Genomic DNA, 198,161 nt, shown 5'->3' with positions numbered 1-198,161 from the left:
TGCGAAGCGCGGGCTGGCGTCGCTGTGCATCGGCGGCGGGATGGGCGTCGCGCTCGCGGTCGAGCGCGGTTGAACACGGTCTGACGATAGTGCACGCGTGCGGCGCCGGCCAGCGCCGCACACAGATGCAGCAAACTTCGCGCGCAACAAGCTGCCAATAACAAGCGTGATGTTCCGGTGCGCGCCACGTCCGCCCTGCGGGCGCCAGCGCATCGCAGCGGCGGGGCGGCAGCATGTGCCATGCCGTCGCCCCGCACCTTTGACTACTTTTCTTGTCGGTAACTCATAGGATGACTAAGCGAATTGCAGTTGTGACGGGTGGGATGGGCGGTCTCGGCGAAGCGATCAGCATCCGGTTGAACGATGCGGGCTACCAGGTCGTCGTCACGTATTCGCCGAACAACACCGGCGCCGATCGCTGGCTGACCGAGATGCACGCGGCCGGTCGCGAATTCCACGCGTATCCGGTGGACGTGGCCGATTACGATTCGTGCCAGCAATGCGTCGAGAAAATTGTCCGGGACGTCGGCCCGGTCGACATCCTGGTGAACAACGCGGGCATCACGCGTGACATGACGCTGCGCAAGCTCGACAAGGTCAACTGGGATGCGGTGATCCGCACCAACCTCGATTCCGTGTTCAACATGACGAAGCCGGTCTGCGACGGCATGGTCGAGCGCGGCTGGGGACGCATCGTCAACATCGCGTCGGTCAACGGCTCGAAGGGCTCGGTCGGCCAGACCAACTACGCGGCCGCGAAGGCCGGCATGCACGGCTTCACGAAATCGCTCGCGCTCGAGACCGCGCGCAAGGGCGTGACGGTGAACACGGTGTCGCCGGGCTACCTCGCGACGAAGATGGTGACGGCGATCCCGCAGGACATCCTCGATACCAAGATCCTTCCGCAGATTCCGGCGGGACGGCTCGGGAAACCCGAGGAAGTCGCGGCGCTGGTCGCCTATCTGTGCTCGGAAGAGGCCGGTTTCGTGACGGGCTCCAACATCGCGATCAACGGCGGCCAGCACATGCATTGACGCGCGGCGGCCCGGGCGGCGTTCGCGCGCGCGTCCGGGCCGTGCTCCCGCTGTATCCAGCGCCGGGGCGGCGCGCACGCGCGCGGTGACGGAACACGGACGCAGGTTCGCCGCGCATGCGGCGGGCCGGGTGCGCCCGCGCGCCGGCTACCGCGTCACGGCACGCACGCCGCACCGGCCTCGCATTCCGGAGGAGGCATGGGTGACACCTGGATGGGACTCGCGATCGGCGGCTCGGCACTGGCCGTCGCGCTGACGATGGCGATCGCGCTTCACTGGCTCGAGCGGCGCCGCGCGCGGCTGCTGCGCAACTTCGATCATCGCGATTGCTGGCTGGTCGCGTACGGCAAGTGCTTCGCGCGCGGGCCGGCGCGTCGCACGCGCGGCGGCGCGCGCTGACGGCGGCGGTGCGGCACCGCCGCGTTCACGCGTCGTGCCGCGTCCCGCGCATCCGTCTGCGGTGCGCGGGACGTTCGCGCTCAATCGCTGTTTCGCGCGCCTTCGCCTGAATCGTTCTTGTGGAAGATCCGCTTCGTCGTGCGCTTGGTGGCATCCCAGCCTTCGCGCGACGCGTGCGCGATGCCGTGGCCGACCGTCTTCGCGGCGCTCGCGGTCGCGTGGCCGAAACTGCGCGCGGCCTCGCCGGTCTTGTGCGCGGCTTCCTTCGAATCGCGCTTGATGTCCTGCTTCACTTCCGACATGTCCGCGTGCGCGATCGGGCTGATCAGCGCGAGAACGAACGCGGTGCAAATGAACTGACGTGCTTTCACGGCCTGGTTTCCTTGGGGCTGGTTCATCTAGGGTCCGCGCGGCCCGCGGGCGGCGCAACACGTATGCCGGCTGCCGATGCATCGAGCATCACCGCGGCGCGGCCGCCGAGCAACACGCGCTCCCCGCAGCGCAGCGTGAAGCCGTACAGCACGGAGCGGTCGTCGCCGCCGATGCGTTCGGCATCGACGATCAGCGGCAGGTCGAACGTGTCGAGCCGGTCGACGAACGCGTCGACGTTGCGCACGCTCGCGAGATAGCCGGCGCGCGGCCGCGCGGGTTCCGCCTGCGCCTGCTGCGCACCGAGCAGCGCGCCGTGCACGGCCATCGCCTGTGCCGCATATTCGATCCCGCAGACCGACGCGAGCCGGCCGCGCGAGCGCAGCGGGTTGTGCGGGTCGCGGTGGCTCGTCGCGCTGCAGCGGATGCGCGCGGCGTCCCACGCTTCGACCCGATCGAGCAAGCACATCGCGCCGTCGTGCGGAATGTGCGCGGCGATCCATGCGCGATCGAGCGTGGCCGGCGCCGGCGCAGGCATCGGCGTCGAAACGGGCGTCGTCATCGCGCGTGCCTCGCCGCGGCATTCGGCAGTGCGATATCGACCTGCACGCGCGTATCTTCCAGATAGTCGAGCACGACGCTCGCCGCGCGCCGCGCCGCGAGCGCGTCGAGCAGCGGCAGCGCGCGCGCGGCCGGATTGCCGGTGCGCAGCGCGTCGAGTTCGGGGTTCGCGAGCGTCGTCGCCGGCGCGTCGGTGAGCCGCACGTCGATGCGCGCGAGCGTGCGTTCGCTCGCGTCGGGCGCGAGCACGAGCGCGACGCCGAATGCGTCGACGATCGGCCGCACCGCGTGCAGCGGCTCCGGATAGTCGGTGTCGTAGGCGATCAGCAGGCTCGGCACGCGATCGACCATGACCTGGCACACGCTCTCGAGCAGGCCCGCGGCGAAGCTGCCGTCGTGTGCGCACAGCACGTTCGACGTCGCCATCGCGCGGGTCGCGATGCTCCAGTAGCCGGCCGGCGCGTTGTGCACCGAGTTGTGAAAGCGCGTGGGCGACAGGTGGCGATCGTCGCCGGCGAGGGTCTCGCAGATCGCGTGGCAGTTCTGGCCGTCGCCGCCGGACGCGCTGAACACGGTCGCGAGCGTGGCCGCATCGCGCCCGCTCGCGGCTGCCGCTTCGAGGCCGACCGCGAGCGCGACGCGCACGACGGGGCCGGTGCGGCGGCGTTCCGCCGGCGGCAGGCTGGCAGGCGGCGGCAGCACGGTGCGCGCGCTCGCATAGGCCGCGCGGCCCGCGAGCACGTCGGCCGCGTGCGGCCAGTCGTTCAGTCCCGGCCCGACGAGGCCGACACTTTCGATGAAGGCGGTGACGGTCATGTCGGCTCCCGGCGGCTCGCATGCCCGGCGCGGCCGAGGATCAGGCTGCAGTTCGTGCCGCCGAAGCCGAACGAATTCGACAGGACCGCACGCACGCGCGCATCGCGGCTCGCGAGCACGTAGTCGGCGGCCAGCGCCGGGTCGGGTTGCGTCGTGTTGACGCCGGCCGGCACGAACTGTTCGCGCAGCGCCAGCGCGGCGACGACCGCTTCGAGGGCGCCGGCCGCCCCGAGCGTGTGACCGGTCGCGCCCTTCGTCGAGCTGCACGGCGTGCGCGCGAGCAGCGTGCCCACCGCGCGGCTTTCGGCGGCATCGTTGCTGGGCGTCGCGGTGCCGTGCAGGTTCACGTAGTCGATGTCGGTTGCAGCGAGGCCGGCCGACGCGAGCGCCTGTTCGATCGCGATGCGCGCGCCGAGCCCCTCCGGATGCGGCGACGACATGTGATGCGCATCGCTCGATTCGCCGATGCCGAGCAGCAGGATCGCGTCGCCGTCGAGCGTGGCGGGCGCATCGGGCACGCGTTCGAGCAGCGCGAACGCCGCCGCTTCGCCGATCGAGATGCCGTCGCGGGCGACGTCGAACGGCCGGCACGGCCGGCGCGACAGCAGTTCGAGCGAATTGAAGCCGTACAGCGTCGTCAGGCACAGCGAATCGACGCCGCCGACGACGGCCGCATCGATCAGCCCCGCTTCGATCATCCGGCGCGCGGAGCCGAACACCTTCGCGCCGGACGAGCACGCCGACGAGATCGCCATCGCCGGCCCGCGCAGCGCGAAATACGCGCGCACGAACGCAGCCGGCGAATACGGGTTGTGCGTGTGCGCGTAGCGGAATCGGGCGGGCAGTGCGCCGCTGGCTGGATCGCGCTGCTCGTACGCGCGCTCGGTCTCGAGGATGCCGGACGTGCTCGTGCCGACGAACACGCCGACGCGCGCGGCGCCGTGGCGCGACACGGCCGCCGCGACGCGCGCGTCGAAGCCGTCCTGGACGAGGCCGAGTTGCGCGAGGCGGTTGTTGCGGCAGTCGAAGTCGGCGAGATCCGCGCGCACGGGCTGCGCATCGACGCCGTCCACGGCGCCGATCCAGGTGTCGAGATCGGCGCGTTCGAAGTCGCACGGCGTGAGCCCGCCGCGCGCGTGGCGCAGCGCGTCGACGGTCGCGTCGAGGCCGCGGCCGATGCAGCTGGTGGCGGTGAAGTGCGAGAGCAGGAGAGGTTTCACGAGGGTCGTATCCGGTGGCCGGAACGGGCGCCGCAGCGGGGCTGGCGGGCGCGCCGGGCGTGGTCAGATTTTATCAAACGCGGAGGCCGGCATGCCCGGCCCGGCGGGCGGATCGGACGGTTCGGGGGCGAGCGCGGCGCGCAGCGTGGTCCAGTGCAACTGCGCATCGGCGGCCGCGTGCAGCAGCGCGGGCAGCACGTCGAGCACGACCGGTTCGCCACGCGCGTCGCGCGCCGCGTGACCGTCGTGCACGAGCAGGATGTCGCGCGCAGCCAGGCCGTTCAGCAGGCGGTGCGTGACGGTATCCGCATCGCGCGCGCGCGTGTCGAAGCCACGGCGCGTCCAGCTGGCGAGCTGCAGGCCGAACTCGCACAGCACCGGCTCGAGAAACGGATTGCGCAGGCCGGCCGGCGCGCGGAAGAAGCGCGGGCGCGTGCCGGCGATCTCGGTCAGCGTCTGCTGCGCGGCCGCGATTTCACGGCGCAGCGCGGCGGGCCCCGACAGCGAGAACGTATGCCGGTGCCGCTGGCTGTGGTTCTCGACCGCGTGGCCGCGCGCGACGATCGCTTCGATCCACTGCGGATGGCGGCGCGCGAGATCGCCGATGCAGAAGAACGTCGCGCGCGCGTCGTGGCGATCGAGCAGGTCCAGCACGCGCGGCGTGACGTCGGGGTCCGGGCCGTCGTCGATCGTCAGCGCGATCCGGCGGCCGGCGCCGGCCGGCAGGCGCGTCCAGTTCGGCCCGAGCAGCGCGCTGCGCGGCCACAGGCCGGCGGCGGTCAGCGCGAGATGCGACGCGACCACGCCACCGGCGGCCCACGGCCATGCGGCCGGTTGTGCGACGACGGCCGCGAGCGCGCCCGCGTGCAGCGCGGCCGTGCCCGCGATCAGCGGCGTCGGTTTCCAGCGGCGCGCATCGCCGGGCTGGCGAGGCGGAACGGACGACGGCGCGTTCATGCGTGACCTCCTGTCGGCTCACGATCAGGGCTGCCCGCGGCCACCGCCGCCATGCGCGGCGCGAGAATCGCGGCGAACGCGAGCGCGAGCATCGCGCCAGGGCCGACGGTCAACCCGAAGGTTTCTAGCAGCGGCACCCGCGACAGCGCGAGCAGGCCGAAGCCGGCGACCGTCGCGAGGTTCGCGATCAGCAGCGACACGAGCGTGCGAGGTGTGACCGGTTGCGCGTCGTCGCGCTTGCAGAAGAACAGCGCATAGTTCGAGCCGACCGCGACGATCAGCAGCATCCCGACGAGGTGCAGGATCGTCAGCGGCACGCCGGCGAGCGCGAAGCCGGCCGTCACCACCAGCACGGCCGCGACCAGTGGCGCGAGCGCGCGTACGACGCGGCGCGGCGAGCGCAGCGCGATCAGCAGCAGCACGGCGATCGCCGCGAAACCCGCGAGCGACAGCCGGATGTCCTCGTGCACGTAGTTCACGTACAGGCGGTCGGCCTCGGCCTTCATGTCGACGAACAGCGCGTCGGGCACGCCGGCGCGCGCGACGGCCGCGCGAATCGGCGCGGCATCGAGCGCCGGAGCCGCCGGACCGGTGCGTGCGACGTCCGGCGCGCGCAGCGGCAGCATCGCGCGCCAGCGGCCCGCGCGCTCGGTCAGCAGCGCGTCGACGGCGAGCGCCATCGACGTGCCGCGCAGGTCCGCGCGCGTGAGCAGTGGCGCGTGGCGTGCGGCCTCGACATCGGCGATGAACGGGGCGAACAGCTCGGGCCTGACCGGGATCGGCTGGTTCGCGACGGCCGCGCGCATGCGTGCGGCAAGCGTGTCGGCGTCCGGCAGGCTCGCCTGGCGCGCGCGCTGCGCGGCGTCGCTCGGCAGGTAGCGCGCGGGACTTTCGAAGCCCGCGAGCGCGCCGCGCTCGACGAGCGGCTGCAATTGCGCGGCGACCCGTTCCGCGCGTTCGAGCGCGGCCTGTTCGGTCGGCGCGGAAATCACGACGAGATAGCGCACGTCCGGCGCGCCGAGATCGGCGCGCAGGCGTGCGTCGAGTGCCTGCGCGCGAGCGGGCACGGGGCTCAGTGCCGCAAGCTCGCGGCTCCACAGGCCGTCGCGATGCAGCATGAGCGTCGCGCACGCGGCGAGCACGAGCGCGGCGAGCGGCCAGCGCAGCCGCGGCGCGGCAGCGGCCGCCCGCGCGAGCACCGCGCCGACGCGCGACACGTCGCGAATCGCGACGTGCTCGCCGCGCAGGTGCGGCAGCACGAAGCGCGTGACGAGCGCGGCGGCCGTCAGCCCGGCGATCGAGTAGAGCCCGAGCTGCACGAGGCCCGGAAAACCGGAGAACAGCATCGACGCGAAGCCGCACACGGACGTCAGCACGCCGAGCCGGATCGTCGGCCAATAAGCGGCGATCCATGCCCGCGTCGCGTCGGCGGGCCGCGTGGTGCCGCGCGCGCCGGCCTGCGCCGATTGCACGAACAGGTAGATCGAATAGTCGACGGCTTCGCCGATCAGCGTCGTGCCGAAGCCGAGCGTCAGCCCGTGGACCGTGCCGAACGCGATGCTGACCGCCGCGATGCCGGCGGCGATGCCCGTCAGCACCGGCAGCAGCCCTAGCGCGAGCGTGCGCGGCGAGCGGTACAGCGTCAGCAGCAGCGCGACGATCAGCACGACGCTCGCCGTCGACAGCCGCTCGACGTCGTGCCGGATCGTGTCGCGCGTGTCGACCGAGAACACGCCTGGGCCGGTCATCGCGAGCGTGTACGCGGCCGGGTTCGGCAGCGCCTGCGTCGCGGCGGAGAACGCGCGGCGCACCGCGTCGATCGCGCGTGCCTGCGCATCGGTGTCGGAGCCGGGCGCGGCCGTCTGCACGACGAGCACCGCGCGCGTGCCGTCGCGCGACGCCCATACGCCGTCGCGGCTGGCGGGCTGCGCGCCGCTGTCGAGCTGGTCGACGAGCGCCGTCACTTCGCCGGTCGGGTCGCGCGGCAGCAGCGCCTTCGCGACGAGCCCCGCCGACGAACTCAACAGGTCGAGGCTGTCGCCGAGCGCCTGGTGCAGGCCGTCCGCGCTGAAGCGCCGCGGCGCGACGGCCGGGCTCAGCAGGTAGCGATGGTCGAACACGAACTGCCGGTCGCGTGTGTCGTCGACGGCTTCGCCGTTGTTGATCGAGGAGAATTGCCGGTCGGCGCGCAGCGTGCCGGCGACGCGCCGCGACAGCGCGGCACGCGTGGCCGCATCGCCGCCGTCGATCGCGACGAGGATCAGCCGCGACACGATGCCGTCGCGCAGTTGATCGACGAGCACGCGCTGCCCCGCGCTCGGTGCGCGCGGCAGGAACGCGGACAGGTCGGCCGTGAAGTTCGCGCGGGCGATCGCGATTCCGCATGCGACGAGCGCGAGCAGCCACACGAGCACCGCGCGTTGCCGCCAGGCGGGCAGGCGGTGCGTGACGGGCGCGGGCGGCCGGGTGCGATCGTCCATCAGTTCGCCGGGACGGGTTGCAGGCGCATCGTCGAACGGTCGCCGTCGGCCTGCCGGATCGCGACGCTGCGCAACACGTCGCGCGAGCCTTCGAGCGTGATCGTGCTGACGACCTTCAGCATCCGCGAGTCGAGCGGCGTGAGCGTCAGCGTCCAGTCGTCGCCGCGACCGGCGAGCGCGACCTTGTAGACCTGCTCGAGCGCATAGCGGTTGCCGGCGAGCGTCGCGCGGATGCTGTCGATGAACGCGCCGAGCTCCGGATAGCGCGCGAGCGCGAGCGTGTACTTGCGGCTGTTGCGCTCGACGGTGAGCATGTCGCCGTCGACCACGAGATGTTCGGGCTTCGGGTTCAGCGTGTGCTTCTCGAGATGGTCGGGTGCGACGAACACGAGCTCGCCCGACGATTCGAGCGGCTGCGTGGTGATCGACAGCGTCTTCGTCTCGGTGAACGTCGCGCGCCCCGACTTGTGCTGCGCGAGCGTCGACATCAGCCGGTCGAGGGTCCATGCCGAACCGGTGTCGGCCGCGTGCGCGGGCAGGGCGAGCGCGACGGCGGCCGTGACGGCGAACGTGCGTGCTGCTCGGCGCAGCGCGCGCGGGTGCGGCAGCGGGAACATCGGCGGAAAGCGGCGAACGGCGGTCATGCGTCGGAATCCCTCGTGGCGGACAGGCCGGCGCACGCGTGCGCCGCGTCGCGGCGCGCGGCGGCCGTGCCGGTCTGCCAGAAATCGAAATAGTTGAACCAGTTGTACGGCGCCGCGCGACAGTACTGGTCGAGCAGCGCGACGTAGCGCGCGAGCGCCGCGTCGACGGCCGCCGCGCGCGTGTCGCGGCGCACGTCGGAAAAATCGGCGAGCGTCTCGAAGTGCACATCGTAGCGGTTGCCGTCGCGATAGAGGCCCGTCATGAACAGCACCGGACGCCGCAGCATCGCGGCCATGTACAGCGGCCCGAGCGGGAATGCCGCCGGCGCGCCGAGCAGCGGCAGCCACCGCAGCGACGCGGTCGCGTCGTCGAGCAGCGTGCGGTCGGCGAGCATCCCGACCATGCAGTTCGCGTCGAGGCGTTCGCGCACCTTCAGCATCGAGTCGACCTGCCCGAGCGGAATCACTTCCGGCTTCGCGGCCGGGTTGACGGCGGCGAGCGTCGCGTTGATCTTGCGCGCGTTCTCTTCGAACATCGTGACGACGACGCGCAGGTCCGGGCGCGTGCGGCCGATCGCGCGCACGACTTCGAAGCTGCCGAGATGCGCGCCCATCAGGAATGCGCCGCGCCCGCCGGCGAGCGCGGCGTCGACCCGCGTCTCGCCGTGCAGCCGGATGTCGAACAGGTCGAAGCGGCCGTTCATCAGGTAGATGCGGTCGTGGATCGTCGCCGCGAACGTGAACACGTGCCGGTACACGTCGCGCCAGCGCGCGGGACGGCCGAGCACGCGGCGCAGGTAGTCGCGCGACGCGGCGCACGCGACCGGCGAGAACAGCACGAAATAAGCCGCGACGGCATGCAGCACGATGCGCGACGGCCGCCGGCCGAAACGCAGCGAGATCCAGGTCATCACGCGCAGCAACCCGGCGTTGCTGCGTTCCTGGCGCTCGGCCCATGCGGTGCGCTTCATGGCTGCGCGCCGTCCTGCGCGGCCGGCGGCGCGGACAGCACGCCGGTCGCGACGTCGCGCGCACCCGCGCGCAGCGTGAAGCGGATCGCACCGCCGGCCGCAGCATCGAACGCGAGATCGAGCGCCTCGCCCGGCGCGACCGGGCTCAGGAATTTCGCGGAAGCCAGCCGCCACGTATCGAGCGGGCGATTCAGCGATGCGCCGAGTGCGGCGATCGCGTGATCGAGCAGCACGACGCCCGGCACGATCGGACGACCGGGGAAATGGCCGGGCAGCGCCGGATGATCGGCGGGAATCGTGAACGCGAGCGGCGCGTCGGGCGCGTCCGTCGCGGCGCGCTCGCGCACGTCGGCCCCGGCGGCGCGCGTGTGCCGTGCGACGAGCGCCGCGAGCACGTCGCGCGGCAGCTTGCCCGTTTCGTTGCGCGGCAATGCGTCGACGAACACGAGCGGGCGCGGCATGAACGCCGGATCGATCCGTTCGCGCAGCGCGCGCTGCACGTCGGCAGCGGCGAGCGTCGGCGCGACCACGAGCGCGACGAGGCGCGTGACCGGTTCGCGGGTCGCATCGGCGTCGGCCGGCGCGATGTCGTCCGGCATGAAGAACACGCCGTCGACGACGTCGGCAATCGCGTTCAGCTGATGGTTCAGGTAGGCGAGCGACGTGCGCTTGCCGGCGATGTTGACGAGGTCGGCCTTGCGGCCGTGCAGCAGGAACCGGCCGTCGTCGAGTAGCTCGAGCGCGTCGCCCATCGGCACCGGGGTTTCGACGTGTCCGCCCGACACCCACACGGTCGGGCCGCTGTCGTCGCCGGCGGCATCGTGGTCCGACGCGTCGTGCGCCGCGCGCGCGTCGAGCCGGATGTCCGGGAACGGTTGCCACGCGGCGCCCTGCGACGTGCGGCGCGTCGCGATCTGGCCGGTTTCGGTGCTGCCGTAGATTTCGACGAGCGGCGCCTCGAGCGCGGCCTCGGCTTCGCACGCGAGTTTTTCCGACAGCGGCGCGGTGGCCGACAGCACGAGCGCGGCCGGGGGCAGCGCATCGCCGGCCGACAGCAGCGCGCGCAGGTGGATCGGCGACGTGACGAGCACGCGCGGCTGCGGGATCGCGGCGAGTTCGTCGCGAATGTCGACCGGGTAGAACGGCTGGCGGTTGCTGAACGCGAGGCCGCCGATCAGCGCGAGCAGCACCGTCGATTCGAAGCCGTACATGTGCTGCGCGGGCACGGTACCGATCAGCGTGGCCGCGCGGCCGTCGAGCAGGCCGAGGCGCTCGGCCGCCGCGCGCACGCAGCCGACCAGGAAGCCCCAGGTCTTGCGGTGCGGCACCGGCGCGCCGGTCGAGCCGGACGTGAACACGTACGCCATGATCCGCGACGCGTCGATCTGCGGCACCACGCACGGTGCGTCGTCGGGGAGTTCGCCGGGTGCGGCGTCCGGATACGCGAAGCGCGGCAGGTCGATCGTGCAGTCCGGCGCGTCGTGCAGGCAGAACGCGTCCGGTGCGAACGACGCGAGCTGGCGCACCATCTCCGGCGTGTGCGTCGACGGCAGCAGGCTGATCCTGCCGGTGACGAGCGCCGCGCACAGGCTGACCGCGAAGCGGTAGCGGTCGCGGCACACGTTGAACACGTGGCGGCCGGCGGGCAGTGCGGCGGCCACGCGCGCGACGTCGGCGACGAACGTGCGGACGGTGACGGGCGTGCCGTCGCGCCAGGCGATCGTCTGGTCCGGCGAGGAATGGAATACCAGCGGGTGAGTCGGCATAAATCGGTCAAAGCGGAAGGCAGTCACCGGCGCGGCCGCGATGCGGCGCCGCGCCGGCCATGAATTCATCGTGACGGCTGCGTCGACGCGCGGTACGCGCGCACCGCGTCGACCATCCGCGGCCGCGCGTCGTGCGGCAGCGCGAAGCGCCGGCACGCATGCTCGGCGCCGAACATCACGGCGACGAGCGGCAGCGACAGGTAGTTCGCGAATGTGGACCACGCGACGATCGGCGCGGTCGCGAACAGCAGCGTCGACACGGCGGCGATCGCGACGAAGAACAGCGTCCATGCGAGCGTGATGTGCCGCGTGTAGCGCGCGACGGCCGGCGTGATCGAGCCGTGGATCAGCGTCGCGAAGCGCGTGCAGAGCGGCACCTGGCCGGCCGCGAGGGTGCGGCCGAACAGCAGCGCCATCGCGAGGTTGAAGCTCGCGTGCTCCAGATACAGGCCCCATTCGAAATGGCGCGCGAGCGGGATGCGCATGGCCCACAGCGCGACGGCGGCCAGCAGCCATGCCGGCACGAGCCAGGCGCGCTGCGGCGAGCGCAGTGCCGCGCCGAGCGCGAGCAGCAGTGGCGGCGCGAGCGCCATCGCGAGGCCGAAGCCGTGCGCGCCGGGCGTCGCGGCCGCGTAGTGCGCGCCGATCTGGTACGCCGCCACTGCGGCGACCGCGCCGGCGCCGCGTACGATGCCGAGCGGCGTGCTCATCGCGGCGCTCCGGGCGCGCGGCGCGGGTGCGCGTTGCCGCCGGCTGCCGCGGCACGGCGGCAAACGGACGGGCAAACTAGCGGACAAACCGGAGCGAGGGGAGCGGACGGGCGCGGCATGGTTGCTGGAAACATCGGGCGGATCGGGGCCGGACGCGTGCGTCGGGCCGTCAAACATCATATGAATGGCGGCCGGGACGCTAGTCCGGGCCGGCTGTCGTGCACGCACATTTTAGGGCCCCGGCGCGGCGGTCCGAGGCAGATGCAGCCGGGTTTTGTAACCGAATGTATGGCAGCGCACTGAAGCTTTTGCGGCGACGATCCATTTCCATCCGAAGCGGCTCAAGCGTCTGCTGCGATCGGGTCCCGAAACCGGCCGCGGCGGGGGCCCTTCAGTCTGTAACCATTCCCCGTATACGTGCCGATACCCATCGTCTAGAATCCGCGTAACTTTTACAAACGATCCCCAATAACGCAGGCGGGGAAGCCGGCAGACGCCGGAGGGACGGAGATTCGCGCGCCTCGCACCGCGCCGGGCGTGCACGACGGTTGCCGTTTTCCGGGCGCCTCCCGCTGCCATGGGCCGCCTGCCCGCAAGCATGATGAACGCACTGGAACAAGAGCTCGCCACGCTGATCATCGGCGAACTGAATCTCGAAGACGTCCCGCTCGAAACGGTGACGGCCGGGACCCCGCTGTACGGCGAGGGCTTCGGGCTCGACTCCATCGACATCCTGGAAATCGCGCTGCTGATCTCGAAGAAGTACGGCTTCGAGCTGCGCTCGGACAATCCGGACAACCAGAAGATCTTCGCGACGCTCGGCGCGCTTGCCGCGTATGTCGCCGCGCATCGCACGAAGTGACGGCGGCGCGCGCGGGCGCGACGCGGCACGCAGAGGATGACGGCACGCGGCGGCGGTGGCTGGATGCACCGCCGCCGCGTCGATCGAGGAGGAACGCGATGAACGGAGCAATTCGATGCGGGCGCTCGTAACGGGCGGCAGCGGCGCACTCGGGCAGGCGATCTGCACGACGCTCGCGCAGGCCGGCCACGAAGTCTGGGTACACGCGAACCGGAATCTCGCGCAGGCGCAAGCCGTCGCGCAGCAGATCGTCGCGGCCGGCGGCATCGCGCATGCGATCGCATTCGACGTGACCGACGCGGATGCGACGCTCGCCGCGCTCGCACCGTTCGTCGACGACGCGCCGGTGCAGATCCTCGTCAACAGCGCGGGCATTCACGACGACGCGCCGATGGCCGGCATGTCGCGCCGGCAATGGCACAGCGTGATCGACGTGACGCTCAACGGTTTTTTCAACGTGACGCAACCGCTCCTGCTGCCGATGATCCGCACGCGGCGCGGCCGGATCGTCAACATCGCGTCGGTCGCCGGCGTGACCGGCAACCGCGGACAGGTCAACTACGCGGCCGCGAAGGCGGGGCTGATCGGCGCGACGAAGTCGCTGTCGCTGGAACTCGCGTCGCGCGGCATTACCGTGAACGCGGTCGCGCCCGGCATCATCGAGTCGCCGATGGCGGAACATGCGTTTCCCGCCGAACGGATCAAGCAGCTCGTGCCCGCGCAGCGCGCCGGCCGGCCCGACGAAGTCGCGGCGATGGTCGCGTATCTGGTATCCGATGCGGCCGCCTATGTGACGGGGCAAGTGCTGTCCGTCAACGGCGGCCTCGCATGACGACGCGCGCGGCGTCGGCTTGACGCGAAGCAACGGCGCGCAACGCGGCGCGTGGCCACGATGCCGCGAGCCCGCGCCGCATAGTGAGGAAATCGAAGTGTCAGTGCATCCAGTCGACGCCGAACGGCGAGCGTGTTCCCCGTCGTCCGCCACGCGCGCGGTCGCACACGGACCCGTGGCGGCCACGTCCACCGCGAACGGCGGCACTCGTGCGTTGCGGCTCGTCCAGATCGATCAGGCACGGCTGGCTGCGCTGCTGCACGATGCGCAGCAGCGGGGCGACGCATTCGACTGCGTGTTTCCCGGTGCGCTGGGCGCGGTCTGCATCGGTGCGGCCGGGTCGCCGGCCGATGCGATGGCCCGCATGCTCGCCGCTGCTGCGCCCGACCTGCCGCTCGCACCGGTGCAGATGGCGCTGCTCGATGCCGGCAGCCATGCACGCGCCGATGCGGTCTGCGAAATCTGGCAGTGCGACGCGCGCGACCTGCGCAGCGAGCGACGCGGCGCGCTGCAGTACCGCTACAGCGCAACGGCGGGGCTCGTGTTCGGCAGCATCGTCGTGCAGGAAGCGCAGCCAGCGCATGAAGCGCGGGAATCGGCCGATGCGGATCGCGACGGCGGCACGCCGCTCGAGCGCGCGACCTACGACGCATACCGCGCGCTGTTCGACGTGCTCGATACGCTCGGCATCCCGCATCCGCTGCGGATCTGGAACACCGTGCCGGCGATCAACGCGCAGCAGTTCGGGATCGAACGCTATCGTCAGTTCAATATCGGCAGGCAGCGCGCGTTCGACGCGTGCCGCCGCGCGCTGACGGACGGTGTGCCGGCCGCCTGCGCGCTCGGTTCGGTCGTGCCGGTCGCGGGCGACACGCCGCCGGCCGCGCCGCTCGCGATCCATTTCATCGCGAGCCGTGCGCCGGCCGATCCGGTCGAGAACCCGCGCCAGGTCAGCGCGTATCACTACCCGGCCGAGTACGGCCCGCGTGCGCCGACGTTCGCGCGCGCGGCCGCATGGCCGGGCGACGCTGCCGCGCCGCTGCTGTTCGTGTCGGGCACCGCCAGCATCGTCGGGCATCGCACCGTGCATCACGGCGACGTCGTCGCGCAAACGCGCGAGACGATCGCGAACCTGGCCGCCGTGCTCGAGCAGGCCGCGCGGCAGGGGCACGGCCCGTTCACGCTCGCCGACCTGAGCTACCGCGTCTACGTGCGCGACGCCGGCGATCCCGCGGCGCTCGCCGCGATCGAACGCGCGTTGCGCGATGCGGCCGGCCCCGGCGTGCGGCCGCTGTTCGTCCATGCGGACGTGTGCCGCGACGATCTGCTGGTCGAGATCGAGGCGAGCGCCGGCCATCCGCTGGAGCACCTGTCGTGAAGCGCGCGGGCCTGTCGCTGCGCGAACCGTCGCCGCACGCGGGCGGCGTCGACGAAGCCTGTCGGCCGTCGCCTGCAGGTCATAAACTTTTGTCAGGATCCTCGTCTTCGCAATCGGCCGTTCCCATGTCCACGCTGCAGGCCTCGTCCACCCATCTCGTACTGATTCCGAGCTACAACCCGGGCGTCAAGGTCGACACGACCGTGCGCAACGCCCGCGCGCAGTGGAATCCGGTGTGGGTCGTCGTCGACGGCAGCACCGACGGCAGCGCCGAGCGCCTGCAGGCGATGGCCGAGCGCGACCCCGGGCTGCGCGTGATCGTGCTGCCGGCGAACCGCGGCAAGGGCGCCGCGGTGCTGGCCGGGCTCGACGCGGCGGCCGCGAGCGGCTTCACGCACGTGCTGACGATGGATTCCGACGGCCAGCATCCGGCCGACCTGATTCCCGAATTCATGGCCGCGTCGCAGGCGGCGCCGGATGCGATGGTGCTGGGCCTGCCGAAGTTCGACGCGAGCGCGCCGCAGCTGCGCGTGCAGGGACGGCGGCTGTCGAACGGATGGGCCGACCTCGAGACGCTGTGGGCCGGGATCGGCGATTCGCTGTACGGCTTTCGCGTGTACCCGGTCGCGCCGCTCGCCGCGATCATGCATCGCCAGCCGTGGATGCGCGGCTTCGACTTCGATCCGGAAGCCGCCGTGCGGCTGTGCTGGGCCGGGGTGCGGCCGATCCGCATCGAAGCGCCGGTGCGCTACTTCGGCGCGCACGAGGGCGGCGTGTCGCATTTCCACTACGGCCGCGACAACGCGCTGCTCGCGTGGATGCACCTGCGGCTGTTCGCCGGTTTCGTGGTGCGGCTGCCGATGCTGGTCGCGCGGCGGCTGACGCGCCGGTCGCGTTCCGCGTTCGGCCGGTCGTCCGGCCGTGGCGATTGACGGCCCGATTGTCATCAATCGGCTGAGCAATCGCGCCGTCCATTCCGTATTTGTCAGTAATCAAGCTGTCATTCGATGTAAACATCTGGTAATTTTCTGCCGGATTATGCAAAATCGCCGCTCCCAAATACAACTACCGAGGGATCCGGGATGCATATCAAGAAAGCGGCGGCCGCGTGCGGCATGGTTTTCCTGTTGAGCGCATGCGGTGGCGTGCAGAGTCTCGACGCGAACAGCCTGACGTCGGCGGGGACCAGCCTGGTCAAGGCGGCGACGCTGTCGGACAGCGACATCGCGGCACTGTCGAACGACTCGTGCAAGGCGAGCGACGCCGAATCGAAGATCGCCGCGCCGAACAGCGCGTACGCGAAGCGCCTGACGAAGGTGATGAAGGGCTTCGGCGACATGACGCTGAACGGCCAGAAGATCAACTACAAGGTCTACATGACCAAGGACGTCAACGCGTGGGCGATGGGCAACGGCTGCGTGCGCGTGTACAGCGGCCTGATGGACATGATGAACGACGACGAGCTGCGCGGCGTGATCGGCCATGAAATGGGCCACGTCGCGCTGGGTCACTCGAAGAAGGCGATGCAGACTGCCTACGCGGTCAGCGCGGCACGCACGGCGGCCGGCGCGGCATCGCCGGGCGTCGCGGCCCTGACGAGCTCGCAGCTCGGCGACATCACCGAGAAGTTCATCAACGCGCAGTTTTCGCAGACGCAGGAAAGCGCGGCCGACGACTACTCGTTCGACCTGATGAAGCAGAAGAACATGAACCAGAAGGGCCTCGTCACCGCGTTCCAGAAGCTCGCGCAGCTCGATGGCGGCAAGAGCTCGATGATGAGCTCGCACCCGTCGTCGACGAGTCGTGCGCAGCACATCCAGGATCGCATCGCGAAGGGCAGCTGAGCGCCGCCTGATGGCGCCGGCCTCGTCCGGCGCCCGGGATGAACGAAACCCCACGCTCTTGCGGGCGTGGGGTTTTTGTTTTTTCGGGGAAACGGAAAACGGCCGGAAAGCGGCCGGAAAACCGCCGGAAAGCGGCCGCGCCGCGTGCTTACGGCACCATCCCCGGCAGCACGTACGCCTGCACGAGCGTGATCAGGCCGACGATCACCGCGAACAGCAGGCTGTGGCGCACCGTGAAGCGGAACAGCTCCGATTCCTTGCCGACCAGCCCCGTTGCCGCGCATGCCACCGCGATCGACTGCGGCGAGATCATCTTCGCGGTCACGCCGCCCGTCGTGTTCGCGGCGACCGCGAGCGTCTCGGGCACGCCGAGCTGGTGCGCGGTCGCTTGCTGCAGCGAGCAGAACAGCGCGTTCGACGACGTGTCCGAGCCGGTCAGGAACACGCCGAGCCAGCCGAGGAACGGCGAGAAGAACGGAAACGCGGCGCCGGTCGCGGCGAGCATCAGCGCGAGCGTCGACGACATCCCCGAGTAGTTCGCGACGAACGCGAACGCGAGCACGAGGCCGATCGACAGGATCGGGCGCGTGAGCTCCTTCAGCGTTTCGCCGAACGTGACGAGCGCGTCGCGCGGTTTCATCCGCAGCAGCGCCATCGAGATCAGCGCGGTCACGAGGATCGCGCTGCCCACCGCCGACACGAGATCGAGCTTCAGCACCGCGTCGAGCGCTTTCGGCGTCGCGGCGATCGGCGCGGTCTTCACGACGAGCTGGTCGAGCCCGGCTACGTGGAACTTGAGGACGGTCGACGCGAGCGCGCCGTGCGCGGCGAACAGCGCCTTGAACGGCGCGATGCTCCACACGGTGACGACGGCCGTCAGGATCAGGAACGGCGACCACGCGCGCACGGTCTGCGCGAGCGAGTACGGCGACGCCTGGCGGCTCGCGCCCGCACCGTTGCCGCCCGCACCGAACCCCGCGAGCGCCGCGCCGCCGCCGGACGCGACGAGGCCGCCGGCCGTCTGCTTCGCGCTGCCCGGTTGCCAGACCTTCAGGAACGCTGCGAGCGACACGAGGCTGACGAGCGACGACGTGATGTCCGGCAGCTCGGGCCCGATATGGTTCGACGTGAAGTACTGCGTGATCGCGAAGCTGCCGCCGGCGACGAGCGCGGCCGGCCAGGTCTGCCGTACGCCGCGCAGCCCGTCCATCATGAACACGAGCCAGAACGGCACCGCGAGCGACAGCAGCGGCAGCTGGCGGCCGGCCATCGCGCCGATGTGGAACGCGTCGATGCCGGTCACCTGTCCGGCGACGATGATCGGGATGCCCATCGCGCCGAACGCGACCGGCGCGGTGTTTGCAATCAGACACAATCCTGCCGCGTGCAGCGGCTTGAAGCCGAGGCCGACGAGCAGCGCGGCCGTGATCGCGACGGGCGCGCCGAAGCCGGCGGCGCCTTCGAGGAACGCGCCGAACGAGAAGCCGATCAGCAGCATCTGCAGCCGCTGGTCGTCGGTGATCGACAGCACCGACGCGCGGATGATCTCGAACTGGCCGGTCTTCACGACGATCTTGTACAGGAACACCGCCGCGACGATGATCCACGCGATCGGCCACAGGCCGTACGCGAAGCCGAAGCCGGCTGCGGCGAGCGCCTGCGGCACGGGCATGCCGTACGCGAGGATCGCGACGCCGAGCGCCAGCAGGAGCGTGATCGCGGCGGCGACGTGCCCCTTCATCCGCAGTGCGGCGAGCGCGACGAAAAAGAAGATGATCGGGATCGCGGCGACGAACGCCGACAGCCCGAGGCTGCCGAGCGGGGTGTAGATCTGATGCCAAACCTGCATGGTTGTCTCCTCCATGGATTTCTATCGGTACGGGTTTGAAAGCGGGGTGGTCTATTCGGGCTGGCCGCGTGCGCGCAGCAGGTCGGACAGGCTGCGCGGCGCCGGCTCGAGCGGCGTGCGATGCTGGGTCCAGCCCATCTGCTTCGCGGGCGTCAGTGCGCGCAGCCGCGTCGCGCTCCAGCGGAACGCGCGATACGCGCGCGGATGCGCGAACGCGCCGGACCAGAAGCGCCACACGAGGTCTTCCGCGCGGTTGTAGTTCGCGCCCTGGCCGCGCAGCGGATGCGCGACGGGTTCGTCGGGCTTGCGGTTCGCCTCGGTGCGCAGCCGCACCAGCAATTGCGGGATCGGAATCCGGACCGGGCACACCTCGCCGCACGCGCCGCACAGCGTCGATGCGGTCGGCAGGTCGGCCGTCGCGTCGAGGCCGAGCAGGTGCGGCGAGATGATCTTGCCGATCGGGCCCGGGTAGGTCGTCCCGTATGCGTGGCCGCCGATCCGCGTATAGACGGGGCAGTGGTTCATGCACGCGCCGCAGCGGATGCATTGCAGCGTCGCGCGCAGCTGCTCGTCGGCGTAGGCCTGCGTGCGGCCGTTGTCGAGCAGCACGAGATGCAGCTCGCGCGGGCCGTCGCGTTCGCCGTCGCGGCGCGGGCCCGAGATCAGGTTGAAGTAGGTCGTGATCGCCTGGCCGGTGGCCGAGCGCGTGAGCAGGCTCGACAGCGGCACGATGTGCTCGAGTTTCTCGACGACCTTCTCGATCCCCATGATCGCGACGTGCGTGTCGGGCACGGTGGTCGACAGCCGGCCGTTGCCCTCGTTCTCGACGAGCCACAGCGTGCCCGTGTCGGCCGCCGCGAAGTTCACGCCGGACAGGCCGATGTCGGCTTCCGCGAACGCGCGGCGCAGCGCGCGCCGGCCGGTCTGGATCAGCTCGTCGACGTCCTCCGTGTAACGCGTGCCCGGGATGTGTTCCTTGAACAGCTCGGCGATGTCGCCGCGCGTCTTGTGGATCGCCGGCATCACGATGTGCGACGGCTTTTCGCCCGCGAGCTGCACGATGAACTCGCCCATGTCGGACTCGATGCAGTCGACGCCGTGATCCGCGAGGTAATGGTTCAGCTCGATTTCCTCGCTCGCCATCGACTTGCCCTTGATCACGCGGCGCGCCTTCTTCGCCTGCGCGATGCCGAGCACGATCGCGTTCGCGTCGGCGGCCGTCTCGGCCCAGTGCACGTGCACGCCGGCCGCGGTGAGCTTCGCCTCCAGCCGCTCGAGCAGCGCGGGCAGTTGCGCGAGCGCGTGCTGGCGCACCGCTTCGCCGAGATCGCGCAGCTGCTGCAGCTCGGTGTCGTCGGGGAACTGGGTCGCGCGCTTGCCCTGCAGGAAATCCATCGCGCCGCGAAAGCTGCGGCGCAGCGCGGGATCGCCGAGCGCGGCGCGCGCGCGGGCCTTGAAGTCGCCGGGGGCGACGAATTGCAGCGGTTGGTCGCTCATCGCGGCAGGTCCTGGCAGGCGGTTGCGGTCGGTTCGGTGACGATCACGACCCAGAGGTTGCGCGGGCCGTGTGCGCCATACGCGAGGGTCTGCTGGATGTCGGAGGTCTTCGACGGGCCCGACACCAGCACGACGTTGGTCGGCATGCCGGCGTGCCAGCGCTCCGCGTGCGCGGCCGCGTGAAGGTCCGCGTGCAGCGTGTTCGCATGCACGAGCGCGACGTGCAGCGGCGGCACCAGCGACACCGTGCGCGGCGTGCCGGCATCGGGCGCGAGCACGACGGTGCCGGTCGCCGCGATGCCCGAGCGCGCGACCGTGAAGCCCGCGTCGATCGTGTCGAACAGCTCGGCTTTCCATGCGTCGATCGGCCGGTCGAACGGCACCGGCGCGACCGCGTCGGGCAATGCCTGCGCGAGGGCCGCCGATTCGGCGCGGGCCGGGTCGAGCAGCAGGCGGCGCACGCCGGCCTCGGCCAGGCGCGCGGCCAGCTGCGCGGGCCATGCGTCGGCGGTGGCGCACCAGACTTCGGCGTGCGACGCGGCGAGCGCGGCCTGCATCGTCTGCGCGAGCGCGCGAGAATCGGGCGCGACTGCCGCGCGCCGCGCCGCGTAATGCATGTCGATGCGCGCATCGAGCGCGGGTGCGGCGTTCACGGCGACGCCGGGGGCGGCGGCGCGCAGGCGCGCGAGGATGGCGTCGCGCGCGCTCATTGCGTGTCTCCGCGCAGCGAGCCGGCACCGGCCGTGCGGCGCCACAGGAAGCTCGCGAGATGCTCGACGGGCAGCGCGGCGCCGGCCTTGGCCGCAGCGTGGCCGATGTTCAGCAGGCAGCCGCAGTCCGCCGACACGAGCCGGTCGCAGCCCGTCGCGCAGGCCGATGCGACCTTGTCGCGCACCATCGCGCCGGAGATGTCGGGATGCTTCAGCGAGAACGTGCCGCCGAAGCCGCAGCATTCCGATTCGCGTTCATGTTCGATGCGGGTGACGCCCGGCAGCGCATCGACGAGCGCGACGCCATGCACGCGCGTACCCATCTCGCGGCGGGCCGCGCACGACGTGTGCAGCACGACGCGCTCGTCCGGGCCGGCGTTGGCGGTGACGGCGTCGAGCCGCACGTCGAGCACATGGACGAGGAATTCGGCGAGTTCGTAGGTGCGCTCCGCGATTGCGCGAGCCTTCGGGCCGTGCACGGGATCGTCGGCGAACAGGGCGGGCCAATGGTGCCGGATCATGCCCGCGCACGAGCCGGACGGCACGATCACGGGCCACGGCTCGGCGAATAGGTCGAGCTGCGCGGCCGCGACGCGGCGCGCTTCGTCGGGATTGCCGCTGCTGTAGGCCGGCTGCCCGCAGCAGCTCTGGCCGCGCGGATAGTGGACGGTCAGGCCTTCGCGTTCCAGCAGGCGGACCGCGTCGAGCCCGGCTTCGGGGACGAACAGGTCGACCAGGCAGGTCGCGAACAGATAGACGTGCGCGGGGGCGGCGGCGGGGTAGTGCCTTTCGTTCATGTCTCGCTCCAGGGGGGCCGGCCCGGCATGCGAATGCGGGACGACGATTTCGCTGCATAATTCCCGCGACGGCGCCGCAGCTCAAATTGGTTGGGCCAATCGGCGTGACGGGTATTCCGGATGGGGAGACGGCGATGGCGGCGATGACGGCACGGGGCCGGACCGAAGTGGTGATGCGCAAGATCGAGACGGCGCTGCTCGACGGCACGTGGCCGGCCGGCGCGCGGCTGCCGGCGGAGCGCGTGCTCGCGCAGCAGTACGGCGTCGCGCGCAATACGGTGCGCGAGGCGACCCAGCGGCTCGTCGCGCGCGGGCTGCTGCAGAGCCGGCGCGGCGCGGGCGTCTACGTGACGGACCAGTTGCGCGCGGGCATCGCGTCGCCGTGGGGCCAACTGGTTGCCGACCATCCGGCGCTGCGCGACGACATACTCGAGTTTCGCCGCGTGCTCGAAGGCGCGACCGCGTATTTCGCCGCGCTGCGCGCCGACGCGCACGACCGGCGCCGGATCCGCGCGCTGCTGCGCGAGCTCGAGACCGCGCACGCGAACGACGACGCGGCCCTCGAGGCGTCGGCCGACGCGAAGCTGCACGAGGCGATCGCGCTCGCGTCGCACAACACGATGTTCCTGCACCTGCACACGAGCGTGCTCGGGATGCTGCGCGAGCACATCTCGATCAACGTCGCGGGGATGACCACGCACGACGAGCAGGCATCGGAGTTGCTGCTGCAGCAGCACCGGGTGGTCTGCGACGCGATCTGCGCGCACCGGCCCGAGGAGGCGCGCACGGCGATGCAGACCCATATCGACTACGTGCGCAGCCACTTCGAGCGAAACGACGACGCGCCGTGAGATTGGTTGGACCATGGGCGCGGCGGGTCCGCCTGGCGGTCGAATCCGAGGACGCCCGCCGGCCGCGGTCCCGGGCCGCGCAGGGCCGCGGCCGCGCGCGGCGTGCGTGGCGGCTCGGCGCCGCATGCGCCGGGCGCGCGATTGACCGGTTCATCGGGCGCCCCCTAGAATCGACTGAACCCGCCCGTCAGCCGCGCGCCGCGGCGATTGCGGACCCGTTGATCCGCCTGTCGAGGGAGTTTCCGTGCTCACGTCCTTGATCCGGTGCGCGCCGGCCGCGCTGTCGTGGCGCGCCGTCGGCCGCCCGGCCTGCGCGCTCGCCGTGTGCGCGCTGCTGTCGCTGGCCACCGCCTGCGCGACGCACCCGCCCGCCACCACGCTCGATCGCCCCGTCTCGCACGCGTTGCCGACCGATACCGCGACGCCGCTGCGCGCCGCGCTGGCCGCGCCGGAAGCCGCGCATCCGGGGCAGTCGGGCTTCCGGCTGCTGCCCGACGGCGCGACCGCGCTGCAGATGCGCATCGCGCTCGCGCGCGCGGCGACGAAGACGCTCGACATGCAGTACTACATCGCGACCGAGGACACGACTGGCAAGCTGCTGCTGGGCGCGGCGCTGTATGCGGCCGATCGCGGCGTGCGCGTGCGGATGCTGGTCGACGACCTGAACTTCCGCGACATCGATCGCGTCATGGCCGCGCTGAACACGCACACGAACATCGAGATTCGCGTGTTCAACCCGTTCGGCGCGTCGCAATACGGGATGGTCGAGCGCACGGCCAACTACTTCACGCGGATCGACAGCTTCACGCGGCGGATGCACAACAAGGCGATGATCGCGGACAACCAGCTCGCGATCGTCGGCGGCCGCAATCTCGGCGACGAATACTTCAGTGCGAGCCCGACGTTGCAGTTTCGCGATCTCGACGTGCTCGCCGCGGGCCCCGTGACGAACGATGTCTCGAAGAGCTTCGACGGCTACTGGGCGAGCGCGAGCAGCTATCCGTTGCGCGTGCTGAATCATCAGACGTTCGCTCCGAAGGATCTCGACGCGATGCGCGACGAGCTGCGCGACCACTGGCGCAAGAATGCCGACCCGTACAACGCGAAGCCGCTGAACGCGACACCGCTCGCGCAGCAGATCGCGCGCGACGAGCTCGCGCTCGTGTGGGCGCCGGCCGAATTCAAGGTCGATGCGCCGACCAAGGTCGCGCAGCCGACCGACGCATACGTGAGCCCGCCGATGCAGCGCCTCGTCGAACTGATGCGCGGCGCGCAGAAGGAATTCCTCGCGTTTTCGCCGTACTTCGTGCCGCACGATGCCGGCGTGAAGATCCTCGGCGACACGGTCGGGCGCGGCGTGCGCGTCGCGATCGTGACGAATTCGCTCGCGGCGACCGATGCGGTCGCGGTGCAGGCCGGCTACGCGCCGTACCGCGTGCCGTTGCTCGAGCGCGGCGTCGAGCTGTACGAGTTCAAGGCACAGCCGGGCCAGCAGCCCACGCGCCTGTTCGGCTCGCGCTCGCGTGCGAGCCTGCATGCGAAGGCGTACGTGATCGACCGGCACATCCTGGTGATCGGCTCGCTGAATCTCGACCCGCGCTCGGCGCACCTGAACACCGAGCTCGCGCTCGTGATCCACAGCCCGGTGCTCGCGCAGCAGGCCGCGGAGATCTTCGCACGGGTGACGCAGCCCGACGAAAGCTATCGCGTTACGCTCGTGAAGCAAATGGACGGCGGGCCGCCGGCACTCGAATGGACGGGCGTCGACGGCGGCCAGTCGACCCTCTATCACGTCGATCCGCATGCCGGGCTGCTGCGCAACGTGATGACCGGCCTTTTCATGCTGCTGCCGGTCGACGACCAGTTGTAAGGGCCGGAACGGCTCGGGCCAAACCCGCGATACCGGTGCGCGGGGAAAGGTGATATGGTTGTGCGCACAACGATATGCGTATCGTGAAGGGTGCCGCCGGACGGCTCGCGCAATGCGGGCGGAAGCGGTGCCGAACGACGCGCCGCACGCGCCATGTGCACCAAGCACGCCGCGTGTGCCGCCAGGAGACGAAGGACGATACGCGCGCCGCCCGCGCGGCCGCGCAAGCCCGCAACCGGAGTGCCCCATGCAACGTGTACCCAACCAGCCGTTCACGCGTCCCGCCCGTTTTTCCGAAGCCGAATGGCAGGCGCGCGTGCAGCTCGCGGCCGCCTACCGGATCTTCGACCATCTCGGCTGGACCGAGCTGATCTACAACCATATCTCGCTGCGCGTGCCGGGCGAGGACGGTCATTTCCTGATCAATCCGTTCGGGCTCCATTACCGCGAGGTGTGCGCGTCGAACCTCGTGAAGATCGACCTCGACGGCAACGTGATCGGCCATTCCGACTGGCCGATCAATCCGGCCGGCTTCACCTTCCACAGCGCGATCCATGCGGCGCTGCCCGACGCGCACTGCGTGATGCACGTGCATACGACGCCCACGATGGCCGTGTGCTGCTCGCGCGACGGGCTGTCGTTCTCGAACTTCTATTCGGCGCAGCTGTACGGGAAGATCGCGTATCACGATTTCGAGGGCATCACCGTGCATCTCGAGGAAGGGCGGCGCATCGTCGAGAGCGCCGGCGGTCGGCCCGTGCTGCTGCTGCGCAACCACGGGCCCGTGACGATCGGCGCGACGCTTGCACAGACCTTCTCGTTGATGTGGCTGCTCAATCGCGCGTGCGAGGTGCAGGTCGCGACCCATGCGATCGGCGACGCACTGCCGATCGCGCCGCCGGTGCTCGAGGGCTGCGTGCGCGATTCGCTGAATTTCGATCCGAGGCACGGCGCGGGGCAGGACGCGTTCGACGCGTTGCAGCGCATCGTCGATCGCATCGATCCCGGCTATCGCGCGTGAGGCGCGGTGCCGGCGCGGTGCCGGCGCGGTGCCGGCGCGATGCCGGGCTCGACCGCCGCGGCGAAATCGATTCGCGACGCTTGATGGTGAGCGCAGCGGAATGTGCCGGACGATGCCCGTATGCCGTGCGGCACGCGCAAAAAAAACGCGGCCGGATGGCCGCGTGAATACTCGCAGACTCCTTCGGACGAAGGAAACAAGCAACTGTGAGACGAAGTGTAGCGAAAGGCCGCGCGCAGATTCAGGGCGCGTGCTGCAAAGGTCTCTTCCAGGTTCCGTCAGGCTGGCGCGCGACGCGCGGGCTGCCGGATCGGCGGCGATCGACTACCATCATGGAGCGTCCCCCGGCCGGGTGGCGTACCACGTCGTACAAGGAGAATTCATGCCGAAGCTGCGTTTGCTCCAGGTGGCGTTGCTCGCGGGCGTGCTGGCCGCCGGTAGCGCCGCTGCCGAAACGGTGCGCCTGTCCGCCAACCTGCAGCCGTCGAGCGAAGTGCCGCCCACCGCGACCAAGGGCGCCGGCGCCGTCGATGCGACCTACGACACGGCCAGCCACCTGCTGCAGTGGACGGTGACTTACGAACACCTCACGGGGCCGGCGACCGCCGCGCACTTCCACGGGCCCGCGCCGGTCGGCCAGAACGCCGGCGTGCAGGTGCCGATCCCGAAGGACGAGCTCGCGAGCCCGATCAAGGGATCGAAGGCGCTCACCGACGCGCAGGTGACCGACCTGATGAGCGGCAAGTGGTACTTCAACGTGCACACGAAGGAGCATCCGGCCGGCGAGATCCGCGGCCAGGTGATGCCGGCGAACTGAGGCAGGCGAACCTAGGCCGGCAAACCGAGGCTGGCGTTTGATGTAGAGGCTCCCGTCGAGCGGCGCGGCAACGATCGCACGTACCATCGTGACACTGCGATGACGGAGTAGGTTCGATGAGTTGGCAAAGCAAGTTCGCGTGCTGGCTGCTGCGCCGGCAGTTTCGTCCCGAGACCACGCGCCCGGTGCTCGATCCCGCCCGCGCGCGGCGCTTCACCGACCTGAGAATGGTCGTGCCGCGTCGCGCGCCGTCGGGCTACCGGCTGCGCGAATGCTACCGTCCCGGCGACGCGCCGCTGCGCGGCGAATGGCTCGAACGCACCGATGCGCTCGGCGCGCGCGGGCCCGGCCGCACGCTCCTGTACTTCCACGGCGGCGGCTACTACTTCTGTTCGACGAAAACCCATCGGCCGCTCGTGTTCGGCCTCACCAAGCGCGCGGGCGTGCGCTCGTTCTCGCTCGATTACCGGCTCGCACCCGAGAACCGCTTCCCGGCCGCGCTCGACGACGCGCTGGCCGCGTACCGGCAATTGCTCGCGCTCGGCACGCCGCCCGAGTCGGTCGTGTTCGGCGGCGATTCCGCGGGCGGCGGCCTCGCGCTCGCGACGCTCGTCGCGCTGCGCGATCGCGGCGAACCGTTGCCGGCCGGCGCGATCCTGTTCTCGCCCTGGACCGACCTGGCCGGCACCGGCGCGACGATGCGCAGCAACGACGGTCTCGACCCGATGTTCGCGGCCGCGGCGCTGCCGAAGGCGGCGCAGCTGTATCTGGGCGACGCATCGGCGACGCATCCGTACGCGTCGCCGCTCTATGCGGACTTCACCGGGCTGCCGCCGCTCTTCATCCAGGCCGGCAGCACCGAGGTGCTGCTCGACGACGCGCGCCGCGTCGCCGACAGCGCGAAAGCGGCCGGCGTGCCGGTGGAGATCGAGGTGTGGCCCGACATGCCGCACGTGTGGCAGCTGTACACGCCGATGGTGCCGGAGTCGCGCGCCGCGCTTGACCGGGCGGCCGCGTTCCTGCGCCGCGTCGCGGTCGAGCGGGCGGTTCAGCGCGCGGGCGAGCCGTCGATCGCCTGATACGCGGCCTGCACGGCCACCGAGCCGTACTTGCGCTCGAGCCGGCGCACGGTGAAATGGCCGTGCGCCATCTGCTGGAAGTGGTCGATGAACAGCGTGTTGACGGTCGCGCCGAGCACCGCGCCGATCGCCGGGATCGACTTCGCGGCCATCTGCTCGGTGACCTGCACCGAGAAGCGTGATGCCACCGTCTGCACGAGCTTGAACACCGCCGCCGAGCTGTGCGCGGCGATCCCTTTCGTCGTGATGTCCGACGACGCCTTCGAAATCGCCTGCGCGAGCGCGCCGCGCAGCACGAAATAGCCGAGATCGGCGTCTTCTTCCCGCTTGTCCGGGTTGCCGCCCATGCCGAGCACGGCCAGGCACTGCAGCTGCGTGTCCACCGAGCCCAGGTCCTCGCCCTCGCTGCGCGCGATGTCGCATACCGAGCGGAAGATCAGCGTGGTCGTGACCGGCAGCTCGACCGGCAGCGCGAGGAAGCCGAACGCGCCGCCCGCCGCGCCGGTCGTCGCGACCGCGAGCTTGTGCAGCAGGTTGCTCGGCTTGTCCGGCTCGGCATCGGGCGTCTGCGGCTTGCCGAGCGTGCGCAGCGCGATGTTCAGGCACTTGCGCAGCGCAAGCTGCGTCGCGTCGTTGATCTTGCCGGTCGCGAAGTCCGGCAGCCGCGCGATCATCTTCTCGACTGGCGCGCCCAGCACGCCCGTCAGCTTCATCGTCAACGACGGGCTTTCCAGCACCTGTTTCGCGCGTCGCAACGCGTCCTGGTCTTCCGGCGACAGCGTCGCGGCAGGCGTGATTGAAATCGGTTCCATCTTTCTCCTTGATGGTGGGGAACGGGCCCCGCACCTTCGCCGGCCTAGATTACTCCGCCGTGCTAGAATTTTGAGATTATTTGACTCGTCAAAAGTTGCATCAACAAAAAATGGCCGTCCATACTGCCGCCCACCATTCGAGCGGGCAAGTCCTGCCGTTCCGCGAATCGCTGCTGGCGATGATCGGGATCTCGTTCGTCACCATGCTCGTCGCGCTCGACCAGACGGTCGTCGGCACCGCGTTGCCGACCATCGTCGCCGAGTTGAGGGGCTTCGACCTGTACGCGTGGGTCGCGACCTCGTACCTGCTCAGTTCCGTGATCACCGTGCCGATCTTCGGCCGCCTTGGCGACTACTACGGCCGCAAGCCGTTCGTGATCGCGTCGATCGTCGTGTTCACCGGCGCGTCGGTGCTGTGCGGGATGGCCAACGACATGCTGTTCCTGGTGCTCGCGCGCGGCCTGCAGGGGATCGGCGGCGGGATGCTGGTCGGTACCGCGTTCGCGTGCATTCCCGATTTGTTCCCCGATTCCGTCGTGCGGTTGCGCTGGCAGGTGCTGATGAGCTCCGCATTCGGCATCGCGAACGCGGTCGGGCCGTCGCTCGGCGGGATCCTGACCCAGTCGTTCGGCTGGCGCTCGGTGTTCTACGTCAACCTGCCGGTCGGCCTGCTGTCGCTGTTCTTCGTGTGGCGCTACCTGCCGCACCTGCGGCACGTCGAGCACGACCGCAAGATGCGGCTCGACTGGCCCGGCGCGCTCCTGATCGCGCTGTCGCTCGGCGCGCTGCAGCTGTTCGTCGAATGGCTGCCGAAGTACGGCGTGATGAGTTGGGCGTCGCTGCTGCTGGTCGTCGCGGTCGGCGCCGGCATCGGCTTGTGGCATTGGGAAAAGCGCTGCGCGCAGCCGATTCTGCCGTTCGACATGTTCGGCAACCGCGCGCTGTCGGCGCTGTTCGTGCTCGCGATCCTGGCCGGCTTCTCGATGTTCTCGCTGCTGTTCTACGCACCGCTGCTGTTCCAGGGCGGCTTCGGGATGTCGCCGAAGGCGGCGGGGCTCGTGATTACGCCGCTCGTCGTGTTCATCACGATCGGCAGCATCATGAACGGACGCGTGGTCACGCGCATCCGCAATCCGAACGCGATGCTGCATGTCGGTTTCGTGCTGTTCGCGATCGCATGCGCGGGCATCGTCGTGTCGACCCACACGACGCCGACCTGGATGCTGATGGCGCTGATGGTCGCGGGCGGCATCGGCCTCGGCTTCGTGCTGCCGAACCTCACCGTGTTCGCGCAGCAGACGGCCGGCCGCGAGCACCTCGGCATCGCGACCGCGCTGTTGCAGTCGCTGCGGATGGTCGGCGGGATGATCGGCACCGCGCTCACGGGCACGCTGGTCAACCAGATGTATTCGAGCGGCGTGCGCGACGCGCTGTCGGGCGAGCACGCGCTGCAGTGGCACGCGCAGCTCGCCGATCCGCAGATCCTGATCGACCGCGCCGCGCAAGGCGGTCTGGTCGCGGAGCTGACCCGCGCCGGGCATAATGGCGCGCTGCTGCTGGAAACGGCCCGCGAATCGCTGGTCGGCGCGATTCACCTGGGTGTCGCGATGGCGGCCGTCGTCGCCGTGGTGTCGGTGTGGCAGTCCCGCCGCGTGCCGCCGATCGCGCTGCGGCACAAGATCGAGCCGCATGTCGCGGCCGATTGAACGATTCACCGATTGAACGAGTAGGCATCAGCGCATGGAAGAACAGGACCGCGTCGCGATCTTGCAGCAATTCGGACGCACGTATCGCGCGTTCATGACCGCGTTCGAAACGCACGTCGGGCAGCCGATGCCGCGCTGGCGCATCATGGTCGCGCTGCACACGATGGACGGGCATTCGTCGCAGAAGAAGCTCGTCGAGGTGCTGCGCATCGATCCGGGCGCGCTCACGCGCCAGTTGAAGTCGCTCGAAGCGCTCGGCTGGATCGAGCGCGCGTCCGATGCGCGCGACAACCGCGTGACCAACGTCACGCTGACCGCCGAGGGCCGCGCCGCGTTCGACGCGTGCCTGCCGCGCCGCAAGGCGTTCCTCGACCAGACGATGGCGCAACTGCCGGACGACGTGCTGACCGCCTTGTCGGGCGCGCTGGCGATGCTGGAGTCGCGGATTGCGGATGTCGGCTCGACGCCGGCATCGCGCTGAAGGGCGGGGCGGAAGCGGCGCGACGGGATGCGCCCCGTCGGCCGGTCTTGATCAGCACGGCATGCGGGCTGCGCGAACCCGCCGCCGGCCGGCGTTTCACTTCAATTCATTCCACTTCGTTCACAGCTCGATGCGCGTGCCGAGCAGCGCGAGGAACTGCGCGAGCCAGGCCGGATGCGCGGGCCACGCAGGCGCGGTGACGAACGGCGCGTCGGTCACGGCCGCGTCGACCGGGATGTCCGCATACTCGCCGCCCGCGAGCTTCACTTCGGGCGCGCAGGCCGGGTAGGCCGAGATGCGCTTGCCGCGGATCACGTCGGCGGCCGCAAGCAGCTGCGCCGCATGGCAGATCGCGGCGATCGGCTTGCCGGCTTCGGCGAACGCGCGCACCAGCGCGATCACCTTCGCGTCGAGACGCAGGTATTCCGGCGCGCGGCCGCCCGCGATCGCGAGCGCGTCGTAGCCCGCCGCATCGACGTCGTCGAACGTCGCGTTCAGCGTGAAGTTGTGGCCGGGCTTCTCGGTGTAGGTCTGGTCGCCCTCGAAATCGTGGATCGCGGTCTTGACCTTGTCGCCCGCGCGCTTGCCCGGGCAGACTGCATCGACGTGATGGCCGACGGCCTGCAGCGCCTGGAACGGCACCATCGTTTCGTAGTCTTCGGCGAAATCACCGGTCAGGAACAGGATCTTCTTCGCGGCCATGGCTTTCTCCATTGAACAGCGTTGAGGGGCCGTTCGCGCCGGGCGCGGCAGGCATGCGCTGCGGCGCCGAAGCAGCCCCGAGGACGAAAGCGCAGTGTACTCCGGCAGATTGAAGCGCGCGTGACGGCCGCCCCGCGCTGCGGTGGGGCGGCGAGGCGGCGCGATGGCGCGCCAGGCGTCAGAAGAAGGTTTCGACGACTTCCGTCACGCGGAACTGCGGATCGAGCACGAGCAGCTGGCGCCACTTGTCGAACGTCAGGCACGGATGCGAGATATCGAACGCGACCATGTCGCCGACCTTCACGTCCGCGCCCGGCGGGATCTGCAGGTACGCGTGCTGGTCCATCATCCCGGTGACGGCCCAGCCTTCGCTCGCGGCGACATCGCGCGGCGCGCTGTCGCGGCCCGGGCGGAAATGGCGCGCCGGCTCGGGCAGGCCCGCGTCGAACGCCGCGTCGCGCTTGCCGAGCGCGATGATCGCGCGGTCGGCTTCCGGCACCGACTGCACGTACGCCCACAGCTGCAGCGCCGGCAGCAGCCCTTCGCCCATCCTGCGGGCGATCGGGTTGCGCGCGAACACGTCGGTCTGCGCCTTCTTGTAGATGCCGACGTCGTGCGTCAGGTAGCAGCCCGGACGCAGCACGACTTCCGCGAAACCGTCATCGGACGCCTTCGCGAATTCCTCCGCGACCACGTCGTACCACGCCGAGCCGGCACCCGACAGGATCGCCGGCGTGCGCGCGAAGCGGCCGGCTTCGGCCAGCTCGCGCGTGAACGCGACCGCGTCCTGCAGGAACGCGCGGATCTCGCCTTCCTCCTTCAGCACGCCTTCGTAGAGTTCGATGCCGGCCAGCTTCAGCGTGTCCGGATAGCGCGCGATCGCGTCGAGCACGGCGGTGCGCTGCGCGGCGTCGCGCACGCCCGCGCGGCCGCCCGGCACGCCGAGCTCGATCAGCACGTTCAGCGTTTTCTTCGCTTCGCCGAAGAAGCGGCCGAGCTGGTCGACGCTGTCGGCCGAATCGACGAGGCAGAAGAATTCGAAGTCGGGATCGGACAGCAGCCCCGCGATGATCGTCATGTTCTGGCGGCCGACCAGCTGGTTCGCGAGCAGCACGCGGCGCACGCCGCCGTGGTACGCGGCCTGCGTCTGGTGCGCGGTCGCGAGCGTGATGCCCCACGCGCCGGCGGCGAGCTGGCGGCGGAACAGTTGCGGCGCCATCGTCGTCTTGCCGTGCGGCGCGAACTGCGCGCCGTACTGCTGGACGAACGCCTGCATCCAGTTCAGATTGTGTTCGATGCGATCCTCGTACAGCACCGCTGCCGGCAGGCTGACGTCTTCCGCGAGCAGGTTCCACTCGAGGCGGCCTGCGTCGTCGAGCGGCACGCTCGCGCTCGGCAGGTTGCCGAGGCCCTTGCCCAACGGATTGATTGTCGGTTCCTGATAGTTTGTAACTTTCATGTCATCCCGCTCCATCATCACTATGCATTGCACTGAAGTTGACATGCAGATGGTACAGAAAGTAGCATCGGCGCGGTGATGTTATTTAGTAACATAAAGCGCCACACCCTTTTCAGCAGATGAATTCGTCCGCCACTCCGTCCGTTCCGTTCACCGGCGAGCAACCGGTTGCCCAGCCGGTCCTCGACATCGTCGCGCGGATCGCCGAATGCGCGCCCGAGCTGCGCGAGGCCGAACGCAAGGTCGCGGCCTTCATCCTCGCCGATCTCGCGCGCGCCGCGCACGCGAGCATCGGCGCGCTCGCGCGCGACGCGGAGGTCAGCGTCGCGACGGTCACGCGGTTTGCGAAGGCCGTCGGCTGCCGCGACGTGCGCGAACTGAAAGTGCTCGTCGCGCAGGCGGCGGCGGTCGGGCAGCGCTTTCTCGTGCCGTCCGGCGAGCCTGCGGAAGTGGACGCGAGCCCGGCATCGGTCGTCTACGACGAGATCCGCGTGGCGCTCGCGCACAACCACCAGTTGCTGCGCAACACGTCGTTCGACGCCGCGGCCGATCTTCTCGCCGGCGCGAAGATGGTCTACGTGTACGGGCAGGGCGGCGGCTCGACCGCGCTCGCCGACGAACTGCGCTTCCGGCTCGTGCGCTTCGGGCGGCCGGTCGCGAGCTACCAGGACAGCCTGCTGCAGCGGATGGTGTCGGCGACGCTGTCGCGCGACACCGTGGTCGTCGCGCTGTCGGTGAGCGGGCGCGTGCCCGAGCTGCTCGAGAGCTGCCGCCTCGCGAAGCGCTACGGCGCGAAGCTGATCGCGATCACCGCGCCGGCTTCGCCGCTCGCGAAGCTCGCCGACCACCTGATCCCGGTCGTCGCGTTCGAAACCGATTTCATCTACAAGCCTTCGACATCGCGCTACGCGATGATGATGGCGATCGACGTGCTCGTCACCGGAGTCGCACTGCGGCTCGGCGATGCGGGCCGAGAATCGCTGCGCCGCATCAAGCATGCGCTCGATGCGCACCGCGGCGGCGGAGACCGTCAACCGGTAGGAGACTGACCATGCATTCGCATCCCGAAGCCGCCGATACGCTGATCGTCGGCGCGCAGCTGTACGACGGCACGGGCGCACCGCCCGTCACGCGCGACGTCGCGATCCGCAACGGCGTGATCGCGGCGATCGGCAACCTGTCGAACTGGCTCGCCGAGACCGTCGTCGATGCGAACGGCCGCGCGCTCGCGCCGGGCTTCGTCGACGTCCACACGCACGACGACACGCACGTGATCCGCGCGCCGCAGATGCTGCCGAAGATCTCGCAGGGCGTGACGACCGTGATCGTCGGCAACTGCGGGATCAGCGCGTCGCCCGTGACGCTCGCGGGCGATCCGCCCGACCCGATGAACCTGCTCGGCGATCGCGACGCGTTCCGCTATCCGACCTTCGCTGCCTACGTCGCGGCGGTGAACGACGCGCGTCCGGCCGTGAACGTCGCGGCGCTCGTCGGGCACACCGCGCTGCGCAACAACCAGATGGACCGCCTCGACCGCGCGGCGACCGACGGCGAAATCGCCGGGATGCGCACGCAACTCGAGGAAGCGCTCGCGAACGGCGCGCTCGGTCTGTCGTCGGGCCTTGCGTACGGCTCCGCGTTCGCGGCGCCGGCCGAGGAAGTGATGGCGCTCGCCGAGCCGCTCGCGAACGCGGGCGCGCTCTACACGACGCACATGCGCACCGAATTCGACGCGATCCTCGACGCGATGGACGAGGCGTACCGCGTCGGCCGCCACGCGCAGGTGCCGGTCGTGATCTCGCACCTGAAGTGCGCGGGCCCGTCGAACTGGGGGCGCAGCACCGAGGTGCTCGCGTCGCTCGAAGGCGCGCGCCGCTACCAGCCGGTCGGCTGCGACTGCTATCCGTACAGCCGCAGCTCGTCGACGCTCGACCTGAAGCAGGTGACGGGCGACATCGACATCACGATCACGTGGTCGGAACCGCATCCGGAAGTCGCCGCCAAGCTGCTGAAGGCGATCGCGGCCGACTGGGGCGTGACCGAGCAGGAAGCCGCGCAGCGGATCCGTCCGGCCGGCGCCGTGTACCACAACATGTCCGAGGACGACGTGCGCCGCATCCTGTCGCATCCGGCGACGATGGTCGGCTCGGACGGCCTGCCGAACGATCCGCTGCCGCATCCGCGGCTGTGGGGCGCGTTCCCGCGCGTGCTCGGCCATTACGTGCGCGACACGAACCTGCTGCCGCTCGAGGAGGCGATCCGCAAGATGACGTCGCTGTCCGCGCGCCGCTACGGGATCGCGCGGCGCGGCGAAGTGCACGTCGGCTACCACGCGGATCTCGTGCTGTTCGATCCCGCGCGCGTGATCGACGCCGCGACGTTCGAGAAGCCGCAGCAGCCCGCGCACGGGATCGACGCGGTGTGGGTGAACGGCGTGCTGACCTATGAGAACGGCCAGCCGACCGGCGAGCGCGCCGGCGGTTTCGTCGCGCGCGGCCAGCGCGTGCCGGCGAGTGCCGACGCCGCGTTCTGAACGCGGTCCTGATCCGATTTGCCGCGTGCGCCATGCCGGCGCGCGCATCCGCAACCGTGCGTTGCATGGGACCGGCGCCGGCGCGTGCGCGCCGAGGCCGGTCGACCAACCAGGAGTGAAACGATGAAGCGATATGGCGTAGGCGAAGCGAAGGGTACCGGCGGGCAGGTGATGCCGTTTGCACGCGCGGTCGAGGCCGACGGCTGGCTGTACGTGTCGGGCCAGACGCCGATGGTGAACGGCGAGGTCGTCGAAGGCGGGATCGTCACGCAGTCGAAGCAGACGATCGAGAACGTGATCGCGATCCTGAAGGAAGCCGGCTACGGCCTGGAACACGTCGTGCGTTGCGGCGTGTGGCTCGACGACGCACGCGATTTCGCGTCGTTCAACAAGGTGTTCGTGTCGTACTTCGGCGAGCATCCGCCGGCACGCGCGTGCGTGCAGTCGAGCATGGTCATCGATTGCAAGGTCGAGGTCGATTGCATCGCTTACAAGCCGCCGGTGAAGTAACGCGGGCGGGCATCCCCTGCGCACAGTGAAACAGCCCCGTCGGCGCGAGCCGGCGGGGCTGTTTCGTGACAGGCGGGCCGCTATTACTGCCGCGCAGTCCGCGCGTTGTCCGGCATCGGCTGGTTGTAATTCGTGCGGAACGGATTGATGTCGAGCCCGCCGCGCCGCGTGTAGCGCGCATACACCGCGAGCTTCACCGGTTTGCACGCATGCAGGATGTCGAGGAAGATCCGCTCGACGCACTGCTCGTGAAAGCCCGTGTGATTGCGGAACGAGATGATGTAGCGCAGCAGTCCTGCGTGATCGATCTGCGGCCCGACGTAGTGAATCTGCACGCTGCCCCAGTCGGGCTGGCCGGTGACCGGGCAGTTCGAGCGCAGCAGGTCGGACACGAGCGTTTCCTCGACCGGCGCTTCGTCCTCGGCGTCGGCGGCCGACAGCAGCGACGGATCGGGTTCGTACACGTCGGTGTCGAGGTCGAGCCGGTCGAGCGACAGTCCGTCGAGCTCCTCCATCTCGAGCTTGCCGAAATCGTGCGGCGACACCAGCTGCACCGACACGCTCGCGCCGCACGCGGCCGACACGTCGCGCTTCAGCACGTCGCGCACCGCGTCGAGCGAGTCGAACTTCGATTGCGCGAACGAGCCGAGATACAGCTTGAACGACTTCGATTCGACGATGTTCGGCGATTCGGCCGGCACGTAGAACGTCGCGACCGCGAGCTGCGGCTTGCCGCGTGCGTTGAGCCACGACAGTTCGTACGCGTTCCAGATATCGGTGCCGAAGAACGGCAGCGCCGACGTGATGCCGAGCTGCTCGCGCGCCCCGGCGCGCGGGATCGGGAACAGCAGCGACGCGTCGTACTGCGCTGCGTAGACGGTCGCCTTGCCGAGCGGGGAATGTTCGGGATTCATTGCACGAAGCCTTTACGACAGGAAGAGGCGGTACGCCGGATTGGCGCTCTCCTCGACATACGGATAGCCGAGCGCCGCGAGGAAGCGTTCGAACTCGGCGCGATCGGCCTGCGGCACCTGCAGCCCGACGAGGATCGAGCTGTAGTCCGCGCCCTGGTTGCGGTAGTGGAACAGGCTGATGTTCCAGTCCGGCGCCATCGACGACAGGAACTTCATCAGCGCGCCCGGCCGTTCCGGGAATTCGAAGCGGAACAGGCGCTCTTCAAGCGCGAGCGGCGAGCGGCCGCCCACCATGTAGCGGATATGTTCCTTCGACAGCTCGTCGTGCGTGAGGTCGACGGTCTTGAAGCCGTGCGACTCGAAGTTCGCGGCGATCTCCTCCGACTCGCCGCGCCGCTTGATCTGCACGCCGACGAAGATGTGCGCGGACTGCGCATCGGCGATCCGGTAGTTGAACTCGGTCACGTTGCGATCGCCGACGAGCGAGCAGAAGCGCTTGAAGCTGCCGCGCTCCTCGGGGATCGTGACGGCGAACACGGCTTCGCGCGCCTCGCCCACTTCCGCGCGTTCGGCGACGAAGCGCATCCGGTCGAAGTTCATGTTCGCGCCGGACGTGACCGCGACGAGCGTCTGGTTCTCGATGCCTTCGCGCTCCGCATACTGTTTCGCGCCCGCGACCGCGAGCGCGCCGGACGGCTCGAGCACGCTGCGCGTATCCTGGAATACGTCCTTGATCGCCGCGCACAGCGCGTCGGTGTCGACCGTCAGCACGCCGTCGAGGAATTCGCGGCACAGCCGGAAGGTTTCCTCGCCGACGAGCTTTACCGCCGTGCCGTCCGCGAACAGGCCGACCTCGCTCAGTTCGACGCGCTCGCCCTTCTGCAGCGACTGCGCCATCGCGCACGAATCCTCGGCCTGCACGCCGAACACCTTGATCTCCGGCCGCACCGCCTTGACGTAGGCCGCCACGCCGGACGCGAGCCCGCCGCCGCCGATCGGCACGAAGATCGCGTGAATCGGCCCCTGGTGCTGACGCAGGATTTCCATCGCGATCGTGCCCTGGCCGGCGATCACGTACGGATCGTCGAACGGGTGGACGAACGTGAGGTCGCGCTCCGCCTGCACCTTGACCGCGTGCGCGTATGCATCGCTGTACGACTCGCCCGCCTGGATCACCTCGACGCTCGGGCCGCCATGCGCGCGTACCGCATCGACTTTCACCTGCGGCGTCGTGACCGGCACGACGATCACGGCCTTCACGCCCATCCGGGCCGCCGAGAACGCGACGCCCTGCGCATGATTGCCGGCCGATGCCGTGATCACGCCGCGCGCGAGCGCGTCGGCCGGGATGTGCGCCATCTTGTTGTACGCGCCGCGCAGCTTGAACGAGAACACCGGCTGGTTGTCCTCGCGCTTCAGGTAAACGGGGTTGTGCAGCCGGGCCGACAGGTTGCGGGCAGGTTCGAGTTCCGTCTCGAGCGCGACGTCGTAGACGCGCGCGGTGAGGATTTTCTTCAGGTAATCGTGGGATGCCATGGGCGCTCGCGTGCAGTGCGGAAGCAGACGGTAAAGGATCAATGATAGCGCCAAGGGTCGGTCCGCACGCAAGCGGCATGCCGGGCGCACGGTCGCGGAACCGCGCCGGCGGGCGTGTTGGCCGCATGAGGCGTCCCTTTTTACCGGTTTAACCGCATGGTTACCGACCGGACGGACGGCGAATTCCGGCGCGAAAACGTGCCGAGCCAAGCCCGGCGCGGCTTGCGGCGATAGCCCCACGACCTGTCCGGCGTGTCACGCGTGGCCCGATCATGGGTTAGAATTCCGTTTTGAATCAAGGATCGGAAGATGCAGAGGCACCCTCGGATCGCCCCGTTGAAGCCGACGCCGCGCGCAGCCAGCCCCGCGGCGGAGCGGCATGCGCGCCGCGCGCGATCGTGCTGATGGCTCCGAGTGCCGCCAGGCCCCACCCGTCGGGAACGGTGAGTTCAGTCCCGTTCCGGCCCCATGCGAGTTAGTCGCACGCCTGGCAACAGAACAGATTTCCCCAAGATTGCGCCCACGCGCTTGCCGACGCCCCTGCACGGTGTATCGGCCCTCCGAGTCGTCCGAACATGAACGCACCACAAGTTTTCGATCCGCATGGCGCGGCCGCCGCCGTCGCCGCCGACCCCGCGCCCCGTCTGCGCGAGATTCCCTACAACTACACGTCCTTCTCCGACCGCGAGATCGTGATCCGCCTGCTCGGCGCGGAGGCGTGGTCGGTGCTCGACGAACTGCGCGCCGAACGCCGCACGGGCCGCTCGGCACGGATGCTGTATGAGGTGCTCGGCGATATCTGGGTCGTGCGCCGCAACCCGTACCTGCAGGACGACCTGCTCGACAACCCGAAGCGCCGCGCGCTGCTGATCGAGGCGCTGAACCACCGCCTGACCGAGATCGGCAAGCGCCGCCGCGCCGACCTGACCGCGCACCACGACGACGCGGGCCGCGAACGCGCCGAGCGCGTCGAGATGCTCGAGGCGGCCGCGCAGCGCGCGGTCGACGAGTTCGCCGACGAATTCGACAAGATGGCCGACCTGCGCCGCCGCGCGACCAAGGCGCTCGGCCGCTGCACGCAGAAGGACAACATCCGTTTCGACGGGCTGTCGCGCGTGTCGCACGTGACCGACGCGACCGACTGGCGCGTCGAATACCCGTTCGTCGTGCTGACCCCCGATACCGAAGCCGAGATCGCGGGCCTGATCAAGGCCTGCTTCGAGCTTGGCCTGACTGTGATCCCGCGTGGCGGCGGCACCGGCTACACGGGCGGCGCGGTGCCGCTCACGCCGTTCTCCGCGGTGATCAACACCGAGAAGCTCGAACAGCTCGGCGCGGTCGAGCTGACCGAACTGCCGGGCGTCGCGCACAAGGTGCCGACGATCTTCTCCGGCGCGGGCGTCGTCACGCGCCGCGTGACGGAAGCGGCAGAGGCGGCCGGCTACGTGTTCGCGGTCGACCCGACCTCGCTCGACGCATCGTGCATCGGCGGCAACGTCGCGATGAACGCCGGCGGCAAGAAGGCCGTGCTGTGGGGCACCGCGCTCGACAACCTGGCCTGGTGGCGGATGGTCGACCCGGACGGCAACTGGCTCGAAGTCACGCGCCACGAGCACAACCAGGGCAAGATCCACGACATCGCGGTCGCGCGGTTCGAGCTGAAGTGGTTCGACGGCGCGTACGCGCCGGGCGAGAAGCTGCTGAAGACCGAGATGCTCGAGATCGAAGGCCGCCGGTTCCGCAAGGAAGGCCTCGGCAAGGACGTGACCGACAAGTTCCTCGCCGGCCTGCCGGGCGTGCAGAAGGAAGGCTGCGACGGGCTGATCACGTCCGCGCGCTGGGTGCTGCACAAGATGCCCGCGCACACGCGCACCGTCTGTCTCGAATTCTTCGGCCAGGCGCGCGAGGCGATCCCGAGCATCGTCGAGATCAAGGACTACCTGTTCGAAACGTCGAAGCAGGGCGGCGCGATTCTCGCGGGCCTCGAGCACCTCGACGAGCGCTACCTGCGTGCGGTCGGCTACGCGACCAAGAGCAAGCGCAACGCATTCCCCAAGATGGTGCTGATCGGCGACATCGTCGGCGACGACGCCGACGCGGTCGCGCACGCGACGTCCGAAGTGATCCGGATGGCGAACGGCAAGAGCGGCGAAGGCTTCGTCGCGATCAGCGCGGAGGCGCGCAAGCGCTTCTGGCTCGACCGCAGCCGCACGGCCGCGATCGCGAAGCACACCAACGCGTTCAAGATCAACGAAGACGTCGTGATCCCGCTGAACCGGATGGGCGAGTACACCGACGGCATCGAGCGGATCAACATCGAGCTGTCGCTGAAGAACAAGCTGCAGCTGGTCGACGCGCTCGAAGCGTTCTTCCGCGCCGGCAACCTGCCGCTCGGCAAGACCGACGACGCAAACGAGATCCCGAGCGCCGAACTGCTCGAGGATCGCGTGCAGCAGGCGCTGGAGCTGCTCAAGCGCGTGCGCGCACGCTGGGAATTCGTGCGCGACCGGCTCGACCAGCCGCTGCGCGAGGCGCAGCACTACCTCGTGCAGCTCGGCTACGAGGCGCTCGCCGAGAAGTTCGCCGATCGCGCGGACGAGCAGCCGGGCGCGACCGTGTTCCACGTCACGCAGGACCGCACGGTCCGCATCTCGTGGAAGCAGGAGATTCGCGCGGAGCTGCGCGCGATCTTCAACGGCGGCGCGTTCAAGCAGATCCTCGACGAAGCGCAGGCGATCCACAAGCAGGTGCTGCGCGGTCGCGTGTTCGTCGCGCTGCACATGCACGCGGGCGACGGCAACGTCCACACCAACATCCCGGTCAACTCCGACAACTACGAGATGCTGCAGGACGCGCACGCGGCGGTCGCGCGCATCATGACGCTTGCGCGTTCGCTCGACGGCGTGATCTCCGGCGAACACGGGATCGGCATCACGAAGCTCGAGTTCCTGACCGACGACGAGATCGCCGAATTCCGCGCGTACAAGCAGCGCGTCGACCCGAACGGCCGCTTCAACAAGGGCAAGCTGCTCGACGGCGCCGACCTGCGCAACGCGTACACGCCGAGCTTCGGGCTGATGGGCTACGAGTCGCTGATCATGCAGCAGTCCGACATCGGCGCGATCGCCGATTCGGTGAAGGACTGCCTGCGCTGCGGCAAGTGCAAGCCGGTGTGCGCGACCCACGTGCCGCGCGCGAACCTGCTGTACAGCCCGCGCAACAAGATCCTCGCGACCTCGCTGCTGGTCGAGGCGTTCCTGTACGAGGAGCAGACGCGCCGCGGCGTGTCGATCAAGCACTGGGACGAGTTCAACGACGTGGCCGACCACTGCACGGTGTGCCACAAGTGCGCGACGCCGTGCCCGGTGAAGATCGACTTCGGCGACGTCACGATGAACATGCGCAACCTGTTGCGCAAGATGGGCAAGAAGAAGTTCAACGCCGGCAATGCGGCGGGCATGTTCTTCCTGAACGCGACCAATCCGCAGACGATCAACGCCGCGCGCGGCGTGATGATGGGCGTCGGCTACAAGGTGCAGCGCTTCGCGAACGACATGCTGAAGAAGGTCGTGACGAAGCAGACGCAGCACCCGCCGGCGACGGTCGGCAAGCCGCCCGTGGTCGAGCAGGTGATCCACTTCGTCAACAAGAAGATGCCGGGCAACCTGCCGAAGAAGACGGCGCGCGCGCTGCTCGACATCGAGGACAACAAGATCGTGCCGATCATCCGCAACCCGAAGTCGACGACCGTCGATTCGGAAGCGGTGTTCTACTTCCCCGGCTGCGGCTCCGAGCGCCTGTTCTCGCAGGTCGGCCTCGCGACGCAGGCGATGCTGTGGGAAGCGGGCGTGCAGACCGTGCTGCCGCCGGGCTACCTGTGCTGCGGCTATCCGCAGCGCGGCTCGGGCCAGTACGACAAGGCCGAGAAGATCGTCACCGACAACCGCGTGCTGTTCCACCGGGTCGCGAACACGCTGAACTACCTCGACATCAAGACGGTGGTCGTGTCGTGCGGCACCTGCTACGACCAGCTCGCGGGCTACGAATTCGACAAGATCTTCCCGGGCTGCCGGATCATCGACATCCACGAGTTCCTGCTCGAGAAGGGGATGAAGCTCGACGGCGTGACGGGCACGCGCTACATGTATCACGACCCGTGCCACACGCCGATCAAGACGATGGACCCGGTGAAGCTCGTCAACGAGCTGATGGGCGCGGAGAAGGACGGCTACAAGATCGAGAAGAACGAGCGCTGCTGCGGTGAGTCGGGCACGCTGGCGGTCACGCGTCCGGACATCTCCACGCAGGTCCGCTTCCGCAAGGAAGAGGAAATCCGCAAGGGCGCCGCGAAGCTGCGCAGCATCCCGGTCGTGGCCGGCAACGCGCCGGCGCCGGCCGCCGCGAGCGCGAACGGCCCGGACGTGAAGATCCTGACGAGCTGCCCGTCGTGCCTGCAGGGCCTGTCGCGCTACAACGAGGATGCGAACCTCGAGGCCGACTACATCGTGGTCGAGATCGCGCGCCAGGTGCTCGGCGAGAACTGGATGGCCGACTATGTCGCACACGCGAACAATGGCGGGATCGAGCGCGTGCTGGTCTAATGCGGGCATGACGACCGCCCGATCGGGCCAGGAATGAGCGGGCGCCGGCGCAGATGCGCCGGCGCCCGTCCACATGGGAGCGACGATGGAATGCGTGTTTTGCCGTGAAGACGGCGGCGAGGTGCTCTGGCAGGACGATGCGCTGCGCGTCGTGCTCGCGACGGGCGAACACGATTACCCTGGCTTCTGCCGGGTGATCTGGGGCACGCACGTGGCCGAGTTTTCCGATCTCGGCGAGCCCGAGCGGGCACATCTGATGCGCGTGGTGTACGCGGTGGAGCGCGCCGTGCGCCGTGTGATGCAGCCGAACAAGGTGAATCTCGCGAGCCTCGGCAACATGGTGCCGCACGTGCACTGGCACGTGATCCCGCGCTTCTCCAACGACGCCCATTTTCCGCAGCCCGTCTGGGCGCCGCGCCAGCGCAGCGTGTCCGAGGCGCTGCTGCGCACGCGCGCGGCGCAGGCCTCGCTGCTGCACAATGCGGTGCGCGAGGAAATTCAACGCATGACCGATTCGAGGCAGCCATGAGCGGTTTGACTTCCACGACGCCGATTCCGTCCGGCGTCGTCGTGCACGCGGTGTCGCGCGTGCTCGAATTGCAGTACCCGAACGGCGAAAATTACCGGATTCCGTTCGAGCTGATGCGCGTCTATTCGCCGTCGGCCGAGGTGCGCGGCCACGGGCCGGGTCAGGAGACGCTGCAGACCGGCAAGCGCGAGGTGACGATCACCGCGCTCGAGGGCGTGGGCAACTACGCGCTGCAGCCGACGTTCTCGGACGGTCATTCGACCGGCATCTACTCGTGGGATCTGCTGTACGAACTGGCGACGCAGCAGGACGCGCTGTGGCGCGACTATTTCGACAAACTGCAGGCGGCGGGCGTCGAGCGCGACGCGCCGATGCCGGCGGCCCCCGCGCCGCACGGCCACTGCCACTGAAATCGACGGCGCCCGCTCGGCGCCGTCTTGCCATTTACTGAGGATCAACGCGATGAGCAAAACCCACTTCGGCTTCGAGAGCGTCGAGGAAACCGAAAAAGCGAAGAAAGTGGCGGGCGTGTTCCATTCGGTCGCGAGCAACTACGATCTGATGAACGACCTGATGTCGGCCGGCATGCACCGCGCGTGGAAGGCGTTCACGATCGCGCAGGCGAACGTGCGCCCCGGCTTCAAGGTGCTCGACATCGCGGCCGGCACCGGCGACCTGACCAAGGCGTTCGCGAAGGCGGCCGGGCCGACCGGCGAAGTCTGGCACACCGACATCAACGAATCGATGCTGCGCGTGGGCCGCGACCGGCTGCTCGACAAGGGCATCGTGACGCCGTCGCTGCTGTGCGACGCCGAGAAAATCCCCTTTCCGGACAACTACTTCGATGTGGTCACGGTCGCTTTCGGGCTGCGCAACATGACGCACAAGGATGCGGCGCTCGCCGAGATGCGCCGCGTCGCGAAGCCCGGCGGCCGCGTGATGGTGCTGGAATTCTCGAAAGTCTGGGATCCGCTGAAAAAAGCGTACGATCTGTATTCTTTCAAAGTATTACCGTGGCTTGGCGACAAGTTCGCGAAAGATGCTGAAAGTTATCGGTATCTTGCTGAATCTATCCGGATGCACCCCGATCAGGACACGCTGAAGACGATGATGGAACAAGCGGGCCTCGACGCCGTCAAATATTACAATTTGTCAGGTGGCGTGGTAGCTTTACACCTAGGAACCAAGTACTAAGGGGTTCTTCCCATACATTCGCCTTACATCTGGAGAAGCTGATGTCCGAATCGCGTTCGTTGTTCAACCGTAGCAAGCCGTCGAAGCCGTGGGCTCGACGGGTCGGCACGCTGCTGATGGTCGGCCTGCTCACGGCCGGCACGTTCGCATCGCTCGACGCCGAAGCCAGGCGTATGGGCGGCGGGCGCAGCATCGGCCGCCAGAGTTCCACCGTCACGCAGCGCCAGGCCACGCCGCCCGCGCAGCAGCCGATGCAGCAGGCCGCGCCGGCGCAGGCGCAGCGCGCGAACCCGGCCGCACCGGCACCGGCCGCGCAGCCGAACCGCTCGCGCTGGCTCGGGCCGATCGCCGGCCTCGCGGCCGGCCTCGGCATCGCGGCGCTGCTGTCGCACTTCGGCCTCGGCGGCGCGTTCGCGAGCATGATGGCGAACGTCATCGTGATCGCGCTGCTGGCGATGGTCGGCATCTGGCTGATCCGCAAGTTCATGAACCGTCGCCGTCCGCAGGAACCGGCGTACTCGGTGGGCGGCTCGGCCTCGTCGTCGGGCGGCTACTCGCAGAGCCCGTCGTTCCCGCAGGGCGGCACCGGCAGCAACTATGCCGGCAGCGGCAGCAGCTACGCGAACGAAGCGCAGGGCGTGTTCGGCGGCGGCGCAGCGGCCGCGGGCGCGGCGGGCGCGATGGCGGCCGCACCGCTGCAGGTGCCGGCCGGCTTCGACACCGAAGCGTTCCTGCGCAGCGCGAAGGTCTACTTCGTGCGCCTGCAGGCCGCGTGGGACCAGGGCAACCTGGCCGACATCCGCGAGTTCACGACGCCGGAAATGTTCGCCGAGATCAAGATCGACCTCGATTCGCGCGGCAACGAGGCGAACCAGACCGATGTCGTGCAGCTCGACGCGGAACTGGTCGCGATCGAGGATCGCGGCATCGAGCAGTCGGCGAGCGTGCGCTTCCACGGGCTGATCCGCGAATCGGCGAATGCGTCGGCGGCGCCATTCGACGAGGTGTGGAACCTGTCGAAGTCGGGCGGCCAGGGCTGGCTGCTCGCGGGTATCCAGCAGATCAACACGCACTGAGCGTGACCGGCGGCCGGCTTGCCGGCTGCCCGGGCGACGGCCGCCGCGCTGCGACCGCTTGCCGCCCGGGTGTGCGGTTGGCCGCGGGCTGCCGACGATCCGACGTTACAATAGAAACCCGCGTGGGCGCCCGGCCTGCGCGGGTTTTTTCTTTCCCAGCCCGATGACCTTTGCCGCCAAGCCTTTTGCTGCTGCTGTCAATCACCTGCTCGCGCGCGAATCGTGGGCGCGCGATCGCCTGATCCCTTACGCGGGCAAGACTGCCCGGCTCGACGTGCCGCCCGTCACGCTCACGCTGCTCGTGCAGCCCGACGGCTACCTGTCCGCGGTGGAAGCGCACGATGCGCAACACGTCGACGTGTCGATCGCGCTCGCGGGCGACACGGTCGCCGCATTCCTGCAGGGCGGCCAGGCGGCCGTGATGAAGCACGTGAAGATCGAGGGCGACGCCGAGTTCGCGACCCAGATCGCGAAGCTGGCCGAGCACCTGCGCTGGGAACCTGAGGAAGATCTCGCGAAGCTGGTCGGCGACGCGGCGGCGTACCGGATCGCGACGGTCGTGCGCGACGCCGGCGCGCGCGCGCGCCGCACCGGCCGCAACGTGCTCGATTCCGTCGCCGAGTACTTGCTCGACGAGAACCCGCAAGTCGTCCGACGCACGGTGCTCGGCGGCTTCGACGCCGAACTGGCGCGGGCGCGCGATGCGCTCGCGCGGGTCGAAAAGCGGGTCGAGCGACTCGAACAAAAAATCGGCGCGCGCACGGGCTCCGGCCCGCGCGGCGCGCACTGAGGGCCGCAGGGCATGCGCATTTTCCGTTTCATCAAGATTGTCTACACCGTCATCCGCTTTGGCCTCGACGAAGTGATGCTGTCCCGGATCGACGACCGGCGCGTGAAGCTGCTGCTGCGGATCACGACGATCGGCCGCCGCTTTTCCGATCCGCCCGCCGTGCGGCTGCGTCACGCGCTCGAAAGCCTCGGCCCGATCTTCGTGAAGTTCGGCCAGGTGCTGTCGACGCGCCGCGACCTGCTGTCGGTCGATTTCGCGAACGAACTCGCGAAGCTGCAGGACCAGGTGCCGCCGTTCGATTCCGCGGTGGCGATCGCGATCATCGAGAAGTCGCTCGGCGCGCCGGTCGACGAGCTGTTCGACGAATTCGAGCGCGAGCCGGTCGCGAGCGCGTCGATCGCGCAGGTGCATTTCGCGAAGCTGAAGCAGGGCGTGCACGCGGGCAAGGCCGTCGCGGTCAAGGTGCTGCGCCCGAACATGCTGCCGGTGATCGATTCCGACCTCGCGCTGATGCGCGACATCGCGACGTGGACGGAGCGCATGTGGGCCGACGGCCGGCGCCTGAAGCCGCGCGAAGTCGTCGCCGAATTCGACAAGTACCTGCACGACGAGCTCGACCTGATGCGCGAGGCCGCGAACGGCAGCCAGCTGCGCCGCAACTTCGCGGGCCTCGACCTGCTGCTCGTGCCCGAGATGTTCTGGGATTTCTCGACGTCGCAGGTGCTCGTGATGGAGCGCATGACCGGCGTGCCGATCAGCCAGGTCGAGACGCTGCGCGCGGCCGGCGTCGACATCAAGAAGCTCGCGCGCGAAGGCGTCGAGATCTTCTTCACGCAGGTGTTTCGCGACGGTTTCTTTCACGCGGACATGCACCCGGGCAACATCCAGGTGAGCCTCGATCCGAACACGTTCGGCCGCTATATCGCGCTCGATTTCGGGATCGTCGGCGCGTTGTCCGATTTCGACAAGAACTACCTCGCGCAGAACTTCCTCGCGTTCTTCAAGCGCGATTACCACCGCGTCGCGACGCTGCACCTCGAATCGGGCTGGGTGCCGCCGGAGACGCGCGTCGAGGAGCTCGAAAGCGCGATCCGCGCGGTGTGCGAGCCGTATTTCGACCGCGCGCTGAAGGACATCTCGCTCGGCCAGGTGCTGATGCGCCTGTTCTCGACGTCGCGCCGCTTCAACGTCGAGATCCAGCCGCAGCTCGTGCTGCTGCAGAAGACGATGCTGAATGTCGAGGGGCTCGGCCGTTCGCTCGATCCCGAACTCGACCTGTGGAAGACCGCGAAGCCGTATCTCGAGCGCTGGATGACCGAGCAGATCGGCCTGCGCGGCTGGTACGAGCGCTTCAAGGTCGAGGCGCCGCAGTGGAGCAAGACGCTGCCGCAACTGCCGCGGCTGATCCACCACGCGATGGCGGCGCGCCACGATGCGCCGCGCGCGGCGAGCGAGGACCTGATGCGCCAGATCCTCATCGAGCAGAAACGGACCAACCGGCTGATGCAGGCCTTGCTGATCTTCGGTCTTGCCGTCGGCGTCGGGGCGCTCGTCGCGCGCGTGCTGCTTGCGCTCGCGTACGGCGCGTGACCGAAGGGGCCGGAGCGATGTCCGAACCGAAACAACCGTCCGCGCCGCGCGCCGCCGATTTCGCGACGCGCGACCCCGGCAATGCCGCGTTCTGGGACGAGCGTTTCGCACGCGGCGTGACGCCGTGGGAATTCGGCGGCGTGCCGGACGGGTTTCGCGCGTTTGCGCAGCGGCACGAGCCGTGCGCGGTGCTGATCCCCGGCTGCGGCAGTGCGCAGGAAGCCGGCTGGCTCGCGCAGGCCGGCTGGCCCGTGCGCGCGATCGATTTCGCCGCGCAGGCGGTGGCGGCTGCGAAGGCGCAGCTCGGCGCGCACGCGGACGTCGTCGAGCAGGCCGATTTCTTCACGTACCGGCCGCCGTTCGACGTGCAGTGGGTGTACGAGCGCGCGTTCCTGTGCGCGCTGCCGCCGAGCCTGCGCGCCCGTTACGCGACGCGGATGGCCGAACTGCTGCCCGCCGGTGCGCTGCTGGCCGGGTATTTCTTCGTGACGAAGAAACCGAAGGGGCCGCCGTTCGGCATCGAGCGGGCCGAACTGGATGCGCTGCTCGCGCCGCACTTCGAGCTGATCGATGATCTGCCGGTGACCGATTCGCTGGCCGTGTTCGACGGAAACGAGCGCTGGCTCACATGGCGCCGTCGCTGAAGCCCGCGCGTCGCGGCCGTTGCCGGAGTGCGCCGGGGTTTCGGATATAATTCAAGGTTTTGCAAGCCGTTTCCAGTTTCTGCGGGAAAAATATCATGCCGATCTACGCCTATCGATGCGAAGCGTGCGGTTTCGCGAAGGACGTGCTCCAGAAGATGAGCGACGCGCCGCTGTCGCAGTGCCCCGAATGCGGGAAGGATGCTTTTCGCAAGCAGGTTACCGCCGCCGGCTTCCAGCTGAAGGGCTCCGGCTGGTATGTCACCGATTTCCGCGGTGGCTCGGGCGGCACCAGCGCGCCGGCGACGGCGTCAGGCGACACGGGCACGGCAGCACCGGCCGCCGCGGCGCCGGCGGCAGCCGCGCCCGCTGCGTCGGGTTCCGAAAGTACGACGACGAGCGCCGCGCCGGCCCCGGCCGCAGCGCCCGCCGCCGGCAGTTGACCGTCGCGGCCCGGCCGGGTCGCGACCAACCCGCGCTTCCGGCGCGGTTCATTGACGGCAGATGATGAAAAAGACGACCCTGAAAACGGTGTTTCTGACCGGCCTGCTGGTTCTCGTCCCGCTCGCGATCACGCTGTGGGTGCTCGGCCTCATCATCGGTACGATGGATCAGACGCTGCTGCTCCTGCCCGAATCGTGGCAGCCGGAGCGGATGCTCGGCTTCCATCTGCCGGGGATCGGCGCGGTGCTGACGCTCGCGTTCATCTTCGTCGTCGGGCTGGCCACGCAGAACTTCATCGGCCAGAAGCTCGTCACGTGGTGGAACGCGGTCGTGCGTCACATCCCGGTCGTCGGGCCGATCTACACGAGCGTCAAGCAGGTGTCGGACACGCTGCTGTCGAGCAGCGGCAATGCGTTCCGCAAGGCGCTCCTGATCGAATACCCGCGCCGCGGCTCGTATACGATCGCGTTTCTGACCGGCGCGCCCGGCGGCGACGTGGTCAACCATCTGACGGAAGAGTACGTGAGCGTGTACGTGCCCACGACGCCGAACCCGACGTCGGGCTTCTTCCTGATGCTGCCGAAGAGCGAAGTCATCGAACTCGACATGTCGGTCGATGCCGCGCTCAAGTACATCGTCTCGATGGGCGTCGTGGCGCCTTCGGCGCCGGCTCCGGCGCCCGCCCGCCGTCCCGTCGAGCCGCCGCTGTAAGTAAAGAATCATCGCCCGGGCCGCGCGTTGCGGCGCCCGTTGATCAAACCGAACGAAAGCAAACATCATGTCGATGCGTACTGAATACTGCGGTCTCGTGACCGAACACCTGCTGGGCCAAACCGTGTCGCTGTGCGGCTGGGTGCAGCGCCGCCGCGATCACGGCGGTGTGATCTTCATCGACCTGCGCGATCGTGAAGGCCTCGTGCAGGTGGTGTGCGACCCCGATCGCGCGGAAATGTTCGCGACCGCCGAAGGCGTGCGCAACGAGTTCTGCGTGCAGATCAAGGGTCTCGTGCGCAACCGTCCGGAAGGCACGGTCAACGCCGGCCTGAAGAGCGGCAAGATCGAAGTGCTGTGTCATGAGCTGATCGTGCTGAACGCGTCGGTCACGCCGCCGTTCCAGCTCGACGACGACAACCTGTCGGAAACGACGCGCCTCACGCACCGCGTGCTCGACCTGCGCCGTCCGCAGATGCAGCACAACCTGCGCCTGCGCTACCGTGTCGCGATCGAAGCGCGCAAGTACCTCGACGAGCAGGGCTTCATCGACATCGAAACGCCGATGCTGACGAAGAGCACGCCGGAAGGCGCGCGCGACTACCTCGTGCCGTCGCGCGTGAACGCGGGCCAGTTCTTCGCGCTGCCGCAGTCGCCGCAGCTGTTCAAGCAGCTGCTGATGGTCGCGAACTTCGACCGTTACTACCAGATCACCAAGTGCTTCCGCGACGAGGACCTCCGCGCCGATCGTCAGCCGGAATTCACGCAGATCGACTGCGAGACGTCGTTCCTCGGCGAGCAGGAAATTCGCGACCTGTTCGAAGACATGATCCGTCACATCTTCAAGACGACGATCGACGTCGAACTCGACGCGAAATTCCCGGTGATGCCGTACTCGGAAGCGATGGCGCGTTTCGGCTCGGACAAGCCGGACCTGCGCGTGCAGCTCGAATTCACCGAGCTGACCGACGCGATGAAGGACGTCGACTTCAAGGTGTTCAGCACGCCGGCCAACGCGAAGGACGGCCGTGTTGCGGCGCTGCGCGTGCCGAAGGGCGGCGAGCTGTCGCGCGGCGACATCGACGGCTACACGGAATTCGTGCGCATCTACGGCGCGAAGGGCCTCGCGTGGATCAAGGTCAACGAAAAGGCGAAGGGCCGCGACGGCCTGCAAAGCCCGATCGTCAAGAACCTGCACGACGCCTCGATCGCGGCGATCCTCGAGCGCACCGGCGCTGAAGACGGCGACATCATCTTCTTCGCGGCCGACCGCGCGAAGGTCGTCAACGACAGCCTCGGCGCGCTGCGCCTGAAGATCGGCCATTCGGAATTCGGCAAGGCGAACGGTCTCGTCCAGGCCGGCTGGAAGCCGCTGTGGGTCGTCGACTTCCCGATGTTCGAATACGACGACGAAGATGCGCGCTACGTCGCGGCACACCACCCGTTCACCAGCCCGAAGGACGAACACCTCGAGTACCTCGAGACCGACCCGGGCCGTTGCCTCGCGAAGGCCTACGACATGGTGCTGAACGGCTGGGAAATCGGCGGCGGCTCGGTGCGTATCCACCGCGAGGAAGTGCAGAGCAAGGTATTCCGCGCGCTGAAGATCGGCGCGGAAGAAGCGCAACTGAAGTTCGGCTTCCTGCTCGACGCGCTGCAGTACGGCGCGCCGCCGCACGGCGGTATCGCGTTCGGTCTCGACCGCATCGTCACGATGATGGCCGGTGCCGACTCGATCCGCGACGTGATCGCGTTCCCGAAGACGCAGCGTGCGCAGGATCTGCTCACGCAGGCGCCGAGCCCGGTCGACGAGCGTCAGCTGCGCGAACTGCACATCCGTCTGCGTCAGCCGGAACAGCCGAAGGCGTAACGCTTGTCAACGATCGTGTGCGCGGCGACGCGCGCACGACGCCCAACGAAGAAGGCGCCTGGTGCGCCTTTTTCGTTTTTTGCGGTACAGTCGCAGCACTTGCCGCACGTTCGGGCACAGGCCCGACGCACGGCCCTGTGCCGCATGAAACCAAGATGACGAAGCCGCCGAAAATCCCCGAATCCGTTCTCGTCGTGATCTACACGCCCGAACTCGACGTGCTGGTGATCAAGCGTGCCGACCAGCCCGATTTCTGGCAATCGGTGACCGGCTCGAAGGACGCGCCCGACGAGCCGCTCGCGCTCACGGCCGCACGCGAGGTCGCCGAGGAAACCGGCATCGCGGTCGGGTCGCACGACGTGCCGGCCACCGCGCTGGTCGACTGGCACCACCGGATCGAATACGCGATCTATCCGCAATACCTGCATCGCTATGCGCCGGGCGTCACGCGCAACGTCGAGCACTGGTTCGGCCTGTGCGTGCCGCATCGCGTCGACGTGACGCTGTCGCCGCGCGAGCACGTCGACTACGCGTGGCTGCCGTTCCGCGAAGCGGCCGCGCGCTGCTTCTCGCCGTCGAATGCCGAGGCGATCCTGCAATTGCCCGTGCGCGTGTCGCTCGCGCGGGCACCGCACGGCTCGTCCGCATGAATGCGGAAACCCGCAAGCGCTTCGCGCAATTGCGGCAGATGTTCCTGCAGGAGCGCGGCTCCGCGTCGCGGCTCGCGTTCACGGCCGGCAACACGGTACGGCTCTGCGAGACCGGCAACGAATTCTTCCTCGCGCTGATCGAACGGATCGATGCGGCGCGCGAGCAGGTAATGCTCGAAACCTACATCTTCTGCGACGATGCGGCCGGCCGGCCGGTGTCGGATGCGCTGATCCGCGCGGCGCAGCGCGGCGTGCGCGTGCGCGTGATCACCGACGGCATCGGCACCGCGCGCCTGCCGCTGTTCGACACGTGGGCCGAGGCCGGCGTCGAGCATTGCATCTACAACCGCTACCTGTTCGGCCGCTTCGGCTTCTCGCGCACGCACCGCAAGCTCGCGGTGATCGATCATGCGGTCGCGTTCTGCGGCGGCATCAACATCGTCGACGACTTCACGCAGGGCAGCGCAACGCTGCCGTTTCCGCGCTGGGATTTCGCGGTCGAGATGGCGGGGCCGGCGGTGTCGGACGTGCGCGCCGCGTTCGAGCTGCAGTGGCACCGGATCCAGTTCGGCCACAAGCCGTACGCGCAGTACGCGGCGGGGCTGCACGGCGGCGAGGCGTTTCCAGACATGTTCCGGCGCTGGATGCGCAGCCACCGCTGGATCAAGGCCGGTGCGCTGCGGGTCGTGACCGAGCCGAGCGTCGCGTTCGTCGCGCGCGACAACGTCGTGAACCGCCGCGCGATCGAGAAGGCGTATCTCGCCGCGATTGGCCAGGCGCGCCAGCGGATCCTGCTCGCGAATCCGTACTTCATGCCGGGCCGCAAGCTGCGCCGCGCGCTGACCGGCGCGGCACGTCGCGGCGTCGACGTGCGGATCCTGATCGGCCGCAAGGAATTCGCGGCGCTCGATACGGCCGTGCCGTTCCTGTATCACGCGCTGCTGCGCGCGGGCGTGCGCGTGGCGGAATACGACAAGACGATGCTGCACGGCAAGGTGGCCGTGATCGACGACAACTGGGCGACCGTCGGCTCGTCGAACCTGGACGCGCTGAGCCTGATGCTGAACAATGAGGCGAACGTCGTGCTGGTGCGCTACGATGCGGTCACGAACCAGCTGCGCGACGCGATCGCGGCCGCCTTCTCCGAAGGCCGCGAAATCGATGCCGCCCGGTACGCCGCACGGCCGCGCATCGAGCGTATGCTGAACTGGCTCGCATACAACACGTACCGCCTCGTGATGAAGGCGCTGACGGTCGGCGGTTACGACTGACACGGATTCAGCATCCGCTTCATCAATCTGTCCGCACGTTCGTGCGGAAAAGCCGCTCCGGTCCTCCGGAATCGCGCAAAATAGCGGCTCGGTTAGACACCGGTTTCTAATAATTTCCTTGTTTTCGCGAGCGGCCGCACTCAATAATAGTACGGCCGTTCGATTTTATTCGAACCCCCGAACGGTTACAGAAATAGCTATGCGAAAAGGCGAACAGACGCGTGCCGCGATACTCGAAGCTGCTTTGGACCTCGCCAGCCGTGACGGGCTGGAGGGGCTGACGATCGGCCTGCTGGCCGAGCGCATGCAGATGAGCAAGAGCGGTGTGTTCGCGCACTTCGGATCGCGCGAGGACCTGCAGGTCGAGGTCGTCCGCGAGTATCACCATCGTTTCGAGAACGAGGTGTTCTTTCCGAGCCTGCGCGAGCCGCGAGGCTTGCCGCGCCTTCGGGCGATGCTGGCCCGCTGGACGGAGAAGCGCATCCAGGAGGTGACGACCGGATGCATCTACATCAGCGGTGCGGTCGAGTACGACGACCGGCCTGACAGCCCGGTGCGCGAGCAGTTGATCGCGAGCGTGACGGCCTGGCGTGCCGCGATGCTGCGTGCCATTTCGCAGGCGAAGGAAGAAGGCCATCTGCGTGCGGATACCGATCCGGACCTGATGCTCTTCGAGCTGTACAGCTTCACGCTCGGCCTGCATCACGACGCACGATTCCTGCATTCGCCGGATGCCGTGCGCCTCACGTGGGCCGCGCTGGAAAAGACGATCGTTTCGTATCAGAGCGAGAGCCGTTAGCGGCGCGTGATCCGCCCGCCAGGAGCTCGAGCCGTTTGCCCACCTTTGGAGAGAGTCATGGGACAGTACGCCGCGCCGCTGCGCGACATGCAATTCGTGTTGCACGAGCTTCTGAATGTCGAGGCCGAGGTCAAGCAAATGCCGCGGCATGCGGACCTCGACGCCGACACGATCAACCAGGTCCTCGAGGAGGCGGGCAAGTTCTGCTCCGAGGTACTGTTCCCGCTGAACCAGGTCGGCGACCGCGAAGGCTGCACGTATGAAGGCGACGGCGTCGTGAAGACCCCGACCGGCTTCAAGGAAGCGTATCGGCAGTACGTCGAGGCCGGCTGGCCGGCGCTCGGCTGCGATCCGGACTACGGCGGCCAGGGCCTGCCCGCGTTCGTGAACAACGCGCTCTACGAAATGCTGAACTCGGCGAACCAGGCATGGACGATGTATCCGGGCCTGTCGCACGGCGCGTACGAATGCCTGCACGCGCACGGCGCGCCGGAGCTCCAGAAACAGTATCTGCCGAAGCTCGTGTCGGGCGAATGGACGGGCACGATGTGCCTGACCGAGCCGCACTGCGGCACCGACCTCGGCATCCTGCGCACCAAGGCCGAACCGAACGGCGACGGCTCGTACTCGATCAGCGGCACGAAGATCTTCATCTCGAGCGGCGAGCACGACATGTCGAAGAACATCGTCCATCTCGTGCTCGCGCGCCTGCCGGACGCGCCGCAAGGCACGAAGGGGATCTCGCTGTTCATCGTGCCGAAGTTCATTCCGGACGCCGCGGGCGAGCCGGGCGAGCGCAACGGCATCAAGTGCGGCTCGATCGAACACAAGATGGGCATCCACGGCAACTCGACGTGCGTGATGAACCTCGACAACGCGAAGGGCTGGATGGTCGGCGAGCCGAACAAGGGCTTGAACGCGATGTTCGTGATGATGAACGCCGCGCGCCTTGGCGTCGGCATGCAGGGCCTCGGCCTCACGGAAGTTGCGTACCAGAACTCGCTGACGTACGCGAAGGAACGCCTGCAGATGCGCTCGCTGACGGGCCCGAAGGCACCGGACAAGCCGGCCGATCCGATCATCGTGCACCCGGACGTGCGCCGCATGCTGCTCACGCAGAAGGCCTACGCGGAAGGCGCGCGCGCGTTCACGTACTGGTCCGCGCTGCAGATCGACAAGGAGCTGTCGCACGGTGACGAAGCGGTGCGCAAGGAAGCGGCCGACCTCGTCGCGCTGCTCACGCCGATCATCAAGGCGTTCCTGACCGACAACGCGTTCGAGTCGACCAACCACGCGATGCAGATCTACGGCGGCCACGGCTTCATCTCCGAGTGGGGCATGGAGCAGTACGTGCGCGACGCGCGGATCAACATGATCTACGAAGGCACGAACTCGATCCAGTCGCTCGACCTGCTGGGCCGCAAGGTGCTCGGCGACATGGGCGCGAAGCTGAAGAAGTTCGGCAAGCTCGTCACCGAATTCGCGGAAGCCGAAGGCGTGAAGCCGGAGATGGCCGAGTTCATCAACCCGCTCGCCGACATCGGCGACAAGGTGCAGAAGCTGACGATGGAAATCGGCATGAAGGCGATGCAGAACCCGGACGAAGTCGGCGCCGCCGCCGTGCCGTACCTGCGCACCGTCGGCCACCTGGTGTTCTCGTACTTCTGGGCGCGCATGGCGCGTCTCGCGCTCGACAAGGAAGCGTCGGGCGACCCGTTCTACAAGTCGAAGCTCGCGACGGCCCGCTTCTATTTCGCGCGTCTGCTGCCCGAAACGGCCGCGACGATCCGCGCCGCGCGCGCCGGTTCGAAGACGCTGATGGAAGTCGACGAATCGCTGTTCTGACGCGAGTCCGGGCGGTGCGCGCCGCGCGCCGCCCGAACCCAACGGTTCCTGGTACTCACTTCGCCGTGCAGCCCTCACAACCCGCGCTGCACGACACTATCCGGAGACATCCCGTGAGCAATTTCCTGATTCGCAAGGTCGCCGTGCTGGGCGCCGGCGTGATGGGCGCGCAGATCGCCGCGCACCTCGTCAACGCGCGCGTGCCGGTGCTGCTGTTCGACCTGCCCGCCAAGGAAGGCCCGAAAAACGCGATCGCGCTGAAGGCGATCGAGAACCTGAAGAAGCTGTCGCCCGCGCCGTTCGGCGTGAAGGACGACGCGAAATACCTCGAAGCCGCGAACTACGAGGACGACATCGCGAAGCTCGCCGAGTGCGACGTCGTGATCGAGGCGATCGCCGAGCGGATGGACTGGAAGCACGACCTGTACAAGAAGGTCGCGCCGCACATCGCACCGAACGCGATCTTCGCGACCAACACGTCGGGCCTGTCGATCACCAAGCTGTCCGAAGGATTCTCGGACGAGCTGAAGTCGCGCTTCTGCGGCGTGCACTTCTTCAACCCGCCGCGCTACATGCACCTCGTCGAGCTGATCCCGACCGCGCATACGCGTCCGGAGATCCTCGACCAGCTCGAAACCTTCCTGACGAGCATCGTCGGCAAGGGCGTCGTGCGCGCGAAGGACACGCCGAACTTCATCGCGAACCGCGTCGGCATCTTCTCGATCCTCGCGGTGATCACCGAGGCCGCGAAGTTCGGCCTGCGCTTCGACGAAGTCGACGACCTGACGGGCAGCCGCCTCGGCCGCGCGAAGTCGGCGACGTTCCGCACCGCGGACGTGGTCGGCCTCGACACGATGGCGCACGTGATCAAGACGATGCAGGACAACCTCGCCGACGATCCGTTCTTCCCGGTCTACCAGACGCCCGCCGTGCTCGCCGAACTGGTGAAGCAGGGCGCGCTCGGCCAGAAGACGGGCGGCGGCTTCTACAAGAAGGAAGGCAAGGCGATCAAGGTGCTCGACGCGAAGACGGGCACCTACGTGGATTCGGGCGCGAAGGCGGACGAAACTGTCGGCCGCATCCTGAAGCGCCCGCCGGCGGAACGCCTGAAGCTGCTGCGCGAGACGGACCATCCGCACGCGCAGTTCCTGTGGTCGATCTTCCGCGACGTGTTCCACTACATCGGCGTGCATCTCGAGTCGATCGCCGACAACGCGCGCGACGTCGACCTCGCGATCCGCTGGGGCTTCGGCTGGAACGAAGGCCCGTTCGAAGGCTGGCAGGCCGCCGGCTGGAAGCAGGTCGCCGAGTGGGTGCAGGAAGACATCGCGGCCGGCAAGGCGCTCGCGAACGTGCCGCTGCCGTCGTGGGTGCTCGAAGGCGCGGTTGCAGAGAAGGGCGGCGTGCACACGGCCGAAGGCTCGTGGGCGCCGGCGTCGAAGCGCTTCGTGCCGCGTTCGGACCTGGCCGTCTACGGCAAGCAGGTGTTCCGCGCGCCGCTCGTCGGCGAAGCCGGCGCCGATCCGAAGACGTACGGCAAGACGCTGTTCGAAACCGACACGGTGCGCGCATGGGTCGATGATCGTGCCGGTGAAGACGACGTCGTGATCGTGTCGTTCAAGTCGAAGATGAACACGATCGGACCGAGCGTGATCGACGGCCTCGTGCAGGCGATCGAACTCGCGGAGAAGGATTACAAGGGCGTGGTGATCTGGCAGCCGACGTCGCTGAAGCTCGGCACGCCGGGCGGCCCGTTCTCGGCCGGCGCGAACCTCGAAGAGGCGATGCCCGCGTTCATGATGGGCGGCGCGAAGGGCATCGAGCCGTTCGTGAAGAAGTTCCAGGAAGGCATGCTGCGCGTGAAGTACGCGAACGTGCCGGTCGTCGCGGCCGTATCGGGCATCGCGCTCGGCGGCGGCTGCGAGCTGATGCTGCACAGCGCGAAGCGCGTCGTGCACGTCGAGAGCTACATCGGTCTCGTCGAAGTGGGCGTCGGCCTCGTGCCGGCGGGCGGCGGCCTGAAGGAAGCGGCGCTGCGCGCGGCGGAGGCGGCCACGGCCGCGAACGCGACCACCGACATCCTGAAGTTCGTCACGAAGTCGTTCGAGAACGCGGCGATGGCGAAGGTGTCGTCGTCGGCGCACGATGCGCGCGCGATGGGGTATCTGAAGCCGTCCGACACGATCGTTTTCAACGTGTTCGAACTGCTCGACACCGCGAAGAAGGAAGCGCGTGCGCTGGCCGCCGTCGGCTACCGCGCACCGCTGCGCGCGAAGGACGTGCCGGTCGCAGGCCGCTCGGCGATCGCGACGATCAAGGCATCGCTCGTCAACATGCGTGACGGCCGCTTCATCAGCGACCACGACTACCTGATCGCGAGCCGCATCGCCGAAGCCGTGTGCGGCGGCGACGTCGAAGCCGGCAGCCTCGTCGACGAAGAGTGGCTGCTCGCGCTCGAGCGTCGCGCGTTCGTCGAGCTGCTCGGCACGCAGAAGACGCAGGAACGGATCATGGGCATGTTGCAGACCGGCAAGCCGGTGCGTAACTGAGCGAGCAGACGACAAGGAGTCTGAAATGAGCAAACAACTGCAAGACGCATACATCGTCGCCGCCAGCCGCACCCCGATCGGCAAGGCCCCGCGCGGTGTCTTCAAGAACACGCGCCCCGACGAGCTGCTGGTTCACGCGATCAAGTCGGCAGTCGCGCAGGTGCCCGGCCTCGACACGAAAGTGATCGAGGACGCGATCATCGGCTGCGCGATCCCGGAAGCCGAGCAGGGCCTGAACGTCGCCCGCATGGGCGCGCTGCTCGCCGGCCTGCCGCAGACGGTCGGCGGCGTGACGGTCAACCGCTTCTGCGCGTCGGGCATCACGGCGCTGGCAATGGCGGCGGACCGCATCCGCGTCGGCGAATCGGACGCGATCTTCGCGGGTGGCTGCGAATCGATGAGCATGGTGCCGATGATGGGCAACAAGCCGTCGATGTCGCCGCATATCTTCGATCGCAGCGAGGATTTCGGCATTGCGTACGGGATGGGCCTGACCGCCGAGCGCGTCGCCGAGCAGTGGAAGGTGAGCCGCGAAGACCAGGACGCGTTCTCGGTCGAATCGCACCGCAAGGCGCTCGCCGCGCAGCAGGCCGGCGAGTTCGGCGACGAAATCGCCGCGTACACGATCACCGAGCGTTTCCCGAACCTCGCGACGGGTGAGGTCGACGTGAAGACGCGCGAGATCAGGCTGGACGAAGGTCCGCGCGCGGATACGACGCTCGAAGGCCTCGCGAAGCTGCGCACGGTGTTCGCGAACAAGGGCTCGGTCACGGCCGGCAACAGCTCGCAGACGTCGGACGGCGCGGGCGCGCTGCTCGTCGTGTCGGAGAAGGTGCTGAAGGAATTCAACCTGACGCCGCTCGCGCGCTTCGTGAGCTTCGCGGTGCGCGGCGTGCCGCCGGAAATCATGGGCATCGGGCCGAAGGAAGCGATTCCGGCCGCGCTGAAGGCCGCGGGCCTGAAGCAGGACGATCTCGACTGGATCGAACTGAACGAGGCATTCGCCGCGCAGTCGCTGGCGGTGATCCGCGATCTCGGCCTCGACCCGTCGAAGGTCAACCCGGTCGGCGGTGCGATCGCGCTCGGCCATCCGCTCGGCGCGACCGGCGCGATCCGCGCGGCGACCGTCGTGCACGGCCTGCGCCGCCGCAACCTGAAGTACGGGATGGTCACGATGTGCGTCGGCACCGGCATGGGTGCGGCGGGCATCATCGAACGCCTGTAAGCGGAGCGGGACAGTAGCGATCACGGTGCGCGAGCCACGGGCTTGCGCACCGTTTTTCATTCCGGAAGAGGAAAGTCAAAGGAGACGGTTGTGGCCGAAATTCAAGTGGAACGCGCCGACGGCGTGCTGACGATCACGATCGCGCGCCCGGCGAAGAAGAACGCGCTGACGGCGGCGATGTACCAGACGATGGCCGATGCGCTCGCCGACGCGCAGGAAGACAAGGCGATCCGCGTGATCCTGCTGCGCGGCAGCGACGGCAACTTCAGCGCGGGGAACGATCTCGAGGATTTCCTGAAGACGCCGCCGAAGGACGAGAACGCGTCGGTGTTCCAGTTCCTCGCGCGGATCAGCGGCGCGACCAAGCCGATCGTGGCCGCGGTGCCGGGCGTCGCGGTCGGCGTCGGCGTGACGATGCTGCTGCACTGCGATCTCGTCTACGCGGCCGACACCGCGACGTTCTCGCTGCCTTTCGCGCAGCTCGGGCTGTGCCCGGAAGCCGCGTCGAGCGTGCTGCTGCCGCGTCTGGCCGGCCATCAGGTCGCTGCTGAAAAGCTGCTGCTCGGCGAAGCGTTCGACGCGCTGGAAGCGCATCGCATCGGCATCGTCAATCGCGTGCTGCCGGCCGCCGAACTCGACGCATTCGCGGCGAAGCAGGCCGCGAAGCTCGCGGCACTGCCGGCGTCGTCGCTGCGCGTGACGAAGGCGCTGCTGAAGGAGACGGGCGGGGTGGCCGTGGCCGCGCGGATGAGCGAGGAAGCCGGCCATTTCTCCGCGATGCTGCGCGCGCCGGAAGCGCGCGAGGCGATGACGGCGTTCTTTGAGAAGCGCAGGCCGGATTTCCGTCAGTTCGACTGATACGGGGCGCAGGCGCTTCGCTGCGCCGGACGCCTTGGCCGTCCGGTGCGGCAACGCGTGCGTCCGCGCGCTGCTCGTCGCGTGGCGTGCGTTTGGCCCTCGTGGCCGACGCATCAAGCGGCGGGTCGGCTCGATTCTGAATCGCCATGCGTTCTCGTGGTGTTCCTCGTTCCCGCATCCGCTGCAGTTCCGCCGCCGAGACCGCCTCGCAATTCGCGCCGGCGCCCCTCATGTTGCGGCGCAGCGCCGTCATGCTTTCCGTCCCGTTAGTGCCTGCTATTCGCGACGCTTGAGAGAAGGCCCGGTGACCGTTTTGCCGCAGGCCATCGCCAGCCGCAGCCCCAGCCCAGCCTCAGCCCGCCTCAGCCCAGCCTCAGCCCAGCCTCAGCCCAGCCCAGCCCAGCCCAGCCCAGCCCAGCCCAGCCTAGCCTAGCCTAGCCTAGCCTAGCCGAGCCTAGCCTAGCCCCAGCGCCCACCCCTCAGGGCAGTTCCGACTCACCTCGGCAAACCTTGTCCCCCGTCAAGTTGCACTGCGGCAATTTTCCGTACAGTTCGCGCACAGGTCGCCGCGGCCGGATGCGTCGCGCGATGGCGGCGTGCGGCCAGCGGTTCTTCTCAACGACAATCAGGCGAACGAACAATGATCGGACGAATCACCGGCGGGGCGCGTGCGGCACCCGTCATCGGGCTGCTGGCTGGACTCGCCGGATGCAGCGACCTTCACGTGCTCGATCCGAAGGGCGCGGTGGGCGTCGCGGAAAAATCGCTGATCGCGACAGCGACGTGGGCGATGCTGATCGTCGTCATTCCGGTGATCCTGCTCACGCTGTGGTTCGCATGGCGTTACCGCGCATCGAACCGCAACGCCGCCTATGCGCCGAACTGGTCGCACTCGACCGCGATCGAGGTCGTGATCTGGACGGTGCCGACGCTGATCATCCTGTTCCTCGGCGTGCTCACGTGGCGGACGACGCACGAGCTCGACCCGTACAAGCCGATCGAATCGTCGGTCAAGCCGATCAATGTCGAGGTCGTCGCGCTCGACTGGAAGTGGCTGTTCATCTATCCGGAACTCGGCATCGCGTCGGTGAACCAGCTCGCGATTCCGGTCGGCACGCCGGTGAATTTCCGCATCACGTCCGACTCGGTGATGAACTCGTTCTTCATCCCGCAGCTTGGCAGCCAGGTCTATGCGATGGCCGGCATGCAGACGCGCCTGCACCTGATCGCCGACGAGGCGGGCGACTACGCAGGCGTGTCCGCCAACTACAGCGGCCGAGGCTTCTCCGACATGAAGTTCCGCACGCTCGCCGAGCCGCGCGAGCAGTTCGATGCGTGGGTGCGGAAGGTGAAGGCGTCGTCCGACCGGCTCGACATGACCGCGTACGGCACGGTCGCGCAGCCGGGCGAGAAGGCGCCCGTGCGCTATTTCTCGTCGGTCGACCCGAAGCTGTTCCACAACATCATCGCGAAATACAACAACGGCCACGTCCTCGACCCGAAGGACGCCGCCTGCACGACGAAGGGGTAACGCATGTTCGGAAAACTGACTCTTTCGGCGATCCCGTTCGATCAGCCCATCATCATGGGGGCGAGCGCCTTCATGGGGCTCGTCGTGCTGGGCATCGTCGCCGCGCTGACGGTCGCGGGCCGGTGGAAATGGTTGTGGAGCGAATGGCTGACGTCCGTCGATCACAAGAAGATCGGCGTGATGTACCTGGTCGTCGCGGTGCTGATGCTGCTGCGCGGCTTCGCGGACGCCGTGATGATGCGCCTGCAGCTCGCGCTCGCGTACAACGGCCCCGGCTACCTGCCGCCGCATCACTACGACCAGGTCTTCACCGCGCACGGCGTGATCATGATCTTCTTCATGGCGATGGCGCTGCTGGTCGCGTTCTTCAACCTGATCGTGCCGCTGCAGATCGGCGCGCGCGACGTCGCGTTCCCGTTCCTGAACTCGCTCTCCTTCTGGATGACGGCGGTCGCCGCGATCCTGATGAACGTTTCGCTCGTGATCGGCGAATTCGCGCAGACGGGCTGGCTCGCGTATCCGCCGCTGTCCGAGCTGCAGTTCAGCCCGGGCGTCGGGGTCGACTACTACCTGTGGGCGCTGCAGATCTCGGGCGTCGGGACGCTGATCACGTCGATCAACTTCTTCGTGACGATCATCAAGATGCGCGCGCCGGGCATGACGCTGATGAAGATGCCGGTGTTCACGTGGACCGCGCTCTGCTCGAACGTGCTGATCATGGCGACGTTCCCGATCCTGACCGTCGCGCTCGCGCTGCTCGGCCTCGATCGCTACCTCGACATGCATTTCTTCACCAACGAAGCCGGCGGCAACGCGATGCTGTACCTGAACCTGATCTGGGCGTGGGGGCATCCGGAGGTATACATCCTCGTGCTGCCCGCGTTCGGCATCTATTCGGAAGTCATCGCGACGTTCGCGAAGAAGCCGCTGTTCGGCTACCGGACGATGGTCTATGCATCGTGCGTGATCATGGTGCTCGCGTTCCTCGTGTGGCTGCATCACTTCTTCACGATGGGCTCGGGGGCCGACGTCAACGCGTTTTTCGGGATCATGACGATGGTCATCGCGATCCCGACCGGCGTGAAGATCTTCAACTGGCTGTTCACGATGTATCGCGGCCGCATCGAATTCACGGCGCCGGTGCTGTGGACGATCGGTTTCATGGTCACGTTCACGCTCGGCGGCATGACCGGCGTGATGATGGCGATTCCGGGCGCGGATTTCGTGCTACACAACAGCCTGTTCCTGATCGCGCACTTCCACAACGCGATCATCGGCGGCGTCGTGTTCGGCTACTTCGCGGGCGTTCACTACTGGTTCCCGAAGGTGTTCGGCTTCCGGCTCGACGAGAAGTTCGGCAAGCGCGCGTTCTGGTGCTGGTTCCTCGGCTTCTACGCGTCGTTCGTGCCGCTGTACGTGCTCGGCTTCATGGGCATGACGCGCCGCCTGAACCACTACGACAACCCGGCTTGGCATCCGTGGCTGGTCGCCGCCGCGTGCGGCGTCGCGCTGATCGCGATCGGCGTGCTGTGCCAGGTCGCATCGGTGTGGGTCGGCTGGCGCAATCGCAACCAGCCGCAGTATCGCGACGCGACGGGCGACCCGTGGAACGGCCGCACGCTCGAGTGGGCGACGTCGTCGCCGCCCGCCGTCTACAACTTCGCGGTACTCCCGAACGTGCACGAACTCGACGAGCTCGCTTATCGCAAGGCGAAGGGCCTCGGGCTCGGCCTCGGCAAGAACGTCAGGTACGAGGACATCCACATGCCGTCGAACACGAGCGCGGGTTTCTTCGTCGGCATCTTCAGCCTGCTGCTCGGTTTCGCGCTCGTCTGGCACATCTGGTGGCTCGCGATCGCCGCGCTCGTCGGCATCGTCGCGACGGTGGTGCTGTACAGCGCACAGGACAACGACGGCTATTACATTCCGGCGGATACCGTCCGCAAGATCGAGGAACAACGCGCGGGTGTGCGGATCGGCACGCTGGCGCCGGAAGTCGAACTGGAGGCGAACTGATGTCGTATCAATCTCTCGCGGGCGCCGCCCGTCATCCGGGCGCGCACCACCATCCGCCGTCGCATTCGGTGTTCGGCTTCTGGCTGTACCTGATGACCGACTGCGTGATCTTCGCGTCGCTGTTCGCGACGTTCGCGGTGCTCGGCAACCAGTTCGCCGGCGGTCCGACCGCGAAGGACCTGTTCGACATTCCGGGTGTCGCGCTCGAGACGGCGGCGCTGCTGCTGTCGAGCATCACGTACGGGTTCGCGATGCTCGGCGCGCAGCGCCGCCGGCGCGGCACGGTGTTCGTGTGGCTCGCGGTGACGTTCGTGCTGGGCGCCGCGTTCCTCACGATGGAACTGCGGGAGTTCTCGCACCTGATCGCCCAGGGCGCGGGCCCGCAGCGCAGCGCATTCCTGTCGGCGTTCTTCGCGCTCGTCGGCACGCACGGGCTGCACGTGGCGGTCGGCCTGTTGTGGATGGTCGTGCTCGTCGTGCAGATCGCCCGCGGCCCCGGCATGACGGAGCGCGACTTCCGGCGCCTCACCTGCCTGAGCCTCTTCTGGCACTTCCTCGACATCGTCTGGATCTGCGTGTTCTCCTTCGTCTATCTCGCGAGCGTGATCTAAATGGCCCATTCGGAACTCATCCACCACGATGAAGCGCACGGCACGGCCGGCGGCTACCTCGTCGGTTTCGTGCTGTCGGTGCTGCTGACGGCCGCGTCGTTCGGCCTCGTGATGGGCGGCATGCTGGCGCCGAAGGCGGCGATCATCGCGCTCGCGGGGCTCGCATTCGTGCAGATCGTCGTGCATCTCGTCTGCTTCCTGCACATGAACGCGTCGTCCAGCCAGCGCTGGAACGTGATGGCGTTCAGCTATACGGTGCTGACCGCGCTGATCCTGATCGTCGGGACGCTGTGGGTGATGCACAACGTCAGCATGAACATGATGTCGCGATAACCGGCCCGGGGCGCGGTCCGTCCCGTCCCGCTGCGCCGTGCGTGCCGCACGGCTCCTTTTCTTTCGGGCGTGCGAATCGCATGCCTTTCTGCATCATGGTCAACAACGATTCCCAGACACCGGTTCGCGCCGACGAGCCGATCCCGCACCGCAAGGTCATCCGCGCATGGCTCGTGCCGTTCGCCACGCGCGAGATCGTGCGCCCGATCCTGCTGCTCGTGCTCGACTACCTGTTGCTGTTCGCGGCGTTCGCCGGCGCGCTGCTGATTCCGTCGACGGTCGGCAAGATCGCCTGCGGGATGGCCGCCGGGTTCATCACCGGGCGACTGTTCATCATCGGGCACGACGCGTGCCATCAGAGCCTGACGCCCGACCGCCGGCTGAACCGCTGGCTCGGCCGCATCGCCTTCCTGCCGTCGCTGACGCCTTACAGCCTGTGGGAAGTCGGGCACAACGTCGTGCATCACGGCTATACGAACCTGAAGGGCTTCGATTTCGTGTGGGCGCCGCATACGCCGGCGGAATTCGCCGCGCTGTCGCCGGCGCGGCGGTGGCTGGATCGCGTCTACCGGAGCGGATGGGCGCCGGGCCTCTACTATCTCGTCGAGATCTGGTGGCTGCGGATGTATTTCCCGACCCGGGGCTATATCGGTGCGTCGCGGCCGGTGTTCCGGCGCGACTGCCTGCTGGTGACGGGCTTCGCGGCCGTGTGGATCGCCGTCGTCGTCGGGGTGGCGATCGAGACGCAGCAATCCGTCGCGCTGCTGCTCGCGACCGGCGTGCTCGTGCCGTTCCTGTTCTGGTGCTCGATGATCGGCTTCGTCGTGTATGTGCACCATACCGACCCGCGCATCGCATGGCACGCGAACCGCGCCGAATGGTCGAATGCCGCACCGTTCGTGTCGACCACGCTGCACCTGACGTTTCCGTTCGGTATCGGCGGCCTGCTGCACCACATCATGGAGCACACGGCGCATCACGTCGACATGAGCGTGCCGCTGTACCGGCTCAAGCCGGCGCAGGCGAAGCTCGAGGACATGCTGCCCGGGCGGATCGTCGTGCAGCGCTTCGGCTGGCGCTGGTACTTCGACACGGCCCGCCGCTGCAAGCTCTACGACACCGACCGCAAGCTCTGGACGGACTATCGCGGAAACGTGACGAGCGAGGCGGCACCCGAGGTGCGCGCGCCGGCCACGGCGGGCGCGCGGCAGGGGGCGGCTCCCGAAGCCGCGGGCAACGCGCCCGCCGCGACCGCTCAGGCGGTGCCGTAATCGACGTGGCCGGTTTCGCGGCAGAAGCTGACGAGCCGCAGGCCGGCCGCCTTCGCGATCTCGATCGCGAGCGACGACGGCGCGGAGATCGTCGCGACCATCGGAATGCCCACCCGCGCCGACTTGCGCACGAGCTCGTAGCTCGCGCGGCTCGACAGGAACACGAAGCCGTCGGTCGCGTCGGCGCGCGCCAGCACGAGCGCGCCGATCAGCTTGTCGAGCGCGTTGTGGCGGCCGACGTCCTCGAACGCCATCCGGATCGCGCCTGTTGCGTCGCACCACGCGGCCGCGTGCAGGCCGCCGGTGAGCTGCGTGAGCGCCTGGTGCGCCGGCAGCCCGTGGGCCGCGCGCGCGAGCGCGTCGGGCGCGAGGCGCGCGAGAAAACCGGTGCCGGGTACCCGTTCGGGCGCGAGGTCGAGCAGGTCGATGCTTTCGATGCCGCACACGCCGCAGCCGGTACGCCCCGCGAGCGCGCGGCGCCGGTCCTTCAGCGCAGCGAACGCCTGCTGGACGACTTCCAGATGCACCTCCGCGTGTGGCAGCGGCGCGTCGGCGTGCAGGATCACGTCGATGTCCTTGATGTCGCTGCCGCGCGCGACGATCCCTTCCGAGATCGCGAAGCCGACCGCGAACGCCTCGAGGTCGCGCGGCGTGCACATCATCACCGCGTGCGAGATGCCGTTGAAGACCAGCGCGACCGGCCATTCCTGGCCGACGTAGTCGTGCGCGGTTTCGACGGCGCCGCCGCGCGTGCGGCGCACGGACAGCTCGATCGCGCCGCGCGGCTCTTCTGTTTCGGTCGGATTCACGAGCACTCCCGTTGATTCGAGGCAGGGGCGGCGGCGATCGGGTCCGCCGCTCGCGCGCAGAGGTTCTAAAATACCTCAGGCAGGCCGGCCGCGCCGGCATCCGCCACTCAGGTAACGACCATGGGACTCAGCGACGCTCCGCTGCTATTCAATTTCGAACACGATTCGTCGGAAAACCTCACGTACATCCCGATGATCGTGCGTTTCAATCTCGACCGTTTCGGTCTGCGGATTTCGCTGGAGCAGTGGCAACTGCTGCCGCTCGAGGACCGCAAGCTGCTCGCGCGCTTTCCGGCCGACGACGACACCGCGATCGAGCCCAATTTCGATCACGCGCTGTTCGAAATGCTGCGCACGCATGCCGACCTCGAACCGTCGTGGTTTCAGCCGGACGAGCAGCCGAGCTGGCGCGCGACCGACATGGTGCCGGACGCGCTCGTGCAGCAGAGCGCGCTGGCCGGGCTGCCGGCGCCCGCGCTCGCGCAGTGGCAGCGGCTCGCGCCGTTCCAGCGCTACGTGCTGGTGAAGCTGTCGCGCAAGCCGAAGCTCAATCACGACTTCGTGCCCGCGATGCGGGAGTTCGGGCTGACGGCCACGCACTGACGGGCCGGATGCGGCGCCGCCGCGCGGCGCGCATGCGTCGTTACAGCGGCGGCAGCTGGCGCGGCTTGCGGTCGGGGCCGGTCGCGACGTAGGTGAGCGTCGCTTCGGTGACCTTCACGATTTCGCCCATCAGGCGCATGCGCTGCGCGTACACCTCGACGTCGACCGTGATCGACGTGTTGCCGGTGCGCATGATGGTCGCGTAGAAGCTCAGCAGGTCGCCGACGAACACCGGCTGCTTGAATACGAACGAATTGACCGCGACCGTCGCGACGCGGCCGTTCGCGCGCTGGCTCGCGGGGATCGAGCCGGCGATGTCGACCTGCGACATGATCCAGCCGCCGAACACGTCGCCGTGGACGTTCGCGTCGTGCGGTTGCGGGACGACGCGCAGCGCGGGCTGCTTTTGCGGGAGTTCGAGGGTCGAATCGGTCATGGCGGAGGCTTTCATCCTGTAATAAATGCGCCGCCGCGCGCAGGCCGGCCGGCGAGGGCGCCGGCAGCGGCGCGTAGCGGCTTCTGCGACAATACAACGTTCGCAAATTGTACGAGAAAGCGGGCGAGTCGGCCGCCGTGGCACGCGTCCGGCACCGCCGCCGATCCTGATCCCCATGCGCCGATATTCCGCTTCCGGCGAGCCCGCGCCGGCTCCGACCGGGCCCCGCAACGACTGGCAGACCATCCGGTCGCTGCTGCCGTACCTGGCCACCTACAAATGGCGCGTCGCGCTCGCGCTCGGCTGCCTGATCGGCGCGAAGGTCGCGAACCTCGGCGTGCCGGTCGTGATGAAGCGCATCGTCGATCACCTGTCCGCCGTGCAGCAGCTCACCGCGCTCGGCCGCGCGGAGCAGTCGGCCGGCATCGTGCTCGCGGGCGGCGTCGGTTTGCTGGTCATCGCCTATGCGCTCGTGCGGCTGTCGACGTCGCTGTTCACCGAGCTGCGCGAGATCCTGTTCTCGAAGGTCACCGAGAGCGCGGTGCGCCAGCTCGCGCTGCAGGTGTTCCGGCATCTGCACGGGCTGTCGCTGCGCTTCCATCTCGAACGCCAGACGGGCGGCATGTCACGCGACATCGAGCGCGGCACGCGCGGCATCCAGCAACTGATTTCCTATTCGCTGTACAGCATCCTGCCGACGCTCGTCGAGGTCGGGCTCGTGCTCGGCTTCTTCGTGGTCAAGTACGAGGCGTACTACGCGTACGTGACGTTCGCGGCGCTGGTCACGTACATCGTGTTCACCGTGAAGGTCACCAACTGGCGCACGCACTTTCGCCGCACGATGAACGAGCTCGATTCGCGCGCGAACTCGCGGGCGATCGATTCGCTGATCAACTACGAGACGGTGAAGTACTTCGGCAACGAGGAGTGGGAGGCGCAGCGCTACGACGAGAACCTGAAGCGTTATCGCAAGGCCGCGATCCGTTCGCAGAACTCGCTGTCGGTGCTGAACTTCGGCCAGCAGGCGATCATCGGCACCGGGCTCGTGTTCATCCTCTGGCGCGCGACGCAGGGCGTGCTGGCCGGCAAGCTGACGCTCGGCGATCTCGTGCTGATCAACACGTTCATGCTGCAGCTCTACATTCCGCTGAATTTTCTCGGCGTCGTGTATCGCGAGCTGAAGCAGAGCCTCACCGACATGGACCGGATGTTCGGGTTGCTGTCGGCCGCGAAGGAAGTCGCGGATGCGCCCGACGCGAGGCCGCTTGCGGTGGCCGGCGCGCAGGTGCGCTTCGAGCACGTGAACTTCTCGTACGAAGCGTCGCGGCAGATCCTGCACGACGTGACATTTACGATCGACGCGGGCACGACGACCGCGGTGGTCGGCCACAGCGGGTCCGGCAAGTCGACGCTGTCGCGCCTGCTGTTCCGCTTCTACGATCTCGACCGGCAGGCGGGCGGCGCGATCCGGATCGACGGCCAGGACATTCGCGACGTCACGCAGGACTCGCTGCGCGCGTCGATCGGGATCGTGCCGCAGGACACCGTGCTGTTCAACGACTCGATCTACTACAACATCGCGTACGGCCGGCCGACCGCGAGCCGCGACGAAGTGATCGCGGCCGCGCGCGCCGCGCACATCCACGACTTCATCGAGACCTTGCCGAAGGGCTATGACACGCCGGTCGGCGAGCGCGGGCTGAAACTGTCGGGCGGCGAGAAGCAGCGCGTCGCGATCGCGCGCACGCTGCTGAAGGATCCGCCGGTGCTGCTGTTCGACGAGGCGACGTCGGCGCTCGATTCGCGCTCGGAGCGCGCGATCCAGCACGAGCTCGACCAGATCGCGCGGCATCGCACGACGCTCGTGATCGCGCACCGGCTGTCGACGGTCGTGCACGCGCAGCAGATTCTCGTGATGGACCACGGGCGGATCGTCGAGCGCGGCACGCACGACGAACTCGTGCGCGCGGACGGGCTGTATGCGCAGATGTGGGCGCTGCAGCAGCAGCGCGCGGCGGCGGGCGGGGAAGCGGCCGAGGCCGCGTGAGCGTGGCCGCCGCGCCGGGTGGCCCGGGCGCGGTCAGCCGCGAAACGATCAGCCCGCGGCGGCGCGCAGCCGCGCGTCGAGTTCGCCGAGCTGGGCGGGCGTACCGACGTTCTCCCAGATTCCTTCATACAATTCGCCACTCGCGCGGCCGGCCTCGATGGTCGCCTTGAAGTAGGGCGTGAGCGGCCGGTGCGTGCCGGGCACGATGTCGCGGAACATCCGCGTGTCGTACACGCCGATGCTGCCGAACGTGACGCGCGGGGCGCCGGCGAGCGCCAGCCGGCCGTCGTCGCGGAGCACGAAATCGCCGTCCGGATGGAACGGCGGGTTCGGCACCATCACGAGATGCATCGCGGGCGCGTCGAGCGCGGCCATCTGCGCGGCGCGCGGCGCGAGCGTCCGGTAGTCGAACGCACAGTACACGTCGCCCGCGACCGCCGCGAACACCGTCGGCCGGCCATCGCGCTCGATGAGCGGCAGCGCCTGCGCGATCCCGCCGGCGGTTTCCAGCGCGTCGCCTTCGGCCGAGTACGCGAGCCGCACGCCCCAGCGCGAACCGTCGCCGAGCGTTGCCTCGAGCTGTTCGCCGAGCCACGCGTGGTTGATCACGATCGTCTCGATGCCCGCACGCGCGAGCGCCTCGATCTGCCAGACGATCAGCGGCTTGCCGCCGGCTTCGAGCAGCGGTTTCGGGCGGGTATCGGTCAGCGGGCGCATCCGGTCGCCGCGCCCGGCGGCGAAGATCATCGCCGTGGTCAGGGTAGAGCTCATGTTCGGCTGAGGGGAAGGACGGTGAGGGCGGTCAGAACGTATAGCCGACGTCGGCCGCGCCCTTGCCCTCGAGTTCGTCGAGCAGCTTCGCGAACGGCACGAGCGGGCGGTAGCGCAGCGCGACCTTGCGCGCGTAATTCAGGAAGCGCGGCAGGTCGTTCAGGTAGTGCGGCTTGCCGTCGCGGTAGTTGATGCGCGCGAACAGCCCCAGGATCTTGATGTGGCGCTGCAGCCCCATCCATTCGAGCTGGCGGTAGAACTCGCCGAAGTCCGGATCGACCGGCAGGCCGGCCTTCTTCGCCTTTTCCCAGTAGTACGCGAAGCAGTCGAGCTCGAACTCCTCGTCCCAGCTGATGAACGCGTCGCGCAACAGCGACACGACGTCGTACGTCAGCGGCCCGTACACGGCGTCCTGGAAGTCGAGCACGCCCGGGTTCGGCTCGCACACCATCAGGTTGCGCGGCATGAAATCACGCAGCATGAAGCCCTGCGGCTGCGCATGGGCGCTCGCGACCAGCAGCGCGAAGGTACGGTCGAGCGTGCCGCGCATCGCATCGGTGACCGGCTTGCCGAGATGGCGGCCGACGAACCACTCGGGCAGCAGCTCCATCTCGCGGCGCAGGAACGCCTCGTCGAACGGGGGCAGCACGTCCGGCTTCGAGCTGAGCTGGAAGCGGATCAGCGCGTCGAGCGCGTCGCGCATCAGCGGGCGGGCGGCGACCGGGTCGGCCGGATCGAGCACCGAGATGTACGACGTGCGGCCGAGGTCGGTCACGAGCATGAAGCCGGCGTCGAAATCGTGGGCCAGCACGTCCGGCACGTGGTCGCCGGCCGCGGCGAGCAGCTGCGCGACCTGGACGAATTCGCGGCACTTCTCGGGCGGCGGCGCGTCGACCGCGACCAGCGAGCCGCCGGGGCTCGTGGCCGACGCGACACGGAAATAGCGGCGGAAACTGGCGTCCGACGATGCGGGCGCGACGGTCGTCAGGTCGAGGGCGAAGCGCTCGGCGAGCGGGCGCAGCCACGCGGTCAGGGCTTCGAGGCGGGCGTCGGGCTGGGATGCGGCGGATGGGGGCGTCATGAAACTCGGCGGAGGGGGGAACGTCTTGCCATATAATACCCCACGACTTTTTTGACGCGCCCCGCGTCAGCTTCCGCCGTGCAGGCCCGCCGCCTGTCGCGCCGTCCGCCCGATCGCCTCCCCGGTTTGCGCTCAGCCGCAGTCGCGGTGCGACGGTGCGGCCCGCCGCGCGCGAATGTGCCGTGCAGCTGCGGTTGACAAGGGGCGATTCGCCAAACGATAGATGCCGCCCAAACCGCTATTCCCGAATGTCTTCCCCGGTGACGGGGCGCCGCGCAAACGGCGGCTCGCGCTCGCGCTCCTGGCCGTGCCCGGCCTCGTGCCGGCCGTGTCGCACGCGCAGCTGTCGGGCGCGGCCGCGCAGCCGCAGCCGCTCGACTCGCCGTGGGACCTGCGTCTCGCCCCGCAGCTCGAGGATCATCCGCTGAAGGACGGCGCGAAGCCGGCCACCTTCGTGATTGCCGACCATACGAGCGGCACGGCCGATCAGGACCTCGCCGCGAAGGGCTCGGCCGAGCTGCGCCGCGGCGACGCGGTCGTGAAGGCCGACGCGCTCCACTACGATCAGGATACCGACATGGCCGACGCGTACGGCCAGGTCAAGGTGGTCAACGGCGGCACGTCGTTCGCGGGCCCCGAGGCGCATCTGAAGGTCGAGGCGAACCAGGGCTTCATGACGGCGCCGAAGTACCACTTCAACGTGACGGGCGGCTCCGGCAGCGCGGAGCGCGTCGACCTGCTCGACAGCGAGCGCTCGGTGTTCGTCAACGGCACCTACACCGCGTGCCAGTGCGCGACGAACCCCGCGTGGTACATCAAGGGCAGCCGCTTCGACTTCGATACCGGCGCCGACGAAGGCACGGCGCGCAACGGCGTGCTGTTCTTCCAGGGCGTGCCGATCTTCGCGAGCCCGTGGATGACGTTCCCGCTGTCGGGCGAGCGGCGCAGCGGCCTCTTGCCGCCGACGTTCTCGATGAACTCGAACAACGGGTTCGAGCTGTCGCTGCCGTACTACTTCAACATCGCGCCGAACCGCGACCTGACGATCACGCCGCGCATCATCTCGCGGCGCGGCGTGCAGACCGAAGCGACGTTCCGCTACCTGTCGCCGTCGTATTCGGGCACGTTTACGGCCAATTACCTGCCGGACGACCGGCTCGCGCACCGCAACCGCTACGCGATCTACTGGCAGCACCAGCAGAACTTCGGCGGCGGTTTCGGCGGCTACGTCTACTACAACAAGGTCTCGGACAACACGTATCCCGAAGACCTTGGGTCGATGAACCAGTTCATCAACGGGACGCAGACGCTGTACCAGCAGGAAGCCGGCCTCACGTACAACAACGGCCCGTGGTCGGTGCTCGCGCGCTACCAGCACTGGCAGACGCTGCCACCGTCGATCGCGCCGTACAGCCGCGAGCCGCAGTTGAACGTGAAGTACACGAAGTACAACGTCGGCGGCTTCGACTTCGGCGCGGAAGCCGATTATTCGCGGTTCCGCATCACGACCGCCGACATGACCGAAGGCGACCGGATCGTCTTCAACCCGTATATCGCGTACGGTGTGTACGGCCCCGGCTACTTCGCCGTGCCGAAGGTCCAGTACCACTTCGCGTCGTACGACCTGAACCACCTGTCGTCGAGCACGCCGAACAGCCCGAAGCATTTCACCGAGTCGATCCCGACCGTGAGCTTCGACTCGGGCCTGATCTTCGACCGCTCGGTGCGCCTGTTCGGCCAGGACTTCATCCAGACCCTCGAGCCGCGCCTGTACTACGTGTACACGCCGTATCGCGACCAGTCGAACGCGCCGCTGTTCGACACCGCGGAATCGGACTTCGGCCTCGCGGAGATCTACCAGCCGAACACGTTCGTCGGCAACGACCGGATCGCCGATGCGAACCGGATCACGGCCGGCCTGACGTCGCGCTTCATCGATCCGCGCACCGGCGACGAGCGCGCGCGCTTCGTGGTCGCGCAGCAGTACTATTTCGCCGACCAGCGCGTGACGCTGAACTCCGGCCAGAGCGCCGTGCTGGCGCGCCACTCCGACCTGATCGTCGGCGCCGCGCTGAAACTCGGCTCGGGCTTCATGTCGGAGACGGCGTTCCAGTACAACCAGAACAACAACCAGCTCGTGAAGTCGAGCATCGGTTTCGGTTTCAGCCCGGGCGAGCGCCGCGTGATCAACGTCGGCTACCGCTATACGCGTGCGAACACGACGCTCGACAACCAGCCGATCAACCAGTTCCTGGTGTCCGCGCAGTGGCCGCTCACGCGCCGCCTGTATGCGATCGGCCGCTTCAACTACGACCTGGCCGCCGACCGGGTCGTCGACGGTCTGCTCGGCTTACAATACGACGCGGATTGCTGGGCGCTCGGAGTCGGGGTCCAGCGGTACGCGAACGGCGTGAACACGTCGGGGCAGCAGAATTCGTCGACGCGCTTCATGATGCAGCTGACGTTGAAGGGGCTGTCGAGCGTCGACAACGGTCTCGTGGCCGCATTCCGCGCCGGGGTGCCGGGCTATACGCCGCTGCCGTCCGCGCCGCCGCCGATGTCCCGCTTCAGCAACTACGAGTAACGCCGGCTTGTCTGCACCGGTCAGCACGATTTCAATGGAGTATCAGTGGCAATGAAGAAAACCCTTCGTTTCGCGGCAGTCGTGTCCAGCCTCGCCGCCGCCGCCGCGCTGCTCGCCGCTGCGCCGGCCGCGGCGCAGGCGCTTGGTTCGCATGGCGCGCAGCTTGCCGACGAAGTCGTCGCGGTCGTCAACAACGACGTGATCACGGGTCGCGAACTCGACCAGCGCGTCGGCCTGATCTCGCGCCGGCTGCAGCAGCAGAACGCGCCCGTCCCGCCGGCCGACCAGCTGCGCGCGCAGGTGCTGAACCAGATGGTGCTCGAACGCATCCAGGTGCAGAAGGCCAAGGACGACGGGATCCGCATCGACGATGCCACCGTGCAGTCCACGCTGCAGCGCCTCGCGCAGGCGAACGGGATGACGCTCGAGCAGTACCGCGCGCGCATCGTCGCGCAAGGCGTGCCCTGGAGCGTGTTCACGAGCGACGCCCGCACCGAGCTGATGCTGTCGAAGCTGCGCGAGCGCGAGGTCGACGGCAAGATCACCGTGTCGGATGCCGAGGTCGCGAACTACATCGCGAGCCAGCGCGGGCCGAGCGCATCGCAGCAGCAGGACCTGCGCTTCCAGCACATCTTCATCAAGGCGCCGACCAACGCGCCGCAAGCCGACATCGAAGCCGCGCAGAAGAAGGCCGACGCGCTGCTGCAGCAGGCCACGTCGGGCGCCGATTTCGAGAAGCTCGCGAAGAACAACTCGGAAGCGAACGACGCGAAGAAGGGCGGCGACCTCGGCTTCAAGGCGCCGTCCGCGCTGCCGGCCGACGTCGTCGAAGCCGCGTCGAAGCTCCGCCCCGGCCAGGTCAACCCGACGCTGATCCGGGTGCCGGACGGCTTCGAGATCGTGCGTCTCGTCGACCGCCGCCAGAGCCAGGGCGCGACCGCCGCGGCACCGAAGATCGTCCAGACGCACGTGCGCCACATCCTGTTGCGCGTCGGCGAAGGCAAGTCGGAGGGCCAGGCACGCCAGCAACTGCAGGACATCCGCAAGCAGGTCGAGGCCGGCGGCGATTTCGAGAAGTTCGCGCGCACCTACTCGCAGGACGGTTCGGCGTCGCAGGGCGGCGATCTCGGCTGGATCAGCCCGGGCGAGACCGTGCCGGAATTCGAGCGCGCGATGAACAACCTGCAGGCCGGCCAGATCAGCCAGCCGATTCGTACCGAGTACGGCTACCACCTGATCCAGGTGGTCGAGCGCCGCGAGGCGGAAGGCTCGGTGCAGCAGCAGATGGATATCGCGCGCCAGGCGATCGGCCAGCGCAAGGCCGAGCAGGCGTACGCCGACTGGCTGCGTGAACTGCGCGATTCGTCGTACGTGCAGTACAAGATCGGCGGCGTCGGCCCGGCGAACTGAGCGAGCTTCGCATGACGGCATCCGCGCTGCAGATCGCGATCACGACCGGCGAACCCGCGGGTGTCGGCCCGGAGCTGACCGTGCAGGCATTGCAGGATGCCGCGCGGCGCTGGCCCGGCGCGCATTTCACCGTGCTCGGCGACGCCGCGCTGCTCGACGCACGCGCGGCGGCCGTCGGTGCCGACCGGGCGGTGCTCGCCGGCGGCGGGCCGGTGTCGGTCGAGCATCATCCGCTCGCCGTGCCCGCGCAGGCGGGCAAGCTCGACGCGGCCAACGGCCGCTACGTGCTCGGGCTGCTCGATGCCGCGATCGACGGCGCGGTGGCGGGCCGGTTCGACGCGATCGTCACCGCACCGCTGCAGAAGAGCACGATCAACGATGCCGGCGTGCCGTTTACCGGCCATACCGAATACCTTGCGGAACGCACGCACACGCCGCGCGTCGTGATGATGCTGGCAGGCACGGGCGAGCGGCCGCTGCGCGTCGCGCTCGCGACCACGCACCTGCCGCTGAAGGACGTGTCGGCCGCGCTGACGATCGACGGGCTCGTCGAGACGCTGGCGATCGTCGATCGCGACCTGCGGCGCGACTTCGGTCTCGCGGCGCCGCGCATCCTCGTGACGGGGCTGAACCCGCACGCGGGCGAGAACGGCTATCTCGGGCGCGAGGAGATCGACGTGATCTCGCCGGCGCTCGCACGCGCGCAAGCGCAGGGCATCGACGCGCGCGGCCCGTATCCGGCCGACACGCTGTTCCAGCCGCGCCATCTCGAGGGCGCCGATTGCGTGCTCGCGATGTTCCACGATCAGGGCTTGCCCGTGCTGAAGTATGCGACCTTCGGCGAGGGCATCAACGTCACGCTCGGGCTGCCGATCATCCGCACGTCGGTCGATCACGGCACCGCGCTGGATCTGGCCGGCACGGGCCGCGCGGATCCGGGCAGCATGGTCGCCGCGCTCGACACGGCCGTCACGATGGCGCGCCATCGCCGCGCGTCCTGACACGCACGAGCCTGACCTCATTCGTCGTATTTTTCGTTTTTCTCAGTCGATGTCGAACAGCAGACAGCACCAAGGCCACTTCGCGCGCAAGCGCTTCGGGCAGAACTTCCTCGTCGATCACGGCGTGATCGACTCGATCGTCGCGACGATCGGCCCCGCGCGCGGCCAGCGGATGGTCGAGATCGGCCCCGGCCTCGGCGCGCTGACCGAGCCGCTGATCGCGCGTCTCGCGACGCCCGAGTCGCCGCTGCATGCGGTCGAGCTCGACCGCGACCTGATCGGGCGCCTGCAGCAGCGCTTCGGCGCGCTGCTGGAGCTGCACGCGGGCGACGCGCTCGCGTTCGACTTCCGCTCGCTCGCGGCACCCGGCGACAAGCCGTCGCTGCGGATCGTCGGCAACCTGCCGTACAACATTTCCAGCCCGCTGCTGTTTCACCTGATGACGTTCGCCGACGCGGTCATCGACCAGCATTTCATGCTGCAGAACGAAGTGGTCGAACGGATGGTCGCGGAGCCGGGCACGAAGGCGTTCTCGCGACTGTCGGTGATGCTGCAGTACCGCTATGTGATGGAGAAGATGCTCGACGTGCCGCCGGAATCGTTCCAGCCGCCGCCGAAGGTCGATTCGGCGATCGTCCGGATGATTCCGTACGAGCCGCACGAGCTGCCGGACGTCGATCCCGCGCTGCTCGGCGAAGTCGTCACCGCCGCGTTCTCGCAGCGCCGCAAGATGCTGCGCAATACGCTCGGCGACTACCGCGAGACGATCGATTTCGACGGGCTCGGCTTCGATCTCGCGCGACGCGCGGAGGATGTCAGCGTGGCCGAATATGTCGGCGTCGCGCAGGCGCTTGCAGCGGTGCGCAAGGCCGCGGAGTAGCGGCACGCGGGCGTCGCACCTGGCGCCTGCCCCGAGCGCGATCGACGAGGCTGCCCTGAGCGGGCAGCTTTTTTTTCGCACGGCGTTCGTCGCTGCCGGACCGCGTCCGCATCGCGCTACGCGCGCCGGCGCGGCGGCGCGTTGACGAGCGCGATTCCCGTCAGCACCAGCGCGGCGGCGGACATGAAGCGCCAGCCGACCGATTCGCCGAGCAGCAGCACGCCGAACGCGACGCCGAACAGCGGTGACAGGAACGTGAACACCGACAGCCGCGACGCGCTGTAGCGCGTCAGCAGCCAGAACCACGACAGGTAGCTGACGAACGCGACGATCACCGACTGGTACGCGAGGCTCGCGAGCGCGATCGGGGTGACCCGCGCGAACGACATCTGGCCGAGCAGCGCGGCGAGCGCGACCAGCACGACGGCCGACACCGCGAGCTGGTAGAACAGCGTCTTGCTCGCGCTGGCGCGCGCGAGCGACGTCGAGCGCACGACGACCGTCGTCGCGGCCCACATCGCGCCCCCGAGGATCCCGAGCGCGTCGCCGGCGAGCCCGGCCAGCACCGATGCGCCGGGCGCGCGCGGCGTCAGGAAGCCGTCCGCGAACGCGAGCGCGATGCCGGCGAACGCGAGGCCGACGCCGGCCCACTGGACGCGCTGCAGCCGTTCGCCCGGCGCGAACAGGTGCAGGCCGAGCGCCGTGAAGCACGGTGCGGTGTACAGGAAGATCGCCATGTGCGATGCGCTCGTCAGCGTGAGCCCGAAGAACACGCAGATGAACTCGCCGGCGAACAGCGCACCGGCCGCGATGCCCGCGCCGAGCGTGCCGTCCGCGCGGAACAGCGGCGTGCCGCGCGAGCGTGCCCAGCCCCACAGCAGGAGCGCGGCGATTACCGAGCGCAGCCCGGCCTGGAACATCGGCGGGATCGCCGCGTTGGTGCTCTTGATCGCGACCTGCTGGAAGCCCCAGATCGCGCACAGCAGCAGCATCACGCCGACCGCGCGCATGTCGAGCGCGCGGCGCACGGGCGTGCCGGCGAGCGCGGTCATCGGCGGACCTCGCCGATGCGGCGGGAAGCGGGCTGGGGCATGGGCAGAGACTTGGGCAAAGACATGGTCAGCGGCGGACGGACGGCGCGTCCGGCGCGCTCGAATCGGCGATTTCTCACGGCAGGCTGTGTGGCTGGAATGAGGCGGTGGTCGCGTTCTGGCTGCGGGCGGCATGCCCGTTTTTGGTGCGAAGTGGGAGGATGTTACCCGATCGATGGACTTGCCGGGGCCGTCGGGCGCGGTGATCTCCACCGCCGCACGGGCTTCGCGCTCGCCGTGCGGATGCTTGGGTATCGGCCGGTGGCGCACGGGGCGCCGGCGGCGGGATTGACCCGACTCCGGTAGAATTTCCGCTTCTGGAAAGTCCCCACAGGAGTACAACACATGCGTTTGCTGCATACGATGCTGCGAGTCGGCGATCTCGACCGCTCGATCAAGTTCTACACCGAATTGCTCGGCATGAAGCTGCTGCGTCGCGAGGATTATCCGGAAGGCAAGTTCACGCTCGCGTTCGTCGGCTACGAAGCGGAAAGCGCGGGCACCGTGCTCGAGCTGACCCACAACTGGGATACGCCGTCCTACGATCTCGGCAACGGCTTCGGCCATCTGGCGGTGGAAGTCGACGACGCGTACGCGGCCTGCGACAAGATCAAGGCGCAAGGCGGCAAGGTGACCCGCGAAGCCGGCCCGATGAAGCACGGCACGACCGTGATCGCGTTCGTCGAGGATCCGGACGGCTACAAGATCGAGTTCATTCAGAAGAAGGCGCACTGAGCGCCGGGCGCGCGGCGCACGATGTGCGTCGCGGGCAGGAAAAACGGGCGATGTGGAGGAATCCGCATCGCCCGTTTGTATTTTGGTGCGGCCGATCGCGTCAAAGCGCCGGCAGCAGTTCGGGCGGGTGATGCTTGAGCGTGTGCCGTGCTTCGCGGAATTCCGGGAAGATCGATTCGACGGTCTGCCAGAAGGCCGGACTGTGGTTCATCTCGCGCAGGTGCGACAGCTCGTGCGCGACGACGTAGTCGACGATCGACATCGGGAAGTGGATCAGCCGCCAGTTCAGCCGGATCTTGCCGTCGCTCGAGCAGCTGCCCCAGCGCGTCGCCGCCGACGACAGCGCATACATCGAATACGTGACGCCGAGCCGTTCCGCGTAGACCGCCAGGCGTTCGCCGAAGATCCGCTTCGCTTCGCCCTGCAGCCAGCCCTGCACGCGATCCTTGATCTGCTGCATGTCGGCCTGCGCGGGCAGCGGCAGCGACAGCCGTTGCGCATCGGCGTCGAATGCGACGGCGCCCGCGCCGAGCGCGACCGTGATCGTCTTGCCGAGATACGGGAGTTGCGCGCCGTCGCGCCAGTCGATCTGCGGCAGCGCGCGCTGCTCGGTGCGGGTCTTCCACTCCGCGAGCTTCGCGAAGATCCAGCGCTGCTTCTCGGCGATCGCCGCTTCGATGTCGGCGAGCGTGACCCAGCGCGGCGCGGTGATCGACAGCCCGCTGCCGTCGATCGTGAAGCCGATCGTGCGGCGCGCGGAGCGCTTCAACCGATATTCGAGCACGCGGCTGTCGAGTGCGAACGTGCGGACGCGGGAGCGATCGGGTGCGGGACCCGGATCGAGCGGCACCGCGGGAGCCGCAGCCGCTTCAGGCGGCGACGGCAGCGCGGCGGGCGCCGACGGTGGCGGCGATGCTGCCGGCCCGTCGAAGAGCGGCAGGTCCATCTGGCGATGATCGAGTGCCACGATGGCAGGCCGTGGCCGCGGACGCTTTTTCATCAGTTCGCTTCGTTTCGTCGTACGCAACGGCTGCAATCCGGGTGATTCAGACGCGTGCGGCATCGCGCGTGCCGGCATTGCCCGGCTGGCGATACGCATCGGGATCGATGCGGCGCATTTCCGCTTCGATCCATGCTTCGACCTGCGAGTTCAATACGTCGGGCGTCTTGCCTTCGACCGGAATCGGCTTGCCGATCGACACGGTGACGACGCCCGGGAACTTCGTGAACGAATTGCGCGGCCACACCCGACCTGCATTGTGCGCGATCGGCACGACCGGCGCGCCGGTTTCGATCGCGAAGCGCGCGCCGCCCGTCTTGTACTTGCCCTGCTTGCCGACCGGCGTGCGCGTGCCTTCCGGGAACATGATCATCCACGCGCCTTCCGACAGGCGCTTCTTGCCCTGGCGGATCACCGACACGAAGGCATTCTTGCCTTCCTTGCGGTTGATGTTGACCATGTGCAGCAGCCCGAGCGCCCAGCCGAAGAACGGCACGTACAGCAGCTCGCGCTTGAACACGTAGCAGAGCGGCTTCGGCATCAGCGCCGGAAACGCGAGCGTCTCCCACGCGGACTGGTGCTTCGACAGCAGCACGGCCGGGCCGTCGGGCAGGTTCTCGTAGCCTTCGATCCGGTAGCGGATGCCGTTCAGCCAGCGCACGACCCACAGCGTCGACTTGCACCAGCCGGCCGCCATCCAGTAGCGCGCGTCGGGGCGCATGAACGGAAAGGCGATGAAGCACGCGGTGGCGTACGGCACCGTGTACAGGATGAAATAGATCAGCAGCAGCAGGGAGCGGACGAAGCGCATCGGCGTGGGTCTGACAGTAGGGAGGATGCGCGCGGCGGCCGCATCACTCGTGTTCGTGTGAAAGGAAGTCGAGTGCGAACGCGCGCAGGTCGTCATGGACCTGCGTGCCGTCCGGCAGGTTGCCCGCGGCGAGCGTCTTCTTGCCCTTGCCGGTCAGCACGAGGTGCGGCCGGAAGCCGACCGCGACGCCGGCCTGCAGGTCGCGCAGCGAATCGCCGACGGCCGGCGTGTGACCGGGATCGATCTCGAAGCGCTCGGCGATCATCTGCATCATGCCGGGTTTCGGCTTGCGGCAGTCGCAGTGGTCTTCCGACGTATGCGGGCAGAAGAACACCGCGTCGATGCGCGCGCCGACCGCGGCCGCCGCGCGATGCATCTTCAGATGCATCGCGTTGAGCGTGGCCATGTCGAACAGCCCGCGACCGATGCCGGACTGGTTGGTCGCGACGACCACGCGATAGCCGGCGTGGTTGAGTCGTGCGATCGCCTCGAGGCTGCCGGGCAGCGCGATCCACTCGTCGGGCGTCTTGATGAACGCGTCCGAATCGACGTTGATCACGCCGTCCCGATCGAGGACGACGAGCTTGCGGTTGGGGCTGGTCGGCATCGTTTGGCCTTTACGCGGCGAGCTTCGAGATGTCGGCGACGCAGTTCATCTGCTGATGCAGCGCCGACAGCAGCGCGAGACGGTTCGCGCGCAGCGCGGGATCCTCGGCGTTGACCATCACGTCGTTGAAGAACGTGTCGACCGGCGCGCGCAGCGCGGCGAGCGCCGACAGCGCGCCCGTGTACGCACGCGCCTCGAGCTGCGACTGTACGTGCGGCGTCACGGCCGCGAGCTGCTCGTGCAGCGCCTTCTCGGCGGCCTCGACGAGCAGCGTCGGCTGCACCGTGCCGTTCGCGCCGCCTTCCGACTTCTTCAGGATGTTCGAGATCCGCTTGTTCGCGGCCGCGAGCGCTTCGGCTTCCGCGAGGCGCGTGAATTCGCGCACCGCGTCGAGGCGCGCGACGAGATCGTCGACGCGCGTCGGGTTCAGGCTCAGCACCGCGTCGACTTCGCCGGCCGAGTAGCCGCGCTCGCGCAACAGGCCGCGCAGGCGGTCGATGAAGAACGCGAAGATCGCGTCGGTCGATTCGGCGACGCCCGGCACGCCTTCGAAGCGCGCATGGGCCGTGCGCAGCAGCGACACGAGATCGAGCGGCAGCTGTTTCTCGAGCAGCAGGCGCAGCACGCCGAGCGCGTGACGGCGCAGCGCGAACGGATCCTTCTCGCCGGTCGGCGCGAGGCCGATGCCCCAGATGCCGACGATCGTCTCGAGCTTGTCGGCCAGCGCGACGGCGGTGGACACCGGCGTGGTCGGCAGCGCGTCGCCGGAGAAGCGCGGCTGGTAATGCTCGGCGCAGGCGAGCGCGACGTCGTCGGGCTCACCGTCGTGGCGCGCGTAGTACGTGCCCATCGTGCCCTGCAGTTCCGGGAACTCGCCGACCATGTCGGTCAGCAGGTCGGCCTTCGCGAGGCGCGCGGCGCGCTTCGCGTGCGCGGCGTCGGCACCGATCGCGGGCGCGATCTCGCCGGCGAGCGCCTCGAGGCGCTCGACGCGTGCGAGCGCCGAGCCGAGCTTGTTGTGATACACGACGTTCGCGAGCAGCGGTACGCGGTCCGCGAGCGGCTTCTTCTTGTCCTGCTCGAAGAAGAACTTCGCGTCGGCGAGGCGCGGGCGCACGACGCGCTCGTTGCCTTCGATGATCTCGCCCGGCGTCTTCGTCTCGATGTTCGACACGATCAGGAAGCGCGAGCGCAGCTTGCCGGCGACGTCGGTGAGCGCGAAGTACTTCTGGTTCGTCTGCATCGTGAGGATCAGGCATTCCTGCGGAACCTGCAGGAATTCGTCCTCGAAGCGGCACGGATAGACGACCGGCCATTCGACCAGCGACGTCACTTCGTCGAGCAGCGACTCGGGCATCACGACCGTGTCGCCGTTCGCGTGTTCGTTCAGCTGCGTGCGGATCGTTTCGCGGCGATCGGCGAAGTGCGCGATCACGCGGCCCTTGTCGCGCAGCGTGTCGGCATACGCGCGCGCATGCTGGATCGCGACGAGGCCGTCGGACAGGAAGCGGTGGCCGAGCGTGGTGTCGCCGGCATCGACGCCGAACGCGGTGACGGGCACGATGCGGTCGTCGTGCAGCACGGTCAGGCGGTGCACCGGACGCACGAACTTCACGTCGGAGCCGTCCGGGCGCTGGTAGGTCATGACCTTCGGGATCGGCAGCTTCTCGAGCGTTTCGTCGAGCGCGGCCTGCAGCCCGTCGGCGAGCGTCGCGCCGGCCGCCGAGTAGTTGACGAAGAACGCTTCGGCCTTGCCGTCCTGCGCGCGCTCGAGATCGGCGATCGACAGGTTCGGATGGCCGAGCGCCGCGAGCTTCTTCGCGAGCGGGGCGGTCGGCCGGCCTTCGGCGTCGAGCGCGACGGACACCGGCAGGACCTTTTCGCGGACCTGCTTTTCAGGCGCGACGGCGCGCACGTTCTGCACGACGACCGCGAGGCGGCGCGGCGTGGCGTAGCGTTCGAATACGAGTTCGCCTTCGATGAGATCGCGCGCCGCGAGGCGTTGCGCGAGGCCTTCGGCGAATGCGTCGCCGAGGCGTGCGAGGGCCTTCGGCGGCAGCTCTTCGGTCAGCAGTTCGACGAGCAGGGGGGCGGGATGATTGTGCGTCATGTGTGGATTGAATCTCGTCTCGTCAGTCCTGATCGATCTTGCGTTCGACCTTGAGCGGCGGCGCCCATGCCGGCTGGGCGGCGTCCTGGGCGTCGGTGGTGAGGCCCGGCACGCCCGGCGGGTTGCCGAGCATCGGGAAGCCGAGCTTCTCGCGCGAGTCGTAGTAAGCCTGCGCGACGAGACGCGACAGCGCGCGGATGCGGCCGATGTACGCCGCGCGTTCCGTGACCGAGATCGCGCCGCGCGCGTCGAGCAGGTTGAACGTGTGGCCGGCCTTCAGCACGAGCTCGTACGCGGGCAGCGCGAGCTGCGCGTCGATCATCTTCTTCGCTTCCGCTTCGTAGCTGTTGAAGAACGTGAACAGCAGGTCGACGTTCGCGTGCTCGAAGTTGTAGGTCGACTGCTCGACCTCGTTCTGGTGGTAGACGTCGCCGTACGACAGGCGGCGCAGCTCGGGGCCGTTCGGGCCTTGCTCTTCCCATTCGGTCCACACGAGGTCGTACACGTTCTCGACCTTCTGCAGGTACATCGCGAGGCGCTCGAGGCCGTACGTGATCTCGCCGAGCACGGGCTTGCAGTCGAGGCCGCCGACCTGCTGGAAATACGTGAACTGCGTGACTTCCATGCCGTTCAGCCACACTTCCCAGCCGAGGCCCCACGCGCCGAGCGTCGGGTTCTCCCAGTCGTCTTCCACGAAGCGCACGTCGTTCTGCTTCAGGTCGAAGCCGAGCGCTTCCAGCGAACCGAGATACAGGTCGAGGATGTTTTCCGGCGCCGGCTTGAGCACGACCTGGTACTGGTAGTAATGCTGCAGGCGGTTCGGGTTCTCGCCGTAGCGGCCGTCCTTCGGGCGGCGCGACGGCTGCACGTAGGCGGCGCGCCACGGCTCGGGGCCGACCGCGCGCAGGAACGTGTGGACGTGCGACGTGCCCGCGCCGACTTCCATGTCGATGGGCTGGAGCAGGGCGCAACCCTGCTTGTCCCAGTAGGACTGCAGCGTCAGGATGATTTGCTGAAACGTAAGCATGAAGAGCCTTCGTGGCGCTGGCGCTCCGTTGCGGGCGGCGCTCCGGGCGGGGCCCGGAGGGTCGGCTCGCGCGGCGGCGCGGCTTGTTAGTGTGCTGAAACGTGCAATTTTACCGGATCGGCGGCCGGATGCGGCCGGAACGCGGACGAAGGGGGCGTCGGCGGTGTTTCGGGCGAGCCGTGCGCGGCCTGTGCGCGGGTCGTCGATGCGCGCGGTGCGCTCGCGCGCGGTGTCGCGATGCGCTGCTCGCTCCGCCTGCCGCGCCGCTTTGCGCGGGCGTTAAGATGCGCGTATTGCGGCGCGCGCGACGCCTGCCGCGCGACCGATTGCCCACTCCGGACCGCATGGACGATTCGAACGACCTCCTCATTCCGCTGATGCCGCCGCTGCTTGCGCTGCTCGGGCAGGCCGCCGACGCGCACGCGCGCGGCGAGCGCGACGCGCATGCGCTCTGGCTCGCCGCCGCCGGGCATCTGCACGCCGTCGACATGGCCGCGCTCGCGCAGCTTACCGCGGCGCTGGTCGCGCGGCAGCGTGGCGCCGACGCGCTCGCGCTGGCCGAATGCGCGCTGCGCGTGCATCCGGGCGCCGGCGCGAATTTCAATCATGGCTACGCGCTGCAGATGCTCGGCCGTCACGCCGACGCCGTCGCGTCGTACCGCGCCGCCTATGCGGTCGATCCGGGCTGGCCGTCGCTGCGCAACAACCTGGCGATCGCGCTGCGGCTGTCGGGCGGCGACCGCAACGAAGAAATCGCGCTGCTCGACGCGGCCGTGGCGGCCGACCCGCACGACGTGCAGGTGTGGACGAACCTGGTCGTCGCGCGGCTCGCGACGCAGGACCTCGACGGCGCGCTCGCGTGCGCGGCGCGGCTCGCGGAGATCGCGCCCGACAATGCGCTCGCGCAGAACAACATCGCGATGGCGATGAAGGAGGCGCAGCGCTGGGACGACGCCGAACGCCATGCGGCGCGCGCGTGCGAGCTGGCGCCCGACGACGCGTCGTTCCGTTTCAACCTCGCGATCATCCAGCTCGTGCGCGGCGACTACGCGGCCGGCTGGCGCGGCCATGAGGCGCGCTGGGACGGCGCCGGCGAGCTGCGCGGCCGCCGGCCGGTGCTGCCCGGCCCGCGCTGGCACGGCGAGCCGCTCGCGGGCAAGACGCTGCTCGTCTGGGGCGAGCAGGGGCTCGGCGACGTGCTGCAGTTTGCGCGCTTCGTCGCGCCGCTCGCCGAGCGCGTGCACCGCGAGGGCGGCCGGCTTGCATGGAACACGTTTCCGCAGGTGGGCACGCTGATGCGGCGCAGCCTCGGCGCGCACGCGGATGCGTTCAGCGCGGGCGGCGGCGTCGACGCGCTGCCGGCATTCGACTACGAAGTGCCGCTGATCGGCCTGCCGTTGATGCTCGGGATGGAGACGTCGACGCTCGGCGCGGCGGTGCCGTACCTGCATGCCGATCCGCGCGCGCGCGACGCATGGCGAGCGCGGCTCGCGGGCGACGGCCGGCTGAAGGTCGGGCTCGTATGGACGGGCAGCGCGGGGCACCAGCGCAATCCGTTGCGGCGCGTCGGGCTCGAGCGTTATGCCGATGCGTTGCGCGGTGTCGACGGCGTCGCGTTTTACTCGCTGCAGCCGGGCGCGGACGCGGATGTCGCCGCGGCGCGCGCGGCCGGTTTCGCGATCGAGGACTTCACCGGCGAACTCGAGAGTTTCGACGATACGGCTGCGTTCATCGGCGCGCTGGATCTGGTGATCACGGTGTGCACGTCGGTCGCGCACCTGTCGGGCGCGCTCGGCGCACGCACCTGGGTGCTGCTCGACGTGAATCCGCACTGGCCATGGCTGCTCGAGCGCACCGACAGCCCGTGGTATCCGACCGCGACGCTGTACCGGCAGCCGACGTTCGGCGCATGGGCGCCGGTGCTGGAAGCGCTCGCGCGGGATCTGCGCGGCCTGGCCGCGGACGCGCAGCGGCCGGCCTGAACGGCTGGCCGGCGCGACGTCGCGCGTCGTTGCTTCCTGCATGCGGCTTGCCGGGGTGTCGTGCGGACTCGGCCTCGTGCGCCGAACGTCGGCGGGCGGGGCGGTCGGCATGCCGCATCGACGGCGGCGGCTGCGCCGCGCCGCGCGCGCCGGCCGCCCGATGCGTCAGGCGTTGCGGTCGCCGCCGGCCTTCGCGCCGTTGCGGCGGCGCAGGCCCGGCCCGAACGTGAAGCCGAACGCGAGCAGCACCAGCGACACCGCGAGCACGATGTTGTTGCCGCTCGTCACGTACGGCGTGAAGCCGCTCGTGCCTTCGATCCGCACGTCGAGCGAGCCGATCGTAAACGGCTTGAGCTGGCCGAGCACGCGGCCGCGCGCGTCGATCGCGGCGGTCATCCCGGTATTGGTCGAGCGCAGCATCGGCCGGCCCGTCTCGAGCGCGCGCATCCGCGCGATCTGCAGGTGCTGGTCGAGCGCGATCGTGTCGCCGAACCACGCGAGGTTCGTCACGTTGACGAGCACGCCGGGCGGCTGCGGATTGTCGCGGATCGTCGCGGCGATTTCCTCGCCGAACAAGTCCTCGTAGCAGATGTCGGCCATCACCGGCTGGTTGTGCACGAGGAACGGCTTCTGCACCGGCGCGCCGCGCGCGAAGTCGCCGAGCGGCATCTTCATCAGGTCGACGAACCACCGGAAGCCCCACGGGATGAACTCGCCGAAGGGCACGAGATGGTGCTTGTCGTAGTGATAGATGTCGCGCGAGTGCGGCGTCACGCCGTACAGGCTGTTCGTGTAGTCGACGTAGTGGCCGTCCGGCGTGACCGATGCGCCGACCGCGCCGAACAGCACGGCCGAGCCGGTCGTGTCGCTGAACTTGCGGATCGCGACGGCGAACGGTTCGGGCAGCTCCTGGATCATCACCGCGATCGCGGTCTCCGGCGTGACGATCAGGTCGGCCGGCTTCTCGACGATCATCTGCGTGTACATCTTGATCGCCGCGTCGATGCCTTCCTGCTCGAACTTGATGTCCTGCTTCACGTTGCCCTGCAGCAGCCGCACCGTGAGCGGCGCGTTCGCGGGCACGGTCCACGCGGCCTGCGACAGCGCGATGCCGGCCGCGACGAGCGCGACGGCGATGCCGGCCGGCGCGGCGATGCGCACGCGCGCGTTGCCGGCGGCGCCGCGTTCGGATGCGGGCGCCCGGCGCGCGGCGACGAGCGCCTGCACGACCAGCGCGGCGAACAGCGCGAGCACCCAGGCGATCCCGTACACGCCGACGACCGGCGCGAAGCCCGCGAACGGTCCGTCGACCTGCGGATAGCCGCTCGCGAGCCACGGGAAGCCGGTGAATACGGTGCCGCGCAGCCATTCGCCGAGCGCCCAGGCGCTCGCGAACGCGAACGCGCCGTGCCAGGTCGGCGAGAACGGCCGCGGATCGGGTTCGCGGCGATGCCATGCATGGCCTGCGCAGAACGACCAGAGCCCCGCCGAGAACGCCGGGTACAGCGACAGGTAGAGCGAGAACAGCACCAGCGCGCCGCCCGCGAGCGGCGCGGCCATCTCGCCGTACACGTGCATGCTGATGTAGAGCCACCAGATGCCGCTGATGAAGTTGCCGAAGCCGAACGCGCCGCCGGTGAGCGCGGCGCCGCGCCAGCTCGACGTGCGCGTCAGCTGCGCGAAAAACCAGACGAATACGACGAGCTGCAGCCAGCCGCCGTGCGGGGTCGGTGCGAAGGTCAGCGTATTGGCCGCGCCGGCGAGCAGCGCGGCCGGATAGTGCCAGCGCGGCAGCGTGCGGCCGGGCGCCGGCGCGAGAAGACCGCCAGCCGGGCGGGACGGGATCGGATCGTCCATGTGAAGCGAAAGAGGGCGAGCGGTTGAAGGAGACGCGGCCGGCGCGAGACGGTCAGTCCTCGTGCGAGGTTTCGGCGCGGCGGCTCGCGAGAGGGTTGCGGCGCACCAGCAGCACGTGGACCTGGCGCGCATCGCCGCGCTGGATCTCGAACACGAGGTTGCCGAGCTGCAGCTTCTCGCCGCGGTGCGGCACGCGGCCGAAATGATGGGTGATCAGCCCGCCGATCGTGTCGACCTCGTCGTCGGGGAAGTCGGTGCCGAACGCCTCGTTGAACTGTTCGATCTCGGTGAGCGCGCGCACTCGGAAGCGGCCGTCCGGCCCCGAGATGATGTTGCCGGCTTCCTCGTCGAAGTCGTATTCGTCCTCGATGTCGCCGACGATCTGTTCGAGCACGTCCTCGATCGTGATCAGGCCCGCGACGCCGCCGTATTCGTCGACGACGATCGCGAGGTGGTTGCGGTTCACGCGGAAGTCGTGCAGCAGCACGTTCAGGCGCTTCGATTCGGGAATGAACACGGCGGGGCGCAGCATCCCGCGCACGTCGAATTCCTCTTCGGCGTAGAAGCGCAGCAGGTCCTTCGCGAGCAGCACGCCGATCACGTTGTCGCGGTTCTCCTCGTACACGGGGTAGCGCGAGTGCGCCTTCTCGAGGACGAACGGGATGAAGTCTTCAGGCTTGTCGGCGATGTTGATCGCGTCCATCTGCGCGCGCGGCACCATGATGTCGCGGGCGCACAGGTCGGACACCTGGAACACGCCTTCGATCATCGACAGCGAATCGGCGTCGATCAGGTTGCGTTCGTGGGCGTCCTGGAGGATTTCCAGCAGCTCGGACCGGGATTCCGGCTCGGGCGAGATGAAGTCGGTCAGGCGCTCGAGCAGCGAGCGCTTTTCTTGCGGTTTGTCGGTGAGCTTACGACTGGGATACGAATCGTTCATGGTGGTGCGCCCGGGTCATGCCGGGGCGCGCGGTCACGGAGTAGGCAAGGATACACCAAGGGCATGGCGCGGCCGTGTCACACCGGCCGTCCGGCCAGGGGCAGGCGGCGCACGCGAGCCCCGCTCGGGAACGGCCGCGCCGGGCGCGACGCCGTCCTGTGTATCCATCCTATCTCAGAAAGGGGCGGCGGGGCACGGCGGCAAAAAAAGCGGAGGCGACCGGCCGGCCGGTCGGCGTCGGCGGCATTTCGTCGCGGGCCGGGCGGGCGCCCGGACCCTCAGAAGCGCATGCCGGCGGAACAGCCGCCGGCGGCCGCGCCGTTGGTCGCGGCGCCGCCGCAACCGAACATGCCGCAGCCGGACAGCGCGACGCTCGTGGCGACGAGCAGCGCGGCCAGCATGACGCGCGATCTGCGTGACGGGTTCATGGGCGCGGATTCTCCTTCGAATGCACGGGGGCGGCGGCCGGTGTCGCGCAAGCCGGCCGGTCGGGCATCACCGGCATCGCGCGAGCAGCCCTTCCAGCGCGCGGTCGGGGATGCCGCTCGCGCGCAGCGCGTCCACGGTGCGGCTCACGTAGTCGAGCGTCGTACCGTAGCGGCCGGCCGCGCAGCTGAACACTTCCTTCACGACGGGGTCGGTCAGCTTGCCGGTGTAGGTGGGCACGTCGCGGCGCATCACGAATGCCAGCGCGTTCACGCGTTCGCCGGTCTCGAGCGTACACGGCAGCCACGCGGGTCGGTACGACCCCATCGGCATCTCGCGTTTCCACAACGTCTCGAGATGCGGCTGAGCGGTCGGGCCCGCGAGCCGGAACGCGATGCCCGAGCACGAGCCGCCGCGATCGAGCGCGAGCACGAGGCCCGGACGTTCGGGCGTGCCGCGGTTCACGCGCGACCACAGGTAGAGCCCGCGATGGTAGCCGTGTACCTTGCCGCGCACGGCGGCGACGGTCGGCAGCCCGGGGTTCCAGATCAGCGAGCCATAGCCGAACAGCCAGAGATCCTGCCGGCCGTCCCAGTCGCGCATCGTGTGCGCGAGCGACGCCGCGAGTTCGTCTTCCGTCAGCAGCCGTCCCTCGCCGATCGACGGCGGGTAGGCGGGCGGCAGCATCGCGGCGTGGTGCATGGTGCGGACGGCTTTTACTGGTACGGGTTCGGGAAGCCCAGCTTCGCGAGGATGTCGACTTCGAGCGCTTCCATTTCGGCGGCGTCCTCGTCGCTCGTCTCGTGATCGTAGCCCTGCGCGTGCAGCGCGCCGTGCACCAGCAGGTGCGCGTAGTGGGCGATGAGCGGCTTGCCCTGTTCGTGCGCTTCCTTCTCGACGACCGGGCAGCACAGCACGAGGTCGCCGATCACGGTGCCGTCGGGCGCCGGGTCGTACGCGAAGGTCAGCACGTTGGTCGGGTAGTCCTTGTGGCGGTAGCCGGCGTTCAGCGTGCGGCCTTCTTCCTCGCCGACGAAGCGCACGGTGAGCTGCGCGTTCGCGAACAGCGCCGGCTCGAGCCATTCGGCGATCAGCTTGCGCTTCGGCAGCGTCTTGCGGATGTCGGCGGTGATCTCGTCACCGTACTGCACGGACAGGTCGAGCTCCAGCTCGCGCAGCTCGTCCGCCATTTCCGCGATTTCCTCGTCGCGCGGCGCGGGTTCGGCACCCACGTGCAGCGTCACGCTGTCGTAGTGCTCGGGCTGCAGCGCGAGCTTCGCGCGCATCGCCGGATCGTTGTGCTGCGCGACGATCGCGACGGCCGCCTCGCCCGAGCTGCCCGACAGGTCGAACATCAGGCTGCGGCCGTCCGGGAAGTCGATTCGAAGCCCTTGCGCGTTGACGGTCCGGGCCTTGCCCTTCGCATCGAACAGCGAAAGACGGGGGGAATCGGGCGCGGCGGACTGGTCGCGCCCGGACTTGCGAGAACGGGAAGATTTCATGACGGGTGCGGCGATTGGAACGCGTTGAGGATACACCAAACGGCCGATCGCTCCCGAATTCGAACCGGCCGCGCGCAGGCGAAAAAATGCCCGGCGCGCCGTCGGGCGGGCCGGGCTTGAGCCATTGGCCGGTGCGGCGCGCAGGCACCGCGCGAGCGCCGCCGGCTTCCTACGCGTCCTTGTGCTGCGCGTGGAAGTCGTCGTACGCCTCGACGATGCGCGCGACGAGCGGATGCCGCACGACGTCGGCGCTCGTGAAGCGCGTGAGCGCGATGCCGCGCACGCCGCCGAGCACCTGCTGCGCCTCGACGAGGCCGCTCTTGTGCCCGCGCGGCAGGTCGACCTGGCTCGTGTCGCCGGTGACGACGGCCTTCGAGCCGAAACCGATCCGCGTGAGGAACATCTTCATCTGCTCGGGCGTCGTGTTCTGCGCCTCGTCGAGGATGATGAACGCGTGGTTCAGCGTGCGGCCGCGCATGTACGCGAGCGGCGCGATCTCGATCATCTGGCGCTCGAACATCTTCGCGGTCTTGTCGAAGCCGAGCAGGTCGTACAGCGCGTCGTACAGCGGCCGCAGGTACGGGTCGACCTTCTGCGCGAGATCGCCCGGCAGGAAGCCGAGCCGCTCGCCGGCCTCGACGGCCGGGCGCGTCAGCACGATCCGCTTGACCTGGTCGCGCTCGAGCGCGTCGACCGCGCACGCGACCGCGAGGTAGGTCTTGCCGGTGCCGGCCGGCCCGATGCCGAACGTCACGTCGTGCTGCAGGATCTGCTTCAGGTATTCGCGCTGCGCGGGCGTGCGGCCGCGCAGGTCGGCGCGCCGCGTGTAGAGCTTCGGCGCGGGTTCTTCGTCCGGCATTTCATCGTCGAGCTGCACGACGGGCTCGTCGAACGGATGGTCCGGATCGCCGCGAAAGCGCACGTCGAGCGTGTCCTGGCGGCCGTTGCCGGACGTGTGGCGCACTTCGACCAGCGCGAGCTGGATATCGTCGACCGACAGCGGATCGCGCGCGCGGTTGTAGAAGTTCTCGAGCGCCGCGAGCGCGAGCTTCGCGCCGCGGCCGCGGATCGTGATCCGGTGGCCGCGCCGCGCGAGCGTGACGTCGAGTGCCTGTTCGATCTGCCGCAGGTTCTCGTCGAGCGGGCCGCAGAGGTTGGCGAGGCGCGCGTTGTCGTCGCGCGGCGCGGTGAATTCCAGTGCTTGGACGGTCTTCAAAGTAGCGTCGGGCTCCTGTGGAACGTCAGTCGGTCAGTGGGTGGCCGCGCTCGCGTCGTCGCTCACGAGCAGCAGCTCGCCGCGCAGCGAGTGCGGGTACGCATGGTTGATCTTCACGTCGATCATCTGGCCGATCAGGCGCGGGTGCGACGCGAGCGGCGCCGGGAAATTCACGACCCGGTTGTTCTCGGTGCGGCCCGACAGTTCGTTCGGGTCCTTGCGCGACGGGCCCTCGACGAGGATCCGCTCGACCTTCCCGACCATCGACTGGCTGATGCGCGCGACGTTTTCCTCGATGGTCGCCTGCAGATGTTGCAGGCGTTTGAGCTTGACCTCGCGCGGCGTGTCGTCGTGCAGGTTCGCGGCCGGCGTGCCGGGGCGCGGGCTGTAGATGAACGAGAAGCTGGTGTCGTAGCTCATCTCGTGCACGAGCGCCATCATCTTGTCGAAATCCTCTTCGGTCTCGCCCGGGAAGCCGACGATCATGTCGGTCGACAGCGACAGGTCCGGGCGGATCGCGCGCAGCTTGCGGATCACCGACTTGTATTCGAGCACCGTGTAGCCGCGCTTCATCGCCATCAGGATGCGGTCGGACCCGTGCTGGACCGGCAGGTGCAGGTGGCTCACGAGCTTCGGCACCTTCGCGTAAGTATCGATCAGGCGCTGCGTGAATTCCTTCGGATGCGACGTCGTGTAGCGGATCCGCTCGATGCCGGGGATGTCGGCGACGTATTCGATCAGCGTCGCGAAATCGGCGATTTCGGACGAGCCGGCCGCCAGCGCGCCGCGGTAGGCGTTCACGTTCTGGCCGAGCAGCGTGACTTCGCGCACGCCCTGGTCGGCGAGGCCGGCCACTTCGGTCAGCACGTCGTCGAGCGGGCGCGACACTTCATCGCCGCGCGTGTACGGCACGACGCAGTAGCTGCAGTACTTCGAGCAGCCTTCCATGATCGACACGAACGCGCTCGGCCCCTCGACGCGCGCGGGCGGCAGGTGGTCGAACTTCTCGATCTCGGGGAACGTGATGTCGACCTGCGCGCGGCCGCTCGCACGGCGCGCGTCGATCATCTGCGGCAGGCGGTGCAGGGTTTGCGGGCCGAACACGAGGTCGACGTACGGCGCGCGCGACACAATCGACGCGCCTTCCTGGCTGGCGACGCAGCCGCCGACGCCGATCAGCAGGCCCGGCTTCGCTTCCTTCAGCTCGCGCACGCGGCCGAGATCGGAGAACACCTTTTCCTGCGCCTTCTCACGCACCGAGCACGTGTTGAACAGGATGATGTCCGCGTCTTCCGGGGTATCGGTCTTTTCGAGGCCTTCGGCCGCATTGAGCACGTCCACCATCTTGTCCGAGTCGTACTCGTTCATCTGGCAGCCGAAGGTCTTTACGTAAACTTTCTTGGTCATGGGGATTCGCCGTTCGCAGTGGTTGACCTGGGGGCGTCGTCAAGGGTGAATCGGGACGGCTGCTGCGATGCAGCGGCGCGTGCCGGTGCCGCGTGGCGGACCGGGGCGCGCAGCGCGCGTCGGGCGAGCCTCTCGCGCAACGCGTGAACGCGTGAAAAGCCGTCGGGAAAGCTTTCCATTATAGCTTTACGCGCCGTGCCGGGCGGGCGGCGGGTTGCGGCCGCGCGACGCCTTTCGTTGCATTCCGACCCTGATATGACGGCGCGGCAGCCGTCAGCGGCACGCGTTCAGCAGGTCGTCGAGCGCCGCTTCCTCGCGCGCGAAGCGTTCGGCGAGGAAGTCGAGCAGCACGCGCACGCGCGGCGCCATGTAGCGCTTGCTGTGATAGATCGCGTGCAGCGGCGCGTCCTGGTGCCGCCAGTCGGGCAGCAGCACGCGCAGCCGGCCGGCGCGCACGTCGTCGGCGATGTCCCACAGCGACTTCAGCGCGATGCCGTGGCCGCGCAGCGTCCATTCGCGGGTCAAGCCGCCGTCGTTGGTCTCGAACGCGGTCGATACCGGCACCGTGTGGGTCTGCACCTCGTCGCCGCGCGTGAAGCGCCACGTGTTCATCGGGCCCGACGCGATCGTGATCACGTTGCATGGAAAGCGGGCCAGATCGTGCGGATCGGCCGGCACGCCGTGGCGCTCGACGAACGAGGGCGCCGCGCACAGCACGCGCCGGTTCGCGGCGAGCCGGCGCGCGATCAGCGCGCCGTCGGGCGGGGCGGCGAAGCGGATCGCGAGGTCGATCTCGTCCTGCCACAGGTTCGACGCCGAATCGGACGCCGTCAGCGAGAACGTGACACCCGGATGCAGCGTGGTGAATTCGTCGAGCCAGCCGAGCAGCTGGTTGCGGCCGAAGTCGGACGTCGACGACAGCCGCACCTTGCCGGCCACCACGTTGCGGCCTTCCTGCAGCAGCGCGTGCGCGTCGTCGAGCGCCTGCAGCGCCTGCCGGCAGCAGTTCAGGTAGAGCCGGCCTTCGTCGGTGAGCCGCAGCTGCCGCGTGGAGCGCTCGAACAGCCGCGTCGCGACCTTCGCCTCGAGCTTCGCGAGGCGCGCGCTCGCGGCGGCCGGCGTGAGGTTCAGCTTGCGCCCGGCCGCGGACAGGCTGCCGAGTTCCGCCGCCTCGACGAACAGCCGGATGTCGCCCAGTCGATCCATCGGATTTTCCAGAAATTTTTGAAAATGGTTCAAATGCCACGCCAATTATCAAAGATAGGCGTATTCGGGACAATGCGCGCAGATCCCGCCTTTTGTGCGGTGCGGCACCGACCGGGCGCCGCGCCCGCCGCCCTTTCGGAGAACGTCATGCCCATTCCGCTCCTGGCGCTCGCGATCAGCGCCTTCGCCATCGGCACCACCGAATTCATCATCATGGGCCTGTTGCCCGAAGTCGCGCACGACCTCGCCGTGTCGCTGCCGTCGGCCGGGCTGCTGGTCACCGGCTACGCGCTCGGCGTCGCGGCCGGCGCGCCGCTGCTCGCGGTGCTGACGAGCCGCATGCCGCGCAAGGCCGCGCTGCAGCTGCTGATGGCGATCTTCATCGTCGGCAACGTGCTGTGCGCGACCGCGTCCGGCTACGCGATGCTGATGGTCGCGCGTGTCGTCACGTCGTTCGCGCACGGCTCGTTCTTCGGGATCGGCGCCGTGGTCGCCGCGTCGCTCGTGCCGGCCGACAAGCGCGCGAGCGCGATCGCGCTGATGTTCACGGGCCTCACGCTGTCGAACGTGCTCGGCGTGCCGTTCGGCACGTTCGTCGGCCAGCTGCTCGGCTGGCGCGCGTCGTTCTGGATCGTCGCCGCGCTCGGCGTGGCGTCGCTCGGCGGCGTCGCGCTGCTGGTGCCGAACCGCCACGACAGCGGGCCCGTCGGCCTCGGCCACGAAGTGCGCGTGCTGAAGGAGCCGCAGGTCTGGCTCGCGCTGCTGATGACCGTGCTCGGTTTCGGCGGCGTGTTCGTCGTGTTCACGTATATCGCGCCGATCCTCGAAACCGTCACCGGTTATTCGCCGCGCGCGGTCGCGTTGATCCTCGTGCTGTTCGGCGCGGGGCTGACGGTCGGCAACACGCTCGGCGGCAAGCTCGCCGATCGCGCGCTGATGCCGTCGCTGATCGCGATCCTGGTCGCGCTGATGGCCGTGATGGCCGTGTTCGCGAAGACGAGCCACCTGCCGGTCGCGGCCGCGGTGACCGTGTTCGTGTGGGGAATCGCCGCGTTCGCGACGGTGCCGCCGCTGCAGGCGCGCGTCGTCGAGAAGGCCGCGAGCGCGCCGCATCTCGCGTCGACGCTGAACATCGGCGCGTTTAACGTAGGCAATGCGGCCGGCGCGTGGCTCGGCGGCCTTGCGCTGGGGCACGGCTTCGCGCTCGACGCGCTGCCGTGGGTCGCCGTCGCGGTGACGTTCGCGGCGCTCGTCGTCACGTGGCTCGCGATGCGGCTCGATGCGCGCGCGCCGGCGCGCGGCGCCGCACCGGCCGCGCATTGACCGGCGCATCGAGCGGCGCATTGACCCGCGCATCGAGTGGCGCATTGACCGGCGCATCGAGTGGCGGTGCGCCGGCGCCATAGCGACAGGAAAAGGTTCGCGAGAAACGCATTCCTCCGCGATGCTGATAACGGTGTGAAGATAACTTCGTTTGCCGGGTCGGGGCCGGGTGATAGCGTCTCGATACGCGCCGTTCGTGGCGCAACCCGATTCCGATTCAGGCTTACCCCATTCGCAGGGCCGCGCGGCGGCCCGGAGGCCATGCTATGTCTTCACCCCTTGCGCTGGTGCGCGACGTGTCTTCCTTCGAATCCGGCAATGCCGTCGACGCGCGGACGTCCGCGTCGCTCGACGTCCTCGAGCAGGTCGTCGGCGTGAACCTCGCGCGCCTGCGCGCCGAGCGGCAGCTGTCGCTCGATGCGCTCGCGCGGCTGTCCGGCGTGTCGCGCGCGATGCTCGCGCAGATCGAATCCGCGCGCAGCGTGCCGTCGATCAAGGTGCTCTGCAAGATCGCCGCGGCGCTCAAGGTGTCGGTCGCCGCATTCCTGCGCCGCCACGCGGTGAACGGCTTCGAGCACCTGGCAGCCGAGCGCGCGGCGCGCGTCGTCAGCTCGAACGGCCGCTTCTCGGCGCGCGCGCTGTATCCGGAAGGCGAACCGGCCGCGGCCGAGTTCCACGAGCTGCGGATCGCGCCGCTGCACACGGAGCCCGGCACGCGCCGCGCGCCCGGCACGACGGTCAACCTGGTCGTCAGCGAGGGCACGCTCGAAGTCAGCGTGCACGATCGCCGCCAGTTGCTCGCGACCGGCGACGCAATCGTGTTCGACGCCGACCAGCCGTACAGCCTGCGCAATCCCGGCGACAGCGAGGCGCGCGCGTTCCGCGTGACGGTGAGCCCCGAGGTGCCGCCGCGCTGGCTCGTGCCCGACGCCGCGCACGCGGCCGGCTGAGCGCGCGGGCGGGTCGCCGGGCCGGCGCCGGTTCCATCGGGACGGGCGCGCACGCCCGGTGTCGGCCGTTCGGACGATGCCGTTAGACGAGGTCGTCAGTAAGGTTTTAGCTGTGGTTCGCTGCGCGGTGCGCGCAGCTGATGTATGCTTGGCCGGCCGTTCCACGGGGAGACCCCCGGGCCGGTAATCAGTGCGTCTTCAGGGCGGGGCGAAATTCCCCACCGGCGGTAGGCTGGCGAAAGCCGGCGAGCCCGCGAGCGCCCGCGCATCCGCGCGGGGTCAGCAGATCTGGTCGAATGCCAGAGCCGACGGTCATAGTCCGGATGAGAGAAGATGTGCAGATAGTCATGTCCGTCAGGGCCGCTTTGCCGTCCGTGCGAAGCGGGTTGTCGTTCTGTCTGTTTGCAATGCCCTGAAACGTTTTTCGCCCAAATCGTAATCGCGAGGAGCGTTTCACATGTCCTTCAAGTCCGTTTCGTCGGCACCTGCCGACGCCTTTGCCGATCTCCCGTTGCTGGATTCCGAACCGGTGCCGCCGCGCATCGCCGCCGCGCTCGACGCGTTGCGCGCGGGCCGCGCTGTCGTGTTGCAGGACGATCACGACCGTGAAAACGAGGCCGACCTGATCGTCGCCGCCGAACGCATCACGCCCGAGACGATGGCGCTGCTGATCCGCGAGTGCAGCGGCATCGTGTGCCTGTGCCTGACCGACGACAAGGTCCGCGCGCTCGAGCTGCCGCCGATGGTGCAGACCAACGAGAGCCGCAACGGCACCGCGTTCACCGTGTCGATCGAGGCGCGCGAAGGCGTGCATACCGGCGTGTCCGCGGCCGACCGCGTGACGACGATCCGCGCGGCGATCGCCGACGATGCGAAGCCGTACGACATCGTGCGCCCCGGCCACGTGTTTCCGTTGCGCGCGCAACCGGGCGGCGTGCTGGCGCGCCGCGGCCACACCGAAGGCACGGTCGACCTGTCGATCCTCGCGGGGCTGAAGCCGGCGGGCGTGCTGTGCGAGCTGATGAATCCCGACGGCACGATGACGCGCGGCGACGACGTCGAGCGTTTCGCGCAGCAGCACGGGCTGCCGATGCTGACGATCGCGGAGCTCGTCGAATTCCGCGAAGCGCTGGCGGCCGCGCGCGAGCGCTGCTGCGAGCCGGCCTGAGGGCCGGCATGGCGGGCGCACCGTGGCGCCCGCGGTACGGCGTGCGCAGCGAGCCGCACGCCGGTGATGTCGCTTCGGCGCGGCGGTCGGTCAGGACTGCACGTCGCCGAATTCGCCGCGCAGGCCGGCCGCGACGAGCGCCGGCAGTTCATCCATCCTGCGCATGATCCGCGTGATGCCCATCGCGCGCAGCGCGTCCGCGTAGTTGTCGGGGATGTGGCTCGCGCCGACGAACGCGATCGTCTTCATGCCCGCCGCGCGCGCGGCGTTCAGGCCCGACACGCTGTCCTCGACGACGATGCAGCGCGCCGGCGCGACGCCGAGCGTGCGCGCCGCATGCAGGTACACGTCGGGGTAGGGCTTCGGCCGCGCGACCTGCTCGGAGCTGAACACGCGCTCGCCGAAGATTTCGGTGAGCGACGCGCGCTTCAGCGAGCTGCGCACGCGCACGAGCCGGCTGTTCGACACCACCGCGGCCGGCAGGCCGACCCTCAGCAACGCGTCGCGCACGCCGGTGATCGGCGCGAGCGATTGCGCGAGACCGGTTTCGATGTTGCGCTCGACGGTCTCGATGAAGTTGTCCGGCATCCGGATGCCGAAATGCGCTTCGAGCCCCGCGAGAAAGCGCGACGTCTGCTGGCCGAACGCGGACTTCGCGGCGGCTTCGAAATCGAGATGCGGGAAGGTGGCGGACAGCGTTTCGAGCAGCACGCGGTCGGCAATGACTTCGCTGTCGACGAGCACGCCGTCGCAGTCGCAGATAAGGTGATCGAGCATGATGGTGAAAAAGCGGGGTGTCGGCGACGCCGATCATGCCGCCATGATACGTGCTTTCACGGCTGCGCCGTGCGCCGTTCGGCGCGCTGCCGCTGCCGCTGCGCCGGGCCGGTCCGGCGTAGCGGATCCGGCCCGGCATCCGCCGCACGGCGGCGGCGTGCTGCCGCCGGCCGCCGTCGCGTGCGTCACACCTCGACCACGCGCCCCGTCTGCCACGACGTCATCGCGGCTTCCGCCAGCTCGAGCGCGGCGAGCCCGTCGTCGATCGTCGTCCTGACCGGCGTGCCGTCGCGCAGCGCGTCGACGAAGTGCGCGATCTCGGCCGCGTACGCGTGCCGGTAGCGCTCGAGGAAGAACGGCTCCGGCACGTCGGTGGCGATGCCGTTCGCCGACCATGCGCTCACTTCGGTCGGCCGCACGTTGCCGGCCTGCAGCATCCCGTTGCTGCCGAGCAGCTCGAAGCGCTGGTCGTAGCCGTATGCCGCGCGGCGCGACGTGTTGATCTGGCACAGCAGGCCGCGCCGCGTGCGGATCGTCACGGCGGTCGAATCGATGTCGCCGGCGTCGTGCACGGCCGGGTCGGTCAGGCAACTGCCGGTCGCGTGCAGCGTCTGCGCTTCGTCGCCGAGGATCCAGCGGAACACGTCGAAGTCGTGGATCAGCATGTCCTTGAAGATGCCGCCCGAGCTGCGGAGGTACTCGACGGGCGGCGCGCCGGGGTCGCGGCTCGTGACGACCAGTATTTCCGGGGTGCCGATCTCGCCGCGTTCGACGCGCGCCTTCAGCGCGGCGAAGGTCGGATCGAAGCGGCGCTGGAAGCCGATCATGCAGGTGACGCCGCGGCGGCGCACGACCTCCGCGCATTCGCGCGAGCGTGCGACGCTCAGGTCGACCGGCTTCTCGCAGAACACGGCCTTGCCCGCGTTCGCCGCCGCGACGATCAGGTCCGCGTGCGTATCGGTGCTCGATGCGATCACGACGGCCTGCACGGACGGGTCGCCGAGCGCGCGTTCGAGGTCGGCGACCTGCGCGCCGTGCGCCTGCGCGAGTGCTTCGGCCGATGGCGCATGGCGGTCGATCACGTACTTGAGTTTCGCGCCCGGGTGGCGCGCCAGATTCGCCGCGTGGATCTTCCCGATTCTTCCCGCACCGAACAACGCGAATTCGATCATGGTGTGCTCCTTTCTCCTGGTGATTCCGTTGTGTGGGACGCTGCGCGGCTCACGTCGGCCGCGCACCGTCGCGCTCGTCAGAACGAGTGATTGATGCCGATGTTCACGCCGGTCTGCGAACGGCCCGGCAGCGGATTCGCGAGGTTGTCGTCGTCCGTGCCGGGGTTGTTGTTCGCGACCGAGAAATTCGAGCCGCTCGCGTTGCGCACGTGCGCGACGGTCGCGTAGAGCAGCGTGCGCTTCGACAGGCTGTACGCGCCGCCGAGCGCGAACATCGACGCGTGGCCGGACGGATCGTGCGTCGCGTCGCCGGCCCCCGAACCGACGTGCACGTAGTACGCGGCGCCGCCGAGCGATAGCGCGGGCGTCACGCGATACTGCGCGCCGATCCAGTAGTGATCGGCATTGCGCGCGAGGCCGGCAGGCGTGTCGGGCGCGTTCAGGTGCGTGTACGCGGCCTGCAACGTCAGCGCGCGCCAATAGAGGTTCGCACCGGCGAAGACCTCGCGCGAGCTCGCGAACACGTTGCTCATCCGGCCGTTCGCGTCGCGCAGCTCGTCGTACATCGCGCGCAGCATCACGACGTCGTTGCGGTACGTGAGCTGAATGCCGTCGCTGCGGCCGTACTCGTGCGCCGCGCCGAGATTGAAGCCGCCTGCCTGGTTGCCGAGCGCGTACTGCGCGTGCACGCTGAAGCCGTTCCACGACGGTGACCGGTATTCGACGTTGTTGCTGGTGATCGGCACGTTGCGGCTGCGCACCAGCGCGGTCGCGGAATAGGCTTGCTGCAGCAGCGGATCCATGTCCCACTGGTCGTTCGCGATGAACAGGTTGCGGCCGAACGTCAGCGTGCCGAGCCGGTCGTGGCGCACGCCGACGAGCGCCTTGCGGCTGAACAGGCTGCCGTTGCCGTCGCCCGCGGTGCCCGACATCAGGTTGATGCCCGATTCGAGATTGAAGATCACGCGATAGCCGCCGCCGATGTCTTCCTGGCCGAGCAGCCCGAACCGGCTCGCGCCCCAGTCGCTGCTTTGCGCGCGCAGCCGCGACGCGGTGGTGCCGTTGCCGGCCTGCACCTGGCTCACGTAGTCGAGGCCGGCGTCGGCGACGCCGTATAGCGTGACCGATGTTTGCGCGAAAGCGCTCGAATAACAGAGGAATCCTGAGCAGATGAGTGCCGTTGGCGAAACTCGTTTCATGTCGTCTCCAGACCTGTCGTCGTTTTGTTGTGGATTGCCTGCTTGCCTGCAACCTGTCGCGCATGCCTAGCGCGTACGTCACGTCGTGTGCCGCATCGCATGCCGTTTCGTGCGCGGCAGGATGCGCGACGCGACGTGCCGCGCGGCGATTGCCGCGGCGGCGTGCGCCGCTGCGACGCTCAGCGAGCCGCCAGCTCGCCGCGGATGTAGTCGATGCTGGCGCGCAGCCGGTCTTCGATGTCACCCGCTTCCGCGATTTCGTTCGCGAACGGCTCGAACGAGAATGCCCCGCGATAGCCGCGCGCGAGCAGCTCGCGCAGCTGCCGGACATTGCCGAGCCGGTCGGCGCCGCCGACCAGCACGCGATGGCCGTCGCGCATCCGGTCGACCGGCAGGTCGCCTTCTTCGACGCCCGAGATGTGCACGAGGCCCGTCAGGTTCGGGAAGAAGATGTCCTCGCCCGACAGATGATGGTGGAACGTGTCGTGCACGAGCCGGAATACCCGCTCGCCGGCCGCGGCGTAGATGCCCTTCACCGCGTCCGACTTGCGGCGCAGCGCGCATTCCTCGAAGCCGAGCGGCTCGATGAAGCCGAGCAGGCCGCGCGCGTCGAGGATCGGCTCGAGCGCCTTGAGCGCCTTGACGAGATCGGCGTGCCGCGCGGCGGGCTCGCGCGTGTCGCCGCGGCTGTTGGTCGGGCACAGCACCAGCGCGCGTGCGCCGCATTGCGCGGCGTAGTCGGCGAGCACGGTCGCTTCGTCCGCGCGCTCGGCGTTCCATTGGTCGAAGCGCTGCAGCGCGTTGATCGTCAGGATCGTCACGCCGCCGGCTTCGGCCGTCGCGCGCACGGCCGAAGCCGGCGTGCCGTCGGTGATCTCGACGCCGTCGAGATCGTTGCGGATCTCGATCGAGTCGATGCCGAGCCGCCGGCACAGCGCGACATAGCGGTCGAGCGGCAGGCGCGGCGCGCTCATCCGGTTCAGCGAAAAGTGAAAGGCGGGTTGCGTCATCGTTCGGTCCTCAGGTGTCGAATGGGGCGGGGCGAATCAGGTGAAGCTGCGTGCGCCGGTGCCGGCCGGTACATCCGCCGGTTCCGCGGCGAGCGCGTGCCACGTGGCGCGCAGCCATTGCGCGCACGCGACGTTGTTGTCGAAGATCGAATAGCGGGCGCCGCCGCCGTAGTCCGGAAACGGGATGAACTCGCAGCTGATCTGCTCGAGCGGTGTCGGCCGCGCATGAACCTGCCATTGCAGCAGGCGCCGCAGCGCCGTCTTCCACGTGTCGAGCGGTGCCGCGCGCCATTCGCCGTGATACGCGCCCGGCGCCGGTTCGACGAACGGGTACTGGATCCCGCGGCCGGGCCGTCCGTCCGCGCGGCGCATCCAGCGGTTCTCCGGATTGTTCGGAATCACGCTGCGCGCATGCGCGTGGCGGACCCAGCCGCGTGCGATCCAGTCGGCGTAGACGGCCGACGGCGACGCCGGGTCGAGCAGCTGCCGCACGCGCTCGACCGGCTCGCGCAGGCCCGACGCATCGAGTTCGGGGCGATTGCCGAGCTTGAACAGCAGGTGCGAATGGTCGAGCGTGATCCGGAACGGCACGCCTGTTTGCTCGACGCATTGCGCGACGCGCGCGATCCGCGGGAAATCCTCGCTCCACATGTCGACGTGCACTTCGAGGCTCGGCAGGCAGCCAACCGGCTCGCCGCGTTCGTATGCGCGCAGGTAGAAGTCGGCGACTTCGCGGTCCGACAGCGGATGGCCGTCCGCATGGTGCGCGTACAACTGGCAATTGAGTACCGTGCTGCCGAACCGCGCGCCGGCATCGACGATCTCGGCGACGTGCGCTTCGTCGCGGCCGGCGCACCAGATGCCGCCGATCACGCGGATCGGCAGCGCATGCTGGTCGACGAGCGCGAAGTACGGCGACAGGTCCTCGCCGTGCACCGGGTTCTTCTCGACGTAGTCGAACACGCCGGCGTCCGCGATCATCTGGAACCGCTCGGCAGGCGTGGGCAGCGGCAGGCCGTCGTGTTCGAGCACGCCGTCGAGGTTCACGCCGATGAGTATCGCTTCAGCCATTGTCTCCGTCCGTTCCGGTTCTGGATGGCTGCCAAATGTACGGACGTGCCGAGCGGGCTGCATGACAAACGTTGACGAAAAATCGCCCATGCGGCGGTCGATTTTTTTGCGGCGCGCGTCCGCGCGATGCGCGGCGGGCGTCAGGCCGGCAGGTACGCGCTGGTGCGCACGTTGGCCGAGCAGAACACGCGGAATTCGACCGGGTCGCCCGGCGGCGGCTGTTCGACGATCCCGCACGCGTGCAGCACGTGCTGCAGCGCGGAAATCGCCTGGCCGTCAGGATCCTGGTCGATCGCGATGTCCATCGAACCGGCCTCGATGTAGGTGCGGTGCAGGTCGATCATCTCGTGGCCGATCCAGACGACGCGCCCGGCCGCACCCGCCTTACGCAGCGCGGCCTCGATGCCGGCCGAGCCCGCGCCGCTGTTGTAGATCCCGACGATGTCGTCGTGCGCGTGCAGCGCGTTCGTCACCGCGCGGTAGCAGCGGTCGTCCTGGTCGAGCGTTTCGATCGGCGCGTCGTCGCAGCGGAGGTCGGGAAAGACTTCCCGCAACTGGTCGATGCAGCCGGCCATCCGGTCGGCGTGCGCGCGGTAGCCCATCCGTCCGGCGAGCAGCAGCACGCGGCCGGGGCGCGCGGCGAGGCGGCCGATGTAGTAGCCGGCCGTGCGTCCGGCGCGGTAGTTGTCGATGCCCGCGTAGTGCACGCGGCCGACGCCGCCGATGTCGGTGACCATCGTGACGACGGTCTCGCCGCGCGCGATCGCGCCGGCCAGGGCGTCGCGCACGCGCGGCGTGTCGCGCGCGGTGACGATCAGCGCCGCGCGCCGGTACGCGGGCCGTTCGATCAGCGCGGCCGCGCGCTCGTCGTCCGCGGCGGGCAGGATGGTCCGGTGCACGACCACGCGCCGGTCGAGCATCTGCAGCGAGCGTTGCACCGCCTGCTGCAGCCGCCGGAAGAACGGGGCGTCGGTGTCGGGCAGCAGCACGTCGACGTGAAGCAGCCCGTGCCGCGTGTCGGGCAACTGGCGCGGAACGCCGAGCTGGCGCGCGGCCGCCACCACGCGCTCGCGTGCCTGCGCGGACACGCTGCCACGCTCGTTCAGCACGCGGTCGACGGTGGTCGTGCTGACCCCGGCGAGCGCCGCGATCTCGTCGAAGCGCGCGGTGCGCTTGCGCCAGCGCGGACCGGTCGGGTCGGCCATGGTCGTCTCCGTGTTCGTCTGTCGTCGCCAGCGGGGTGTGGCGCTGTCCGGAACGCTAAAGCGATGGCGAAATTTCGTCAATGTTTCGATTGAGCGGGGCATGGCCGTCGCCTAATTTTGAATGCATGCGAAGCGCGCGCCGCGCTTTCCGCAAACGAACGATCAGGAGACACGCGTGGCCCACACGAACGATCAGGCGCACGACCGCAACGCGGCGGCACGCCGTCAGGAATACCGAATGATCGGCGGCGCCGGCGAGCGTGCGCGTGCCGCGGGCCTCGTCAATGCCGCGTGGTACCGGTGCCCGGTGCCGCGGCCGCTGATGAAGCAGCTGATGCAGCGCGACGATGCGCGCGCGATCCGCGACACGCTGATCTGGTACGCGGCGATCGTCGCGAGCGGCGTGCTCGCGTGGCTCGCCTGGCGTGCGCATTCCGCGTGGGCGATCCTCGCGTTCTTCGTGTACGGCACGCTCTACTGCAGCCCGGCCGACTCGCGCTGGCACGAGTGCGGACACGGCACCGCGTTCCGCACGCGCTGGATGAACGACGTGCTGTACCAGGTCGCGTCGTTCCAGGTGTTCCGCCGCGCGACGGTCTGGCGCTGGAGCCACGCGCGCCATCACACCGACACGCTGATCGTCGGCCGCGATCCGGAAATCGCCGCGCCGAAGCCGACCGACTGGCTCGGGCTCATGTTGAACGTGGTGGCGCTGAAGCACGTCGCGAGCGAGCTGCGCAAGATGATCGTGCTCGCGTTCGCCGGCCGGCTCGACGCCGAGGAGCGCACCTACGTGCCCGAATCGGAGTGGCCGAAGGCCGTGCGCGAGGTGCGGATTCATCTGACCGTTTATGCGTGCGTGATCGGTGCGGCGTTGTACTGGCACACGATCCTGCCGGTGCTCTACATCGGCTTGCCGAGCCTGTACGGTGCGTGGCTGTACCTGTACTTCGGCCTCACGCAGCACGCGGGCATGCCGGAGAACGTGCTCGATCACCGGCGCAACTGCCGGACCGTGAGGATGAATCCGGTATTCCGCTTCCTGTACTGGAACATGAACTATCACGTCGAACACCACATGTTCCCGATGGTGCCGTTCCACGCGCTGCCGAAACTGCATGAAGCCGTGAAGGCTGACATGCCGCCGCCTTACCGCAGCACGCTGGCCGCGTATGCGGAGATCGTGCCGGCGCTCGTCCGGCAGACGCGCGACCCGTCGCATTACGTCGTGCGGCCGGTGCCCGACGCGGCGCGCGCATGACCGCGCATCGAACATTCCAACGAAGGAGACACGCAACATGACGCAATGGATCGACACCGGCGCCCTCGACGACATCGACGACGAAGACGTCGCGCGCTTCGACCACGACGGCCGCACATACGCGATCTACCGGATCGACGGGAACGTGTATGCGAGCGACGGGCTGTGCACGCACGAGCACGTGCATCTCGCGGACGGGCTCGTGATCGATCACGTGATCGAATGTCCGAAGCACAACGGGCGCTTCGACGTGCGCGACGGCCGGGCACTGTCGGCGCCTGCCTGCGAGAAGCTGCGCACCTACCGCGCGAAAATCGAGAACGGCCGCATCCTGATCGAGGTGTGACGCGATGGCGAACGACCGGGTGATGGCGATCGTCGGCGCGGGCCATGCGGGCGGCCGCGCGGCGCAGGTGTTGCGCGAGGGCGGCTGGCGCGGGCGCATTGTGCTGATCGGCGCGGAGGCGCACTTGCCGTACGAGCGGCCGCCGCTGTCGAAGGGCGTGCTGACCGGCGAGCGCAGCGCCGCGCAATGCGGGCTGCGCGATCCGGATGCGTGGCGCGCGGACGGCATCGAGCCGATCGTTGCGACGGTCGAGCGGATCGATCCGGTGGCGCGCGAGGTGCATGTGTCGGATGGCCGCGGCTTCGCTTGCGAAGCGCTGCTGCTCGCGACCGGCGGCCGTGCGCGCCGCCTCGCGATTCCGGGCGCGGAGCTCGACGGCGTATTCGCGTTGCGCACGCTCGACGACGCGGCGGCACTCGGTGCGCGGCTCGTGCCCGACGCGCGCGTCGTGCTGATCGGCGGCGGCTTCATCGGTCTGGAGGTCGCGGCGTCGGCGCGCTCGCGCGGCTGTCGCGTGACCGTGCTCGACGCGGCACCGCGCCTGCTCGGGCGTGCGGTGCCGGAGCCGATCGCGGCACGCGTGCATGGGCTGCATGCGGCGCGGGGCGTCGCGATTGGCCTGAACCGACGGCCCGTCGCGATCGAGCGCACGCCGGACGGCGCGCTGGCCGTCGTGCTCGACGACGGCGACGTGCTGCTCGCCGATACGGTGGTGGCCGGCATCGGGATCGAGCCGGCCGACGAACTGGCGCGCGACGCGGGGCTCGTCACCGAGCGCGGGATCGTCGTGAACGCGCGGCTCGAGACCTCGGCACGCGGCATCTACGCGGCCGGCGATGTCGCGGTGTTCCCGAGCGGGGCGTCAGGGCGGCTCGTGCGTCAGGAAACCTGGCACGGCGCGGAAACGCAGGCGCGCGTCGCCGCACGCAACATGCTCGGCGCCGACGAACCGTATCGCGAGATGCCGTGGTTCTGGTCCGATCAATACGACGCGCAACTGCAGGTGGCCGGCGAACCGGCGCTCGGTGTGCGGACGGTCGCGCGCGTGCTCGGCGATGATGCGGAAATCCATTTCCACTTCGATGCCGGCGAGCGGCTCGTCGCGGCGAGCGGTTTCGGTCGTGCGTCGGGGTTCGTGAAGGAGATGCGCGTCGCGCGCCTGCTGGTCGAGCGCGGGATCGGCGCGACGCCGGAAGCGGTTGCGGATGCGGGGGTGAAGCTGAAGTCGCTGGTGTCGACCGCGGGCCAACGCTAGCGGCGCCGGGCGAAGGAGAAGGGGAGGCGCGCGGCAGTCGCTGCCGCGCGCTCGGGTTCGGGTTCTGGTTCGGACTCGGACTCGGACTCGGACTCGGACTCGGACTCGGACTCGGACTCGGACTCGGACTCGAACCCGAGCCCGAATGAACAAACCTGCGCTCAGGCCATCGCGTGCAGGCGCAGATACAGGCCGGCCGCCGCGGCGCCGCCGAGCAGCGGGCCGATCACCGGCACCCACGCATAGCGCCAGTCGCTGTCGCGCTTGCCGGGGATCGGCAGCAGCGCATGCATCAGGCGCGGCGACAGGTCGCGCGCCGGGCTCATCGCATAACCGGTCGGCCCGCCGAGCGAGATGCCGATGCCGAGCACGAGCAGGCCGACCGGCAGCGCGTCGAGCGCGCCGAGGCCGACCTGCGGCGACGCGAGATACAGCACGCCGAGGATCAGCACGAACGTGCAGATCGCTTCGGTCAGCACATTGTGCGTGGTGCTGCGGATCGCGGGCGCCGTGCAGAACACCGCGAGCTTCAGGTCCGCATCGACTTCCTTCGCGAAGTGCTGGCGATACGCGAGCCACACGAGCAAGGCGCCCGCCATCCCGCCGAGCATCTGCGCGAGGATGTAGCCGCCGACCTTCGACCACGCGAACTTGCCCGCGAGCGCGAGGCTGATCGTGACGATCGGGTTCAGGTGCGCGCCGCTGAACGATGCGGTCACGTAGACGGCGACGAACACGGCCATCGCCCAGCCCATCACGATCACGATCAGGTCCGCGCCCTTGCCCTTGGTCTTCGCCAGCAGCACGTTGGCGACCGCGCCGTTGCCGAGCAGCACGAGAATGGCGGTGCCGATGAATTCTGCAATATAAGGTGACATGTTTGTCTCTCGTAGGTCGCGGCGGACTCGCGCGTTGCGCGGTCCGCCGGTGTTGTTGTATTTCGTTCGGAGTTCTTGTGATTTCTGCCGCGGTGCTTACTGCACGTCGTCGGCCCACGCCTTCGCGGCGCGCACCGCGCGTTGCCAGCCGGCCATGCAGCGCTCGACCTGCTCCTTCGGCATCGACGGCGAGAAGCGGCGATCGAGCTGCCACTGGCTGCGCACTTCGTCGAGGTTCTTCCAGTAGCCGATCGCGAGGCCCGCGAGGTAGGCCGCGCCGAGCGCGGTCGTCTCGGTGATCTGCGGACGCACCGCGTCGACGCCGAGCAGGTCGGCCTGGAACTGCATCAGCAGGTCGTTCGCGCTCGCGCCGCCGTCGACGCGCAGCTCGCCGATGCTGATGCCCGAGTCGGCTTCCATCGCGGCCAGCACGTCGAGCGACTGGTACGCGATCGCGTCGAGCGCCGCGCGCGCGAGGTGCGCGGACGTCGTGCCGCGCGTGACGCCGAATACCGAACCGCGCGCCCGTGCGTTCCAGTGCGGCGCGCCGAGGCCCGCGAACGCCGGCACGAGATAGACGCCGTCGGTATGCGGCACGCTCGCGGCGAGCGCCTCGATCTCGGCGGCCGTCTTGATGATGCCGACACCGTCGCGCAGCCACTGCACGACCGCGCCCGCGATGAAGATGCTGCCTTCGAGCGCGTACTGCACGTCGTCGCCGATCTGCCACGCGATCGTCGTGACGAGGTTGTTCTTCGACTCGATCGGCTTGTCGCCGGTATTCATCATCAGGAAGCAGCCGGTGCCGTAGGTGTTCTTCACCATGCCCGACGTCGTGCACATCTGGCCGAACAGCGCCGCGTGCTGGTCGCCGGCGATCCCCGCGAGCGGGATCTTCGACGCGAACACCGTGGTTTTCGTATGGCCGTAGATTTCCGACGACGCCTTCACTTCCGGCAGCATGCTGCGCGGGATGTCGAGCAGTTCGAGCAGCTCGCTGTCCCACTCGCGCGTGTGGATGTTGAACAGCATCGTGCGCGACGCGTTCGTCACGTCGGTCACGTGCAGCTCGTGCTTCGTGAAGTTCCACACGAGCCAGCTGTCGACGGTGCCGAACGCGAGCTTGCCCTGGCGAGCCTTGTCGCGCGCGCCGGGCACGTTGTCGAGGATCCAGCGGATCTTGGTCGCGGAGAAGTACGAGTCGATCGGCAGGCCGGTCTTCGCGCGCACCTTCGCCTCGAGGCCCTGTGCTTTCAGCGAATCGCAGAAGTCGGCGGTGCGGCGGTCCTGCCACACGATCGCGTTGTAGACGGGCTGGCCCGTCTCGCGATCCCAGACGATCGTCGTCTCGCGCTGGTTGGTGATGCCGATCGCGGCGATCGACGTGCCGTTCAGGCCGGTGCGCGTGACGGCTTCGGCGGCGACACCCGCCTGCGTCGACCAGATTTCCTGCGGGTCGTGCTCGACCCAGCCGGGTTGCGGGTAGATCTGTTCGAATTCCTTCTGGGCGATCGATACGATGTTGCCCTGGCGATCGAACAGCATCGCGCGGGAGCTCGTCGTGCCCTGGTCAAGCGCGAGGATGTACTGATCCTGCATGTCTCTCATCTCCATCCGTGGATTGGCGTAGTTGTGATGCGCGCCGCATGTTACGCGGCGCGTCGGTGAATCAACGTCGGTCAGGCAACTGCAACTGCAAACGGATCACGCGTGCGGCGCGTGCGCGGCGGCGAACCACGCATCGACCGCGGCCGTCACCGCGTCGAGCGTGCCCGGCGCGACGTGCAGGCCGAGCTTCGAGCGGCGCCACAGCACGTCCTGCGCGCAGGTCGCCCATTCGACGTCGCGCAGGTAGCGCAGTTCGGCGTCGTGGATGCCCGGTGCGATCTCGGCGCCGAGGTCGGCGAGCGACGTCGCGCCGTCGACCACGCGTTCCGCGCGCGTGCCGTACGCGCGCGCATAGCGGCGCGCAAGCGCGGCGGGCAGCCACGGATGGCGTTTCGCGAATGCGTCGGCGAACACGTCGAACTTCGCGTTCGCGATGTCGCCGCCCGGCAGCGGCGCGCCGGCCGTCCAGGTCTTCGCGTCGCGGCCGAGCGCGCGACACAGCAGGTCGGCGGCTTCCTCCGCGAGCTTGCGGAACGTCGTGATCTTGCCGCCGAACACCGACAGCAGCGGCGCGCCGGCGCCGTCGTCCATCTCGAGGCGATAGTCGCGCGTGACGGCCGACGCATTCGCCGCGTTTTCGTCCTCGAGCAGCGGGCGCACGCCCGAATAGGTCCAGTGCACGTCGGCCGGCGAGATCTTGCGCTTGAAGTAGCGGTTGATCGAATCGCACAGATACTGCGTCTCGTCGCGATCGATCGCGACCTTCGCGGGATCGTTCGTGTATTCGACGTCGGTCGTGCCGATCAGCGTGAAGTCGTGCTCGTACGGAATCGCGAAGATGATCCGCTTGTCCGGGTTCTGGAAGATGTATGCGTGATCGTGATCGAACAGGCGCCGCGTGATGATGTGGCTGCCCTTCACGAGCCGCACGCTGTGCTGCGCGCCGCGACCGAGCGCGCCGTGCAGCACCTCGCCGACCCACGGGCCGGCCGCGTTCGCGACCGCGCGCGCGCGCACCACGCGGATCGAGCCGTCCGCGTGCCGCAGCCGCGCTTCCCATTCGTCGCCGTGGCGTTCCGCCGACACGAGTTTCGTGCGCGTGAGGATCTCGGCGCCGCGTTCCTGCGCGTCGAGCGCGTTCAGTACGACGAGGCGCGCGTCGTCGACCCAGCCGTCCGAATACACGAAGCCGCGCTTGATCGAGTCGATCAGCGGCGCGCCGGCCGCATGGCGGCGCATGTCGATGCCGCGCGAGCCGGGCAGCAGTTCGCGCTTCGCGAGGTGATCGTAGAGGAACAGGCCGATGCGGATCAGCCAGGCCGGCCGCAGGTTCGGCATGTGCGGCATCACGAAGCGCAGCGGCCACATGATGTGCGGCGCCGCGCGCAGCAGCGTTTCACGCTCCTGCAGCGCTTTGCGGACGAGTCCGAATTCGTTGTATTCGAGGTAGCGCAGGCCGCCGTGAATCAGCTTCGTGCTGGACGACGACGTGTGCGACGCGAGGTCGTCCTGCTCGCAGAGCAGGACCGACAGGCCGCGGCCGGCCGCATCGCGCGCGATGCCGGCGCCGTTGATGCCGCCGCCGACGACGAGCAGATCGTAGCGATTCGGTTGGGTCACCTGCTGTCCTTATCGTCTGATGGAAATGGGCGAACATGAAATGTTCGAATTCGAAATTTAACGAACGAAATCGAAAAAGTAAAGTTCGAAAAAGCGGGGCCAGTAGCGCGTGGCGCGATCCCGGACGATACTGGCGCAATCGACCGTTTCGCGAGGTGAATCATGCGTATTGGGATATGGGCCGGCGCGTGCGCCGTCGTCCTGGCAGGGTGCAGCGCCGGCACGCCGCCGCTTGCCGGCAACTGGCGGGCGCCGTCGTTCGTCGCCCTGCAGACGTCGTGCGGCGGCACCGCGCGCGACTGGGGCGCGGACGCGCAGCCGGTCTATTCGACGCTGTACGACGCGTATGTGGCGAAACGGTATCGCGGGCTGACGCAGGCGAACTATTGCGCGTTCGTAAACGAACTTTCGGCGCACTATGCAGCGCCCGACGCGGCGGGGCGCGCCGGATGGGTCGCGTATTTCAACGGCGCACGCGCGCAGGCCGTCAGCTGGCGGGCTGCGGTCGATCCGACGCTGCGCGGCGGCTGACGCCGGAGCGCTGCGGGAGGCGGAAAAAGGGAAAAGCGGCGCGGCCGGAAATCCGGCCGGCGCGCTCAAGTCAGGAACGGCGGGACTTCAGGAATAGCGGCATTTGATGGATCGCAACGCGGCGTCGCCGGTTTCGGTCACGCAGTATTTGCGTCCCGATCCCAGCCCTTCCAGCCGCACGAGCTGCTGTTCGAGCAGCGCGTCGAGTTCATCGCGATCCATGTCCCCGTGATCGGGGGCATCCTTCACAAGCAGTAGCGTGGCGAATTCATGCGGACTCAGCATCGTTCTCTCCATGGCAATCGGTTTGCCCGCGCAGCCGGCGCAAACGCCGCTGCGCGATACCCGGCGGGGTATGGCTTGGGGGGAAAGCTGTATTCGCCGGCCTTCGGATTCGCACACGCCTTGGCACGGGCGGATCGCGCGAACGGGCCGGGGAACTGGAGTCTAGTCGAGCGCGCGGGCAACGACAAATCGTGCCCCGTTAATTTTCAGTTTGACAGGCACGCAAACCGCTAGCGGTTCAGCAGGCGCGCCAACTTCTTGATTTCACTTGAAGTTTCAGGTGCGGTGCAGCATCGCGCGGGTCATTCCGCGGGGTCATTCCGCGACGTACACCTGGGTGCCCGCGTTCGCCACCGCGTCGGCCATCTCCGGCGGCAACGGCTTGTCGGTGAAGAGTGCATGAACCTGGCTCAGGTGGCCCTGGCGCACCAGCGCCGGACGGCCGACCTTCGAATGATCGGCGACAAGGTAGACCGTGCGCGCATGCTGCATGATCGCCTCGGCCACACGCACCTCGCGCGTGTCGAAGTCGCGCAGCGTGCCGTCGGCCTCGATCGCCGACGTGCCGATGATCGCATAGTCGACCTTGAACTGGCGGATGAAGTCGATCGCGAGTTCGCCGACGATGCCCTTGTCCCACGGCCGCACGATGCCGCCCGTGATCAGCACCTCGCAGTCGGGATAGCCGCTCATCATCGACGCGACGTTCAGGTTGTTCGTGATCACGTGCAGCCCGTGATGACGATTCAGTGCGCGCGCAACTTCCTCGGTCGTGGTGCCGAGATTGATGAACAGCGATGCCTGGTCGGGGATGTGCGACGCGGCGAGCGCCGCGATGCGCCGCTTCTCGTCATGGAACATCCGCTGGCGCGCGGTGTACGACACGTTCTCCGAGCTGGTCGGCAGGCTCGCGCCGCCGTGGTAGCGGCGCAGCAGGTTCAGGTCGGCGAGCCAGTTCACGTCGCGGCGGATCGTCTGCGGCGTGACCGCGAAGTGCGCGGCGAGATCGTCGACGGTCACGAAGCCGTCGCGCTGCACCCATTCGAGCAGTTCCTGCTGGCGCGCGTTGAGGGTGAGGCGGGGATCTCGGGTCATGGTTCGGCGGTCGGATCGTGAGGCGGAGCGGGTATTGTAAGGGCGGGAAGGGCGTTCGATCGGCCTGCGGCGTATCACCGCCCGGAATTCATGCGCAAAGTACATGGATTCATGTGACAAATGAATTTGTGCGATCGCGCGGATCGCGCTGCAATGGCGGACTGGCCGCGCACGCCGGTCGTGCGTCCGGCGCGTTCATTCAGCTTTCGACGAGGTGGAACCGATGACTGGCTTCAACTGGCACAACCCGTATCCGACGACCCGCATCCCGGTATTCGCGCGCAACGTCGTGTCGACGTCACACCCGCTCGCCGCGCAGGCCGGGCTGCGGATGCTGTGGAAGGGCGGCAATGCCGTCGATGCGGCGCTGGCCGCCGCGGCCGCGATCACGGTGGTCGAGCCCGTGTCGTGCGGGCTCGGCGGCGATGCGTTCGCGCTCGTGTGGGACGGCGGCCGGCTGTCCGGGCTGAATGCGTCGGGCGTCGCGCCGGCCGCATGGAGTCCCGACTATTTCCGCAAGCGCCACGGCGAGGACGCGCACGGCATCGCGAACAAGCCGACGCGCGGCTGGGACACCGTCACGGTGCCGGGCGTGATCGCGGGCTGGGAAGCGCTGCATGCGAAGTTCGGCTCGCTGCCGTTCGCGGACCTGCTCGAGCCGGCGATCGAGATCGCCGAGCGCGGCTATGCGGTATCGCCGATCGTCGCGCACAAATGGGCGGCCGCGGTGCCCGAGCTGCAGGGACTGCCGGGTTTCGCCGACACCTTCATGCCGCGCGGGCGCGCGCCGCACGTCGGCGAGCGCATGTGCCTGCCGGGCCACGCGCAGACGCTGCGCACGCTCGCGAAGGACGGCCCGCGCGCGTTCTACGAAGGCGCGCTCGCCGCGCGGCTCGCGGCGTTCGCGCGCGAAGGCGGCGGCGCGCTGACCGAAGCCGACCTGCGCGCGTACCGGCCGGAATGGGTCGAGCCGATCGGCAAGCGCTTCGGCCGTCATACGATTCACGAGATCCCGCCGAACGGGCAGGGCATCGCCGCGCTGATCGCGCTCGGGATCGCCGAGCGGGCGGGCCTGAGTGAATGGCCGGTTGATTCGGTCGACTCGCAGCACCTGCAGATCGAGGCGATGAAGCTCGCGTTCGCGGACGTCTATCGCTACGTCGCCGATCCGCGCGCGATGGACGTGACGCCCGCGCAGATGCTCGACGATGCGTATCTCGCGGAACGCGCGAAGCTGATCGATCGCGCGCGCGCGACGCACTTCGCTGCCGGCCGCCCGCATTCGGGCGGCACGATCTACCTGTCCGCGGCGGACGAACGCGGGATGATGGTGAGCTTCATTCAGTCGAACTACATGGGTTTCGGTTCGGGGCTCGTCGTGCCCGGTACCGGCATTGCCCTGCAGAACCGCGGGCACGGCTTCTCGATGGATCCGGCGTCGCCGAACGTCGTCGCGGGCGGCAAGCGGCCGTTCCATACGATCATCCCCGCGTTCGTCACCGAGGAAGTCGACGGCCGCAGCGAGGCCGTGATGAGCTTCGGCGTGATGGGCGGCGACATGCAGCCGCAGGGCCACCTGCAGACCGTCGTGCGCATGCTCGGCTACGGGCAGCAGCCGCAGGCCGCCTGCGACGCGCCGCGCTGGAAGGTCAATCGCGACTTCACGCTCGACGTCGAGTCGACGATGAAGCGCGAGACGGTCGACGGGCTCGCCGCGCGCGGCCATACGATCAAGTCGATCGACGATCCTTACATGGATTTCGGTTCGGGGCAGTTCGTGTGGCGTCTCGATCGCGACGATCCCGACCGCGGCTACGTGGCCGCGAGCGACAGCCGTCGCGACGGTCTTGCGGCCGGTTTCTGACGGAACGCTTCCAGCGTGGTGCCCGACGGGCGGCCGGATGGCCGCCCGTTTTGCCTGGATGCAGCGCATGCCGTCGCGCGCGCGCAACCGGTTCGAACACCTCATCTAACGATCCGCAACATGCGCGGCGGAACTGCGCGCGGCGGGCATGGTCAGTGCTTTGAAGCACGAACATAAAAGTCCGGCTAAGATGCCAGCATGGTTCGGCCGGACCAATCCACTAATAAATGCAAGCAAAACGTCGCCTGCGGGCACGCCGGGCCTGTGCGAAAAGAGGGGCCGGCCGGCCGCGCGACGACTGGGAGCGCATCACCATGCCTACTGAAACGACGCATGTCATGCCGTGGCGTATCGAGGACATCGACCTGAACCGGATCGATCGTCAGCGCGCCGCCGCGAACGAGGATCTGCTGCTGTTGCTGTGCGCGTCGTCGTTCATCGAAAGCGGCTCGGATCTCTACACGAGCAACCTGAGCGAGTTCTTCAACGACGATCCGGAAGTGTCCGCGTGGCTCAACAATGCGTGGGAGCACGAGGAACTGCAGCACGGGCGCGCGCTGAAGGCGTATATCGCGCACGTGTGGCCCGAGTTCGACTGGGACACCGCGTTCGCGAATTTCTTCGCCGAGTATTCGAAGACCTGCTCGGTCGACGCGTTCGAGAAGACCCGCGCGCTCGAGATGGTCGCGCGCTGCGTCGTCGAGACGGGCACGGCCACGCTCTATCGCGCGATCAACGAATGCTCGGACGAGCCGGTGCTGAAGGAAATCACCGACAACATCCGCTCGGACGAAGTGCGTCACTACAAGCACTTCTTCAAGTTCTTCAAGAAGTACAACAAGCTCGAAGGCAACGGCCGTCTCGCGGTGCTCGGCGCGCTGATGCGCCGCGTGATGGAAATCAAGAACGAGGATTCCGAGATCGCGCTGCGCCACGTGTTCGCCGTCCGCTACCCGGATCGCGTCGGCGACAGTCAATACAACCGCGAGCGTGCCGCGCGCATCAGCTCGCTCGTGCGGCGCAACCTGTCGGCCGACATGTGCGTGAAGATGCTGCTCAAGCCGCTCGACCTGCCCGCGAAGATCCAGCCGAGCGTCCACTATCCGCTGACGAAGATCACGCGGCACGTGTTCATGCGCTGATCGTCACCGCGCGGTCCGGCGCGCGTATGCTGCGCGATCATCATCTGCTTTTCACCGGGGCCGCCATCATGACCGATTCCCATCGCCACGCGCTCGAACAATGGACGTTCGACGCGTGGCCGCCGGCCGTCGTTGCGCTGTTCGACGGCACCGCGCTCGAACGCCATGCCGACTTCGCCGCATCGCTGATCGTCGCGACCGACGACGGCCAGCTGCGCACGACGCTGCTCAGCGTCGGCGAGATCCACGCGCGCGACGCGCATACGCTGCTGCTCGCGCTCTGGCCGCAATCGCGCGCGGCGCGCGCGCTGACACAACGGCGCGCGGCCGCGTTGACGCTCGTCGCGGACGGCGCATTCTTTCAGGCACAACTGAGGATCGAGCCGCTCGAAGGGGACTTCGGGGGCCTTGCCGGATTCGCTGCGACGATCGCGCACGGCGATGCGCAGCGGGTCGGCTATGCGCGTCTCGCGACCGGCGTCACGTTTGCGCTGGAAGGGGAGGCGCGCGCCGAGGTGCTCGCGCGCTGGCAGCGCCAGGTCGAGCACCTGCGGCGCGCGGCCGCGCGGCTTCAGTGACCGCGCTGGCCGCTGCGCGACGAACGGTTGCGGTTCGCGTGCGCGGCGTTGCCGTTCGCGGGGCGCGCGCCGTTGCCGCCTGACGGGCGGCCGCCACCGCTGGCGTTGCCGGTCGCGCCGCCGGTCGTGCGCGGCTTGGCCGCCTTCGCGGCCTTCGGCTGCGCATTGCCGTCGCGCTTCGCGGCCGGCTGGCCCGAGCCGCCTGCACGCGGCTGGCGATTGCCGCCACCGCCGCCACCGCCGCCGCCGTTACCGCCGCGCGGCTGCTGGCCGCGGCGTTGCTGGATCGGCTCAGGCTTCGCGGTCGGATCGGGTTCGAAGCCCGCGATCACTTCCTGCGGAATCTCGCGCTTGATCAGCCGCTCGATGTCGCGCAGCAGCTGCTTCTCGTCGACGCACACGAGCGACACGGCTTCGCCGGTCGCGCCCGCGCGGCCCGTGCGGCCGATCCGGTGCACGTAATCTTCCGGCACGTTCGGCAGGTCGAAGTTGACGACGTGCGGCAACTGGTCGATGTCGATCCCGCGCGCGGCGATGTCGGTTGCGACCAGCACCTGCAGCGTGCTGTTCTTGAATTCCGCGAGCGCGCGCGTGCGGGCCGACTGGCTCTTGTTGCCGTGGATCGCCATCGCGCTGATGCCGTCCTTCGTCAGCTGCTCGGCGAGCCGGTTCGCGCCGTGCTTGGTGCGCGTGAACACGAGCACCTGGAACCAGTTGTGTTCGCGGATCAGGTGCGTGAGCAGCTCGCGCTTGCGATCGCGGTCGACCGGGTGGATCTTCTGCGCGACGCTTTCCGCGGTGGTGTTGCGGCGCGCGACTTCGATCAGCGCCGGCGAATCGAGCAGGTTGTCGGCGAGCGACTTGATCTCGTCGGAGAAGGTCGCCGAGAACAGCAGGTTCTGGCGCTGCGGCGGCAGCTTCGCGAGCACGCGCTTGATGTCGTGGATGAAGCCCATGTCGAGCATCCGGTCGGCTTCGTCGAGCACGAGGATGTCGAGATCCGACAGGTCGATCGTCTTCTGCTGCATGTGATCGAGCAGACGCCCCGGCGTCGCGACGACGATGTCGACGCCGCGCTTGAGCGCATCGATCTGCGGATTGATGCTGACGCCGCCGAACATCACGGTCGAGCGCAGCTTCAGGTACTTGCTGTACGCGCGCACGCTTTCCTCGACCTGGGCGGCGAGTTCGCGCGTCGGCGTGAGGATCAGCGCGCGCACCGCGCGCTTCGCGCCGCGATGCTCGGCGTAGAACGTGTGCAGGCGCTGCAGGATCGGCAACGTGAAGCCGGCGGTCTTGCCGGTGCCGGTCTGCGCGCCGGCGAGCAGGTCGCCGCCGCCGAGGACGGCGGGGATCGCCTGCTGCTGGATGGGCGTCGGCGACGTGTAGCCGAGCTCGTTGACCGCCTTGACCAGCGGTTCGGCCAGGCCGAGAGATTCGAAAGACATAGTTACCACTCTTGAGTTTTATGATCGGCGACGCCTCGCGCGGCCAGCGCGGGGAACGGCGTCGCAAAAAAGCAAAGGGGCGCGGCTGCGGTTTCCCGCAGCCGCGCCCCCGTTTGTGTCGCGCGCTAGTTAGTCAAGCGGCGCGGAACGCAGGTCGCTCACCTGTTGCGGCGAGATCGGCGTACCGTTGTTGCCCCACGACATCCGGATATACGTGACGACTGCCGCGACTTCCTGGTTCGACAGCGACTGTGCGAACGGCGGCATCCCGTACGGACGCGGATTCTTGAACGTGCTCGGCGGATAGCCGCCATTCAGCACCATGCGGATCGGGTTGACCGCCGATTCCATCACGATCGAATGGTTGCCCGCGAGCGGCGGATACGCCGGCGGCTTGCCCGCGCCGGTTTCGGCGTGGCAGGTCGCGCAGTTGTCCGCGTAGATCTTCTTGCCCTGGTCGAACAGCGTGTTGCCGAACTGCTTCGACGGCTCGTACTGCATGTTCTTCGGCGCTTCAGCCTTCTGCGGGATCGACTTCAGGTACGTCGACATCGCGCGCGTATCTTCGTCGCTCATGTACTGCAGGCTGTTGTGCACGACGTCGGCCATCGGGCCGAACACCGCACCCTTGTTCGACACGCCGGCCTGCAGCAGGTCCGACAGCTCCTGCACGTGCCAGTCGCCGAGGCCGAGTTCCTTGTCGTTCGTCAGCGACGGCGCATACCAGTTCTGCAGCGGGATCAGGCCGCCCGCGAAGGCTGCCGAGTTCACCGGGCCGCCCATCATGTTGATCGACGTGTGGCACATCGAGCAGTGGCCGAGGCCTTCGACGAGGTACGCGCCGCGGTTCCATTCGACCGACTTGGTCGGATCCGGCTTGTACTCGCCTTCCTTGAAGAACAGCGTGCGCCAGCCGATCAGCAGGTTGCGGTTGTTGAACGGGAACTTCAGTTCGTGCGGACGGCTCGGCACCGAGACCGGCGGGACCGAACGCAGGTACGCGTAGATCGCGTCCGAGTCGGCGCGCGTGACCTTCGTGTAGCTCGCGAACGGGAAGCCCGGGTAGAGCAGGCTGCCGTCCTTCGAACGGCCGGTGTGCATCGCGCGGTAGAAGTCGTCCGACGTCCACTTGCCGATGCCGTCCTTGTCGTCCGGCGTGATGTTCGGCGTGTACATCGTGCCGAACGGCGTCGCCATCGGCAGGCCGCCCGCGAACGACTTGCCGCCGCGCACGGTGTGGCACGCGATACAGTCGCCGACGCGCGCGAGGTATTCGCCCTTCTTGATCAGCGCGGCCTGGTCGGCCGGCGTGGCCGCGACGGCGGCAGCGCCGTGCAGCGTGTCGTTGCCCGGCCACAGGACCGGCACGAGGGCGGCGGCCGCGACGATCGCGACAGCCGAGAGTGCAAACAGGGACTTGCGTTTCATTGTGTCTGTCTCCCTTGCCTTATTGCGGTTCGCTGCCGCAGGCGAGCGGAGTCTTCATCGAACGCGCCGGGGCCGGCACGGGGTTGGCGGGCGCCGGTTGCGCGGCGAGCCATGCGGTCACGGCCGTCACGTCTTCGTCGGAAAGCTTCGCGGCGATGTCGTGCATGCAATCCGGTGCCTTCGCGTGGCGGTTGCCCGAGCGCCATGCGCCGAGCTGTGCGCTCAGGTAATCGGCGTGCAGGCCGACGAGGCCCGGGATCGCCGGCTGCATGCCGGTCAGCCCTGCGCCGTGGCAGGCCACGCAGGCCGGCAGCTTGCGCGACGGATCGCCTTGCGTGACGAGCTGCTTGCCGCGCGCGAGCGTGGCAGCCGGCAGCGTCGGCTTGGCCGGCGTCGGGTACGGCGGACGCTCGGCCGAGAAGTGCTCGGCGATTTCCTTCAGGTAATCGTCGTTCAGGTAGGTCAGCAGATAGTTCATCGGCGGGTACTTGCGCCGGCCATCACGGAAGTTGACGAGCTGGTTGTACAGGTACTCCGCCGGCTTGCCGGCAAGACGCGGGAAATAGTCGTTGTCCGTGCCCTGGCCGTGAACGCCGTGACATGCGGTACAGCCGCGCACACGCTCGGCCATCGTATCGGGTGCCTTGAGCGGCGCCTGCTGGGCGTGCGCTTGCTCCGTGGGCTTGGTCTGCGCTTGGGCAGCGCTCATAAGGCCCGCGCCACCGATCAGGAGAACGGCAAGCAACGGACGGAAGAGGCGTCTTGAAGACACACGAGACTCCATGTTTATTCGTCGGGGACCTGTCCGGGCTACGATCGGCTCGGCGCATGGACGGCAGGACAGCCGGGCTGCTGCGACGCGGCATTCTATCATCGATGGGTAATGACGGCTATTTGGCAAAAGGTCATCGGTTCCTGCCTGTTTACGACTTGCGACAATTTGACGCGCTATCTGCACGCATCGTGTGAACCGGCGTGCGCTTTGACCATCGAAGACCGTACACTCGCGGGTCGCGCGGCGCCGCCTCCGCCGCAGATCCAGTCATTTCTCCCGTTTCCGGATTCATCGATGACGTTCCTTACCGTGCCGTTGCCGTCTTCCCGCTGTCGTTCCACTTGCCGCCGCGCCACCGGCCGGCCGTTCTCCGGAGGGTGTGCGCGATGAGGATCGACAGCTTGTGGATCGGGCAGGTCGCGCTGGCGGCATTGATGGACGCGACGTTCGCGATGGCGGTCGGCTCGGCGCTGCTCAAGGCGTGGCTCGGCAAGGACGGCGCGCGGCCGGTCGTCGCGCCGTCGCATCCCGCATGGCTGCGCGCGCAACATTCGCTGGTCGCGGCGGCGCTCGCGCTCGTGCTCGCCGATCTCGGCTGGCTCGTGTACGAAGCCGCGGCGATGAGCGGCGCGGGGCTCGGCGGTGCGTTCGCCGCGATTCCCGTCATGCTCACGCAGACCCACGCGGGCTTCGCGTGGAGCGTCGCGTTCGCCGGCGCCGTGGTGCTCGCGATCGTCGCGCTCGCGAAGCCGGACGGCCCGGTCGCGCACGCGGTGCTGTGGCTCGCGGTGATCGTGGTCGCGGGCGGCAAGGCGTCGCTCGGCCATGCGGCCGATACCGGCCTGCTGTCCGCGGCGGTCGGCGTGCAGACGCTGCACCTGCTCGCCACCGCGGTGTGGGGCGGCCTCGTGCTCGCGGGCGGGCTCGCGGTGCTGCCGGTGCTCGGCTCGTCGGTCGCGCGCGGCGCGCTGATCCGGATCGGCCAGCACCTGTCGCGTACGTCGGTGATCGCGGTCGTCTTCGTGCTCGGCACCGGCGTGCTCAATGCACTGCGCGGGCTCGGCGGCTCGGTCGCGCCGCTCGACGGCAGCACGTGGGGGCGCGTGCTGCTGCTCAAGCTGTTGCTCGTCGCGCTCGCGCTCGTGCTCGGCGGGTTGAACCGCTTCTCCGCGCTGCCGCGCCTGCGCCGTACCGCGTCGACCGAGGATGCGCACACGTTCCGCAACATCCTGCATCTCGAGGCGCTGACGATGATCGGCGTGTTCGTCGCGGCCGCCGTGCTGGCGTCCTGCGTGCCGGGGTTCGCGGCGCTCGGCTGACGGCCGGCTCGCCGCGGCGCAGGGCCGGGTGCCCGCGCGCCGCGAGCCGCGGATGCAAGAACGGCCGCCTGCCGGGCGGCCGTCTCGAAGCCGATGCGCGGCATGCCCGCCGCGCATCGCATCTCATCTCACCTCGGCATCACCACTCGGCGACGCTGCCGTCCGCGTGGCGCCACACCGGGTTGCGCCAGCGGTGGCCCGTCTTCGCCATCTCGCGCACCTTCTCCTCGTTGACGTCGATGCCGAGCCCCGGGCCCTGCGGGATCGCGACGAAGCCGTCCTCGTAGCGGAACACCTCGGGGTTGCGCAGGTAGTCGAGCAGGTCGTTGCCCTGGTTGTAGTGGATGCCGAGGCTCTGTTCCTGGATGAACGCGTTGTAGCTGACCGCGTCGAGCTGCAGGCATGCGGCCAGCGCGATCGGGCCGAGCGGGCAGTGCAGCGCGAGCGCGACGTCGTAGCTTTCCGCGAGCGTCGCGATCTTGCGGCACTCGGTGATGCCGCCCGCGTGCGACGCATCGGGCTGGATGATGTCGACGTAGCCGCCCGCGAGGATGTGCTTGAAGTCCCAGCGCGAGTAGAGCCGCTCGCCGAGCGCGATCGGCGTGTTGGTCTGGTTGACGATGTCGCGCAGCGCCTCGGCGTTCTCCGACAGCACCGGCTCCTCGATGAACATCAGCTTGTACGGATCGAGCTCCTTCGCGAGCACCTTCGCCATCGGCTTGTGCACGCGGCCGTGGAAGTCGACGCCGATCCCGACGTGCGGGCCGACCGCGTCGCGCACCGCCGCGACGTTCGCGATCACCTGCTCGACCTTGTCGTAGGTGTCGACGATCTGCAGCTCTTCGGAGCCGTTCATCTTCACCGCCTTGAAGCCGCGCTCGACCACGGCGCGTGCATTGTTCGCGACGTCGCTCGGCCGGTCGCCGCCGATCCACGAATACACCTTGATGCGCTCGCGCACCTGGCCGCCGAGCAGCGCATGCACGGGCACGCCGTGATGCTTGCCCTTGATGTCCCACAACGCCTGGTCGACGCCCGCGATCGCGCTCATCGTGATCGGGCCGCCGCGGTAGAAGCCGGCGCGGTACATCACCTGCCAGTGATCCTCGATCAGCAGCGGGTCGCGGCCGACCAGGTAGTCGGCGAGTTCCCGCACCGCGGCCTCGACGGTGTGCGCGCGGCCCTCGACGATCGGCTCGCCCCAGCCGACGATGCCCTCGTCGGTCTCGATCTTGAGGAACAGCCAGCGCGGCGGGACGACGAAGGTTTCGAGGCGGGTGATTTTCATGTCGCTTGTCTCCAGGGTGGACCGGCGCGGACGTGCGGACGCGGCGCCGGTCGAGTACGTGACGACGATCCTAGCGTAGCGCGTTAAAAAATAGTATTAATAGCACTATTGTGCAGATAGTGGGCAGCCGCGGCGTTGCCCATCACCGGAGAACGATCATTCAACGCGACCTGCATGGACAGACGGCCTTCCGGCTGGCGACGGCGATCCTGCGGGGCGACTATCCGCCCGAGTCGCTGCTGCCGCGCGAGCCGGACCTGATGGCGATGTTCGGGGTGAGCCGCACGGTGCTGCGCGAGGCGCTGCGCACGCTGACGTCGAAGGGACTGGTCGAATCGCGGCCGAAGGTCGGCACGCGCGTGCGGCCGCGCCGCGCATGGAACCTGCTCGACGCCGACCTGCTCGACTGGTACGCGCGCGTCGCGCCGCCGCTCGCGTTCGCGCTGAAGCTGCAGGAAATGCGCGAGATGATCGAGCCGCATGCGGCCGCGCTGGCTGCTCGCACGCATACGCCCGAAGCGTTCGATGCGATCGATGGCGCGGCGCGCGCGATGGCCGCCGCGCGCAACGTCGACGAGTGGGTGCATGCGGACCTGCGTTTTCACCTGAGCGTGCTGGAGGCCGGTGGCAACGAACTGCTGGTGCCGCTCGGCGCGCTGATCGACCGCACGCTGGAAGCGCAATTGCATCTGAACGCGCGCCGTGCGCACGTCTACAACGCATCGCTCGCCGAGCACGTTGCCGTCAGCGATGCGATCCGCGTGCGCGACGAGGACGGCGCGCGCCGCGCGATGGCGTCGCTGCTCGCGGTGACGCGCGCGCGGATCGAGATGGCGTGACGGAAACGGACGGGCGGTGCGGCGCCGTCAGGCGTTCGCGCAGCCGCCCGGCTTGACGATGCGCTCCGTCGATGGCGGGTACTTCGCGAGCAGGCTCGCCGGCCGCCGCGGACGCGCGACCAGGTCGCCGCCGCAGTTCGGGCACCGGCCCTTCAGCACGTCGTCGGCGCAGGTCGCGCAGAACGTGCATTCGAACGTACAGATGCGCGCTTCCGCCGAATCGGGCGGCAGGTCCTTGTCGCAGCATTCGCAGCCGGGGCGCAGTTCGAGCATGACGGTTTTCCTTGGTCGCAGAGGGTCGGGGCGGGCGCCGCCGGACGTTGCGTGCGGCGCATGCGAGCGCTACTGTACGCGTTTGGACCGGCCTGGCCAACGGTGTCCGCCCGGATACCGCCGACGCGCACGGGCCGCCCCGGGAGACGACCATGCTTTATCACGGAAGCTGTCATTGCGGCGACGTGAAGTTCGAGGCGCAAGGCGACCTGCAGGGCGTGATGGCCTGCAACTGCTCGATCTGCCGGCGCAAGGGCGCGCTGATGTGGTTCGTGCCGCGCGATCACATGACACTGCTCACGCCCGACGACAAACTCGCCACCTACCTGTTCAACAAGCACGTGATCCGCCATCGCTTCTGCAAGCGCTGCGGGATCCACACGTTCGCCGAGGGGACTCATCCGGACGGCACCGCGATGGCCGCGATCAACGTGCGATGCCTCGAGGATGTCGATTTCGATGCGCTGCCCGTCACGCACTACGACGGCCGTTCGCACTGAGCGGCGCGTCGTGGCATGAGCGCGCGGGCCGCCGTCAGGACGGCTCGACCTGCGGCGCCGGCGTTTCCGCCTGCGGCGCGGGGCCCGTCGTGCGCGTGCCGGCCGCGGCCGGGCGTTCGATCAGCGGCGCGAGCGCCGGCGCCATCGACTTCAGCAACTGCACGGCCATCGCGCTCGTGAAGTCGTAGCGCGCCGCGTAAGGTTCGTGCGCGGTCGCCGTCAGCACGCCGAAGAAGCGGTCGCCGAGCACGAACACGAACGTGCCGCTGCGATTGACCTTGCGCGACTCGATCAGCCGCGCGCCGCGCGCGTAGACATTGAAGCGCTGGTCGCCCGTCCCGGTCTTGCCGTAGACCTGCAGCGTCTTGCCGTCGGGCAGCGTGAAGCCGCCCGACAGGCGCCGCGCCGTGCCGTTCAGCACGACGTCGCGCAGCAGCGTGCGCGCCACGTTGACGATCTCCGGCGACAGCATCGGCTGCGGCTGCGCGGCCGCGCGCACGAAGCGCGTCTCGTACGGCGTGCCCTTCGCGAAGTCGAGGCGCGTGATCGTCTCGGTCGGCGCCTTCCGGCCGCCGGTCGCGATCAGGCCGATCAGTTTCGCGAGCGCGTCGGGCTGGTCGCCCGATGCGCCGATCGCGGCCGCGTAGGACGGCGTGACTTCCTCGAACGGGTAGCCGAGCGCGCGCCACGCCTTCGTGATTTCCGCATACGCGCGCAGCTCGACCATGCGGCGGATGCGCCGGTCCTGGGTCGCGTGGTAGCGCGTCTTGTACAGCCACGAGTACGTGTAGAAGCGCGCATCGCGGCTGTCGCGCCGGACCTCGGCGAGCGACGCGTTCGGGTGGGCGCGCAGGTAGTTGAGCGTCCACAGCGCGAGCGGGTGGACGCTCGCGATATAGCCGCGATCGTTGAGGTTGAAGCGGTCGATCGCGTATTTCGCGTAGAGCGCGGCGAGATCGTCGTCCGACAGCGTCGCGGCCGGCGTGCCTTTCAGCTGCGCGCGCATCTGCGCATCGAACCACGCGAGCGATTCGTTCGGCGCGACGCTGCGCAGCACCGTCGCGATCTTCGGCGGCGACTTGCGCACGTTCTGCAGCAGCAGCGCGAGCGCGTCGTCGGGCGCCTTGCCCGCATAGCGCGTGTAGTAGCGCTTCACGTAGACCTGGCTTTCGCCGTCGACGAACTGCTCGAGGTAATGCTTGCGCTGCGCCGGATCGTCGAGCCACGACGACGACGGGCCGGCCGCCTGCAGCATCTCGTAATGGACGATGTCGCGCATCAGCCGCACGAACACGAGGTTGACCGAGTGCTCGAACGCCGTATGCAGCGTGAGGATGCGGCCGTTGTCCGACTTCTCGAAGTTCGAGAACACCTGCGCGCCGCCGCCCGTGTAGAACACGTCGGGGCTCGCCGAGTACTTGCGTTCGACCGACGCGTCGAGCATCGCCTGGAGCGAGCGGTCGCGCGTATGCGACAGGTAGTCGAGCGCCCAGTGCGACAGCCCGTCGAGCGGGTCGGGCTTCACTTTCGCGAGTTGCGCGTTCGACAGGTTGCCGTAGCGCGCATGCAGGTCGGAGACGATCTGCAGGTAGGTGATCAGCGTGCGCAGCTTCGCGGTCGAGCCGAGGTTGATGCGGCCGCCGCGGTTCACGTCGAACGGCTGGTTCACGCTGTCGGTCTGCACGCGCAGCATGTTCGCGCCGTTGCGATGCTCGTACAGCGTGAAGCTGTACGTGAGGTGCGACGGGTCGTCCCTCGGCGCGAGCATCTCGAAGCCGTACAGGCCGGCGGCCTGCGCACCGTCGCGGGTCGACGCCTTCGCGAGCCGTTCGGCGACCGCCTGCTGCACGCCGTTGTCGAGCGTGCTGGTGGCTTCCAGGTCGAGCTGGTCGAGCTGGTACAGGTCGCTGATCCCGAGTGCCGACAGCAGCGACGCGCGCGCGGACGACACGGCCTTGCGCGACACGAACGACTGCACGTGCGCGGCGGCCGGCGGCGCGCTGCGCTCGATCTGCGCGGCAAGCGCGGCATCGCGCAGCGCGGGCGAGATCACGCCGCCGTTCGACAGGAGCCGCAGGTAGCTGTCGGTCAGCTTCTGCAGCGCGGGATAGCCGCGATTCAGGAAGTACGACGGCGCGCGCTGCGCGATGATCAGCGACAGCACTTCGCGGAACGTCTTGCCCTGTTCGTCGACGTTGTCGCCGGTCGTCGGCGCGGACAGGATGCGGTTCACGTCGTTGAAGTCGCGGCCGTACCACGCGGCGAGACCGTCGCCGATGCCGGTGATTTCACCCACGTGCGGCCGCGCGGCGAGCGGTACCGAGTTCAGGTAGCGCACGACGATCGCGCGGCGCGCGAGCATCGTCTGCGGGCCGTTCATGTAGGCGAGGATCGACGCGGACGCGATCTGCCGCAGCTTCTCCGGCGGCGTCGCGGTGCGGCCGTCCGGCGAATGGCGGAACTTCTCGATTTGCGTCGCGAGCGTGCTGCCGCCCGGGCGTGCCTGATGACGGTTGACGACGTGCAGCGCCTGATCGGCGAGCGCGCGGCCGAAGCGGCCCCAGTCGATCGCCGGGTTGCGGTTCGGCTGGTTCGCGTCGAGCAGGTAGCGATCCTCGATGAACAGCAGCGAATCGGCGACGACGCGCGGCACCGTGTCGAAGTCGGCGTACACGCGTTGCGGGAACACGGTCGCGAACAGCGGCGAGCCGGTCGAGTCGAACAGCATCAGCCCGGCCTGGTCTTTCTCTTCGTAAGGCAGGAACAGGCCGCGATCGGCGAGCGACAGCATCCGTTCCGAATCGCGCGCCTGCTTGCCGACGACGAAGCCGCGCGCGAGCAGATGCTGCTGGAACGCGGGAAGCAGCGAATAGCCGAGGCGCTGGTCGTACGGCCCGTTGACGGGGAAGCGGATGTGATCGCTCGCGCCCGCCTCGACGGTATAGCCGATGTCGCGGGTGAGCTCGGACAGGTAGCGCGCCTGCAGGCGCGACGTCTCGAACTCGGTCATCACGAGCCGGGCAATGATCGCCACCGCGATCACCAGCGCGGCGAGCAAGGACCACTTGATCCACGTCCAGACCGATGCACTCCCGGTCACGCGCGGCAGGATGCGATTCAGCGGCCGATTCATGGCGGCGTCTCCCTGAAGGCGCAGGCTCCGGCCGCACCCCATTAAGGATTAGTGTAGTCCTCCGCAGCGGGCTGCCAAGGGTGGTTCACTACCGAGATGCGTCGGCGCAACGCGCATGCCTGTGACATGCGGGAACCGGCCTGTGGTGCGGTGGCGCGCGTCGCCGTGACGTAACGTTTGCGCGTTCCGCTCGCGTGCCTGCGTGTGTCAACGGCGACAAGGTGGCCGTGCCGATCGCGCCGATCGTTTTACGCACCGGCCTTGTGCATTGCGAAATCGCGACAAATCGGGTCCGATCGTATTGCCGAAGTCATGGCGCGATGCGCGACGAAGCTACGAGTTTCCGAGATAGCCGGATGCACGGGCCGCAGGTACGATCGCCGGATATGCGGCGCATGTCCGTTTTTGCCGGGGGTGCCATGTCGATTCATCCCGTCGCGCTCGTTTGCACGGCGATCCTGGGGTTGATGCTGTTCGGGCTCGGCCTGGTCGTGTCCGTCACGCGCTTCCGGCGTACCACCAATTCCGGGTGTGCGTCCGATCCGACCGACGGATTGCACAAGATCGTGCGCGCGCATGGCAACACGGCCGAATACGCGCCGTTTCTCGCGGTGCTGTTTCTCTATTTCGGCGCACACGACCCATCGCGCGCGATCGTCTCGTTGATCGTCGCGGCAACCGCGTGCCGCTGCCTGCTCGTGATCGGATTGCTCGCATGGCCGACCATGGCGAGGCCGAATCCCCTGCGGTTCATCGGCGCGCTCGGCACATATCTGTGCGGCGCCGCGCTATGCGTCGCGCTGTTCGTCTGAGCAGGTCGCTGTCGCCATGGCCGCTTCGCGGGATCGTGCCGCCGCGCGGTCTCGACGAAGCAGTGGATCAGCTGGTCGCACGACCGAATCGCGCACCTGCTTGCCGATGACGAAGCCGCGCGCGAGCAGCTGCTGCTGGAATGCGGGAAGCGTCGAATAACCGAGGCGCTGGTCGTACGGCGTCGCCGGCGTTGGTAAAAATGGCACGTGATTACAGCCTTTCATTCACCTGACGAAATGATCGATCAGGTGATCGATGAAAAGCCGCGCCTTGCGAGGAAAATGGCGCCGGCTCGGGTACACGACGTTCATCTCGAGTTCCTCGAGCCGATAGTCGGCGAGCAGTTCGCGCAGCCGGCCGGCGGCGAGATCCGGTGCGGCGAGGAAGTCCGGCAGCACCGCGATGCCCATGCCGGCGAGCGCCCAGTTGCGGATCAGCCCGATGTTGTTCGACGACGCGGACTTGTTCGGGCGCACGGTGACACACGCGGAACCCGGGTCGAACGACAGGTGCTCGCCCGCGAAGTCGGCATGGAACGCGAGGCACGCGTGGGATGCGAGGTCGTGAGGATGGGCCGGCGCACCGTGCCGTTCGATATACGACGGCGCCGCGCAGACGATCCGCTTCAGGCGCGTGAGCGGGCGTTTCACCAGCGTGTTGTTGCCGATGTGCTGCGACAGCAGCAGCCCGACGTCGAAGCCCTCCGACACGAGGTCGACATGGCGGTCCAGCATCGTGACCTCCGGCACGATGGCCGGATGCCGCGCCTTGAACGCGTCGATCGCAGGCGCGAGCACGTGCATGCCGAACATCACCGGCGCGGCGATCTTCAGCGACCCGATCGGCTCGTGGTGCATCGACGCGATCGTTTCCTCGACGCGGTCGATTTCCTCGATCACGTGCCGGATCTGGGCGAGGTACAGATGACCGGCGTCGGTCAGCGACAGGCTGCGCGTCGTGCGGTTCAGCAGGCGTGCGCCGAGCCGGTCCTCGATGCCCATCACGAGGCGCGTGGCCGACGAGTTGGAGATGTTCAGTTCCGTTGCCGCGCGCGCGAAACTGTGGAGTTCGGCGACCTTGATGAATAGCCGCATTGGGAGGAATTCGTCCATTTTTTTATCGAAGACCAGAAATTGGTTTATTGAATTTTATTCTTCGATGGATTGGCTTGAACGACTCGTTTTAACGAATAAGTATTATGAAATGGTGTGTTGATCGGCTGCCTGATTGGTTTCAGAATAAGCGGTTGGGCGGATGCGGGTTCGGCGGAATTATTTTCGTATTCCGCTCGATATAAACCAATTTTATCGGTCTGTATTTAGTAAATGTACGAAAATGCGTGAAAAGTTTTCGTATAAAACGATCGATATGATCACTGCAGGCCGAGTCGAATCAGACGCGTCGCTATCGCCACAGCAGCTTCGCGGGATCGTGCCGCCGCACGGCCTCGACGAAGCAGTGGATCAGGTAGTCGCACGCGACCGTGTTGAGCGCGTCGCGGCGCGTCAGCACGCCGGCCGACACGGTCGGGATCGTCTCCTTCACGTTGATCGTGACCATCCGTTCCCGGATCCAGTCGACTTCCATGAAATGCTTCGGCACGCACGACACGGTGTCGGTGTGCACCGACAGCGAGAACGCCGCGCTGAACGACGTGCATTCGACGATCGGCTGCGGCGCCCGGTAGCCGTGCGCGACGAACACGTTCTGCAGCAGCCGGCCGATGCTTTCCGGCGACGTGTTCAGCACCCACTGCGCGTCCTGCAGCTGCGCGAGCGACGTGCAGTGGCGCAGCGGATTGCTCGCGCGCGTCATCAGGATCAGCTCCGATTCGAGCAGCGGCCGGAACGTGAATTCGGGTGACAGCCGCGTCGCATCGACGATCGCGATCACGAAGTCGAGCGAGCCGTCGCGCAGGCGCGGCAGCGCCGTGTCGAGAAAGCCTTCGCGCACGTCGAGGCGGATCGTCGGCATCCGCTGCCGAAACGCGTCGAGCGCGGCCGGCAGGAAGCCGAGCGACATCAGCGGCGTCAGCGCGCACGCGAGCGCGCCTTCCTTGCCGCCTGAAAGCTGGATCACGTCGTCGCGCGCGTGCTGCATCTCCGCGAGGATCAGGCGCGCACGCGCATAGACGGCCTGCCCGAAGCGCGTGAGCTGCGCGCCGCGCGCGTTGCGCGTGACGAGCGGCACGCCGAGGTCCTGCTCGAGTTCGCGGATCGCCTTCGTGAGCGCGGGCTGCGACAGGTGGATCGCGCGCGCGGCGGCGCGCAGGCTGCCGTGTTCGGCGATGGCGGCAAGCGCCCGGAGCTGGTGGTGTTTCACGGCGTGGCAGGGCGCGGCGGCAGTGGCGACCTTCGCATCCTACACCGCGGCGGCGCGCGAAAAGCACGCGATAACCGGGCGTTATCACGATCGGAAAATGTCGCTCCGGGCTGCGTATTTTGAATGCCTAGACTGCATGCGCAGGCCGTCGAACGGGCCGCGCACCAGACCCGCATAACCAGTACGGAGACTCATCTTCATGAAGGCGCCCCGAGCGGACAGCATGTTCGGCGGGCATGTCGGCGACGTTGCCGCATCCCCGTCCAATCGCCAGCTGATCGTCGCGATCACGATCGGCAACGGCCTTGAATTCTTCGATCTCACCGTGTTCAGCTTCTTCGCGGTGCTGCTCGGCAAACTGTTCTTTCCGGCCGCGTCCGCGCAGCAGCAATTGCTGATGTCGGTCGCGACGTTCGGCGTCGGCTTCATCGCGCGGCCGGTCGGCGGCGTCGTGATCGGGCTCGTGGCCGACCGCTTCGGCCGCGTGCCGGCGATGAACCTCACGCTCGTCACGATGGCGCTCGGCACCGGGATGATCGGCATTCTGCCGACCTATGCGCAGATCGGCATCGCGGCGCCCGTGCTGGTCGTGCTCGCCAGGCTGCTGCAGGGCTTTTCGGCCGGCGGCGAGGTCGGCGTGTCGACGTCGCTGCTCGCCGAACGCGCGCCGCCCGGCGAGCGCGGCTACTACACGAGCTGGCAGTTCGCGAGCCAGGGCGCCGCGGCGCTGGCCGGCTCGTTCGTCGGCTTCCTGCTGTCGCATTTCCTCGCCCCCGCCGCGCTCGAATCGTGGGGCTGGCGCGTGCCGTTCCTCGCCGGCGTGCTGATCGCGCCGGTCGGCCTGTATCTGCGCGCGCGCTTTAATGCGATCGAGCAGCACGCGCCGGCCGCGGCCGCGCGGCGCTCGTCCGCGGTACTCGGCACCGTGCTGCGGCGCGACGGCGGCGCCGTGCTGACCGCGCTCGGCCTCGTGGTCGGCGGCACCGCGGCGCACTTCATCGTCCTCTATTACATGTCGACGTACGCGATCCGCGTGCTGCACCTGCCGATGGATACCGCGTTGTGGTGCGGCATCCTGTCCGGTGCGGTGATGTTCGTCGCCGCGCCGATCGGCGGACGGCTGTCGGACCGCACCGGCAGCAAGCGCGTCGCGCTGTGGACGCGTGTCGCGCTGACCGTGCTGATCCTGCCGGGCTTCTGGCTGATCCGCGCGGTGCCGTCGATCGCGACGATGTACGCGGTCGTGATGCTGCTCGCCGCGCTGCACTCGATCAATGCCGGCGCGAACGGCGTGATTCTCGCCGAGCTGTTTCCGAAGAGCACGCGCGCGACCGCGCTGTCGATCGCGTATGCGGGCGGCGTGTCGATCTTCGGCGGCTTCGCGCAGTTCATCGTCACCTGGCTGATCGGGGCGACCGGCAATCCGGCCGCGCCGGCGTGGTACGTGATCGTCTGCGGCGTGCTGTCGCTCGTCGCGCTCGCGTTTGCGTCCGATCGAAGCGATCAGGATGACTGACCGATATTCCTTTTCTTCCATTCGCCCCATGACCACCACCGTTTCGTTTTCGTCGTCGCCGGCCGACGTCGCCGCCGGCGACCTGTGCGACCTGCCCGCACGCACCATGCTCGATCTGCTGAAGGCGCGGCAGATCAGCGCGTGCGACCTGCTCGATGCGCATCTCGCGCGCATCGCGACGGTCAACCCGCGCGTGAACGCGCTCGTCACCGTCGTCGATCCCGATGCGCTGCGTGCCCGCGCACGCGAGATCGACGCACGCTGGGCGCGCGGCGAATGGGTGGGGCCGCTGCACGGGCTGCCGGTGTCGCAGAAGGACCTGACCGCGACGCGCGGCGTGCGCACGACCTTCGGCTCGCCGCTGTTCGCCGATCACGTGCCGCAGCACGACGCGCTGATCGTGCGCCGCTGCGCGAGTGCCGGCGCGCTGATGATCGGCAAGTCGAACACGCCGGAATTCGGCGCCGGCTCGCATACGTTCAACGAGGTGTTCGGCGCGACCCGCAACCCGTGGGACCTGACGCGTTCCGCGGGCGGCAGCAGCGGTGGCGCTGCCGCGGCGCTCGCCTGCGGGATGAATCCGCTCGCATGCGGCAGCGACATGGGCGGCTCGCTGCGCAACCCGGCCGCGTGGAACAGCGTGGTCGGGCTGCGGCCGTCGCCGGGCCGCGTGCCGCGCGCGCCGGACCTGAACGGCTGGGCGACGCTCGGCGTCGACGGGCCGATGGCGCGCGACGTCGCCGACACCGCGCTGCTGCTGTCCGCGATCGCCGGGCCGAGCGGCGAAACCGCGACTGAAATCGCGGAGCCGGGCGCGCGCTTCGCGCAGCCGCTCGAACGCGATTTCCGCGGCACGCGCATCGCGATGTCGCGCGGCTTGCCCGGCGTGCCGGTCGATCCGGAGATCCGGCGCGCCGTCGATGCGCAGGCGCGCGTGTTCGCGTCGCTCGGCTGCGAAGTCGAATTCGACGATCCCGATCTTTCGGAGGCCGAAGAAGTATTCCGCATCGAGCGTGCCTGGATGATCGGCACGCTGGTCGACGGCTTCGACGAACGGCAGCGTGCCGCGCTGAAGCCCGAACTCCTCGACGAATACCGGCTGCATCGGTCGCTCTCGGCCGCGGATCTCGGCCGCATGTTCGTGCGCAAGACACGGCTGTTCGACCGGATGCGTGCGTTCATGCAGCGCTATGCGTTCTACGTGCTGCCGACGACGCAGGTGATGCCGTTCGACGCCGCGCTGCGCGTGCCCGCCGACGTGCTCGGCATCGCGAACACGACCTACATCGACTGGATGCGCGTGTGCTGGCTGCTGTCGTCGACCGAGGCGCCGATCCTGTCCGTGCCGTGCGGTTTCTCCGCGACCGGCTTGCCGATCGGCATGCAGATCGTCGGCCGCTACCGCGACGACTGGGGCGTGCTCCAGTTCGGCCATGCGTACGAAGTCGCGGCCGGCCGTCGCCGGACGCTGCCGCCCGTCGTCGCCGACGCGCTGCGCTGACCACTTTTCCCGGCTGATAGCGGACCGTTCCGGTCCGTGCCGGCAGGCCGCGCGCCTGCGGGGGGCGCGCACGCCTGCGTTTGGCCATTCGACCCGCGCAATGGAGATCTCTCGATGAAAAAACGGCTGTTGGCAGGCGCGGGCGTCGCGCTGATCGCGGGTGCGGCGCACGCACAGAGCAGCGTCACGCTGTACGGCATTATCGATGAAGGGCTGACTTACTCGAGCAACGTCGCGGTGACCGGCGCGAACGGCGTGGCAAGCGGCAAGCCCGCGCTGCGGATGCTGGGCGGCGTGCAGCAGGCGAGCCGCTGGGGGCTGCGTGGCAGCGAGGATCTCGGCGGCGGGCTGAAGGCCGTCTTCACGCTCGAGAACGGGTTCGATCCGAGCACCGGCAAGCTCGGGCAGGGCGGGCTGATCTTCGGCAAGAAGGCGTTCGTCGGGCTGTCGGGACCGCTCGGCACCGTCACGCTCGGGCGGCAGTACGACACCAACGTCGACTTCCTCGGCCCGCTCGAGGCCGCTGCGCTGTTCGGCGGCTACATGGTCGCGCACCCCGGCGACCTCGACAACGTGAACAACGCGAACTCGACCAACAACGCGATCAAGTTCACCAGCAACGACTACGGCGGGTTGCGCGTCGCCGCGATGTACGGGGTCGGCGGCGTGGCGGGCGCGACGACGCGCAACCAGGTGTGGTCGGCCACGGCCGGCTACACGCGTGGGCCGCTCGCGGTGGCGGCCGGCTACCTGAATGCGCGCAACCCGAACGTGTCGTTCTTCGGCACGACCGGCAGCCCCGCGCCGACCGTGGGCGGCGTGCCGGGCAACAACATGCTGTCGCCGGTGTATTCGGGCTATGCGTCGGCGCGCACGTTGCAGGTCGTGGCGCTCGGCGGCACCTATGCGATCGGCGCGGTGACGCTCGGCGCGATGTACACGAACACGTCGTTTCGCCAGCTCGGCGATCTGTCGTCCGGGCCGAATCCGGGTGGCGTGTCCGGCAACGCAGTGTTCAACAACGCCGAGGCGAGCGTGCGCTATCAGTTCACGCCTTACCTGTTCGGCGGCGTGGCGTACGACTACACGCGCGGCGGCGGCGTGGCCGGTCGCGACGGCGCGACGTATCACCAGGTTGCCGCGGGGCTCGACTATTTCCTGTCGAAGCGCACCGACGTCTACGTGAGCGCCGTGTTCCAGCGTGCGTCGGGCACCGACTCGACCGGGCATGCGGCGGTCGCGGCGATCAACGGCCCCGGCGCCTCCGCGAACGACCGGCAGTTCCAGGCGCGGATCGGCATGCGCCACAAGTTCTGATCAGGGCGACGGCGAGCGGCTGCGCGGTGATATCCTCGCGAAACGCCCGCGACCGACGGGCGGATACCGACTGCCCGCACGCGGCCCGACGCCGTGCTGCGCGGCGTTTCCGAGGGAGAGCCGAACCATGAGCCGCAAATTCATTCTGAAGGGCGACACGACCGATCACGGCGGCGTCGTGCTCGACGGGATCGCCAATTCGTCGTTCGACGGCCGCGAGCTTGCCTATCTCGGCGCGCCTGTGTTCTGCGCCGCGTGCAAGACCCAGGGCGTGATCGTCTCCGATGGCGGCGAGCGGACGATGACCGTGATGGGCAAGGTCGTCGCGCTCGAACACGACCTGTGCCAGTGCCTGTGCGCGCCGCAGCCGAAGCTGATCCCGTCGCAGGGGACGGGCACCATCTCGGGCTGATGCCCGTCGACTCCGTGCGACGCGCGCGGCGCGCCGCCCGTCGTCAGACGCTGCCTGCGGTCTCGATCACCAGAATGCGCGCTTCTCCGAGCGGATGCGCGACATGTTCGGTGCCGACCGTCGCATGGAAGACGTCTCCCGTTTCGAGCACCGTCGCGTGCTCGATGCCTGCTTCGCGGTAACGCATCTCGACGCGGCCGTCGAGCACCGCAAAGACTTCCTCGCCGTCGTTCACGTGCCACCGGTACGGCTGATCGGTCCAGTGCAGGCGGACCGTGATGCCGTTCAGGTTCGCGATGTCCAGCGCGCCCCATGCGCGCTGTGCGGTGAACGCGGTGCTGCGGATGATGTTCATCGGTAGGTCCGGTCCGTGAATTTGAAGGCTGCGGAGCGCGGGCAGGCTGCACGGCCGTGCGGCTCGGCCGCGCGCCGGTTTCCGTGTACCGGGGATCAGCGCGACATCGCGCGCAAGGCTGCGTCGATCGTCTGCTTCCGCTTCTCCAGCCCCGCAGCCGAACGCTCGGTCACGCGCTTCAGGACCGATGCCGGCGCGGTATCCGGCGAGCCTGCATCGAACGGCGGCGCGGGCGCATATTCGAGCGCGAGCTGGATCGCCTGCGCCTCTTCGTCGCCGACCAGTTCGGCGGCGATCGTCAACGCGAAGTCGATGCCGGCCGTCACGCCGCCGCCGGTGATCAGGTTGCCGTCGCGCACCACGCGTTCGCGCACGGGCACCGCACCGAGCGGCGCGAGCAGCGCATGAAACGCCCAGTGCGTCGTCGCGTGGCGGCCGCGCAGCAGGCCGGCCACGCCGAGCAGCAGCGCGCCCGTGCAGACCGACGTCACGTAGCGCGCGGCCGCCGCGCGCTGCTGCACGAACGCGATCGTTTCGGCATCGAGCAGCAGTTCGTTGATCCCGATTCCGCCGGGCACGCAGATGACGTCGAGCGGCGGGCAGTCGTCGAACGTGCAGGTCGGCGCGAGCGCGAGGCCGCTGCTCGACGCGACGGTGTCGCGCGATTTCCAGACCAGATGAACCGCCGCGTCGGGCAGCGATGCGAGCACGTCGTGCGGGCCGGTGAGATCGAGTTGCTGGACACCCGGAAACACGAGAAAGCCGATATGCAGGGTCATGCGAACACTCCGAAGGGAAGGGGCGGCGCCGCGGCCGGCGCACGATGGACAGATCGATTCTAGGCGCGTAGTGTTTGGCGAAATTGCCAGATCGCCCACGTTTTCAGCCAATCACCATGCCAGCCGCTCCGCGCTCGATCCTGATCCTCGCGTTCCCCCGTGCGCAGTTGCTCGACGTGACCGGGCCGCTGCAGGTGTTCGCCTCCGTCAACGAACTCGCGCAGGAGCGCGGCCGGCCCGCGCCGTATGCGCCGCGCGTCGTGGCCGCCGAGGCGGGGCCGGTCGAGACATCGTCGGGGCTCGTCGTGATGGCCGATTCGCTGCGCTCGGCCGGGCGGCCCGACACGGTGATCGTGGCCGGCGGCAAGGGCGTGCAGGCCGCGTCGCGCGATGCGCGCACGGTGCGCTGGGTCCGGCAGCAGGCGCAGCGCGCGCGACGTGTCGCATCGGTCTGCACCGGCGCGTTCCTGCTCGCCGAGGCCGGCCTGCTCGACGGGCGGCGCGCGGTCACGCACTGGGCGCGCTGCGACGAATTCGCCGCGCGCTATCCGAACGTGCGCGTCGAGCCCGATCCGATCTTCATCCGCGAAGGCGCGCTGTGGACGTCGGCCGGCGTGACCGCCGGCATCGATCTCGCGCTCGCGCTGGTCGAGGAGGATCTCGGGCGGGCGATCGCGCTCGATGTCGCGCGCGAACTCGTCGTGTTCCTGAAGCGGCCGGGCGGGCAGGCGCAGTTCAGCGCGATGCTGTCGATGCAGCGCACCGACGACCGCTTCGGCGAACTGCATGCGTGGATCGCCGAGCACCTGACGGCCGACCTGTCGGTGCCGGCGCTCGCCGAGCGCGTCAGCATGAGCGAACGCAGCTTCGTGCGGCACTACCGCGCGGGGACCGGCCGCACGCCCGCGCGCGCGGTCGAACAGATTCGCGTCGAGGCCGCGCAGCGCTTGCTCGGCGAAACCGCGTGGCCCGTCAAACGGATCGCCACGCGGTGCGGCTTCGGTTCGGAAGAGACGCTGCGGCGCAGTTTCGTGCGCGTGCTCGGCGTGTCGCCGCAGGGCTATCGCGAGCGGTTCGTGCGGTAACGTGCCGGTGCGCGGCGAGCATGCCGCGCGTGGCAACCGGGGACGGAGCCGTCGACGTTCGGAACTGCGCGAATCGCGATCACTTTCGAGTCCGAAACGCTGCGACTATTCGGGCGAGGAGAACAATGGGCGGGGGCTTGTGCCGCGCGCGTTGCGCGCTCTATTCTGTTCCGTTGGCGATTCGAAGGGGGCGCAGCATGGACCGCATCCAGGCAATGGAAGTTTTCACCCGCGTGGTCGACGCGAACAGCTTCACGCGCGCGGCCGACACGCTCGCGATGCCGCGCGCGTCGGTCACGACCATCATCCAGAATCTCGAGGCGCTGCTCGGCGTGCGCCTGATGCACCGGACGACGCGCCGGCTGTCGCTGACGCCGGAGGGCGCCGCGTATTACGAGCACTGCGTGAAGATCATCTCGGAGATCGCGGAAGCCGACGCGAGTTTCCAGACCGGCAACCGCAAGCCGAGCGGCGTGCTGCGCGTCCACATGCCGAGTTCGCTCGGGCGGCGCGTCGTGCTGCCGGCGCTGTCGATCTTCCGGCAGCGCTATCCGGACATCACGCTCGACCTCGGCCTGGCGGACCGCTACGTGGATCCGGTCGAGGAGGGCATCGACTGCATGATCCGGGTCGGGCCGCTCGAAGATTCGTCGATGGTCGCGCGGCGGATCGGCATGCTCAAGCGCGTGACCTGCGCGTCGCCCGACTATCTCGCGCGTCACGGCGAGCCGCAGGAGATCGCCGATCTGGCCGACCATCATGCGGTGAATTTCCGCGCGAGCCACGGCGCGCGGGCGATTCCGTGGGTGTTCATGATCGAGGGCAAGCCGGTCGAGGTGCGGATGAACGGCAGTGTCACCGTGAACGATTCGGATGCGTACGTGACGTGCGGGCTCGAAGGGTTCGGGATGATCCAGCCGACGCTGTTCATGGTGCTGCCGAACCTGCGCGACGGCACGCTGGTCGAGGTGCTGCCCGATTGCAATCCGAAGCCCAAGCCGATCTCGATCGTGTATCCGCACAACCGGCATCTGTCGCAGAAGGTTCGCGTGTTCGCGGACTGGATCGCGGAGCTGTTCGAGTCGACGCCGGCGCTGGAGGGCGGGGAGAACTGGCGGGGGAAGGTGCGGGCGGCGGCCGTGGAGGAGCGGGGATCGGTGGTGGCGTAACGTGTGGGATGCGCGTGCCTGCAGGGCAGGCGACGCGCGAATTCCTCGCACGCGCCGGATGACGCAATGAAAAAAGCCGCTGATCCTTGCGGAGCAGCGGCTTTTCGCATTTGGTGGCGAATCAGGGACTCGAACCCCGGACCTGCGGATTATGATTCCGTCGCTCTAACCGACTGAGCTAATTCGCCGAAGACTTGAATTATGCTGATGTGCCGCCGGGCTGTCAACACCTTTTTTCATCTTCCCTGAAAAAAGTTGTCGGCGGCCCGTTCCGGCAGTGTAGCGGGCGGGGTGGCCGCCCGCTACCCGACCTCAATCCTGCGCGTAGATATTGGAGTCCTTCGTCTCCTTGACGAACAGCACACCGATCACGAACGTGGCCAGCGCGATCACGATCGGATACCAGAGCCCCGAGTAGATGTTGCCCTTCGCCGCGACGATCGCGAATGCGGTCGCCGGCAGGAAGCCGCCGAACCAGCCGTTGCCGATGTGATACGGCAGCGACATCGACGTGTAGCGGATCCGCGTCGGGAACATCTCGACCAGCATCGCCGCGATCGGGCCGTAGACCATCGTCACGTAGATCACGAGGATCGTCAGGATCACGATCGTCATCGGCCAGTTGAGCTGCGCCGGGTCGGCCTTGGCCGGGTAGCCGGCCGCCTTCAGCGTCGACGCGAGCGTCTTGTCGAACGCTGCGCCTTGCGCCTTCGCGTCGGCCGCCTTGCCGTCATACGCGGGGATCACCGTATCGCCGACCTTGATCTGCGCGGTCGTGCCAGCCGGTGCCGCGACGTTCTCGTAGTTCAGGCCGGCCTTCGCGAGCGCGCTCTTCGCGATGTCGCACGAGTTCGTGAACTTCGACGTGCCCACCGGGTTGAACTGGAACGAGCAGGCGGCCGGATCGGCGAGGACCGTGATCGGCGCCTTCTGCGTCGCGAGTTCGAGTTGCGGGTTCGCGTAGTGCGTGAGCGCCTTGAACAGCGGGAAGTAGGTGAGCGCCGCGATCAGGCAGCCCGCGAGGATGATCGGCTTGCGGCCGATCTTGTCCGACAGCGAGCCGAAGAACAGGAAGAACGGCGTGCCGATCAGGAGGGCGATCGCGATCAGGATGTTCGCGCTGGCGCCGTCGACCTTCAGCGTCTGCGTGAGGAAGAACAGCGCGTAGAACTGGCCCGTGTACCACACGACGGCCTGGCCGGCGGTCAGGCCGACGAGCGCGAGGATCACGAGCTTCAGGTTCTTCCACTGGCCGAACGCTTCGGTCAGCGGCGCCTTCGACGTCTTGCCTTCCGCCTTGATGCGCAGGAACACCGGCGATTCGTTCAGCTGCAGCCGGATCCACACCGACACCGCGAGCAGCGCGATCGATGCGACGAACGGCACGCGCCAGCCCCAGCTGCCGAACGCTTCCTCGCCGATGAAGGTGCGCACGCCGAGGATCACGAGCAGCGACAGGAACAGGCCGAGCGTCGCGGTCGTCTGGATCCACGCGGTGTAGAAGCCGCGGCGGTTCGCCGGCGCATGCTCGGCGACGTAGGTCGCCGCGCCGCCGTACTCGCCGCCGAGCGCGAGGCCCTGCAGCAGCCGCATCGCGATGAAGATCACGGGCGCCGCGATGCCGATCGATGCGTAGCCGGGCAGGAAGCCGACCACGAAGGTCGAGATGCCCATGATCACGATCGTCACGAGGAACGTGTGCTTGCGGCCGACGAGGTCGCCGAGCCGGCCGAACACGATCGCGCCGAACGGACGCACGGCGAACCCGGCCGCGAAGCCGAGCAGCGTGAAGATGAATGCCGCGGTCGGATTGACTCCGGAGAAGAAGCTCTTGCTGATGTAGGCCGCGAGTGAGCCGGCCAGGTAAAAGTCGTACCACTCGAACACGGTGCCGAGCGACGACGCGAAGATCACCTTCTTCTCTTCGCCCGTCATCGGCGAGTGCGAAATTTGCCCGCCTAACGTTGCCATGAATCGTCTCCAAGTCCCTTGATATAGATGTGTGGCCGCCTTGGGTGGGCGGGCCTGTCGACGATTATTGGCACGGAAACTTACGGCGCACTGACTCGCGGGCGCAAAACGACTGCACGTTAACCCGCGCCGAATCGGCCGTTTCGTGCCCCGATCGTGTCGCGGCAGGCCGGTAAAGCGCCGGTTTCGATGGGATCGCGTCGCGTATGCGGCGGTATGCGGTTCGGATCCGCCCGTGTCAGGATCGATCCGCGGCGGTATCCGACAACGGCAGGCTGACGCGCACGAGCGTGCCAGCGAGGCGCGGTGCGCTCTGATAGACGTGATCGTCGAGCGTCAGCGTGCCGCCGTGCTGCGCGGCGATCTCGCGCACGATCGCGAGCCCGAGGCCGCTGCCATCGCCTTCGCGGCCGAGGATCCGGTAGAAGCGCTCGACCACGCGCTCGCGTTCGCCGGCCGGGATGCCGGGGCCCGTATCCTCCACTTCGAGATGCACGCGCCGCGCCGCGGGCTCGGCCCGCACGCGCACCGTGATGCGGCCGCCTTCGGGCGTGTAGCGGATCGCGTTGTCGACCAGGTTGCCGAGCATCTCGCGCAGCATCACGGGATTGCCGTCGACGTCGAGCGGCGTATCGTCCTCCGGGCCTTCGTAGCCGAGGTCCATGCGCTTCGCGAGCGCGGCCTGCACCCAGTCGCGCACCGTGCGGCGCGCGAGCGCCCCGATCTCGACCGGCTCGAAGGTCAGCCCGCTCGCGCGGTTCTCGGCGCGCGCGAGCGCGAGCAGCTGCGTGACGAGCCGGGCGGCCTGCTCGGAGCTCGTCGCGATCTGCTCGAGCGAACGCTGGACGTCGGGCGGCACGGGATGGCGCAACGCGAACTCGGCCTGCGTGCGCAGCCCCGCGAGCGGCGTCTTCATCTGGTGCGCGGCGTCGGCGATGAAGCGCTTCTGCAGCGCCATGTTCTGTTCGAGGCGCGCGAGCAGGTCGTTGAACGACGTGACGAGCGGCTCGATCTCGGGCGGCGCGCGCTGCGCCTCGACAGGCGACAGGTCGTCGGGCCGCCGCGCGCGGATGTGCGCCTGCAGCGCGTTGAGCGGCGCGAGCCCGCGCGACAGCCCGAACCACACGAGCAGGATCGCGAGCGGCAGGATCACGAACTGCGGCAGGATCACGCCCTTGATGATGTCGTTCGCGAGCGCGTTGCGCTTGTCGAGCGTCTCGCCGACCTGCACGAGCACGGGCTGCGTGCTGCTCGACTCCGGCAGCGCGACGGTCGTATACGCGACGCGCACGTCGTTGCCGCGCAGCAGGTCGTCGCGGAACACGACGACGCCCGGCGGCGGGCGGTCCTCGTCGCGCGGCAGCGGCATGTCGGCCTCGCCCGCGACCAGCTCGCCGCGCGTGCCGAGCACCTGGAAGTAAACGCTGTCGACGTTGTCCGCGCGCAGGAAGTCGCGCGTCTGCTGCGGCAGCGTCAGCTCGGCGACGCCGTTGACCGGATGGATCTGCCGCGCGAGCACGTACGCGTTGGTCTCGAGCGCGCGGTCGAACGGGCCGTTCGCGATCGTTTTCGCGACGAGATAGGTAACGGCGATGCTCATCGGCCACAGCAGCAGGAGCGGCGCGAGCATCCAGTCGAGGATTTCGCCGAACAGCGAGCGCGGGCGCGCGGCCTCGGGCGTATCGGTTTCGTCGGGCGGCGCGAACGGGTTCTCGTAGCGCGCGTCGCGCACGGCGTCGGCGGCGGACGATGGCTCGCCGGTCGGATGGCGGGAATGGGCCGGCGTGGCCATCGCGGCGACGGCCGGGTTCAGCGCAGCGGCGTGCCGGCCGCCGCGGGCTGGGGCGCGGCCGGGTCGGCCGGCGCCGCGGGCGCGACTTTCTCGAGGCAGTAGCCGAGGCCGCGCACGGTGGAAATCCGCACGCCGCTCGGCTCGATCTTCTTGCGCAGCCGGTGCACGTACACTTCGATCGCGTTGTTGCTGACTTCCTCGCCCCATTCGCACAGATGGTCGACGAGCTGCTCCTTCGACACGAGCCGGCCGATGCGCTGCAGCAGCACCTCGAGCAGCCCGAGCTCGCGCGCGGACAGATCGAGCACGCGTTCGTTCGCATACGCGATGCGGCCGACCTGGTCGAACGCGAGCGAGCCGTGGCGCACGACGGTCGGGCCGCCGCCCGCGCCGCGCCGGGTCAGCGCGCGCACGCGCGCCTCGAGCTCGTTGAGCGCGAACGGCTTGGCCATGTAGTCGTCCGCGCCGAGGTCGAGCCCCTTCACGCGCTCGTCGACGCTGTCGGCGGCGGTCAGGATCAGCACGGGGAGGTTGGAATTGCGCGCGCGCAGGCGCTTCAGCACGTCGAGCCCGGACATCCTGGGCAGCCCGAGATCGAGGATCAGCAGGTCGAAGGACTGCATCGACAGCGCGGTATCGGCCTCGATACCGTTCTTCACGTGGTCGACCGCATAGCCCGATTGGCGGAGTGACCGGGTGAGGCCGTCCGCGAGTATGCTGTCGTCTTCGGCGATGAGAATTCGCATGTTGCTGACCGATGGCCGGCGGGGCGTGCGCGCCGGCGCGGCTGTCTCCGAAGTTATCCGTGTACAACGCAGCCTGCATTGCGGGCTTGCATAAAACACTGTTTTTTTATACAGTGTCTGCATTCGTGGGCAGCGCTTGAAAGCGGGCGCGCCTCTGACAGACGCTGCTCATCATAGCAAAGGACGATTCATGGAAGATAGCAAGAAGGGCTCCGGGATGACCGCCGAGAAGAGCAAGGCGCTGGCGGCCGCACTCGCGCAGATCGAGAAGCAGTTCGGCAAAGGGTCGATCATGCGGATGGGCGACGGCGAAGCGGCCGAAGACATCCAGGTCGTCTCCACGGGCTCGCTGGGTCTCGATATCGCGCTCGGCGTCGGCGGTCTGCCGCGCGGCCGGGTGGTCGAGATCTACGGTCCGGAATCGTCGGGTAAAACCACGCTCACGCTGCAGGTCATCGCCGAGCTGCAGAAGCTGGGCGGCACCGCAGCGTTCATCGACGCCGAGCACGCGCTCGACGTCCAATATGCAGCGAAGCTCGGCGTGAACGTGCCGGAGCTGCTGATCTCGCAGCCGGACACCGGCGAGCAGGCGCTCGAAATCACCGACGCGCTGGTGCGCTCGGGCTCGATCGACATGATCGTCATCGACTCGGTCGCGGCGCTCGTGCCGAAGGCCGAAATCGAAGGCGAGATGGGCGATTCGCTGCCGGGCCTGCAGGCTCGTCTGATGTCGCAGGCGCTGCGCAAGCTGACCGGCACGATCAAGCGCACGAACTGCCTCGTGATCTTCATCAACCAGATCCGGATGAAGATCGGCGTGATGTTCGGCAACCCGGAAACCACGACGGGCGGCAACGCGCTGAAGTTCTACTCGTCGGTGCGTCTGGATATCCGCCGGATCGGCTCGATCAAGAAGAACGACGAGGTGATCGGCAACGAAACCCGCGTGAAGGTCGTCAAGAACAAGGTGTCGCCGCCGTTCCGCGAAGCGATCTTCGACATCCTGTACGGCGAAGGCATTTCGCGCCAGGGCGAGATCATCGATCTCGGCGTGCAGGCGAAGATCGTCGACAAGGCCGGCGCCTGGTACAGCTACAACGGCGAGAAGATCGGCCAGGGCAAGGACAACGCGCGTGAATTCCTGCGCGAGAACCCGGAAATCGCGCGCGAGATCGAAAACCGCATTCGCGAGTCGCTCGGCGTTGCCGCGATGCCCGATGGCGTAGTCGACGAAGCCGAGGCGATGGACGAAGAAGAGTGATGGTCGGGCGCCGAGGTCACGCTGGCGAACCGGACCCGAGCGACGCGCCCGACACGGCGGGCCGCTCCGGCCGGCGAGCCGCATCCTCGGGTGCCGACCGGCGGGGCGCGGGCAGTCAGTCCGCGCACCGCACCGCGACGAGGGCATCCGACGATGCCCTCGTTTCGTTTGAGATCACCGCACCGGTCGATCCGTTCGACGACGACGAATCGTTCGACGCGCACGACCGGTCGCGCCGTCGCGTGTCCGGTGTCGGCTTCCCGGGCGAGCGCGCAGCCGATGCGGCGGCGTCGGTCAAGGAAGATGTGTATACGCGCAGCAGCCAGCATCCGCGTCGCACACGCCGTGCGGCCGGCGGTTCAGGCAGCGCTGCTTCCGGCGACGAGGCCGGCGCCACCGGGCGCAAGTCGTCGAAACCGCCGCGTTCGCTGAAGGGCCGCGCACTCGGCTATCTGTCACGGCGCGAATACAGCCGCGCCGAACTCGCGCGCAAGCTCGCGCCGTACGTCGGCGAGGACGAATCGGTCGAGCCGGTGCTCGATGCGCTGGAACAGGAAGGCTGGCTGTCCGATGCACGCTTTGCCGAGAGCCTCGTGCATCGCCGCGCATCGCGCGTCGGCGTCGCACGCATCGTCAGCGAACTGAAGCGCCATGCGGTCGGCGACAACCTCGTCGAGGAAGTGAATGCGCAGTTGCGCGAGACCGAGTGGACGCGCGCGCAGGCCGTCTGGCGCAAGAAATTCGGTGCACTGCCGCAAACGCCCGCCGAGCGCGCGAAGCAGGCGCGCTTCCTTGCCGCGCGCGGCTTTTCGAGCGCGACCATCGTGAAGTTGCTGAAGGTTGGCGACGATTTCCCGATCGACGACTGACCGCTTCGGTCGCGCGCGCTGCGCGCGATTTTGCTGCAATGCAACCGTTTCCGGACAGGCGGGAATACCCGCCGTCGCGGCCGGATGCCTCAAATACCCAATATGCTAAAATCCACGGGTTTTCCTCTTCGGCCTCAACCTCCAGCATGCCGCTATCCGAGCCCGTGCCCCGTCAGTTGCGACATCGACGCGCAATCCGAGCGGAAGCCTACGAGCGCGACGACGGCTTGTGGGACATCGAAGCCTGCCTGACCGACCACAAGCCGCGCGATGTCGCGCTTGCGTCGGGCATCCGGCCCCAGGGCCTGCCGATCCACGAACTCTGGCTGCGCGTGACCATCGATCGTGACCTCAATGTCGTCGACGCCGAAGCGTCTTCGGAGTGGGTTCCCTATCCCGGTCACTGTCAATCCGCCCCTCCCGCCTATCGGGCCCTCATCGGGCTCAACCTCTTCCGCAATTTCCGCCGCAACGCGAACCGGCTGCTCGCCGGCGTCGCGGGCTGTTCCCATCTGACCGAACTGTGCGCCGTGCTGCCGACGGCAGCGATCCAGGCGTTCGCCGGTGACGTGTGGAACGTGCGCGAAGAGGGCGGCGAAGGGCCGGACCATGACGGCGAGCACGTCGAGCCGCCTTTCCAGCTCGGCCGCTGCCGGGCATTGCGGTTCGACGGCGAGGTCGTGCGGCAGTACTACCCGCGGTGGTACGGCCCGCTTCGGCCGGATCTGCCCGGTGAGGGCAGCACGAAGGAATGAACGGAAATCATTCGAAGAAGCGTCTTAAGCGACATTTCATCCAACTCTCAGACTGAAGGGAATCACGCATGAAGATTCACGAGTACCAGGGTAAGGAAATCCTGCGGAAATTCGGAGTCGCGGTACCGCGCGGCAAGCCGGCGTTCTCGGTTGACGAGGCCGTCAAGGTGGCAGAAGAGCTCGGTGGCCCGGTTTGGGTCGTGAAGGCTCAGATTCACGCGGGTGGCCGTGGCAAGGGCGGCGGCGTGAAGGTGGCGAAGTCGATCGAGCAGGTTCGCGAATACGCGAACCAGATCCTCGGCATGCAGCTCGTCACGCACCAGACCGGTCCGGAAGGCCAGAAGGTCAACCGCCTGATGATCGAAGAAGGCGCCGACATCAAGCAGGAACTGTATGTCAGCCTCGTCGTCGACCGCATCTCGCAGAAGATCGTGCTGATGGGTTCGAGCGAAGGCGGCATGGACATCGAGGAAGTCGCCGAAAAGCACCCGGAACTGATCCACAAGGTCATCGTCGAGCCGTCGACGGGCCTGCTCGACGCGCAAGCCGACGACCTCGCCGCGAAGATCGGCGTGCCGGCCGCTTCGATTCCGCAAGCACGCGCGATCCTGCAAGGCCTGTACAAGGCATTCTGGGAAACCGACGCATCGCTGGCTGAAATCAACCCGCTGAACGTCTCCGGCGACGGCAAGGTCATCGCACTCGACGCGAAGTTCAACTTCGACTCGAACGCGCTGTTCCGTCACCCGGAAATCGTCGCGTACCGCGACCTGGACGAAGAAGATCCGGCTGAAATCGAAGCGTCGAAGTTCGACCTCGCGTACATCTCGCTCGACGGCAACATCGGCTGCCTCGTGAACGGCGCAGGCCTCGCGATGGCGACGATGGACACGATCAAGCTGTTCGGCGGCGAGCCGGCGAACTTCCTGGACGTCGGCGGTGGCGCGACGACCGAGAAGGTCACGGAAGCGTTCAAGCTGATGCTGAAGAACCCGGACCTGAAGGCGATCCTCGTGAACATCTTCGGCGGCATCATGCGCTGCGACGTGATCGCGGAAGGCGTGATCGCCGGTTCGAAGGCCGTGAACCTGAACGTGCCGCTCGTCGTGCGCATGAAGGGCACGAACGAAGACCTCGGCAAGAAGATGCTGGCCGATTCGGGCCTGCCGATCATCTCGGCTGACAGCATGGAAGAGGCTGCGCAGAAGGTTGTCGCGGCTGCCGCAGGCAAGTAAGCGCGCTCAATGAACAGGTATGGCGGCGCGGTTTGCACGCGACGCCAATCGAACAGAGGTCAAAATACATGTCGATTCTGATCAACAAGGACACGAAGGTCATCACGCAGGGCATTACCGGCAAGACCGGTCAATTCCACACGCGCGCCTGCCGTGAATACGCAAACGGCCGCGAGGCATTCGTCGCGGGCGTGAACCCGAAGAAGGCCGGCGAAGATTTCGAAGGCATTCCGATCTACGCGAGCGTCAAGGAAGCGAAGGCCGAAACCGGCGCGACCGTGTCGGTCATCTACGTTCCGCCGGCAGGTGCTGCTGCTGCGATCTGGGAAGCGGTCGAAGCCGACCTCGATCTCGCGATCTGCATCACGGAAGGCATTCCGGTTCGCGACATGATCGAAGTGAAGGACCGCATGCGTCGCGAAGGCCGCAAGACGCTGCTGCTCGGGCCGAACTGCCCGGGCACGATCACGCCGGACGAACTGAAGATCGGCATCATGCCGGGTCACATCCACCGCAAGGGCCGCATCGGCGTCGTGTCGCGTTCGGGCACGCTGACGTATGAAGCGGTTGCGCAGCTGACGGCACTGGGCCTCGGCCAGTCGTCGGCAGTCGGTATCGGCGGCGACCCGATCAACGGTCTGAAGCACATCGACGTGATGAAGATGTTCAACGACGATCCGGACACGGATGCGGTCGTGATGATCGGCGAAATCGGCGGTCCGGACGAAGCCAACGCCGCCGAGTGGATCAAGGACAACATGAAGAAGCCGGTCGTCGGCTTCATCGCTGGCGTCACGGCGCCTCCGGGCAAGCGCATGGGCCACGCCGGCGCGCTGATCTCGGGCGGTGCGGATACGGCCGAAGCGAAGCTGGAAATCATGGAAGCGTGCGGCATCACCGTCACGCGCAACCCGTCGGAAATGGGTCGCCTGCTGAAGAAGGCGCTGTAATATTTCCCCTGGGTTCGTCCTGCAGAAAACGCCGGCTTCGCCGGCGTTTTTTGTTATGCTCGCGCAATGAATTTGTAAGCCCCGGGGCTGCGCGATGCATGTCCCGGCATTGACCCGGGCCGCCTGTTCGACAGCCGTTGCCCCGCACCCGATCACCCGATACTGCTCATGCTTGAATTCCTGACGTCGCTCCACTGGGGCGCGGTGTTTCAGATCGTCATCATCGACATTCTCCTCGGCGGCGACAACGCGGTCGTGATCGCGCTCGCATGCCGCAACCTGCCCGCCAACCAGCGGCTGCGCGGCGTCGTGTGGGGCACGGCCGGCGCGATCCTGCTGCGGGTCGCGCTGATCGCATTCGCGGTCGTGCTGCTCGACGTGCCGTTCTTGAAGTTCGGCGGCGGCCTGCTGCTGCTGTGGATCGGCGTCAAGCTGATGGCGCCGGACGCCGATGCGCACGACAACGTGAAGCCGGCCGACCGGCTGTGGGACGCGGTGAAGACGATCGTGATCGCCGACGCAGTGATGAGCCTCGACAACGTGATCGCGATCGCCGGCGCGGCCGAGCAGGCCGATCCGTCGCACCGGCTGGCGCTGGTGATCTTCGGGCTCGTCGTCAGCGTGCCGATCATCGTGTGGGGCAGCACGCTCGTGCTGAAGCTGCTCGACCGCTTTCCGGTCGTCGTCGCGCTGGGCGCCGGGCTACTGGGCTGGATCGCCGGCGGGCTGATGGTGCACGATCCGGTCGGCGACCGCTGGCCGGTACTCGATACGCAGGCCGCGATCTACGGCGCGAGCATCGCCGGCGCGCTGTTCGTCGTCACCGCGGGTTACGCGCTCCGGCGCCGCCGCGGCGTGCCGCGCGCGCATTGACGTTGGCCGTCCGGCCGACTGCCGGGGCCGCGGCCCGCTGGCTACGATCGAAACGCCTGCCTGATCCGGCAGGCGTTTTTCGTTTCCGGAGCCAGTCATGTTCGAAGCCTTTTCCGTTTCCCTGTTCCGTCGCATCGCCGCCGATCTGCGGCGCGCGCGCCGGCCGGCGCCGCGCTGGCGGCCGGCCGGCTTCACGCTGATCGAGCTGATGATCGTGCTCGCGATCGTTGGCGTGATCGCGGCCTATGCGATTCCCGCGTACCAGGATTACCTCGCGCGCTCGCGCGTCGGCGAGGGGCTCGCGCTCGCGTCGTCCGCGCGGCTCGCGGTCGCCGACAATGCCGCGAGCGGCGCGGGCCTCGACGGCGGCTACAGCCCGCCGGCCGCCACCCGCAACGTCGAATCCGTCGTCATCGACGGCGACACGGGCCAGATCACGGTGGCGTTTACCGCCCGCGTCGCCGCGGCCGGCGCGAATACGCTCGTCCTCGTGCCGTCCGCGCCGGACAAGGCCGATACGCCGACCGCGCGCGTACCGCTGAAAAAGGGCACGATGCAGGCCGGGGCGATCGCATGGGAGTGCTTTGCCGCCGGCAAGGCTGCGTCGTCGCTCCCGGCGCCGGGAGCGGGCCCGCTACCGGCGGAGGCCGCGACGTTGCCCGCGAAATATGCGCCGGCGGAATGCCGCGCGTAGGGGCGGGGGCATGCCGGCCAGTGCGGGGCCGCGTGCACGGCACGGCGCCCGCCGTGCCGGCGGGTTGCGCCGGTCGCACCGGTCGCGCCGCGTCGGGTGACGGTGCGACGGGCCCGCACAGAGCGGGGAAAGTTTTGTATAGTGCGCCGGTTGCTGACATCCGGTTCGCTCATGCCTTCTACTTTTTCCCGTTCGTTGCCGCTCGTTGCGCTGGCTGTCGCCCTGATCGTGCCGTACTCGATCACGAATCACACCTATCCGATTCCAACCTTCTATTCCGAATTTGCCGCGCTGGTGCTGTATCTGCTGGTGGGGCTCTCCGTCGTCCTGCTCGCGCGCACGGGCCGTCCGGCCGAGCCGTTCGCCGCGCCGGCCGCGTTCGTCGCGCCGCTCGGGTTCGCGGCGGTGCTGATCGCGCAGGTCGCGCTGATGCCGCTGAAGGTGCCGTCGATGAACTGGCTGGCGGTCGGCTATCTGGCCGCCGCGCTGGTCGCGATGCAGGCCGGCTACACGCTCGCGCGCGAGGGGCTCGCCGAAGCCGTCGCGCGAATGATGTCCGGCGCGCTGCTCGTCGGCGGGGTGTTCGCGGTCGCGAGCCAGATCGTTCAGCTGTTCCATCTCGAGTCCGCGGTGTCGCCGTTCGTCGTCGTGTACAACATCGCGGTCGATCGCCGTCCGTACGGCAACATGGCGCAGGCGAACCACCTGGCGACCTACATCGCGTTCGCGCTCGCGGGCGCGCTGTATCTGGCGCAGACGCGCCGGCTCGCGGCATGGGCGTGGCTCGCGCTGTCGATCGCGCTGTCGGTCGGGCTCGCGCTGACGGTGTCGCGCGGCCCGTGGCTGCAGGTCGCGGTGCTGGTCGTCGCGGGTTTCTGGATGGCATGGCTCGAGTCGCGCCGCGCGCCGGGCAACCGCCGCGCATGGCTGATGCCGGTCGCGCTCGCGGTGATCTTCGTCGCGGTGAACGTCGCGGTGCGCTGGGCCAACGTGCATTTCCACCTGGGGCTCGCCGAGTCGGCGGCCGACCGGATGCGCGACGCGGGGCAGATCGCGCCGCGCCTCGCGCTGTGGAAGTACGGGCTTGCGATGTTCCGCGAGCATCCGTTGCTCGGCGTCGGCTGGGGCGAATTCCCGTCGCATCAGTTCGCGCTCGTGCGTACGCTCGGCGGTGTCGAGATCGCGAACAACTCGCACGACATCTTCATCGACCTGCTCGCGAAGTCCGGCCTCGTCGGCCTCGGCGTACTCGTCGTCGCGCTCGTGACGTGGTTCGTGCGCGCGGTGCGCGCGCCGCAGTCGAGCACGCGCGTGTTCGGCCTCGCGCTGATCGGCATCCTGCTGATGCATGCGCTCGTCGAATATCCGCAGCAATACATGTTCTTCCTGCTGCCGGCGATGTTCGTGATCGGCCTGCTCGACGTGAAGCCGCTGCGTATCCTGCCGGGCCGCGCGGCGTTCGGGCTGTTCGCGGTGCTGTCGGTCGGCGGCGTGCTGGCGGCAGTGCCCGTGCTGCGCGACTACCAGCGCGCGGAAGTGCTGTACTACGGCAGCGAACCGGCCGCGCAGTACCGCGACGCGCCGTCGCTGCTGTTCGGCGCGTGGGGCGATTACGGTGCGGCCACGCTGCTGACGATTTCGCCGGACAACCTGCCGCTCAAGCTCGTCGCGCACGAGCGCGCGATCGCGCTGCTGCCCGGCGAGACGGTGCTGCGCCGCTATGCGGCGCTGCAGGCGCTGGCCGGCCGCGACGCCGACGCGCTCGATACGGTTGCGCGCCTGCATGTGTTCGCGAAGGAGTTGAAGGATTGGCCGCAGCAGCTTGGGTTGCTGTACAAGCTGTGCGACCAGCAGCCGGCGCTGAAGGCGTTCAAGGCGGCGGTGGTCGCGAAGTACGGAGAAGTCCCGGCCGACGCGGACGACGGCGATTCGGACGACGATTCGGAGTGACGCCGCGCGGCGCCGGGCGGGGAATCCCGGCGTCGGTCGGATTGCGGTGGAGCAGGGGAGCGATGGCGGCCCGGGACGGTGCGGCGATTGCTTCCCGCGAAGAATGGATGCCCGCCGGATACGGCGCGATTCGCGTCAACCATTGTCAAATCGCCGCCACGCGCGAGGCGGCGCGTGCACAATGCGCGAAAGCGTTCGCGTGCATGGCCGCCCGGAGCGGGTTGCCGGCACGAACGCTGCCCCCGGATCTCCGGGAACCCGCGAAGCAGGATCGCGACCGGGCAACCATCGGTCGTGCGGCCGCAACGGGGCGCCGGTCCGATGGCCGCGGCGCGGGGCGATGCACGCGCTGCGGCCGGACGATGTCGGCCGGCGCGGCAATCGGCCGCAACAGTACTCAAGAACGATATTCGACCATGGCTCTTCGCTCGACCATCCTGATCCTGCCTGCCGTCGCCGTGCTGCTTTCCGGCTGCGCGATGCTGTCGTCGTCGCAGGAAAGCAAGCTGACCTGCCGCATTCCGCGCGCCGTCTACCCGGATGGCGCGAAGCCGCTCACGCGTCCCGTCACCGTGCTCGTGCGCGCGCTGATGACGACCTCGGGCGAAGCCCAGAACGTCACCGTGACGACCAGCAGCCGCAATGCCGCGGCAGACCGCGCGGCCGTCGACGCGATGACGCATGCGACCTGCGCGCAGACCGGCGCCACCGCGAATCCGTTCCTGCTCACGCAACCGTTCGTGTTCGAGCCGCGTCGCGGCGAGTGATGGGCGGGCGACGCGGCTGGTCATGCCGTGTCGCGCCAGCCGCGTGCCGTCGTTTCCTCTCCGGTGCCGCCATGCCGCTGCGGTTCAGTGCCGCGGCATCAGGTTTGCGCCATGGCAAGCCGGGGCGGCCGCGTTGCGTAGCCCGAGCATCGTGAACCCGTTGCGCTCCTGGCGGATCAGCGCGTAGCGCCGCGCCACCGTGTTTCCATCCTTGCCGGTCAGGTCCAGTTCGACCTGGAAGCGATCCTTGCCGTCCGAGCAGCCGCGTACCGGACCGTACGCGAACCCGACATCGGGCGCCTTGCTTTCGGCATTGAACGCTTGCCGGGCCTTCAGCGCCACCGCAGCGGCCGCCGGTTCGCTCCACTCGCGCGCGAGCGCATCGTCCACGTTCAGCCATTCGTCGACGAAATCGCGTCCGTTGAGCGCGACGGGCTGCACGCGCTGCACGGTGTCGCCGTCGACGCGGTAGCGGAAGATGCCCGGCCGCGTCATCACGTCGCTGTCGCGCGAGCCGACCGTCGTGCGCATCTCGAAGCCGTCGGGGCGCACCTTGAAGCGGAGCGCGTCGTCGTCGAGCACGTAGCCGTGATCCGTATGGAACAGCGTGCGTTGCGCGGCCGTGCCGTTGGCTGGCGCGACCACGTCCGCGCCGAACCGGCTCCAGCGCGACGAGCACCACGGCGTGCCATGGACGATCGCCACCTGGCCGCCGGGCAACGCACCGAACCAGAAACCGCCGCCGTAGGCGCCGCCGATGTCCTTGTAGTCGTCGGCTTGCCAGCGCAGCACGCGCCGCCAGCCGCCGTTTTCCCACGCGTACGCGGTGAGCAGGTTATCGTCGCCGCACGCGATGTCGAAGCCGGCGCGCACGAAGAGCAGCGGACGGGACGTGCCGTCGCGCGCGACGTCGACGTCCGCGTTGCGGCCGAACGCCGATTCGCCGGTTTTCGGCTGGGCGGGTTGGGCGGGTACGCCGAGCGTTGCCGCGAGCGCGCGTTTCAGCGCCGCCGGTTCAACGAGTTCACCGCTGCACGCGAGCCGCGCGTCGATCGCGCCGACGAGCGCCTGCTTGTACGCGCGAAGCGCATCGCGCAAGGGCGGCGACACGTCGACGGTGCCACCGCCGTCGCCTTGCGGATTACGCACTTGCTGCACGCGGTGTTGCGCGTCGACGGCGGCGCGCGCGGCTGTGTCGGCGGCGGGGCAGGGGCTAGCGGCGAAGGCGACGGGCGATACGACAACGCACAGCGCGAGTGCGGCGCGATGTATCGAGTTGTTCATCGAATGGAGTCTCCGGGCGTAGCGAGGGGATTCAGTCCTGTGAGGCCGTGGCATTTCGGACAGGGAACGACAGCTTCTCCAGTCTTTCATCGAGCAGCGAATAGAGCGTGTTCGTATCCTGATCGAAGTACCGGCTGTTATGGACGATCTCGTCGACCTTCTGTTTCCAGGTCCTGCCTGCGTCAATGCTGCTGACCATCAGGGGGACCGGTGGATCGTCGGTTGCCTGCCCGGGATCGGTCGCATAGACGAGCAACAGGCCGTCGCGGCCCACGTCGAGGTCGCTCACGATGAGCTTCCTGTCAAACGTGGTCACTTGCCGGACGCGCTCGGGGTGCGTGGCCGCCCACGTCGAAAGCACGCCGGTCCGGTGTGCGCCGTCCGGCGCAGTATCGTCACCGCTCCCGTTGTCGAGGAGGGACAGCGCGTAAAGCGTGTAACCGCCGGTCGTGGCCGGTGTTGACGCGAGTCGGGTGACGGTCTGGTTCGGCAGGACGGCGTCGGGAACGAACGTCTGCTGATCCGGCGCGAGCCGATATACGACGCTGCGAGCGGGGGCCGTCGCCGACCGATCGACATGGTAAGCCACTCGCAGGGTGCCGTCGGGGCCGAGGTTCACCGCTTCGAAGTTGCGCGGGGGCAGACCGGGGACGACTGCATTCGGCGGTAGTGCAATCCGCTGCCAGGAGTCGCCGCCGTCGGATGTTCGCCGGACGGCCGGGCCCCGGCCGATCGCGTAGCCGCGCTGCGCGTCGATGAAGAGGAGCTGATCGATATCTTCGTGCTCGGGCCATTCGAGCTGCGACCAGCGGCGGCCGCCATCGAGCGATTTCCAGACACGGGTTTGCTGCGGGTTGAGGTCGTCCGCGCGACGCGGCGATGTGTAGCTCATCCAGCCGGCACTGATCAAGTGGACATGACCGTCTCGCGAATGCCACCACGCGATGTGTTGGCCGGGCGCTTGCAAGCTGCGCTGCAGTCCGCGATCGAGCGTGCCGCGGAAGAAATTCGCGGTCCGCCGATTGAGGGTTTCTCCCGCGTTGTTCATCCATGCTTCGGTGGGCTCGGCAACCGTCGGATTCTTCCACTCGTCGGCAGGCTTCAGCGCCACCACGGGATCGGCGACCGTGAGCGACATGATTTCGTTGCCGGTGATGTAGAAATCACCGATGCCTGTCGGCGGGTCGGGCCATGTGATCTGCGACGAAACGGTTTGCCATCGGGGGCCGGTGTTTTCGTACAGCAGAATCAGTACGATGCTGCCGATCGTGATGGCGGCCAGCCGCTTCAGCCGGGATCGATTGCGCATTGAAGTCGACGGAGAGGGCATGAGGCCGGTTGTGCCGCGGGCGTTATCCGATTCTGCGGACGCGGCCCGCGGCACGCGTGCCAGGCGGCGATCAGAATTGTCGTTTCCGCAGCGTGTAGGCGAACACCGAATAGAGCGTATTCGTTTCCGGGTCGAAGTAACCGCCCTGCGAGGCCTTGTCGGTGGTTTGCTGCCAGGTCTTGCCGGCATCGGTGCTGCTGATGGTCAGGTCGATGGGCGAGCCGCCGCCGTTTGCGGTGTTTGGATCGGTTGCGTGAACAAGCAGAACGCCGTTGCGCCCGACACTCAGCCCGTTGAGCGTCAAGCGGTCCTCGAACGTGTGCAACTGCCGGATGCGATCAGGATGCTCGCTGGTCCAGGTCGAAATGCCTCCTGTATCGCGGTTGTCGCCGGATGCATTGGCCGCGCGTGACAGCACATACAGCGGGTAGTCTCGATACGGTGCTGGCGGTGCTTCGAGGCCGACGACGTGGCCGGGTAGCTCGGCTTCATGGGCGAAGTCCGGCTGATCCCAGTCGAGCCTGCTGACGATGCTGGTCGGTTGCGGATAACCGGGCTCGTTGGCCAGATAGGCGACGCGCAATGTACCGTCCGGGCCGAGGGCGACTCCATCGAATGATCTGCGCGGCTTGCCTGGGATGATTGCGCCCGGAGGCGCCTTGATTTCCTGCCACGATTGGCCGCCGTCTGTCGTTCGCCAGACGCGCGGTCCCCAGCCGATCGCGTAACCACGCTGGGCATCGATGAACAGCAATCGGCCGATGTTGTGATCCGCAGGCCATTGGAGTTGGGACCAGTGCTGGCCGCCGTCGCTCGATTTCCAAAGCCTCGTAGTCTGAAGGACCGCGCCGTCGTCGGGGCGAGGTGCCTTGTAGTCCATCCAGCCGGTACTGACGTACAGGACCCGCCAGTCGGGCGAGTACCACCATGACGCGGTCTGGCCCGGTTGCTGGAAGTAGCGCACGACGCTGCCGCCCAGCGTGCCGCGCAGGAAACTGACGGTGGACCGGTTCAGCCGCTCGTTTGAATCGTCCATCCACGGTTCGGCGAACTCCGCGACGTCCGGGTTCTTCTGCTCGCTTTCCGGCTTGAACGTGAGTTCCGGTCTTGCAACCTTCAACGACATGAAGTCGTTGCGCTGTACGCGAAATGCGCCTGCGCCGTACGGCTTGTCGTTGCGCATGAATTCGGTCGATACCGTTTCCCACCCTGAAGTCATTTCCGTATATCCGTAAATAGCGATCGGCAGAACAAGAACGCATCCCGCGATCAAAAGCCATCGTTTGCTTTTTCGCATATCACTTCACCAGCAGTCTTCCGAGTGCCTTGCCGACCGGATCATCGACGTCCCATTCCTCGGCCTTGTTCCTCAGAACGGGGATGGCCGAGTCGCGCGCCTGTCCCCACGTTCTTCCGTCGCCCCATTCCTGAATGTTCGGGCGCATTCCGATCCTGACGAGATCCATGATCGGCAGATCCGCCAAGCCGCCGTCGAGGTAGGCCATCGGGTGCGTCTTGAATGCGAATTCCTTGAACTTTTCGGTGTCCATTTCCAACTCGAACTGTGGCCACGTCATATCGACGCTACCGTTTCCTGGCGTCGGGCTGGCCATCTGGATCGTGTTGCCCACCATGTTTTGATTCAGGCCGTCTTCCATGTTGACCTGAAGCAGTTTTCGCGCTTTGTTCAACCACGCTTTTCCCTGGGGGCTGAGTCGAGGGTAAAGATTCTTGCCATAGTCGGAGCAATAGTAGTAGCCGTAGCTGATGTAGTAATCCGGCGGCTTATGTCCGCATCCGACGTGACGCATCATGAAGTTGCCGTGACGAGACCAGTCGGAATTCGTGCTGTCTATCTTGATCAGTTCCTCGCGCCGGTGCAGGAGTCGGTGCGCCACGTTCGAGTCGGTCCACGGATCCCACGACAGCGCGAAACCCTTGATGGTCGACCAGATGCTCGACATGCTGACCTTCTCGACCGTCTCCATATAGGCCCCGTGAAGTGGCCGATAGTAGAACGGACATGTGCCGACGATCCATTTCGGTGCCGGCGTCACATGCTTGTCGCAGATATTGATCGCCACCTTCGGCCGATCCTTGTACCCCGTCGGCGTCAGCATCCCCGCGCCGGTACCCAGCACGTTGTCCTTCTGTTGCACGTCAGCCATTCGATTTCCCCAAGAACTTGACGACGACGTCGTGCGGCACGTGGCTCTGCGTGAGCCCGGTCTCGCCTGCCGCGTTGGTGACGCCTTCCGAGATCAGCGTGCCGTTCGAGAACATCTGGTATCGCGTATTCGCGACCGGAATGTCGGTGCCGGCCCAGTGCGCGATGAACGCCTGGTCGTAGTTGCCGCTCGAGTTCGGCAGCGTCGGCATGGTTTGCGACAGGTGCGTGGGGCCGTTGAACAGGTGCTGCGCACCCTTGATGTCGATCTTGCCGGGCGCGTGCACCTCGATGTTGCCGTCCGCGATGCGGATGTAGGCGCCGCCGGAAGTCAGCAGGATTTCCTTCGCTGCCGCGCCTTCGATCGACTGCGTGGCCGCCACCAGTTTCAGCGCCTTCTGCGCGGTCAGTTCGATGTTGTCCGCCTGCGCCTGGATTTCCACCTTGCCCTTGCCGGCGAACAGCTTCATGCCTGCGTTCTGCGCGAACAGGCTGATCCGGTCGAGGACGCTCGCGATCAGCGACTTGCCGGCCGCGACGTGCATGCTTTGTCCGCTGACGAGGTTGACGTGCCGGTCCGCGGCGAACTGCACGGACTGCTGCGTCGACAGCGCGATGCCGGCCGGGCTGCCGAACAGCATCACGGGCTCCTTGAACGCGTTGGCCGTGCCGGTGCCGCCGCCGGCGGTCCTGCCGCCCGCGGTGCTGCCGCTCACGCTGTTCTGCGTCGCATCGCTGAACTGCTTCAGCGCCGTGTGGCCGGGGTCGAGCGACTCCCCCTGATGCTGCGCGCTGACCTCCGACATCGCTTCCATCAGGCCTTCCGCGCGGACGAGCTGCTGTTGCGTTTCCTTCACGTCGAGCGGCTGGCTTGCCGGCTGCTTCGGGTGCGTCGTGACGTACAGCCCGCGGCTCGCGCGCACCGCGCCGTATGCATCCGAGCGCAGGTCGAAGCCGCTGCCGAGATAGCCGCCGCGATCGTTGCCCGTGTGGTCGATCAGGTAGCCCAGGTGCAGGTGCGTGTTGGCCTGGCTGCTGTACAGGTGTGCGCGGTTCTGCGACGTCGCGTCGTCGAGCACCAGCTGGTTGTAGCCGGCACCCGCATATTCCTTCGACCGGTAACCGGACAGGATGCCGTTGCTGTGCCATTGCGGGCTCGTCGCACCGTTGTAGACCTTGCCGACGATGATCGGACGATCGCAGTCGCCGCCGAGGAAGTCGACCAGCACTTCCTCGCCGCTGCGATGCGGATGAACGGCGCCATAGCCGTTTCCGGAATCCGATGCCGTGGCACGCAGCCAGCACGACGCCTTCTCGTCGCCGTCGTTCAGGCGGTCCCAATGGAATCGAACCTTGACCCGGTTGAGCGCGTCGGTGTGGACTTCTTCGCCCTGCGGTGCGACGACGATCGCGGATTGCAGGTGCATCGGTGGTTTCGCGTGCTCGAACGGGCTGCGGAACGGCACCGTCGTGCGCTGCGCCTCGATGTTGACCTGGAAAATACCCTCGCTGCCGTCCGGATGCCGGACGTACGACAGGTCCGCGACGTCGGCCCGCACGAGCGCGCCGATGTCGGCCTGCAGGCTGTGCGGGAACGCGGCCTGTCGGTCGGCGACGGGCAGGTTGTTGGCGATCAGCCAGGCCGTCTCGATCACCGCGAAGCGGCGCTGGCCCGCGTCGTCCTTGTCGTGTTCGGGGTGATCGGCGAGCTCGAACGTGCGTCCCGCATCCATGCGCCGGACGCCGCCGATGCCGTGAAAACGCTTCGCAAGCGACTCCTGCTGCTCCATCCAGAGCTTCGACAGATGGTCGCCGCGAGACTGTTCGGGGTACGTGTAGGCGCCGGTGTATTCGTAGACTTCGAGCTGCTGCGGCAGGTCGCCCTGGTTCGCGATCGTCGGCAGATGAGTCGCCTTCGGATTCGACGCGGTGGGCGGCTGCTTGTAGTCGAACGTGCGCGTCGTACGCTCGACGCTGCGCAGCGTGCGCGTGCCGGAGAACTGGACGAGCGTGTCGGCCTCGTCGCGTGCGCCGGCGTGATGAAAGCGCACGGTCGGCGGCGACAGCGCGGGCAGCGCGTCGATCCGGTCGACGACGACGAGCGTGTGCGACTTGCCGTCTTGCGCCTGCTCCCAGAAACCGTACAGGCCTTCCGATTCCAGCAGGCGGTGCACGAAGTTCCAGTCGTCCTCGTATTGCATGCAGAACGAGCGGGACGGCAGCGGCTGGTAGAGCCTGAAGTCGAAGCTGCCCCTGGCTTGCGGGTGCTGGTTCAGGACGTCGGCGATGATCTCGTCGGCGGGTTTGTCCTGCCAGATGCGCTGGTCGCGGCGGAACTTCAGGAAGTGCAGGAACGACGCGAAGACGATCTGGTAGTGCGTGAGGCCGCTGTCCGACCCGAGCCGGCGGGCAGCGTGCACGTACCCGTGGTGCGGCGCGTACGACTTGTCGGCCTGCTGGATTCGCAGCGTGACGGGCTGCGCGATCAGCTTCTTGAGCTCGATGTCGTCGGACACCGACACGGCGTCGACGGTGAACTCGAAATGACGCCCGAGCCGGGAGCGTCCCTTGACGCGATGGGGCAGCAGGACGTCAGGGCCGAGCGGCGTCTCTAGCTGGACGAGTCGTTCGTCCTGGATCGGCCCGGCCAGCCGTGCGTTTCTCAATGCTTGCGAATTCATCACCCGTGCTCGCTTTTTTTGTGCTGGGTCGCACGCTCTCCCGTGCGGAATCCGTCAATTGTATGAGATAAACGCCAGCTATCTCGAATTTGCCTTTCAACGACATTTCAAATGCGATCGGCGCGTCGGCCTGACGGGGCAGGGCGTGCACGTCATCCGGTCGGGCAATGGTCGGGCGTGGGTGGTTCAGGCCGGATCGACCAGGCCCGGGCCGCTCAGCCCGCGACATCCTCCGCCTTCCAGTCCCCCGACTTCCCGCCGCGCTTTTCCCGCACGCTCACCTCGGTGATCACCATCCCGCGATCCACCGCCTTGCACATGTCGTACACGGTGAGCAACCCGACCTGCACGGCCGTCAGCGCTTCCATCTCGACGCCGGTCCGCCCGAACGTCTCGACCTGCGCGACGCAGTGCACGCCCGGCAGCGCATCGTCGAGTTCGAAGTCGACGGCCACGCGCGTCAGCGCGAGCGGGTGACACAGCGGAATGAGGTCGGCGGTGCGCTTCGCGCCCTGGATCGCGGCGATGCGCGCAACGCCGAGCACGTCGCCTTTCTTCGCCTTGCCGTCGCGGATCAGCGCGAAGGTCGCCGGCAGCATCCGGATCGTGCCGCGCGCGATCGCGATGCGTTGCGTTTCCTGCTTGCCGCCGACGTCGACCATGTGTGCGTGGCCGGCAGCGTCGAAATGGGTCAGTCCTGACATGTCTTGCTCCAGTGGAACGGCGTGCGCGCGCGAGCACGTCACCCGATCCTGCTTCGTGACCGGCCGGGGCGCCGAATCCCGTATCCGCACCCCGATCCGATCCAACGTTTCAACGGGCGCCTATCATAGCAGTGGCCTTCGCGGCACCGGGCGCGCAGATGGCGCACTTGCCGCACGGGACAGTTGCGAGGTCGCCGGTACAATGACCCGAATATTCAGACCACACGCCGCAATGCGCGCCCGGCGCGCGAGGCGGCGTCGCTTTCATCCTGCCATGCGTGTCAAACAGTTGCTTGCCGTGCTGCTGTCGGCGGCGCTCGTGCTGCCGCCGAGCGGCCATGCACAGCGCACCTCCACGCTGCCGCTCGAGCCGGCGACCGGCGCCTCGCCGTCGATCTCCACGGTGCCGTCGGGCATCGCGACCGGCGTGTTCGGCACCTACGGCGGCGCGGAAAGCCGGTTTGCCGGCGCCGACGGCGCGTCCGCGCCCGGCGCGAGCCTGCGCGCACCGCTGCGCACGCTGGAGCTGCCCGACCTCGGCGACGGCTCCGGCGGTTCGCTCACGCCGCAGGCCGAACGCCGTCTCGGCGAGCGCGTGATGCGGGAGGTGCGGCGCGATCCGGACTATCTCGACGACTGGCTCGCACGCGATTACCTGAACGCGATCGCGAAGCGGCTCGCGGCGGCTGCGGCGGCGCGCTACATCGGCGGCTACATGCCGGACTTCGAACTGTTCCCGGTGCGCGATCCGCAGATCAATGCGTTCTCGATGCCGGGCGGCTTCATCGGCATCAACAGCGGGCTGGTCGTCACGACGCAGACGGAATCCGAACTCGCATCGGTGGTCGGCCACGAGATGGGCCACGTGCTGCAGCGGCACATCGCGCGGATGATCGGCGCGAACGAGAAGACCGGCTACACCGCGCTCGCGACGATGCTGCTCGGCGTGCTGGCAGGCGTGCTCGCGCGCAGCGGCGATCTCGGCAGCGCGATCGCGATGGGCGGGCAGGCCTATGCGGTCGACAACCAGCTGCGTTTCTCGCGGTCGGCCGAGCGCGAAGCCGACCGCGTCGGATTCCAACTGCTCGCCGGTGCCGGCTACGACCCGTACGGGATGCCGGGCTTCTTCGAACGGCTCGAGCGCACGTCGATGGGCGACGCGGGCGTGCCGGCCTATGCGCGCACGCACCCGCTGACGGGCGAGCGGATCGCCGACATGGAGGATCGCGCACGCCGCGCGCCGTATCGGCAGCCGCACCAGTCGGCCGAATATGGCTTCGTGCGCGCGCGGTTGCGCATTCTGCAGAACCGCGCGCCGAACGACATCGCGGCCGAGGCGCGCCGGATGCAGCTCGAGCTCGACGATCGGACGGCACCGAACGTCGCGGCGAACGCGTACGGGATCGCGCTCGCGAACACGCTGCTCGGCCAGTACGATGCGGCCGACAAGGCGCTCGCGTCGGCGCGCGCCGCGTTCGACGCGCGCGAGCGGCGCGCGGACGATCCGGCGACGAGTTCGCCGAGCCTCGACGTGCTTGCGGCCGACATCGCCCGCCGCGCGGGACGGACCGACGACGCGGTGCGGCTCGCGGCGCTCGCGCAGCGGCGCTGGCCGGCGTCGCATGCGGCGATCGTCGCGCACCTGCAGGCGCTGATCGCCGCGCGCCGCTTCGCCGACGCGCAGGCGCTCGCGCGCACCCAGACGCGGGCGGACCCCGAGCAGCCGGACTGGTGGGATTACCTCGCGAAGGCGAGCGACGGCCGTGGCGACGTGCTCGCGCGGCGCCGCGCGCTCGCGGAGAAGCTGGCGCTCGACGGCGCGTGGCCGTCGGCGATTCGCCAGCTGAAGGAGGCGCGCGACGCGAAGGACGTCTCGTTCTACGACCAGTCGATGATCGGCGCGCGGCTGCTGGAATTCGAGGCGCGCTACAAGGAAGAGCGCGAGGACGAGAAGAACGGCCGCGGATGACGGCCGTCAGGCGGGCAGGGCGGTTGCGCTTCAGCTTCCGGTGCTGCCGCCGTTCGGCGCGCCCGACGTATCGTGCGCCCGCTGCGCGGGACTCGCGACGAAGCCGAACGTCGCCGGCACGTCGGCACGGGCGAGACTGCCGAGCGGCAGCGTGTGCCCGTCGCGCCAGCGCAGCACGGGCGGCGTCGCGTCGAGGTCCGCGTGATCGGCGAACAGGCCGAGGTCGTGGTCGTGCAGCGCCGCGATGCGCGGCGGCGTGCCGGGCGCGCGAAACAGCACGCCGCCCGCATCGTCGAGCCACGCGGCGTCCGGCTCGAACGGCGCGCCGGTCTGGTCGGCCAGCGTGAGCTTCCCGTCGCGCTCGGCCAGGCGCACGACCCACGGCGTATAGGCGAGCTCGACGTACACGCGTTGCGGCCCGTTCTGGAAGAACCACTGGCCGTGCGCATCGCATTCGTAGTTGCGCCCGATGAACGCGTTCAGCGCCGCATGCCGGACCGGCGAGCCGAGCTCGCCGGCGGCCTGCGCGGCGTCGTCGCGCAGCCGCCATTCGCCGCGCCGGTCGAGCAGCAGCCAGCCGGTGCAGTGCGGCACGTTCGGCCACTTGGCGAGGGCCTGCCTGACGATGTCATCCATGGTCGACGAATTTCGAGCAATAGCCGAACACCCGCGCCGACAGCCAGTCGAGACGGCCGGGGAACGGCCCGGTCATGAATCCCGCATGGCCGCCGTCCGCCGGCTGGTCGAGCTCGACGGCCGGCGACACGTCGGCGGCGCTCGGCAGCGCGGATTCGGGCAGGAACGGATCGTTGCGGGCGTTGAGGATCAGGGTGGGCACGTCGATCGCGGGCAGCAGCGGGCGCGTCGTGGCCTGGGTCCAGTAGTCGTCGGCGTCCGCGAAGCCGTGCAGCGGTGCGGTCACGACTTCGTCGAAGTCGCGCATCGTCACGGCCCGCAGCATCGCGTCGCGGTCGAACAGCCCCGGATACTGGTCGAGCTTCGCGAGCGCCTTGCGTTTCAGCGTCTTCAGGAAGCTGCGCGTATAGACCATCGCGAAGCCCTGCGACAGCGCGCGGCCGCCCGCGTGCACGTCGATCGGCGTCGAGATCGCGGCGGCCGCGTGCACGATCGACGTGTCGCTGCGGTGCTCGCCGAGCCAGCGCAGCAGCACGTTGCCGCCGAGCGACACGCCGGCCGCGACGATCGGCCCGCGATGCCGCGCGGCGAGCCGGCGCAGGATCCAGTCGACCTCGGCGCTGTCGGCGAGATGGTAGAAGCGCGGCTGCCGGTTGAGCTCGCCGCTGCAGCTGCGAAAGTGCGGGACGACCGCGTGCCAGCCCTTCGCGCGCGCGGCGGCCATCATTGCCAGCGCGTAGTGCGAGCCGGAACTGCCTTCGAGGCCGTGGAACAGCACGAACAGCGGCGCGTCGGGCGGCGGCGCGGCACTGTCGAGATGCGCGACCCAGTCGAGATCGATGAAGTCGTGGTCGGGGGTTTCCCATCGCTCGCGTCGGTACGCGACCGCCGGACGCCGTGCGAACAGCGCGGGCACGATGGTTTGGGCATGGCTGTTCGGCAGCCAGCGCGGTGCGCGATAGCGCAGTGAATCGTCGTCGGGGGCCGGGGCCCCGGTCAGCGGCGAGGTGGGCGGAGAAGCCGTACTCATGATCGCCCCGCTAATGCGTTGCTTCGTTCTTCGTCAGTGCAGCGGACCCTGCCCGTGACGGATCTTCGCGGCGAATTGTCCGGCCGCTTGTTCGGGAATCGGGCTCGCGTGAATATGCGCGATGCGCCACTCGCCGCGTTCGTGAATCATCACGTACGTGGCGAAAACCATGTCGGGTTCGGCCGTCAGGTCGGCCTGCTGATGCGCTTCGGCGATCGTGTAGACGACGGTGCCGAGGCTGTCGTATACGCGGATGTCGAGCGGTTCGATCGTCACGGGGCGCGTCGCGAGCCGGTTGGCCAGCCCGCTGCGGATCTGGTCGAGGCCGTGCAGATGCTCGCCGTCGGCCCAGACGCAGCTGGCGAAGTCCTCGTCGATCCACAACCCCAGCAGCGCGTCGAGATTGGCATCGGCGACGGCCTGGTAGTAGGCGTTCAGCGTATCGGCAGCGGCTTCGAAAAGGCGGGCAAAACGTGGCATCGGGGTTATCTCTCGCGCGCGTCGCGCGCCGTATTCAGCACGGCGGCCCGGATGGAGCCGCCGTACACCGGTGAATCGGATTGCCCGGCGCGTCGTGCGACGCTGCCGGCCAGGGTCAGCGCTGCCCGACGAGCATGCCGCGCAAATCGCCGAATACCTGCTCGGGACCGAGTTCGCGCAGGCACTTCAGATGGCCGAGCGGGCACTCGCGTTCGAAGCAGGGACTGCATTCGAGATGCAGCCATTGTACCTTCGCCAGGTCAGACAGCGGAGGAGTGTGGCGCGGATCGGTCGATCCGTACAGCGCGACGAGCGGCCGGCGCAAGGCGGCCGCGACGTGCATCAGCCCCGAATCGTTGGTCACGACCGCGTTCGCGCGCGCGATCAGCGCGCATGCCTCGGACAGCGACGTCTGCCCGCACAGGTTGCGCACGTTCGGCGCGTGGTCGGCGATCGCCTGCGCGGCGGCGGCATCCTTCTGCGAGCCGAGCGCGACGATCTGCGTGTACGGGAACGACTGGTGGACGATCGTCGCGAGCGTCGCGAAATGCTCGGGCGGCCAGCGCTTGGCCGGGCCATATTCCGCGCCGGGGCAGAACACGACGAGCGGCTTGCGCGTATCGAGATTGAAACGCGCGGACACGCGCGCCGTCTCGTTCAGGTCGGCGTCGAGGCGCGGCGCGGGCAGCGTCTTCATCGACTCGGGCAGCTTCGCGCCCGGCGCATACGCGAGCGCCGCGTAGTGGGTCGTCATCGGCGCTCGCTCGGCCGACTTGTCCGGGTTCGCGTGCCGCACGTTCAGCAGGCCGTAGCGGTGCTCGCCCGTGTAGCCGATCCGCAGCGGGATGTTCGCGAGCCACGGGATCACCGCGGACTTCAGCGAATTCGGCAGCACGTACGCCGCGTCGTAGCCGACGTCGCGCAGGTCGCTCGCGAGCTGCCAGCGGCGCAGCAGCTGCAGCTTGCCGTGCGCGAGGTCGGTCGCGTAGACATCGTGGATCTCGGGCATCCGCTCGAGCACGGGCGCGACCCAGGTGGGCGCGACGGCATCGATCGCGATGCGGGGATGGAGCTTCTTCAGCAGCGCAAAAAGCGGCTGCGCCATCAATGCGTCACCGATCCAGTTCGGTGCGATAACCAGCGCTCGACGCATCAGGTCGACTTCCGATGTCGTAATGAAGCACGGCGCACAGGCACCGCGTTCGGGTTGTCAGAACAGGAAAAGGGCGGCGCGCCGGGATTCCGGCTGCGCCGCCTTGCGTGCGGCGGGCCCGCGGGCCCGGCCGGCCGGGGCTCAGTGGCCCTTGACCACCTCGCCGTCGCGCAGCTTGTAGCGCGTGCCGCAGTACGGGCAGCGCGCCTCGCCGTGCGACACGTCGATGAACACGCGCGGGTGCGCGCTCCAGCGCGCCATGGCCGGGTTCGGGCAGTAGGCGGGGAGATCCTTGGCCGTCAGCTCGACCAGCGGCATTTCCTTGATTTCGCTCATGAGACTTTCTCTTATCACTCTTTTGTGGGGCGGTCGGTGGCGCAGCGCGCTCAGACCTTCGTCAGCCAGTGCGCGTACTTCGCGTTCTTGCCCGACACGATATCGAAAAACGCCGACTGGAGCTTTTCCGTGACCGGGCCGCGCGCGCCGCTGCCGATCGTGCGGTTGTCGAGTTCGCGGATCGGCGTGACTTCGGCGGCCGTGCCCGTGAAGAACGCCTCGTCGGCCGTGTAGACCTCGTCGCGCGTGATGCGCTTCTCGATCACCTCGATGCCGGCGTCCTTCGCGAGCGTGATGACCGTGTCGCGCGTGATGCCGTCGAGGCACGACGACAGGTCGGGCGTGTACAGCTTGCCGTTGTTCACCAGGAAGAAGTTCTCGCCGGAGCCTTCCGACACGTAGCCGTCGACGTCGAGCAGCAGCGCTTCGTCGTAGCCGTCGGCGGTCGCTTCCTGGTTCGCGAGGATCGAGTTCACGTACCAGCCCGACGCCTTCGCGCGCACCATCGACACGTTCACGTGGTGGCGCGTGAACGACGATGTCTTCACGCGGATGCCCTTCGCGAGGCCTTCCTCGCCGAGGTACGCGCCCCACGGCCATGCGGCGATCGCGACGTGGATCGTGTTGCCCTTCGCCGACACGCCGAGCTTTTCCGAGCCGACCCAGATGATCGGGCGCAGGTAGCACGACTCGAGCTTGTTCTCGCGCACGACTTCGAGCTGCGCGGCTTCGAGCGTTTCCCGGTCGAACGGCACGTCCATCTGGAAGATCTTCGCCGAATTCAGCAGACGTTTGGTGTGCTCGCGCAGACGGAAGATCGCGGTGCTGCCGTCGGCCGTCTTGTACGCACGCACGCCCTCGAAGACGCCCATGCCGTAGTGCAGCGTATGGGTCAGGACGTGGATCTTGGCGTCGCGCCAGTCGATCAGCTTGCCGTCCATCCAGATCTTGCCGTCGCGGTCGGCCATTGACATAGGATTCTCCTGGAAGCGGTGAGGTGCTGCGGGTTGTGTGCAGCGTTGAGCCGGAAAGACGCATATTTTAGCGTCATTTGGCGTCGAGCCGGTCGGTCGGCCGAGGGCCGGGGCTATAATCGTCCGGCACCGATTCCAATGACGACGGGCCGTGCCGGCGGGAGACGCCGGAGCCCGGACGAACCGCCCGCTGCGGCCCGCCTTCCCATGCTCGCTCGATTGTCCGCCACCGACCGCTTCGCGCTGATCCAGGGCGCGCGCGACTATTCCCCGACCCTGATGGCGATCCTGTCCTGGGGGCTCGTCACCGGCGTCGCGATGAGCAAGTCGGTGATGACGCTCGGGCAGGCGAGCGCGATGTCGATCTTCGTCTACGCGGGCTCGTCGCAGCTCGCGGTGCTGCCGCTCCTCGTCGCGAAGCTGCCGATCTGGACGATCCTGCTCACGGCCACGATGGTCAACCTGCGCTTCGTGATCTTCAGCGCCGGGCTTGCTCCCCATTTTTCCTACCTGCCGCTGTGGCGGCGCCTCGCGATCGGCTATTTCAACGGCGACGTGATCTACCTGCTGTTCCAGAAACAGGGCTTCGCGAACGGCCACGTGCCGGGCAAGGAGGCGTATTTCTGGGGGATGGCGCTCGCGAGCTGGGCGTCGTGGCAGGCGTCGTCGCTCGCCGGCATCCTGCTCGCGAGCTTCGTTCCCGCGAGCTGGGGGCTGGAGCTGGCCGGCACGCTCGCGCTGATCCCGATCATGGTGTCGGCGGTCGCGAACCGCTCGACGCTCGCGGCCGTCGCGGTCGCCGGCATCGTGTCGCTCGTCGCGTTCGACCTGCCGTACCGGCTCGCGCTGCCGATCGCGGTGCTGGCCGCGCTCGCGGCAGGCAGCATGGCCGATTTCTTCGTCGAACGGGCCGACTGGCGGCGCATCCGTACCGAAACCGTGCACGAGAAAGAGATCGAATGAGCGCGACCGAGATCTGGATCGTGATCGTCGGGATGACGGTCGTCACGGCCGTCACGCGCGCGCTGTTCCTGCTCGGCGGCGAACGCACCGTGCTGCCCGAGCGCGCCCAGCGCGCGCTGCGCTATGCGCCGGCCGCCGCGCTCGTCGCGGTCGTGCTGCCCGACGTGCTCGAAACGCCGGCCGGGCTGTCGTTCGCGCTGTCCAACCATCCGTTCTACGCGGCGCTCGCCGGCCTCGGCTGGTTCTTGTGGCGGCGCAGCATGCTCGGTACGATCGTCATCGGGATGCTCGTCTTCACCGTACTGCGCCTGATCTTCTGACGAATCGCCGCGCCGGCCGGCCGGGCCGGCCGCTGGCGCGCGCGCATTGCTGCATTGCGGCAATGTGTCGATGACCACGCGCGATCCCAAATAGGCGGAATTCGCCGCCGCACGGGTCAGTCTGCCGGATGGATCGGCTAGAATGCCCGTTCGAGATTTTTTACCCGTGCGCGTCATGCGAACCGCCAGCCACGGCCGCATCCGGCGCCCTTTCGCGGCAGCCCGCGCACGTCCAGCGTGAACCCCCTTTCCCCATCCACTACTTCAATCTGTTCAACATGAGCCAAGTCAAGCGTCTTACCGACCTGATCGCCGCCGGCCAGCTCGCCGGCAAGCGGGTGTTCATCCGCGCCGACCTGAACGTCCCGCAGGACGATCACGGCAACATCACCGAAGACACGCGCGTGCGCGCGTCCGTGCCGGCCATCCAGGCCGCGCTCGACGCCGGCGCGGCCGTGATGGTCACGTCGCACCTCGGTCGTCCGACCGAAGGCGAATTCAAGCCGGAAGACTCGCTCGCGCCGGTCGCGAAGCGTCTCGCCGAACTGCTCGGCCGCGACGTGCCGCTCGTCTCGAACTGGGTCGAGAACGGCGTGAACGTCGCGCCGGGCCAGGTCGTGCTGCTCGAGAACTGCCGCGTGAACAAGGGCGAGAAGAAGAATTCGGACGAGCTCGCCCAGAAGATGGCGAAGCTCTGCGACGTGTACGTGAACGACGCGTTCGGCACCGCGCACCGCGCGGAAGCGACCACCCACGGGATCGCGAAGTACGCGCCCGTCGCGTGCGCGGGCCCGCTGCTGGCCGCCGAACTCGACGCGCTCGGCAAGGCGCTCGGCAATCCGGCGCGTCCGCTGGTCGCGATCGTCGCCGGTTCCAAGGTGTCGACCAAGCTGACCATTCTCAAGTCGCTGGCCGGCAAGGTCGACCAGCTGATCGTCGGCGGCGGCATCGCGAACACGTTCATGCTCGCGGCCGGCCTGTCGATCGGCAAGTCGCTCGCGGAAGCCGATCTCGTCGCCGAGGCGAAGGCGATCATCGACGAGGCGCGCGAGCGCGGCGCGTCGGTGCCGATCCCGAGCGACGTCGTCACCGCCAAGGAATTCTCGCCGACGGCAGCAGCCACGGTGAAGCAGGTCGCCGACATCGAAGCGGACGACATGATCCTCGACATCGGCCCGGATACGGCCCGCGCGCTCGCCAGCCAGCTCGAGAAGGCCGGCACGATCGTGTGGAACGGCCCGGTCGGCGTGTTCGAGTTCGACCAGTTCGGCAACGGCACCAAGACGCTCGCCGAAGCGATCGCCAAATCGTCCGCGTTCTCGATCGCGGGCGGCGGCGACACGCTCGCGGCCATCGCGAAGTACGGCATCCACGACCAGGTCAGCTACATCTCGACGGGCGGCGGCGCCTTCCTCGAGTTCCTCGAGGGGAAGAAGCTGCCGGCGGTGGAAGTGCTCGAAACGCGGGCGGCCTGAGCGTGGTGGCGCGCGCAGGGGTGACGAAGGCCGCGCGCTCCGCGAAAGCGGAGCAGCCGGCCGGCGCGGGCAAGCGCAAACGCGCGCCCGCGCGGGCGAACTCAACCCCGCGCGCACCGGCGGCCGCCGGCGACGCGGCCATGCAGCACCACGAGATTCAGAACAAAGCGATGCCGGGCGCAAGCACCGGCACGCCCCCCGGAACGGCCGCCGCTGGGCTCGCCGATTCCGGCTCTCGCAGCGTTTCACCCAGCGCATCCACCTTGATCCAGATGAGGAGTTTCATGCAGCGCGCCACCAAGATAGTCGCCACGATCGGCCCGGCTTCCAGTTCGCCGGAGATTCTGCTGCAGATGATGCAGGCGGGCCTCGACGTCGTGCGGCTCAATTTTTCGCACGGCACGGCCGACGATCACCGCCAGCGCGCCGAGATGGTGCGCGAGGCCGCCCGCAGGGTCGGCCGCGAGATCGCGATCATGGCCGACCTCCAGGGCCCGAAGATCCGCGTCGGCAAGTTCGAGAACGGCAAGACGACGCTCGTGCCGGGCCAGGCCTTCATCCTCGACGCGGGCTGCGAGCTCGGCAACGACGAGCGGGTCGGCCTCGACTACAAGGAGCTGCCGCGCGACCTGAAGCCGGGCGACCTGCTGCTGCTGAACGACGGCCTGATCGTGCTGACCGTCGAGCGCGTGCTCGGCGACGAGATTCACACGATCGTCAAGGTGGGCGGCGAGCTGTCGAACAACAAGGGGATCAACCGCCAGGGCGGCGGCCTGTCGGCGCCCGCGCTGACCGCGAAGGACATGGAAGACATCCGCACGGCGATGTCGCTCGGCGCGGATCTCGTCGCGGTGTCGTTCCCGAAGAACGCGACTGACATGGAAATGGCGCGCCAGCTCGCGAACATCGCGGGCGCGCCGTACGGCATCAAGCCGAAGATGATCGCGAAGATCGAGCGCGCGGAGGCGATTCCGGCGCTGCAGAGCATCCTCGACGCGTCCGACGGCATCATGGTCGCGCGCGGCGACCTCGCGGTGGAAGTCGGCAACGCGGCCGTGCCGGCGCTGCAGAAGCGCATGATCCGGATGGCGCGCGAGTCCAACAAGCTCGTGATCACCGCGACGCAGATGATGGAATCGATGATCCACGCGCCCGTGCCGACCCGCGCGGAAGTGTCGGACGTCGCGAACGCGGTGCTCGACGGCACCGACGCGGTGATGCTGTCGGCCGAGACGGCCGCCGGCAAGTACCCGGTCGTCACGATCGAGACGATGGCGGCCGTGTGCGTCGAGGCGGAAAAGTCGGAACACGTCGAACTCGACAAGGATTTCCTCGACCGCACGTTCACGCGGATCGACCAGTCGATCGCGATGGGCGCGTTGTTTACCGCCTATCACCTGGGTGCGAAGGCGATCGTCGCGCTGACCGAATCGGGCGCGACCGCGCTGTGGATGTCGCGTCACTACACGCACGTGCCGATCTTCGCGCTGACGCCGCGCGTCGGCAGCGAGCGCACGATGGCGCTGTACCGCAACGTGACGCCGCTGCACGTCGACTTCAACAGCGACCGCGACTCGGCGCTGCAGGCGGCGCTCGAGATCGTCGTCAAGCAGGGCTACGTGCAGCACGGCGACATGGTCGTGCTGACCGTCGGCGAGCCGATGGGGCAGGCGGGCGGCACCAACACGCTGAAGATCGTGCGGGTCGGCGAACATTATTGAGCGCCGGCGTGCACCGGGCCGGTCCGTCGACCGGTCCGACGGCCGCCCGAACTGATCGGGCACCGTTTATTCGACGAAAGCCGCGCGGGGTTCGATGCCCCGCGCGGCTTTTTTTCTGTTTTTTGGCCGCATTGTGCCGTGCGAAGGTAACAAAATGCGAGTAGGCGCCACCGGGCGGTCGGAATCGGAGGCGCTTCGCGATAAAATGCGGCTATTCGACGCTCAGCCGCGCCGTGCCGCCCCGGATTCGACGGGGAGCGAGCGCCGCGCCGGCGTCAGGGCGCACCGGTTTTCATTCCAAGGAGTTCCACAATGCCTCTCGTATCAATGCGTCAATTGCTGGACCACGCGGCAGAGCACGGTTACGGCCTGCCGGCCTTCAACGTGAACAACCTGGAGCAGGTCCAGGCGATCATGGCGGCAGCGGACCAGGTCGGCGCGCCCGTGATCATGCAGGCATCGGCCGGTGCGCGTAAGTACGCGGGCGAGCCGTTCCTGCGCCACCTGATCGAAGCGGCGGTCGAGTCGTATCCGCACATCCCGGTCGTGATGCACCAGGATCACGGCCAGTCGCCGGCGGTCTGCACGGCCGCGATCCGCAGCGGTTTCACCAGCGTGATGATGGACGGTTCGCTCGAAGCCGACGGCAAGACGGTCGCCTCGTACGAATACAACGTCGACGTGTCGCGCAAGGTCGTCGAGATGGCGCACTCGATCGGCGTGACGGTCGAAGCCGAACTCGGCGTGCTCGGCTCGCTCGAGACGATGAAGGGCGACAAGGAAGACGGCCACGGCGCGGAAGGCACGATGACCCGCGAGCAGCTGCTGACCGATCCGGAGCAGGCCGCCGACTTCGTGAAGCTCACGCAGTGCGACGCGCTCGCGATCGCGATCGGTACCTCGCACGGCGCGTACAAGTTCTCGAAGAAGCCGACGGGCGACATCCTGTCGATCCAGCGCATCAAGGAAATCCACGCACGCATCCCGAACACGCACCTCGTGATGCACGGTTCGTCGTCGGTGCCGCAGGAACTGCTGGCCGAGATCCGCGAATTCGGCGGTGACATGAAGGAAACCTACGGCGTGCCGGTCGAGGAAATCCAGGAAGGCATCAAGCACGGCGTGCGCAAGATCAACATCGACACCGACCTGCGTCTCGCGATCACCGGCGCGATCCGCCGCTACCTGTTCGAGAACCCGGGCAAGTTCGATCCGCGCGACTACCTGAAGCCCGCGCGCGAAGCGGCGAAGCAGGTCTGCGTCGACCGCTACCTCGCGTTCGGCTGCGAAGGCCAGGCCGCGAAGATCAAGCCGGTGTCGCTCGACAAGATCGCCGAACAGTACAAGTCCGGCGCGCTCGCGCAGGTCGTGCGCTGAGACTGTAGTACGATTGCCCCGCCCGGTTTCGCGCCGGGCCGGGGCTGACTGCCTTGGGGCCGGATCGGATCCGGCTCCGGCAGCCGTTGCGTCCGGCCGAACAAGGGCCGGCCGGCAACCGACGGGCGTGATCTCCCGGCGGTTCGCCGACGCATTGCAAGACCGCCGTTCCCGCCTGCCGCGGGGAACGGCGTTTCCCTTTTTGTTTGGCTCCTTATCTGCGAAAAGACGATGTCTACCCTTTACGAATCCACGCTCCGCTCGCTGCCGCTCCTCGGTCGCGGCAAGGTCCGCGACAACTACGCGGTCGGCAACGACAAGCTCCTGATCGTCACGACCGATCGCCTGTCGGCATTCGACGTGATCATGGGCGAGCCGATTCCGAACAAGGGCCGCGTGCTGAACCAGATGGCGAACTTCTGGTTCGACAAGCTCGCGCACATCGTGCCGAACCACCTGACGGGCGACGCGCCGGAAGCGGTCGTCGCGGCCGACGAGGTCGAGCAGGTCAAGGGCCGCGCCGCGGTCGTCAAGCGCCTCGAGCCGATCATGATCGAGGCGGTCGTGCGCGGCTACCTGGCCGGCAGCGGCTGGAAGGAATACCAGGCGTCGGGCGCCGTGTGCGGCGTCAAGCTGCCGGAAGGCCTGCAGAACGCGCAGAAGCTGCCCGAGCCGATCTTCACGCCGGCCGCGAAGGCCGAGCTCGGCGAGCATGACGAGAACATCACGTTCGAGGAAACCGAGCGCCGCATCGGCACCGAGCTGGCCGCGACGATCCGCGACATCTCGATCCGCCTGTACAAGGAAGCAGCCGACTACGCGGCGACGCGCGGCATCATCATCGCCGACACGAAGTTCGAATTCGGCCTCGACAACCACGGCAAGCTGTACCTGATGGACGAAGTGCTGACGGCCGATTCGTCGCGCTTCTGGCCGGCCGACCAGTACCAGGTCGGCACCAACCCGCCGTCGTTCGACAAGCAGTTCGTGCGCGACTGGCTCGAGGCGCAGCCGTGGGGCAAGACCGCGCCGGCGCCGGCACTGCCGGCCGACGTCGTCGAGAAGACGGCCGCGAAGTACCAGGAAGCGCTCGAGCGCATCACCGGCCAGCCGCTCGCCTGAACGAAGGAACGCACGAAATGAGTGAAGTCCAGACTGCCCACACGCACAGCGCGCCGCTCGTCGGCGTGCTGATGGGTTCGAGTTCCGACTGGGACGTGATGAAGAACGCGGTCGCGATCCTGCAGGAATTCGGCGTGCCGTACGAAGCGAAGGTCGTGTCCGCGCACCGGATGCCCGACGAGATGTTCGACTACGCGGAGAAGGCGCGCGAGCGCGGGCTGCGCGCGATCATCGCGGGCGCCGGCGGTGCCGCGCACCTGCCCGGCATGCTGGCCGCGAAAACCACGGTGCCGGTGCTCGGCGTACCGGTCGCGAGCAAGTACCTGAAGGGCGTCGATTCGCTGCACTCGATCGTGCAGATGCCGAAGGGCGTGCCGGTCGCGACGTTCGCGATCGGCGAGGCCGGCGCCGCGAATGCCGCGCTGTTCGCGGTGTCGATCCTGTCCGGCAACTCGGTCGACTACGCGAACCGGCTCGCCGCGTTCCGCGTGCGCCAGAACGAAGCCGCGCACGCGATGGTGCTGCCGCCGCTCGCGTGACGGCGCACCGGCGGCCGCACTGCGATGCCAGCGGCCGCCTGATCCTCCCCACTGCGGCGGGCGTTGCCCGCTGCGACCGACCACTGACATGACCGCAACTCCTGATTCCGTTTCCCCGATCCTGCCCGGCGCGTGGCTGGGCATGGTCGGCGGCGGCCAGCTCGGCCGCATGTTCTGCTTTGCCGCCCAGTCGATGGGCTATCGCGTCGCCGTGCTCGATCCCGATCCGACGAGCCCCGCCGGCGCGGTCGCCGACCGTCACCTGCGCGCGGCCTACGACGACGAAGCCGCGCTCGCCGAACTCGCCGAACTGTGCGATGCCGTGTCGACGGAATTCGAGAACGTGCCGGCCGCGAGCCTCGATTTCCTCGCGCGCACGACGTTCGTCGCGCCGGCCGGCCGCTGCGTCGCGGTCGCACAGGACCGGATCGCGGAGAAGCGTTTCATCGAGGCGTCGGGCGTGCCGGTCGCGCCGCACGTCGTGATCGAATCGGCGGCGGCGCTCGCCGCGCTCGACGATGCCGCGCTCGACGCGGTGCTGCCGGGCATCCTGAAGACGGCGCGCCTCGGCTATGACGGCAAGGGCCAGGTGCGCGTGAGCACCGCGCGGGAAGCGCGCGACGCGCATGCGTCGCTCGGCGGCGTGCCGTGCGTGCTCGAGAAGCGCCTGCCGCTGAAATACGAAGTGTCCGCGCTGATCGCGCGCGGCGCGGACGGCCGCTCGGCCGCGTTCCCGCTCGCGCAGAACGTGCATCACAACGGCATCCTCGCGCTGACGGTCGTGCCGGCGCCGGCCGCCGATGCCGCGCGCGTCGAGGAGGCGCAGCAGGCAGCCGTGCGGATCGCCGATACGCTCGGCTACGTCGGCGTGCTGTGCGTTGAATTCTTCGTGCTGGAAGACGGCTCGTTCGTCGCGAACGAAATGGCGCCGCGCCCGCACAACTCCGGCCACTACACGGTCGATGCGTGCGCAACGAGCCAGTTCGAGCAGCAGGTACGCGCGATGACGCGCATGCCGCTCGGCAACCCGCGCCAGCACTCGCCGGCGGCGATGCTGAACATCCTCGGCGACGTGTGGTTCCCGAACGGTGCGGCCGAGGCCGTCACGCCGCCGTGGGACACGGTCGCCGCGATGCCGGCCGCGCACCTGCACCTGTACGGCAAGGAAGAAGCGCGCGTCGGCCGCAAGATGGGTCACGTGAACTTCACGGCCGAGACGCGCGACGACGCGGTTGCCGCGGCCACCGCGTGCGCGCAGCTGCTGCGCGTGCCGCTCGACTGAGGCACCGGCCGATGTCCATCGATCTCCCGAACACCGTGACGCCCGCGCAGATCGACGCGGCTGCCGCGCTGCTCGACGCGGGGCAACTCGTCGCATTCCCGACCGAAACCGTGTACGGGCTCGGCGGCGACGCGGCGAATCCCGAGGCCGTCGCGCGCATCTATGCGGCGAAAGGGCGGCCGGCGAACCATCCGGTGATCGTGCATCTGCCGCCCGGCGGCGACCCGGGCTACTGGGCCGACGACCTGCCGGCCGATGCGCAGGCGCTGATCGATGCATTCTGGCCGGGCCCGCTGACGCTGATCCTGAAGCGTCATGCGCGCATTCCGGATGCCGTGAGCGGCGGCCAGGATTCGGTCGGCCTGCGCTGTCCGTCGCATCCGGTCGCGCAGGCGCTGCTGGCCGCGTTCAGCGCGCGGCGCGGCGGCCATGGCGGCGTCGCCGCGCCGTCTGCGAACCGCTTCGGCCACGTGAGCCCGACCACCGCTCAGCATGTGCGCGAAGAATTCGGCGACACCGTGCACGTGCTCGACGGCGGTCCGTCGGAAGTCGGCATCGAATCGACGATCCTCGACCTGTCGCGCGGCTTTCCGGCGCTGCTGCGCCCGGGCCACGTGACGCCGCAGCAGATCGCCGACGTGCTCGGCCGCGCGCCGCGCCTGCCCGACGGCAGCGATGCGACCGCGCCGCGCGCGTCCGGCACGCTGAAGGCGCATTACGCGCCGCGCACGCCGCTCGCGCTGCTGCCGTTCGACGCGCTCGAGCCGCTGCTCGCGGCCGCGCAGACCGACGGCGAACGCGTCGCGCTCGTCGCGCGCGCGTCGCGCGCGGGACGCTGGGCGCAGGCCGACGGCGTGCATTTCGTCGCCGCGCCGGAAGATCCGCAGGCATATGCGCGCGATCTGTACGGGATGCTGCGCGCGCTCGATCGTGCGCAGGTCGCCCGCATTCTCGTCGAGAAGCTGCCCGAGACCGTCGAGTGGATCGCGGTCAACGATCGTCTCGGTCGTGCGGCCGCGGCGTTCGAAGCGCGCGACTGACGCCGTCCGCTCCGGAATGAAATAACGCCCGACCGGCGAACCGGTCGGGCGTTTTTGTTTGCGCGCGTGGCGGGCGGCTTATTTGCCGACGCCCGAAGCCGCGATCTGCTTCTCCACGAACTGTGCGAACAGCGCGTGCAGGCGCGTCGTCGGGTGGACCGTGTCGGCGAACATGTAGGTCTGGTCCGCGTTCGGGACCGTGTAGGTCTGCGGCGAGCAGAACAGCGACGAGCCGAATGCGGTCGCGTTCGCGACGCCGTACTGCGTGGCGGCCGCGACCATCGCCTTCAGGTTGCACGCGGTGTCGGTGTTCGACACGCTGAAGCCGTTCGCCTGGTAGTTGGCCGCGATGCCGTCCTGCCACGTGAACGTGTCGAGCAGCGCGACCTTCGTCGTGTCGACCTTCAGCGCAGCCAGCGTGCCGGCGAGCGTCTGGTTGAACAGCCCCGACAGTTGCGTGAATGCGGCCTGCGTCTGCGCGCCGCCCTGCAGCGCGAGCGGTGTGCCGCCGATGTCCGGCACGTTCGACACGTACACGTGCGCCGCGCCCGCCGCGACGATCTGCTGGACGATCCCGCCGAGCTGTTGCGCGGCCAGGCCGATCGCCTGCGCCGCCGCGAGTTGCGCGGCCGGCGTGTTGCCTTGCGCCTGCGCGACCTGCGCCTGGTAGAAGATGTCGTTCGCGCCGCCGTTGACCAGCACGATCTGGCCGGCGTTGAAGCTGCCGTGCTGCGTCAGGTACTGCTTGACCTGATCGGCGATCGGCGTCGTGGTCGCCTGCGCGTAGTCGGCGTTCGGCACGCTCGCGTCCGCGTGGCCGATGCCCGGCTGCAGCGTCACGCGCGAGCCGCCCTGTGCATAGCCGAGGCCGCCCGTTGCCTGCAGCGGAATGCCGAAGCCGCCCTGGTTCGCGGGCTGCAGCGTGTCGCCGTAGTACTGCGCGACGTCCTGGGTCCACACCTGGCCGGGGTTGGTCGTGAAGCGGCCGCCGCCGAAGCCGAGCTTGATCTGCGAGTAGGTGCCGGCGTCCGACAGGCTGTCGCCGAACGACACGATCTGCATCTTCACGCCGGACGGCGGCGTGTTCGACGCGCTGCTGCTGTTGTTGTCGTCGCCGCCGCCGCACGCGGCGAGCAAGGCGAGCGCGGCGCCCGCGATCGCGACTTGCGCGGTGCGCAGCAGGCGTTGGCGGTTGCGCGACGGGAATTGTCGTTGTGACTGCATCGTTCGATCTCCTCGTAGATATGGCCCGATGTATTTCTCATCTGCCGCGCGTCTCCTCCGGTACTGGCTGCGCGGCGGCCGTTGGCTGAAGCGGTTTATTGGTCGCGCGCGGCCGCGAGCGGCGTGGTGCGCGGATCGTGGTTTGCGGCCTCGGCGATCTGCGCATGATAAGCGCTCGCCCATTCGGGCGGGCCGAAAATCGCGCGCAGCTTGTTGCGCCATCCATGGACGCGCAACGCGTCGGCCGCCATCGACACCCACTCGTGAAACGTCGCGACGAGCGGGTTGTTCGAGCCGAGCGGCTCGACGATTCCGAATTGCGGCGGATCGTCGGGCGACTCCTCGACGTAGCTGCCGAACAGGCGATCCCAGATCACGAGCACACCTGCGTAATTGCGGTCGATGTAGCGCGGGTTGCGTGCATGGTGCGCGCGATGGATCGACGGCGTGTTGAGCACGTATTCGAGCCAGCCGAGCTTGCCGATCGCCTGCGTATGCACGAAGAACTGGAACGCGAGGTTGATCAGCACGACGCCGACGATCTGCTGCGGCGGAAAGCCGAGGAACGCGAGCGGCAGCCAGAACGCCCACATGCCCGCGACGGGATACATCAGGCTCTGCCGGAACGCGGTCGAGAAATTCATCCGCTCGGACGAGTGGTGCACGACGTGCGCGGCCCACAGCCAGCGCACGCGATGGCTCGCGCGATGGAACCCGTAGTAGAGGAGATCCTGGCCGACGAACAGCACGGCGAACGACAGCCAGCCGTCGTGCCACGTGAACAGCCGGAAATGTGCGTAGCAGTACGCATAAACGGGGATCACGAACAGCCACGCGAGCTTGTCGGCGGCCTGGTGCATCAGCGCGAGCGCCGCATTGCACAGCGTGTCGCGCCACGCATAGAGATGATCCTGCGCGCGCGTGCGGGCGAGGTGCCAGGCCTCCCACGCGATGCAGAGCAGGAAGACGGGCGCCAGCGCGAGCAGAAGCAATTCGACGTCGAATCGCATGGACGTGTCTCCTCCTTTCCCCTGCAAGCCGTGAGGCCGGGCGTATGGCCCGTTGTAGATATCGGTCAGGCCAACAGCCTACGCAATCGGCACGCGCTAGGCGAGGGGGCAGCGTAGAGGGTTCCCTCTGAGCGGCCCAAACCGGTCGCTTCGCGCCAGGCCGCCGAGGGGGCGTCCTGCGGGGCGGAAAACCTGGGGGCGGCCCGGCGTTTTCTTGAGGACAGGGTTTCTACGGAAGCCATGCGGAACGGGGCCGCGCGGTGCGGCCCCGTTTCATGGACACGGCTGGCGGGCGCTGCGCGGCGCGCCGGCGGCCGGGACCGTTTCAAACCGCGCGGCGAGAACGCCCGGGGTGCGGGGCGCCCCGACATGTGGCGCCGCCCGCGATCGACGCAAGCCGGCAGCGCGGCATGCGTGCGCCGCTTCGCGGCGCGTGCGTCGTCAGTGCGCGCCCGCGTAGATCCATTCGAGCAGCGTGTCGTGCGCGGCACGCGCGCCTTCGGCGCGATCGTCGTTGATGAAGCTGACGACGATGTAGCTCTGTCCGTCGGCGCCCGCGACGTAGCCCGCGATCGCGCGCACGTCGCGCAGCGTGCCGGTCTTGATGTGCGCGTTGCCGAGCACGCCGGCGTTGGTGAGACGGTTCTTCATCGTGCCGTCGATGCCGGCGATCGGCAGCGAATCGATGAACGCCTGCGCGACGGGGCTCGCGTTCGCGGCCTGCAGCAGCGCGGCGAGCGACTGCGCGCTCACGTGTTCTTCGCGCGACAGGCCCGAGCCGTTCTCGAGGTCGAGATCGGGCATCGCGATCCCGCTCTTCTGCAGGAACGCGCGAATCGCGCGGCTCGACTGCTCGGGCGTCGCGGGCGGCTTGCCGGCGACCGCGCCGATCGTCAGGAACAGGTTGCGCGCCATCACGTTGTTGCTGAACTTGTTGATGTCGTAGACGATGCTGCCGAGCACGGGGCTGTGATGGACCGCGAGCGGCCGTGCGGTGGTCGGCACCTTGCCTTCGCTGACGGGGCCCGCGATCGTGCCGCCGTCCTGCTGCCACAGCGCGAGGAAGCCGCGTGCGAAGAACGTCGTGTGATCGAGGATCGCGAGGTTCGTGGTGTGCGCGCCGCAGCGCAGCGGATAGTCGCCGGCGAACGAGGCGGTCATGATGCCGCCGCCGCCCGCCGACAACGTCGGACGCGCGGCCGCGGCCGCCGCGCCGCACGACCCGGTGCCTTCGACCAGCTGGTTGTCGATCGACAGGTTCGCGAGCGGCGGCAGCACGTCGACGGCGATCTTGCCGTCGTCGCCCGGCGTCACCGTGAACGACACGGCCTTGAACGCATACAGCAGCGGATCGGGGCCGACGTTGTACGGCGCGCTCACGTCGTCGTCGAACGACGGCAGGTCGCGTGTCGACGCGGCGAAATAGCTCTTGTCGAGCACGAGGCCGCCGGCCACGCGCTTGATGCCGGCCTTGCGCAACTTGTCGACGAGGTCGATCAGTTCCTCGGGTACGAGCTTCGGATCGCCGGTGCCCTTGATGTAGAGGTTGCCCTGCAACGTGCCGTCCGGATCGACCGAGCCGTCCGCATACGCGGTGGTGCGCCAGCGGAAGTCGGGGCCGAGGATCGACAGCCCCGAGAAGGTCGTGACGAGCTTCATCGTCGACGCCGGCATCATCGGCCGGCTCGCGTTCCACGCGATCAGCGGCTCGGGATCGCCGACGCGCTCGACGACGACGCTCATCGCCGAGGCAGGCACCTTCGCGCGCTGCAGTGCGACGAGCACGGACGCCGGCAGGCCGGCCGCCCGCGCGGCGGGCGACACCACGGCGGTCTTGCGCGCTTCCTTGTGGGACTTCTTGCGGGCCTGCGCGGACGGTGCGAACGCAAGGGCCGTGCAGGTGGCGACGACGGCGGCCGCCCGCAGGAAGGGGCGGGCGCGGGGGGCGAACCGGGCGGAAAAATCGGAAATCGGCATGGGCGAATACGGGAAAAGCGTCGGGCTCGGGCAGGGCGCGCGCGGCGCCGGAGCGCACATTGTAGAGACAAGTGCGCACGTGCCCCTTGCAATCCGCCTTTCTGTTGCATTGCAGGCGGCGCACGCGATTCGCGGCGCTACAATGGTCGCCATGTCTTACTCGTCAGATGGGTTCCGGTTCCGATGCGGATTCTGCTTGTTGAAGACGATCGAATGATCGCCGAGGGCGTACGCAAGGCGTTGCGCGCCGACGGCTTCGCGGTCGACTGGGTGCAGGACGGCGACGCCGCGCTCACGGCGCTCGGCGGCGAGACGTACGACCTGCTGCTGCTCGACCTCGGCCTGCCGAAGCGCGACGGCATCGACGTGCTGCGCACGCTGCGCGCGCGCGGGCAGTCGCTGCCGGTGCTGATCGTCACCGCGCGCGATGCGGTGGCCGATCGCGTGAAGGGGCTCGACGCGGGCGCCGACGACTACCTCGTCAAGCCGTTCGACCTCGACGAACTGGGCGCGCGGATGCGCGCGCTGATCCGCCGCCAGGCGGGGCGCAGCGAGTCGCTGATCCGCCACGGCGCGCTGACGCTCGATCCCGCGTCGCACCAGGTGACGCTCGACGGCGCGCCCGTCGCGCTGTCCGCGCGCGAGTTCGCGCTGCTCGAGGCGCTGCTCGCGCGGCCCGGCGCGGTGCTGTCGAAAAGCCAGCTCGAGGAAAAGATGTACGGCTGGGGCGAGGAGATCGGCAGCAACACGGTCGAGGTCTACATCCACGCGCTGCGCAAGAAGCTCGGCTCGGACCTGATCCGCAACGTGCGCGGGCTCGGCTACATGGTCGTCAAGGAAAGCTGACGCGTGCGGTCGATTCGTCATCAACTACTGATCTGGCTGCTCGCGATCGTCGTCGCGGGCGTGGGCGCCGCGGGCTGGCTGATCTACCGGCAGGCGCTCGCCGAAGCGAACGAGCTGTTCGACTACCAGCTGCAGGAAATCGCCGCGGCGCTGCCGTCCGAGCCGTTTTCGCAGGTGTTCGGTTCGCGCACCAACGGCGACGAAGGCATCGTGATCCAGATCTGGAACCGCAACGGCGTGCTGATGTACTTCTCGCATCCGCGCGCGCCGATCGCGCCGCGCGCGGAACTCGGCTTCTCGACCGAGCGCACCGATCGCGGCGAATGGCGCGTGTACGGCGCGATCGTCGGCGACAACGTCGTGCAGCTCGCGCAGCCGCTGTCGGTGCGCAACCGGCTCGCGGCGAACGTCGCGCTGCGCACGCTGTGGCCGCTGATCGTGCTGCTGCCGTTTCTCGGCGCGGCGGTCTGGATGATCGTCGGGCAAGGGCTCGCGCCGCTCGAGCGCCTCACGCGCGCGGTCGAGGCGCGCCGGCCGGAAGCGCTCGATCCGTTGCCCGATGCGCGCCTGCCGCTCGAGGTGCAGCCGCTCGTGCGCGCGCTGAACGGGCTGCTCGCGCGGCTCGCGGCCGCGCTCGACACGCAGAAGGCCTTCGTCGCCGACGCCGCGCACGAGCTGCGCACGCCGCTCGCGGCCGTGCAGATCCAGGCGCAGCTCGTCGCGCGCGCGAAGGACGACACGTCGCGCCGCGAGGCGCTCGCCGATCTGCAGGACGGCGTCACGCGCGCGACGCGCCTCGCCGAGCAATTGCTCGCGCTCGCGCGCGCCGAACCGGACGGCGCGACGATGCGCGAGCCGGTCGACCTGCAGGCGCTGCTGGTCGAATGCGTGGCCGCGCATGCACCGCTCGCGCAACGGCACAGCATCGATCTCGGCTTCGAGGAGACGCGCGCGGCGACCGTCGTCGCGGACGTCGGCGCGCTGCGCGTGATGTTCGGCAACCTGCTCGACAACGCGGTGAAGTACACGCCGGACGGCGGCCGCATCGACGTGTCGCTGACGCGCGACGCGGCAGGCCGCGCGTGCGTGCAGATCGGCGACAGCGGCCCCGGCATCCCGGCCGAAGAGCGCGAGCGCGTGTTCGACCGCTTCTACCGCGACAGCTCCGCGCGGGCGCGGGCCGACGTGTCGGGCAGCGGGCTGGGGCTCGCGATCGTCAAGCGCGTGGCGGCGCAGCAGGGCGCGACCGTGACGCTCGGCGACGCGGCCGCGGGCGGCCTGCTCGTGAGCGTCGTGTTCCGCGATGCCGGGCTGCCGCAGCCGGCGCCGCAGGCGTCCGAATCCGTATGACGAACGGCACACCGCGCGGGCGCCGCGCGGTAGCGGCGGCCTAAGCCCCGCTTAAGGTCGATTAAGCCTCCTTTAAGTCAGCGTCGTTACGCTGCGTCCTAACAACGAGGAGGTCCTACGATGAACACCCGATTCCTTGCGCGCGGCGCCGTCGCGGTCGCCGTGGCGGCCGCCCTGTCCGCCGGCTATGTCGCGGGCACCCGCCGCGCCGATCCGCAGATCATCACGCCCGCGCAGGCCGCCGCGCTGATGCCGGCCGAGGCCGCGGCGAAGACCGGCATTCCCGATTTCTCCGGACTGGTCGAAACCTACGGCCCGGCGGTCGTGAACATCAGCGCGAAGCACGTCGTGAAGCAGGTGTCGCGGCGCGTGCCGCAGCCGCAGCTGCCGATGGATCCGAGCGATCCGTTCTACCAGTTCTTCAAGCACTTCTACGGCCAGGTGCCGGGCATGGGCGGCGACACGCAGCCGGACGACCAGCCGAGCGCGAGCCTCGGGTCGGGATTCATCGTCAGCTCGGACGGGTACATCCTCACCAATGCGCACGTGATCGACGGCGCGAACGTCGTCACGGTCAAGCTGACCGACAAGCGCGAGTACAAGGCGAAGGTCGTCGGCGCCGACAAGCAATCCGACGTGGCGGTGCTGAAGATCGACGCGAGCGGCCTGCCGACCGTGAAGATCGGCGACCCGGCACAGAGCAAGGTCGGCCAGTGGGTCGTCGCGATCGGTTCGCCGTACGGCTTCGACAACACGGTCACGTCCGGCATCATCAGCGCGAAATCGCGCGCGCTGCCCGACGAGAACTACACGCCGTTCATCCAGACCGACGTGCCGGTGAACCCCGGCAACTCGGGCGGCCCGCTGTTCAACCTACAGGGCGAGGTGATCGGCATCAACTCGATGATCTACTCGCAGACGGGCGGCTTCCAGGGCCTGTCGTTCGCGATCCCGATCAACGAGGCGATCAAGGTCAAGGACGAGCTCGTGAAGACCGGCCACGTGAGCCGCGGCCGCCTCGGCGTCGCCGTGCAGGGGCTGAACCAGACGCTCGCGAGCTCGTTCGGGCTGCAGAAGCCGGACGGCGCGCTCGTCAGCTCGGTCGACCCGAATGGCCCGGCCGCGAAGGCCGGCCTGCAGCCGGGCGACGTGATCCTCGCGGTCAACGGCTCGCCGGTGGCCGACTCCACGTCGCTGCCCGCGCAGATCGCGAACCTGAAGCCGGGGTCGAAGGCCGACCTGCAGGTGTGGCGCGACAAGTCGACGAAGTCGATCAGCGTGACGCTCGGCGCGATGACCGACGCGAAGCTGGCATCGAACGACGGCGGCCCGGTCGAGCAGGGGCGCCTCGGCGTCGCGGTGCGCCCGCTCACGCCGCAGGAGCGCAGTGCCGCCAACCTGTCGCACGGGCTCATCGTGCAGCAGGCCGGCGGCCCGGCAGCCAGCGCGGGCATCCAGCCCGGCGACGTGATCCTCGCGGTCAACGGCCGCCCGGTCACGAGCCCCGAGCAGTTGCGCGACGCGGTCAAGGGAGCAGGCAACAGTCTTGCTCTCCTGATCCAGCGGGATAATGCACAGATCTTCGTGCCGGTCGACCTGAGCTGACCGGCGGTCGTTGCGGGCCGGCGTGGCCGGCCCCGGCGGGCGTCGCCGGCGTTCGGCCCGTGGTGCTGTGTTCCGACCCGAAAGGAGGGAGCCATGCAATATCTACGCAACGTGTCCCGATTTGCCGTCGCGGCGGCGCTGGCCGCCGGCTTCGCCGCCGCCGCGCCCGGCGCGTACGCGCAATCGGACGGCTTGCCCGCGGCGAGCCAGCAGGGCGATGTCAGCTACGTGTCGGGCGGCATCGGCAAGGATCAATCGACGGCATTCGAGAGCAACGAGGCGGCGTGGCCGCTGGCGCTGCGGTTCACCGGCAAGGGCGGCGAATACCTGGCCGACGTCCATGTGCGGATCGTCGACGGCAAGGGCACCGAGCTGCTGACGACGGACGCGCGCGGGCCCTACATGCTCGTGAAGCTGCCGCCGGGGCGCTACACCGTGCACGCGTCGTACCAGGGCAGCGACGAATCGCGCGCGGTCACGGTCGGCGCGAAGGGCGGCGCGAAGGTCGCGTTCCAGTGGAGTGCGCAGTAGCGCGTCGCGCGCAGGCCCGGCCGGGCCGCGCAATCGGGCCCAGTTTCGCCCATAATGAAGGCCACGGCACTTGTGCCGTGGCTTTTTCGTTTCCGGCCCGCGGCTTGCGCGCCGGGACCGCCGCCCGGAGGAGAAACGATGTCCGATGCCGCCGACCCTCGCCTCGAAATCGTGCCGAACCGCCATCGCGTGCGCGTGATCCATCGCGGCATCACGTATGCCGATTCGCACGGCGCGCTGACCGTGCGCGAAACGGGCCTGCCGGATATCCATTACCTGCCGCGCGGCGACGTGAACATGCACCGGCTCGTGAAGTCGAGCGTCACGACGGACTGTCCGCTGAGGGGCCGGGCCGTGTATTTCGACCTGCAGACCGAAGACGGCGTGATCGAGAACGCCGCATGGAGTTACGAGGAACCGGGGGCGACCGCGTCAGCGCTTGCGCACTACGTCGCCTTCGACGTCGCACGGGTCGACAGTCTCGTCGAGACGTCCTGATGCGGCGCGTGTTCATCGGGGAGGCATCATGGAACTGAACGACACGTTACGCGTACCGCTCGCGCCGGCTGTCGTGCGGGCGGCGCTCGAGGATCTCGCGCTGCTGCGGGCGAGCTTCGATCATTGCGAATCGTTCGTGAAGCTCGCGCGCGGCGAGTTCGCGCTGACCATCACGGTGCCGCTCGGCCCGCTGCGCGCGCGCTACGACGTGCGTGCGCATTCGGCGAGCGAGCAGGGCGACGCGGAAGGGCAGCCGCGCCGCGTGCTCAACTTCAAGGCGCGGGCCGACGGCCTCGGCGCGCTGCGCGGGCAGGTCGAGCTCGTGCTGCGGCCGGACGATGACGACACGGCCGCGACGTGCATCGAATACGTGGTGTGGGCGACGGCGAGCGGGCCGCTCGCCGAACTGCCGGCGCGGCAGATCGAGAACGCGCTGCACGAGTGGACGGACGATTTCTTCCGCGAATTCTGCGCGGTCGTGCAGGCGAAGCACGGTCTCGTGCCGAACCGCGCGCGCTCGAGCCCGCAGCGTCGCCAGCATGTGTTCCTGCGGCCGGCGTCGCTGATGGCCGCGGCGAAGCGTCCGCTGCCGCACCTCGGCGGCGCGCTCGGCGGCCGCGCCGCGAGCGCCGTGCATCATCGCGAATCGGGTCCGCTGCCCGTCTGGGCGTGGGCCGCGATCGTCGTGTTCGTGGCGCTGCTGCTGTACGCGGCGCGCTGGATCAACGGCGCCTGAGCGCCTGCGCGCGCCGCCGCGCTGCCTCATTGTCCGGCCGGTCGCCGGCCGTTCGTCGGCGGCGCGGCCGCCGCTAGCGTCGGGCGTCGGGCCCGGCGCCCCGAAATTCCTTCCGATATGCCGACGGCGACGTGCCGAGCGCGCCCGCGAAATGCTGGCGCAGCGACACGCTCGAGCCGTAGCCGGCCGCCTGCGCGATCGCGTCGATCGATTGTCCGGTGGTTTCCAGCAGATGCTGCGCACGCGTGAGCCGCTCGGCCTGCAGCCACGCGGTGACGGTCGTACCCGTCGCCTGGCGGAAGTGGCGCGTGAAGGTGCGCCGACTCATCAGCACGCGTTCGGCGAGCGAATCCACACTGTGCGCGACGTCGAGATGCGCGCGCACCCAGTCGAGCAGGCCCGCGAGGCGCGCGTCGCGCGGATGCGCGGCGACCGGCTGCGGCACGTATTGCGCCTGGCCGCCCTGGCGGTGCGGCGGGATCACGAGACGCCGCGCGATCTGGTTCGCGGCGTCCGAGCCGAAGCGCCGCCGCACGACGTGCAGGCAGCAGTCGAGCCCCGCGGCCGTGCCGGCCGACGTCATCAGGTTGCCGTCGTCGACGTACAGCACGTCGGGGTCGAGCTTCACGCGCGGAAAGCGCTGCGCGAAGTCGTCGGCCCACGCCCAGTGTGTGGTGGCCGGGCGCCCGTCGAGCAGCCCGGCCGCGGCGAGCACGTACGCGCCGAGGCACAGGCCGACCACCTGCGCGCCGCGCGCGGCGGCCGCGCGTACCGCATCGACCAGCACGTCCGGCGGCGCTTCGTCGGGATCGCGCCATGCCGGCACGATCACGATGTCCGCGTCGTCGAGCGCGTCGAGCCCGTAAGGCGCGGTGATCGTGAAGCCGCCCGTCGTCGACAGCGGGCCGCGCTCGGCCGAGCACACGCGGCACTCGAACGCGGGCATCGCGGCCGCATCGCGCTCCTTGCCGAACACGACGGACGGCACCGACAGGTGGAACGGGCTGATGCCGTCGTACGCGATCACGGCGACGACGGTCGGGGCGGGGGCAACGAACGACGCAGCGGCGCGCATGACGGGCTCCGGGGTGGCGATGGCCCGATTCTATCGAAGAATGGCTATCGGGCCACTGTCCGCCGGCGCGATGCAATCCGACAATGCATCGCATCGCGCTGCTGTCCGCCCCGTTCCGGAGCGGGGCGGCGCGGCCGAACCCGGAGCCTGCCATGTCGAACGTCGTATCGTCTTCCGCTTCCCGCCGTGCCCTGATCGTGATCGATGTCCAGAACGAATACGTGACGGGCAACCTGCCGATCGAATATCCGCCCGTCGACGCGTCGCTGGCGAACATCGGCCGCGCGATCGACGCCGCGCACGCGGCCGGCGTGCCGGTGATCATCGTCCAGCACGTCGCGCCGGCGGGCGCGCCGATCTTCGCACCGGGCACCGACGGTGTCGCGCTGCATCCGGTCGTCGCCGACCGGCCGTATGCGCACCTCATCGTGAAGGCGCAGGCCAGTTCGTTCGCCGGCACCGATCTCGCCGCGTGGCTCGACGCGCACGGCATCGATACGCTCGCGGTCGTCGGCTACATGACGCACAACTGCAATGCGTCGACGGTCTATCACGCGGCCCACGCGGGGCTCGCCGTCGAATACCTGGCGGACGCGACCGGCGCGTTGCCGTACGAGAACGAAGCGGGCGCGGCGAGCGCCGAAGAGATTCACCGCGCGTACACGGTGGTGTTCCAGTCGAATTTCGCGGCCGTGATGTCGACCGACGCATGGATCGCGGGACTCGGCGGCGCGGCGATGCCGACGCGCGATTCGGTGGCCGCGTCGAACCGGCGGGCCCGCACGCAACGCGCGAAGGCGGCCTGAGCCGGTCAGTCGCCCGTCTTCAGCATCGCCGGGCTGTAACGCATCATGTCGAAGCAGCCGTCGACGAGCTGTTCCGCATGCTGCTCGGCGTCGATCTCGTCGGGCAGCATCAGCATGTCGCGCACGAAACCGCTGACGAGCGTGTGCAGCATCAGCGTCGCGCGCCACGTGTCGAGCCGCTCGGGCAGCAGCTTGAGCCGCACGGCGCCCGCGAGATCGGCATCGATCGCGTGCAGCGCCTCGCTCATCCCCGCGCGGTTGCGCTGCAGCAGCGGTTCCATGTCCGCGACGTACTCGCACTTCATGAACAGGATGCTGAACACGCGCCGCAACTGCGAGTCGCGCTGCACGCCGAGCAGGCACCAGATCAGGATCTTGCGGATCTTCTCCAGCGGATTGCCGCCGGGCGCGTCGAGCGGCATCCGCTTGAGTTCGTCGATCGGCAGGAACACGCGGTCGAACATCGCGTCGAACAGCTCGCTCTTGTTCGCGAAATGCCAGTAGATCGCGCCGCGCGTCACGCCGGCGTGATGGGCGATGTCCGCGAGCGACGTGTGCGACACGCCCTTCTCGAAGAACACGTGTTCGGCGGCGTCGAGAATGCGGTTGCGCGTCTCGAGCGCCTCCTCCTTGGTGCGTCTGACCATGTGCAGGCCTGAATGGATCGATCGTAGGTGAATATAGGGTCCGTAACCCTCGTCGCGGCTGTGCGGACGGGCTATGCTTGCGACTGGTAATAATTCGTAAGACTTGGCGGTTGGCGACGGACGAGCGGGCTTTTTACATACATTCGTGAATGTATATACAATACCACCCTACGATCGAATGACCAAAGTGGCAATCAGTTAATATCCCACTCTGCTGATTCCCGCCAAAGTACCAGTCCGCAGTTCGCGGCATCTCGTCGGCATGGAGGTCTCGTGCCGACTTGCTGTATCCAGTAGTCCAGTAATTCAGGTGTTCGATCTGCGCCGCGAGGCGCATCCGTGTGGCGCTCCGTCCGTGCGCCGCACTCATTCCATTGGTTACACACAGAGGTCGCTCCATGCGCGTCGAACGGGTTCCATACCGCTTGATCACTGTCGCGGCAGCCGCGGTTTTCCTGGCTGCATGCGGAAAAAAAGAATCGGCACCGCCGCCGCAAACGCCGGAAGTCGGCGTCGTCACCGTCCAGCCGCAAGCCGTGCCGGTCTACAGCGAACTGCCGGGCCGTACCAGCGCATTCCTCGTCGCGCAGGTCCGCGCGCGGGTCGACGGCATCGTGCTGCGCCGTGAATTCACCGAAGGCACCGACGTCAAGGCCGGCCAGCGTCTGTACAAGATCGATCCGGCGCCGTACCTCGCTGCATTGAACAGCGCGAAGGCGACGCTCGCGAAGGCGCAGGCGAACCTCGTCACGCAGAACGCGCTGGTCGCGCGCTACAAGGTGCTGGTGGCCGCGAACGCGGTCAGCAAGCAGGACTACGACAACGCGGTGGCCACCCAAGGGCAGGCCGCGGCGGACGTCGCGGCCGGCAAGGCGGCGGTCGACACCGCGCAGATCAATCTCGGCTACACGGATGTGGTCTCGCCGATCACCGGCCGCGTCGGCATTTCGCAGGTGACGCCGGGCGCGTACGTGCAGGCGAGCCAGGCGACGCTGATGTCGACGGTGCAGCAGCTCGATCCGGTCTATGTCGACCTGACGCAGTCGAGCCTCGACGGGCTGAAGCTGCGCCAGGACGTGCAGAGCGGCCGCCTGAAGACGAGCGGCCCGGGCGCGGCGAAGGTGTCGCTGATCCTGGAAGACGGCAAGACGTACTCCGAAGCCGGCAAGCTGCAGTTCTCCGACGTGACGGTCGACCAGGCCACCGGCTCGGTGACGATCCGCGCGGTCTTCCCGAACCCGGGCCGCGTGCTGCTGCCGGGGATGTTCGTGCGCGCACGGATCGAGGAAGGCGTGAACGAGAACGCGTTCCTGGTGCCGCAGATCGGCGTCACGCATGACCAGAAGGGCCAGGCGATCGCGATGGTGGTGAACGCGAGCAACAAGGTCGAGCCGCGTCCGCTGAAGACGGCGGGCATGCGCGGCCAGGACTGGATCGTCGAAGGCGGTCTGCAGGCGGGCGACCACGTGATCGTGCAGGGGGGCGAGAAGGTGCGTCCGGGCGCGACCGTGAAGTCGGTGGAGGCACAACTCGCACCGGCGGCCGGTGCCGCATCGGGTGTCGCCGCTGCCACCGCCGCGCCGGCTGCCGCCGGTTCCGGCGCCGCCGCCGCGTCCGGCGCCGCCGCATCGGGCGCAGCGCCGGCGAGCGCCGCCGCTGCTTCGAGCGCGCAATAACAGGGAGCCTGTTTCATGGCAAAGTTTTTTATCGATCGCCCGATCTTCGCGTGGGTGATCGCCATCATCCTGATGCTGGCCGGGGTTGCGGCGATCTTCACGCTGCCGATCGCGCAGTATCCGACGATCGCGCCGCCATCGATCCAGATCACCGCGAACTACCCGGGCGCTTCCGCGAAGACGGTGGAAGACACGGTGACGCAGGTGATCGAGCAGCAGATGAGCGGTCTCGACAACTTCCTGTACATGTCGTCGACGAGTGACGACTCGGGCAACGCCACGATCACGCTGACGTTCGCGCCGGGCACCAACGCCGACATCGCACAGGTCCAGGTGCAGAACAAGCTGTCGCTCGCGACGCCGGTTCTGCCGCAGGTCGTGCAGCAGCTCGGTCTGTCGGTCACGAAGTCGAGCAGCAGCTTCCTGCTGGTGCTCGCCTTCAACTCCGAAGACGGCAGCATGAACAAGTACGACCTCGCGAACTTCGTGGCGTCGCACGTGAAGGATCCGATCAGCCGGTTGAACGGCGTCGGTACCGTCACGCTGTTCGGCTCGCAGTACGCGATGCGGATCTGGCTCGACCCGACCCGCCTGACGAACTACGGCCTCACGCCGGTCGACGTGACGAGCGCGATCACTGCGCAGAACGTGCAGATCGCGGGCGGCCAGATCGGCGGCACGCCGGCCAAGCCGGGCACCGTGCTGCAGGCGACGATCACCGAATCGACGCTGCTGCAGACGCCCGAGCAGTTCGGCAACATCCTGCTGAAGGTCAACCAGGACGGCTCGCAGGTGCGCCTGAAGGACGTCGCGCAGATCGGCCTCGGCGGCGAAAACTACAACTTCGACACGAAGTACAACGGTCAGCCGACCGCGGCACTCGGTATCCAGCTCGCGACCAACGCAAACGCGCTCGCGACCGCGAAGGCCGTGCGCGCGAAGATCGACGAGCTCGCACCGTTCTTCCCGCACGGTCTCGTCGTGAAGTATCCGTACGACACGACGCCGTTCGTGAAGCTGTCGATCGAGGAAGTGGTCAAGACGCTGCTCGAAGGTATCGTGCTCGTGTTCCTCGTGATGTATCTGTTCCTGCAGAACCTGCGGGCGACGATCATCCCGACGATCGCGGTGCCGGTCGTGCTGCTCGGCACGTTCGCGATCATGTCGCTGGTGGGCTTCTCGATCAACACGCTGTCGATGTTCGGCCTCGTGCTCGCGATCGGCCTGCTGGTGGACGATGCGATCGTGGTGGTCGAGAACGTCGAGCGCGTGATGGCGGAAGAGGGGCTGTCGCCGAAGGAGGCGACCCGCAAGGCGATGGGCCAGATCACCGGCGCACTCGTCGGCGTCGCGCTCGTGCTGTCGGCGGTGTTCGTGCCGGTCGCGTTCTCCGGCGGGTCGGTCGGCGCGATCTATCGTCAGTTCTCGCTGACGATCGTGTCGGCGATGGTGCTGTCGGTGCTGGTCGCGTTGATTCTGACGCCCGCCCTGTGCGCGACGATCCTCAAGCCGATCCCGCAGGGCCATCACGAAGAGAAGAAGGGCTTCTTCGGCTGGTTCAACCGCACGTTCAACAACAGCCGCGACAAGTACCACGTCGGCGTGCACCACGTGATCAAGCGCTCGGGTCGCTGGCTGATCATCTACCTGGTCGTGATCGTCGCGGTCGGCCTGCTGTTCGTGCGCCTGCCGAAGTCGTTCCTGCCCGATGAAGACCAGGGCCTGATGTTCGTGATCGTGCAGACGCCGTCGGGCTCGACGCAGGAAACGACCGCGAAGACGCTCGCGAACATTTCCGACTACCTGCTGAAGGACGAGAAGGAAATCGTCGAATCGGCGTTCACGGTCAACGGCTTCAGCTTCGCCGGCCGCGGCCAGAACTCGGGTCTCGTGTTCGTGCGCCTGAAGGACTACTCGCAGCGCCAGCACGCGAACCAGAAGGTCCAGGCGTTGATCGGCCGGATGTTCGGGCGCTATTCGGGCTACAAGGACGCGATCGTGATCCCGTTCAACCCGCCGTCGATTCCGGAACTCGGCACCGCCGCCGGCTTCGACTTCGAGCTGACGGACAACGCCGGTCTCGGCCACGACGCGCTGATGGCCGCACGTAACCAGCTGCTCGGGATGGCCTCGAAGGATCCGACGCTGCAGGGCGTGCGTCCGAACGGGCTGAACGACACGCCGCAGTACAAGGTCGACATCGATCGCGAGAAGGCGAATGCGCTCGGCGTGACGGCGGATGCGATCGACCAGACGTTCTCGATCGCGTGGGCGTCGAAGTACGTGAACAACTTCCTCGACACCGACGGCCGGATCAAGAAGGTGTACGTGCAGTCGGATGCGCCGTTCCGGATGACGCCGGAGGACATGAACATCTGGTACGTGCGCAACGGTTCGGGCGGGATGGTGCCGTTCAGCGCGTTCGCGACCGGTCACTGGACGTACGGTTCGCCGAAGCTCGAGCGTTACAACGGCGTGTCGGCGATGGAAATCCAGGGTCAGGCCGCACCGGGCAAGTCGACCGGTCAGGCGATGACCGCGATGGAAGGGCTCGCGAAGAAGCTGCCGGTCGGTATCGGCTATTCGTGGACCGGCCTGTCGTTCCAGGAAATCCAGTCCGGCTCGCAGGCGCCGATCCTGTACGCGATCTCGATCCTCGTCGTGTTCCTGTGTCTCGCGGCACTGTATGAAAGCTGGTCGATCCCGTTCTCGGTGATCATGGTGGTGCCGCTAGGCGTGGTCGGCGCACTGCTCGCGGCGACGATGCGCGGCCTCGAGAACGACGTGTTCTTCCAGGTCGGCCTGCTGACCACGGTGGGCTTGTCCGCGAAGAACGCGATCCTGATCGTCGAATTCGCGCGCGAACTGCAGATGACGGAGAAGATGGGGCCGATAGAGGCTGCGCTGGAAGCGGCGCGCCTGCGGCTGCGTCCGATCCTGATGACGTCGCTCGCGTTCATTCTCGGCGTGATGCCGCTCGCGATCAGCAACGGCGCGGGTTCGGCCAGCCAGCACGCGATCGGTACCGGCGTGATCGGCGGGATGATCACGGCGACGTTCCTCGCGATCTTCATGATCCCGATGTTCTTCGTGAAGATCCGCGCGATCTTCAGCGGCGAGAAGGAAGACGTCGACCAGGCGCTGCGTCTGGCGCAGGAGCACTCGCACCACGAAGAGAAGCCGGGCAACGGCGACGAAGGCAACAAGGGACAGTGATGATGCAAAAACACGCTTTGACTGCAATCGCGGTCGCGCTGCTGGCCACGGGCTGCACGATGGCGCCGCACTACACGCGGCCCGACGCGCCCGTCGCGCAGGCGTACCCGGCCGGCGGCGTCTATGCGACGCAGCCGGGTGCTGCCGGCGCGCGCAGCGCGAACGGCCAGGCGGCGACCGCCATCGGCTGGCGCGAATTCTTCGTCGATCCGCGCCTGCAGCGGCTGATCGAGATCGCGCTGAAGAACAACCGCGACCTGCGCGTGTCGGTGCTGAACATCGAGGCGGCGCGCGCGCAGTACCAGATCACGCGCGCGGGCCTGTTTCCGACGCTCGACGGTACGGGCACGGGCAGCATCCAGCGCGTGCCGCAGGGCCTGTCGCAGACGGGTGCGCCGTATATCTCGCGGGCCTACAACGTCGGCGTTTCCGCGTCGTGGGAACTCGACCTGTTCGGTCGCGTGCAGAGCCTGAAGGATCAGGCGCTCGCGCAGTACCTGTCGACGTCGTACGCACGGCAGGCCGCCGAGATCTCGCTGGTGTCGCAGGTGGCGGATCAGTACCTGACGCTGCTGTCGACCGACGACCTGCTGCAGGTCACGGAAAACACGCTGAAGTCGGCCCAGGCATCCTACGACCTGACCAAGCTGCAGTTCGACAACGGCACGGGCTCCGAGCTCGAGCTGCGTCAGGCGCAGACGGTCGTCGAGACGGCGCTCGCGAACCAGCAGGCGCAGGCGCGCGCGCGTGCGCAGGCACTGAACGCGCTGGTGCTGCTGATCGGCGAGCCGCTGCCGGACGATCTGCCGGCGGGCATGCCGCTCGACGCGCAGAACCTGCTGACGGACGTGCCGGCCGGTCTGCCGTCCGACCTGCTGACGCGTCGTCCGGACGTGATGCAGGCCGAGCAGACGCTGCTGGCCGCGAACGCGAACATCGGCGCGGCACGCGCGGCGTTCTTCCCGCGCATCTCGCTGACGGGCGCGTTCGGCACCGGCAGCCCGACGCTGGGCGGCCTGTTCAAGGCTGGCACCGCGGCGTGGTCGTTCGCGCCGCAGATCACGATGCCGATCTTCGAAGGCGGGCAGAACATCGCGAACCTGAACCTCGCGAACGTGCAGAAGCGCATCGAGATCGCCAACTACGAGAAGGCGATCCAGTCGGCGTTCCGCGAAGTGTCGGACGGGCTGGCCGCACGCGGCACGTACGACCAGCAGATCGCCGCGCTCGAGCGCAACGAGCACGCGCAGCAGCGTCGCTTCGACCTGTCGGACCTGCGCTACAAGAACGGTGTCGACAGCTACCTGTCGGTGTTGACCGCGCAGACCGACCTGTACTCGGCGCAGCAGTCGCTGATCAGCGCGCGCCTGGCACGCTGGACGAACCTCGTCACGCTGTACCGCGCACTGGGCGGCGGCTGGATCCAGCACGCGGGCGAGACGCCGCGCGCACCGGACGAGACGGTCGACTACGACAAGGCGGCTGCTCCGGCTGCTGCGTCGGCGGCAGCGACGAACGGGTAAGCACGACGGCGGGCAGGGGCGGGCGACCGCGCCGGTTCGCCGAAGTCGCGGTCCCCGGGATGCGACAACGCCACGGACGAAGGTCCGTGGCGTTTTTTTGTGCGGCCGGTTTGTTGCGACGGCGGATCGCCATCGCGGCGATCGCCGGCGTCACCACGACCGTCGCCCGGCCGGCCGCCGCAAAGCAAAACGCCACGGCAAGCCGTGGCGTTTTTCCTTTACCGTATCGCGCCGTCCTTCGGCGCGTCCGGGTCGGACCGATCAGTGATGCACGTCGGCCGGGCGTCCGTCGAAGTCGTGCCCTGCGCGGCGGATCTCGCAACGCGCGTCTTTCTCGCCCTTCACGCCGTTGAACACGACGTTCAGGATCACGGCGGTGGCCGACGCGAGCAGGATGCCGCTATGCAGGATCGGGGCGAGCGCGGGCGGCAGCTTCGAGAAGAAGTGCGGCGAC

At 68.4% G+C, this 198,161-nt stretch carries 178 protein-coding genes, 1 tRNA gene, 1 pseudogene and 1 riboswitch (1 of these 181 running past the window's edge); of the genes and pseudogenes, 97 read left to right on the top strand and 83 right to left on the bottom strand.

Features of this window, described 5'->3' with window-relative positions:
• On the bottom strand, positions 1-235 hold a 235-nt coding region (locus U4012_RS14510; protein ID WP_321799418.1), incomplete at its 3' end, for a hypothetical protein.
• A gap of 55 nt (positions 236-290) precedes the next feature.
• Between U4012_RS14510 and phbB the strand changes: the two genes are divergently transcribed.
• Positions 291-1,034, top strand: a complete 744-nt coding sequence (gene phbB, locus U4012_RS14505) for an acetoacetyl-CoA reductase (RefSeq protein WP_044847445.1) — start codon at positions 291-293, stop codon at positions 1,032-1,034.
• A 198-nt stretch (positions 1,035-1,232) separates the two neighbouring features.
• Complete coding sequence (locus U4012_RS14500) at positions 1,233-1,433, top strand: hypothetical protein (protein ID WP_044847444.1); 201 nt, start codon at positions 1,233-1,235, stop codon at positions 1,431-1,433.
• 80 nt (positions 1,434-1,513) lie between these two features.
• On the opposite strand, the gene U4012_RS14495 is transcribed toward U4012_RS14500, so the two are convergent.
• From U4012_RS14495 to U4012_RS14450, 10 genes are all read right to left on the bottom strand, one after another.
• The gene (locus U4012_RS14495; protein ID WP_044847443.1) at positions 1,514-1,831 is read right to left on the bottom strand and encodes a hypothetical protein; all 318 of its coding nucleotides are present in this window, start codon (positions 1,829-1,831) and stop codon (positions 1,514-1,516) included.
• Positions 1,828-2,364: a hotdog family protein gene (locus U4012_RS14490; protein WP_044847442.1), complete on the bottom strand. Its 537-nt coding sequence runs from the start codon at positions 2,362-2,364 to the stop codon at positions 1,828-1,830. The genes U4012_RS14495 and U4012_RS14490 overlap by 4 nt, the downstream gene beginning before the upstream one ends.
• Positions 2,361-3,179, bottom strand: a complete 819-nt coding sequence (locus U4012_RS14485) for a beta-ketoacyl synthase chain length factor (protein ID WP_321799413.1) — start codon at positions 3,177-3,179, stop codon at positions 2,361-2,363. Before U4012_RS14485 ends, U4012_RS14490 begins: the two co-directional genes overlap by 4 nt.
• Positions 3,176-4,399, bottom strand: coding sequence for a beta-ketoacyl-[acyl-carrier-protein] synthase family protein (locus tag U4012_RS14480; protein WP_321799411.1), 1,224 nt, complete (start codon positions 4,397-4,399; stop codon positions 3,176-3,178). Before U4012_RS14480 ends, U4012_RS14485 begins: the two co-directional genes overlap by 4 nt.
• A 63-nt stretch (positions 4,400-4,462) precedes the next feature.
• Positions 4,463-5,356 (bottom strand): polysaccharide deacetylase family protein, encoded by an 894-nt coding sequence (locus U4012_RS14475; RefSeq protein ID WP_321799409.1) that lies wholly within the window; start codon positions 5,354-5,356, stop codon positions 4,463-4,465.
• The gene (locus tag U4012_RS14470; protein ID WP_321799407.1) at positions 5,353-7,836 is read right to left on the bottom strand and encodes an MMPL family transporter; all 2,484 of its coding nucleotides are present in this window, start codon (positions 7,834-7,836) and stop codon (positions 5,353-5,355) included. The genes U4012_RS14475 and U4012_RS14470 overlap by 4 nt, the downstream gene beginning before the upstream one ends.
• Positions 7,836-8,480 (bottom strand): outer membrane lipoprotein carrier protein LolA, encoded by a 645-nt coding sequence (locus U4012_RS14465; protein WP_321799405.1) that lies wholly within the window; start codon positions 8,478-8,480, stop codon positions 7,836-7,838. The genes U4012_RS14470 and U4012_RS14465 overlap by 1 nt, the downstream gene beginning before the upstream one ends.
• Entirely contained in the window at positions 8,477-9,451 is a 975-nt protein-coding gene (locus U4012_RS14460) for an acyl-CoA synthetase (RefSeq protein WP_321799403.1), read from the bottom strand. The genes U4012_RS14465 and U4012_RS14460 overlap by 4 nt, the downstream gene beginning before the upstream one ends.
• Positions 9,448-11,217: an AMP-binding protein gene (locus U4012_RS14455; RefSeq protein ID WP_321799401.1), complete on the bottom strand. Its 1,770-nt coding sequence runs from the start codon at positions 11,215-11,217 to the stop codon at positions 9,448-9,450. Before U4012_RS14455 ends, U4012_RS14460 begins: the two co-directional genes overlap by 4 nt.
• A 65-nt stretch (positions 11,218-11,282) precedes the next feature.
• Complete coding sequence (locus U4012_RS14450) at positions 11,283-11,927, bottom strand: hypothetical protein (RefSeq protein ID WP_321799399.1); 645 nt, start codon at positions 11,925-11,927, stop codon at positions 11,283-11,285.
• A gap of 577 nt (positions 11,928-12,504) precedes the next feature.
• On the opposite strand from U4012_RS14450, the gene U4012_RS14445 reads away from it, so the two are divergent.
• The 5 genes from U4012_RS14445 to U4012_RS14425 all read left to right on the top strand — a co-directional run bounded on the left by U4012_RS14445 (position 12,505) and on the right by U4012_RS14425 (position 16,843).
• Positions 12,505-12,789, top strand: coding sequence for a phosphopantetheine-binding protein (locus U4012_RS14445; protein WP_014896047.1), 285 nt, complete (start codon positions 12,505-12,507; stop codon positions 12,787-12,789).
• A gap of 115 nt (positions 12,790-12,904) precedes the next feature.
• Positions 12,905-13,621 (top strand): 3-oxoacyl-ACP reductase FabG, encoded by a 717-nt coding sequence (gene fabG, locus U4012_RS14440; protein ID WP_321799396.1) that lies wholly within the window; start codon positions 12,905-12,907, stop codon positions 13,619-13,621.
• 97 nt (positions 13,622-13,718) lie between these two features.
• On the top strand, positions 13,719-14,999 hold the full coding sequence (locus U4012_RS14435) for an endoribonuclease L-PSP (protein ID WP_321799394.1): 1,281 nt from the start codon (positions 13,719-13,721) through the stop codon (positions 14,997-14,999).
• A 125-nt stretch (positions 15,000-15,124) separates the two neighbouring features.
• A complete protein-coding gene (locus U4012_RS14430) occupies positions 15,125-15,931 on the top strand; it encodes a glycosyltransferase family 2 protein (RefSeq protein WP_321799392.1) in 807 nt (268 codons plus the stop codon).
• A gap of 150 nt (positions 15,932-16,081) precedes the next feature.
• A complete protein-coding gene (locus U4012_RS14425; RefSeq protein WP_321799390.1) occupies positions 16,082-16,843 on the top strand; it encodes a M48 family metalloprotease in 762 nt (253 codons plus the stop codon).
• Between the two features lie 148 nt (positions 16,844-16,991).
• On the opposite strand, the gene U4012_RS14420 is transcribed toward U4012_RS14425, so the two are convergent.
• The 4 genes from U4012_RS14420 to U4012_RS14405 are packed head-to-tail and all read right to left on the bottom strand — an operon-like array spanning position 16,992 to position 21,696.
• Positions 16,992-18,692 carry a lactate permease LctP family transporter gene (locus tag U4012_RS14420; RefSeq protein WP_124521019.1) on the bottom strand — a complete coding sequence of 567 codons (1,701 nt, stop codon included), beginning with the start codon at positions 18,690-18,692 and terminating at the stop codon, positions 16,992-16,994.
• A gap of 51 nt (positions 18,693-18,743) precedes the next feature.
• Positions 18,744-20,189 (bottom strand): LutB/LldF family L-lactate oxidation iron-sulfur protein, encoded by a 1,446-nt coding sequence (locus U4012_RS14415; protein ID WP_321799387.1) that lies wholly within the window; start codon positions 20,187-20,189, stop codon positions 18,744-18,746.
• Positions 20,186-20,899 carry a LutC/YkgG family protein gene (locus U4012_RS14410; RefSeq protein ID WP_321799385.1) on the bottom strand — a complete coding sequence of 238 codons (714 nt, stop codon included), beginning with the start codon at positions 20,897-20,899 and terminating at the stop codon, positions 20,186-20,188. The genes U4012_RS14415 and U4012_RS14410 overlap by 4 nt, the downstream gene beginning before the upstream one ends.
• Positions 20,896-21,696 (bottom strand): (Fe-S)-binding protein, encoded by an 801-nt coding sequence (locus U4012_RS14405; RefSeq protein WP_124488589.1) that lies wholly within the window; start codon positions 21,694-21,696, stop codon positions 20,896-20,898. The genes U4012_RS14410 and U4012_RS14405 overlap by 4 nt, the downstream gene beginning before the upstream one ends.
• 134 nt (positions 21,697-21,830) lie before the next feature.
• Between U4012_RS14405 and U4012_RS14400 the strand changes: the two genes are divergently transcribed.
• From U4012_RS14400 to U4012_RS14380, 5 genes are all read left to right on the top strand, one after another.
• Positions 21,831-22,547: a FadR/GntR family transcriptional regulator gene (locus tag U4012_RS14400; RefSeq protein ID WP_321799382.1), complete on the top strand. Its 717-nt coding sequence runs from the start codon at positions 21,831-21,833 to the stop codon at positions 22,545-22,547.
• Between the two features lie 244 nt (positions 22,548-22,791).
• Positions 22,792-24,417, top strand: coding sequence for a phospholipase D family protein (locus tag U4012_RS14395; protein WP_321799380.1), 1,626 nt, complete (start codon positions 22,792-22,794; stop codon positions 24,415-24,417).
• Between the two features lie 247 nt (positions 24,418-24,664).
• Complete coding sequence (locus tag U4012_RS14390) at positions 24,665-25,438, top strand: class II aldolase/adducin family protein (protein ID WP_321799378.1); 774 nt, start codon at positions 24,665-24,667, stop codon at positions 25,436-25,438.
• A 382-nt stretch (positions 25,439-25,820) separates the two neighbouring features.
• A complete protein-coding gene (locus U4012_RS14385) occupies positions 25,821-26,255 on the top strand; it encodes a CHRD domain-containing protein (RefSeq protein ID WP_044848607.1) in 435 nt (144 codons plus the stop codon).
• A gap of 116 nt (positions 26,256-26,371) precedes the next feature.
• The gene (locus tag U4012_RS14380; protein WP_321799375.1) at positions 26,372-27,334 is read left to right on the top strand and encodes an alpha/beta hydrolase; all 963 of its coding nucleotides are present in this window, start codon (positions 26,372-26,374) and stop codon (positions 27,332-27,334) included.
• Here the strand turns inward: U4012_RS14380 and U4012_RS14375 are convergent.
• Complete coding sequence (locus U4012_RS14375; RefSeq protein WP_044848597.1) at positions 27,304-28,146, bottom strand: EcsC family protein; 843 nt, start codon at positions 28,144-28,146, stop codon at positions 27,304-27,306. The genes U4012_RS14380 and U4012_RS14375 overlap by 31 nt on opposite strands.
• Before the next feature lie 110 nt (positions 28,147-28,256).
• Between U4012_RS14375 and U4012_RS14370 the strand changes: the two genes are divergently transcribed.
• Positions 28,257-29,852, top strand: a complete 1,596-nt coding sequence (locus U4012_RS14370) for an MDR family MFS transporter (protein ID WP_321799373.1) — start codon at positions 28,257-28,259, stop codon at positions 29,850-29,852.
• A 34-nt stretch (positions 29,853-29,886) separates the two neighbouring features.
• Positions 29,887-30,333: a MarR family winged helix-turn-helix transcriptional regulator gene (locus tag U4012_RS14365; protein WP_321799371.1), complete on the top strand. Its 447-nt coding sequence runs from the start codon at positions 29,887-29,889 to the stop codon at positions 30,331-30,333.
• Positions 30,334-30,453: 120 nt separating this feature from the next.
• Here U4012_RS14365 and U4012_RS14360 read toward each other — a convergent pair whose 3' ends face one another.
• Together U4012_RS14360 and U4012_RS14355 are read right to left on the bottom strand one after the other, a co-directional pair.
• Positions 30,454-31,035, bottom strand: coding sequence for a DJ-1/PfpI family protein (locus U4012_RS14360; RefSeq protein ID WP_044848600.1), 582 nt, complete (start codon positions 31,033-31,035; stop codon positions 30,454-30,456).
• Between the two features lie 178 nt (positions 31,036-31,213).
• Entirely contained in the window at positions 31,214-32,494 is a 1,281-nt protein-coding gene (locus U4012_RS14355) for an amino acid deaminase (RefSeq protein WP_124521032.1), read from the bottom strand.
• A gap of 119 nt (positions 32,495-32,613) precedes the next feature.
• Here U4012_RS14355 and U4012_RS14350 point away from each other — a divergent pair, with 119 nt between their 5' ends.
• The 3 genes from U4012_RS14350 to U4012_RS14340 all read left to right on the top strand — a co-directional run bounded on the left by U4012_RS14350 (position 32,614) and on the right by U4012_RS14340 (position 35,537).
• Positions 32,614-33,543, top strand: coding sequence for a MurR/RpiR family transcriptional regulator (locus U4012_RS14350; RefSeq protein WP_321799367.1), 930 nt, complete (start codon positions 32,614-32,616; stop codon positions 33,541-33,543).
• 2 nt (positions 33,544-33,545) lie between these two features.
• Positions 33,546-35,027, top strand: a complete 1,482-nt coding sequence (locus U4012_RS14345; RefSeq protein ID WP_321799365.1) for a D-aminoacylase — start codon at positions 33,546-33,548, stop codon at positions 35,025-35,027.
• A 123-nt stretch (positions 35,028-35,150) separates the two neighbouring features.
• Complete coding sequence (locus tag U4012_RS14340; RefSeq protein ID WP_006477830.1) at positions 35,151-35,537, top strand: RidA family protein; 387 nt, start codon at positions 35,151-35,153, stop codon at positions 35,535-35,537.
• An 83-nt stretch (positions 35,538-35,620) separates the two neighbouring features.
• On the opposite strand, the gene queF is transcribed toward U4012_RS14340, so the two are convergent.
• The 3 genes and pseudogenes from queF to U4012_RS35945 all read right to left on the bottom strand — a co-directional run bounded on the left by queF (position 35,621) and on the right by U4012_RS35945 (position 38,577).
• Positions 35,621-36,451, bottom strand: coding sequence for an NADPH-dependent 7-cyano-7-deazaguanine reductase QueF (gene queF / locus U4012_RS14335; RefSeq protein ID WP_044848604.1), 831 nt, complete (start codon positions 36,449-36,451; stop codon positions 35,621-35,623).
• A gap of 12 nt (positions 36,452-36,463) precedes the next feature.
• A complete protein-coding gene (gene ilvA, locus U4012_RS14330; RefSeq protein ID WP_044848605.1) occupies positions 36,464-37,987 on the bottom strand; it encodes a threonine ammonia-lyase, biosynthetic in 1,524 nt (507 codons plus the stop codon).
• 140 nt (positions 37,988-38,127) lie between these two features.
• A pseudogene (locus tag U4012_RS35945) lies at positions 38,128-38,577 on the bottom strand (hypothetical protein).
• Between U4012_RS35945 and U4012_RS14325 the strand changes: the two are divergent.
• From U4012_RS14325 to U4012_RS14215, 23 genes are all read left to right on the top strand, one after another.
• Positions 38,563-42,588 (top strand): DUF3683 domain-containing protein, encoded by a 4,026-nt coding sequence (locus U4012_RS14325; RefSeq protein ID WP_124488600.1) that lies wholly within the window; start codon positions 38,563-38,565, stop codon positions 42,586-42,588. The pseudogene U4012_RS35945 and the gene U4012_RS14325 sit on opposite strands and share 15 nt — an antisense overlap.
• 85 nt (positions 42,589-42,673) lie before the next feature.
• Positions 42,674-43,117, top strand: a complete 444-nt coding sequence (locus U4012_RS14320) for an HIT family protein (RefSeq protein WP_044846840.1) — start codon at positions 42,674-42,676, stop codon at positions 43,115-43,117.
• Positions 43,114-43,527 carry a gamma-butyrobetaine hydroxylase-like domain-containing protein gene (locus tag U4012_RS14315; RefSeq protein WP_124488601.1) on the top strand — a complete coding sequence of 138 codons (414 nt, stop codon included), beginning with the start codon at positions 43,114-43,116 and terminating at the stop codon, positions 43,525-43,527. Before U4012_RS14320 ends, U4012_RS14315 begins: the two co-directional genes overlap by 4 nt.
• 52 nt (positions 43,528-43,579) lie before the next feature.
• Positions 43,580-44,311, top strand: coding sequence for a bifunctional demethylmenaquinone methyltransferase/2-methoxy-6-polyprenyl-1,4-benzoquinol methylase UbiE (gene ubiE, locus U4012_RS14310; protein WP_044846838.1), 732 nt, complete (start codon positions 43,580-43,582; stop codon positions 44,309-44,311).
• A 41-nt stretch (positions 44,312-44,352) separates the two neighbouring features.
• On the top strand, positions 44,353-45,387 hold the full coding sequence (locus U4012_RS14305) for a Tim44 domain-containing protein (protein WP_321799359.1): 1,035 nt from the start codon (positions 44,353-44,355) through the stop codon (positions 45,385-45,387).
• 163 nt (positions 45,388-45,550) lie between these two features.
• Positions 45,551-46,177, top strand: a complete 627-nt coding sequence (locus U4012_RS14300; protein WP_044846836.1) for an SCP2 domain-containing protein — start codon at positions 45,551-45,553, stop codon at positions 46,175-46,177.
• Positions 46,178-46,189: 12 nt separating this feature from the next.
• Positions 46,190-47,767 carry a ubiquinone biosynthesis regulatory protein kinase UbiB gene (ubiB, locus tag U4012_RS14295; RefSeq protein WP_044846835.1) on the top strand — a complete coding sequence of 526 codons (1,578 nt, stop codon included), beginning with the start codon at positions 46,190-46,192 and terminating at the stop codon, positions 47,765-47,767.
• Positions 47,768-47,784: 17 nt separating this feature from the next.
• Positions 47,785-48,411 carry an SAM-dependent methyltransferase gene (locus U4012_RS14290; RefSeq protein WP_321799356.1) on the top strand — a complete coding sequence of 209 codons (627 nt, stop codon included), beginning with the start codon at positions 47,785-47,787 and terminating at the stop codon, positions 48,409-48,411.
• Positions 48,412-48,506: 95 nt separating this feature from the next.
• Entirely contained in the window at positions 48,507-48,851 is a 345-nt protein-coding gene (locus U4012_RS14285; RefSeq protein WP_044846833.1) for an FmdB family zinc ribbon protein, read from the top strand.
• Between the two features lie 61 nt (positions 48,852-48,912).
• On the top strand, positions 48,913-49,563 hold the full coding sequence (locus tag U4012_RS14280; RefSeq protein WP_027785397.1) for a DUF502 domain-containing protein: 651 nt from the start codon (positions 48,913-48,915) through the stop codon (positions 49,561-49,563).
• 67 nt (positions 49,564-49,630) lie between these two features.
• The gene (gene aspS / locus U4012_RS14275) at positions 49,631-51,433 is read left to right on the top strand and encodes an aspartate--tRNA ligase (protein ID WP_044846832.1); all 1,803 of its coding nucleotides are present in this window, start codon (positions 49,631-49,633) and stop codon (positions 51,431-51,433) included.
• A gap of 155 nt (positions 51,434-51,588) precedes the next feature.
• Complete coding sequence (gene nudB, locus U4012_RS14270; protein WP_044846843.1) at positions 51,589-52,083, top strand: dihydroneopterin triphosphate diphosphatase; 495 nt, start codon at positions 51,589-51,591, stop codon at positions 52,081-52,083.
• Entirely contained in the window at positions 52,080-53,354 is a 1,275-nt protein-coding gene (clsB, locus tag U4012_RS14265; RefSeq protein ID WP_044846831.1) for a cardiolipin synthase ClsB, read from the top strand. The genes nudB and clsB overlap by 4 nt, the downstream gene beginning before the upstream one ends.
• Before the next feature lie 199 nt (positions 53,355-53,553).
• Complete coding sequence (locus U4012_RS14260) at positions 53,554-54,153, top strand: TetR/AcrR family transcriptional regulator (protein WP_006751498.1); 600 nt, start codon at positions 53,554-53,556, stop codon at positions 54,151-54,153.
• Positions 54,154-54,210: 57 nt separating this feature from the next.
• Positions 54,211-55,998 carry an acyl-CoA dehydrogenase C-terminal domain-containing protein gene (locus U4012_RS14255; RefSeq protein ID WP_044846830.1) on the top strand — a complete coding sequence of 596 codons (1,788 nt, stop codon included), beginning with the start codon at positions 54,211-54,213 and terminating at the stop codon, positions 55,996-55,998.
• Positions 55,999-56,111: 113 nt separating this feature from the next.
• Entirely contained in the window at positions 56,112-58,547 is a 2,436-nt protein-coding gene (locus tag U4012_RS14250) for a 3-hydroxyacyl-CoA dehydrogenase/enoyl-CoA hydratase family protein (protein ID WP_321799350.1), read from the top strand.
• Between the two features lie 25 nt (positions 58,548-58,572).
• Positions 58,573-59,772 (top strand): acetyl-CoA C-acyltransferase, encoded by a 1,200-nt coding sequence (locus tag U4012_RS14245; protein WP_321799348.1) that lies wholly within the window; start codon positions 58,573-58,575, stop codon positions 59,770-59,772.
• Positions 59,773-59,862: 90 nt separating this feature from the next.
• The gene (locus tag U4012_RS14240) at positions 59,863-60,630 is read left to right on the top strand and encodes an enoyl-CoA hydratase (protein ID WP_321799346.1); all 768 of its coding nucleotides are present in this window, start codon (positions 59,863-59,865) and stop codon (positions 60,628-60,630) included.
• Positions 60,631-61,270: 640 nt separating this feature from the next.
• On the top strand, positions 61,271-62,161 hold the full coding sequence (gene cyoA / locus U4012_RS14235) for a ubiquinol oxidase subunit II (protein ID WP_044846826.1): 891 nt from the start codon (positions 61,271-61,273) through the stop codon (positions 62,159-62,161).
• A 3-nt stretch (positions 62,162-62,164) separates the two neighbouring features.
• The gene (cyoB, locus tag U4012_RS14230; protein WP_321799343.1) at positions 62,165-64,177 is read left to right on the top strand and encodes a cytochrome o ubiquinol oxidase subunit I; all 2,013 of its coding nucleotides are present in this window, start codon (positions 62,165-62,167) and stop codon (positions 64,175-64,177) included.
• Positions 64,177-64,788, top strand: a complete 612-nt coding sequence (gene cyoC, locus U4012_RS14225; protein WP_321799341.1) for a cytochrome o ubiquinol oxidase subunit III — start codon at positions 64,177-64,179, stop codon at positions 64,786-64,788. The genes cyoB and cyoC overlap by 1 nt, the downstream gene beginning before the upstream one ends.
• Entirely contained in the window at positions 64,789-65,121 is a 333-nt protein-coding gene (gene cyoD, locus U4012_RS14220; RefSeq protein WP_044846823.1) for a cytochrome o ubiquinol oxidase subunit IV, read from the top strand.
• A 95-nt stretch (positions 65,122-65,216) separates the two neighbouring features.
• The gene (locus U4012_RS14215) at positions 65,217-66,392 is read left to right on the top strand and encodes a fatty acid desaturase (RefSeq protein WP_415750378.1); all 1,176 of its coding nucleotides are present in this window, start codon (positions 65,217-65,219) and stop codon (positions 66,390-66,392) included.
• On the opposite strand, the gene fdhD is transcribed toward U4012_RS14215, so the two are convergent.
• Positions 66,377-67,207, bottom strand: coding sequence for a formate dehydrogenase accessory sulfurtransferase FdhD (gene fdhD, locus U4012_RS14210; protein ID WP_321799337.1), 831 nt, complete (start codon positions 67,205-67,207; stop codon positions 66,377-66,379). The two genes, U4012_RS14215 and fdhD, sit on opposite strands and share 16 nt — an antisense overlap.
• A gap of 114 nt (positions 67,208-67,321) precedes the next feature.
• Between fdhD and U4012_RS14205 the strand changes: the two genes are divergently transcribed.
• Positions 67,322-67,804 carry a nitrate reductase associated protein gene (locus tag U4012_RS14205; protein WP_321799335.1) on the top strand — a complete coding sequence of 161 codons (483 nt, stop codon included), beginning with the start codon at positions 67,322-67,324 and terminating at the stop codon, positions 67,802-67,804.
• Positions 67,805-67,844: 40 nt separating this feature from the next.
• On the opposite strand, the gene U4012_RS14200 is transcribed toward U4012_RS14205, so the two are convergent.
• The gene (locus tag U4012_RS14200; RefSeq protein ID WP_027789162.1) at positions 67,845-68,240 is read right to left on the bottom strand and encodes an acyl-CoA thioesterase; all 396 of its coding nucleotides are present in this window, start codon (positions 68,238-68,240) and stop codon (positions 67,845-67,847) included.
• A 175-nt stretch (positions 68,241-68,415) separates the two neighbouring features.
• Between U4012_RS14200 and U4012_RS14195 the strand changes: the two genes are divergently transcribed.
• A complete protein-coding gene (locus tag U4012_RS14195; RefSeq protein WP_044846820.1) occupies positions 68,416-70,287 on the top strand; it encodes an ABCB family ABC transporter ATP-binding protein/permease in 1,872 nt (623 codons plus the stop codon).
• A 48-nt stretch (positions 70,288-70,335) separates the two neighbouring features.
• Here the strand turns inward: U4012_RS14195 and murU are convergent, their stop codons facing one another.
• Both murU and U4012_RS14185 read right to left on the bottom strand, forming a co-directional pair.
• Positions 70,336-71,058: an N-acetylmuramate alpha-1-phosphate uridylyltransferase MurU gene (gene murU / locus U4012_RS14190; protein ID WP_321799331.1), complete on the bottom strand. Its 723-nt coding sequence runs from the start codon at positions 71,056-71,058 to the stop codon at positions 70,336-70,338.
• 31 nt (positions 71,059-71,089) lie between these two features.
• On the bottom strand, positions 71,090-72,139 hold the full coding sequence (locus U4012_RS14185; RefSeq protein WP_257773853.1) for an aminoglycoside phosphotransferase family protein: 1,050 nt from the start codon (positions 72,137-72,139) through the stop codon (positions 71,090-71,092).
• Positions 72,140-72,362: 223 nt separating this feature from the next.
• Here U4012_RS14185 and U4012_RS14180 point away from each other — a divergent pair, with 223 nt between their 5' ends.
• Genes U4012_RS14180 through rsmA form a run of 4 tightly spaced genes read left to right on the top strand, consistent with a single transcriptional unit; the run spans position 72,363 to position 78,014 of the window.
• The gene (locus U4012_RS14180; RefSeq protein WP_124521052.1) at positions 72,363-74,723 is read left to right on the top strand and encodes an LPS-assembly protein LptD; all 2,361 of its coding nucleotides are present in this window, start codon (positions 72,363-72,365) and stop codon (positions 74,721-74,723) included.
• A 51-nt stretch (positions 74,724-74,774) separates the two neighbouring features.
• Positions 74,775-76,133 carry a peptidylprolyl isomerase gene (locus U4012_RS14175; protein ID WP_124488618.1) on the top strand — a complete coding sequence of 453 codons (1,359 nt, stop codon included), beginning with the start codon at positions 74,775-74,777 and terminating at the stop codon, positions 76,131-76,133.
• Positions 76,134-76,144: 11 nt separating this feature from the next.
• A complete protein-coding gene (gene pdxA / locus U4012_RS14170) occupies positions 76,145-77,134 on the top strand; it encodes a 4-hydroxythreonine-4-phosphate dehydrogenase PdxA (protein ID WP_321799325.1) in 990 nt (329 codons plus the stop codon).
• Between the two features lie 49 nt (positions 77,135-77,183).
• Positions 77,184-78,014, top strand: coding sequence for a 16S rRNA (adenine(1518)-N(6)/adenine(1519)-N(6))-dimethyltransferase RsmA (rsmA, locus tag U4012_RS14165; protein WP_257773849.1), 831 nt, complete (start codon positions 77,184-77,186; stop codon positions 78,012-78,014).
• Between the two features lie 116 nt (positions 78,015-78,130).
• Here rsmA and U4012_RS14160 read toward each other — a convergent pair whose 3' ends face one another.
• Positions 78,131-79,066: a DMT family transporter gene (locus U4012_RS14160; RefSeq protein WP_321799323.1), complete on the bottom strand. Its 936-nt coding sequence runs from the start codon at positions 79,064-79,066 to the stop codon at positions 78,131-78,133.
• Between the two features lie 384 nt (positions 79,067-79,450).
• Between U4012_RS14160 and gloA the strand changes: the two genes are divergently transcribed.
• Complete coding sequence (gene gloA, locus U4012_RS14155; protein ID WP_044846812.1) at positions 79,451-79,840, top strand: lactoylglutathione lyase; 390 nt, start codon at positions 79,451-79,453, stop codon at positions 79,838-79,840.
• Positions 79,841-79,940: 100 nt separating this feature from the next.
• Here gloA and U4012_RS14150 read toward each other — a convergent pair whose 3' ends face one another.
• Genes U4012_RS14150 through glyQ form a run of 5 tightly spaced genes read right to left on the bottom strand, consistent with a single transcriptional unit; the run spans position 79,941 to position 85,395 of the window.
• Positions 79,941-80,840 carry a SprT family zinc-dependent metalloprotease gene (locus tag U4012_RS14150; RefSeq protein ID WP_321799321.1) on the bottom strand — a complete coding sequence of 300 codons (900 nt, stop codon included), beginning with the start codon at positions 80,838-80,840 and terminating at the stop codon, positions 79,941-79,943.
• Between the two features lie 46 nt (positions 80,841-80,886).
• Positions 80,887-81,651 (bottom strand): lysophospholipid acyltransferase family protein, encoded by a 765-nt coding sequence (locus U4012_RS14145; RefSeq protein ID WP_044846811.1) that lies wholly within the window; start codon positions 81,649-81,651, stop codon positions 80,887-80,889.
• 43 nt (positions 81,652-81,694) lie between these two features.
• A complete protein-coding gene (gene gmhB, locus U4012_RS14140) occupies positions 81,695-82,258 on the bottom strand; it encodes a D-glycero-beta-D-manno-heptose 1,7-bisphosphate 7-phosphatase (protein WP_124488623.1) in 564 nt (187 codons plus the stop codon).
• Positions 82,259-82,268: 10 nt separating this feature from the next.
• Positions 82,269-84,368, bottom strand: a complete 2,100-nt coding sequence (gene glyS, locus U4012_RS14135; RefSeq protein ID WP_124570703.1) for a glycine--tRNA ligase subunit beta — start codon at positions 84,366-84,368, stop codon at positions 82,269-82,271.
• Positions 84,369-84,390: 22 nt separating this feature from the next.
• Positions 84,391-85,395: a glycine--tRNA ligase subunit alpha gene (glyQ, locus tag U4012_RS14130; RefSeq protein WP_080294533.1), complete on the bottom strand. Its 1,005-nt coding sequence runs from the start codon at positions 85,393-85,395 to the stop codon at positions 84,391-84,393.
• Between the two features lie 344 nt (positions 85,396-85,739).
• Here glyQ and U4012_RS14125 point away from each other — a divergent pair, with 344 nt between their 5' ends.
• Positions 85,740-87,377 (top strand): tetratricopeptide repeat protein, encoded by a 1,638-nt coding sequence (locus tag U4012_RS14125; protein WP_321799315.1) that lies wholly within the window; start codon positions 85,740-85,742, stop codon positions 87,375-87,377.
• A gap of 165 nt (positions 87,378-87,542) precedes the next feature.
• Here U4012_RS14125 and lnt read toward each other — a convergent pair whose 3' ends face one another.
• From lnt to U4012_RS14085, 8 genes are all read right to left on the bottom strand, one after another.
• The gene (gene lnt, locus U4012_RS14120; protein ID WP_321799313.1) at positions 87,543-89,234 is read right to left on the bottom strand and encodes an apolipoprotein N-acyltransferase; all 1,692 of its coding nucleotides are present in this window, start codon (positions 89,232-89,234) and stop codon (positions 87,543-87,545) included.
• A gap of 52 nt (positions 89,235-89,286) precedes the next feature.
• Positions 89,287-90,174, bottom strand: a complete 888-nt coding sequence (locus U4012_RS14115) for an HlyC/CorC family transporter (protein ID WP_044846806.1) — start codon at positions 90,172-90,174, stop codon at positions 89,287-89,289.
• A 278-nt stretch (positions 90,175-90,452) separates the two neighbouring features.
• Positions 90,453-90,602 (bottom strand): hypothetical protein, encoded by a 150-nt coding sequence (locus tag U4012_RS14110; RefSeq protein WP_185500336.1) that lies wholly within the window; start codon positions 90,600-90,602, stop codon positions 90,453-90,455.
• Between the two features lie 67 nt (positions 90,603-90,669).
• Complete coding sequence (locus U4012_RS14105; protein WP_044846805.1) at positions 90,670-91,302, bottom strand: gamma-glutamylcyclotransferase; 633 nt, start codon at positions 91,300-91,302, stop codon at positions 90,670-90,672.
• A gap of 14 nt (positions 91,303-91,316) precedes the next feature.
• A complete protein-coding gene (gene ybeY / locus U4012_RS14100; RefSeq protein ID WP_124488628.1) occupies positions 91,317-92,102 on the bottom strand; it encodes an rRNA maturation RNase YbeY in 786 nt (261 codons plus the stop codon).
• A gap of 169 nt (positions 92,103-92,271) precedes the next feature.
• Positions 92,272-93,318 carry a PhoH family protein gene (locus U4012_RS14095; protein ID WP_044846803.1) on the bottom strand — a complete coding sequence of 349 codons (1,047 nt, stop codon included), beginning with the start codon at positions 93,316-93,318 and terminating at the stop codon, positions 92,272-92,274.
• Positions 93,319-93,351: 33 nt separating this feature from the next.
• Positions 93,352-94,725: a tRNA (N6-isopentenyl adenosine(37)-C2)-methylthiotransferase MiaB gene (gene miaB / locus U4012_RS14090; RefSeq protein WP_124521061.1), complete on the bottom strand. Its 1,374-nt coding sequence runs from the start codon at positions 94,723-94,725 to the stop codon at positions 93,352-93,354.
• A 273-nt stretch (positions 94,726-94,998) separates the two neighbouring features.
• Entirely contained in the window at positions 94,999-95,931 is a 933-nt protein-coding gene (locus tag U4012_RS14085) for a LysR family transcriptional regulator (protein WP_321799306.1), read from the bottom strand.
• Between the two features lie 147 nt (positions 95,932-96,078).
• On the opposite strand from U4012_RS14085, the gene U4012_RS14080 reads away from it, so the two are divergent.
• The 3 genes from U4012_RS14080 to ribB all read left to right on the top strand — a co-directional run bounded on the left by U4012_RS14080 (position 96,079) and on the right by ribB (position 99,372).
• Complete coding sequence (locus tag U4012_RS14080; RefSeq protein ID WP_321799304.1) at positions 96,079-97,254, top strand: MFS transporter; 1,176 nt, start codon at positions 96,079-96,081, stop codon at positions 97,252-97,254.
• 266 nt (positions 97,255-97,520) lie between these two features.
• Positions 97,521-98,204: a helix-turn-helix domain-containing protein gene (locus U4012_RS14075; RefSeq protein ID WP_044846799.1), complete on the top strand. Its 684-nt coding sequence runs from the start codon at positions 97,521-97,523 to the stop codon at positions 98,202-98,204.
• Positions 98,205-98,394: 190 nt separating this feature from the next.
• Positions 98,395-98,543: riboswitch (FMN riboswitch) on the top strand.
• A gap of 118 nt (positions 98,544-98,661) precedes the next feature.
• Positions 98,662-99,372: a 3,4-dihydroxy-2-butanone-4-phosphate synthase gene (gene ribB, locus U4012_RS14070; RefSeq protein ID WP_124488632.1), complete on the top strand. Its 711-nt coding sequence runs from the start codon at positions 98,662-98,664 to the stop codon at positions 99,370-99,372.
• Between the two features lie 90 nt (positions 99,373-99,462).
• Here the strand turns inward: ribB and U4012_RS14065 are convergent, their stop codons facing one another.
• The 6 genes from U4012_RS14065 to U4012_RS14040 form a co-directional block, all read right to left on the bottom strand.
• Positions 99,463-100,149, bottom strand: a complete 687-nt coding sequence (locus U4012_RS14065) for an HAD family hydrolase (RefSeq protein WP_044846797.1) — start codon at positions 100,147-100,149, stop codon at positions 99,463-99,465.
• A 185-nt stretch (positions 100,150-100,334) separates the two neighbouring features.
• Positions 100,335-101,321 carry an inositol 2-dehydrogenase gene (iolG, locus tag U4012_RS14060; protein ID WP_321799299.1) on the bottom strand — a complete coding sequence of 329 codons (987 nt, stop codon included), beginning with the start codon at positions 101,319-101,321 and terminating at the stop codon, positions 100,335-100,337.
• 77 nt (positions 101,322-101,398) lie between these two features.
• On the bottom strand, positions 101,399-102,520 hold the full coding sequence (locus U4012_RS14055; protein WP_321799297.1) for a porin: 1,122 nt from the start codon (positions 102,518-102,520) through the stop codon (positions 101,399-101,401).
• Positions 102,521-102,699: 179 nt separating this feature from the next.
• Positions 102,700-103,530: a TIM barrel protein gene (locus U4012_RS14050; protein ID WP_124489877.1), complete on the bottom strand. Its 831-nt coding sequence runs from the start codon at positions 103,528-103,530 to the stop codon at positions 102,700-102,702.
• 36 nt (positions 103,531-103,566) lie between these two features.
• Positions 103,567-104,601, bottom strand: a complete 1,035-nt coding sequence (locus U4012_RS14045) for a xylose isomerase (protein ID WP_321799294.1) — start codon at positions 104,599-104,601, stop codon at positions 103,567-103,569.
• A gap of 140 nt (positions 104,602-104,741) precedes the next feature.
• Entirely contained in the window at positions 104,742-105,806 is a 1,065-nt protein-coding gene (locus U4012_RS14040; protein ID WP_321799291.1) for a LacI family DNA-binding transcriptional regulator, read from the bottom strand.
• Between the two features lie 121 nt (positions 105,807-105,927).
• Between U4012_RS14040 and U4012_RS14035 the strand changes: the two genes are divergently transcribed.
• The 3 genes from U4012_RS14035 to U4012_RS14025 are packed head-to-tail and all read left to right on the top strand — an operon-like array spanning position 105,928 to position 108,668.
• Positions 105,928-107,067, top strand: coding sequence for a fatty acid desaturase family protein (locus U4012_RS14035; RefSeq protein ID WP_321799289.1), 1,140 nt, complete (start codon positions 105,928-105,930; stop codon positions 107,065-107,067).
• A gap of 37 nt (positions 107,068-107,104) precedes the next feature.
• Positions 107,105-107,413, top strand: a complete 309-nt coding sequence (locus U4012_RS14030) for a non-heme iron oxygenase ferredoxin subunit (protein WP_044846790.1) — start codon at positions 107,105-107,107, stop codon at positions 107,411-107,413.
• 4 nt (positions 107,414-107,417) lie between these two features.
• Entirely contained in the window at positions 107,418-108,668 is a 1,251-nt protein-coding gene (locus U4012_RS14025; protein WP_321799286.1) for an NAD(P)/FAD-dependent oxidoreductase, read from the top strand.
• A gap of 161 nt (positions 108,669-108,829) precedes the next feature.
• Here the strand turns inward: U4012_RS14025 and U4012_RS14020 are convergent, their stop codons facing one another.
• From U4012_RS14020 to glpD, 3 genes are all read right to left on the bottom strand, one after another.
• Positions 108,830-109,546 (bottom strand): MIP/aquaporin family protein, encoded by a 717-nt coding sequence (locus tag U4012_RS14020; protein WP_044846788.1) that lies wholly within the window; start codon positions 109,544-109,546, stop codon positions 108,830-108,832.
• Between the two features lie 96 nt (positions 109,547-109,642).
• Positions 109,643-111,145: a glycerol kinase GlpK gene (glpK, locus tag U4012_RS14015; RefSeq protein WP_124486895.1), complete on the bottom strand. Its 1,503-nt coding sequence runs from the start codon at positions 111,143-111,145 to the stop codon at positions 109,643-109,645.
• Positions 111,146-111,250: 105 nt separating this feature from the next.
• Positions 111,251-112,774: a glycerol-3-phosphate dehydrogenase gene (gene glpD / locus U4012_RS14010; protein ID WP_321799283.1), complete on the bottom strand. Its 1,524-nt coding sequence runs from the start codon at positions 112,772-112,774 to the stop codon at positions 111,251-111,253.
• Positions 112,775-112,936: 162 nt separating this feature from the next.
• Between glpD and U4012_RS14005 the strand changes: the two genes are divergently transcribed.
• The gene (locus U4012_RS14005; protein ID WP_321799280.1) at positions 112,937-113,305 is read left to right on the top strand and encodes a hypothetical protein; all 369 of its coding nucleotides are present in this window, start codon (positions 112,937-112,939) and stop codon (positions 113,303-113,305) included.
• A gap of 87 nt (positions 113,306-113,392) precedes the next feature.
• Here U4012_RS14005 and U4012_RS14000 read toward each other — a convergent pair whose 3' ends face one another.
• Complete coding sequence (locus U4012_RS14000; protein ID WP_044846784.1) at positions 113,393-113,590, bottom strand: hypothetical protein; 198 nt, start codon at positions 113,588-113,590, stop codon at positions 113,393-113,395.
• Between the two features lie 315 nt (positions 113,591-113,905).
• A complete protein-coding gene (locus tag U4012_RS13995; protein WP_044846783.1) occupies positions 113,906-114,685 on the bottom strand; it encodes a DeoR/GlpR family DNA-binding transcription regulator in 780 nt (259 codons plus the stop codon).
• Between the two features lie 223 nt (positions 114,686-114,908).
• Between U4012_RS13995 and U4012_RS13990 the strand changes: the two genes are divergently transcribed.
• The 3 genes from U4012_RS13990 to U4012_RS13980 all read left to right on the top strand — a co-directional run bounded on the left by U4012_RS13990 (position 114,909) and on the right by U4012_RS13980 (position 118,269).
• Positions 114,909-116,549 carry a gamma-glutamyltransferase family protein gene (locus U4012_RS13990; protein ID WP_321799276.1) on the top strand — a complete coding sequence of 547 codons (1,641 nt, stop codon included), beginning with the start codon at positions 114,909-114,911 and terminating at the stop codon, positions 116,547-116,549.
• Between the two features lie 314 nt (positions 116,550-116,863).
• Complete coding sequence (locus tag U4012_RS13985) at positions 116,864-117,691, top strand: ferritin-like domain-containing protein (protein WP_044846781.1); 828 nt, start codon at positions 116,864-116,866, stop codon at positions 117,689-117,691.
• Positions 117,692-117,759: 68 nt separating this feature from the next.
• Positions 117,760-118,269, top strand: a complete 510-nt coding sequence (locus U4012_RS13980) for a hypothetical protein (protein ID WP_044846780.1) — start codon at positions 117,760-117,762, stop codon at positions 118,267-118,269.
• Here the strand turns inward: U4012_RS13980 and U4012_RS13975 are convergent.
• From U4012_RS13975 to U4012_RS13965, 3 genes are all read right to left on the bottom strand, one after another.
• Positions 118,263-119,717 (bottom strand): DEAD/DEAH box helicase, encoded by a 1,455-nt coding sequence (locus U4012_RS13975; RefSeq protein WP_321799273.1) that lies wholly within the window; start codon positions 119,715-119,717, stop codon positions 118,263-118,265. The genes U4012_RS13980 and U4012_RS13975 overlap by 7 nt on opposite strands.
• Before the next feature lie 129 nt (positions 119,718-119,846).
• Positions 119,847-121,145 carry a c-type cytochrome gene (locus tag U4012_RS13970; protein ID WP_044844543.1) on the bottom strand — a complete coding sequence of 433 codons (1,299 nt, stop codon included), beginning with the start codon at positions 121,143-121,145 and terminating at the stop codon, positions 119,847-119,849.
• A 19-nt stretch (positions 121,146-121,164) separates the two neighbouring features.
• Positions 121,165-121,929 (bottom strand): c-type cytochrome, encoded by a 765-nt coding sequence (locus U4012_RS13965; protein WP_044844542.1) that lies wholly within the window; start codon positions 121,927-121,929, stop codon positions 121,165-121,167.
• A gap of 377 nt (positions 121,930-122,306) precedes the next feature.
• Between U4012_RS13965 and U4012_RS13960 the strand changes: the two genes are divergently transcribed.
• Positions 122,307-123,239 (top strand): CopD family protein, encoded by a 933-nt coding sequence (locus tag U4012_RS13960; RefSeq protein ID WP_321799269.1) that lies wholly within the window; start codon positions 122,307-122,309, stop codon positions 123,237-123,239.
• Between the two features lie 139 nt (positions 123,240-123,378).
• Here the strand turns inward: U4012_RS13960 and dgoD are convergent, their stop codons facing one another.
• On the bottom strand, positions 123,379-124,527 hold the full coding sequence (dgoD, locus tag U4012_RS13955) for a galactonate dehydratase (protein ID WP_321799267.1): 1,149 nt from the start codon (positions 124,525-124,527) through the stop codon (positions 123,379-123,381).
• 119 nt (positions 124,528-124,646) lie between these two features.
• On the opposite strand from dgoD, the gene U4012_RS13950 reads away from it, so the two are divergent.
• On the top strand, positions 124,647-125,366 hold the full coding sequence (locus U4012_RS13950) for a FadR/GntR family transcriptional regulator (protein ID WP_321799265.1): 720 nt from the start codon (positions 124,647-124,649) through the stop codon (positions 125,364-125,366).
• A gap of 27 nt (positions 125,367-125,393) precedes the next feature.
• On the opposite strand, the gene U4012_RS13945 is transcribed toward U4012_RS13950, so the two are convergent.
• A complete protein-coding gene (locus U4012_RS13945) occupies positions 125,394-125,639 on the bottom strand; it encodes a DUF1272 domain-containing protein (protein ID WP_124486902.1) in 246 nt (81 codons plus the stop codon).
• Positions 125,640-125,791: 152 nt separating this feature from the next.
• Here U4012_RS13945 and U4012_RS13940 point away from each other — a divergent pair, with 152 nt between their 5' ends.
• Positions 125,792-126,139 carry a GFA family protein gene (locus U4012_RS13940; RefSeq protein ID WP_321799262.1) on the top strand — a complete coding sequence of 116 codons (348 nt, stop codon included), beginning with the start codon at positions 125,792-125,794 and terminating at the stop codon, positions 126,137-126,139.
• A 34-nt stretch (positions 126,140-126,173) separates the two neighbouring features.
• Here the strand turns inward: U4012_RS13940 and U4012_RS13935 are convergent, their stop codons facing one another.
• Positions 126,174-129,272 (bottom strand): transglycosylase domain-containing protein, encoded by a 3,099-nt coding sequence (locus U4012_RS13935; protein ID WP_321799260.1) that lies wholly within the window; start codon positions 129,270-129,272, stop codon positions 126,174-126,176.
• A 419-nt stretch (positions 129,273-129,691) separates the two neighbouring features.
• Between U4012_RS13935 and U4012_RS13930 the strand changes: the two genes are divergently transcribed.
• Positions 129,692-130,084, top strand: a complete 393-nt coding sequence (locus U4012_RS13930) for an MAPEG family protein (RefSeq protein WP_124486999.1) — start codon at positions 129,692-129,694, stop codon at positions 130,082-130,084.
• Between the two features lie 225 nt (positions 130,085-130,309).
• On the opposite strand, the gene U4012_RS13925 is transcribed toward U4012_RS13930, so the two are convergent.
• Positions 130,310-131,197 (bottom strand): LysR family transcriptional regulator, encoded by an 888-nt coding sequence (locus U4012_RS13925; protein ID WP_321799258.1) that lies wholly within the window; start codon positions 131,195-131,197, stop codon positions 130,310-130,312.
• Between the two features lie 292 nt (positions 131,198-131,489).
• A complete protein-coding gene (locus U4012_RS13920) occupies positions 131,490-132,407 on the bottom strand; it encodes a LysR substrate-binding domain-containing protein (protein WP_124486906.1) in 918 nt (305 codons plus the stop codon).
• Positions 132,408-132,606: 199 nt separating this feature from the next.
• On the opposite strand from U4012_RS13920, the gene U4012_RS13915 reads away from it, so the two are divergent.
• From U4012_RS13915 to U4012_RS13900, 4 genes are all read left to right on the top strand, one after another.
• Positions 132,607-133,923, top strand: a complete 1,317-nt coding sequence (locus U4012_RS13915) for an MFS transporter (RefSeq protein ID WP_124892246.1) — start codon at positions 132,607-132,609, stop codon at positions 133,921-133,923.
• Positions 133,924-133,951: 28 nt separating this feature from the next.
• A complete protein-coding gene (locus U4012_RS13910; protein ID WP_321799254.1) occupies positions 133,952-135,424 on the top strand; it encodes an amidase in 1,473 nt (490 codons plus the stop codon).
• Positions 135,425-135,538: 114 nt separating this feature from the next.
• Positions 135,539-136,741, top strand: a complete 1,203-nt coding sequence (locus U4012_RS13905) for a porin (protein WP_321799252.1) — start codon at positions 135,539-135,541, stop codon at positions 136,739-136,741.
• A 127-nt stretch (positions 136,742-136,868) separates the two neighbouring features.
• Positions 136,869-137,153: a PAAR domain-containing protein gene (locus U4012_RS13900; protein WP_044844531.1), complete on the top strand. Its 285-nt coding sequence runs from the start codon at positions 136,869-136,871 to the stop codon at positions 137,151-137,153.
• A 43-nt stretch (positions 137,154-137,196) separates the two neighbouring features.
• Here the strand turns inward: U4012_RS13900 and U4012_RS13895 are convergent, their stop codons facing one another.
• The gene (locus U4012_RS13895) at positions 137,197-137,508 is read right to left on the bottom strand and encodes a cupin (protein ID WP_124486910.1); all 312 of its coding nucleotides are present in this window, start codon (positions 137,506-137,508) and stop codon (positions 137,197-137,199) included.
• 95 nt (positions 137,509-137,603) lie between these two features.
• Entirely contained in the window at positions 137,604-138,287 is a 684-nt protein-coding gene (locus U4012_RS13890) for a DJ-1/PfpI family protein (protein WP_321799249.1), read from the bottom strand.
• Between the two features lie 116 nt (positions 138,288-138,403).
• On the opposite strand from U4012_RS13890, the gene U4012_RS13885 reads away from it, so the two are divergent.
• Complete coding sequence (locus tag U4012_RS13885; RefSeq protein ID WP_321799247.1) at positions 138,404-139,372, top strand: GlxA family transcriptional regulator; 969 nt, start codon at positions 138,404-138,406, stop codon at positions 139,370-139,372.
• Positions 139,373-139,569: 197 nt separating this feature from the next.
• The gene (locus U4012_RS13880; RefSeq protein ID WP_124486913.1) at positions 139,570-140,541 is read left to right on the top strand and encodes a LysR family transcriptional regulator; all 972 of its coding nucleotides are present in this window, start codon (positions 139,570-139,572) and stop codon (positions 140,539-140,541) included.
• Positions 140,542-140,652: 111 nt separating this feature from the next.
• Here the strand turns inward: U4012_RS13880 and U4012_RS13875 are convergent.
• The 4 genes from U4012_RS13875 to U4012_RS13860 form a co-directional block, all read right to left on the bottom strand.
• Positions 140,653-140,729: transfer RNA gene (locus tag U4012_RS13875), tRNA-Met, on the bottom strand.
• A gap of 124 nt (positions 140,730-140,853) precedes the next feature.
• Positions 140,854-142,512 carry an MFS transporter gene (locus U4012_RS13870; protein WP_124486914.1) on the bottom strand — a complete coding sequence of 553 codons (1,659 nt, stop codon included), beginning with the start codon at positions 142,510-142,512 and terminating at the stop codon, positions 140,854-140,856.
• A 238-nt stretch (positions 142,513-142,750) separates the two neighbouring features.
• Positions 142,751-144,304: a sensor histidine kinase gene (locus U4012_RS13865; RefSeq protein WP_124486915.1), complete on the bottom strand. Its 1,554-nt coding sequence runs from the start codon at positions 144,302-144,304 to the stop codon at positions 142,751-142,753.
• 17 nt (positions 144,305-144,321) lie between these two features.
• The gene (locus U4012_RS13860; RefSeq protein ID WP_257773810.1) at positions 144,322-145,050 is read right to left on the bottom strand and encodes a response regulator transcription factor; all 729 of its coding nucleotides are present in this window, start codon (positions 145,048-145,050) and stop codon (positions 144,322-144,324) included.
• A 190-nt stretch (positions 145,051-145,240) separates the two neighbouring features.
• On the opposite strand from U4012_RS13860, the gene recA reads away from it, so the two are divergent.
• The 9 genes from recA (at position 145,241) to U4012_RS13815 (ending at position 154,404) form a co-directional block, all read left to right on the top strand.
• Positions 145,241-146,311: a recombinase RecA gene (gene recA / locus U4012_RS13855; protein WP_044844523.1), complete on the top strand. Its 1,071-nt coding sequence runs from the start codon at positions 145,241-145,243 to the stop codon at positions 146,309-146,311.
• Positions 146,311-147,180: a recombination regulator RecX gene (gene recX, locus U4012_RS13850; protein WP_124486917.1), complete on the top strand. Its 870-nt coding sequence runs from the start codon at positions 146,311-146,313 to the stop codon at positions 147,178-147,180. Before recA ends, recX begins: the two co-directional genes overlap by 1 nt.
• A gap of 146 nt (positions 147,181-147,326) precedes the next feature.
• Complete coding sequence (locus tag U4012_RS13845; protein WP_044844521.1) at positions 147,327-147,935, top strand: DUF2889 domain-containing protein; 609 nt, start codon at positions 147,327-147,329, stop codon at positions 147,933-147,935.
• A 68-nt stretch (positions 147,936-148,003) separates the two neighbouring features.
• Positions 148,004-149,170, top strand: a complete 1,167-nt coding sequence (gene sucC / locus U4012_RS13840) for an ADP-forming succinate--CoA ligase subunit beta (protein ID WP_006755512.1) — start codon at positions 148,004-148,006, stop codon at positions 149,168-149,170.
• A 68-nt stretch (positions 149,171-149,238) separates the two neighbouring features.
• The gene (gene sucD, locus U4012_RS13835; protein ID WP_006477916.1) at positions 149,239-150,120 is read left to right on the top strand and encodes a succinate--CoA ligase subunit alpha; all 882 of its coding nucleotides are present in this window, start codon (positions 149,239-149,241) and stop codon (positions 150,118-150,120) included.
• Between the two features lie 168 nt (positions 150,121-150,288).
• Positions 150,289-150,993, top strand: coding sequence for a TerC family protein (locus tag U4012_RS13830; protein WP_044844520.1), 705 nt, complete (start codon positions 150,289-150,291; stop codon positions 150,991-150,993).
• Positions 150,994-151,090: 97 nt separating this feature from the next.
• Positions 151,091-151,687, top strand: a complete 597-nt coding sequence (locus U4012_RS13825; protein ID WP_044844519.1) for a pilin — start codon at positions 151,091-151,093, stop codon at positions 151,685-151,687.
• A 171-nt stretch (positions 151,688-151,858) separates the two neighbouring features.
• Positions 151,859-153,637, top strand: coding sequence for a PglL family O-oligosaccharyltransferase (locus U4012_RS13820; protein ID WP_321799236.1), 1,779 nt, complete (start codon positions 151,859-151,861; stop codon positions 153,635-153,637).
• Positions 153,638-153,699: 62 nt separating this feature from the next.
• Positions 153,700-154,404 carry a TonB family protein gene (locus tag U4012_RS13815; RefSeq protein ID WP_321799234.1) on the top strand — a complete coding sequence of 235 codons (705 nt, stop codon included), beginning with the start codon at positions 153,700-153,702 and terminating at the stop codon, positions 154,402-154,404.
• Positions 154,405-154,488: 84 nt separating this feature from the next.
• Here U4012_RS13815 and U4012_RS13810 read toward each other — a convergent pair whose 3' ends face one another.
• The 6 genes from U4012_RS13810 to moaC form a co-directional block, all read right to left on the bottom strand.
• On the bottom strand, positions 154,489-155,688 hold the full coding sequence (locus tag U4012_RS13810) for a hypothetical protein (protein ID WP_321799232.1): 1,200 nt from the start codon (positions 155,686-155,688) through the stop codon (positions 154,489-154,491).
• A gap of 31 nt (positions 155,689-155,719) precedes the next feature.
• On the bottom strand, positions 155,720-157,018 hold the full coding sequence (locus tag U4012_RS13805; RefSeq protein WP_321799231.1) for a glycosyl hydrolase: 1,299 nt from the start codon (positions 157,016-157,018) through the stop codon (positions 155,720-155,722).
• Positions 157,019-157,088: 70 nt separating this feature from the next.
• Positions 157,089-158,237: a glycosyl hydrolase gene (locus U4012_RS13800; protein WP_321799428.1), complete on the bottom strand. Its 1,149-nt coding sequence runs from the start codon at positions 158,235-158,237 to the stop codon at positions 157,089-157,091.
• 79 nt (positions 158,238-158,316) lie between these two features.
• Positions 158,317-159,186 (bottom strand): hypothetical protein, encoded by an 870-nt coding sequence (locus U4012_RS13795; protein ID WP_124521085.1) that lies wholly within the window; start codon positions 159,184-159,186, stop codon positions 158,317-158,319.
• Positions 159,179-161,866 (bottom strand): type VI secretion system Vgr family protein, encoded by a 2,688-nt coding sequence (locus tag U4012_RS13790; protein ID WP_321799227.1) that lies wholly within the window; start codon positions 161,864-161,866, stop codon positions 159,179-159,181. Before U4012_RS13790 ends, U4012_RS13795 begins: the two co-directional genes overlap by 8 nt.
• A 215-nt stretch (positions 161,867-162,081) precedes the next feature.
• Positions 162,082-162,570 carry a cyclic pyranopterin monophosphate synthase MoaC gene (gene moaC / locus U4012_RS13785; RefSeq protein WP_044844513.1) on the bottom strand — a complete coding sequence of 163 codons (489 nt, stop codon included), beginning with the start codon at positions 162,568-162,570 and terminating at the stop codon, positions 162,082-162,084.
• 274 nt (positions 162,571-162,844) lie between these two features.
• Between moaC and U4012_RS13780 the strand changes: the two genes are divergently transcribed.
• Entirely contained in the window at positions 162,845-164,539 is a 1,695-nt protein-coding gene (locus U4012_RS13780; protein WP_321799224.1) for a M48 family metalloprotease, read from the top strand.
• A 30-nt stretch (positions 164,540-164,569) separates the two neighbouring features.
• Here the strand turns inward: U4012_RS13780 and U4012_RS13775 are convergent, their stop codons facing one another.
• From U4012_RS13775 to U4012_RS13750, 6 genes are all read right to left on the bottom strand, one after another.
• Positions 164,570-165,175 carry a DUF2946 family protein gene (locus tag U4012_RS13775; protein WP_321799222.1) on the bottom strand — a complete coding sequence of 202 codons (606 nt, stop codon included), beginning with the start codon at positions 165,173-165,175 and terminating at the stop codon, positions 164,570-164,572.
• On the bottom strand, positions 165,168-166,205 hold the full coding sequence (locus U4012_RS13770; RefSeq protein WP_044844510.1) for a hydrolase: 1,038 nt from the start codon (positions 166,203-166,205) through the stop codon (positions 165,168-165,170). Before U4012_RS13770 ends, U4012_RS13775 begins: the two co-directional genes overlap by 8 nt.
• A gap of 33 nt (positions 166,206-166,238) precedes the next feature.
• The gene (locus U4012_RS13765; RefSeq protein ID WP_006749968.1) at positions 166,239-166,685 is read right to left on the bottom strand and encodes a nuclear transport factor 2 family protein; all 447 of its coding nucleotides are present in this window, start codon (positions 166,683-166,685) and stop codon (positions 166,239-166,241) included.
• Positions 166,686-166,800: 115 nt separating this feature from the next.
• Positions 166,801-167,838, bottom strand: coding sequence for a lipopolysaccharide heptosyltransferase II (waaF, locus tag U4012_RS13760; protein WP_044844509.1), 1,038 nt, complete (start codon positions 167,836-167,838; stop codon positions 166,801-166,803).
• A gap of 141 nt (positions 167,839-167,979) precedes the next feature.
• Complete coding sequence (locus U4012_RS13755; protein ID WP_006749970.1) at positions 167,980-168,174, bottom strand: zinc-finger domain-containing protein; 195 nt, start codon at positions 168,172-168,174, stop codon at positions 167,980-167,982.
• Between the two features lie 50 nt (positions 168,175-168,224).
• Positions 168,225-169,148, bottom strand: coding sequence for a branched-chain amino acid transaminase (locus U4012_RS13750; RefSeq protein WP_047898927.1), 924 nt, complete (start codon positions 169,146-169,148; stop codon positions 168,225-168,227).
• Between the two features lie 207 nt (positions 169,149-169,355).
• Between U4012_RS13750 and U4012_RS13745 the strand changes: the two genes are divergently transcribed.
• The 3 genes from U4012_RS13745 (at position 169,356) to U4012_RS13735 (ending at position 171,906) form a co-directional block, all read left to right on the top strand.
• Positions 169,356-170,111 (top strand): AzlC family ABC transporter permease, encoded by a 756-nt coding sequence (locus tag U4012_RS13745; protein ID WP_124486923.1) that lies wholly within the window; start codon positions 169,356-169,358, stop codon positions 170,109-170,111.
• A complete protein-coding gene (locus tag U4012_RS13740; RefSeq protein WP_124486924.1) occupies positions 170,108-170,431 on the top strand; it encodes an AzlD domain-containing protein in 324 nt (107 codons plus the stop codon). Before U4012_RS13745 ends, U4012_RS13740 begins: the two co-directional genes overlap by 4 nt.
• Before the next feature lie 278 nt (positions 170,432-170,709).
• Entirely contained in the window at positions 170,710-171,906 is a 1,197-nt protein-coding gene (locus U4012_RS13735; RefSeq protein ID WP_044844505.1) for a phosphoglycerate kinase, read from the top strand.
• Positions 171,907-172,063: 157 nt separating this feature from the next.
• Here U4012_RS13735 and U4012_RS13730 read toward each other — a convergent pair whose 3' ends face one another.
• The gene (locus U4012_RS13730; protein ID WP_257773798.1) at positions 172,064-172,192 is read right to left on the bottom strand and encodes a hypothetical protein; all 129 of its coding nucleotides are present in this window, start codon (positions 172,190-172,192) and stop codon (positions 172,064-172,066) included.
• Here U4012_RS13730 and pyk point away from each other — a divergent pair.
• From pyk to U4012_RS13700, 6 genes are all read left to right on the top strand, one after another.
• Positions 172,191-173,627 (top strand): pyruvate kinase, encoded by a 1,437-nt coding sequence (gene pyk / locus U4012_RS13725; protein ID WP_044844504.1) that lies wholly within the window; start codon positions 172,191-172,193, stop codon positions 173,625-173,627. The genes U4012_RS13730 and pyk overlap by 2 nt on opposite strands.
• A gap of 312 nt (positions 173,628-173,939) precedes the next feature.
• Complete coding sequence (gene fba, locus U4012_RS13720) at positions 173,940-175,004, top strand: class II fructose-bisphosphate aldolase (RefSeq protein WP_044844503.1); 1,065 nt, start codon at positions 173,940-173,942, stop codon at positions 175,002-175,004.
• A gap of 231 nt (positions 175,005-175,235) precedes the next feature.
• Positions 175,236-176,126, top strand: a complete 891-nt coding sequence (locus U4012_RS13715; RefSeq protein WP_321799213.1) for a phosphoribosylaminoimidazolesuccinocarboxamide synthase — start codon at positions 175,236-175,238, stop codon at positions 176,124-176,126.
• 17 nt (positions 176,127-176,143) lie between these two features.
• Positions 176,144-176,665, top strand: a complete 522-nt coding sequence (gene purE, locus U4012_RS13710; RefSeq protein ID WP_044844501.1) for a 5-(carboxyamino)imidazole ribonucleotide mutase — start codon at positions 176,144-176,146, stop codon at positions 176,663-176,665.
• An 88-nt stretch (positions 176,666-176,753) separates the two neighbouring features.
• Positions 176,754-177,947, top strand: a complete 1,194-nt coding sequence (locus U4012_RS13705; protein ID WP_044844500.1) for a 5-(carboxyamino)imidazole ribonucleotide synthase — start codon at positions 176,754-176,756, stop codon at positions 177,945-177,947.
• 11 nt (positions 177,948-177,958) lie between these two features.
• The gene (locus tag U4012_RS13700; protein WP_044844499.1) at positions 177,959-178,987 is read left to right on the top strand and encodes an L-threonylcarbamoyladenylate synthase; all 1,029 of its coding nucleotides are present in this window, start codon (positions 177,959-177,961) and stop codon (positions 178,985-178,987) included.
• 78 nt (positions 178,988-179,065) lie between these two features.
• Here U4012_RS13700 and U4012_RS13695 read toward each other — a convergent pair whose 3' ends face one another.
• From U4012_RS13695 to dacB, 3 genes are all read right to left on the bottom strand, one after another.
• Positions 179,066-180,211: an SGNH/GDSL hydrolase family protein gene (locus U4012_RS13695; protein WP_321799209.1), complete on the bottom strand. Its 1,146-nt coding sequence runs from the start codon at positions 180,209-180,211 to the stop codon at positions 179,066-179,068.
• Positions 180,212-180,306: 95 nt separating this feature from the next.
• A complete protein-coding gene (locus tag U4012_RS13690) occupies positions 180,307-181,221 on the bottom strand; it encodes a sterol desaturase family protein (protein WP_321799207.1) in 915 nt (304 codons plus the stop codon).
• A 441-nt stretch (positions 181,222-181,662) separates the two neighbouring features.
• Positions 181,663-183,198, bottom strand: coding sequence for a D-alanyl-D-alanine carboxypeptidase/D-alanyl-D-alanine-endopeptidase (gene dacB / locus U4012_RS13685; RefSeq protein ID WP_321799205.1), 1,536 nt, complete (start codon positions 183,196-183,198; stop codon positions 181,663-181,665).
• Positions 183,199-183,381: 183 nt separating this feature from the next.
• On the opposite strand from dacB, the gene U4012_RS13680 reads away from it, so the two are divergent.
• The 6 genes from U4012_RS13680 (at position 183,382) to U4012_RS13655 (ending at position 188,764) form a co-directional block, all read left to right on the top strand.
• Positions 183,382-184,044, top strand: coding sequence for a response regulator (locus tag U4012_RS13680; RefSeq protein WP_044844495.1), 663 nt, complete (start codon positions 183,382-183,384; stop codon positions 184,042-184,044).
• 3 nt (positions 184,045-184,047) lie between these two features.
• The gene (locus tag U4012_RS13675) at positions 184,048-185,394 is read left to right on the top strand and encodes an ATP-binding protein (RefSeq protein ID WP_044844494.1); all 1,347 of its coding nucleotides are present in this window, start codon (positions 184,048-184,050) and stop codon (positions 185,392-185,394) included.
• 120 nt (positions 185,395-185,514) lie between these two features.
• Complete coding sequence (locus U4012_RS13670) at positions 185,515-186,999, top strand: DegQ family serine endoprotease (protein ID WP_044844493.1); 1,485 nt, start codon at positions 185,515-185,517, stop codon at positions 186,997-186,999.
• 93 nt (positions 187,000-187,092) lie between these two features.
• The gene (locus tag U4012_RS13665) at positions 187,093-187,530 is read left to right on the top strand and encodes a carboxypeptidase-like regulatory domain-containing protein (RefSeq protein WP_044844492.1); all 438 of its coding nucleotides are present in this window, start codon (positions 187,093-187,095) and stop codon (positions 187,528-187,530) included.
• 138 nt (positions 187,531-187,668) lie between these two features.
• Positions 187,669-188,028 (top strand): DUF427 domain-containing protein, encoded by a 360-nt coding sequence (locus U4012_RS13660; RefSeq protein WP_044844491.1) that lies wholly within the window; start codon positions 187,669-187,671, stop codon positions 188,026-188,028.
• A gap of 28 nt (positions 188,029-188,056) precedes the next feature.
• Positions 188,057-188,764: a CoxG family protein gene (locus U4012_RS13655; protein WP_321799201.1), complete on the top strand. Its 708-nt coding sequence runs from the start codon at positions 188,057-188,059 to the stop codon at positions 188,762-188,764.
• Positions 188,765-188,837: 73 nt separating this feature from the next.
• Here U4012_RS13655 and U4012_RS13650 read toward each other — a convergent pair whose 3' ends face one another.
• Positions 188,838-189,839, bottom strand: coding sequence for a helix-turn-helix domain-containing protein (locus U4012_RS13650; RefSeq protein ID WP_321799199.1), 1,002 nt, complete (start codon positions 189,837-189,839; stop codon positions 188,838-188,840).
• 152 nt (positions 189,840-189,991) lie between these two features.
• On the opposite strand from U4012_RS13650, the gene U4012_RS13645 reads away from it, so the two are divergent.
• Positions 189,992-190,645, top strand: coding sequence for a cysteine hydrolase family protein (locus U4012_RS13645; RefSeq protein WP_321799197.1), 654 nt, complete (start codon positions 189,992-189,994; stop codon positions 190,643-190,645).
• 5 nt (positions 190,646-190,650) lie between these two features.
• Here U4012_RS13645 and U4012_RS13640 read toward each other — a convergent pair whose 3' ends face one another.
• A complete protein-coding gene (locus U4012_RS13640; RefSeq protein WP_124486934.1) occupies positions 190,651-191,292 on the bottom strand; it encodes a TetR family transcriptional regulator in 642 nt (213 codons plus the stop codon).
• 398 nt (positions 191,293-191,690) lie between these two features.
• Between U4012_RS13640 and U4012_RS13635 the strand changes: the two genes are divergently transcribed.
• From U4012_RS13635 to U4012_RS13625, 3 genes are read left to right on the top strand one after another with little or no spacing between them, the layout of a single operon-like run.
• A complete protein-coding gene (locus U4012_RS13635; RefSeq protein WP_124486935.1) occupies positions 191,691-192,968 on the top strand; it encodes an efflux RND transporter periplasmic adaptor subunit in 1,278 nt (425 codons plus the stop codon).
• Positions 192,969-192,983: 15 nt separating this feature from the next.
• A complete protein-coding gene (gene bpeB / locus U4012_RS13630; RefSeq protein ID WP_044844486.1) occupies positions 192,984-196,184 on the top strand; it encodes an efflux RND transporter permease BpeB in 3,201 nt (1,066 codons plus the stop codon).
• A complete protein-coding gene (locus U4012_RS13625) occupies positions 196,184-197,707 on the top strand; it encodes an efflux transporter outer membrane subunit (RefSeq protein ID WP_044844485.1) in 1,524 nt (507 codons plus the stop codon). The genes bpeB and U4012_RS13625 overlap by 1 nt, the downstream gene beginning before the upstream one ends.
• Before the next feature lie 261 nt (positions 197,708-197,968).
• Here the strand turns inward: U4012_RS13625 and U4012_RS13620 are convergent, their stop codons facing one another.
• A protein-coding gene (locus U4012_RS13620; RefSeq protein ID WP_185640842.1) for a nucleobase:cation symporter-2 family protein crosses the window boundary here: on the bottom strand, positions 197,969-198,161 show its 3' portion. The gene runs 1,184 nt beyond the window's last position; 193 of the gene's 1,377 nt are visible here — the last part of the coding sequence; its start codon lies off the right edge, out of view; its stop codon occupies positions 197,969-197,971.

Source organism: Burkholderia sp. BCC1988 (assembly GCF_905339895.1).
Taxonomy (GTDB): domain Bacteria; phylum Pseudomonadota; class Gammaproteobacteria; order Burkholderiales; family Burkholderiaceae; genus Burkholderia.
The sequence above is the reverse complement of the archived record's forward strand: the minus strand, read 5'-3'. Positions and strand labels throughout refer to the sequence as shown.

Coding starts and splice junctions, on each gene's coding strand:
- phbB (WP_044847445.1), top strand. CDS start 291: ATGACTAAGCGAATTGCAGTTGTGACGGGTGGGATGGGCGGTCTCGGC.
- U4012_RS14500 (WP_044847444.1), top strand. CDS start 1,233: ATGGGTGACACCTGGATGGGACTCGCGATCGGCGGCTCGGCACTGGCC.
- U4012_RS14495 (WP_044847443.1), bottom strand. CDS start 1,831: ATGAACCAGCCCCAAGGAAACCAGGCCGTGAAAGCACGTCAGTTCATT.
- U4012_RS14490 (WP_044847442.1), bottom strand. CDS start 2,364: ATGACGACGCCCGTTTCGACGCCGATGCCTGCGCCGGCGCCGGCCACG.
- U4012_RS14485 (WP_321799413.1), bottom strand. CDS start 3,179: ATGACCGTCACCGCCTTCATCGAAAGTGTCGGCCTCGTCGGGCCGGGA.
- U4012_RS14475 (WP_321799409.1), bottom strand. CDS start 5,356: ATGAACGCGCCGTCGTCCGTTCCGCCTCGCCAGCCCGGCGATGCGCGC.
- U4012_RS14470 (WP_321799407.1), bottom strand. CDS start 7,836: ATGGACGATCGCACCCGGCCGCCCGCGCCCGTCACGCACCGCCTGCCC.
- U4012_RS14465 (WP_321799405.1), bottom strand. CDS start 8,480: ATGACCGCCGTTCGCCGCTTTCCGCCGATGTTCCCGCTGCCGCACCCG.
- U4012_RS14460 (WP_321799403.1), bottom strand. CDS start 9,451: ATGAAGCGCACCGCATGGGCCGAGCGCCAGGAACGCAGCAACGCCGGG.
- U4012_RS14455 (WP_321799401.1), bottom strand. CDS start 11,217: ATGCCGACTCACCCGCTGGTATTCCATTCCTCGCCGGACCAGACGATC.
- U4012_RS14450 (WP_321799399.1), bottom strand. CDS start 11,927: ATGAGCACGCCGCTCGGCATCGTACGCGGCGCCGGCGCGGTCGCCGCA.
- U4012_RS14445 (WP_014896047.1), top strand. CDS start 12,505: ATGGGCCGCCTGCCCGCAAGCATGATGAACGCACTGGAACAAGAGCTC.
- fabG (WP_321799396.1), top strand. CDS start 12,905: ATGCGGGCGCTCGTAACGGGCGGCAGCGGCGCACTCGGGCAGGCGATC.
- U4012_RS14430 (WP_321799392.1), top strand. CDS start 15,125: ATGTCCACGCTGCAGGCCTCGTCCACCCATCTCGTACTGATTCCGAGC.
- U4012_RS14425 (WP_321799390.1), top strand. CDS start 16,082: ATGCATATCAAGAAAGCGGCGGCCGCGTGCGGCATGGTTTTCCTGTTG.
- U4012_RS14420 (WP_124521019.1), bottom strand. CDS start 18,692: ATGCAGGTTTGGCATCAGATCTACACCCCGCTCGGCAGCCTCGGGCTG.
- U4012_RS14415 (WP_321799387.1), bottom strand. CDS start 20,189: ATGAGCGACCAACCGCTGCAATTCGTCGCCCCCGGCGACTTCAAGGCC.
- U4012_RS14410 (WP_321799385.1), bottom strand. CDS start 20,899: ATGAGCGCGCGCGACGCCATCCTCGCGCGCCTGCGCGCCGCCGCCCCC.
- U4012_RS14405 (WP_124488589.1), bottom strand. CDS start 21,696: ATGAACGAAAGGCACTACCCCGCCGCCGCCCCCGCGCACGTCTATCTG.
- U4012_RS14400 (WP_321799382.1), top strand. CDS start 21,831: ATGGCGGCGATGACGGCACGGGGCCGGACCGAAGTGGTGATGCGCAAG.
- U4012_RS14390 (WP_321799378.1), top strand. CDS start 24,665: ATGCAACGTGTACCCAACCAGCCGTTCACGCGTCCCGCCCGTTTTTCC.
- U4012_RS14385 (WP_044848607.1), top strand. CDS start 25,821: ATGCCGAAGCTGCGTTTGCTCCAGGTGGCGTTGCTCGCGGGCGTGCTG.
- U4012_RS14380 (WP_321799375.1), top strand. CDS start 26,372: ATGAGTTGGCAAAGCAAGTTCGCGTGCTGGCTGCTGCGCCGGCAGTTT.
- U4012_RS14375 (WP_044848597.1), bottom strand. CDS start 28,146: ATGGAACCGATTTCAATCACGCCTGCCGCGACGCTGTCGCCGGAAGAC.
- U4012_RS14370 (WP_321799373.1), top strand. CDS start 28,257: ATGGCCGTCCATACTGCCGCCCACCATTCGAGCGGGCAAGTCCTGCCG.
- U4012_RS14365 (WP_321799371.1), top strand. CDS start 29,887: ATGGAAGAACAGGACCGCGTCGCGATCTTGCAGCAATTCGGACGCACG.
- U4012_RS14360 (WP_044848600.1), bottom strand. CDS start 31,035: ATGGCCGCGAAGAAGATCCTGTTCCTGACCGGTGATTTCGCCGAAGAC.
- U4012_RS14355 (WP_124521032.1), bottom strand. CDS start 32,494: ATGAAAGTTACAAACTATCAGGAACCGACAATCAATCCGTTGGGCAAG.
- U4012_RS14350 (WP_321799367.1), top strand. CDS start 32,614: ATGAATTCGTCCGCCACTCCGTCCGTTCCGTTCACCGGCGAGCAACCG.
- U4012_RS14345 (WP_321799365.1), top strand. CDS start 33,546: ATGCATTCGCATCCCGAAGCCGCCGATACGCTGATCGTCGGCGCGCAG.
- U4012_RS14340 (WP_006477830.1), top strand. CDS start 35,151: ATGAAGCGATATGGCGTAGGCGAAGCGAAGGGTACCGGCGGGCAGGTG.
- queF (WP_044848604.1), bottom strand. CDS start 36,451: ATGAATCCCGAACATTCCCCGCTCGGCAAGGCGACCGTCTACGCAGCG.
- ilvA (WP_044848605.1), bottom strand. CDS start 37,987: ATGGCATCCCACGATTACCTGAAGAAAATCCTCACCGCGCGCGTCTAC.
- U4012_RS14325 (WP_124488600.1), top strand. CDS start 38,563: ATGAACGCACCACAAGTTTTCGATCCGCATGGCGCGGCCGCCGCCGTC.
- U4012_RS14320 (WP_044846840.1), top strand. CDS start 42,674: ATGGAATGCGTGTTTTGCCGTGAAGACGGCGGCGAGGTGCTCTGGCAG.
- U4012_RS14315 (WP_124488601.1), top strand. CDS start 43,114: ATGAGCGGTTTGACTTCCACGACGCCGATTCCGTCCGGCGTCGTCGTG.
- ubiE (WP_044846838.1), top strand. CDS start 43,580: ATGAGCAAAACCCACTTCGGCTTCGAGAGCGTCGAGGAAACCGAAAAA.
- U4012_RS14305 (WP_321799359.1), top strand. CDS start 44,353: ATGTCCGAATCGCGTTCGTTGTTCAACCGTAGCAAGCCGTCGAAGCCG.
- U4012_RS14300 (WP_044846836.1), top strand. CDS start 45,551: ATGACCTTTGCCGCCAAGCCTTTTGCTGCTGCTGTCAATCACCTGCTC.
- ubiB (WP_044846835.1), top strand. CDS start 46,190: ATGCGCATTTTCCGTTTCATCAAGATTGTCTACACCGTCATCCGCTTT.
- U4012_RS14290 (WP_321799356.1), top strand. CDS start 47,785: ATGTCCGAACCGAAACAACCGTCCGCGCCGCGCGCCGCCGATTTCGCG.
- U4012_RS14285 (WP_044846833.1), top strand. CDS start 48,507: ATGCCGATCTACGCCTATCGATGCGAAGCGTGCGGTTTCGCGAAGGAC.
- U4012_RS14280 (WP_027785397.1), top strand. CDS start 48,913: ATGATGAAAAAGACGACCCTGAAAACGGTGTTTCTGACCGGCCTGCTG.
- aspS (WP_044846832.1), top strand. CDS start 49,631: ATGTCGATGCGTACTGAATACTGCGGTCTCGTGACCGAACACCTGCTG.
- nudB (WP_044846843.1), top strand. CDS start 51,589: ATGACGAAGCCGCCGAAAATCCCCGAATCCGTTCTCGTCGTGATCTAC.
- clsB (WP_044846831.1), top strand. CDS start 52,080: ATGAATGCGGAAACCCGCAAGCGCTTCGCGCAATTGCGGCAGATGTTC.
- U4012_RS14260 (WP_006751498.1), top strand. CDS start 53,554: ATGCGAAAAGGCGAACAGACGCGTGCCGCGATACTCGAAGCTGCTTTG.
- U4012_RS14255 (WP_044846830.1), top strand. CDS start 54,211: ATGGGACAGTACGCCGCGCCGCTGCGCGACATGCAATTCGTGTTGCAC.
- U4012_RS14245 (WP_321799348.1), top strand. CDS start 58,573: ATGAGCAAACAACTGCAAGACGCATACATCGTCGCCGCCAGCCGCACC.
- cyoA (WP_044846826.1), top strand. CDS start 61,271: ATGATCGGACGAATCACCGGCGGGGCGCGTGCGGCACCCGTCATCGGG.
- cyoB (WP_321799343.1), top strand. CDS start 62,165: ATGTTCGGAAAACTGACTCTTTCGGCGATCCCGTTCGATCAGCCCATC.
- cyoC (WP_321799341.1), top strand. CDS start 64,177: ATGTCGTATCAATCTCTCGCGGGCGCCGCCCGTCATCCGGGCGCGCAC.
- cyoD (WP_044846823.1), top strand. CDS start 64,789: ATGGCCCATTCGGAACTCATCCACCACGATGAAGCGCACGGCACGGCC.
- U4012_RS14215 (WP_415750378.1), top strand. CDS start 65,217: ATGGTCAACAACGATTCCCAGACACCGGTTCGCGCCGACGAGCCGATC.
- U4012_RS14205 (WP_321799335.1), top strand. CDS start 67,322: ATGGGACTCAGCGACGCTCCGCTGCTATTCAATTTCGAACACGATTCG.
- U4012_RS14200 (WP_027789162.1), bottom strand. CDS start 68,240: ATGACCGATTCGACCCTCGAACTCCCGCAAAAGCAGCCCGCGCTGCGC.
- U4012_RS14195 (WP_044846820.1), top strand. CDS start 68,416: ATGCGCCGATATTCCGCTTCCGGCGAGCCCGCGCCGGCTCCGACCGGG.
- murU (WP_321799331.1), bottom strand. CDS start 71,058: ATGAGCTCTACCCTGACCACGGCGATGATCTTCGCCGCCGGGCGCGGC.
- U4012_RS14185 (WP_257773853.1), bottom strand. CDS start 72,139: ATGACGCCCCCATCCGCCGCATCCCAGCCCGACGCCCGCCTCGAAGCC.
- U4012_RS14180 (WP_124521052.1), top strand. CDS start 72,363: ATGCCGCCCAAACCGCTATTCCCGAATGTCTTCCCCGGTGACGGGGCG.
- U4012_RS14175 (WP_124488618.1), top strand. CDS start 74,775: ATGAAGAAAACCCTTCGTTTCGCGGCAGTCGTGTCCAGCCTCGCCGCC.
- pdxA (WP_321799325.1), top strand. CDS start 76,145: ATGACGGCATCCGCGCTGCAGATCGCGATCACGACCGGCGAACCCGCG.
- rsmA (WP_257773849.1), top strand. CDS start 77,184: ATGTCGAACAGCAGACAGCACCAAGGCCACTTCGCGCGCAAGCGCTTC.
- U4012_RS14160 (WP_321799323.1), bottom strand. CDS start 79,066: ATGACCGCGCTCGCCGGCACGCCCGTGCGCCGCGCGCTCGACATGCGC.
- gloA (WP_044846812.1), top strand. CDS start 79,451: ATGCGTTTGCTGCATACGATGCTGCGAGTCGGCGATCTCGACCGCTCG.
- U4012_RS14150 (WP_321799321.1), bottom strand. CDS start 80,840: ATGAAAAAGCGTCCGCGGCCACGGCCTGCCATCGTGGCACTCGATCAT.
- U4012_RS14145 (WP_044846811.1), bottom strand. CDS start 81,651: ATGCGCTTCGTCCGCTCCCTGCTGCTGCTGATCTATTTCATCCTGTAC.
- gmhB (WP_124488623.1), bottom strand. CDS start 82,258: ATGCCGACCAGCCCCAACCGCAAGCTCGTCGTCCTCGATCGGGACGGC.
- glyS (WP_124570703.1), bottom strand. CDS start 84,368: ATGACGCACAATCATCCCGCCCCCCTGCTCGTCGAACTGCTGACCGAA.
- glyQ (WP_080294533.1), bottom strand. CDS start 85,395: ATGCTTACGTTTCAGCAAATCATCCTGACGCTGCAGTCCTACTGGGAC.
- U4012_RS14125 (WP_321799315.1), top strand. CDS start 85,740: ATGGACGATTCGAACGACCTCCTCATTCCGCTGATGCCGCCGCTGCTT.
- lnt (WP_321799313.1), bottom strand. CDS start 89,234: ATGGACGATCCGATCCCGTCCCGCCCGGCTGGCGGTCTTCTCGCGCCG.
- U4012_RS14115 (WP_044846806.1), bottom strand. CDS start 90,174: ATGAACGATTCGTATCCCAGTCGTAAGCTCACCGACAAACCGCAAGAA.
- U4012_RS14110 (WP_185500336.1), bottom strand. CDS start 90,602: ATGAACCCGTCACGCAGATCGCGCGTCATGCTGGCCGCGCTGCTCGTC.
- U4012_RS14105 (WP_044846805.1), bottom strand. CDS start 91,302: ATGCACCACGCCGCGATGCTGCCGCCCGCCTACCCGCCGTCGATCGGC.
- ybeY (WP_124488628.1), bottom strand. CDS start 92,102: ATGAAATCTTCCCGTTCTCGCAAGTCCGGGCGCGACCAGTCCGCCGCG.
- miaB (WP_124521061.1), bottom strand. CDS start 94,725: ATGACCAAGAAAGTTTACGTAAAGACCTTCGGCTGCCAGATGAACGAG.
- U4012_RS14085 (WP_321799306.1), bottom strand. CDS start 95,931: ATGGATCGACTGGGCGACATCCGGCTGTTCGTCGAGGCGGCGGAACTC.
- U4012_RS14080 (WP_321799304.1), top strand. CDS start 96,079: ATGCCCATTCCGCTCCTGGCGCTCGCGATCAGCGCCTTCGCCATCGGC.
- U4012_RS14075 (WP_044846799.1), top strand. CDS start 97,521: ATGTCTTCACCCCTTGCGCTGGTGCGCGACGTGTCTTCCTTCGAATCC.
- ribB (WP_124488632.1), top strand. CDS start 98,662: ATGTCCTTCAAGTCCGTTTCGTCGGCACCTGCCGACGCCTTTGCCGAT.
- U4012_RS14065 (WP_044846797.1), bottom strand. CDS start 100,149: ATGCTCGATCACCTTATCTGCGACTGCGACGGCGTGCTCGTCGACAGC.
- iolG (WP_321799299.1), bottom strand. CDS start 101,321: ATGATCGAATTCGCGTTGTTCGGTGCGGGAAGAATCGGGAAGATCCAC.
- U4012_RS14055 (WP_321799297.1), bottom strand. CDS start 102,520: ATGAAACGAGTTTCGCCAACGGCACTCATCTGCTCAGGATTCCTCTGT.
- U4012_RS14050 (WP_124489877.1), bottom strand. CDS start 103,530: ATGACGCAACCCGCCTTTCACTTTTCGCTGAACCGGATGAGCGCGCCG.
- U4012_RS14045 (WP_321799294.1), bottom strand. CDS start 104,601: ATGGCTGAAGCGATACTCATCGGCGTGAACCTCGACGGCGTGCTCGAA.
- U4012_RS14040 (WP_321799291.1), bottom strand. CDS start 105,806: ATGGCCGACCCGACCGGTCCGCGCTGGCGCAAGCGCACCGCGCGCTTC.
- U4012_RS14035 (WP_321799289.1), top strand. CDS start 105,928: ATGCATGCGAAGCGCGCGCCGCGCTTTCCGCAAACGAACGATCAGGAG.
- U4012_RS14030 (WP_044846790.1), top strand. CDS start 107,105: ATGACGCAATGGATCGACACCGGCGCCCTCGACGACATCGACGACGAA.
- U4012_RS14025 (WP_321799286.1), top strand. CDS start 107,418: ATGGCGAACGACCGGGTGATGGCGATCGTCGGCGCGGGCCATGCGGGC.
- U4012_RS14020 (WP_044846788.1), bottom strand. CDS start 109,546: ATGTCACCTTATATTGCAGAATTCATCGGCACCGCCATTCTCGTGCTG.
- glpK (WP_124486895.1), bottom strand. CDS start 111,145: ATGCAGGATCAGTACATCCTCGCGCTTGACCAGGGCACGACGAGCTCC.
- U4012_RS14005 (WP_321799280.1), top strand. CDS start 112,937: ATGCGTATTGGGATATGGGCCGGCGCGTGCGCCGTCGTCCTGGCAGGG.
- U4012_RS14000 (WP_044846784.1), bottom strand. CDS start 113,590: ATGCTGAGTCCGCATGAATTCGCCACGCTACTGCTTGTGAAGGATGCC.
- U4012_RS13995 (WP_044846783.1), bottom strand. CDS start 114,685: ATGACCCGAGATCCCCGCCTCACCCTCAACGCGCGCCAGCAGGAACTG.
- U4012_RS13990 (WP_321799276.1), top strand. CDS start 114,909: ATGACTGGCTTCAACTGGCACAACCCGTATCCGACGACCCGCATCCCG.
- U4012_RS13985 (WP_044846781.1), top strand. CDS start 116,864: ATGCCTACTGAAACGACGCATGTCATGCCGTGGCGTATCGAGGACATC.
- U4012_RS13980 (WP_044846780.1), top strand. CDS start 117,760: ATGACCGATTCCCATCGCCACGCGCTCGAACAATGGACGTTCGACGCG.
- U4012_RS13975 (WP_321799273.1), bottom strand. CDS start 119,717: ATGTCTTTCGAATCTCTCGGCCTGGCCGAACCGCTGGTCAAGGCGGTC.
- U4012_RS13970 (WP_044844543.1), bottom strand. CDS start 121,145: ATGAAACGCAAGTCCCTGTTTGCACTCTCGGCTGTCGCGATCGTCGCG.
- U4012_RS13965 (WP_044844542.1), bottom strand. CDS start 121,929: ATGGAGTCTCGTGTGTCTTCAAGACGCCTCTTCCGTCCGTTGCTTGCC.
- U4012_RS13960 (WP_321799269.1), top strand. CDS start 122,307: ATGAGGATCGACAGCTTGTGGATCGGGCAGGTCGCGCTGGCGGCATTG.
- dgoD (WP_321799267.1), bottom strand. CDS start 124,527: ATGAAAATCACCCGCCTCGAAACCTTCGTCGTCCCGCCGCGCTGGCTG.
- U4012_RS13945 (WP_124486902.1), bottom strand. CDS start 125,639: ATGCTCGAACTGCGCCCCGGCTGCGAATGCTGCGACAAGGACCTGCCG.
- U4012_RS13940 (WP_321799262.1), top strand. CDS start 125,792: ATGCTTTATCACGGAAGCTGTCATTGCGGCGACGTGAAGTTCGAGGCG.
- U4012_RS13935 (WP_321799260.1), bottom strand. CDS start 129,272: ATGAATCGGCCGCTGAATCGCATCCTGCCGCGCGTGACCGGGAGTGCA.
- U4012_RS13930 (WP_124486999.1), top strand. CDS start 129,692: ATGTCGATTCATCCCGTCGCGCTCGTTTGCACGGCGATCCTGGGGTTG.
- U4012_RS13925 (WP_321799258.1), bottom strand. CDS start 131,197: ATGGACGAATTCCTCCCAATGCGGCTATTCATCAAGGTCGCCGAACTC.
- U4012_RS13915 (WP_124892246.1), top strand. CDS start 132,607: ATGAAGGCGCCCCGAGCGGACAGCATGTTCGGCGGGCATGTCGGCGAC.
- U4012_RS13910 (WP_321799254.1), top strand. CDS start 133,952: ATGACCACCACCGTTTCGTTTTCGTCGTCGCCGGCCGACGTCGCCGCC.
- U4012_RS13905 (WP_321799252.1), top strand. CDS start 135,539: ATGAAAAAACGGCTGTTGGCAGGCGCGGGCGTCGCGCTGATCGCGGGT.
- U4012_RS13900 (WP_044844531.1), top strand. CDS start 136,869: ATGAGCCGCAAATTCATTCTGAAGGGCGACACGACCGATCACGGCGGC.
- U4012_RS13895 (WP_124486910.1), bottom strand. CDS start 137,508: ATGAACATCATCCGCAGCACCGCGTTCACCGCACAGCGCGCATGGGGC.
- U4012_RS13890 (WP_321799249.1), bottom strand. CDS start 138,287: ATGACCCTGCATATCGGCTTTCTCGTGTTTCCGGGTGTCCAGCAACTC.
- U4012_RS13885 (WP_321799247.1), top strand. CDS start 138,404: ATGCCAGCCGCTCCGCGCTCGATCCTGATCCTCGCGTTCCCCCGTGCG.
- U4012_RS13880 (WP_124486913.1), top strand. CDS start 139,570: ATGGACCGCATCCAGGCAATGGAAGTTTTCACCCGCGTGGTCGACGCG.
- U4012_RS13870 (WP_124486914.1), bottom strand. CDS start 142,512: ATGGCAACGTTAGGCGGGCAAATTTCGCACTCGCCGATGACGGGCGAA.
- U4012_RS13865 (WP_124486915.1), bottom strand. CDS start 144,304: ATGGCCACGCCGGCCCATTCCCGCCATCCGACCGGCGAGCCATCGTCC.
- U4012_RS13860 (WP_257773810.1), bottom strand. CDS start 145,050: ATGCGAATTCTCATCGCCGAAGACGACAGCATACTCGCGGACGGCCTC.
- recA (WP_044844523.1), top strand. CDS start 145,241: ATGGAAGATAGCAAGAAGGGCTCCGGGATGACCGCCGAGAAGAGCAAG.
- recX (WP_124486917.1), top strand. CDS start 146,311: ATGGTCGGGCGCCGAGGTCACGCTGGCGAACCGGACCCGAGCGACGCG.
- U4012_RS13845 (WP_044844521.1), top strand. CDS start 147,327: ATGCCGCTATCCGAGCCCGTGCCCCGTCAGTTGCGACATCGACGCGCA.
- sucC (WP_006755512.1), top strand. CDS start 148,004: ATGAAGATTCACGAGTACCAGGGTAAGGAAATCCTGCGGAAATTCGGA.
- sucD (WP_006477916.1), top strand. CDS start 149,239: ATGTCGATTCTGATCAACAAGGACACGAAGGTCATCACGCAGGGCATT.
- U4012_RS13830 (WP_044844520.1), top strand. CDS start 150,289: ATGCTTGAATTCCTGACGTCGCTCCACTGGGGCGCGGTGTTTCAGATC.
- U4012_RS13825 (WP_044844519.1), top strand. CDS start 151,091: ATGTTCGAAGCCTTTTCCGTTTCCCTGTTCCGTCGCATCGCCGCCGAT.
- U4012_RS13820 (WP_321799236.1), top strand. CDS start 151,859: ATGCCTTCTACTTTTTCCCGTTCGTTGCCGCTCGTTGCGCTGGCTGTC.
- U4012_RS13815 (WP_321799234.1), top strand. CDS start 153,700: ATGGCGGCCCGGGACGGTGCGGCGATTGCTTCCCGCGAAGAATGGATG.
- U4012_RS13810 (WP_321799232.1), bottom strand. CDS start 155,688: ATGAACAACTCGATACATCGCGCCGCACTCGCGCTGTGCGTTGTCGTA.
- U4012_RS13805 (WP_321799231.1), bottom strand. CDS start 157,018: ATGCCCTCTCCGTCGACTTCAATGCGCAATCGATCCCGGCTGAAGCGG.
- U4012_RS13800 (WP_321799428.1), bottom strand. CDS start 158,237: ATGACTTCAGGGTGGGAAACGGTATCGACCGAATTCATGCGCAACGAC.
- U4012_RS13795 (WP_124521085.1), bottom strand. CDS start 159,186: ATGGCTGACGTGCAACAGAAGGACAACGTGCTGGGTACCGGCGCGGGG.
- U4012_RS13790 (WP_321799227.1), bottom strand. CDS start 161,866: ATGAATTCGCAAGCATTGAGAAACGCACGGCTGGCCGGGCCGATCCAG.
- moaC (WP_044844513.1), bottom strand. CDS start 162,570: ATGTCAGGACTGACCCATTTCGACGCTGCCGGCCACGCACACATGGTC.
- U4012_RS13780 (WP_321799224.1), top strand. CDS start 162,845: ATGCGTGTCAAACAGTTGCTTGCCGTGCTGCTGTCGGCGGCGCTCGTG.
- U4012_RS13775 (WP_321799222.1), bottom strand. CDS start 165,175: ATGGATGACATCGTCAGGCAGGCCCTCGCCAAGTGGCCGAACGTGCCG.
- U4012_RS13770 (WP_044844510.1), bottom strand. CDS start 166,205: ATGAGTACGGCTTCTCCGCCCACCTCGCCGCTGACCGGGGCCCCGGCC.
- U4012_RS13765 (WP_006749968.1), bottom strand. CDS start 166,685: ATGCCACGTTTTGCCCGCCTTTTCGAAGCCGCTGCCGATACGCTGAAC.
- waaF (WP_044844509.1), bottom strand. CDS start 167,838: ATGCGTCGAGCGCTGGTTATCGCACCGAACTGGATCGGTGACGCATTG.
- U4012_RS13755 (WP_006749970.1), bottom strand. CDS start 168,174: ATGAGCGAAATCAAGGAAATGCCGCTGGTCGAGCTGACGGCCAAGGAT.
- U4012_RS13750 (WP_047898927.1), bottom strand. CDS start 169,148: ATGTCAATGGCCGACCGCGACGGCAAGATCTGGATGGACGGCAAGCTG.
- U4012_RS13745 (WP_124486923.1), top strand. CDS start 169,356: ATGCTCGCTCGATTGTCCGCCACCGACCGCTTCGCGCTGATCCAGGGC.
- U4012_RS13740 (WP_124486924.1), top strand. CDS start 170,108: ATGAGCGCGACCGAGATCTGGATCGTGATCGTCGGGATGACGGTCGTC.
- U4012_RS13735 (WP_044844505.1), top strand. CDS start 170,710: ATGAGCCAAGTCAAGCGTCTTACCGACCTGATCGCCGCCGGCCAGCTC.
- pyk (WP_044844504.1), top strand. CDS start 172,191: ATGCAGCGCGCCACCAAGATAGTCGCCACGATCGGCCCGGCTTCCAGT.
- U4012_RS13730 (WP_257773798.1), bottom strand. CDS start 172,192: ATGAAACTCCTCATCTGGATCAAGGTGGATGCGCTGGGTGAAACGCTG.
- fba (WP_044844503.1), top strand. CDS start 173,940: ATGCCTCTCGTATCAATGCGTCAATTGCTGGACCACGCGGCAGAGCAC.
- U4012_RS13715 (WP_321799213.1), top strand. CDS start 175,236: ATGTCTACCCTTTACGAATCCACGCTCCGCTCGCTGCCGCTCCTCGGT.
- purE (WP_044844501.1), top strand. CDS start 176,144: ATGAGTGAAGTCCAGACTGCCCACACGCACAGCGCGCCGCTCGTCGGC.
- U4012_RS13705 (WP_044844500.1), top strand. CDS start 176,754: ATGACCGCAACTCCTGATTCCGTTTCCCCGATCCTGCCCGGCGCGTGG.
- U4012_RS13700 (WP_044844499.1), top strand. CDS start 177,959: ATGTCCATCGATCTCCCGAACACCGTGACGCCCGCGCAGATCGACGCG.
- U4012_RS13695 (WP_321799209.1), bottom strand. CDS start 180,211: ATGCAGTCACAACGACAATTCCCGTCGCGCAACCGCCAACGCCTGCTG.
- U4012_RS13690 (WP_321799207.1), bottom strand. CDS start 181,221: ATGCGATTCGACGTCGAATTGCTTCTGCTCGCGCTGGCGCCCGTCTTC.
- dacB (WP_321799205.1), bottom strand. CDS start 183,198: ATGCCGATTTCCGATTTTTCCGCCCGGTTCGCCCCCCGCGCCCGCCCC.
- U4012_RS13680 (WP_044844495.1), top strand. CDS start 183,382: ATGCGGATTCTGCTTGTTGAAGACGATCGAATGATCGCCGAGGGCGTA.
- U4012_RS13670 (WP_044844493.1), top strand. CDS start 185,515: ATGAACACCCGATTCCTTGCGCGCGGCGCCGTCGCGGTCGCCGTGGCG.
- U4012_RS13665 (WP_044844492.1), top strand. CDS start 187,093: ATGCAATATCTACGCAACGTGTCCCGATTTGCCGTCGCGGCGGCGCTG.
- U4012_RS13660 (WP_044844491.1), top strand. CDS start 187,669: ATGTCCGATGCCGCCGACCCTCGCCTCGAAATCGTGCCGAACCGCCAT.
- U4012_RS13655 (WP_321799201.1), top strand. CDS start 188,057: ATGGAACTGAACGACACGTTACGCGTACCGCTCGCGCCGGCTGTCGTG.
- U4012_RS13650 (WP_321799199.1), bottom strand. CDS start 189,839: ATGCGCGCCGCTGCGTCGTTCGTTGCCCCCGCCCCGACCGTCGTCGCC.
- U4012_RS13645 (WP_321799197.1), top strand. CDS start 189,992: ATGTCGAACGTCGTATCGTCTTCCGCTTCCCGCCGTGCCCTGATCGTG.
- U4012_RS13640 (WP_124486934.1), bottom strand. CDS start 191,292: ATGGTCAGACGCACCAAGGAGGAGGCGCTCGAGACGCGCAACCGCATT.
- U4012_RS13635 (WP_124486935.1), top strand. CDS start 191,691: ATGCGCGTCGAACGGGTTCCATACCGCTTGATCACTGTCGCGGCAGCC.
- bpeB (WP_044844486.1), top strand. CDS start 192,984: ATGGCAAAGTTTTTTATCGATCGCCCGATCTTCGCGTGGGTGATCGCC.
- U4012_RS13625 (WP_044844485.1), top strand. CDS start 196,184: ATGATGCAAAAACACGCTTTGACTGCAATCGCGGTCGCGCTGCTGGCC.